We start from the raw sequence: 225,226 nt of genomic DNA, 5'->3' as shown, positions 1-225,226 counted from the left end.
GAAGGGGATGGAGACGGCGAACTCGTACTGGACGACGAGACCATCGCCGACCCGCCGCGCGACGATCTATATCAGCTCTGGGAGTAGTCTCGATAATCCCACCTCCGGAATCGCCATTCGCGTACGAACGGGACCGCCCGCTACGAACGGGACCGCTCGATGACGTTCAACTCGTCATCGACGACGAGTTCGAGGGTGTCGCCGTCGAGCGTGAGCCCAAACGCGACTTCCCATGGGTCGGTCGAGCGGACGGTCACATTGCGGTCGGTGATGGCGAATTCGAGTCGCCAGATCGGCGTCGTCGTCGCGTCGAGGCCGTGCTCGCGACAGAACGAGAGCAAGCCGGGGTCGGCGAGGAGCGCCTCGCCGACCCGCAGGATGTCGATGCGGCCACAGTGATCACACGAACGGTTGATACAGGCTTCGCGCCTGTCCGGTCGAGGATACCCCGTTTCCGAGGGGGCGACGAACGTCGTCCCGACGCCGTTTCCACAGAGCGGACAGATGCCGCGCGCGAACGCGAGGCGAACGGCTCGGTTGTACTCGCTGGCGTTCGAGATGGCGGTTTCCGCGTCCCCGTTCAGGATTCCGGGTGGCGTGAGGTCGTACTCGTAGAGATACTCGCAGTCGGCACACTGTATCTTGAACAGCGCGTTCTCGTAGGTCGCCTCGACCGTCCCGTCACAGAAGTAGCAGTCCAGATCGAGGGCAGTGGGTGAAAGCGTCGCTTCCCCGGCCGCCGTTTCGGCGCGAATCGTCCGGGTCAGCATCGTTCCTTCGGGGCGCAATGCGTACCCCCCTTCGTCGGGATCGACGACGGAATCCACGAGTTGCGAGTGGCCGTCCTCCCGGCGCTCGACGAACCGGCCGACGAGTTGCTGGAGGTGGTAATTGAACCGACTGCTGTCCACGTCGCTGTCCACGCGCGAGCGCAGTTCCGAGAAGGAGAGCGTCGGCGGAGTTCCCTCGCCACCCCGTTCGTCGCTGAGCGCCCGGAGGATTTCCGCTCGAACGTCGTTCCCGATGAGATTGAACGCCTCGTCCGGCGTCACCGCGCCGTACGTCGTCGGTTCGGGATCGTCCTGCATTCGTCGGTACTCCTCGGGCGATCGGGTAATCCCTTCCGATCATCCCGGAAGTGAAACTATTCCAACTGAATCACACTTCAGCGAGTGCTTTAGTGGCTCTCTCCGGTATCTGTCGTATGGAACTCGATATTCACGTCGTGGGATTGTGTGGGTGCCTGCGCGACGGAAGCGAAACACGAGTTGCCCTCCGAACCGCGCTCGACGCGACGGAGTCGATGGGCGCGACGACGACGCTCGTCGACCTGCGAACGTACGACCTCCCGTTGCTCGATGGCGACGAGGCGACACCGCCCGACGCCGAAGCGCTCCGGGAGACGGTTCGGGACGCCGACGCGGTGCTCCTCGCCACGCCGATGTACCACGGTTCGTACTCCTCGCCGTTGAAAACGGCCCTCGACTACTGCGGATTCGAGGAGTTCGAGGGGAAGACGGTCGGCCTGCTCGCGGTTTCGGGATGCGGATTCCCGACTCCCGCGCTCGAACACCTGCGGTCGGTCTGCCGGGCGCTGAACGCGTGGACGCTCCCCGTGGAAGTCGGGATTCCCGACGCCCGCTCGAACATCGAGGACGGGGAAATCACGGACGAAGATACCGCGGACCGCGTCCAGCGACTCGGCGAGCGACTCGTCCTGTTCGCCGGGGTCGATGAGTATCCAGAAGTCGCCAGCACGACGCTCGAATCCGTCACCGGGTTCTGAGACGGACGAAGCCCAAAGCACTAACCGATTCACGGTCGTCCCGTCCGTGGATGGAACTCACTGAGCACTTGGAGAACTTCACCCGGCGTGATTGGCAGACGATAACTGAACCGGAGGAAACGGTTCGCTTCGCGCTGATCGGTCTGGGCTGGTTCACGACGGAAGCGGTCGTTCCCGCCCTGCGCGAGAGTGCTCTTTGTGAGGTGGGGGCGGTCGTCAGCGGATCACCCGAGAAGGCCGCTCGACTCCGCGACGAAACGGGTGCTGACCGCGCGCTGAGTTACGAGGAATTCCATGACAAGGAGGGGACCGACAGTTACGACGCGGTGTACGTCGCCACGCCGAACGCCACCCATCTGGCGTTCGTGGAGACGGCCGCGGACCTCGGTAAGGCCGTGCTCTGCGAGAAACCGATGGAGGCCTCGGCCGCGCGCGCCGAACGACTGGTCGAGGTCGCCGAGGCGGCAGGTATTCCGCTGATGATCGGCTATCGAATGCACACGAATCCGGCCGTCCGACGGATGCGAGAACTCGTGCGGGACGGGTTCATCGGCACGCCCGCACTGGTCGAGGGGTCGATGTGCCAGAACGTCTTCGAGATGATTTCGCCCGACCCGAACCAGTGGCGACTCGACGCCGACCTCGCGGGCGGGTCGGCGCTCATCGACCTCGGCATCTACCCGCTGAACACGGCCAGATTCGTCCTCGATTCCGACCCGGTGAGCGCACAGGGGACGACGAAGAGTCCACACGAGCACTTTTCCGAGGTGGACCAACACGTCACGTTCGAAGTCGGGTTCGAAAACGGCGTCACGGCGGCGTGCGTCGCCAGCCAGTACGCCCAGCGGGAGAGTCGATTCAGCGTGATCGGAACGGAAGGGAAACTCACGCTCTCCCCGGCCTTCTTCGGCGAGGCCCAGTTGACGATCGAGCGGGGCGACGTGGAAGCCGCACTCTCCGTCGAACCCGTGAACGAGGAAGTCGAGGAGTTCGACTACTTCGCCGACCGTTTGCTCTCGGGTCGCGGCCCGGAACCTGACGGACGACACGGACTGGTCGATATGCGCACCATCGAAGCGATTTACGAGTCCGCGGAAACGGGAAAACGAGTGCGCGTCGAAGACTGACGGGCGACTGCTCAGGGAACGATAACGGCTCGCCCCTCGATTTCGCCGTGTTCCAGTTTTGCCGCGACGTCGTTGATGTCCTCAAGCGCGTACCGCGAGGTTCGCAGGCTCACCTCGCCACGCGCGACGAGCGACAACAACTCTTGGAGTTCGGGGTAGGTACCGACGAGCGTTCCACGATAGGCGAAGTCGCCGTCCACGAGCGCTTGGGCCGGTTCGTGAATGTGGCCGCCGTAGCCGACGACGTGGTGGTCCCCGCCGCCCGCGAGCACGTTCGGGGCGTAGTCCAAGGTCTCGTCGGCACCGACGAAGTCGATGACCTGCTGGACGCCCGCTCCGTCGGTGAGGGCGTCCAATCGCTCGGCCACGTCCTCCGTTCGTGAGTTGATGGTGTGGTGTGCGCCGAGGTCGGTCGCGAGCGTTAGCGCTTCGTCTTTCACATCGATGGCCGTTATCTCGGCGGCGCTCATCGCCCGGAGCGCTTGGAGTCCGATGTGGCCGAGTCCCCCGACGCCGACGACGACGGCGGGTTCGCCGGGGTTCAGTTCCCTAACCGCCTTTTTCACCGCGTGGTACGCCGTGATTCCGGCGTCCGCGTGGGGGGCGATTTGCTTCGGATCGACCCCTTCCGGGAGCGGAATCACCGCACGCTCGTTCGTCAGGAGATACTCCGCGAACCCGCCGTCCGTCGAGAGGCCGGGGAAGGCGAGGTTCTCACAGTGCATGTCCTGTCCCAGACGACAGGCCCGACAGATGCCGCAGGTCATCGCCGGATGGCAGATGACGGTGTCGCCCTCCGACACCAGCGTCACGTCGTCGCCCGTTTCCGCGACGGTTCCGGCGTTTTCGTGCCCGAGCGTCATCGGGAGGGTTTGACCCATCCGTTCCTCCCACATCCCCTCGATGGCGTGATTGTCCGTCTGACACCACCCTGCTCCCTCGATTTCCACGACAACTTGGTTCGGCTCGGTCGCCGACGGTCGGTCGACGTCCTCGATAGTGAGCGCGTCGTCCATCTCATCGGTGTACTCGTGGAGTCGTGCAGCACGCATGCTCACGAATCATGACGCGCAAAGGGACAGGTGTTGTGGCACTTCGTCGGTTCGAAAAACGGGACGGCCGAAAGCGACGTGTCGGACAGGTGTTCAGGTTCGATGTGGACGGAATCGTACGCTCGCGGCCGTCCAACTGCATCTGAACTTTTTACTCGGTAAAGAATAAATGTTTTGAATACCTAGTGGATAGGGAGCAGTATGCATGCAATCGCACTCAGGCGCGGGGCACGCGCGCCGGAAGTAATCGAAACACCCCGACCGGAACCCGACACGGACGAGGTTCTGGTGCGGACGCTTCGGGTCGGCGTCGACGGGACGGACCACGAAGTCATCGCCGGGCATCACGGTGGCTTTCCCGCGGGCGACGACCATCTCGTTCTCGGCCACGAGGCCGTCGGCGTCGTGGAGGATCCGAACGGCACGGCGTTCAAGCAGGGTGATATCGTCGTCCCGACCGTCCGCCGTCCGCTTCCCGACGGCCCGACCGAGTATTTCGAACGCGGTGAACCCGACATGTCCCCCCCGGAGGACGTCATCGAACGAGGCATCACCGGCGGTCACGGCTTCATGAGCGAGTACTTCACCAGTTCCGCCGAATTCCTGCTTCCCATCCCGGACGAACTCGCGGAGTGGGGATTCCTGGTCGAACCGATCAGCATCGCCGAGAAGGCCATCGAACTCGCCCGCGCATCGCGCTCGGCGTTCGACTGGCAACCGGAGAGCGCGCTCGTCCTCGGCAACGGGTCGCTCGGGTTGCTCACGACGGCGATGCTCACCGAGTCGTTCGACCGGGTGTACTGTCTGGGCCGCCGGGACCGACCCGACCCGACCATCGACATCATCGAGGAACTCGGCGCGACGTACGTCGATTCGCGGGAGACACCCGTCTCCGAGATTCCCGGCGTTTACGAACCGATGGACTTCATCTTCGAGGCGACCGGCTACCCGAAACACGCCTTCGAGAGCATCGAGGCGCTCGCACCGAACGGCGTCGCCGCCCTACTCGGCGTCCCGGACGAATGGACGTTCGAAGTGGACGGCGGTGCCCTTCACCGGGAACTCGTAATGCACAACAAGGCGCTCGTCGGGAGCGTCAACTCCGGCTATCGCCATTTCGAGGCGGCGATAGAGACGCTTTCGGGGCTTCCGGAGTGGTTATTGGACGATCTCGTGACAGGTATTTTCGATTCGTCGAACGTCGAAGAGGCTTTTGCGAACGACGAAACGACAATAAAGACGGCGGTGAAATTCTACGACAATGAAAAACGTTGACGACCTCATCGATAGTGCGGCCGAACTCGCGGAACGCGGCCTCTCGAAGGGAGAGATCGCTGACGAACTGAACGTGTCGCGCGAGACGGCCAGTTGGCTGGTCGAGCGCAGTGGCAGTACGCCAAGTCACGAACCGACGGGCGGTCCGCAGGACATCCACGTCGATTGGAGCGCCATCGGCCGCGACAGCAGTCGCCTCTCCCACGTGGGAGCGGCGATGGCCGACATGCTCTCGAAACACGGCGAGGAGGTCGATTTGACCATCGGCATCGAGAAGGCGGGCGCGCCGCTCGCGACCACCGTGGCCCGCGAACTCGACACCGACCTCGGGACCTACGCGCCGCGCAAGCACCAGTGGGACGAGGGCGACATCAACGAGTACGGCGGCAGTTTCTCGCGGAACTTCGCACAGATTCGGAACCGCGAGTGCTACGTCGTGGACGACACCATCACCAGCGGGACGACGATGACCGAGACCATCGAGGCCATCCAGGACCGTGGCGGTGAGCCAGTCGCCTGTATCGTCCTCGCCGACAAGAGCGGTATCGAGGAACTGAACGGCGTCCCCGTCTACTCGCTGGTGCAAGTCATCGGCGTCGGCAGCGACGAATAGGGCGGAAACCGTAGACGATCGATGTACTCATTTTTCGAACGGCCGCGCTTGACGACCGTCGGGACTCGCGAATCGTCACCCGTACCCGGTTCGTGAACGGCACGTCGTGACGCGGGCGCAACTTCTTTGCGGCGTGGGTGCCTACGCAAGCGTATGACCTTCACACCCGGCGAAGCGCTATCCGCCGAGGAAGTCGAGGAACGGGTCGATTCGGCAATCGAGGAAAACGAAGTGGTGCTCTTCATGAAGGGGACGCGTCTCATGCCACAGTGTGGATTCTCCATGCGCGCGGTCGAACTTCTGGACGAGCATCGTGGAGAGGAGTTTGAAACGGTGAACGTGCTCGACAACTTGGACGCCTACCGCGAGGCGCTCTCGGAGTACAGCGGTTGGGAAACGATCCCGCAAACGTACGTCGACGGCGAATTCATCGGCGGCAGCGATATCCTCGCCGAAATGGAAGAACGAGATGAACTCGAATCGACACTCCGAACGGACTGATGTCATTGCGGAGGTTGCACTTGCAACCGAAAGAGTAGACCCTATAAGCACGGGGCGCGTAGACAAATACGTACCGCCGACGGGAGACGGAACCCACGACTACAAATGAGCCAGGTATACCGACTACATTCGACGCTCGAATTGCCGCTTGAAACCGTTTACGACCACTTCGAAAGCGACCCCGACCTACCGGATGGAATCGACAGCGTCGATATCACCCGCCGGAACAACACACTCATCATCAGTGCGGTCTCGACGGACGAAAGCATCAGCAAGTACACCCCGACCGCGCAACTGAAAGCCAGTGTCTCGGAAACGCGCGTCTTCACCGAGGAGGAGGAAGCGCGACGGAACGCACCACGATGGGGCACGCCGGAGGAGGAGGAAGAAGAGGAACCGACCGGTGAACTCATCGAGATGGCCGCGTTCAAGGGCGACCGCGAGACGGTGCTCCAGAACACCGCGGTGCAGTACCCGATGTTCGAAGTGCTTTGCACCATCGCGCGCAAGGCCGAGAAAGGCACGCTGACCGCCATCGCCGAAGTCGGTGGCGAACTCGAAGCCACCCGCATCGTGGACGGCGACGACCGACCGGCGTCCATCGAAGTCGTCGAGGGGCCACGCAAGGAGAACTCGTCGTCCAGCGGCGTGAACTGGCGCGACAACAAGTTCATCAGCTAATTGGATACCGTCGACCTCCGCAGGAATGTAGAGTGTAGCTACTTCTTCGATCCGCTTTTTGGAAACACAGTATCGACGATGCAGACTTCAGCGCCCTCGATATCTCTCCGTTCGTGAACCGAACTGAGAGCGATTCACGACCGGGAACGGTTCACAAAAACGTATTTATGCATGCATACGCTCTTCAGAGATGATCCAAGGGCCGTATTCGCTGTTTGTTTTCCGGAAACTCGAACTCTGTCGAACGATGGCTCGAAAATTCGAGTTCGACTCCTCACTAACCCAAACGGTTCTTCACGACGAGCCGAAAAGCACTTTAGCCATCTAATTATATGTAATTACACGCCATGCCAAACGACTTCCCCGACTATCTCGACGTGGACTACACGGACGGCGAAGGCGAGAATCCCGAAGATTACCCTTCGCTCGAAGATAAAATCGAGAAAGCCATCGACGTGACCCGCAAGGGTCTCGAAGAGTACGAAAACCCCGCCGTCATGTGGACCGGCGGAAAGGACTCGACGCTCACGCTGTACTTCATCAAGGAAGTCGCGGAGCGCTACGATTTGGAAGTCCCCCCGGCAGTGTTCATCGACCACTACCAGCACTTCCAGGAGATCCACGACTTCGTGGAACACTGGGCCGACGAGTGGGACCTCGAAGTCATCTACGCCCGTAACGAGGACGTGGGTGGCTACGTGGACGAACACGGTCTCGAACCGGGCGACGACATCGAAATCGGCGCCCTCTCGGAGCACAACCAGCACCACGTTCGTGACCTCCTCGAATACGAGGACGACACGTTCCCGTTCCTGCTCGACACCTACGTCGGCAACCACCTGCTGAAGACCGTCGCGCTCAACGACGCGCTCGAAGAGTACGACGTGGACGGCGTCATCTCCGGCGTCCGCTGGGACGAACAGGAAGCGCGCGCCGACGAGACGTTCTTCAGCCCGCGTCACGACCCCGAAATCTACCCGCCGCACGACCGCATTCAACCCATTCTCCACTTCGACGAACCCGCCGTCTGGGACGCCTTCTGGTACTTCGTCGTCCCGGACACCGTCGAGGACTACCCGGACGACGGCCACGTCCCGCAGGGATTCGACGACCTGCCGAACGGACTCGGACAGGACGACATCCCCGTCTCGCCCAAGTACTTCGAGGGATTCCGTTCCCTCGGCAGCGAAGTCAGCACGCAGAAGAGCGACCAGGAACCGGCTTGGTTGCAGGACATGGAGAACACCACCGAGCGCGCAGGCCGCGCACAGGACAAAGAAGACCTGATGGAACGCCTGCGTGACCTCGGTTACATGTAGAAACCACCTTTTTCTGCGGTCAGGAGCCGAATCCCGCGTCACGGTGACGCAGGATTCGGCCTACTTCCCTGGAAAAAGCTGGACCAAAAGCATTGCACTCCTCCCGTTGGTCGTCGTTTAGCCCGGAAAATCTCCGATTTTCCGGTGGGAGCGCTGATGACTAGCGGCTGTGGAGATTGACGATTTTTGTCGGCTCTACGGAACGCTGCTTTTGACGTTTATGTCGATCGTGACTTCTGAGAGTGCGGTCTGCGGATACTCGATCATCCCATTTACGGCCTATTTCCAGTGGTTGTGTCCTCGGCGTATGGTTCACGGGTCACATGCGTTCGCCGTTCGCTGTTCAGGTGTCGAGGCCGTCGATGAGCGCTTCGAGCGTCTCGACGTGTTCCTCGAACAGTTCGCGGCCCTCGTCGGTCAGTCGATAGGTCGTTCGAGGCTTCTTGTCCACGAACTCCTTTTTCACTTCGACCGCGCCCGCGTCCTCCATTCGGCCGAGGTGGCTGCTGAGGTTTCCCTCGGTCACGTCCAAGGCTTCTCGGAGGTCGTTGAAACTCACTTCGCCGTGTGCGTAGAGGTGTGCGAACAACTGCAACCGCGTCGGTTGGTGGACGAGTTTGTCGAAGTTCATGCCCCGCGTAGGATTCCGTAAGAAGCGACGGCATAAATGAAGTACGAGATTCCGAAGACGACGTACGCCAACGGACGGAGCGGTTCCCAGTAGGTGAGCAACACGACGTAGCCGAGCGCTCCCAAGGGGTTCGTGACGAGTTGCACCACGATTCCCGAGAGAAAGACGAGGCCAAACTTGGGTCTGATCCGATTCTTACTTCGATGACATTTCTCGCTGAGCATTGATTCTGTAACACATAAAGGTTTGCAATAGAATTTGCTTTGTGGAGCAAAGTTATCTCATATATCCATCTAGCGCCGTTTTAGAACGTCGGAGGGGCAAATTAGGAGAATTCCTGTCACCCGTACTTGACAATTCGTCATTTCAAGAAATTATCTATTTCATGATACTATGTCACACTTTACCCCAGTGAGCTTTTGAATTTGTACAGTTTCGTGCTAGTATGCACTCTTCAGTGAACGGGAGTCGCCGTCGTTTTCTCCGAAGCGCCGGCGTTACTGGCGTTGCACTCACCGCTCCCGTGTCGCTCGCTTCTCGCGCTGCCGCAAAATCGTCTTCCGGAAAACTCGTCTTCATCTACGACGACAGCGTGGCGGAGGATTACACGAAAACGTTCCCGGTCCATCAGGACGAAGGCGTTCCCGCCTGTTCCGCCGCAATTTCCGGCCAACTCGGGGAGAAGGACCGACTGACGGTAAAACAGTTGCATGAGATGAGCAACGCGGGGTGGGAAGTCATGTCCCACACGGTTCACCACCGAGCGCTGGGGCCACTCCAACTCGCCGAGGACGCGTCGAAGGGAGATACGAAAGTCTACGAACGCTCCAACCGCCACGGCGACCATCCCGGCGACGAGGTCATCATCTCGAACGGGACGAAAGAGGAAACCGTCACCATCGCGGGCGAGGGATCGGACGATACGGGCGAGTACGTCACCCTCAAGAATCCCCTCGAAAAATCGTTCATCGCGGATAATTCGACGATGCGGTACACCGACGAGATACTACATTCCGAGATTTTCGACTCGAAGAAACAGCTTGAGAAGGACGGATTCGACGTCACGAGTATGGTACTTCCATACGGTATCAACGGACAGCAAGCGGAGGCGATGATACAGAAGGAGTACGACGCACTCGCGAACGCGAAGATCGCGGACGGACTGAATCCGATCACCGGGTTCGACCCGTACCACCTCAGCCGAGCGTATTTCAAGCCCGACTCCGAGACGAAGAAGAAACTCGGTACGTATCTCGACACCGTCGCGAAGGGTGACTTCCTCGGTATCCTCGCGGGCCACAGTTCGTACGAGGACTTCGACCCGAAGCGCGTTCGAACCGCGATTCAGATGGCGAAGGACCGCGACATCGAGATACTCACGCTCCGAGACGCGATGGTCGATATGGGTATTATAGAACAGCAAACGACCACGACCACGACGACTTCGTCCGAGAAAACGACGACGACGTCGAACGATGAATCGACGAGTACGACGAAATCGAGCGGGCAACCCGGCTTCGGGTTCGCCACGGCACTGACCGGCCTCGGCGCGCTCGCGTGGCGTCAGTCGCGTCGCTAACCCGACGAAAGTCGTGCCGTGTGCTGTCAGTACACAACAACAGTTTTGCGTTCGTTTTCTATCTGTAGAGACACGCATGACCGGCGACCCGGAGGAACGAATCGATCCCTCGAACTACTACGACCGCCTCGGCGAGGGCGAGTGGGAACGCCTCGACGAGTCGTTCAAAAACGGCTTGGAGTTCGAGAACACCACGGAGTATCTCGACCGATACCTCCCAGAATCGGGACACGTCCTCGATGCTGGCGGGGCCGCGGGAAGGTACTCGATATGGTTGGCCGAGCGCGGGTACGACGTGACGCTACTCGACCTTTCGGCCAAACAAGTCGCCATCGCAAAGCGGCAGGTTGCGAAACGTGACCTCGGTGAACGAGTCACGGTCCAGCAGGGAGACATTCGTGGGCTTCCCTTCCCTGCCGACGAGTTCGACGCGACGCTCTGTCTCGGCGGACCGCTTTCGCACGTCATCGACGCCGACGAACGGGACGCGGCGGTTCGGGAACTCTACCGTGTTTCCCGCCCCGATGCGCCCGTTTTCGCCTCCGTGATGGGCTTCGTCGCCGTCGTCCAGAACCTCATCAAGTGCGCACCACAGTTCGAGGCGGGCGTTCGGCAACTCCCCGAACTGATCGAGACGGCGACCTACTCGCCCGAACTCGCCGAGAAGTACGAGGGTGAGAATCCGTCGTTCGTGGAGTGTCATTTCTTCCGCGCCGATGAACTCCGCCGACTGCTGGAACGACACGAAATCGCCGTCGAAACCATGGCCGGACTCGAAGGTCCGGCCTCGAACTTCGGGGCGAACATCGAAGATATCGACGCGGATGCACAGGAAAAGGTGGCGCAGGCCGTTCGGACGCTTCGGGAGGACCCGACTATCGCGGATTTGTCGAACCACATCCTCGCGGTCGGGCGGGTCGAATAGTTCCGGGGAGGTTTTGAAAAACGAGCGGCGGAGCTACCGTGTCGCGCGATATTCGCCGTGTTTCACGCCGAGTGCGAGCGTCAGAAGGCCGAAGACGGCCAAACCGCCGAGAACCATGGTAACCGTGCTGGTCGACATGGGACTCATGAACGTCCCGACTGCGATGATGAGGAACAGGACGATGAATCCGATTGCTGTCGTCGTTGTATTGAACTCCATACGGAACCGTTCGGTGAGCGGACGAAAAGCGTTATGCCGATTTCGGGCGCATGAGATTCGCCAGCGTAACTAAGAACCCGAGAACCCAACCGACCGGCACGGCGATGCCGAACCACATGCCGACGTAGGCGAATCCTTCGAGGTTGAACCGTGCCCGAAGAACCTCGTCGATGTTGCGGTAGGTGAGCACGTTGTCCAGCAACCACACCGCGAGGTTCGTGCTGTTCGGGAAGATCACGTTCGAGAGCGTCGGCGAGTACAGCGCGGCGACGACCGGTGGCAGGAAGATGGCCGTCATGCCGAACGGGTACGCGAACAGCACCGTCGTAATCCGACCGCCGTATCGGCTAGTGAGATAGGCCAGCGCTGCTGCGACGGTTGCGACGCCACCGGCGGCGGCGACGGCGTAGAACCCTTCCGTTGAGAAGCGATACTTCGCCAGCGCCGCCAGCCCACCCCAGACGACGGCCGAGAGCAAAATGACGCCCAACACGCCGAGACTCGCCGCCGTGCGGTCGATTTTGCTCGTGTAGTAGCGCGTGGCGAAGCCGAACAGGACGAACGGGTACAACAGTGCGACGATGAAGCTCCCGACGATGCTCCACCCGCTGTAGGCTACCTTGCCCGACGTGCTCTGTGGTCGCCACTTTCCGAGAACCGAGTGGGATTGCTGTCTCTGTCGCGGGAAGAACAATGCCATCCAACCGGTGTGTAACTGTGCGATATCGTATCGTATTGCGTCGATGAGTCCTCCCTGACTCGTCCCGCGTGACATATCGTGATTCCATTCAGCCCTTCGATATGAAGGTTCTCCTTACGGGTCCGAAAACAGACTAATCAGGAAAATTACTCCGAACGTCGTCCGGTGTGACCCGGATAGTCGCGCTCGAACCGGTCCTCGATCTCCCCGCGATTCAACTCGATGACGACGGGGCGACCGTGCGGGCAGGCGTAGGGGTTGTCACACTCGTCCAGCGCGGCGAGCAGACTCACCACGTCACCCTCCCGAAGCGACGTGTTGCCGGTGATGGAGGGATAGCAGGCCAGATCGGAGATGAGTTCGTCGGCGACCGCCTCCGCCGAGTTCCCCTCCCGCTCGTCGGACTCGGTCGAGATGAACTCGTTCAGCACGTCCCGGAGCAACTCGGGCGAGAGCGTCTTCTCGAAGACGGCCGGAACCGTCGTCACCTCGACCGTCCTGTCGTCCACGAGCGCGGCGTGAAAGCCCAGTCGCGCCAAGGCTTCCTGGTACTCCTCGAACAGCGCCGCTTCCGCCGCCGTCAGTTCGAGTTCGACCGACGAGGCGAGAACTTGGGAAGTCGTCTCCCCGGCGAACTCCCGACAGAGCCGTTCGTAGTTCACGCGTTCGTCCGCCGCGTGCTGATCGATTAGCACCAGTCCATCACCGGTTTCGGCGACGACGTAGGTGTCGTGTAACTGCCCGAGAATTCGCATGCTCGGCAGTCGCTCGAACTCCCGCTGCGTCTCCCCGCCCGTCCCGGAAAGCGTCGTCGCCGCCGTCGCAGCGCCGAACTTCCGTTCCGGTTCGGATGTCGATGCCGAACCCGTGGCGTTCGTTCGGGGGGCAGAATCGTCCGCGTCGTCGGTGGGCGTACCCTCCGCGGTTGCGGTTCGGTTGCTGGCCGATGACGTGCTCCCGCTCGCTTCCGAACCGTTGCTTTCGGCGTTCGATACCGACCCCGCGTCGGATGCGGAGCGAGCGGTGTCCGCCCCGGCGGACGCCGCTCTCCCTGTTCGTCCCGCTTGTCCGGTTTGTCCAGTCTGCTCCGTTTGTCCCGTCCCGGTCGGCGGCGAGTCCCTCGCCGCCGACCGACCGTCCGTCGGGTCGGACGTCGTCCGGGGCGGTTCAGACGTGCTCGTCGTCCCCTCGTCCTCCAACGTGGAACCGGCGTCCGCCGGTTCCTCGTCCTCGTCCTCGAAGTTGGACTGGACTGGCTCGGGTGCGACGTCCGCCTCGTCGGGCGCGGAGCGCCCGCGCGGGGCGGACGAGCGAATCAGTCCGTTATCGAGGAGGGCGTCCTCGACTGCCTCACGGACCGCCGTTTTGACGCGTCGTTCGTCGCCGAACCGGACTTCCATCTTTCGCGGGTGGACGTTCACGTCCACGGCGTCGCCCGGCACGTCGAGGAAGAGGACAGCGAAGGGGTAGCGGTCGGGCGCGAGTTGGTTGCCGTAGGCGTCGAGGATGGCCTCCCGAATCACCGCGGAGCGAACGTAGCGCCCGTTGACGTAGGTTGCGACGTACTCGCGCGTGCTCCGGGTGGTTTCGGGGTGGCTGACGTGCCCCGACACGCTGACCTCGGCGTCCCCCTCGACCGGGATCATCGCGGTGGCGACCTCCCGCCCGTACACCGAGAGAATCGTGGACTGGAGGTTGCCCTGTCCGGTCGTCGAGAACACGTCGCGGCCGTCGTGTTCCAGCGAGAACGCCACGTCCGGGTTCGCCAGCGCGTACTGCGTGACGACGCGGTTGACGTGCGCGAACTCGGTGGACTCCGTCTTCAGGTACTTCCGTCGCGCCGGGGTGTTGAAGAAGAGGTCAGTGACTTCGATGGTCGTCCCCTCGGGACAGCCCGCGGGACCGACCGCTTCGACCTCGCCGCCGACGAGGCGAAGTTCGGTGCCCGTGTCGCCACCCCTCGGTTTCGTCCGGATTTTGGTGCGCGAAACCGCACCGATGGTGTACAGCGCCTCGCCGCGAAAGCCGAGGGTGGAGACGCCCGCTTCGAGGTCGTCGATGTCCCGAATCTTGCTCGTCGTGTGCTCTTCGACGGCGACCTGCACGTCCGCTTTGCTCATCCCGGTTCCGTCGTCCGTGACGGCGATACGCTCCGTCCCGCCGCCATCGACCTGCACGGAAATTCGCGAAGCATCGGCGTCGAGGCTGTTCTCGACCAGTTCCTTCACCACCGAGGACGGTCGCTCGACCACTTCCCCCGCCGCAATGCGCTGGATCGTCGTCTCGGACAGCGCCCGGATGTCCGTCTCCCCGTCACTCATTTCTCGAACCCTTTCGTCCCGACGTAATCAAGGTTGGTGTGTCGCCCGCAACAATATAATGAATAATAGGGATAAAATCGCAACGTTTACTCCCGTCCGTGGCATGTACGTGCTTGCTATGGAATCGTTCACCGAAACACTGGAACTCGTGAGGCTGGGTAACCACGTTCGAATCGAACTCGAAGACGGGGAGGCGTTCGAAGGCCCGGCAAGCCCGATCGACTACATGCCCGGCGACCGGTTCCGACTCGAAATCGAACCGAAACACGAGCGGATTCGGCGATGTGAAGTGAGCGCGGTCTACGTCGATGGGTCGTGGACGGCACCCGAAGTCCGTCACTACAGCCTCGGCGACGAGGACTGGATCGTCGCCGGGGAAGCACGAGAGATGGAGATCACGCGATGAAGGCGTGTACCGCGTCAGATTAGCCACTTTGTTTTAGACCAGAAAACGAAACGACTACTTCGGACGGTCTGCCACGAACTCACTGGTGAGGGCTGCGAGTTCCGAACGGAACGCCCCGACGTCGAAATCACCGCGCCCCTGAAACAACCGGTCGTTCTCCTCCCGAGCGATGTCCTCGAAGACGCGGTCGTAGAGGCTATCGACGGTGACCGGTCTGTCTTGGGCTTCGAGCCGAGTTGCGACCCGTCGGAATCGACGGTCGGTTCCGAGTTCGTCGGCCAACTCGTCGGCGGGTTTCCTGGCGGGGGACGGCCCGTCTTCCGTCTCGAAGTCCCGGCTCAATTTCGCTTTGTCGCCGGTTTTGTTCCGAAGGACGACGCCAGCCGCCGGGCCGTCGTACCAGTTCGAGTCCGGGATTTCGTAGGATAGCGGGTCGAAATCGACCGCTCGAACTTCCTTCTGGAAGGTGTTCACCGAGCGCAAACCGAGGCTCGCGTACACCTTCTCGACGGCGTCCGGCGGGAGGAATCGTTCCTCGTCGGCGAACCACACGTCGTACCCGAGAAACGACGGGGTTCGTTCCCAGTCGTAGTCGATGGTCCGTTTCACCGTCGCGTCCCCGAAGAAGACGACGGATTCGACGTCCTCGACGGCGGCGTGCAACGCCTCTCGGTCGAGGCTCTCCCGGAGGTGGCGCAGTAGGTGGTGGTAGGACGGCGGAACGTCGTCGGCTTTGTAAACCCGTTCTCGGTCGCCGAGTCGGATCATGCCCGAATCTCGCAGTTGGAATCTGACGCCCGCTCCGTCGATCTGCTCTTGAATCCAGAGGTGGCCGCGTTCGAGCAGGGATTCGGGTGCCGCGTCTACGGTCGGAATGGACGGATACTGTTTCATCGTTGTGGGGTAGGGAAGTCTCCGGACGGCGGGTTTGACATCCAGCGATACCCGGGCGCGTCACTCGTAGTTTTTCATGTAGTGGTCAGGGTGGACGAACAGTTCAAGAGGACCACCATCGAGAAGACGACGCATATCTTTCCGATCGGCGATTTAGTCACCACCTCTTTATAAAAATGAGCGAGGTGTTTATTGCAATCAACAGCCCAGTACCATACAACCGATGTGTGCAGATCAATTCAGTCCGGGGTTGTCACGGGTACTCGGCTCGGAGGCGCGGTGTGACCTCCTCGCTATCCTCGCCGAGAATCCCGACGAGTGGGTCACTGCCGCCGAACTGTGCGAACGGGCGGGGGTTTCCCGGTCGGGCTTCCACCGCGATCACAAATCCCTCCTCCTCGGCTTCGACATCCTGGCCCGACGTGACGAAAGCGCCGACGGCCACACGTTCCCCACCTACCGACTCGCCGACACGGAACAGGCCGACCTGCTCGTCGAACTCCACGACGTACTGGAGACCAAACTCGAAAACACGGACTCGCTGCTCGCCGACACGCTCACCGGATTCGTCCAGTAGTTCGAGCGGAACGGGAAAACAGACTCCCACAGCGAACGCGCTCGAAAATCACGGATATCGTCGTGTCCTTTTGCGTTTATTTATATATTACAACAGTTGGTAGTCTTAAGAAAAGTATTCCTCCAAGTGTGTAATGTATTTTAATGCATGTCAGAGAACGACCTGAAAGCGTACTTGGCGGAGAATCCACGAATGATCGGCGTACTGTTCACTATCTGTCTGTTGTTATCACAGGCGGGGAATGCGATGGGGGCAGTATACAATGCGACAAATGGACCATAGCTAATTGAAATCGGAAGCAGAGAGTTCATCACTCCAACGAAGACCATCATCTATTTTCACGGGGAGTAGTTCGAGATCTAATGCATCGTCCAATTCGTTGGAGGATAGTTTCAATTCTGTCAGCATCCCGGAACCGAGATACCGTGTCGAATCTTGCTCCATGACTACAGATACTATAGTCCCCAACCCATAACTCGCAGCCGGGAAAGCATATTGACCGAGTAAAAAATGGTCCTTATTTTTCTGGGTCACTCGAAACATAGCAGGCGTCCCGCTCTCGCTCTGACACAACGTCACCCCACCGTCACCGATCGTCACGTACTCCACGCCGACGACCAGTTCCTCCTTTGCGATACTGAGCGCGGCACGAAGCGAAAAGCCACAGTTCAGCAGGCGGGCGAGTGACCGACCGATCTTCGTCGCCGAGGAGTTGACGACTTCGGCGAGGGTGACGACACCGCCCTTGCTTCCCTTCTCGACCAGCATCTCTCCCTGCCGGTAGGACCGGCAGGCGTTCAACAGGAAGGCATCGACGTTGACCTCCGTGAGCGAGTTCGCGTCGAGGAGGCCGTCCGCACAGCGGAACCCGCCGTCGTCGACGTGACCGATGTAGTGCAGGAAGTCGGCATCGGATTCGAACAGCGCCGCGAGTTCGTCCGTCGTGATCTCCTCGTGAATCGAGACGTCGAACGCCACGAAGTCACGCAGGCCGTAGAACCGCTCCACGACGTTCTCCTCGTCCATCGCCACGTCGTTGCAGACGACGTGGACCTTCAGCGCCGAATCGTCCGGTTCGGTGTAATCGACGGTCTGGCGCAAGGACTCGATGGGGACCTTGTTCGCCCCGATGGGGTAGCCGTTGCCGACCCACGCGTGTTCGGTGGTGTCCGTGGATTCGACCTGGAACAGTTCGTCGTCGCCCCACTCCCACGCCTCGTCGGTGCTCCGCGTGAAGTCGCCTGCCGGAACCGCAGTCCGCGTGAAATCGTCCAGCATCTTCGGTTTCGGTGCGACGGTGTGTGACTCCGGGTTGTGCGGCGTCCGGAGCAACGACAGTTCCTTCGCGAAGTACGGGAGCGCGGGAATCGTCTCCGCCGTCGGCACCACGTCGGTCGTGAGATGCCAATCGAGGAGGTGTGGTTCCAGCGTTTCGAACGGAACCGAGAGGTACTCCGGAAGCTGTTCGGCGAGCGGGCGGTCGTACAGTTCGGCGAAATCGAGATCCACGAGCGGCTCGACCTGCGTGCGCTCGTGCAGTTCGACCTGGTAGTACCCCTCCGTCCGCGTGAGACAGTCAAGGAAGAACGCCTGTCTGAGGACGCGATTGACGGTCGTTTCGTACCCGCCTGCTCCCGCGAGCGGATACTCGAACGAACCCGCAATCAGCCGTGGCGTGCTTCCCGGCACGACGTCTGCGCCGAGGTAGTACGCCAACGACGCGGCGGGATACACGTAGCGCCGTTCGGGCGGTAACACGAGTCGAACGCCCGTCTCCGGTCGCTCGATACCGGTCGGGACGTCGAACGCTTCACCGCGTTCGATGAGCGGCGGATGACCTCGAAGCGTCGGAAACGACCGCTCACAAGTGGTGGTCTTCAGCGCCGACCCGAGATACGAGACGGCGGCCATCGCGTCGTCCACATCGTCGGTGACGGTGATCGTCCCCGCCGGACGCTCGTGAAACGAGCGCGCACCGACGCGGGCCCGGCGACATCCGTCGAATTCGATCATTGCGGATGTCGTACCGTGATTCAACGTCACCGCGCTTTCGACGGCGATGTAGAGTTTCATCGGCGTGCTCTGCACTTCCAGCAGGTAGCTATCGAAATCGAGCGACAGATCGTTGAACGTCGTGGCGTCGGTGGTGATCTCGCCATCCTGCGTTCGTACGACGACCGACAAGTGGTTCGGAATCTCGATGCCGGTGGATTCGAAGCTCACTGCCGCGTCGATGGGGAAGTAAAATCCCGCCGTGTCGATGGGCTCGGTAGTGAGTGGTTCGGCAGTATAGAGTTCGAATCGGACGTTCTCGACCGGGTCGAAAATAGCGAGACCGGAACGCCTGTTGAGTGTGTCGAACTCCATACGTACTCGTTGTGAACGGTATATTTCGGAACGATTATAGTTCTACCCACACCGTCGTTTTGTCGAGTTCCGGCACGTGCCAACGCTGTTCGGCCTTCATCCCCGGTTTCCGTCGCAGTTCGATGCGCGCATCGAACAGCGGTGTCAACTCTCTCACGATGTCCTCCTCATCGTGGACTCGCAGATGATACTGTCCCATCCCGTGAACGCCACGGACCGTCGCGGTGAGGGTACGTAGCGATTGTTTGGTCGCGCATCTGTCCCGTTGGAGGAGGGGAAAGAGCGAGTCGATACCGACACGGAGTTCCGCAGGGAGAAGCCCTTCGGAACGCTCCTCGTAGAAACTGATGGCGGTCTGGATTTCGTCGCGGAGTTGCCGAACGTTGTCCTTCTCCGGCGGGCGAAGATAGGACGCCGCCGACGTCGCGTCGACCGGAATCGAACGTTCACCGTTTCGTTGATCGATTATCCACGTCGTCGGATCGGTGGGTGAGACCGATTCCGGCAGTCGGGATTCGGGACTGTCGATGGTTCGATCGACAAGCGCGAGGATTCGATACCGTCGCTGACCGTGGCCAAACAGGACGCGAGCCGCCTCCGCCGATAGCCAATCCGGCACGTTACCGGTGATGAGGATGTTACTTCCACGCTTCTTCAACCGCTCTAACCACGTTTGGAAGTTCGCGTCGTTACCACCACCGCGAAATCTGAGCATCGAGGCCATATATTATACACTGAACATATATTAAATAAACATACTGGATTGAACGACGCTTGTCAAGATTCGACGGACGGGGAGTCACGACACGTCGTATTGGACAGGTTTCGACGACGGACGCGACCGGTACCGGTTGGTGGAACGCCCACCGCTACGATTCGGCGGGCATCGACACCGTGACGTTGACTGCCACGGACAACACCGGCCATTCGACGGCGTTCGACGTGACGATCACTGTCGTGTAAATTCCTGACACGACGGAAGGGGAACGGAATTTTTGTCGCATAGCTGAATATGTCGGAAGGTTATCCCTCCGCCGTTCCCATCCCTGTCACACAAATACGAACATGATCTCCGAAAAGATATAATACGCCTATATATCAGATCTCATCGTCCCGTATTCCTCTCCTTAATACATACATAACATCTCGATATCAGTGAACTGAGGGGCGTACGCGTTCCAATCATCAAATCGGAGCCCCTTCATGTTTTATCTACATGTATTCCATTCTTAAATCCGTAGAACTAACGAAACGGTGTTGCAAAGTTATGCGGCAATGCGTGAATTTCCGAGACGAGGATGTCTAAATACATGAAGCGAACGAGCATCACACTTCTATTGGTTCTCATGCTGATGGTCGCCGGGTGTTCGTCCCTCGGCGGCAATTCGGCGAGTACGAGTAGCAAGACATCGGTCAGCCAAACCTCCACGAAGGCGGCCGACTCGACCGCCTCCACGAGCAGCGCCGACGGCGGTGGATCGGAATCCACGTCGACAACGACGAGCGAGGCGACACAAACGACGACGACTGCGGCAGCGACTACGACGACCACCACGACTACGACGACGTCCGCAGATTCGTGGACGAAGCCGAAGCCACCGAACACGCCGCTCCAGAACAAGATGGACGAGAACGACGGGAGTCGAATCTCGAACGTCGAGGTCATCCACAAGGAGGAGGCGAGTGACGGCGGTTACTCCAACTTCGACGTGGCATTCTCCGCCAACACCTCGATGAAGCGTGTGGACCCCGCCGAGCACGGTACCGTGCGGGGCGAGCCATACTTCCTCGTCTACGCCAACGGCGACCTCGACAACGGGTCGCGCTTCACCGATACCAGCGGCACGCTCATCGAGCGAACGCCGGTCGTCAGTCAGGAGAAGAACGGCGACTTCGCCATCGAAATCCACCCCGAAGCGCTGGACAAGGCGGGTGCGGATGGCAAGGTCAAACTCATGATCCTCCTGATGGACCGTGACTCCGACTGGGACGACATCTACGGCGTCGCGTGGGTGACGGTGGATTACTCGTCCAGCGAGTAACGCCCGAAGACGACCATCGATTTTGAACTTTTTTCGAACGCAGTAGTGAGAAAGCCGATGACGATGAGTTACAGAGCTACGTGACGGGAGCGAGTAGATGTTCTCTCGTCGAGTAAGACGGTCGAATTCCTACCGTTCTCCGACTTTCCCCTGCCATTCCTGCACCTTCGACATCAATTCGATGGGCGAGATATCGGCGACTTCGACCCCGGCGAGTTCGGAGAGGACAGCCTCCGTCTCGGGGTCGAGCGCGTCCGCTTCGTCCTCCGATTCTTCACCATCCGACTCGCTTTTCCCCGAACCGTTCGCCTGAAACTGGCCCGCCCCGAGGTCGAAGACGGCCTGTACCGTCTCGTTCGACCCCGAACCGCGAGCCTCGATGGCTTTCTCCTGTCTGAGTTTGTCGAGCACATCGCGCGAGCGCTCGACGACCGGCATCGGCACGCCCGCCAAGTCCGCGACGTGAATCCCGTACGAGCGGTTCGTCGGCCCATCGCGAACGGTCCTGAGGAAGGTCACGTCGCCGTCCCGTTCGTCCGCCGCCACGTGGACGTTCTCGACGCGCTCCAGATGGTCGGCGAGCGTCGTCAGTTCGTGGTAGTGGGTCGCGAACAGCGTCTTCGCCCGGACCTCGTTGTGCAGGTACTCCGTCGCGGCCCACGCGATGGAGATGCCGTCGTAGGTCGCGGTTCCGCGCCCCACCTCGTCCAGAATTACCAAGGAGTCCTCGCTCGCGGAGTGGAGGATGTTGCTCAACTCCTGCATCTCGACCATGAACGTCGAGCGACCCTGCGCCAACTCGTCCAGCGCCCCGACGCGGGTGAAGATGCCGTCCACCAAGCCGATGCGGGCCGACCGCGCTGGGACGAAGCTCCCAACCTGTGCGAGCAGGGTGATGAGTGCGGCCTGCCGCATGTACGTCGATTTCCCACTCATGTTCGGCCCGGTGACGATGAGGAACTCGCGGTCGTCGTCCATCCGCACGTCGTTCGGGACGAACTCGGTCGTCCGCTCCACGACGGGGTGACGACCCTGGTCGATATCGAGCCCCGACTCGGCGAGTTCCGGACGCACCCAGCCGTTTTCGACGGCGTGGACGGCCAGACTCGCCAGCACGTCGAGTTCGGCCAGCGTCCGGCCGACGTCCTGTAGCAGTTCGGCGTGTTCCGCGACTCGATTTCTGAGTTCCTTGAACAGGTCGTACTCCAGTTCGCCGCGCCGCTCTTCGAGCCGAAGAATCTCGCGCTCGCGCTCCCGGAGTTCGTCGGTGACGTACCGTTCGGAGTTTTTCAGGGTTTTGACGGCCTCGTACTCCTCCGGGACCTTGCCGGTGTCCGACTTCCCGACCTGCAGGTAGTAGCCGTCCGTCTTGTTGCGGTCCACCTGCAGATGTGAGATGCCGGTTCGGGACTTCTCCCTGCCCGCCAGCGTGTCGAACCATTCCAGATTCTCCTCGTGCTTGTCGATGATCCCGTCCAATTCCTCGTCGTAGCCGCGGCACAGCAAACCGCCCTGGGTGACCGTGTTCGGCGGGTCCTCGGCGAGCGCCTCGGCCAGTTCCTCGCGCAGCGCTTCCGCCTGCGCTCGGTCGGGACGAGAGACGAGTTCGGACAACGGCGAACTCGAAAGCCCGGGCGCGTTGGCGATGGCATCGGCGACCGTCGGCAGAACCGAAAGGCTGTCGCGCACCCGCAGGAGGTCGTGCGCGTCGGCGCTCCCCGACACCGCCTTGCTCGCCAACCGTTCGAGGTCGTAGGCGTCGGCGAGCGTCTCGCGGATCTCCTCGCGGGCCAACGCCGATTCGGCGAACGACCCGACGCTCGACTGGCGTTCCTGAAGCGTCGCCTTCGACCGGCGGGGACGCTGGAGCCACTCCTTCAACAACCGTCGTCCGGCGCTCGTCTTCGTGTGATCCACCGTCTCGAACAGCGACCCCTTGCGGTCCCCGTGCATGGTCTCGGTGAGTTCGAGGTTGCGTTGGGTCGTCGCGTCGAGTTCGACGTGATCGTCCGCGTGGTACGACTGCAGGCGCGTCATCGACCCGAGGACGCCCGCGCCGGTCTCCTCGACGTACGAGAGCACCGCGCCCGCCGCCCGGACCTCCGCTTCGTCGTCGGAATCCAATCCGAGACTGGACAGCGTCTCCTTCCCGAACTGCTCGCGGGTGACGTGGGTTGCCTTTCCGGGTGCGAAGGCGTTCGCGTCGTGGACCGAGATGGACGCGTCGGTGCGGTCGCGAACCCGTTCGAGGAACGAATCGTCGTTTCTGATCTCCGGGCCGGGAAGGACCTCGGCGGGCGCGAACCGGTACAGTTCCGTCAGCGCCTTCGAGTCCGCGTCGGGACCGGAGACTGCGGTGACGAGGAACTTGCCCGTCGTGATGTCCGCGAACGCCAACCCGTAGCCATCGTCCACGCGGACGATTCCGGCGAGATACTGGGCGTCCGCCGAGGACGTTTCGAGGAGCGTACCGGGCGTCACGACCCGCGTTATCTTCCGGGCGTGACCACTGTCCGTCTCGTACTGGTCGGCCACGGCCACCCGATAGCCGCGTTCGACCAGTTGTTTCATGTACGGCGTGAGTTCCGACAGCGGCACGCCAGCCATCGGATAGCTGCTTCCGTGGCTCGATTTCCGCGAGATGTTCAGGTCGAGCACGTCGCCGACCAACTCCGCGTCGTCGGCGAAGAACTCGTAGAAGTCGCCGACCTGCATCGTCAGCACGTCCGCGTCCGTCTCGTCTTTGAGCGAGAGGAACTCCCCGACGATGCCGCCGTCACTCACGGCGGACACCTCTGGAAGCGAGAACCGAAATCATGTGCGAACGTGGGTGGGACGGCGACTAAAACGGTGTGGATTCCGCGCGAAACCGACTCGGTTTCCGCCGTCGCCTGCAGGACGCCAGTACGGTTTTATCGCTTCGGGTCGTCGTCCCTTCCTCCCGTGGTCCCCGCCGTTTCCGCACGTCGACTCGGCGCGACGCTGATGGGGGTCGCCGTCGTCGGGTTCGTCCTCACGCTCGTCGTCAGCGCCGCCGTCGCGCCGCCGATTTCGAACGCTCCGTCGTCCGATTTGTCCGGCCGAACCGTCGTCGGCGTCCAATCGACCTCGACCGATGGGAAGGTCGTCGTGCTCGATTCCGACGGGGAGAAACTGTGGAGCTACGGCCACGCGAACGGCTATCACGACGTGTCGTGGCTGCCCAACGGAACGGTCCTCGCGTCGTTCATCGACGACGGGTATCGGCGCTGCGGACCCTACGAATCACCCTGCGCTCGGACCGGCGTGCGGGTCATCGACCCGAACCCGTCGCCGCACGTCGTCTACCAGTGGACGTTTCCGGTCCGCTCGGGACTGAACAGCGAGGTTCACGACGCCGAGTTGCTTCCGTCGGGCGAACTGCTGGTCGCGGACATGGACAAGGAACGGGTGTTCACGGTCGCGCCGAACGGAACGGTCACGTGGCAGTGGAACGCGAGCGAACGGTACGACCCGCCGTCCGACCCCACGCGAACCGACTGGCTCCACATCAACGACGTGGACCGTATCGGGCCGGGACGGTACCTCGTCAGCGTGCGAAACGCGAACCAACTCGTCGTCATCCAGCGCGGGAAGGGTGTCGTGAACGTGATCAACGAGAACGGGGATTGGCGACTGCTGAACAAACAGCACAACCCCCAGTATCTCTCGAAAAACGCCGTCCTCGTCGCGGACAGCGAGAACGACCGGGTGGTCGAACTCCACCGCCGAAACGGAACGTGGGGAGTCGCGTGGCAGGTCCACGGCGCGGGTGGTCTCGGATTCGACTGGCCGCGCGACGCTGACCGTTTGCCGAACGGCCACACGCTCATCACCGACAGCCGAAACAACCGCGTCGTCGAGTTGAATCGGTCCGGAAAACTGGTGTGGAGCGCGCGTATCTCCTCGCTTCCGTACGAGGCCGACCGTTACCCCGGCGAATATCCCGCCGGGCCGCCCGTGAATTCGAGCGCCAACTTCGGTCCGACGACGACGAAGCTACCCGTCTTCGGCTACCTGCTCGACAGCGCCCGCCACGTCGTTTCGCTTCCGTACTGGGTGGCCGGGTGGCACGTCGCCCTCGGCGGCGTCGCGCTCGTGACGTTCCTCGTCGGAGTCTGGCTGTTCGCTCGGGGATGGAAAAAGTCCGTTGCGTGAGCAACCAGAATTACCACCGACGATACTCTCCTCGCTTTCCACCATGGCGCTCACCCAGATTGACCACCTCGACGCCGAGAAGGACGAGTGTATCGACGACTGTTTCGCCGCCGCACAGGCCTGCGAATGGTGTGCCGACCAGTGTGCGGAAAAAGGCGAAGGCATGGCCAAATGCATCCGGCTCTGTCGTGACGTGGCCGACCTGGCGACCATGCACGCCCGGTTCATGGCCCGCGATTCGAACTTCGACAGCGAACTCGCGGAAGCCTGTGCGGGTGCCTGCGAGGAGTGTGCCGAGGAGTGCTCGCGGCACGACCACGACCACTGTCAGCTCTGTGCCGACGTGCTGGAGGACTGTGCGGAGAGCTGTCGGAACATGATGGCCTAACGCAGACGTGTCGTGGCCTAACGGCGACCCGTGATGGCCTAAACGCCGACTCAGTCCATCACGTCGGCGAGCAGTTCCAAACTATCATCTTCTGGCGCGTCCGGCACGCTCAGCATGAACGTCTCGATGCCCACGTCCTCGTAGCGCTCCAGTTCCGTCCGAACCTCGTCCGGCGTCCCGACCAGCGCCGTCTCCAGATAGCCCGCGAGGAAGAACTCCCGCGGTTCGCTCGGTTCACCGTTCAAATGCCGGTCGGCGAAGCGTTCGCGCTTCGCCTCGGCGTCTTCCCGCGAGTCGGCGACGAACGCGAACAGTTCGGCGGATTTCGTGATGTCCTCGTAGCGCTCCTCGTTCTCACAGTGTTCCCGAAGCACGGCCAACTTTTCCGCGAACCCGTCAGGGTCGAGGGTGCCGTAATTCCATCCGTCAGCGAGTTCGGCCGTGTACCGGAGCGTGAACTGCTCCCCGGCCCCGCCGATCCAGATCGGCGGGTGGGGTTCCTGCACCGGCTCCGGGCGGCAGAACGCCTCCTCCAGATCGAACTGCTCGCCGTGGTGGGAGAACCGCTCGTTCGTCCAGAGGCCGTGGAGAACCTCGACGGTCTCTCGCAGTCGCTCGATGCGGGCGGCGGGCGGTTCGCGGAACTCGTAACCGAAACGCTCGAACTCGTCCCGGTACCATCCCGCGCCCAGGCCGAGGTCGAGGCGGCCATCGCTCACGCGGTCCACGGTCGCCGCCATCTTCGCCAGCAGGGACGGGTGGCGATAGGCCTGACAGTCCACCAGCGTCCCGAGTCGAATGTCGTCGGTCGCCTCCGCGAGCGCCGCGAGCGTCGTCCACGGTTCGTAGGTGTCCTGCTCGATGTCGCCGATCCACGATTGGAAGTGGTCTTCGAGCCACAGGCCGTCGAATCCGTGCTCCTCGGCGTCGTGAGCCACGTCCCGTATCGTCCCGTACTCGTGGCCGTACTGGGGCAGGATGATGCCGACGTCGGCGTTCATGGTGATGCCCCCTCCTCGTCTTTCTCGTCCGGTTCCCGCGCCTCCAGCGCGGAGAGGAGCGCCAGCGTCCGTCGCTGGAGTTCCTCGGAGTCCGCCGCGAGCAGTTTCACGATGGCCTCCTTGCCGACCTCCCCGCGGTCGATTATCGCGATGGGCGTTCCGCTCGCCGACTCGAACGCCCGTCGGGCACCCCAACCCATCGTGCTCCCCTCCTCGGCCTTCACGTCCGCCGGTTCCTCCCCGCGGTCGAACTCCGCGACCTCGCCGCTGAGCGTCGAGAGCGCGTTTTCCACGTCGCTATCGAATCGACAGTTGACCGCGAACCGCAGGCTGGGGTCGTTCTCCCGCGCCGAGAGCAGGAACCGGGCGACGTGGCTCGACGCGCCGAATCGCACGCCTCGGTTCGGTTTCACGCCGGTCATGGTTCGCGTGATTCGCCCCTCGACGGCGGCGGTTTCGTCCACCGCCTCGGCGTACGGCGTCGCCCCGACGACGTTCATCCCGACCTCCGGGACGAGGGCGCTCACGTCCCGCTCGACGAACAACTGAACGACGCTTTCGACCGCCTCGGCCGTGTCGTTCCGCGCCGCCCGGTTCCGGAGTTCGACGAGGTGGTGAACCGCTCCCGGTCCCTCGCCGACGTCGGCGGCGTAGCGGACCGCGCGCTCCATGAACGCCGTCGCGCCGCCGACCGCCGTTCGAAGGTCGTCGCCCAACGCGAGTCGGGCGGTGATGGCGCTGGCGAGCGTGCATCCCGACCCGTGAGTCGCCTCCGTTGCGATGCGCGGGTGTTCGAAGACGTCGATGCCGTCGGCCGTGACGAGCACGTCCCGAACCGTCTCGCCGGGGACGTGACCGCCCTTCACGAGCGCGGCGTCCGCACCCATCTCGCGGAGCGCCTCGCCCGCTGCCGCGGCGCTCTCGTCGTCCGTTAGCTCGATGCCCGTCAGGACTTCGGCCTCGTCCGTGTTGGGCGTGACGAGGGTCGCGTGGGTGAACAGGTCCGCGTAGGCTTCCTCGCCCGCCGAGTCGAGCAGTCGGTCGCCCGACGCCGCGACCATCACGGGGTCCACGACGGCCGGGATTTCCAGACCGGAGACCTGCTCCGCGACGCTCCGGACGACCGGGGCTTCCGCGAGCATGCCGGTCTTGACCGCCCGAACGTCGAAATCCGAGAGGACGGCCTCACATTGGGCTTCGACCTCCTCGACCGGGAGCGTGGAAAATCCCTCGACCCCGCGGGTGTTCTGTGCCGTGACGCTCGTGATGGCGCTGGTGCCGAACACGCCGTGTGCTTCCATCGTCTTCAGGTCGGCCTGAATCCCCGCGCCGCCGCCGGAGTCGCTTCCGGCGATGGTCAGCGCGACGGGGAGAGAGACCGGTGCTGGTTCTCTACTCATGTTGATTTCTCCATGAACTCCTCGAAGGCACCCCAGAACGGGTCCACCTCGGGATGTTCGATTTCCTCACCGTCCACCGTGACGCCGGTGCCGTCCCGAACCTCGCCGATGTCACCCGCCGGAATCCCGGCGTCGTCGAACGCGGCGAGGACGTCGTCGGCGTCCTCCGGCGCGACGGCCAGCAACAGCGTTCCCTCGCTGATGGAGGACCACGGGTCGATGTCGAAGAACTCGCAGGCCTCCAGCACGCCCGGCAGGACCGGCACGTCGTCGTGGCGCACGTCGAGGCGGACCCCGCTCGCGGCCGCCATCTCGGTCAACGCGCCGTGCACCCCGCCCTCCGTCGCGTCGTGCATGGCCGACACGTCGCCCGCCTCCGCCGCTATCCGGGCGTCCTCGACCGGACTCATGTCGTAAAACCGGTCTTTCGCCTGCTCGACGGTCTCCTCCGGAAGGTCCATCAGGTCCTCGAACTGGTTGCTCAGGAGGCCGGTTGCCTCGACTGCCGGACCTTTCGTGAGCAGGACGCGGTCGCCAGGGCGCGCGCCGTTCGGTCGGACCACGTCGTCCGGGTCGCCGACGGCCATCGCGGTGGCCCCGCCGACCATCGGGTAGTTACAGCCCGCGTATCTGGCGGTGTGTCCCGTGACGACGCTGACGTTCATCTCGTTGGCCTCACGGTCGAACGTCTGCCAAATCGTGGCGAACTGCTCGTCCGTAATCTCCGGCGGGAGGTTGAAATCCACCGCGAGATGGGTGGGTTGCAGGCCGCTCACCGCCACGTCGCTCATCAGGATGTGGAACGCGAACCACGCCGCCCGCTCGAAGCCGAGCGAGGGCATGATGTAGATGGGGTCGGTCGCGGTGGCGACCGCTTTGTCGCCGACCTTGATGACGCCGAAATCGACGCCGTGCTGTGGCCCCAGCGTCACGTCGTCGCGCTCCGCACCGAGATGCGGGAAGATGTACTCCTCGAAGAATTCGCTGTCTACTTTGCCGAGATCGGTCATCACGTCGGGATATTACTTGGTTGTATTTAGCGGTGGTGTTCACTCCCGGTCGGCCGACAACTCGGCGAACACCTGCAACGAGGGGTCTACATCGGGATGCTCGATTCGGTCGCCATCGACGTAGACGCCATCGCCCTCGCTCACCTTCCCCATTTCGGCCGCCGGAATATCCGCGTCGTCGAACGCGGCGAGGACGGTTTCGGCAGCCTCGGCTTCGACCGTCAGGACGAGCGTCCCCTCGGTCGTGGACGCCCACGGATCGATATCGAAATAGTCGCAGGCTTCCAGCACGCCCGGCAGAATCGGCACGTCGTCGTGGCTCACGTCGAAGCGGACGCCCGCCGAGCGCGCCATCTCGACCAGCGCGCCGTGAATCCCGCACTCAGTCGCGTCGTGCATGGCCGTCACGCCGCCCGCCTCCGCCGCGACCAGCGCGTCCTCGACCGGACTCATGTCGTAGAACCGGTCCTTGGCGTCCGCGATATCGTCCTCCGGCAGGTCGATCCGGTCCTCGAACAGCGTCACCAGAAAGCCCGCCGTCTCCACGCCCGGTCCCTTCGTCACCAACACGCTGTCGCCCGGTCTCGCGCCGTCCGGGCGGACGAGGTCTTGCTTCTCTCCGATGGCCAACGTCGTCGCGCCGCCGACCCACGGATACTGACAGCCCGAATACCGGGCGGTGTGCCCCGTGACGATGCTGACGCCCAGCTTTTTCGCCTCGCGGTCGAAGGTTTTCCAGACCTCCGCGAACTCCTCGTCCGCGATCTCCGGCGGGAGGTTGAACTCCACCGCGAGGTGGCTCGGATGCAGGCCGCTCACCGCCACGTCGCTCATCACGACGTGGAACGCGAACCATCCGGCCTTCTCGAAACCGAGTTCCGGGAGCAGCGAGAGCGGGTCCGTGGCGAGCGCGACGACGTGGTCGCCAACATCGATTACGCCAAAGTCCACGCCGTGTTTCGGGCCGAGGAGTTCGTCCTCGCGCTCCGCGCCGAGATAGGGGTAGATGTGTTCGTCGAAGAAATCGCGGTCTATCTTCCCGATGTCGGTCATACGGAACGTATTTCCGCCGCGCACAAATCCGTGCTGATTCGTGGAATCGGGGATTCAACGGAATTTGCCACGAGAGGTCACCGCGATTTCCGTGGCTACGATCGCCGAGCAGCACTGAAACCGCACCGCACCCGCTTGCTTGCGGCGTTGGCGTGAGACGACGATATTGCCGCGAGCGGAGGGTTTCGAGGTCGCCGTAGCAGTCGGGAAATCAGGACGAGGGTACCCGCGACGGTGACAACGACTAAGCAAATCCGTGGCGTTTTCCATCCGTTATGCCACCGGAACGTGTACTCGTGGCGGGAGCGACGGGGCGACAGGGTGGGGCCGTCGCGCGCCACCTCCTGGAACGCGGCGTTGAAGTCCACGCGCTGACCAGGGACGGGGGAAGCGACGCTGCCCGAGAACTCGACGAACGGGGTGCGGTCGTCGTGGAGGGAGACCTCGGGGAGAAGGAGTCGCTCGTGCACGCCGTGCGCGATGTGGATGGCGTGTACGGCGTCACCACGTGGGCCGCCGGATTGGACGCCGAAGTCGAACAGGGGACGAATCTCGGGGAAGTCGCCGCCGACCACGGCGTCGACCACTTCGTTTTCAGTTCGGTATGGGGTGCGAACGAGAATTCGGGCGTTCCGTTCTTCGACACGAAAGCGACCATCGAGCGACGACTGTCGGATCTCGATCTGCCGTTGACGGTCGTCCGGCCCGTGTTCTTCATGCAGAACTTGGAGGGCATGCGCGACGACATCATGAACGAGACGCTTTCGATGGCGCTCGAACCGCGCACGCCGTTGTACATGGTGGACGTGGACGACATCGGCGCAATCGTCGCGGAGGCCTTCGCGAAGCGAGCGAACTACGTCGAGCGGGAAATCGACCTCGCGGGTGACGAACTCACGTTGTCGGCGATGGCGGTTCGGCTGTCGAAGAGTATCGGAATCGACGTGACCGCCGACCACGTTCCCATCGACGCCTTCGAAAAGCGGGCGGGAGAGGACTATGCGGCGATGTACCGCTGGTTCAACCGCGGGGATGCACCCATCGACCTCGCCGAGTTGCGGTCGTCTCACGACGTACAGTTCACGCTGTTCGAGGAGTATCTGGACGAACACGAGTGGAGCGGATCAGTAGGCTAGTCCCCCCGCCAAAGCTTTGGGGTCGAACGTCGTGTCAGGTGTATGGTTCGAACGTACGAGTTCGAAGGGGGTGAGCCGTCGATACACGAAGAGGCCCACGTTTGCCGGGAGGCGACGTTGGTCGGGGACGTGACGGTCGAAGCCGACGCCAGCGTCTGGCCCGGTGCGGTGCTACGGGGTGATGCGGCACCGGTGCGAATCGGCCAAGAGTCACACATCGGGGACAACGCGGTGCTCCACGCATCGACCGTCGGCGACCGAGTGATGGTCGGTCACGGTGCGGTGCTGAACGAAGCGACGATCGGCGACGGGTCCCTCGTCGGATTTAACGCGACCATAAACACGGGCGTCCACGTCGGCGAGCGGAGCATCGTTGCCGCAGGGACTGTGACCCTCGAAGAGGCGGACATCCCGCCGGAGTCGTTCGTTCGGGGGGTTCCCGCGCAGGTGACGCCGCTTTCGGAGACGACCATCGACGCGGCGGACATCTTCGAATCGTACTCGTCGGGCGAGTACACGGGACTCGCCGAGCGCCACGAAGGACTGTTCGAGTAGGATCGATACGGGGGTGAAGAGGGTCGATACGGCGGGTCAGAGCCTAATAAAGAAACTTGCAAACGCAACCCATGCAGTGATTGGTTTGACCCTCGAATATGCGTGATGAGCGACAAAACTAATGAACGAGACTGCTGAAGGATTTGCTGCCGACTCAGGGAGGGGAGATACGATGTCTGATACTGCTCTTCAGTTCGGAAACCGCGAATTGGTCCTGGTGTCGAACAGGGAACCGTACGTCCACGAGCGAGTGGACGGTGAGATTCAAGTCGTTCGACCGACCGGCGGCCTCACGTCCGCGCTCGATCCCATGATGGCGAACACCGGGGGAACGTGGGTCGCGTGGGGGAGCGGCGACGGCGACGACGAGATGAGCGACGAGAACGGTTGTGTTCGCGTCCCGCCGGAGTCTCCCTCGTACGACTTGAAGCGCGTCTCGCTCACGGACGAACAGGTACAGAACTACTACTACGGCTACAGCAATCAGGTGCTCTGGCCAATGTGTCACTCCGATACGGCCAAGATGACGCCGAAACCGGAGTTCTGGGAGCACTATCGGGAAACCAACGAACACTTCGCGGACGCGATACGGGAGCAAGTGGACCCATCGGAAGCCGTCATCTGGTTTCAGGATTATCACTTCGCGCTCGCCCCGCGGCGGATCCGGGAGGAGTGTCCCGACGCGTTCTGCATGCAGTTCTGGCACATCCCGTGGCCGTCGTGGGACGTGCTCCAAAGCTGTCCGGAGTACGAGGAACTGCTCGACGGACTGCTGGCGAACGACCTGCTCGGCTTCCACACCGACCGCTACTGCGAGAACTTCCTCGACTGCGTCGAACGGGCGTTCGACGCCGAGGTGGATCACGAAGCCGGGTGGGTTCGCTACGAAGGGCGAACGATTCAGGTCGAATCCTTCCCGCTCGGTATCGACGCCGCGGAACGGCGACAGCTCGCGGGGTCGTCGGAGGCCGACGACGCGTGGGAATCGCTCCGCGAAACGTACGCGCTCGACGCCGACCGGTTGGCCGTCGGGGTGGACCGACTCGACTACACGAAAGGAATCGAGCAGCGGCTCGCCGCACTCGAACGGCTCTGGGAGAAGTATCCCGAGCGGCGCGAAACGTTCACGTACGTCCAGAAGGCGAGCGAGAGCCGAAGTCAGATCGACGACTATCAGCGCGTCAAGGAGAACGTGACGAGCGAAGTCGAGCGGATCAACGACCGATTCGGGACGGCGACGTGGCAACCGATCGTCTACATCGACGACCACCTCTCCCCGGTCACGCTGGCCGCGCTGTATCGGGAATCGGACATGGTGCTCGTGAGTTCGCTCCGCGATGGGATGAACCTCGTCGCGAAGGAGTTCGTCGCCTCACAGGTCGACGATCCGGGAGTGTTGGTCCTCAGCGAACTCGTCGGCGCACACGAGGCGCTCGGCGAGTGGGCGATAACCGTCCACCCGAACGACACCGAAGCGTTCGCGGATAGCATCGAGGAAGCCTTGGAGATGGACGAATCGGAGCGAGCGACCCGAATGGAGCCGCTACGAGCGTCGGTAGAGGAAAACGACATCGAGGCGTGGAAAAACAGCGTGCTGCAGAGTGCGAGCAAGGTGTTGAGTCGAAAGGAGACGACGGCCCAACGCGATACGACGGGAACGACAACGGAATACACGAACGAATGATCGGAAGCGGGTCGGCTTCCGCGTATCGGCGTTTACTGTACCTCGTAGCGGACCGCTTCCGCCGCAGTCCGTAGCGGACTGCTCGGACGCCGCTACGATTTCGACGTCGGGTATCTCATCGGTCCAGCAGGTCGGCCCGACAGTCCTCGGTTAGCTGACGGAGGCCGTCGCTGATTTCGACGGGGTAGGAACCCGGCGCACGGAGGTCGCGACAGTCGTCCGGGAGACATCGCCGTCGCCTTCCCGCCCGTTCGGCGATTGCGCCGAGTTCGGAGGAGTCGGCGACGCGCTCCCCGTCCTCGTAGACGAACACCAGTTGGTCCTCGCCGGGTGCGTCCTCGCCACGCAGTGCGATCACGTCCTTTTCGTAGGTGCCGTCGTCGTCCTCCTCGATTCTGCGGACGCTCTTCGCCCCGGGGTACGTGACTTTCCCCGACGACAGTTTCATGCTCGGTCGCATCTCGCCGTCGTGTTCGATTTCGGTGAGTTTGTAGACGAGGTCGAGCGACGGGGCATCCCCGCTCGTCGTCAGTGCGGTACCGGGACCGAACCCGGTCGCCACACCGCCCTCACGCAGGAAGTCGGCGATCTTGTACTCGTCCATGCTGGAGGAGACGAAGATCGGTCGGTCGCCGACTATTTCGGCGACATCTTTCGAGAGGGAAACGAGGTCGCCGGAGTCGAGTCGCACGCCGACCTCGGCGTCGTGCTCGTCGGTCAGTTCCATCGCCAACTTCGCCCCTTCGACGGTATCGTAGGTGTCCACCAGCAGAATCGTGTCCTCGTGATACTGATCGAGGAACGTCTCGAAGGCGTCGCGCTCGCTCTCGAAGCTCTGGACCCACGAGTGGGCCATCGTCCCGTACACCGGGAGGGAAAACGCCTCCCCTGCGGAGACGAGCGAGGTTCCGTCGAAGCCACCGATCGCCGCGGCGCGGGCGGCTTTCATCCCGGCGTCGGTACCGTGGGCGCGTCGGGCACCGAAATCCACGAGCGATTGGCCGTCGCCGTGGCGTTCGACCGCTTCGCGCATCCGAGCGGCTTTGGTCGCCACGAGGCTCTGAAAGCCGACCTGATTCAACAGCAGGGTCTCGAACAGTTGGGCTTCGAAGATGGGCGCGGTCACCTCCACGATGGGTTCGTTCGGGAACACGGGCGTCCCCTCCGGGAGCGCCCGCACGGTACCGGTGAACTCGAACTCCGCGAGTCGGGAGAGGAAGTCATCGTCGAACCCGCGACCGGCGAGATACGAGATCGCTCGTTCCCCGAACGAGATGGAATCGATGTAGGCCATCGCCTGTTCGAGTCCGGCCGCGAGGACGTACCCCCTATCCGATGGCAGTTTGCGGAAGAAAAGGCTGAACGTCGCCCGCGGGTTGTGGTCCGCGGCGTGGTACCCCTGCAACATCGTCAACTCGTAGAGGTCGGTGAACAACCCCAAATTTTCGGGCGTGATGTAGCCGAACCGCTCCGCTGGTTGGTTCCCCCCAGTCATAGACGCCGAGACGACGCCGCCACAGTAATAGTTGGGGGACGGTTCGGGTTCGAATCGGAGAACGGCACGAATTCAAATCGAGGGACGGTACGAGTTCGAATCGAGGGACGGTTCGGGTTCGAGGGACCCCGGCGAGACGCGTTTATTCGTCGGGACCCTACTTCGTCCCATGAACCTGGAATCGCTCAAACCCGATTTCCTCACGCCGAACTGGAAATGCCACTCGTGCGGGAAGAAGTACTGGCGCAACCCTCGACAGTGCGGCCGCTGTCAGAGCACGGTCTTCGACAAGATTCGATAGCCGATAGTTGGACGGAAGACGACGCCGAAATATTAGCGAAAGAGCAATAACTGTTTTGCCATGAGTTAGCGAATAGCAAGCTGATGTCGGGAGAAAAAGCAGTGTCAGTGGGAGTACTCAGTCTCCACAACAGCAAGGAGACGAAGGCTATTTTGAACGCCGTCGAAGCGTTGGGCCACGATCCGGTCTGGCTCCGGCGGGAGAACACGTCCGTCGAGATACGGGACGGTCGTGTCGTGCTCGAACCGGATGTGGACGTCATCGCGAATCGGTTGTTGTTGTCGAAGACGGAGAACCCCGAGGAACTCCTCGGGCTTGCGAACCTGTACGAAAGCCTCGTGCCGATGCTGAACCCGCCGATGTCGGTCCTACAGGCCACTCACAAGTTCTCGGCGGCCGTCCGGTTGGCGGACAAGGGGATTTCGGTTCCCGACGCTATCTTCGCGCTCTCCACGGATCGGCTCAACGAGATCGGCAAGACGTACGGGACCGAGGCGGTGTACAAAACCGCCATCGGGACCCACGGCGGTGGAACGTGGAAGGTGAATTTGAACACGCCCATCAGTTCACGGGTCGGGAAGCGACAGGCGTTCATCCAACAGCTCATCGAACAGGACGGCGACGGTCCGCACAGCGACCTGCGCGTCTACGTGGTCGGGGATTCCGTCCTCGGCGGGATGATCCGGTCGGCCCCGGACGAGGAGTGGCGGACGAACGTCGCGCTCGGCGGCGACGTGACGGCGGCAGGGGACGTCCTCACGGACGAAATCGTCCAAATCGCCCTGGATTCGGCCCACGCCCTCGGGCTGGACTACGCTGGGGTAGATCTCATCCGGGACGAGGACGAGTGGTACGTGCTCGAAGTCAACCCGACGGCGGGGTTCAAAGGGTTCTTCCGAGCCACGGGCCACAGTCCGGCACCGCACATCGCACGCGCCGCCATCGAAGCGGGCGGCGGGGGCGTCGAGGAGGGCCGCGTTACGGAACTGACGACGACGCTCGACGATTCGGTTCCCGACTGCAAACCGGCGACGGGTAGCCAACGACTGTCGGACCAGCCCACCATCGGCTACACCACCGAGGTCGTCGTCAGCGGGACGACGGGGTCGCGCACCGTCGTCGCCAAGTCCGACACGGGCGCGAGCCGAACCAGTATCGACACCGGAATCGCGGCCGACGTGGGCGCGGGACCGATTCGGCGAATCTCGCGGGTGCGCTCCGGAAGCTCGAAATCGAGCCGAACCCGACCGGTCGTGGACGTGGTTATCGGCATCGCCGGAAACCACTACACGGTTTCCGCGAACGTCGAGGACAGGAGCCACATGAACAATCCCGTCCTGCTGGGCCGCGACATCCTCGAACACTACCAAGTGGACATCAGCAAGCGAGTGGACGAGACGGAGGGCGGCACCGTCGAGGAGTGAGTGTCAGATTCTTACTGTCCCCAATGGGGGCACATCCCGTCGAGGAGGAGTCACCGTCTCACGGGCCGAATTCTACTGTATTGGAATCGTGGTTGCAGTCAAATACTCGATCCGACACTATCTGCCACCCTCCCCGACCTTTATCCCGGAATGTGACCCACATCCAGTATGGAACGGTACGATGCTCTCTATCGGCTCTACGACGAATTCGACGCGAAGACCCTTCGAGCGTATCAGGATTTCGTGGACGTATTCCCGCCGGTCGACTCCCGCGTTGCGCTGGAGCACTGGCAGTCGGCGAGCGACGAACTGGAACGGCGAAAGGACGAGGTTCGAGACGGGTTCGACGCGGGCGAAACCTACGCGGACGTAGCGGCCCACGCGACCCGCGACCAGGCGTTCACCGCGCTCGACCTCTACTCCAAGTACGGCCGGTCGGTGAACGCGCTCGTGTTGGACGTGGACGAGACGCTCCGGTCGGCGGGCGGGACGGACAACGAGATTCCGCGCGAGACGCTGAACCTGCTCACCGAATTCCACGAGAAGGGCGTGCCCATCGTCGTCTGTACGGGCCAGACGCTGGAGAACGTGAAGGGGTTCGCCATACAGGGACTCGGCAACGAAATCGTCCACTCCGGCACGGTAAGTATCGTCTACGAGGCAGGAACTGGCGTGTTCACGCCCGGCCACGGCGCGGAGACGAAGCGACTGCTGTTCGAGGAGTTGGACGACGAGATTCGAACCGTCTTCGACACGGTGCGCTCGGAGGTGCTCTCCTCGGCACCCGACGAACTCCGGCGGTGCACCCACCTGCAGGGCAACGAGTTCAACATCACGATGAAGCCGAACTTCGAGACGGGGAGTTCGCGGGCGGTCGAAGTCATCGACCGCGCGCTCGTCTATCAAATCGACTTGCTCGGCGAGACGGTGGTCGGGGATGGCGAAGACGGAAGCGAATGGGCGCGGGCGTATTACGCCGACAGCGACCCCGAAATCCGCGGCGTCCTCGAAGCGGCGGACGGGATGCCCAAGACGGACGTTTCGGAGATTCCGGCGGACGTGCGGGACACCTTCGACAGGATCGACGTGGCGTACTACGAGGGTGACGCCGCCGAAATCGGCAGTCGGGAGTTGAACAAGGTGGTCGGCGTGGAGGCCGCGCTGGACGTCCTCGGCGTGGACGAACCGTTCACCCTCGTGATGGGCGACAGCAAGAGCGACCTCCGCGTGATGCAGTGGGTCGACGAGAACGACTGCGGCATCGGTGCCGCGCCGGAACACGCCTCGCGCGACGTGTTGAACCACGTCATTCAGACGGACGAACTCGTCTTCGACCGCGGGAAGGCGGGCGACGTGCTCCGGACGGTGTACGCGTTGAACCGTCTGGCGAGACTGGGATAGCCGACGTTTGCAGGTGCAAGCACAGCGCGTTTTCGTCCGGCGTTCGAAGTACCGAACATGGAAGAATGCCCAGTGTGCGGTACGGAACTGTACGTTGATCGGGAGACGGAGTTCGTGGCGCGCCATCTCGGCCGACAGTATCGGTTCTGCTCGGACGACCATCGAACGCAGTTCGAGGAAGCGCCGGGCGAGTACGTCTGATATCGCTACTATTTCGTCACGAAAATGCGAGGGAAGTAGAGCGTAGCGACTGTCGGGTGTGAAAAGTGTGAAAAGTGTGAAAATCGAGGGAAAGGTCCGTTCGTTCGGAAGGAACCGAGGTAGAGGTCGTGGGAACCGTCGTCAGGCGTGAACCTGTACGCGGACGGTTTCGCCCGGTTCGACGGGACTGCGGACCGAGAGCGGTTCGTGGTCGGACTCTCGGAAGAGGCAGGTGTCCGAGCGGAGGCCGAGTCCGTCCATGATTCCGGCGCGGACCTGCGGGCCGTAACGCTCGCCGAGTTTGTCGACGACGTCCGCGACGGTTGCCTCGTCGGGGACTGCCACGCGTGCGTCACGAGTCCCGGTGCGCGCCACCATCGGTCCGGTAAGCTTAACTGTGACGTTCATACTCACACATTGTCCCCCCTGCAACAAAAAGTTTACTCAGTCTCGAAAAACAGCTCTCGGGTGAATTTTACTCGTTCCCGGAAAAGAACCCTGCCGAGACGAAATCGCTTATCAGGTCGGAGGACAAGCGTCCGAGTATGTCGCACGCACCAGAACCGGGGACGGACGACCCGCTTTCGCTGCACGGCGTCGTTCCGCCCACGATTACGGCGTTTCACGAGGACGAGTCGGTGAACTACGAAGCCACGGCGGCCCACGCTCAATACGTCGTCGAGGGCGGCGCACACGGCGTCTTCCCGCTCGGGACGAACGGCGAGTTCCCGCTCCTGACCGGCGAGGAAAAGCGCGGCGTCGTCGAAGCGGTCGTCGATGCGGTGGACGACGTTCCCGTCATCGCGGGCGTCGGTGCGCCGAGCACGTACGAAACCATCCAAAACGCGGAACACGCCGAGTCGGTCGGCGCGGACGGACTCGTCGTCATCACGCCGTTCTACTACCCGCTCGACCACGACGGGGCGCTCGAACACTACCGCCGCGTCTGCGAAGCGGTCGATCTGCCGGTGTACATCTACCACATTCCGAGCAAGACCGGCAACTCGCTGTCGCTCGACACGCTCTCGGACCTCGCCGAGATTCCGAACCTCGCCGGACTCAAGGATTCGAGCAAGGACGTTCCGTGGCTCGGACAGGCCATCGACGACAACCCGGACCTCACGTTCCTCTCGGGGTCGGACTCCCTGATCCTGCCGGGACTCCAACTCGGTTGTACCGGAACCGTAAGCGCGGTGGCGAACGCCTTCCCCGAACTGATCGTTTCCCTCTACGACGCCTACGACGAGGGCGACGAGGAACGCGCCCGCGAACTCCAAAGCGATGTGTACGCGATTCGGAGCGCGCTGAAGGGCGGGTCGTACATGGCTGGCGTGAAGACGACGCTCGACCTGCTCGACGTGGACTTCTCGCCCGGTCCGCTCCGGAGTCCGCTCCGGAAGATGAACGACGCCGACCGCGCGACGCTCGAATCGGACCTTAGCGCGCTCGGCGTGCTCTGATTTCCCCCTTTTAAACACTGATTTCCACGAGTAGGCCGCCCTTACCGGGAGAGCGTATAACAGGGGGGCCGTCGTGCGTGGGATTATGCCTCAGTCGCGCGTTCTCGCCGTCGGGTTGGTTCTCCTCTGCATCGTCAGTGTCAGCTACGGCGGATTGCCTGCCGCATCTACTGCGTCCGCCGCATCCACACCACAAACGGCCACGACCGTCGATTCCTGTACGAAGATCACGAAACCGGGAACGTACGTGCTGACGCGCGACGTCCACAACGGGAAGACCGCCATCTCGACCGGTTGTATCGAAATCCGCGCGAACGACGTGGTTCTCGACGGCGAGGGACACACCCTCGACGGATACGGTGTCAGCGACACCAGCGGCGTCCACGTCGATGGGGCGTCGAACGTGACGGTTCGAAACCTCCGAACGCAGGATTGGAATCGCGGGGTGTACGTGGAGGACGCCTCGGACGTGACGGTGCACGACCTCGTCGCCGTGAACAACGCCATCGGAATCGGCGTGACGGGGTCGGACACTCGATTGGTGAACAACACCGTGAGGGGCGACCTCCGCGGCGTCACGCTCGACGATTCGTGGGACGATACGCTGCTCGACAACCGGATCCATCACAATCGCGCCATCGACATCTACGCGCCGGTGGTGCTGGTGCACGGATTCGGGCACCAACTGAACGTCGGCCCGCCGCTCGACCCCGACAAGGACGGACGATACGAGGATCTGACCGGAAACGGAAAGACCGGCGTCTCGGACGCGGTTGCGTTTCCGATCGTTGCCGCCGCGGAGACGAGTGGTCTCGCACACGTGCCAGCACGACAGCAGTCGGCCCTGGACTTCGATGGCGACGGTAACTTCGACCAGACGGACGTGCTGGCCTACGCCGGACTCACGCCCTCCGGATGACTTCCTTCGCCCAATCCGGCCACTCCTTGCGTTCGGTTCCGTGAAACGTGCCGTCGCCGGACATCGATTTGAGTGCGCTCGCGTCCTCCGTGCTCCAGACCGCTCCGTCCTCGTGGAAGACGCCGTTGAGGATGCCACGTTTGCGCTGGCTCAGCATGTAGGCGGGTTTGAGCATGAGCGACCAGAAGAAGTTTCCGACGCCCGACTTACGGATGACGGGGGCGAGCGAGGCGTAATCCGGGCCGCGCTGGGCCACGGAGACCTCCTTTTGACCCCAGCCGAAATTCGCGATGCGTTGCCACTCGGTCAGCCAGACGGGCATGTTGATGCTGTTGCGGAGTTCGTTCGCCTGTTGGAGGACGCCACGGTAGATGTCCGTCGTGTTCGGGTAGTTGTAGTGAAACTGGATCACGTCGATCCCCCAGTCGTAGTAATCGGTGGCGTTCGCAAAGCTCGTCGCGCCGATCGTCAGCGGGACGTCGCCGCGTCGCTCGCGGACGTAGTCGAACATGGCGCGTGCGAACCGCTTCTTCCACGGTCGCCAACCGGGTTCGTTCATCACCTCGATGGCGAGCAGTCGCTCGTCGTCGCGGTAGCGGTTCGTCACCCACTCGGCGAAGCGCTTCGGTTCGTCCCACAGGTCGGGATTCCGCATGACGTGCTTTCCGGGCGACCAAACCGAGGTGCCCGTCCACGGGTCGGTGTCGTAGAGGTTCTTCGGGACCGGCGGACGCCCGACACCCTCGAAGACACCGAGGAGGACCTGGATGCCGTGCTTGTCCGCGGTCGCCAGGAAGTGGTCGAGCGCCCGGCCGAACGATGCGGGGTCGCGTTTCCACGCCTCGTAACTCAACCACGTTCGAATCGCGTTCAGGTTCAGACGGTCGGCAAACCCCATGTCTCGCTCCGTGACCCCACGGTCGTACGTGTTCCACATCTGGAAAGAGTTCATCGCGCGTGAGGGGAGATACATCGCACCACGAACGTCCACAGGAGGGGTCCCGATGTCTGCGACGCATCCGGAAAGCGAGACAGCAGACGCGACACCGGCGAGAAACCCCCGTCTCGTACACCGACGTGTCATGAAATCGCCGACAACGGCCGCACACCTGAAAGTAGTAACCTTTCATCTGACATTTTTCCTCGTTGGCCGTTTGATGGGACGGAAGCCACTTCCGGGAATCGAGCGTCGGAACGCCGCGCGAGCCACGTCGCCGAAAACGTCGTGTCGATATCGGGGATTGGAGTACGTCCCCGTGATAGGGTCACCTCACTGAGTGTTTCCCCCGCTACTCCCGGATTAACCCCTGTATAACCGCATGCAGACGGTGGGGGTTTGGGAACGAGAGCGGACCGACATTGGTGTCTCAACGGACAGGAACGGTGGGACTATCAGGGGGCGTAACCGGTTAACTGGTCAATAGTAAGGGTGAGGAGGGTCGAAGGGATACACGAGATGCCTAATCAGCAGACCGAGCCACGGGTCGTCGGCTACTATCGACGCGGGAGATACGAACTTCGCGCAGAGGATTCGATCCACGCGTGGATCAGTGCGGAGACCCCCGTGGATGTGCTCCAGTAATTACGGACGATACCACGTAAACTTTTACTACCGAAGAAGTACCCGCGGGTATGGGACGCGACTATGCGACACTGCACGACCCCAACGCAGAGTACACGATGCGCAATCTCTCCAGCGAGACGATGGGAACGAAGGCCTCGCGGGGCGATAAGCGCGACATCGAGATAACGGACGTCCAGACGACGATGATCGACGGGAACTTCCCGTGGACGCTCGTCCGCCTGTACACCGACGCGGGAATCGTCGGCACGGGTGAAGCCTACTGGGGTGCCGGTGTTCCCGAACTCATCGAGCGCATGAAGCCGTTCGTCATCGGCGAGAACCCGCTCGACATCGACCGATTGTTCGAACACCTCGTCCAGAAGATGTCCGGCGAGGGTTCCATCGAAGGCGTAACCATTACCGCCATCTCCGGCATCGAGATCGCGCTACACGACCTCGCGGGCAAGATTCTCGACATTCCTGCCTACCAACTGCTCGGCGGCAAGTACCGCGACAAGGTTCGCGTCTACTGTGACTGCCACACCGCGGACGAGGCCGACCCCGAGGCGTGCGCCGACGAAGCCGAACGCGTCGTCGAGGAACTGGGCTACGACGCGCTCAAGTTCGACCTCGACGTGCCGTCCGGGTTCGAAAAGGACCGCGCGAACCGCCACCTGCGACCCGGCGAGATCCGTCACAAAGCCGAGATCGTGGAGACGGTCACCGAGCGCGTGAAGGACCGCGCCGACGTCGCGTTCGACTGTCACTGGACGTTCTCGGCCGGGAGCGCGAAACGACTCGCCAAAGCCATCGAGGACTACGACGTCTGGTGGCTCGAAGACCCCGTCCCACCGGAGAACCTCAAGGTACAGGAAGAGGTCACGAAGTCCACCTCGACGCCCATCACGGTCGGTGAGAACCGCTACCGCGTCACCGAGGAGCGCCGCCTCATCGAGAACCTCGCTGTGGACATCATCGCGCCCGACCTGCCCAAGGTCGGTGGCATGCGCGAAACCCGCAAAATCGCGGACGTCGCCAACCAGTACTACGTCCCCGTCGCCATGCACAACGTCTCCTCGCCCATCGCGACGATGGCGAGCGCGCACGTCGGCACGGCCATCCCGAACTCGCTGGCGGTCGAATACCACTCCTACCAGCTCGGCTGGTGGGAGGACCTCGTGGAGGAGGACGTCATCGAGGACGGCTACATCACGATCCCCGAGAAACCCGGTCTCGGCCTGACGCTCGACATCGACGCCGTCGAGGAGCACATGGTCGAGGGCGAGGAATTGTTCGACGAAGCGTGAGCTTCGTCGAGCCAGCGAATCTCTGATTTGCGTGTTCGACGAAGCGTAAATCTCGTCGAGCCAACAAATCTCTGATTTGCATTGTTCGACGGAACCGAAAGGAAGTATTGGAAAAAGTCGATAATTCTAACTCCCCAATACGTTTGCGTTGGGTCACATTCGACGGCTTGCACGTCGACGGCTGAAAGCTATTTTTCCGTCATGAGATACTTCTCGAAAGGAGAATATCACACGCCGAAGCCGATTCAACTCGAAGAGGGGAGGTATCGAACAAACTTAGAGACATATCCTATAATTGCCAACATTCGAAACCATTTTCACATGAAATTAGTCGAAAACTATATCCAAACGCCATACTTTCGAATATTCCATGCGCGCAACGAATCGGCGTGATTTCCTCAAGGCGACGACCGTCCTCGGCGCGACCCTCGCGGTCGGCGCGGAGTTCGCGGTACAGGCGAAAGGCACCGGTGGCTCGGCCGGTTCGTGGACGACGTTTCGGGGGAACGCGGGGCGAACCGGGGCGACGACCGATAGCGGACCGAACTCGAACGTGGACACGGAGTGGACATTCGATTTGGACGGCGGGATGCACACCGTCGAACCGCTCGTCGCGGACGGGACGATATATCTGGCCGTGACGACGACGAACTCCCCGTCAGGCAGCGAGGGATACGTCGCCGCCTACGACCAACGGGAGGGAGCGACGGTGTGGAAGAAGGACGACATCTCGCGCCCGGGGACGCCGACGCTCGCCGACGGGACCATCTACTTCGAAACGTACGGTTCCGAGGACGCGGAAGCGACCGGGTTCTTCGCCCTCGACAGCAACAACGGCGAGACGAAGTGGCACAAGGAGGACTCCCTCGGGTTCTCGAATCCGATGGTGGTGGACGGGACACTGTTCGCCGAGGTGGCGAACGGCATGGCCCAACTCGACCCCGGAACTGGTGACCAGATCTGGAAGACCGACGGTGCGAACGGGAGCGCATGCTACGCCGATGGAACGCTGTTCTCCGAGATGGGAGTCGCGCTCGACACGAGCGACGGGTCCGTTCTGTGGGACGCGTCGGGCGACGACGACGAACTGCAAGCGGTGGCCGATGGGGTGGTGTACGGCGTCGTCAACGATGGCAAGACGAATCACGCCGTCACGGCGCGGTCGGTGGACGACGGGACGGTTCAGTGGACGACGTCGATCGACTATTCGGACTACTGGTTTCAGGACCGGCTCACGGTCGCGGACGGACGTGTCTACTTCCACGCTGGGGATACGCTGCTGGCGCTCGACGCGAAGAGCGGTGAGACGGTGTGGACACACGAGGCAAACGCCACGCTCTCCGGGGCGGTGACGGTCGCCGACGGGACCCTCTACGCCGGTGGACGGGTCGGCGGCGACGGGGGGAACGCGGTGCTCCTCGCCATCGATGCGGCGTCGGGCGAACAGGATTGGCAGTACGAATTCGGAGGGTGGGATTCCGCGGACACCGGCCCTGCGGCCAACTCGCCTGTCGTCGCCGACGGGAAGGTGTACACCGCGACGTACCCGATGAAATCGACCATCGACTACGAGTACACGAAGTACGGCGACTTCTACGTCCTCGGAAGCGACGGCGAACCGACGACCACGACGACGGAGGAAACGACCACGGATACCACGACCACCGACGAAACAACCACGGATACCACGACCACCGACGAAACAACCACGGATACCACGACCACCGACGGGACCACGACCGAAACCACCACGGATACGGCGACGACGACTGGGGGTTCGACGACCGAAACGACGACATCCACGACGGAAGCGGGGACGACCACGACCGGAACAACGACCACGACCGGAACGGGGACGACGACCGGGACGACCACAGAGGGAAGCCCCGGAACGGGGATGACAAACACGACTGACGCCGCTGGCAGCGGGACGAATACCAGCACGGCGACGAGTACGACCAGTTCGAAGGGACAACCCGGATTCGGCATCCTCACCGGGGTCGGCGGCATCGCCGGTCTGGGTGCGGCGCTCCGTGCCAAGTTCGGCGACGAGGAGTGATTTTTCCCGACCGATTTTTGTCGGCGAGTACGAACCGACGGGCATGCCCGACGAAATCGCGCGCGACGCACCGCGTGAACGACAAACGCTCCACCTTCCGGAGTCGAAACTGGAGTCGCTTCGGGAGTGGGCGCTCGACGGGACGGGGCTGACCGCCGCCGCGCGGGTTCGGGACGCCGACGGACGAATCGCCCTCGTGAAGAACGGGTGGTCGGACGGGTGGATCCTTCCCGGCGGCGGTGTCGAAAGTGGGGAAACGACGGCCGAGGCGGCGAGACGGGAAGTGCGTGAGGAGACGGGATTGAACGCGGCCATCGACGCACCGCTGGTCGTTTTCGAACAATCGTACGTCGCGGCGGAAGACGACGAGGAGTGGTTCACGGCGAAGTACGTCGTGTATGCGGCACGTGCGGACGGTGAGATTCCGGATGCATCCCGATTGGGCGTGGCGGGTGAGGGAATTTCCGCGGCGCGATGGTTCGATAAGGTTCCCGAGAACCTGCACGACGGGGAGTTGCTTCGGGGGTATCTGTGAATCCGAGTCGGGGGAGAGACGGATTTCTATCATTCCTGTACTATACAAATAATTTATATTCTGATGAGGAGTAATCTCTCCTGTTTCTCATGACGCCCTCCCTTCGGCAGTTGGACGACGCGTGGAAGTACGCTATCCTCGGAGGGGTGGCCTCCCTCCCGTTTACCGCGGCTAGCTACTGGCAGACCGGGTCGAAGGTGTCACTCGTATCAGTGTTCGGCGGCGGCATTCTCGCCGGTTACTTCCTAACCCGGAATACGGGAACGCGCGATCACGTCGGAGCGCGCGCCGGACTGATCGGCGGACTTCCGATACTGGTGATGCTGTTCGATATGTTACGGTTCACGTTCGAATCGTCCAACCCGCTGTGGTTCTCGGTCACCGCCGTACTCATGACACTTGCGTTCGCCGTGCTCTCCTTCGGTCTGGCCGCACTGACCGGCGAGTTGGGCGCGATAGTCGGGAGCAAGTTGGCGAAACGGAAGGGTCCACGTCATCGGCCCGCGTAGGGAGTCGACCCGAGGAAGAAGGACAATTTTACACCCGCAACTGCTCGATGGCGGTCGTTTTGAACGCGACGGCGACCGCACCGGCCGAAAACAGCCACACCAGCACGATTTCCGTCGCCGTGGCGTTTCCGTCCGTCAGTCCCGTTCCGAGCAGGAAATGAACCCCGATGGAGAGCAGGAAGACGAGAAAAGCGAAGTGCCAGACACCATCGACGTACAGGTCGGGATTGTACGAGAGCGCGGCGTAGGAGACGACGAGCGCGATGCCCAGCACGCCGACCACCCAAAACTGCTGGGTTCCGAAGCCGAGTGCGGTCGCCAACGGACCGGCGAGCGTCACCAACGCCAAACTCAGCGCGAACGTGGTGCTGAGGATTCGGGAGCCATCGACCATGCCGCGTGTTGCCGGAGGCGTGTGATAAGTATCGCTACATCGACGGAATCTCAACAGATGGGTTTCGGGTCGAGACCCATTCCGGTGAGGGTGTCAGCGTAGTCGTCGTAGGCTATCTGAACGGTTTCGGTCGCGACGTCGAACGCCCGATTCCAGTCGTCGTCGTCCGCACAGCATTCGGCGAGCACGGCCGTGCCGTCCTCGACGTTTTCCCGGGTATCGGCGCGCAGGTCGCGGAAGATATCCGCTCGGCGCTCGTCGGCTTTATTGACGAAGAAGTTCACGACCTGCAGCAGGGTTCGATTTCCGACGAGCGACCGGCCGACCAGTCCGCCCGCCCGCGAGATGTCGTCGTCCAATCCACGGAGATATGCCTGCATCGAGTCGATAGAATCCAGCGGTTCGAATTCGTCCAACTCGGCGACGACGCGCTCGTAGTGGTCCCGTTCCTGGTCCGCCAACCGCTCGAACGTCTCCCGTGCGTCGTCGCTCCCGTCGCCCCATTCGGCGAACGTCTCGGCGGCGCTGCGCTCGCTGTTCGCGGACGCCGTGAGCACCACCTCGGGTTCGAGGTCGGCACCCGTCAGCGCGACCAGCAGTTGTTGTGACCCGAGGCGGTCGAGTTCGGTCGATTTCTCCGCACCCACCCTGTCGGCGAAGTCGTCCGGGTTCATAGCCATCACACGACGACGCCGAGTATAACGTTTGGGCGGCGTGGGATTCACGCGATTCCTTTTGGAGTTGCACGGCGTACGTCCTTCATGGCCGACGCCCTCTCACCGACCGAACTGTACGACCGACTTCAGCGGGGTGAGTCGCTCTCGATACTCGACGTTCGCAACCGCGACGAGTTCGAGGCGTGGCACATCGACGCACCGCGAACGATACAGCGGCCGTACGCCGAATTCATGGGTGCGAAGGTGCGCGGCGAAATTCCGGAACTCGTCGAATCGCTCGACCTCGATTCGGCCGACGAAGACGGACCGGTCGTCGCCGTCTGTCCGCAAGGCGACGCGAGCGAGGGCGTCGCCGAACTGCTCCGCGAGGAGGGACTGGACGTGTTGAACCTCGAAGAAGGGATGGAGGGCTGGGCGAAAGTCCTCGTCGCCCGCGAAATCGACGCCGACAGCGGAACCGTCGTCCAGTACGAACGCCCGTCCAGCGGTTGTCTGTCCTACCTCGTGATTTCGGACGACGAAGCCGCCGTCATCGACCCGTTGCGCGAATTCGCCGACCGATACGTCGCGGACGCGGCCGAGCGGGGTGCGGACCTCCGCTACGCCATCGACACGCACGTCCACGCCGACCACGTCAGCGGGATCCGAGCGGTTGCGGAGCGGAGCGAAGCGACGCCGGTGCTTCCGACGGGAGCGGAGGAACGTGGGCTGGCGTTCGATGCCACGCACGTCACGCTCGTCGCGGACGGTGACAAACTCGAACTCGGGGACGGAACGCTGACCGCGCTCCACGCGCCGGGCCACACCAGCGAGATGACCCTGTTTAGGTTCGACGGCGTTCTGTTCAGCGCCGACACGCTGTTTCTGGACGGCATCGGTCGCCCCGACCTGGAGGCGGGGAGCGACGGCGCGCGCTCGCTCGCCGACTCGCTCTACGCGACGCTCCACGACCGCATCCGTTCGCTGCCGGGAGAGACGCTCGTCGCGCCGGGACACGTTCGCTCGGGGACGCCCCGAGCGAGCGACGGGACGTTCACCGCGCCCCTGTCAGCGGTCCGCGATTCGGTTTCGCTCCTCTCTCTCGACAGGGACGAGTTCGTCGCACGCGTCGCGGACGATCTGCCGCCGCGACCGGCCAACTACGAGGAGATCGTGTCGGTGAATCTCGGGCGAGAAACGGTCGATTCGGAGACCGCGTTCGAACTCGAACTCGGCCCGAACAACTGTGCGGTGTAGGGAAGTTCGTATGAACGTACGGCAACGGGTTCGATGACAGCCCAGAAAGCCCCCGTCAGCTACGAAACGAGACGTGTTTGATGAGTGTGTGAGTGCAGTATGGGCTACACGATACGAACCATCCGCACGGCGCGCGACGCCCTCGTGAACGAAGTTCTCGTGAACGCAGTGAACGAGTGGCTCGTCGGAGCTTGTCTCCGACGGTGGCGCACGCCAGTGCGCCCGCGCGAGGTCTTCGTGAGCCTGCGAACGAATGGCTCGTCGGAGCTTGTCTCCGACGGCGGGTTGAAAGGGGCCGCCCGCTCGCGCACCGCGTGGTCGTCTCGCCGACCTCTCTCGGAGGAGTTCTCGTGAGCGACAGAGGAGCGCACGAGAGCAGGCAAGAGCTTTGCTCTTGCCAAGGCACGAAGTGCCGACGGAGAGATGTCGGTCGAGCGTCACGTGAATGCAGTGAGGGTGACCACGGAAGTCGCAGCCCGCGAACGAATGTGAGCCGGAACGTCTTCCGGAGGACCGCGAGCGGGCGGGGGCTTTCGAGGTAGTCTTCCCAGTAGTTGCAATCGCACAAGAACCAAAATCAAATCAATGTCGTAGCGAGCGAGTGGGGACTTTCGAGGTAGTCTGCTTCTCAGTAACCGCAATCACATACCGACCAAACACGGCTGTTCGGCGTCTACCTCTCACCCGAACCTGCGCTCGTGTTCATCTCGATTCGAAAAGTGCTACACGACAAAACACCGAACAGTGACGAGAACCCCACTCAGATGGTCGCCGCACTGCGGTCCGCGGCGACGAGGTTGACGGCGGCACCGGCCAGTATGATGATACCCGCGAAGTAGAGCCACGTGAGGAAGACGATAATCGTCCCGAGGATTCCGCTGAGTCCGTACTTACTCGCCCCACTGAGGAAGAATTGGAATCCGGCTTGAAGCACCAACCAGCCGAGTGCGGCGAAAATCGTCCCCGGTAGCGCCTCCCGAAACGACATGTCCACCGGCGGGAGGACGTAGTACAGCGGGAAGAAGACGAACACGAGACCCAACAGTAGGACGGCACTGGCGATGGTCCCGATGTGCGGAACGTTCACGAACAGCGACGACCCGAGAACGGCGCCGATGCCGACCATCAACGCGATGCCGAGAACCACCGCGACGAGTGTCACGAGACCTTTCTTTACCTGTTCGACGATACCCGTGTCCGGGAATCGCTGATACACTTCCTCGAAGGAGATAACCAGCCCTCGAAACAGCTTGAGGCTACTCCAAACCAGAAGGATGACACTGATGATGGACGCTCCGGCGCTTCCGGAGGAATTCGTCAGCGTCCGGTCGACGATGGTTGTCCCCTCCTTGGAGAGGAACTGTTTGGAAGCGTCGATGAGCATGGTCGAGAACTCCTTTCCGCCGAGGAGTGTCCCGATGGTCAACGCGAGGATGAGTAGCGGAAAGAGCGAGACGAACGCGTAGTAGGCAAAGCTGGCCGCGAGGAACGTGATATTTCGTTCTTGGACGACATCGATGACCGATCGTGCCGACTCGGTGACGCTCATACAGGGAAATGGATTTCTTACGTAATGTTTGATTCGGCTGTAGAAATGACGAATCGGGAGACGAGACCGTCCCGGCAGAACCGACCGCACCCGAAATCCGTTTGTCATCGCGTTTCGTTTCATGCGTATGGAAATCGATCCGGACGCAGGCGGTTCGCTGTACCGAACGCTGGCGGGGGCGGTGATTCCGCGCCCCATCGCGTGGGTGAGTTCGCGGAGCGCGGACGGCGTGGTGAACCTTGCACCGTACAGTTTCTTCAACGTCGCGAGCGTCGCCCCGCCGATGTTGATGTTCTCGGCCGCGGACGGACAGGACGGTTTGAAGGACACGCCGACAAACATCCAGGAGACCGAGGAGTTCGTCGTCAACATCGTCACCGAATCAGTCGCCGAGGCGATGAACGAGACGAGCGCGACGCTCCCCCACGGGGAGAACGAGTTCGACCACGCCGGACTCACCCGCGCGGAATCGGAGACCGTGAACGCGCCGCGCGTCGCCGAATCGCCGGTCTCGTTCGAGTGTTCGCTGCACGAGATGGTGGACCTCGGCGCGTCCACGATGGTGCTCGGAAAGGTCGAGTGGGTGCACGTGGACGACGACGTGACGACCGACGGGAAACTCGACGTGAACAAGATCGACGCCGTCGGTCGCCTTTCGGGAAGCCTCTACACCCACACGGGTGACCGATTTTCGATGGAACGGCCGCCATGAGCGAGGGGGACGCGGTCGAGCGAACCGACGAACCGGTGACGTGTGAGAGATTGGAAGCCGACCTGCGGGAACTCGGCTTGTCGGCGGGGGACACGGTGCTCGTCCACGCGTCGCTCTCGGCGCTCGGGTGGGTTCCCGGCGGTGCACCGGCCGTCGTGGACGCGCTGATGGGCGTCGTCACGGCGACTGGGACGCTCGCCATGCCCGCTCACTCCTCACAGCTGTCGGACCCGATCCACTGGGAGAACCCGCCCGTTCCCGACGACTGGGTGGAGACGGTCAAGGAAACGTCGCCGCCGTTCCGGCCGGAACTCACGCCGACGCGCGGCATCGGTGCCATCGCGGACTGCTTCCGGGATTATCCCGGCGTCCGCCGAAGCGCCCATCCCGTCTCGTCGTTCGCGGCGTGGGGCGCGGACGCCGATTTCGTGGTCGAGAATCACGCCTACGACTCGTCGCTCGGCGAGGAGTCACCGCTGGCGCGGCTCTTCGACCTCGACGCGCGGGTCCTCCGGCTAGGCGTGGATGCGAACACGTCGCTCCATCTGGCGGAGTATCGGGCAGAGTACGACGGCAAGTCGTACGAGCAAAACGGCGGACCGGTGCTGGAAAACGGCGAGCGTCGATGGGTGACGTACGAGGAACCCGAAAGCGAGGACGACTTCCGGGAAATCGAAGCGGCGTTCGAAGAGGACCATTCGGTGCGGCGCGGACGCGTCGGCGAAGCCGACGCGACGCTCCTCTCACAGCGGGAACTGGTCGAGTTCGGGACGAAATGGATATCGGAGAACAGATAGCTCAGTCGTCGGCCGCGGCGGCTTCGTCCATCGCGTCGGCGTCGGCTTCGATGCTCGGGGGATATTTTCCACGGTCGAGTTTCAGGTCGCTTCGCGGTCGGGCCATGCAGGTGAGCGCGTAGCGTTCGGCCTCTTCTTCGGTCAGGCCGCGAGCGGCGGGTTGGGTGACCTCCCCTTCGATGATTTCGGCCGAGCAGGCGAGACACATGCCGACGCGGCAGGAGTACTCCTGTGCGATGCCCTCCTCGATGCAGGCCTTGAGGATGGTCTGTTTGTCCGAAACTTCGATGGATTCACCGGTCCCGACGAACTCGACGGTGTACTCGGTCATACCTCGGCGTACGGAACAACTCGGCAAAACTCTTTATGGACGTCGCCGGACATTTTAGTCGTGGAAGATGCGACACAATAGGGGATAAAGAGTTTTCTCGTTGCCCTCTCGTAGCGACACACATGAGCGAACAATTTGATATGGTCGTTGTCGGTGCGGGAACGTCGGGGTGTTACGCCGCGGCGACCGTCGCGCGTGAGGGGTTCGATGTAGCCGTCATCGAGCGGAAGAACGAGGAAGAAGCGGGCCACATCGCGTGTGGTGACGCGTTGAAGGGGGCGGACGCCTTCCCGGAGGCGATTCCCAAGGAGCGAATCGAACCGGCGTTCACCAACACCGGCGTGGACCACGGTCGGTTCGAGATTCCGCAGGAGGACACGGTGCTCGAAATCCCCGTTCCCGGTGAACTCGCCGTCATCGACCGCTGGAAGTACGGACGGCTCATCATCGAGGGGGCGAAGGCGGCCGGTACCGAGTTCCACTACGACACGGTCGTGCAGGACGTGACGCAGGAGAACGACGGACGCGTCACGGGCGTTCGTGCCAAGAAGAACGGCGACGTCATCGAGTACGAATCCGACATCGTCATCGACGCCGCCGGATCGATGTCGCTGTTGCAGGACAAGACGGACTTTTCGGGGGCGACGTTCGACACGAACGTCTCCTACTCGCAGTTCTGTTCGGCCTACCGCGAAATCGTGCACGTCGAGGAGCCGGTCGAGTGGGACGACGCGCTCGTCTTCAAGCCGACCGACCGCGCCGCGGGGTACCTGTGGTACTTCCCGCGCACCAGCACGGAGATCAACGCCGGTCTCGGCTTCCAGATGAACGAGGAGCCGATGGAGCTCGTCGACGACCTGAAGCACGACCTCCGAAACCGACCGGAGTTCGAGGGTGCGACCGTCACGGACAAGCTCGGGGCGGCGCTGCCGACCCGACGACCGTACGATTCGGCGACCGCCCACGGTTATATGGCCGTCGGCGACGCCGCAGGGCACGTCAACCCGACCACGGGCGGCGGCATCGCGGGTGCGGCCTACGCGGGCAAGTACGCGGGTGAGCAGGCCATCGAGGCCATCGAAACCGGCGATACGAGCGAGCACGCCCTCTGGGAGTACAACCGGAAGGTCATGGACCATTTCGGCGCGCGCTACGCCGGTCTCGACATCTACAACATCTTCACGACCGCGGTGGACGTGGACGACCTGATGGGGATGCTCGGCGCGCTCCCCGCGGAGAAACTCTCGGAAGCGCTGTACTCGGGCAGTGCCAGTATCGGGACGAAGCTCAAACTCCAGACCGCGCTCGATGCGCGCAACCACTGGCGACTCGTCTACGACCTCTACAAGACGAAGCGGTTGGCCGACAAACTCCTCGACCACTACGAACACTACCCGACCGACCCGCGCGGCCTCGCGGCGTGGCAGGACGTTCGTGACGACCTGATGGACGACGTGTACGCGACGACCGGCGCGGTGCCGAAATACTGAATCCGGGTGGAAGCGGTCTTTTTCGTTCGACGAACGCCGACCGAAGTCGGTTCGATTACGGGAACATCGAGCGTCGGGAGGATGGGGAACGGGAATGATATGGTATTACATATCACAGTTAGAGTCGTGAAGAAGGAACGGGAACCAGCGGGCGCAAAAAAAAACGAAGACGGGCTACTCTATCTCGCGAATAGTGATTTCTCCGTAACTCTGTACGGTAACCTCGTAGTCGAGGATGGTGAAGATGACTTTTCCACCCATACGTGGAGAGCCGTCGTGTTTGTCGCTAAATAGGTTGTCGAGTGCGTCAGGGTCGATCACGTCGTATAGCGGTACGCCGATCTCCGCTGGATCGACACCGGCAACGTCGGCGAGTGCCATGACCACCGCCGTGCTTAGTTGCTCCCCGTCCGCATAGCTGGTGTATCGGTTCGGTTGTGCTGTACTCGTGATGACGGCACCGTCGTTACTGTCGTTGATGTTCCCGTTCATAGGTGTGTACCTCTCGAACACTGCAACACTCGTTCGAATCATTCAGAGGGTTGTGACGGGTGCATATAAAAATTACCGTGTTCTTTTGAAACTGTTGGAATTATATTATCAATTGCTGTCTAACAGGTCTCGGGCATAGGCGCGGTCGTGATTGATTGCCCGTTGATGACCACCTATGGTCGTTGCTGTGCGATTTCGAGGACGGATGTCGAAAGTAGATCGACCCCGATTCCGAGGCTGTCCTCGTCCACGTCGAACGTCGCGGTGTGGTGGCCGCCCGGGTGATCCGTTCCGACGCCGACGTACGCCGCGAGACCGCCGTTGTCCTGAACCTCCTGCATCAGATACGTGGCGTCCTCGCTGCCGCCGAGCGTATCGCGCCGGATCGGGTTATCGACGCCAGTCGTGTTCAGGGAGACGTCGTGGATGATGTCGACCAATCCGTCATCGCTCACGGCGCTCGGCGCTTCACCCTCAGAGCTCAGTTCGACCGAACAGCCGTGCATCGCCGCCGCGTTTTCGAGGACACGGACGGCACGTTCCTTCATGTAGTCCTTGAGTTCGGTCGTCTCGCCCCGCACCTCGCCGTCGATGAAGGCCCCCTCCGGGATGATGTTCGTCGCGGTGCCGCCGCCGACCTGTCCCGCGTTGATCCGCGTCGGGCCGTCCTCGTGGCGCGGAATGGCGTAGAGGTTCTGAACGGCGGTCGCCATCGCCTGGATCGCGTTCTCGCCCGCGTTCGGTTGGCCGCCAGCGTGGGCCGGTTGGCCGGTGAACTCCGCGAGGAAGTGATCCACCGCGAGGAAACCGCCCACACCCGCGACGACTTCGCCGGTCGGGTGATCGAGGCCGATGTGCACCGCCAGCAGGTAGTCCACGTCGTCCAAATGGCCGCTCTTCGCCATCGGTTTCGCCCCGGCGACCATCTCCTCACCCGGTTGGAAGAAGACCTTGAACGTCCCCTCGAAATCGCTGTCCTTGATCGCCTCCAGTACACCGATTCCCATCGTGATGTGCGAATCGTGCCCGCAGGCGTGCATCGCGCCCGGGTGCTCCGAGCGGAAGCCTTCGGCGGCAGGAACGTGGTCGTCGTCCGTCGATTCCTCGCGAATCAGGCCGTCGATGTCCACGCGCAGGGCGACCGTGGGTCCCTCGCCCCGTTCGAGGACGGCGACCGCGCCCGTGTTGCCGCCTTCGAGCCGTTCGAGAACGTCCTCGCGTGCCCCCGCCGCACGAGCCTGTTCGTACCACGTTTCGAGTTCGTCGTCGTCCGGGACGGCCATACGCTCCTCCTGAGCGAGTACCTCCGGCCCGACGTACAACTCGTCCACGCCGATTGATTCGAGTTCCTCGACGATCCGTGCGGTGGTGTAGAACTCGCGCCACGCCGGTTCGGGGTGGCGGTGAAGGTCGCGTCGGAGCGAGACGAGTCGGTCGCGGTGTTCCTGTTGACTCATAGCATGGGCCACGATTGCGGGGGTATTAAACACTCGAAAAGCGGCCAGGAGAACGTGTCGGAACCCCTCATATTATTGTTTGAGATCACGAATATTGCGGTATGAAACGGGTCCCCCAAGCCGTCCGGAAAGTCGTCTCCAGAATAACACGACCGTTCACGATTTCCGCCTGACGTCGCGACGTCTGCCAATTGTTACCGACTACATTTATACTACCCCGGTCGCTTGTCACAGGATGTCAGAGGGAAATACGAATGAGTACGCCAAGCGACGAGCGTGACGAAGAAGTCGAAGAAGAGTTAGCGCAAGCAGAACACGCACGACACGAATCCCGCATCGAGTTCTACGGCGGGACGGCGATGAGCGCGCTCCCCATCGGATTGTTCATCGTCTGGGCCGTGTTCCAGAGCGGGTTTCTCGGTATCGGAGACACATCGGGACTCGTCATCGGGATGCTCGTCTCGCTCATCGTCGGGATGTTCTTCGCGAAGGGCGACTGGAAGACGTACGCCAACACCATCTTCGAGGGGATGACCCAGCGCGTGGCCGCGACGGCCATCGTCGCGTGGCTCTGGGCCGGGATGTTCGCCCAAGTGTTACAGGACGGCAAGTTCGTCCAGGGACTCGTCTGGGCCGCCGAGACGCTACACGTCGGCGCGTCGCTGTTTCCGGCGGCGACCTTCATCCTCGCGGCGCTGTTGGCGACGGGCATCGGGACGGGATACGGGACGACCATCGCGTTCTCGGGGCTGTTCTTCCCCGCAGGACTCGTGGTCGGTGCCAACCCGGTGTTGCTGTTCGGCGCAATCCTGTCCGGCGCGGTGTTCGGCGACAACCTCGCCCCGGTCAGCGACACGACCATCGTCAGCGCGGTGACGCAGGACTCGGACATCGGCGGCGTCGTCGCCTCCCGCTTCAAGTACGCGCTCACCGCGGCGCTGCTCGCGCTCGTCGGGTACGTCATCGCCGGAATGATGATGGAGGGTGCGAACATCTCGGGGAACGTCTCGTTGAACAGCAACCCGGTCGGCCTCATCCACCTGGTCTCGATGGGCATCGTCATCGTGACGGCCATCTCTGGCCGCCACATCGTCGAGGCGATTTCGTGGGGACTCGTGTTCGCGGTCGTCATCAACGTCGTCACCGGTCTCGCGCCGGTTCAGAAGATGTTGGTGTTCTACGCGCCGAACAACGGCCCGCTGGCTAGTACCTTCGGGTTCCTACCGTTCGTTCAAACGGTCGCCGTGAACGCGGACAACGCGGGCACGGTCGGCGGAAGCCTCTACAGCGGCGCGTCAGGTTTCTTCCCGCTCATCGTATTGACCCTGCTCATCGTCGCGGGGGCACAGATCATGATCCGGGGCGGCGGCTTCGAGGCGCTCCAGAACTGGCTGTTGAACACCGTTGCGACCAACGTTCGGCGCGCCGAGACGACCATGGTGCTCGGGACGGCGAGCGTCAACGCCATGATCACCATCAACACCGCCGCCGAAATCGCCATCGCGCCGTACGTCGCCCGCATCGGGCAGCGGTTCAACATCAACGGCTACCGTCGCGCCAACATCCTCGACGCCAACAGCTCCGCCATGGGTTACATCTTCCCGTGGGGCGGCGGCGTCTTGGTCGGCTACGCGACGATGGTTCAACTCGTGGGCAGCGACCAGTTCGGTTGGTTCACGCGGTCGATGGTCGTCAGCCCCGCACACGTCTGGCCGTTCGTCTTCCAAGGCTGGTTCCTGTTCGCCGTGTTCCTCTTCTCGGCGCTCACCGGGTTCGGCCTCGAATACGTTTCCGACCGCCGTTCCGAGGAGGTGGCGCGGGTATGAGCCTCCTCGACAAGTATCTCGCGGGCTGGTCGTTCCGGACGAGCACCCCGACGTTCGAGGTCGGCGAGGAGATAGACGTCTACCTCACCGGTCAGCGCAACGGAACCGCGACAGCCCGAGTCGGCGACACCATCCTCCGAGTGGAGGGGGCACCACCGGGCAAGGTCGACGACCGCGTTCGACTTCGCGTCGAGGAGTTCGACGCGAACGAGCACCGAGGACGGGCGACGTTCGTCGAAACCATCGACGGGGAGTGAATCGACTCGGTTACGTCGAGGTAACCCCGTAACCGAGCGCTTACGGCCGGTTTATGCCTTCGAAAAGCCTCTTTTCGAGTACGTACCTTGGGGGGTGCGGAACGATGGAAACGGAAAACTCGATCGAGCTACCGGACGCGGGCGATTCGCGCCGGGAGTTCATGAAGAAAGGGCTGCTCACGGCGAGCGCGCTCGGCCTCGGAATAGCAGGGGTCGGGACGGCCGCGGCACAGAGTGAACGGAGCGTACTGGTGTATTTCGACGATTACGTCGCGGAATCGGAGTTTCGGGTCGTCTCGATGCTTCCGGCGACGATCACGGTTCGGATGTTGATGCTCCCAGGAGGGGGCGAAGCGCCCGAAATCTCGCAACCGGACGACTACAACGGCTACGCGATTCGGTACGTGCGGGGGACCAACGTCGCGGGTGCCTCCTACGTGTTCACGAAGGGGACGCTACGGGAGCGGACGAAGTATCGATTTTCGAACGACGCGGCGGTCTTCAGTAGCCGTCTCGGTCTCCTCGACACCACCGTCAACCGAAGCTAAGTCGGCGTCGAGGAACCGAGTCGCCACTATCCGTCGTCGATTCGAGTTGGAGGACGTTCGAGAATTCGAGAACCGAGAGAAACGAAAATCAGGCTTTGCCCATGCCCTGAATCTGTTCGAGTTCGACCTCGACGCGGATTCCGGGTGGGAAGTCCATCTGGGCGACGCGGCGGGACACGTCGTTGTGACCGACGATTTCCAGTCGTCGAGTGTAGACGGTGTAGTCCCAACTTCGGAACTGGCGTCCCTCCTCCCCGGAGAGCGTTTTATACTGTGGTACGCGGTGGTGTTCCGGCGGGTCCGAATGCGGGCCGCGCAAGTCCGCGCCTTTTCGTCCGGCGAGATTTCGAATGTCGGAAACGACATTGTCGAGAACGGGCCGGTTCCCGCTCTGTAGGAGTACTTTTGTGATGAAGGTCATGGCTAGCTCTGTAGGCAGTACACAATCCTGCTACGTAAAACGTCTGCTTCCGACTCGCCACTTTCCGCTTATATTTTGAGGGCATGTAATAAAAAAGGAGAGGATGAATTCAAAGCGCAGGACGGAGTAGACGGGAAAACGACTGTATTGCTTCGACATTCCTTTAATGGCTACCCGCGTACATGGACCCAATGGCAGTTAACGCTACGAGCGCGGGTGCGATCCTGTTCAGGGATACCCGTGGTCGACGAGAATACCTCCTCCTCAAAAGCCGTCCGGGCGATTGGGAGTTCCCAAAAGGCGGCGTGGAGGGCGACGAAGAGCTACAGCAAACGGCGATACGTGAAGTCAAAGAGGAGGCCGGAATCGAGGATTTTCGCCTCCTCGACGGCTTTCGCGACGACTACAGTTACGTCTTCGAGGCGAACGGGACGACGATCCACAAGACCGTCCACCTGTTCATCGCCAAATCGTACGAGGCCAGTGCGGAACTCTCGACCGAACACCGAGACCTGCAGTGGCGCGACTACGAACAGGCGATAAACACCATCACGCAGGACGGACCGCGTGACATCCTCCGGGATGCACACGAGTTCCTCGACGAGTACGACGACGACTGAAAAATCGAAATCGATTTTTTGGAAACTTACTGACGCCGAGCGAGCAGTGCGACTGCCGCAAGTGCGACGACCGAGACGCCGAGTCCGAAACCAGGCTGGCCACTGCTGTCCGAGGTCGTGGTGGTGCTGGAATCGTTGGCTGTCGTGGTGGTCGTCCTCTCGTGGTTCATGGTTGTCGTCTCGGAATCCAACCCGCTCGTCGTTTCGCGGGTGGTCGTCGAGTCGCCCTTCACTTCAAGGCCGCCGTAGCCGATCTTCGGGGCGTTCTTCCCGGTTCCGGCGTAGACGGTGAGTCCGTACATGTCCGGGGAGAACTCCGACTTCGTCTCGTTCTTGACGGTGAGTTCGTCGTCGCCGTTCACCGTCAGCGCCGAGCCGTCACCGCTTCCCGCCTTGGACGTGTCGAACACCAGGACGACGGTGCCGTCGCCGTTGCCGTCCGTGACGGTCGCGTTGAGTTTGTACTCCTTCGCGCCACCGCCGATCTGGACGGTTATCGCGTCGGCGTCTTTCAGGCCGAAACTCATCGTGACCGTTTCACCCTTCTGCACTTCGTACATGGAACGGTTGAACGTGACCGTGCTGTTCGCATCGTTCTCGAAGAGGTCGGGGGACTGTACCGCGGGGTTGTCCGTGTTCGTCGCGTTTCCGGCAGTCATCGCGGCGGCGGGACCGATGACCGAGCCGCTTGCGAGAAGCGAGACGAACACGAGGGCCGTGAGGGCGTTTCGTAGGTTCATATGTGTTGAATACCGGTAATCGTCCGGTTATACTCGTCAGCTGACGAGATTGATTTCACTTTCCCTTTATCCAACTAATGTTTTTTGATACGCCGTAGTCGAATCCCTTACCAACGTCGGGTGAGACGGGAGGGTATGGACGAATCGGAGTTCGTCTTCGAACTGCGAACCTGCCGATGGGCCGAGCGACGGTGGCCGCCCGGCGACAGCGAGCGTGCCGTCCTCGTCGCCCGGCAACTCGGCACGAAGCGTCGGCGATGGGACACCGTCGTCATCGAAGTCGATGCCGACGCGTTGGCCCGACGCGCGAACTTCGGTCGTGATCGATTGGACGGCGACATGCTACACCTCGTGAAACACGCCCCCGAAGAGTGGGAGTGGTACCGCGACGCCCTTCCCGACCCCGGCTATCCGTGGCGCTACGTGCGAGAGACGATTCACGAAGCGGACGACCGGGGAATCCTGGACGTCCGGAAGAACGGAAACCGCCTCGAAATCCGGCGGCGGTTCGTCTACCCAGACTGGGTTCGACGCATGGTCGCCATCGAGAACAAACCCGACCTGGACGCCAGTGCCGCACGGAACCTGCGCCCGCAGTTGGAGCGGGACGTCGCCCTCTCGCTGGCCGACGAGGTGTGGGTGGCGACGAACCGGACGGGGGAGCGCGTCGAACCGGCGTTACTCGAATCAATCCCGGTCGAAGCGGGAATCCTGACCTTCGACGGCCACGACGCCGACGTGGCGTGGTATCCCCGGACGCTCGACGTGAACGCGACCGGAACGCGAATCCTCGAACGCCCCAGCGGCGGGAAGTACGACCAGTCGGCGGCGCGGTTCGAGTACGTTTCCCCGGAAGAGAAACGGCGAAAGCGACTCGCTATCGCGGAGCGGGCCTACGAACGCGGGTGGCGAACCTACACCCGGACCATGCGACCGGACTGTCGGCACTTCGAACTGCGGCGCGAGGACGAACTGGTGTTGCCGTACTGCGCCGCGAAAGCCTGCCATCAGACGGCGCGGGAGTGTTCTGGTCGCTGTCCGTCGTTCGAACCGGAGCCGCCAGCCTGGCGGCAGAAGGGATGGCCCATCGAGGGCGGGCCGGGGAAAGCGAACAAGCGTCTGCTCGAATCCCGTCGGGAGCGGTTTCGGCCGGGCGAGGCGAAACGGTAACCGTTAGCCCGACTCTTCGACCGTGATTTCGTCGCGCGCCACGGTCAGTTTGAACGTCGGAACGGTTCGGTAGACGACGTCCACGACGCCCTTTCGCTTCAGGCTCTGGAGCGCGGAGCGCACGTCGTCGACCTCGGGGTCGATATCGAACTCGTCACGGAGGCTGTGGAGAACGGCGACGACGCTCGACGACCGTTCGTCCGGACCGGGGACGACGTCGAACACCTGTTTCTGGAGTTTCGGGACGCGGACGACGCTCGGCACGTCGTCCTCCTCGTCGGCGACGACGCCGGGTTCCACGTCCACGAGGTCGTTCGCCTCGGTCGTCGCGCGGATGTAGCTGTTTTCGTCGCGGTAGTAGTACTCCTTGAGCTCGTTTTCGAGATATTGATGCACCTCGCTCCCGCTCTCCAACCCCCAGCGATCCTGGAGTTCGCTGTTCTTCGTGGGTTGAAGTTCGACCAAGTCCGCGAGTCGATCGCGGGCTTCCTCGGACAACGTCATTGTCGCGTGATTATGACGGGGGGTTATTTCCAACTTCCGGAGCGACGTGAATGGCGATGCGGAAAGTGGTGGAGCGAGGGGGACGGTGTCGGAACTCCGTTCCGACTGAATTCGCTACGACGAGATTGGCTCTGACGAGAACGCAACAGCGACGATGAAAATCTCGAAAGCCCCCGCCACGCTCGCTACGGGTTGTGATTGGTTGGTGTGGAGCTGCAACTACTACGATGACGACTTCGAAAGCCCCCGCTCGCGCACTGCTTGGTCGTCTCGCCGACCCCTCTCGAAGTAGTGAGCGACGAAGGAGCGAGCGGATGAGATATGTTGGCGAACGACCGCGAGCGTGGCGGGGGCTTTCGGGGTGGTCTGCTTCTCAGGAACTGCAATCACAAATCAATCAAGATCAATTCTGATTCATCGTAGCGAGCGTGGCGTGGGTTTCACCTACCAGTTGCTGTCCTCTTCTCGAAAACTCGTTCTCATCATCCATTTCCTCTCCGCCATCCGTCCGTAATGATTAACCGAACACCCCGAGAGGGTTCAGGCATGCCCGAATGGGACACGGTACGATACGACTTTTCGGACGGTGTGGCGACCATCACGGTGGACCGACCCGACCGACTCAACGCGCTGAACGTCGAGACGCTCCACGCGCTCCGGGGAGCGATTTCGGAGGCGGAGGCCGACGGTGCCCGCGCGCTCGTCCTGACGGGGGCTGGCGAGAAGGCGTTCATCGCCGGGGCCGACATCAGCTACATGAAGGACCTCTCGGTCACGGACGCACAGGAGTACGCGGAATTGGGACACGAGATTGCGGATTCGCTGGAATCGTTCCCCGCGCCGGTCATCGCGGGCATCAACGGCTACACGTTCGGCGGCGGGTGCGAACTCGCGCTGGCCTGTGACCTTCGGGTGGCGAGTTCGAACGCGGTCATCGGCCAAACGGAGATCGATCTCGGCATCATTCCCGGATGGGGCGGGACACAGCGCCTTTCACGCTTGGTCGGCGACGAGTTGGCGCGACGGCTCATCTTCTTCGGGGAACGAATCGACGCCCAAGACGCCAACGAGATGGGGTTGGTCGGTGAGGTAGTCGCGCCCGACGAACTGGACGACCGTATCGACGAGATGGCGACCGACCTCGCGGAACGCCCGGCGTACGCCCTCCAAGCCGCGAAAGAGGCACTGAATCAGGTGCAAGAGGGAACCCAGTCGGCCGGACTGCGCTACGAGCGTCGGCTCTGGAGTTCGTTGTTCGGCACGCACGACCAGCGGGAAGGGATGGCCGCGTTCGTGGAGGATAGGGAGCCGGAGTTCGAATAACGACGAATAATAATCGGACGAAAGTACTGTTTTCTCAGTCCTGCGGCGTGGGCTTGGCACCCGAGGACGGTTGGACCTGCTCGACCTGCGTGTAGACCAGGACGGCACCGATGGCCGCGAGCACGCCGCCGATTTCGAACGGCACCGGGAAACCGAACTTGACGAGGAATCCCGACGAGAGCGGGCCGATGGCGGTGCCGAGACCGAACGCCATCGTCAGCAAGGAGAGTTGCGTTCCGGACTGGCCTTTGCGTGCGATGTCGCCCGCCAACGCGAGCGCCGGGGCGAACACCAACGCGCCCGCGACACCTTGGGCGAGTCGCGCGATGAGCATCTGCATCGGGGTGGTCACGAAGCCCTGTACGATCGTCGCAGGGACGAGCAGGACGAGTCCGACGATGATGAACTGACGGCGGCCGTAGCGGTCGCTCGCGTGTCCGATGGGCGTCTGCAGGGCGACCTGTGCGAGGACGAACGCCGCGAACTCGATGCCGAACCAGAGTTCGTTCTGGTCGAGTCGTTGGTTGATGGTCGTCTCCAGCGTCGAGATCAGGGCGATACTGATGGCCATGAACAGCGAAGCGAGCGCGAGCGTGAAGATGGGATCGAGACCCCCGTGCGAGTCCAGAATCGAGATGGAAAAGTCGTCGGCCGCCTCGGCGTCGGTCGATTCGGGGTCGCTCACGAGGAGCGTGACGAGCAGGAAGCTGATGAGTGCCCCCGCCGAAGCGATGTAGAAGGCGGCTTCGAAACCGGTGATGTCGATGCCCGCGAGCTGATACGGTCCTTGGTGGACCAATGCACCGGCCGCGATCGGTCCCGCTCCGAACCCGAGCAGACGGAACGTGTTGAAGAGACCCATGTTTCCGCCCCGGTTTTCCTTCGACGCGAGGTCGTTGACGAGCGCGATGGTACACGGGATGGTGAACGCGACGCCGATTCCCTGCACCGCTCGGATGGCGATGAGAACTGGATAGCTGCTCGCCAGCGAGTACGAGAAGTTAGTCAGCGCCAGAATCGCCAACCCGAGCAGGATGAACACCTTTCGGCGCTCGGATTTGTCCGAGAGATAGCCCGCAAACGGTTGGGTGAAACTGTTCAAGAATCCGAACAGGGAGAGGACGATACCGGTGATGGCCGTCGCGGTCAGCCCGAACGCATCGCCGGTAATCACGCCACTGGTGATGTAGAGCGGCAGAACGACGATGAGAAACGAGTTCCCGGCCGAGTCGGCCATCCGCGCTATCGCCAGCGCTAGGACTCGTCTGTCGATATCGAACATTCGATACGAAATATCGGCCGCACGGTGAAGACAGTTGTGATGGCGGCGGTCCTGACATGAATTCGCTACACCGCCGTATGTAGGAATTAGATGCCTTCTATCCGCGAATTATTCGCTTCCGTGAGACGACAAAACCATGGTGTGTGATAACATCTAAGGACGACCCGACCGTCTATGTACCATGGCACAGAGAGTCAAGTACAACCGCGTCGAGACGGTGTTTCGGGAACTCTCCTATCCCATTCCGCGCGACGATGCGGCCGTGGAACTGGAAGAAACGATCCTCGTGCTCGCCGAGGGCGAGAGGAACCTCGGGGAACTCATCGCCGAAACCGATCAGTCGGAGTACGAGTCCGCTCGCGACCTCGAAGCCGAAATCAACAACGTCCTGCCGAGGGAGGCGGTCGGCGAACCGTACCAATCAGAAGGCGAGGGCTGATTCAGTGGATGGGAAAAAGCACGCGACTTAAATGGCCGCGTTTGTTAGTCCGGGACAACAATGGAGTTCTGTGACGAGTGCGGTTCCATGATGAAAGCGAACGACGGGTTCTGGGTCTGCGGGAGCTGTGGTCACGAAACGCCGCGCGGCGACTCATCGGAGTACGTCATCACCGAGGACCAGGAAGCCAGCGAGATCATCGAGAGCGGTGGCGGCAGCAACGGCCTGCCCAAAACCAGTGCACGGTGTCCTAGCTGTGACAACGACGAAGCCTACTGGTACCTCCAACAGATTCGCTCGGCCGACGAGAGCGAAACCCGATTCTTCGTCTGTACCGAATGTGAACACAAGTGGCGCGAAGACGACCACTAACGGCGCGATTTTCCGGGAGTCGGTTCTCCCATGCGTTTTCGACTGCAATTGAGAGGCTTCTGAGAAGGAGAGTACGAGTTCGATCCGTTCGGCATGAACGCCCAGCAACGTTTCGGACCGTCGTCACAGCAACTGTGCTGCCACGAACTCCGCCTCATCACCACCGCCGTCGAGGCCGTCCGTCAATCCTTAAGGCGAATCCCCACAACAGTTCAGGCAATGTTTGACGCGGACGACCTCGACAAAATCCGCCGGGGGAAAGACGAGTGGGAAGAAGAAACCCTCGACCCGACGCTGGAGCGCTTCGGCGAGCGAAAGGAGGAGTTCACGACCGACACGGACGGACAGACGGTCGAGCGACTGTACACGCCGAACGACATCGGCGACGCGGAGTACGACGAGGACATCGGCTATCCGGGTGAGGACCCGTACACGCGCGGGGTCTACCCGACAATGTACCGGGGGCGGTTGTGGACGATGCGCCAGTACGCCGGGTTCGGGACGGCGGAGGAGACCAACGAGCGCTATCACTACCTCATCGACAACGGCCAGACGGGGCTGTCGGTGGCGTTCGACCTGCCGACCCAGATGGGCTACACGTCGGACGACGAGATGTCGGCCGGGGAAGTCGGGAAGTCGGGCGTCGCCATCGACTCGCTGGCGGACATGGAGACGCTGTTCGACGGAATTCCGCTGGACGAGGTGAGCACGTCGATGACCATCAACGCGCCCGCGTCGGTGCTGCTGGCGATGTACATCGCGGTCGGCGACGAACAAGGCGTTCCGCGGGAGGAGCTCAGGGGAACGATTCAGAACGACCTGCTCAAGGAGTACATCGCGCGGAACACGTACATCTACCCGCCTGAACCGTCGATGCGCATCATCACGGACATCTTCGAATTCTGTGCCGAGGAGGTGCCGAAGTTCAACACCATCTCGATTTCGGGCTACCACGTCCGCGAGGCGGGCGCGACGGCGGCACAGGAACTGGCGTTCACGCTCGGCGACGGTATCGAGTACGTCGAGGCGGCACTCGACGCCGGGTTGGACGTGGACGACTTCGCGCCACAGCTTTCGTTCTTCTTCAACGCGCACAACGACATTCTGGAGGAAGTGTCGAAGTTCCGCGCCGCGCGGCGCATGTGGGCGAAAATCATGGAGGAGCGTTTCGGCGCGGAGTCCGAGAAATCCAAACAATTGAAATTCCACACCCAGACGGCGGGGTCGACGCTGGCCGCCCAGCAGATCGAGAACAACGTCGTCCGTGTGGCGTACCAGGCGCTCGCGGCGGTGCTCGGCGGCACGCAGAGCCTGCACACGAATGGGAAGGACGAGGCGCTGGCGCTCCCGACCGAAGAGAGCGTGCGAACCGCGCTCCGCACCCAGCAGATTCTGGCCCACGAGAGCGGCGTGGCGGACACCATCGACCCGCTGGCCGGGAGCTACTACGTCGAGGCGCTCACGGACGACTTGGAAGAAGAGGCGTTCGACCTGCTCGACACTATCGACGAGAAGGGCGGCATGCGCTCGGCCATCGAGAGCCAGTGGGTCCAGCGGCAGATTCAGGACGTGGCCTACGACCGCCAGCAGGAGATCGAGGCGGGCGAGCGAACCATCGTCGGCGTCAACGAATTCGAGGTGGACGAGGAGGCCGAGATAGACGTTCAGGAGGTGACCGCCGAAGACGAACGCCGTCAGATCGAGAACCTGAGCGAGGTTCGGGACGAACGGGACGACGAGGCGGTCGAGGAAACTCTCGCCGCGCTCCGCGATGCGGCGGAGGGAGACGAGAACCTCCTACCGTACATCGTCGACGCGGTGAAGGCTTACGCCACCGTCGGCGAGATATGTAACGTGCTCCGGGACGTGTTCGGCGAGTACCGGCCGGGCACGGCGATTTAATCGGGCGAATCGAACCCCCTCGACCCGTTCGAAAAGTGCTTGCTGAGTACCTCCTCAGTCGAGGTCGTCGGGCGAGAACGAGGAGGTAATGATCAAATCGGTGTACTCGCAGGTCTCGTGGCGAACCCGCTTGAGTTCCTGATAGGTATCGTCGTTGTACCACTCCTCGGCGGCTTCGACGGACGGGAATTCGAGGACGACGGTCAAGGAGTGGTCCCAGTCGCCTTCTATCACGTCGATGTCGGTCGATCCGACGAGTACCTCGCCATCGTGGTCCGCAACCGTCTCCCCGGTAGCGGGGAGGTACTCGTCCATGAAGCGGTCCACGTCGGTTATTCCGTCGACGGCGATAACGTATCCTTTTCGTTGTGTATCGTGAGACATCCTTTTCCCCCACCGTCGGCCGATACCGAACTCCTCGGTCCGACGGACGCATACCATGACAACAGATGGCACGATGAACGTATGGGTACGGCCGTCCTGATTCGAGGAGAATAGGGAACGTGGTTCGCCGCTCAGACGTACTCCAGCAGCGCGTCGATGTCGTCCTCGGTATTGAAGACGTGTACCGAGGCGCGAACGGAGTTCCCGGGATACGGAAGCGGACGAATACGAACGTCCTCGTCGACGAGTCGTTCGACGAACTCGTCCGGGTCGTCCACCTCGAACGTCACCAGCCCGGATTCGTACTCGCGTGGGCTGAGCAACCGAACGCCGTCGGCGGCGACGAGCCCTTTCTTGAGTCGGTCGGTCAGTTCACGGATTCGACTCTCGATGGTTTCGTAGCCCAGTTCCTCGATGAGGTCGATGGCCTCCCCAAGCCCGGCGTACGGAGCGGGCGAGACGGTTCCGACTTCGAGTCGGCGCGCACCGGGTTCGTAGGAGAACGTCTCCGCGTCGGGGTCTTCGACGCTCCGGTAGCCGATGTGTGCGGGTTCGAGGTCAGTTTCCGCCCCGTCCCGGACGAAGCAGAACCCCGCGCCGAACGGTCCAAGCAACCATTTGTGCCCCGCTCCGGCGACGAAGTCAGCACCCCATTCGGTCACGTCGGTCGCCATCTGCCCCGGACACTGTACCGCATCCACGAGGACGAGCGCCCCCGCGTCGTGCGCGATGGACGTGAGTTCCTCGACCGGAAGCATCGTCCCGTGCGTCCACGTCAATGCACTGAAACAGAGGAGTTTCGCACCCGCGACTGCGTCCTTGACGGCGTCCGTATCGAGTCGCCCGTTCTCGCTTGCGAGGGTACGAGTCTCGACGCCGTGCCCTTCCAACCGCTTCCACGGGAGGATTCCCGCCGAGTGTTCGAGGTCGGTCCGAACGACCGTATCTCCCTCCTCCCAGTCGAGTGCGGCCGCGATTCGGTTGATGCCGTCGGTCGTGCTCTGTGTGAGCGCGATCTCGTCCGCCGACGCGCCGAGGTGGTCGGCGACGGTTTCCCGCGTTCGGTCGAACACGTCGAACGCCATCGGGTACATCCCCTCCGCGGCCGAGGCCTCGTACTCGTGGCGTTCCAGACAGGATTCGGCTGCTTCGACGACGCGAGTGGGACTGGGACCGCTCGCGCCCGTGTTCATGTACGTCGTGCGGTTCAATACCGGAATCTCCGAGCGAAGCTCCGTCGGCGTCATGGACCGATTCACGAAGCGAGGCGTGATAGTGCCTTTGTTGGCGGAAATCCCGCCGAGCGGATTCCTGGAACCAGCCATCGGACGACACTCGGGCGGCACTCGAACGGCCATCGAACAGCCATCGAACGGCGATTTCATCGAAGTTATCCGCTCCCGGAATGAGAATAGGATATGCAAATCGACCACATCGGTATCGCAACCGACGACGCCGCGGAACTCGCCGAAACCTACGAAGCGCTGTTCGACGCCCCGGTCGTCCACGAGGAGGTGTTCGACGGGATGTCCGTCGTCTTCCTCGACTTCGACGGGAGTTATTTCGAACTGCTCGAACCGCTCGAAGACGGCACGATTGCGCGGTACCTCGAACGGAACGGACCCGGAATTCACCACGTCGCGCTCGAAACCGACGACATCGAGGGCGCGCTCGAAACGGCCCGCGACCACGGCGTTTCCCTCATCGACGAGGAACCGCGACTCGGCGCGTGGGGTCACGACGTGGCGTTCCTCCACCCGAAATCGACGGGCGGCGTGTTGGTGGAGTACGTCGAGCACTGAAAAGGCGAAGCGGTCCGAAACGGCGATTCTATTTGAAGCGGAACGTTTCCAGGTTCTTCGGCGCGAACGTTCGGATGTTGAACTCGTGGTAGAGCGACGAGGAGAGGTCCTGGGTCGAACTCTCGTCACCGTGGACACAGAGGACCTTCTCGGGTCGCGGGTTCATCGTCTTGACGAAGTTCATCAGACCGGCGCGGTCGGCGTGGCCGGAGAAGCCATCGACCGTTTCCACGTCGAGTTTGAGGTTGAGCGTCTTGCTCCGGTTGCCGCGTCCGTTGAGCGGGATTTCGTCCCATCCGCTCTGGATACGGCGTCCGAGGGTACCCTGTGCCTGGTAGCCGACGAACACCATCCTGCTGTCCGGGTCCGGGCCGATGTGTTCGAGCCACGACATGATGGGGCCGCCGGTGACCATCCCGGACGTCGAGAGGATGATACACTGGTCGCCGTCCGCCACGTCCTGTCGTTCCTCCTCACCGCCGTCGATGTGGTTGAACTGCGGGGCGAGGAACGGGTTCTCGTTCTCGTGGAAGATGCGGTCCCGGAGATCATCACGCAGGTACTCGGGATACGTCGTGTGAATCGCCGTCGCCTCCCAGATCATCCCGTCGAGGTGGACGGGCATCTCCGGGATGTCGCCGTTGCGCATCGCCTCCTCGATGACGAGCATCATCTCCTGTGAACGACCGACCGCGAACGCGGGGATGACGACCTTGCCGCCCTTCTCGTACGTCTCGTTGATGACCCGCTTGAGTTTCTCCTCGGAATCCTTCTGGTCGGTCTGGTAGTCGTTGCGACCACCGTACGTCGATTCGAGGATGAGCGTCTCGACGCGCGGGAAGTCGTTCACCGCGCCGTTGAACAGGCGCGTGTCGTCGTAGTGGATGTCGCCCGAGAACGCCACGTTGTACAGTCCGTCGCCGATGTGGAAGTGCGTGACCGAGGAGCCGAGAATGTGGCCCGCGTTGTGGAACGTGAGTTTCACGTCGGGGGCGATGTCGGTCACGTCGCCGTATTCGAGCGGGATGGTGTGTTTGAGCGCTTCCCGAACCATTTCGCTCTCGTACGGTGGCACGCGGCCTTCCTTGGCGGCCACGTCGAGGTAGTCGAGTTGGAGCAGACCCATCAGGTCGCGGGTCGCTCCGTCGTGTAGATCGGGCCGTCGTAGCCGTATTTGAACAGGAGCGGGATGAGCGCGCTGTGGTCCAGGTGAGCGTGGGTGAGCACCACCGCGTCGATGGTGGCCGCACCCGCACCGAGTGCCTCCTCGACTTGGAGGTACGGCACGTCGTCGGAACCTGGTTTGTCACCGCAGTCGATGAGGATACGCGTCTCGGGCGTCGAGAGGATGAAGCTCGCGCGTCCGACTTCTCGGCAGCAGCCGAGCGTCGTGATGCGAACCCACTCCTCGTTGCTCATCTCCTCGCGGTGAATCTGGCGACCGACCTTCTCCAAGATGTTGCGTCGGTCGTCGCGTTCCTGTTTCAGGAAATTCCTGACGTTGGAGACCGTCGAGGATTCGATCGGCGGCGTCCGGACGACTTCCGGCGTCCAGCCGACTTCCTGTGTGATTTCTCGGAGCGTACTGCCGTGTTTACCGATAACCATACCGGGTTTTTCGGCTTGAATGACGACTTCGCCGGTATCGGCGTGGAAATCGAGGTCGGTAACGCCCGCTTCCTCGGGGATAACGTCGAGGATTTCGCTACGAGCCGTATCGGGACGCGAAAGAACATCGGGGTCGGGACGAACCGTGATGCGCTTTCGCAGTTGGCTCGCCAACTTTCGGATGAGGTCGCCGTTGCGCGCGAACTTCTTCGGGTCACGCGTGTAGACGACGAGTTCCGGTCCTTCGTATTTGACGTCAGATACCGAAATGTCGCTCGGTAGTTCGCTCGTGATCGTTGCTTTGAGGTCTTCGAGTTGTTGCTCTACTTTACTCATGGTGAAAACAGTCCGCTTCGTCCGTTGAGAGAGCGAATGCTGTCGGTCCGGCGTATTTTGGATTGCCGCAGACGGCGGGGAAAACCACCGTGTTCACTACGACGTATACAGCACAGCATAGATTGTCTCGCTTGTTCTGCGGGATTGTCGGATACGCATGAATGCGCATAATGTGGTCCCGGTCTCCGAAAGCAATCTGCTCATGGATGACACAGGAAAACCCGCTTATCACCCACTAAACGGTGTGGTTATAAAAGCTTTCTCAAAACTCCTAAAGTGATCCTACACGACAGGTCCCCTATGCAACTCTCACCCGCCACGGTCGCCGACGAGTACGAATGGGTCCGCGAGCGGACCGAAGTCGTGGCGCTCATCAACGACGTCCGAGCGAACCTCGGCGAAGCGTTCGGAACGGACGTCGATTCGGTGTCAGAACCGCAGTACCGGACCGAAGTGGACGCCATCTTCGCCGACGGGGACCTCGCCGTGAACGTCGCCGCGCTCGTCGCCCTCCTCCGCGACCTCGACGTGCAGGAGGACTACCCCGGGTTCGTCGTGGACGAACTCCTCGGCCGGGAACTCGCCGGGATGATCGCCGGGAATCAACCGTTCCGACTGCTCGGCGAAGCCACGTTCCACTACGCGGACATCATGCACCATCTGGACGACGAGGAAGCGGGCAGGGACGACTTGGACGCCGCCCTCGCCGCCGGGTTTCAGACGCGACTGCCGGGGTGGGATTGGACGGAGGGAGAGAGTCCGTTTTCCGTCGATTAAGCGTCGGTGTTGGCCCGGAAAAAGCGGCCTCCGAGTGCGAGGTCGAAGCCGAACGTGGCTATCGTGAGTGCGCCGATGAAGCTCACCGCGAGCATCCACAGTCCGGCATCGACGCCGCTGAACAGGAACAGCGACGCGAGACAGACGTATCCCGCACCGGCGAGGCGATACCATTCGACGCCCCACGGCAGGTCGAAACTCGACAGGATCAACAGCACGCCAGCGACGAGGGCGACACAGAACTGCGCGAGTTGGCCCGTCGCGGACAGTTCCTGTAGTCCGAACACGGCGACCAACCCGACGTTTGCGACCAGCACGAACAACCCGAGCCACTTGTACCAGCGCCTCATCTCCCCGGCCGGTGCGGCCTCGATTGGAATTCCCATATTTATTTGTTGGATAATTGAATTCAAAAAGGTTCGCTCCACCAGCCGTCGGTTCGGAACCTTCAGTACGGTTCGCTGACAGTAGAGGGATATGCAACCCGCGACGCTCTGTTACCCGATTCGGGGCGACGAAATCCTCCTCATCCGCAAGAAGCGCGGCCTCGGCGAGGGCAAACTCGTCGGTCCAGGCGGAAAAGTCGAGGAGGGCGAAACGCCCCGCGAAGCCGCGGTACGGGAGGTCCAAGAGGAGGTTCGCGTGTCCGTCGAGAACCCGACCAAGGTCGGCGAGTTCGAGTTCGTCTTCGGGGAGCAGTCGGAGATGTTCGTCCACGTCTTCCGCGCCGAGGAGTTTTCGGGGACACCGCGAGAGACCGAAGAGGCGGACCCGGGATGGTTCGACGTCGATGAGATGCCCTACGACGAGATGTGGGAGGAAGACGAACTCTGGATGCCGTCTCTGTTGTCAGGCGAGACGTTTTCGGGGTGGTTCCGGTTCGACGAGGATGGGGACAAGATGGTCGAAGAGGAGTTGGAGACCGGCGTGGAGTTTTGACACGGAAGTTGAAAATTCGGCGGAGAGATCAGTTTGGGTATGATTCTGGTTTTGTCGTGATTGCATTAGCCGAGAGGACCACTTCTCAGTAACTGCAATCACGACAAAACCGAAACCACCCCGACTCACCTCCCCGTGTCGTTGCTTCAGGACATTTAAGACCGCATCCGGACTGGGTAGGAGTAATGAGCAACGACGATCAGGAACTCGGCATCACCGAGTCCAAATCGTACAGTCCCGGCGACTGGTACGCCGAAGTGGTTCTGAAGGCGGGTCTCGCCGACTACGCGCCGATGGGCGGTTTCATCGTGACCCGACCCCGCGGCTATGCCCTCTGGGAGGGCCTGCAGGACCGCCTCGACGGCTGGTTCAAGGAGACGGGCGCGCAGAACGCCTACTTCCCCGCGCTCATCCCCGAGAGCTACCTCGAACGCGAGAGCGACATCGTGGAAGGGTTCGACCCGGAAGTCGCGTGGGTGACCCACGGCGGACACGACGAACTCGACGAGCGTCTCGCGTTCCGCCCCACCAGCGAGAGCATCATCACGCCGTTCATGAGCCAGTGGGTCCGGAGCCACCGCGACCTGCCGCTCCGACTCAACCAGTGGTGTAGCGTGATCCGATGGGAAGCGACGGATACGAAGCCGTTCTTCCGCACGAAGGAGTTCCTCTGGCAGGAGGGTCACACCGCACACGAGACCCGCGACGAGGCGTGGGACGAGACGATGACCCGACTCGACCAGTACCAGCGAGTCTTCGAGGAGGTGCTGGCGATTCCGGTCATGCCCGGCCGCAAGCCCGAACACGACAAGTTCCCCGGTGCGGACACCACGACGACCGTCGAGGCGCTCATGCCCGACGGCAAGTCGGTGCAGGGCGCGACGAGCCACTACCTCGGGCAGGGCTTCGCGGAGGCGTACGACCTCTACTTCACCGACGAGAACGAGGACGAGCGTGTGGCCCACACCACCTCGTGGGGACTGTCGTGGCGCGCACTCGGCGCGCTCATCATGACCCACAGCGACGAGCAGGGCTTCGTCTGCCCGCCCACGCTCGCGCCCGAGCAGGTCGTCATCGTCCCCATCTGGCAGGAGGAGAACCGCGAGGAAGTGCTCTCGTACGCCGAGGGCATCGCGGAGGACCTCGAAGACGCGGGCGTCCGCGTCGAACTCGACGACCGCGACGAGCGCAACCCCGGCTTCAAGTTCAACGAGTGGGAACTCAAGGGCGTCCCCGTCCGCTTCGAAATCGGCCCGCACGAGGTCGAAGACGACGAGATCACGGTCGTTCACCGCCCCGACGGCGAGAACGTCGTGGAGGACCGCGCGGGCATCGCCGAAACCATCGAAAACCACTTCGACGTCGTGTTCGACAAGATGTACGAGGCGGCCGAGGAGAACCTGGAGGAGAACGTCCGCGAGGCCGACTCGCGCGCCGACATCCTCGGCACCATCGGCCAGCACGGCGGCTACGTGAAGACCGCGTGGTGTGGCGACGAGGACTGTGAGACAGAGATCAAGGACCAGATTTCGGCGGAAATCGTCATGGTGCCACTCGACCGAGACGAGGAACCCTGCGGCGACGAGTGTTCCATCTGCGGCGACGAAGCGGAGGAGACGGCGTACTTCGCGAAGTCGTACTGAACGGAAGTTCGTTTTTAGCTCACGTCCACGCGCTTGAACCGCCAGTAGCCGAACGCGAGCGGCACCACCAACCACAGGGCGAGAATCACGAACGCGAACCAGTTATCGAGATAGAACGGGACGTGCCCGCCGATGACCGTGTCGGCCATGCTCTTCGCGGCTTCCGTCGTCTGCTGGGCCTCGTTTCCGCTCCCGTTCGACGTGATGGCGTAATCCTTGTTCATGGGAGCGACGATTTTGGCGGCGATACCGTAGGCGTTCTTCGGGTTGAGGCGCTGAAGGAGGTAGTACCACGCCGGAAACTTTCCGCCGCTCGTCCCGAGGTCAAACAACAACGCGATGCCCGTCGTCACGATACTCCACAGCAGTTCGAAGAGGAAGAACAACCCTATCGCGCCCGCCATCGCCCGCGACCGTTTCGCGGTCATGGCCGACAGGCCGATGGCGATAGCCACGAAGACGAGCCCTAACAGGAACGTGAGCAATCCCATCAGGAGGAGTTTCACGACGGGAAATGTCCCGTAATAGACGACGAGGACGACGGCAGCGCTCGCGAAAGCGACGACCGTCGCAACCGCGACGACGGCCGTTCGACCGACGAGTTTCCCGAGAACGAGATCGAGTCGGCTGTGCGGTAGCCCGAGCAGGAGTTTGATGCTCCCCGACTCGCGTTCACCCGCGATGGAGAGATACGCCACGACGATGGCCGCGAGCGGAACGATCAGGCCCGCCGGTACGTCGAGAAACCTGACGGCCGCGTTCGCCGACAGATCCTCGAAGGCTAACTGAATGCCGTACAAGCCACCCGCGGTAAAGACGACGAACAGGACCGTGATGACCCACAACGTCTTCGAACGGACGGCGTCCTCGAAATCCTTGCGCGCGATGACGATCCAACTCATGCGTGGGCCACCCCACTGTGATCGATAGCGGCCGTCGAGTTCGGTACGTTCATGACGAGCACTTTCTCTCAGCCCCATTTATAGTTTGACGAGAATTTCGTCTGGAGAGATACATCCTCGACGGGATGAGTCGAAACGGACCGACCGGAATCGGGTAGCCAGCCACCGACCGTGACATGTGAACCTTGGATTAGATAGTCGCGCGCGTGTAAGCAGTTACCATGCCGAAGTACGTCACGCTCGACGACACGTACGAAACGACCCGCGAGAACTTCTCGTGGGACCTGCCCGAGTCGTTCAACATCGCGGACGACCTGCTCCGGAAGCACGACGACCCGAAGGGGTCGGTGGCGCTGTTCCAAGCGTACCCCGACGGGCGACGGGAGACGTACACGTTCCACGACATCGACGTGCTGTCCAACCGTGTTGCGAACGCCCTGTCGAACCTCGGCGTCGGGTTCGGCGACCGGGTAGCGGTCGCCGTTCCGCAGAAACCGGCCAACCCCATTACCCATCTGGCGTGCTGGAAACTCGGCGCGATATCGATACCGCTGTCGGTGCTGTTCGGGTCCGAATCGCTCGGCTACCGACTCGACGACAGCGGCGCGATGGTCGCCGTCGTGGACGCATCGGTCCGACCGACGCTCGCGGACGTCCGGGACGACTGTCCGAACCTCGACCACGTCGTCGAGGTGGACGGCGACGCCGAGGGTGATGCAATCGACTTCGAGGACCTCCTCCGAGATGGAGCACGCTCGTTCGAACTCGCCGAGACGACGCCGGAGACGCCCGCCATCGTCATGTACACGAGCGGGAGCACCGGACCGCCGAAAGGTGCGCTCCACGGACACCACGTCTGGATCGGCCATTGCCCGACGTACTCGATGGTTTTCGAACGGGATGTGGTCGGAAAGACGGTGGCGTGGACGCCCGCCGATTGGGCGTGGATCGGCGCGCTCGGCGACCTGCTGTATCCGTCGTGGCACTACGGCCGCCCCGTCGTCGGCTATCCGATGGGGAAGTTCGACGCCGAAGAAGCGTTCGAAATCGCGGAGGAGTTCGGCGTCACGGACGCGTTCATCCCGCCGACGGCCATCCGCATGATGATGGAGGTGTCCGACCCGACCGACGCCTACGACCTCGACCTCGATTCCATCAGTACCGGCGGCGAACCGCTGACCCCGGAAATCCTCGCGTGGGCCGAGGAGGAACTGGCGGGCGTCACGGTGAACGAACTGTACGGCCAGACGGAGGCGAACCTGCTGGTCGCCAACTGTCACGACTGGTTCGAGGCGAAACCGGGGAGCATGGGAAAACCCGTTCCGGGCCACGACGTCGCCATCGTGGACCCCGAGATTGGGACGGAACTACCCCGCGGCGAGGTCGGCCAGATAGCGGTCCGAAACCCCACCGAACCGGCGATATTCGAGGAGTACTGGAACGCTCCCGAGAAAACCGAGTCGGTTCGCGTCGGAGACTGGCACCTCACGGGAGACCTCGCGGTGCAGGACGAGGACGATTACATCTGGTTCAAATCGCGCGACGACGACCTCATCATCACCAGCGGCTATCGGGTCGGCCCCGGCGAAATCGAGAAGGCGATTCTCGAACACCCGTCCGTCGAACAGGTGGGCGTCGTCGGCATCCCGGACGAAACGCGCGGCGAGATAATCGCGGCGTTCGTCCAACCCACCTCCGGCGTCGATGGGGACGAGTCACTCCGGGAGGAGATACGCACCCTCGTCCGAAACGACCTCGCGGCGTACGAGTATCCCCGCCGAATCGAGTTCGTCGCCGAACTCCCACAGACGACGACCGGCAAGATCCAGCGCACGGATTTACGGGGTCGAGCGACCGAGGAGTAGATCCCCACCGCTATTGATATTCATTCACATACGTATCGATCAGACCGCTACGGTCGGGAATTATAAACCGTTTATACCGCAGACCGGATTTTCCCCGCCAAGCGGCCGTTTATCGTTGCGGTGAGCGGCCACGACTACAACAATGGTTTCGAGTCCAACGTTCGACGATGGGGTGCCACACGAGCGAATCGACGCCGACGAGTGGGAGGATATCTACGTTGTCGGCGACGTTCACGGCTGTCTGCCGGAACTCGAATCGCTTCTCGACGAACTGTCGCCGAGCGACGACGACCTCGTGGTGTTCGTCGGCGACCTGATTCGAAAAGGACCGGACAGCCTCGGCGTCGTCGAGTTGGTACGGGAGAACGACAACCTCCGGTCGATTCGGGGTAACAACGAGCAGAAACTCCTCGACGGGGACGTCGAACTGGACGAGTTCGGCGAGAACGAAATCGAGTCCGTCCGGGAGTTCCCGGCGGCGATATCGTGGGAAGACGCGCTCGTCGTTCACGGCGGGGTTGACCCGCGAAAACCGCTTTCGGAGCACTCCGTGGACGACCTCGAAACGACGCGTTCGATGGACCCTGACGGGAGCTACGACCGGCCGTTCTGGTTCGAGCGGTACGACGGCCCGCGACGGGTGTTCTTCGGTCATACCGTGCTCGAACGGCCGGTCGAACGCGAATGGGCCGTCGGTCTCGATACGGGGTGTGTCTACGGCGGCGAACTCACCGCGTACGATTATCGCCGCGACGAGTTCGTCACACAGGAGTCGTTGCGAACGGACGCGGACAGAAGCGACGACTCCATCGTCACTCCTCGGTCCCAATAAATCGACCCGTCCTCCGCGAGTAGTCATGTCACAACACGAGTTACCGGATGACGGCGACGACGAATCGGGAGCTGAAAACGCGGATATCGATCTCAGTGACCCGCAATACTACCTCAACCGAGAGTTGAGTCAACTCGAATTCCAGAAGCGAGTGCTCCACGAAGCGATAGACGAGCGCAACCCGCTGCTGGAGCGCGTGAAGTTTCTCGCCATCTTCACGACGAACATGGACGAGTTCTTCCGCAAGCGGGTCGGCGGTCTGAAACAGCAGATGGCGGCGGACGTCACCGAACTCTCGCCCGACGGCCGGACGCCGGAGGAGCAGATAGACGAAATCCTCGACGTGACACACGACATGTTTCGTCGCCAGTCGGCCTGTTACCGGGACGTGATTCACGACGAACTCGCGGCGGCGGGAATCGACATCGTGTCGTACGATTCGCTTTCGTCGGCGGAACGCGACGACCTTCGGGAGTACTTCGAGCAGTCGGTGCTCCCGACGCTCACGCCGCTGACGTTCGACCCGGTCCACCCGTTTCCGTTCATCTCCAACTTGAGCCTCTCGCTCGCGGTGTTGACCCGCCGGGACGGGGACTCGGAGCCGACGTTTTCGCGCGTGAAGATTCCGCGAAACCGGCCGCGTCTCGTGCGAATCGGGGACGAAACGCGGTTCGTCCCCCTGGAAGACGTCATCAGGTCGAACCTCGACCTGCTGTTTCCGAGCACCGAAATCATCGACCATTCGACGTTCCGCGTCACCCGAAACGCGGAGGTCGGGAAGGACGAGGAGGTCGCCGAGGACCTCATCGACATGATAGAGACGGTACTGCGGGAACGACGGTTCGCCACCGTCGTCCGTCTCGAAATCGAGGAGGGGATGCCCGACGCGGTTCGGGACCTCCTGATGGAACAGTTGGACGTGGGCGAGCGCGAGGTCTTCGAACTACCGGGACCGCTGGATTTCCGCGATTTCATGGATCTGACCGACCTCGACAGGCCCGAGTTGAAGTCCGCACCGTGGACGCCACAACCACATCCGCGACTCACCAGCGGCGTGCCCGACGAACGAGTGGACGTCTTCGAGGAGATTCGGCGAAACGACGTGCTCGTGCACCATCCGTACCACTCCTTCGAGGACACCGTCCAGAAGTTCCTGAGTCAGGCCGCGACTGACCCCGACGTGCTCGCCATCAAACTCTCCATCTACCGAACCGCGAGCGATTCGAAGGTGGTCCAGAGCCTCATCGAGGCGGCGAGAAACGGCAAGCAGGTGGCGGTGATGGTCGAACTCAAGGCCCGATTCGACGAGGAGAACAACATCGAGTGGGGGAAGAAACTGGAGGAGGAGGGGATTCACGTCGCCTACGGGACCATCGGCTACAAGACACACAGCAAGACCGCGCTCGTCGTCCGCGAGGAGGAAGACGGCGTCCGGTTGTACTCGCACATCGCAACCGGGAACTACCACTCGGAGACGGCGAAGACGTACACCGACCTCGGATTGTTGACCGCCGACCGAAAGATCGGGCAGGACCTGAGCGCCCTGTTCAACTTCTTCACCGGCCATACTCACCACGAGGAGTACCGAAAACTGCTCATCGCGCCGGGGAACATGCGCGAGCGGTTTACGGAGGCGATTCGAAACGAGGCGGCACTGGCCCGCGAGGGCGAGGACGGTCGAATCGTCGCCAAGATGAATTCGCTCGAAGATCCGAAAATCGTCGAAGAGTTGTACCGTGCGGCGATGGACGGCGTCGATATCGATCTCATCGTCCGGGACATCTGTCGGCTTCGACCCGGCGTGGACGGACTGAGTGAGACGGTCGACGTCTACAGCGTCGTCGGTCGGTTTCTGGAACACTCCCGGATCTTCTATTTCGGTAACGACGGCGACCCGGACTACTACATCGGTTCGGCCGACTGGATGACCAGAAACCTCGACAATCGAGTCGAAACCATCGCGCCGGTGCGGGATTCGACGCTTCGGGAGGAACTCTCGACCATCCTGGAATCCATGCTCGCCGACAATCGACGCTGTTGGGAGATGGAGTCCGATGGGGGCTATCACCAACGGCGACCGTGTGACGACGAACCGACGGTAGACACACACGAGATTCTGATGCGACGGACGAATAGGACGAACGATTCGTAGCCTCCCCGAACGTCCATCGGTTGTCGAACACGTTTCCCTTCACTGCAAATATTCACAAAGTTATTTATACAATATGATATAAAAGAGAGGTAGATGATGGTGGGGAAGCGGGTAATATACGAAAAGTTGCGTATTTTGTGATAATAATATCAAATATCATATGTTGAAATCCATAGGATCACCATTCAACCAACGCAGGAATCGTTAGCAAAGTTTTAGAAACCCGGCTACAATCAGTTAGATATGGCCGAAGTCAATCTAGACGAAAAAGACTTTAAAATCCTTCAATGGCTCGACAGAGAGGGGGATATCGACGTCGACGAAGTGAGCGATGAACTCGATATCAGTACCTCTACCGTGTACTATCGGCTAGACAAGTATCGAAAACAGGGAATCCTCGCGGGAACCGTCTCGAAACTCGACGCGCGGGAGCTCGGTCTGGAGCTCACCGTCATCAGCGAAATCAAGAGCGACTACGGCCCCGGATACGACGAGATTGGCGAGTGCCTCACGAACATCTCCGGCGTCCAAACGGTATATTTCATGCTCGGGGAGAAGTCGTTCACCGTCATCGCTCACCTGCGTGACCACGACCACCTGCAGGAGTACATCGACGACATCATCCACACCGATGGGGTCGAACATTCCTCGACACAGATCGCGCTTCGAACCTTCAAGGACGAATCGAGACTCCTGGTCAACTACGACGATGAGGATTTGATGGCACTCATCGAGAGCGAATAGAACGAAAAGAGCGAAAAGAACAGCATTGACTATTTGTAGAGACAGCACGCATATGGAGATATTTCTCCTCCCTTTCGCCATAATATCCCTATTATTTTCATTTCCTTGCCTTTCTATCACACGTCCGTCCAATATATAAGGAACACATATTGACAATAGCACACCCTTTCCCCTTCAGGAGAAACCTCTTATGTGTGTTTGTCATGCGCTCGCATATGACTGACTTCCTCGCCGATCCGACCGACCAGCGGTCGAACTGCGGTGTCGGTGTCGTAATGGACCTCGACGCCCACACCAGCCACGAAATCGTAACCGACGGCCTGTCGCTACTCGCCAACCTCGAACATCGCGGCACGACGGGCGCAGAATCGAACACCGGGGACGGTGCCGGAATCCTCGTTCAACGACCGGACGCCTTCTTCGCGGTCGAACTCGGCACCGACCTGCCGGAGACGTACGCCGCCGGCCAACTGTTCCTTCCGCAGGACGACGAACTCCGCGCCGAACTGAAAGAAACCGTCGAGGACGTGCTCCAGTCGGAGGGCGTGACCGTCTTCGACTGGCGAACGGTGCCGACGGAGAACGGGGATTTGGGAAAGACGGCGCTCGACTCGGAACCCGTCATCGAACAGTGTTTCGTCGCACCGGGTGAGGAGATGGACGTCGAGGAGTTCGACCGGACGCTGTACGTCGCCCGGCGCGCACTGGAGAACACCGTCGCGGCGCGCGAGGACGCGGAGGAGTTCTATGTTTGCTCGCTCGACCGGAAGACGCTCGTGTACAAGGGACTGCTCAAGGGTGACCAACTGGGCGGTTACTTCCCCGACCTCCGTAACGAACTGTTCGAATCGTCCCTCGCCCTGGTTCATGCACGGTTTTCCACGAACACGCTCGGCGCGTGGCGACTCGCTCACCCCTACCGCCGCGTCATCCACAACGGCGAAATCAACACGATTCAGGGGAACGGCAACTGGATGGCGGCGCGCGAGACGGACCTCGAAAGCGACGTGCTCGGCGACGACATCGACCGAGTCACGCCGGTGACGACGCTCGATCAGAGCGACACGGCGGTCGTGGACAACGTCCTCGAACTCCTCATGCAGGACGGACGGGAACTCCCCCACGCCCTCCGAATGTTGGTGCCCGAAGCGTGGCGCGACAGAACCGACGGCGACCGGAACGCGTGGTACGACTTTCACGCCTCCCTCATCGAACCGTGGGACGGCCCGGCGCTCGTCGCCGCGACGGACGGCGACCGCGTCGGTGCCGTGCTCGACCGGAACGGCCTGCGTCCGTGCCGCTACGACGTGACGACCGACAACCGACTCGTGATGGCCAGCGAGGCCGGAGCGCTCGACCTCGAACCGGACGAAGTCGTCGAGCGGGGTCGCCTCAAGCCTGGACAGCTATTCCTCGCGGACCCCGAGCAGGGCGGTCTCGTCTCGGACGAGGACGTGTTCGACGACCTGACCGACGAGAAGTACGCCGAGTGGGTCGCCGAGGAGCAAGTTCGACTGGACGAGGAAACGGATTCGGACTGGGATGGTTCCGGGGATCTGGAGGACTTCCTCGACGAGGACGATATCGGTTCGGGTGACTCCTCCCCGCTCCGCGCCCGGCAAGCCGTCTGGGGGTACACCCACGACGAACTGAGCGAACTCCTCGAACCGATGGCCCGAGGGGGCAAGGACCCGGTGGGGTCGATGGGTGACGACACGCCGCTGTCCGTCCTGTCGGACTTCGACCGGCCGCTGTTCTCGTACTTCAAACAGTTGTTCGCACAGGTGACGAACCCGCCCATCGACTACATCCGCGAGGAACTGGTGACGAGCCTCGAAACCCGTCTCGGTCGCCAGCGGAACCTCCTCGACGAGTCGCCCGCCCACGCCCGACAACTCGTCCTCGATTCGCCCGTGTTGACCGACGAGGAACTGGCGAACGTGAAGGGGACGGACTTCCCGACCGAAGTCGTGGACATCACCTTCGACGCCGATGGCGACCTCGAAACGGCGGTCGCACGGGTGCGCGAGGAGGCGAAGGACGCGGTCGAATCGGGTGCCGAAATCGTCGTGCTCTCGGACAAGGCGACGACGGCCGACAGGGTTCCGATTCCCTCCCTGCTCGCCACGAGCGCGGTCCACCATCACCTCGTGCGCGAGGGACTGCGAACCAGGACCGGCCTCGTCGTGGAGTCGGGCGACCCGAGAACGGTTCACCACCTCTCCACGCTCGTCGGCTACGGCGCGGGTGCGGTGAACCCCTACCTCGCCTACCGGACCATCACTGATCTGGTGGCCGGGCCGGACGGCGCTGACGAGGGCGAAGCCATCGACAAATACGTCACGGCGCTGGAGAAGGGCCTGCTGAAGACGATGGCGAAGATGGGAATCTCGACGGTCGAGAGCTACCGCGGTGCCCAAATCTTCGAGGCGGTCGGCCTGAACGGCGAGTTCGTCGAGGAGTACTTCGCCGGGACGGAGAACCGCACCGAAGGCATCGGCGTAGAGGAGATAGAGGAAGACGTGCGCGAACGCCACGAGGCGGCGTTCGATGACCCCGAGGTTGCACGGAAGGGCGAGTACGAACACCGCTCGAACGGAATCCACCACCAGTGGAACCCGAAATCCGTCGGTGCGCTCCAGCGTGCCGTTCGGAAGAACGACGTCGAGGAGTACGAGACGTTCGCCGAGGGCATAAACGATCAACAGGGAACGCTCCAGACGCTCCGCGGGTTGCTCGAATTCGATACCGAAGCGCGCGAGTCGATTCCGGTCGAGGAGGTCGAACCCGTCGAGGACGTCGTCACCCGCTTCTCGACGGCGGCGATGAGCCTCGGGTCGCTCTCGCCCGAGATGCACGAGAACAACGCCATCGCAATGGACCGAATCGGCGGCAAGTCCAACACCGGCGAGGGCGGCGAACCGCCCGAGCGGTTCGACACCGAGCGCGAGTGCTCGGTAAAACAGGTCGCGAGCGCGCGGTTCGGCGTCACGAGTCGGTACCTGCAATCGGCCGACGAAGTGCAGATCAAGATGGCTCAAGGGTCGAAGCCCGGCGAAGGCGGTCACCTCCCCGGAAAGAAGGTGAACGAGATGATCGCTCACGTCCGCCACGCGACGCCGGGCGTTGGCCTCATCTCGCCGCCGCCACAACACGACATCTACAGCATCGAGGACCTGAAACAGCTCATCTACGACCTGAAGGCGGGAAGCGACGGGTCGGAGGTCAACGTGAAGCTCGTCTCGGAGGCGGGCGTCGGCACCGTCGCGGCCGGTGTCGCGAAGGCCAAGGCCGACGTAGTCCACATCTCGGGGCACTCCGGCGGCACCGGTGCGAGTCCGCGCACGTCCATCAAGAACGCGGGCCTGCCGTGGGAACTCGGCCTCGCCGAGGCGAACCAGATGCTTCGACAGACCGGCCTTCGCTCGCGCATCCGCGTCAGCGTCGACGGCGGCCTGAAGACGGGCCGCGACGTGGCCGTCGCGGCCCTCCTCGGCGCGGAGGAGTACGCGTTCGGGACGGCGAGCCTGGTCACCAGCGGCTGTGTGATGGCGCGTAACTGCCACGAGAACACCTGTCCGGTCGGTATCGCCACGCAGGACGAGGACCTCCGGGCGCGGTTCCCCGGCGAACCCGACCACGTCATCAACTACATGGTCTTCATCGCCGAGGAACTCCGGGAGATCATGGCCGAACTCGGCTTCGAGACCATCGAGGAGATGGTCGGACGCGTCGAACTGCTCCGCCAGCGCGAGACCGACCACCCGAAGGCGCGCAGTCTCGACCTCTCGCGCGTTCTCGCCGAACCGACGGGCGACGGTCGTACCAAAACGCAGGAACAGGATCACGAGTTGGACGACCACATCGACCACGACCTGCTCGATGCGGCGCGACCGGCCATCGAGGACGGCGAATCGGTCGAACTCGAACGCACGATTTCGAATCAGGACCGGTCCATCGGCGCGATGCTCTCGGGTCGAATCTCGGCGGTCCACGGCGAAGCGGGCCTGCCGGACGGGTCCGTCACCTGCCACTTCGACGGCTACGCGGGCCAGAGCTTCGGCGCGTTCGCCCAGTCCGGTCTCGACCTGTTCCTGACGGGCGCGGCCAACGACTACGTCGGGAAAGGTCTCTCCGGCGGGCGACTCGTGGTCGATACGCCGGACGAAGCCGCGTACGATGCGAGCGACATCGTGATCGGCAACGTCGCGCTGTACGGCGCGACCAAGGGCGAACTGTACGTCAACGGCGTCGCAGGCGAGCGCTTCGCCGTTCGGAACAGTGGCGCGAAAGCTGTCGTCGAGGGCGTCGGCGACCACGGTTGTGAGTACATGACCGGCGGCGTCGCGGTCGTCCTCGGCGAGACGGGCGAGAACTTCGCCGCCGGGATGACCGGTGGCGTGGCCTACGTGCTGGACGACGGCGAAAACGATGCGTTCCGGGAGCGCGTCAACGACGAGACCGTGACGCTCTCGTCGGACATGGACGAGCGCGACGAGCAGGTCGTTCGGCGGCTGGTCGAGAACCACGCCGCCGCGACCGGGAGCGAAACGGCGCTGTCGCTGTTGGACGAGTGGGACTCCGTCTCGTTCGTGAAAATCATGCCCGACGCGTACCGGCAGGCCATCGAGGAAGGGAAGGAAGACGTTCGCACGTCGCCACCCCGTCCGGTGCCCGCGGTCCGTCGATCCTCGGGGTTTCGCGTCCCGTCTGACGACTGAAAAAGGGAGTTCGACTTTTTAGAGTTAGAGGTAGGCCGCGTCCCACCGCGCCGCCTTTCGCTTGTTGCCACATTCGTTACACTCGATGCGTTCCATGCTGTCCATCGCGTTGTCGAGCGTCTCGCAGTTCGAGCAGTAGTAGCCGTAGCGCTCCTCGCAGTCCTCGTCGTTGAACACGGCGAAGAACGGCGCTTTCGAGCCGCGACTGCTCTCGGAGTGGTTGATGTATCGGGTTTCGCCGTCGAACTCGCGGGCTTCGAGTATCGGTTCGTCGCTCTCCGCGTAGACGTTCTCGGTGTAGGTCGCCTCGCCGATTTCGGCCGTGCGCTCGCCGACCTTGGTGAAGTCGTGTTCGCGGTAGAACTCGTTGCCGTCCTCGTTGTCTTCGAGAACGAGCCCCGAGAGGTTCTCGACGCCCTTGTCTTCGAGTTTCTCCTTCGTCTGGCCGAGAAGCTTGGTCCCGACCCCCTCACCGCGTCGATCGGGGTCGACGTGGAGCCAGAGGATGTTCCCTTCCGGACTGTCGGGCAGTACTTCGCTCTGGGTGAACCCGACCACGTCGCCGCCGTCGAGCGCGACGAGGTACAGCGTGCCCCTGCTCTGGAACTCGCCTTCCAGATTCTCGTCGTCGTACCACTCCTCGATGGCGTGTTCGATCACCTCGTCGTCCAAAAAGTGCGAGTACGAGGCAGTCAACGACTTCTCTGCGACGTCTTGGATTCCAGCGATGTCCTCGGTTCGCGCTTCGCGCACTTGCATACTTGGCCTACTCCGGGATGAACAATAAACATTCTACCGGCCGCATCTGTTGCACATGCATCGTTCTGGAGCGAGATTATCTTTCGATGGCCCGTCTCAACGGCGATAGTTACTCGATGTGAAAATTCTCCTCCAGCATATCGCTTTCTTCCCGGCCAACCGTCCAGTTTTGCGGTGTCGCCACCGACGGCGGTCCGTTCGGTCCGCCCACCCCCACTTCTCCGCCTTCGGTATCGTTTTCCGCCCGCCACGCAATCGGACCGGCATGGACACAGCACTCGTCATCGGGGGGACGCGATTCATCGGTCGTCACCTCGTCACCGACCTGCTCGACAACGAATATGCCGTGACGATTTTCAATCGCGGCAACCACGACAACCCGTTTTCGGAGACGGAAGGTGTGAGCCACTTCGAGGGCGACCGGACGAACGACAGCGCGCTCGAAGCGGCGCGCGACGAAGTGGATCCCGACATCGTCATCGACTGCGTGGCGTACAAACCCCGCGAGGTGCGTTCGGCGACGGAAATCTTCGCGGACGTCGAGGGATACGTCTACATCTCCAGCGGGAGCGCCTACGGCAGAGAAGTGATTCCGAAGCGCGAGAACGACACCGAACTGTGTGACTGCACGGCCGAACAGGCCACCGACGACTCCGGGGAGACCTACGGGCCGCGGAAGGCCGAGGGCGACCGAGCCATCTTCGAGGCCGCAGAGCGCGGCGTCAACGCGATGAGCGTCCGACCGTGCATCGTCTACGGACCCTACGACTACACCGAGCGCCTGGATTTCTGGATCGACCGCGTGAACGAGCACGACCGCCTCGTCGTCCCCGGCGACGGCGGGAATCTCTGGCACCGCGCCTACGCGGAGGACGTGGCCAGCGCGCTCCGCATCGTCGCCGAAGAGGGCGAACCCGGCGAGGCCTACAACGTCGGCGACCACCGACTGGTTACCATGGACGAGATGCTCTCGCTCATCGCCGACGCGCTCGATACCGAGGTGGAACTCGTCCACGCCAGCGACCGCGAACTCTCGACGGCGGACCTCTCCACCGACGACTACATCCTCTACCGCGACTACCCGCACGTCCTCGACACGAACAAACTGGAAGCGCTCGGGTGGGAATCCACGCCGCTCGACGTGGCCATGGAGCGCACCGTCGAGGAGCACTTGGAAAGCGAGCGTGATGGAGAAGAGTACGACCCCGGCCGCGAGAACGAGGAGCGGATTCTGGGCGTGCTGGATACGATCTGAAGGCGACGAGCGGACTGCGTTGAGTTTGGTCTTGGTTTCTCTGGTTCTGTCGAACTCACCCACGATACGCCATCCTACCCCGCTTAGACGCGAGATCCTCGGGAAAACTTTAGATTACTCGTCACCCTATCTCCGGCATTCGTATGCCTTTTCAACAGTCACACGATAGCGTTCTCACGAAACTCTCGACGAACCTGTGGGTGTACGAGGATTCCCTCCGATTTCATGGAATCCGGACCAATCGCATCATGGCCGTCATCCGTCTCTCGGACGGGAGTCTCTTCGTTCAGTCACCGGCGGAATTGACATACGAGGTGAAAGCCGCGCTCGATGCACTCGGTGACGTTCGGTTCGTCGTACCGACGAGTAAACTCCACGGTCACTTGTATATGGAACAGTATCGGGCGGCCTATCCTGACGTCAAACTGTTCGCTGCGCCGGGATTACCCGCTCGACGACCTGACCTCCGATTCGACGGCCTCCTCGGGAGCACGCCGGACCCTCGCTGGAGTACCGACATCGACCAGACCGCGCTTATGGGCAATTGGTGGATCACCGAACTCGCGTTCTTTCATCGGCCAAGTAAAACCGTCATTCTAGGCGACATGGGTGTTCACATCACCGAGAACAGCTCTTTAGAGATGCGACTTTTTGGCCGGCTAAGCGGCATCTACAATCGAGTTGGACAGCTTCCGGAATTCAAACTTCCCATTAGAAACAAGGAAACACTCACCCAGTCGGTGCGGAACATCCTTGCGTGGGACTTCGACCGCCTGATTCCCGGCCACGGCGATATCGTCGAATCCGGCGGTACGGAAGCCGTTCAGAATGGTTTTAAGTGGCTGCTGAAATGAAGCCGCCTATCGTTTTTCTCTCCGCCCTCATCAACCGAACTCGCCTTGCAGACCGACTGAGTTCCGTTATCGATATGTGCCCTGTATCTCACACGAAACCCGACTTCACGCCCGCATCCGCCAACGAACTATTCTCGCGGCGATTGTTCGAACAGCCACTCGAACCACTGGAGTTTGAAGTCCCGCTGTTCGCTCTCGTCCAGCGAACTCTCCTGCGTGTGGCTGTAGTTCAATATCGCGACGAGCAACACGCCGCCGACGGTGTTGCCGAGCGTTATCGGCAGCGTCACGCCGGACAGGGCGGCGACGACACCGGCGCTCCCGCTGAAGACCAGGTAGAACACCTCGCAGGTGGCGATGACGCAGTGGAACAACCCGTTCGCCGGGATGAGCGCCATGATGAAGATCACGAGCAGGACGCGGGCGGTCGATTCCCGGACCGCGTGGGTCATCCACACCATCCCCGCAACGAGCCATCCGGCGACGATGCCCTTGAAGAACAGGTCCAACCACGGCGTGTGCAATGCGTGCGTTCCCATCTCGGTCGCGACGCGCGCGACGTCCGGGCTAAAGATGCCCGTTTCGGCGAGCAACACGGCACCGAGTATCGCGCCGAGGATGTTTGCGACGAAGACGATGCCCCAGACGCGAAGCAGGAGGGGAACGCTCGCGATGCGGGTCAGGACGAGCGTGACCGGCGTGAGCGTGTTCTCGGTGTACAACTGGTAGCCGCCGATGACGATGAAGACGAACCCGATTGGGTAGAGGAGGTAGCCGAGGATTTCACCGGCGGTTCCGGGAACCGTCGCTTCGACCGTCGCGCGGGTGAGAAACGACAGCATTATCGAGAGCCCGGCGGCGAGACCGCTGAGGAACAACTGTCGGTCGGAACAGCTGAACTCGTACGATGCCGTCGCGACGATGCGTTCGAACACCTCGTCGCCGGAGAACCGGTCACGGATCGCTTCGCCCGCCGCGGGCGCGCCGCTCCGTGAGCGGTCGAGGAACTCCCGAATCTGTTTCCGTCGTTCCATCTCTCGTTCGTCCACGTCCAACTCGTCCGGTAAGTCGTCCGACTGCTCCGAATCCATCCTGTCATCCCTATCGACGAATCACGGTAAGGATGTTGTCATCCGGATGGCGCGAGTCGGAGGGGTCGTGGTCCAATCACGACCGTGCGCGTCTCCGGAGGGGAAAGTGTTTGACTGCGCAGAAAAGACCCACTGATATGTTCGAAAAATCGTCGTGGATTCGGCTACCGAGGAACGTCCTGGTAGGTCATGGCGTGCTCTCGGAGACGGTCGCCGCGATTGACGAGTTACATCTGCAGGGGACGCCGCTGTTGGTGACGAGTCCGACGCCGAACGAGGTGGCGGGAAAACGCGTCGTGACGCAGTTCGAGGAAGCGGGCTTGGACGTCGAAACGGTCGTCATCGAGGAAGCCAGTTTCGCCGCGATACAGCGCGTCATCGACATCGCGAACGAGGTAAAGCCGGGCTATCTCGTCGGCGTGGGCGGCGGGAAGGCCATCGACATCGCCAAAATGGCGAGCGACGAGGTCGGACGCGGGTTCGTCTCGATTCCGACGGCGGCGAGCCACGACGGCATCGTGAGCGGTCGCGGTTCGGTGCCGGAGAAGGACACGCGCCACAGCGTCGCGGCGGAGCCACCGCTGGCGGTCGTCGCGGACACCGAAATCATCGCCGACGCGCCGTGGAAGCTGACGACGGCGGGGTGTGCCGACATCATCAGCAACTACACGGCCGTCGAGGACTGGCGGCTCGCACAGCGACTCCAGAACGTGGAGTTCCACGAGTACTCGGCGACGCTCGCGGAGATGACGGCGGAGATGCTGGTGGACAACGCGGGCAGCATCAAACCCGGACTGGAGGAGTCGGCATGGGTCGTCGTCAAGGCGCTCGTCTCCTCGGGAGTCGCCATGAGCATCGCCGACTCCTCACGTCCGGCGAGTGGGGCGGAACACCTGTTCTCGCACCAACTCGACCGGATCGCGCCGGGCGCGGCGCTGCACGGCCATCAGGTCGGCGTCGGCTCCATCATCACGGAGTATCTCCACGGCGGCGACTGGCGAGGAATCCGCAACGCGCTCTCGACCATCGGTGCGCCGACGACGGCCGACGAATTGGGTATCGATGCCGACACGGTGGTCGAGGCGCTCACGACGGCCCACGAGATCCGCGATCGGTACACCATCCTCGGCAACGGGATGAACAGAGCGGCGGCGTTCGAAGCGGCGGAGACAACGAAAGTTATCTGAATAATTTAGGGAGCGTACGAAACAGCGACGGAGTCGATACCGATCGAATCCGGAACGCTCACAGAACTGATTCGGAGGGGATAGAGACGTAATTGGCCGTCGATTCGGACGCAATCGGGGTTTCGTTCGAGGAGGAAACACGCCGCTCTCGTGTCGAATACAACGATTATTTTCGGACGATTGTAGCTGAAGTTGGCAACAACATTGAATACCTTCGCGTAACAGATTTTCGCGTGGTGGTATCGAAAACAAATGAGTTCCATCGTGGAGATTTCGATATCCGCCGATGAGTTTGCACTTGGCCGTGCGTTACAAGCGGACTCTCAGGTGCAGATAGAACTCGAACAAGTCGTCCCGGTGGGAACGTCGCTGTTCCCGTTCTTCTGGGCTCGCGGCACGGACGTCCAACGGTTCGAAACCGCAGTACGAGACGAACCAGCTGTCGACAAACTCACGAGAATAGACACCCTGACTGATGAAACGTTGTTCCACATCAGATGGAACGACGAGATCACGAACTTCGTCCACGGAGTCGAGGAAGCCAACGCGACTATCGTGGAAGCACACGGGACGGCCGACGACTGGACGTTTCATCTCCGGTTCCCGGCGCAAGAGGAGATGTCGGCGTTCCAGTCGTTCTGTCAACACGAGGAGATTCCAATGCAGGTCGAACGAGTGTATTCGATGCAGGAGCGAGCAGTCCACAACTCTGCGGGCGTCACGCCTGCACAGCGCGAGACGCTCGTCACTGCCTACGAGGAAGGATACTTCGAACGGCCGCGCGGAATCACACGCGAAGAGTTAGCCGACGAACTGGGAATCTCTCCACAGGCCGTCGGTGGCCGCCTTCGGCGCGGATATGCGAATCTCATCGCCGGGTTACTACGTCCGATGAATGTATAGCTCGTTGAATTGGAAACGCACTTAAGTGTGTTTCGTGGGAAACATGTGGTCTGAACTATCTCCGGCCACATCTTTTCTATGTGATCGGGCGCACGGAAAATCCGTTGGCAGTGGTCGGGAATTTTGACCCGATCGAAACGCGAACGATACTCTCACGCCTCCAGACCCATATATACCGCGGACTGCCGATTTCCGCGGGATAGAAAGCGTGTACTACCACTCGCCAATATGAAACCCGTGTGTCCATCGACCCGGAGATGACGAATGAGTAACCACCGAATACTGGTCGTCGATGACGAACAGCCGATTGCCGATTTGTTCGCCCGCTGGCTCGAAGACCGATACGAGGTCCGTATCGCGTACGACGGTGCCGAAGCCGTAGCTATGCTCGACGAATCGTACGATGTCGTGCTCCTCGACAGGGACATGCCCGACGTGAGCGGCGACACGGTTCTCGAAACGATTCGAGAGGAAGGGTTCGACTGCCGCGTCGGAATGGTGACGGCCGTCGAACCGGACTTCGACGTTATCGAGATGGGGTACGACGCCTACATCGTCAAACCGATAACCGAACCGAGCGAGCTATACGCCATCGTGGAGAGTTTGCTTCGCCGCTCCACGTACTCCAGCGACGTTCAGCAGTTGCTCACCTTGTCGTCGAAGCAGGCAACCCTGGAAGCACGCATCGACCAGTCGGAACTGGACCGCAACGAGGAGTATCAGGAACTCATCGCCGAGATTCGGACGCTGAAGGGGTCGCTTTCGACGACGCTCGACGAGATGGACGACGCCGAGTTGGGAAAAGAGATGGCGAGTAGGACCGTTGCCCAAGGGCGATAATTTTTTGCCGTTCGATTAGCTGATGTCCGCGCCTTTGAACCGCCAGTAGCCGAGGCCGAGCGGGACGACCAACCAGAACGCGAGAACGACGAACGCGAACCAGCCTTGGAGGTAGAACGGTGCGCTACCGTTGACGAACCCCGCGTACAAACTCGGGGCGCTCGGATCGGAGAGGAAGTTTGCCGCGACGCTGTAAGCGTTCGTCGGGTTGATGATTTGCAGGAGGAAATACCACGAAGGGAGCCCCTCCGTCACGTTCGGCATTCCACCCTCGATCAGGTAGTAGACACCGAGCGGAATGATGCTCCAGACGAGTTCGAACAGGAAGAACAGGCCAATGGCACCCGCCATCGCCCGCGACCGGGTTGCCGCCATCGACGAGAAGCCGATGGCGATTCCCACGAACACCATTCCGAAGATGAACGTGACGACTCCCTGAACGAGGAAGTCGGTCACGGGGAACGACCCGTACTGGATGGCGAGGACGATGGCACCGGCGATGAATGCGATGATGGTCGCAACCCCGACGACGGCCGAGCGCCCGAGGAGTTTGCCGATGAGTACGTCCCGTCGGGTGTGTGGCAGGCCGAGGAGCAGTTTGATGCTTCCCGACTCGCGCTCGCCCGCGATGGCGAGGTACGCGACGACGAGCGCCGCGAGGGGAACGAGGAGCGTCGCGGGCTGACTGAGGAGCCCGATGGCTTCTTTCGCAGTGAAGTCATCGGTGAACGCACCCACCGCGTACATCACGCCGGCGGTTGCCAGCACGAACAACACCGTGATGCCCCACAGCATCTTCGACCGCGCGGCGTCCTCGAAATCCTTGCGCGCGACGACGGCCCAGCTCATGGCCGGGCCTCCGATTCGATCCGCTGGCTTTCAGAACCGGTCGTGTACGCCTCGAAGAGGTCTTCGAGCGACGACTCCTTCGTCCGGATGTCGGCGACGGTCGCGCCCGTCTCCTCGACGGCGTTGATGACCTTCGCCTTCGCGCTCGCCTCCGTGTACGTGACGTGCAGTTCGTCGCCCTCCACCGTCGAATTCGTGACGCCGTCGATTCGTCCCAGATCGACGTTCGGCACGGTATCGACCGTCAGAACCATCGTTGCCCCGGTTCCGGTCGCGTTCCGAAGCCCGTCGATGGTGTCGACCGTGATGAGTTCGCCCTTGTTCATGATGGCGACGCGGTCACAGACCGCTTCGACCTGACTCAAGATGTGGCTGGAGAAGAAGACGGCCGTACCGCGGTCCGCCTCGGCCTGGATGATCTCTCGCATCTCCTTGACCCCGTGCGGGTCGAGACCGGAGGACGGTTCGTCGAGGATCAGGAGGTCGGGGTCGCCGACCAGCGCCATTCCGAGCGTCACCCGCTGGCGCATCCCTTTCGAGTAGCCACCTGCCGCACGTGCGGCGTCGTCCTCGGAGAGGCCGACGCGGTCGAGGATTTCGTCCGCGTCCTCGCCGGTCTCCTTGGAGTCGATGGCGAACTGGATGTGTTTCCGTCCGGAGAGCCGCCCGTACAGGTCGGTCGCGTCGGGGAGGATACCGATCCGTTCGTGAATCGGTTGCGTTTCCTCCTGTGCATCGTAGCCGAGCACTGTTGCGGTCCCGTCGGTCGGGCGGATGTAATCCATGAGCATGTTAATGGTCGTCGATTTTCCGGACCCGTTCGGACCGAGGAAGCCGAACACTTCGCCTTCCTTGACTTGGAGGTTCAGGTCACGGACTGCGACCACCTCACCGAATCGCTTGGTGAGGCCAGTTGTTTGTATAGCGGCCATAACGGCCATATAATTCCTAGGGTAGTTAAAACTATGTTGCTATGATAAGTCACCCCACGATTTCTCAGCCGAGGTCGGCGCGTTCGAACGATAGATAGCCGAGAACGAGCGGGACGACGAGCCACACGCCGAGGATGACGAGCATGAACCACTTTTTCAGGTAGAACGGAATCGCCGCTCCGTGTTCGAGGACGCGGAAGTGGTACACTCCTCCGCCCGAAAACACCAACCCGGAAGCACGCTGGAAGGCGTACGACGGGCTGATGAGATAGACGAATTCGTATATCCGCGGCGAGAGCTGTATCCCGAGTTGGTCGTGTGCGACGAAGCGGAGCGCCGAGGACGGCGATATGGGCGGAATCGTCCAGAGCACGTTGAAGATGAAGAAGACCCCGACGGAACTCACCATCGCACGCGACCGCGAAGCGCAGGCCGAGGAGAGACCGACCGCGATGGCGACGTACGTCACGCCGAAATAGAGGAACAGCAGGAAGAACTCGGCGAAGACGGTGAAGTCGATGGAATCGAGCATGAAGAGGCCCTCGAACGCCGCGATACCGAAGGCCAACAGGAGACCGAGGATGACGACCGCTGATCGGCCGACGAACTTCCCGACGACGAGGTCGAGGCGCGTGTTCGGCAACCCGAGGAGGAACTTGATGCTGCCCGATTCGCGTTCGCCCGCGATGGCGAGATAGGCGACGACGAGCGCGCTGATGGGGATGATGAAGATGCCGATGAGGGTGAGCACTTGGAGGATGTTCGTCATCGTAGAGCGGGGGTTCGACGACGCCGCGTACACCAACAGCGCGAGCAAGCCGACGTAGACGGCGATGAGCGCCCACAGTCCTTTCGAGCGTCTGGCGTCGATGAAATCCTTCCGTGCGACGGACAGCCAGGTCATGCGGGAATCTCCATGCGCGATTCTTCGGGTTCTTCCGGTTCGTCGCCCGTCGTGTACGTGGTGAACAGCTCTTCGAGCGACGCTTCCTCGGACTTGATGTCCGTGATGGTGGCCACGGCGTCGACGCGTTTGACGACGGCCGGTTTCGCCGCGGCGTCGGTGAACGACACGCGGAGCGTCGACCCTTCGAAGGAAGTGTCGCCGACACCCTCGATACCGGTCAGGTCGAGGGCAGTCGGCGTCTCCTCGACGGACAGGAGGAGTTGCGACTTGGAACCGGTGCGCTCCCGAAGTTGGTCGACGGTGTTCTGTGCGACGAGCTTCCCGCTATTCATGATGCCGACGCGGTCACAGACGGCGTCCACCTCGGAGAGGATGTGGCTGGAGAAGAACACGGCCGTTCCGGTGTCCGCCTCCGCTTGGATGAGTTCACGCATCTCGACGATGCCGTGCGGGTCGAGGCCGGAGGACGGTTCGTCGAGGATCAGGAGGTCGGGGTCGCCGACGAGCGCGGCGGCCAGCGCGAGTCGCTGTGTCATCCCTTTCGAGTAGCCACCGACCTTTCGGTCGGCGTCCTCCTGTGACAACCCGACGCGGTCGATGAGTTCCGCCGGGTCGTTGCTCGCGTCCTTCGCGTCGATGGCGAACGAGAGGTGTTCGCGTGCGGTCAGTCGGTCGTACAGGTGGTAGCCGTCGGGGAGGATTCCGATGGAGTCGCGGATGGCGCGGGAGTCCGTCTGTGCGTCGTAGCCGAGGACGGTCGCCGTGCCGTCGGTGGGGCGCATGAAGTCCAACAGCATGTTGATGGTGGTGGATTTTCCTGCACCGTTGGGACCGAGAAAGCCGTAGATTTCGCCCTCCGCCACGGTCAAATCGAGACCGTCAACCGCGACGACGTCGCCGAACCGCTTCGTGAGGGACTTAGTTTCGATGGCGGGCATGGCCGATAATTTTAATGCCATCTACAAATGCTTTCCGTTGATTGACAACTACTCCCGAGTCCGATGATAACCATTCACAAACAGAGCCAAGACGCTCGAATCGAGAGTCGCTCGTAGCGAGATGAACGACGTCACCATCCGCGCCGCAAAACCGGACGACGCGACCGCCATTCGACGTGTCGCCCGGGAGTCGTGGCACGCGGCCTACGACGGGGTCGTGGGGGAAGAAACGGTGACGGGGTCGTGGACCGGTGGTACGACACCGAGGGACTCCGCGAGAGCACGGCGCGGGACGACGACGAGTTCCTCGTCGCCGACCGGGAGGGCGGCAGTGTCGTCGGATTCGTCCACGTCGCGCCGATTCCGGACGAGAACGGCGGGTTCGACCTCGTTCGAATCTATCTCGTTCCGGAAGAGTGGGGAGCGGGGTTGGGGACCCGTCTACTCGACTGCGCCGAAAAGCGGATTCGTGAACGGGGAGCCGAACGGTTGCGGTTGACGGTCGTGGCCGACAACGACAGGGGCGTGGGATTTTACGAATCCCGCGACTTCGAGCGGATCGAGGAACGGGAAGACGCTGCTCTGGGAGTGCAGGAGTACGTGTACGGGAAAGAGTACAGGTGAACGGTTGACCGAGAGTTAGTCTTCGAAAGCGTTCGAGCACGACGCGGCGACTGAAAGCGGGTCCCGAAACCCGGTCAGACGTACTCTTCTAGGAACTCCGCCGTCTTCGTGTACGCCTCGATGCGGTTCTCCAGTTTCGTGAAGCCGTGACCCTCGTCCGGGAAGACGAGTTTTTCGACGGGAACGCCCTGTTCGGCGGCTTCCTCGGCGATTTGCTCGGCCTCGCCGACGGGCACGCGCGGGTCGTTCTCCCCGTGGAGGACGAGCAGCGGGGCCTCGATGTTTTGGATGTTGTTGATGGGACTGACCGACTCCAAAAAGTCGCGGTCGTCTTCGAGCGAACCGTACTCGGCCTCCCGCAACTCGCGCCGCCAGTCGCCCGTGTTTTCGAGGAACGTGACGAAGTTGGCGATGCCGACGATGTCGATTCCTGCGGCCCACAACTCGGGGTACTCGGTGATCGCCGCGAGGACCATGAACCCGCCGTACGAACCGCCCATGGCGACGATTCGGTCGGGGTCCACGGCGCGCTGGTCGTGGAGCCATTCGACACCGGCCTCGATGTCCGCGACAGAATCCATCCGCTTTTCCACGTCGTCCAGATGGGTGTACTCCTTGCCGTAGCCCGACGAACCGCGGACGTTGGGTTCGAAGTAGGCGTAACCGCGGTTCAGGAAGTACTGCTTGACCGGATGGAACGACGGTCGGCGCTGGCCCTCCGGCCCGCCGTGGATGTCCACGATGACGGGGGTTTCACCCGCCTTCGCACCGTCGGGGACGGAGAAAAACGCTGGAATCTTCCGCCCGTCGAAACTCTCGAAGTGGACGAGTTTCGGGCGGACGAACGATTCGGTCGGAAGACCGGCGGTCGATGCCTCGGTCCAGCGTTCGGCCTCGCCGGTTTCGACGTCCACCACGTAGACGTTGGTGTTGTCCGTACTGCCGGTGGCACCGATGGCGAACCGCTCCGCGTCGGGGTCGAAACTGACCCCGCCCGCGATGCCGCGCGGGAGGTTGGGCGTCGGGAACTCGCGGATGGTCGTGTCGTCGGTCAACTCCCCGACGGTGAGTTCCGTGTACCCGTCCACGTTGCGCGAGTAGACGAGACGACCCGTGTCCTCGTGGAGGGAGAGACCGTCCACGTTCCACTCGCCGCCCTCCTCCACGAGTTCGACGTCGAGCGAATCGAGGTCCAGACGGGCGAGGTACATCGTGTCCGCCCCATCGTCCGTGACGAGATAGAGCGCCTCCCCGTTCGGCCCCCAGTTGACCCCCTGGTACCGTACGTTGCCCTCGTGTGGCGTGACGTGTTCGAGCGCGCCGGATTCGATGTCGAGGACGGAGAGGTCCTGGTCGAACGAGGAGTGGGATTCGATGACGAGGAGTTTTTCGTCGTCGGGACTCCATCCCGCGAGCGAGAGCCAACCGTCACCCTCGTATACCAGTTCGGCGTCTTCGCCCGTTCCGTCCCGGTCCTGCACGTATACGTCGAAGACGGCGTTGTCGCGTCGATTGGACGTGAACGCGAACTGCGACCCGTCGGAGTTCCATCCGCCCCAGCGGTGTTTCGCGTCCGGCATCGCGGTGAGCGGGGTGATGGTTTCGCCGTCGCCGTCCAGTCGAAAGAGTTGCTGGCGCTCGTTCCCTCCGTCGTCCATTCCGAAGACGAATTCGTCGCGTTCCGGCGATTGGGAGATGAACGTCACGCGCTCGTCGTCGAAGGTCAACTGACGAGGCCACGAACGGGGCTCGTCTAGCTGCCACACCTGTGGAACGCCGGTCGTGTTCAGCAGAAAACACAGCCGCTCGCCGGCGAAGTCGAACGACGCGCCGTAGGCGCTTCGAACGTTCAAATATCGCTCGAAATCGTAGGTACTCATCTCCCTTTTCTTTTCATTCGTCCATCATAGTGCTTTGGTAGTCGGTAGTCCGGAACACGATATCGTCGTCGAAACAATCAGATATAAAATGTTTCATTGTACTTAAAGAATGGAGATGCAAAGGCACAGACTTTGTATGACCGATACCTTGATTTGTAGTACGGTGAGTGATATACTATGGATGCGACATCTCAAAATACCCATACTGATTCTGATTTGATACATCAATACTCGTTCGACGGTGACGAGACCGATAGTATCGTCGTCACGGTCAGCAGCGCCGTCTCCGACGTTACTGGAACGCCGATGGATGAGATGCCGCCGCTGCAGGAGACGCTCGATTGTGACTCGCTCGAATCGCTTTTTAGCTCTTTTAATATCGAAGAGATGTCCGGAATCGGCCAGGTGGGGTTTACGTTTCACGGTTGTACCGTTCGTATCGACACGACGGGAACCGTCCAAGTGTACGAGGAGAATCGTGGCTTTGCCGTCGATAGCTCAAGGTGCTAACATCGTGTCCCGCGACCTTGAACTCCTCTCGGTGGACGAGTTCGAAGACCAACTCGGCCACCTACTCGAAGTAAGTGCGGTGAACGGAATCGATTTCGACAGGTCGTGGACGTTCCGCCTTCCAGGCGACGACGTTCCCGACGTGATGGTCGAAATCACGCGTCTACAGAAGCCGTCCACCGATCAATCCGAACGGTAACGAGACCGTTCGATGGGTAAATTCGTCGTTTCTGCCCGGTAGTTGGCGAATAACAAAAACCCCTGCATGAGTGGCCCCGTTGCCATGCAACGCGAGAGACGACACATCCTGACGCTCGCCATCGTCTGCCTGCTTATCCTTGGCAGCGGTGGTGTCGCCGCCACGACGTACGACCAGCCTAGCCGCGACCAACCCACGATAACCACGCACGAGACGGTCCGCGTCGAGTTCGCTAACGACTCCACGGTCATCGTTCACGGGAACGTGGAGCGCGTGGGCATCGGGACGACGTGGAGCGCGACGGACGGTGCGGCAACGTCGTACTTCCAGTACGGTCCGATGAACGGGACGACTCGACTCGACGTGCCCAAGGAAGGGAAACGAACGGCAATCAGCTACGTGACCGTCTACAGCGGCGGAAACATGACCCCAATCTTGACCGTACAGAATCCGAGCAAGGAGTCTACGAACGCCACGAACACGTCCAATTGCCACGTCGGACCGTCCGGAGAGAGTGCCGCATCGTCAGTGCGAGCGGCGTAATGGATCGTAGTTGAATTCGGTCGCGTGGAACCGTCGGTAGAATGGTGATCTTTTTCGACTCAAACGAGCGGGTAATAGCCGATTGCACCGCGGAGAGTCCCGAGAATGCGTCATACTCGTTTTCCTTCGAGACGATACGCTCCCCACCCGTTTGTCAGTCGATAAACTGTTCACGTCGTCAAGACATCGGGGGATACAGGGTAAACGGAGTCGCTGATTTATGCGGTATCTCGGCGTCTACGCATCGACAGGGTGGGAAGAAATGAATACGACACAGTCACGGGAGCGCAGTGATCCGACACGGTCACGGGCGTTTTCAGAACAGGAGGTGTACGATGCGGTAAAGAATTTGCGACGACGGTACGTTCTCTATTCGCTCAATCGGGCACAGGAGTCCGTCGAACTGGGGGAACTCGCCGAACAGATAGCAGCGTGGGAGAACAACATCCCTCGGGATGCCGTTTCCCCCGAACAGCGGAAGTCAGTGTACAGCGCGCTGTACCAGACGCATCTCCCGAAGTTGGAGAACATCGGAATCGTCAGCTACGACCGCGACTCGAAACGCGTGTCGTTTACCGACGGTGCGGAGGACTTCGAACTGTATCTGGCGACGGATGCACAGACGACGATTCCGTGGCACAAACTGTACGTCGGGCTTTCGGCGTTCGGCGCGATACTCATCGCGCTCGGGTGGCTCGGTCTCGTTCCTGCATCGGGGTTCCAACTCGCAGTCATCGTTCTCGGGGTGTTCGCTGTGACAGCTATCGCACATTTCTACGACCGCCATTGCTGGCAACGACGGTTTCAGGGTGCGACACCCGACCTCGCCGTGGAGTTCGGCGAGAATCGATGGTTCCAATGAAAGAAGACTTTTACTTTCTCGTTTCGTGGCGGCGAGTATGCGCGTCGCGTTCGTCGCAGAAGTAACGGCCCAACACGAGGAGTCGGGGAGGACTCACCGACTCCGACGTATCGCGGAATTGCTTGCGAACCGCGGCCACGAGGCCACGGTCTTCTGTGCACAGTGGTGGGACGGCGACCATGATACGTTCGAACAGGAGGACGTGACGTACCACGCGGTGACGACCGAACCACCCGGCGACACCCCATCGCGCCGGTTCGCGCTTTCGCTCCCCGGCGCGCTTCGTCGTGTAAAACCGGACGTGATTCACGCGACCGCAGTGCCGAAACACGTCCTCGCGGCGAAGACGGCGAGCAAACTCGCATGCGCGCCGCTCGTCGTCGACTGGTACGAGTCGCCGCCCGAAACCGCCGGGAACGCCTCGAAATCGCTTCGGATGGCCGCGCGTTCGCCGGACGGGGTCATCACGCCCTCGGAGACGGTGAAGACCCGAGTTCGGGAACTCGGCGCGGACGAGGCGGACGTGCGCGTGATTCCCAACAGCATCGATACGGACGCGATTCGGGAGGCCCGAATCGTCGAGGGGGCCGACATCGTCTATTCGCGTCGATTGGACGAGGACGCCAACGTCGAGAGCCTGTTTTTGGCGCTGGCGGAACTCCGCGGGATGGGCTGGAACGCCGTCATCATCGGCGACGGTCCCGAACGTGAAGGGTACGAACGGCAGGCCGCCGACCTCCGCATCGACGACCGCGTGGAGTTCACGGGCGCACAACCCGTCGAGAAGCGCATTCCGGTGTTTCGCGGCGCACACGTCTACGTCCAGACGGCGCGCAGGGAAGCGTTCCCCACCGACCTCCTTCGCGCGCTCGCGTGTGGCTGTTCGGGCGTCGTGGAGTATCACGTCGAATCGAGCGCCCACGAGTTGGTCGAACAGGAGGATCGCACGTTTCGGACGACGAGCGAACAGGAACTCACCGAGGCGCTTCGTTCGGCCGCCGAACTCCCTCACATGACCGAAAACGAGGAGTTCGATCGATATGACGACGATCCCGTACTCGAACAGTACCTCGACTGCTACCGGGACATACAGGATTCGTTCGGCTTTTTCTGAGTGTTCACTTGCTCTCGGGGTCGTGCCGTTCGAACCACTCGGTAAGCGTTTCCAATCGATGGCGCGTCCGTTTCGGTGCGCCGATATTGTGATGCTCGTTCGGATAGATAACGAGTTTCGTCGGCACTCCTTGTCTTTTCAAACTCACGTACAACTGTTCGGCCTGTGACGGCGGACAACGCCAATCGTTCTCCCCGGCCGTGACGAGCGTGGGCGTCTCGACGTCTCCCACCTCGGTGATGCTCGACATGGCGTGGTAGGCGTCCGGTTCCTCCCACGGAAGGCCGAGGTCGGTTACGTACCACTGGTGGTGGTCTCCGGTTCCGAACAGGGAGTAGAAGTCGTATATTCCGTGTTCGGGCGCGGCCGCGGCGAACAGGTCGGTCTGCGTGATGACGTGAGCGCTGTTCACACCGCCCTGTGAAAACCCAGTGACGAACAACCTGTCTTCGTCCGCCCAGCCGCGTCGAACCGCCCACTCGACGCCCGAAATGATGTCGTCGCTTTCGCGCGGTCCCCACTCTCCGCGGATGGATTCGGTGAACTCCCGACCGTACGAGATGCTTCCGCGGTAGTTGACTCGGAGGACGATGTATTCCTTCCCGGTCCAGTAGCAGTCGTCGACGCCGAACTGCGGGGCGTCGTACGACATCGGCCCGCCGTGGATGGCGGCGATGAGCGGATGCGGTTCGGGGTCGTCGGGGTCGAACGTCGGTGGAAGGTACGCGATGGCTTCGATCGTCCCGCCGTCGCCGTTCTCGAACGTGACGCGGCGACAGTTCGGCATCGCCACTTCATCCACGAGATCGGCGTTCATCGCGGTGAGTCGGGTTGGGGCTTCGCCCCCGCCGATTGCGTCGGTCGGCATCGCGTACACGTCGGTGGGTTCGCTCGGTCCGGTGAGACAGAGCGCGACGGTCGATTCCGTCGCATCGAACGACGTGATAGTCCGATACTCGTCTTGTGTTTCGAATACTCGTTCCGGGTCGTCCCTGCTCGCCGCTAATCGAACCAATCGCGTCCGCGCTTCGTCGCCGAACGGAGCGAGGAGCGTATCGTCGTCCGTCCACGTCGGCGCGCCGACCCGCAACACCGACCGGTCGAGGGATGTCGACACCGACTGGTACGTCCCACCGTCGGCCACGAACACTCGATTCGGGATACACCAGTTGTTCGGGTTGCCACCGACGAACGACAATCGACCGCCGTCCGGGCTCCAACGCGGTTTCGAAGCGGACAGTTCCCCATCCGTGACCCGTCGCAGGTCGCTCCCGGACGGGTCGATGGTGAACACGTCCATCATCGAGGTTCGGTCCGGGTGTTCCGTTCGATTCGAGATGAACGCGATTCGGTCCGGTCCCCACGCGGGTTGCAGTCCGGTCATGGCCTCGTATGCGCCGCCCCCATACGCGTCGTCGAGCCGACGGATAGCCCGGGTCCGAACGTCCACGACGAACAGATACGTTGTCACCTCGTCCAGAAAGCCGGTTCCGTCGTACTTGTGTTGGAGGCGCTCGGTTTCGACCGGTGCGTCCTCGTTTCGGCGGGCGTTCAGATACTCCGCCTCCTCGTCGGTCGGGTCGCGGGCGGAGACGACGAGACGCTCGCCGTCCGGCCCCCAGTCGAATTCTCGAACGCCCTCGTCCCGGTCGGTGATTTGACGAGCGTCGCCACCGCGCCCGAGGTCGAACAGCCAGACTTGGGAGTTCGGCGCATCGTCCAAATCGTCCGCATCCCCTTCGTCTTCTGCGTCGTCGTCCCGACCGACGCGCAGCGAGACGTCGCGTTCGCGAGCGGCGAGAAACGCGAGTTTCGACCCGTCCGGCGACCACTTCGGCGACTCAACGCCGGAAACACGAGTGAGCCGATGCGGGTCGTCGTCTCCGTCGGTCGGAACGACGAACAACGACCGGTGGTTCTCGTCGGCCGCCCTGTCGGCTTCCCTCAGTACGAACGCGATACGCTCTCCGTCGGGTGAGAGGGAACAGTTAGAAACGTGTCTGACATCGAAGAGGTCGTTCAGTTCAAAAGGGCGAGCGTCCATGCGGGACGTACCCTGTCACGCCGATAATATGCTTGGGTTATCGACGCTCGTTGCCGGATTCCCGAACGTTCGCCGCCTCGACGGCGCGAACGGCGGCGACGTTCTCCTCGACGTCGTGGACTCGAACGATGTCCGCGCCGCGTTCCGCGGCGATGGTCGTCCCGGCGACCGTCGCGGCGGTTCTGTCCTCGTCGGTTATGGAATCGAACATGGATTTGTGCGAGTGACCGATGAGGACGGGACAGTCGAGCGCGTGCAGTTCGCCGGTCCGTCCGAGCAGTTCGAAGTTCTCCCCGGCGGTCTTCCCGAAGCCGAGTCCGGGGTCCACGATTATCTTGCTCCGGTCGAGACCCGCCTTCTGTGCGAGCAGGACGCGTTCTTCCAGTTCCGCGATGACGTCCTCGACGACGTCGTCGTACTCCACCGTGTGCTCCGGAACGACGGGTGCGTCGAGGCTGTGCATGACGACCAGCGGTGCGTCGTATTCGGCGGCGACGAATCGCATCTCGGGGTCTTCGAGTCCCGACACGTCGTTCAGGATGTCCGCACCCGCTTCCAGCGCGGCGCGACCCACGGCGGCCTTTCGCGTATCGACGGAGATCATGACGTCGAGGTCACGAATTTCCTCGATGACGGGAACGATGCGCTCGATCTCCGCCTCGTCCGGAACCTCGTCGGCACCGGGGCGGGTGCTCTCGCCGCCGATATCGATGATGTCGACGCCCGCGTCGACCATCCGCTTCGCTTGGTCGATGGCGTCCTCGTATGCCTCGTACTGCCCGCCATCGTGGAAGCTGTCGGGCGTCACGTTGAGGATGCCCATCACCGCCGTCCGGCCTTCCCACGGGTACCCGTGACCGCCCGCCACGTCCCCAATGCCGAGCGTGTCCCGAAGGTCGTCGGCGAAGGTCGACAAGCCGTACGGTGAGTCGTCCAGTCGCCCCACGAGTCGCCGGTACTGTGCGAGCGTCCCCATCAACAGCACGTCGATGTTTTCGTCGTCCCGTTCGTGGAGGCCGGATTGCGCACATTCGCCGCCGAGAGAAAGCATCTCGGCTTTGATGTACTGGGCCTGTCGCGTCTGGACGCGGGTCTTCACGACTCGGTGAACCGCCTTGCCGCGCGCGAGATGGCGTTCGGGTCTGGTGGTGTGCGTGCTTTCCAGCGCTTCCTGTGCGTCCTCCAACGATGCGATTCGTTTCGGAATCTCCGCGCGCGTCCAGCGCGTCCGTGCCTCCGCCACGGCGAACAGCGACCCCACGACGAGGACGAAATCGTCCTCCTCGGCCGCATCGAGCGCCGTATCGAGCGCGCTTTCGACCGAACTCACTCGGTCGACTCGTTCGACGTCTTCGGCTTCGAACACGCGTGCGACGACCTCTTCATCCTCCGCCCGGCCGATGTTGGCGTGGGTCGCGACGACGTGGTCGGGCGTCGGAAGCGCGTCGGCCATCCCCTGAATATCCTTGTCGTGCATCGCACCGAAGACGAAGTGGAGGTCGTCGTAGTCGAATTCCGCGATGGTGTTGGCGAGGGCCGCACAGGCACCGGGGTTGTGCGCGCCGTCGAGCACGACGAGCGGGTTCGTTCCCATCACTTCGAACCGGCCGGGCCAGAATCCCTTCCGCAGTCCTCGGGCGAGTTCGTTCTCCGTCACGTTCGCGACTTGGCGGGCGAGGGCCGCGGCGATGCCCGCATTCTGCGCCTGATATTCCCCGAGCAGTGGAATCGCGGTCTCGACGCTCCAATCCGCTCCGGAGATGGAAACTGCGGCCTCGGTGTGGTTCGTCCGTCCGCCGTAGGTCGCTCGCACGTCGCTGCCGTCGTCCTCGCCGTCGCCCACGACGATCACGTCGCCCGCCTGTTTTCGAACGGCATCGAGGGCGTCTCCTTGCGTGCCGGTGACGAGCGGTGTGGTTTCCGGGGCCACGTGTGCCTTGTCGGTGGCGATTTCCTCGATGGTCTCGCCGAGGATGCCCGTGTGTTCGAGCGTGACGCTGGTGACGGCGGCGGCGACCGGGTCGATCACGCTCGTCGCGTCGTAGCGTCCGCCGATACCGACTTCGAGGATGGCCACGTCCACGTCCTCCCGGGCGAAATACCACAACGCCATCGCGGTCATTCCCTCGAAGAAGGTCGGCGAGTCGCCGCGAGTCGCCGTCTCCGTTACGTAGTCGTAGACGGACTCGACGTACTCGACGATGGCCGTCTCGGTGATCTTTCGTCCATCGACCGTGATTCGTTCGCGAACGTCGTCGAAATGTGGGGAGGTGTAGAGACCGACCGACAGCCCCGCTTCGCGGAGTACCTGCTCGGTCATTCGGGCCGTACTGCCCTTTCCGTTCGACCCGGCGACCTGTACGAACCGTCCGCCGTCGTGTGGATTGCCGAGGTGGGAGAGGAGGTTTGCGGTGGAGTCCGTCCCCGGCTTCGGACGGAACCGCCGCAGGTCGAAAAGAAAGTTCGCCGCCTCGTGGTAGTCCATAGCTGTGAGGACAGATGCCGAGCGCTTTAGAGTGTCGGAGTTGAGATTCCCGGCAATTCGGAACCGGCTACGATTCCACTCGGGAGGGACGTCTTTTCAGTTCCAAGGGTTCCCGGTCCAACGCTTGGAAGCTACCGCTCGAATTCCCACTCGTACTCCCGTTCGAAATCCCGCTCGAACCACCGTCGCGTATCGCGGTGAGCACCGTCGTTCGTTCGTCCTTCGTCCAACAGTCGCATCATCCGTCGTTCGAACTCGTACTCGTCGATCTCGTCCGCGACGTACTGTCGCTTCAGTTCCTTCATCCGATCCTCCTTCGTCGGCGTGACGTGCTTCGAGAGACCGACCTCGCGAGCGCGCGGCGAAACCGCTTCCGCGACGCGAGCCATTCGTCCGAGTCGATCGCTCCGCGGGACCGATACCCCCTGAACGATGGCGACGGCCAGCCAGACGAAGAAGACGCAGGCCACCACCGCATCGAAGAAGAACGCGACGACGTACGGAAACGCGGCGCGGAAGAACGCGGGGATCAGGGGCGCGTTCGCGTACGCCGGACTGCCGAGCGCGGCGAGCGTACCGAACACCCCGAACACCACGATTGCAAGGAGGGTGAGGAGGGACACCACGAACGCGGCGAACAGCCGCTTGACCTTGGTGCTGGCGAACGCGTTCATCACGAGGACGTTGGGCGGCTACCGGTTTAAAATCGTCTTCCGTCGCTCGCGGTCGTCGGTCATCGAACGTCGGCCAACGCTTCTCCGCAGTACGAACATTCCGCGTCGTCCACGAAGTTCCGCGCGCCACACACCGGACAGTTGCGTTTCGGCTCCGATTGTGTCCCCTGAAAGAAGCCGCTCCACTCAGCCAATTTGAGGACTGCAAGGACGAACACCACGTCGAAAATCCACCCCACCGGACCCATGAAGGAGAGTAGGATGAAGAATACGACGCCGACGAAGGCGAGTACCAAATAGACGCCGTGCTCCGTCCGGAAATTCATGGCTCCACAACGGATAGACCAGTGATAAGTTTTCTCCCGCATTTAGACCGCAACAAAAAGACGCGCACGTCTCGTTTCAGCACCCATCTCAATCGTGTCTGAAGTACCGTCAGAGCAAGCTCTGACGTGCTTCCGCCATTCTTCGCTAACGCTCAGTCATGGCGGAAGCACCGTCGTTCCGCTACGCTCCACGACGAACCTCAGACACGATTTCACTCCGTTCAATCGTGGCGGAAACACCGACTCCCGGTGAACACCATCGCCATGTCGTGTTCGTTCGCGGCCTCGATGACGTCGTCGTCGTTGACCGATCCGCCCGGTTGGATGACCGCTTCGATGCCCGCCTCGGCGGCCTCCTCGATACCGTCCGGGAACGGGAAGAAAGCGTCGCTGGCCATAACCGCGCCGTCGGCGTCCTTGCCGTCGGCGTCGCGGTCGGCTTTCATTGTGGCGATTTCAACGGCGTCCACGCGACTGACCTGTCCCGCGCCGATGCCGACGGTTTCGGTGCCTTTGGCGAACAGGATGGCGTTGGACTTGACGTGCTTGATGGTCTGCCACGCGAAGAGTAGGGAATCGAGTTGTTCGTCCGTGGGTTCGCGTTCGGTGACGATTTCGAGGTCGTCGCGGGAGGGTGCTTGGAGGTCGCGCTCCTGTACGAGTCGGCCGCCGACGAGGTCCTTTTCCTTGTGGCTCTCCGTGATCTCGCCGATTTCTTCGACATCGAGCACACGGAGGTTCTTCTTCTCGCAAAGCGTTTCGAGCGCGTCGTCGGTGTAGCCCGGCGCGACGACGACTTCCTTGAACGAGTCCACGATTTGCGTCGCGGTTGCCTCGTCACACTCACGATTGAGGGCGACGATGCCGCCGAACGCGCTCTTCGCGTCGGTGGAGAGCGCGCGCTCGTAGGCTTCGGCGAGTTCTTCCGCGACGGCACAGCCTGCGGGGTTCGTGTGCTTGATGACCGCGGCGGCGGGTTCGTCGAACTCCTTGACGAGGTTGAGCGCGCCGTTCGCGTCGTTGTAGTTGTTGTAGCCCATCCCCTTCGCGCCCTCGTTCAACTGGGGCGCGTGGACCACGCTGGCCTCCTCACAGGTCGCGTCGGCGTACAGTGCGGCGTCCTGGTGCGGGTTCTCCCCGTAGCGGAGGTCCGCGGCGCGGTCGGCGGTTTCGACCTTCCGGACGGGCAGTTCCTCGGCCGTATCGTCGGCGACGTGCACCTCGTTCGCTTCGAAATCGACGTCGACCTCGCCCTCCGCGAACCAACGGACTGCACGCGGGTACGCCTTGAACTCGCCCTGATAGAGGACGCGCTCCTTCAGCGTGTCCGTCGTGTCGCCCTCGTACACCGGAACCGGTTCCTGCGTGAGGATGGGGCCGGAATCGACCTTCGACTCCTCGACTTCGCCAGACTCGTCCGTCGCGTCGGTGACGACGTGGACGGTGCAACCGGTCATGCTCACGCCCGCGTCGAGCGCGTCGCCCCACGCGTCCATTCCGGGGAACGACGGGAGCAGGGACGGGTGGACGTTCAGCGTCGTCGGCGCGTCGTCCAGGAACTCGTCCGTCAGAATTCGCATGTAGCCGTCGAGGCAGACGAGGTCGAAATCGTACGCCGCCAACGCGTCCAGAACGCGGCTCTCGTGTTCTTTGCGCGATTCGTCCTCACCCAGTTCGACGACTTCCGTCGGAATTCCGCGCTTTTCGGCCTCGTCCAACACCGGCGCGTCCGCGCTGTTCGTGAGGACGACCGCCAGTTCGGCCCCGCCCGGCGCGAGGTCCGCGATGTGCATGAGGTTTCGACCACGGTTTCCGGCCATACCCGCAATCCCTGTCATGGGGGAAAGACGGCGCGGCGAGGGCAAAGTAGTTGCGGTCCAGCGACGAATTCTGTGCAACTTCGTGTATATATTTCACAGTGCATTCGTTATTTTTCCGTTTTGTATGCACACTTGTGCGTCACCGGACCGACACGCTTTTGCCGAACCGAACGGCAGGCACAGGTATGGATTCCCTTTATGCCGTCTCACCGATAGACGGGCGCTACGCGGGTCGAACCGCGCCGCTCCGCGAGTACGCGAGCGAGGCCGCACTCATGCGTGCCCGCGTGCGAGTCGAAATCGAGTATCTCATCGCGCTGTCCGACCTCGACGTGACGCCGTTCGAGGTCGCGGCGGACGACCGCGAGGAACTCCGCACCGTCTACGAGGAGTTCGACGAGGAGGACGCCGGGATCGTCAAAGCGCTCGAAACCGAGGGCTACGAGGACTACCCCGCGACGAACCACGACGTGAAGGCGGTCGAGTACTTCGTTCGGCGCTCGCTTCCGGATGGATTGGACCTCGGGTCGTGGATCCACTTCGCGCTGACCAGCGAGGACGTGAACAACCTCGCCCACCGACTGCTCGCTAAACCCGCCGTCGAGGAGGTCCTGCTCCCCGAACTCGCCGCCGTCCGCGACGAACTGGCCGACATGGCCCGCGAGTACCGCGACGTGCCCATGCTCGCGCGGACCCACGGCCAACCCGCGACGCCGACGACGTTCGGCAAGGAGATGGCCGTCTACGCTGCCCGACTCGGCAAAGCTGTCGGCGAAATCGAGCGCGCGGCCGAATCGCTCTCCGGAAAGCTCGCGGGCGCGAGCGGCACCTACGCGGCCCACGTCGCGGCGTACCCCGACGTGGACTGGCAAGAGTTCTCCCGCGAGTTCGTGACGAACCTCGGACTCGACCACACCGCGCTCGCCACGCAGGTCAACCCGTGCGACGACCTCGCGGCGCTGTTCGACGCGCTCGGCCGGGCCAACACCGTCCTCCTCGACATGGACCGCGACATCTGGCTCTACGTCAGCGACCGCTACCTCGGTCAACTGTCCACCGCGAGCGAAACCGGCAGTTCGACCATGCCGCACAAGGTCAACCCCATCGACTTCGAGAACTCGGAGGGAAACCTCTCGAAAGCTAACTCCGACCTGACGTTCCTCGGCGACTACATCACCACCTCTCGACTCCAGCGCGACCTCTCAGATTCGACCGTCAAGCGCAACATCGGGGCCGCGTTCGCCTACTGCCTGCTCGGCTACACTAAGGCACAGGACGGCCTCGGCAAGGTCGTCCCCAACGAGGAGGTCATGCGCGAGGAACTCGAAGCCACGCCAGAAATCATCGGCGAAGCCGTCCAGACCATCCTCCGCAGGGAGGGCCATGGCGACGCCTACGAGCGCGTCAAAGCCCTCACCCGCGGCAAGCGCGTCACCCTTGACGACTTCCGCGACCTCTTCGACGAGTTGGACGTGGACGAGGACGTGCGCGAGGAACTGCACGCCCTGACGCCCGCGGGATACACCGGCATCGCCGACGACCTCGTCGCCGACATCGACTGAACGCGTCGAACCAGCCCGAACGGTTTCCTTTTCGTCCGTCGTTACCGGTTGCATGCCCTCGAAGTACGAACGACGTTCCATCATCGCATCGCTCATCGCAGTCGTAACGATCGTGTACTGGTTGTTCGTTCGGCCGTGGCACCTGCGTTGGGGCACAACCGACGAGGAGGTCGATATGACTCTTCCCGGTGACGACATCCTTCGAACACCCGAGTCGCAGGTCACCCACGCCATCACCATCGATGCTCCGGCCGAGACCGTTTGGCCGTGGCTCGTCCAAATCGGGCAGGGCCGCGCCGGGTTCTACAGCTACGATTGGCTCGAAAACCTCGTCGGCGCGGACATTCACAACGCCGACCGAATTCTCCCCGAACAACAGGACCTCCACGTCGGCGATACCGTTCGACTCGCACCCGAGGAGTATTCGGTGCAGACCCCCGAATCGGCTCCCGAAGTGGCGGTTCTCGACGCCGAGCGGGCACTGGTGCTCCGACCGCCGGGACCTGAACCGCGATGGACATGGGCGTTCGTCCTCCGGCCGATGAACGACGGGACGACACGATTCATCGTTCGGATGCGAACGCAGGGGAAGGAAACCGTTCGAGGCAAGATAACCGACTACCTGTTCTGGGAACCGGCACACTTCGTCATGGAGCGAAAGATGCTCTGCGGCGTGAAGGAGCGAGCGGAAGGAACGGGAGAGACGAAAGGGAGCGAGAACTGAGCACGCTCCGTCTCGATTACTTGTAATAATCGCGCTTGCTGTAGATGTACGCCAATATCAGGATACCGACGACGAGGCTGATGATGGCGCTAAAGTCACCCACGAGCAACTGGAACAGGTCGCCCACGATTCGGAGTCCGTACACGATGATCGTGAGCGTCCACGCCCACGATTGGAGCGTCCATAGCCCCCACGCAACGACGATCTGACCGATGGCGAGGACGATGATGACGAGTCCGATGATGAATCCAAAACCACCCGTCAGTAGCGTCCCAAGCCCGCCAATGAGACTCAGAACACCGACAATTACGCTCAGAAAACACAGAATCTTGATCCCGAGCGGAGCGGTGTTCGGTTTGTTTCCGTACGTGGAATGGTTAGTACCCATAGTAGTCGATGTGAATCGAGGAGTAATAAGTTTCAGTGACGTATCGACCACGAAGTATTTAGTGACTCGCTACACACTCCCCGCTGTATGGACCCCGATACACACGATACCTCTGGCTGCCCGAAATGCGGTCACACCGAAGCCTCCACGGACTCCATCTCGACCACCGGTGGCGGACTGAGCAAGATGTTCGACATCCAGACGAAGAAGTTCACCGTCGTCTCGTGTGACAACTGTGGCTACTCGGAACTGTACAAAGACGTCCGCAATCGCGGAAGCGACGTGGTGGACGTCTTCTTCGGTTGAGAGTACACGCACCGTTTTTTACCGAAACAAATACTACACACATGTCCTCCAACAACACGTTCGTCAACTCGCTCATCGGTGCCGTCGTCACCATCGTCGTCTCGTTCGTCCCGCTATCGCCGATCATCGGCGGTGCCGTGGCGGCGTATCTCAGCGATGTACCAACCGACGAGGGCATCCGAATCGGTGCCATCTCGGGTGCGATCGCCACGGTTCCGATGGCACTTTTCGGATTCTTCGTGGTCAGTATCCTCCTCTTCGGATCCATGCCCGGTGGATTCCTCGTGATCCTCTTGCTGTTCGGCGTGATTGCGCTACTGTACACCGTGGGATTGAGCGCACTGGGCGGGTACCTCGGTGCGTACTTTCGGGCTGAAAGGGAGACGAGGGAAGTGGACAGGTAACGTCCGCGGACCGCCCGTAGGTTCAAATACGAACACGAAACCACCCCATGGCGTGACGCCCGAACCTGTTGCGTCGATACTCGTCCTCATCGCGTTCATCGTGTTCATCTCGTCCATCGCTCCCATCGACGAGCGACGCGATTCATCGCGTCGAACATCGACGCCATCACGGAAATCGGTCGTCACACGGCAACCGGTAGTCCTCTTCGACCGACCGCCTCCCGAATCGATCCACTCGAAGCGACTGCTCGCAATCGATGGGACGACAGTGCCAACAGTATTCCGACTCGCGGACGAGAGGACAAAACTAAAACTACTGGACGAGCGTCCGAAGCGTCCGGGTTACTGCGCTCGCGGCCGCGGTCACCTCGTCGACATCCACGTACTCGCCCGGGGCGTGTGCTACTGCACCCTCGTCGTCGGACAACACGCCCGGTCCGAACACGACCGTCGGCGCGGCTTGCGCGAAATAGGACGCTTCAGTGGCCGCCCCGAACGGCCGTACCTCGCCGCCGCTCGCCTCTCGAAGGGTCCGAACGAGCGTCGAATCGGCAGGGGTCTCGAAGGCTTCGAGAAACGGCGTTTCCCGTTCCGCCAGCGAAACGTCCACCGTGACGGATTCGGATGCCGCCGTCCGAAGATGGGCTTCGAGCGATTCCCGAAACTCGTCCGCGCCTTCCGGCGGGACGCTGCGTCGGTCGATGACGAACGAGCAATCGGCCGGGATCTGGTTCGTCGCCGCTCCGCCGGTAATCGTTGTCGGAGTGAGCGTCGGTGCACCGAGGTCGGGATGCACCTCGTCCGTATCGAACGTGGAAAGTGCCGACAAGATCGGGGCGGCCCCGCGAATCGCATTGACACCGGCCTCGGGATGTGCGGCGTGGGCGTTCTCCCCGTACACGGAGACCGTCCCCTGAAACCGACCCCGTGCGGCGTTGCACACGTCGAGGCCGGTCGGCTCACCGACGATGATAGCGTCGGGGGGCGATAGCGCTTCGTCCGAGAGCAGTTCGAGCGCGGCCGCACCGGTCGAGTCGGTTTCCTCGTCCGGCGTTACGGCGAGCGTCAGCCGACCGCACTCCGGTTCGACGGTCAGAAACGCGTCGAGAAGCACCGCAAGCGGCCCCTTCGCGTCACACGACCCCCGCCCGAAAATTCGGTCGCCGTCACGCGAAAACGGAACGTGCGGCGGGACGGTGTCGATGTGCGTGTTCAACACGACGTGTGGGCCGTCCCCCTCCCCGACGCGCTCGGCGAGGACGTTTCCGGCGTCGTCGACGGACACATCGACGCCCGCCGCTTCGAGGGTTTCGACGAGCAGCGTCCGCATCTCGTCGGGCGATTCGTGCGACGGCGTCCGTACCGCCGATTCGAGGAACGAAATCGGATCGAAGTCGTCCGCGCTCATCGAATCACGCCTCCAAATCGAGGCGTCCCGCGTTCGAGACGTGCATGTCGCCACCGAACTCGCGCTCGACCGGTCCGGTGAGCGTCGCGGTTCGGTCGCCGACTGTCACTTCGAGGTCGCCACCCGGCGGCGACACCGATACCTGGTCGCCGTCCACGAGTCCGAGACGGCGGGCAGCGGCCGCGATAGCGACCGCGCCGGTTCCACAGGACTGAGTTTCGCCTTCGACACCGCGTTCGAACGTCCGCTGGTCGAACCCACCCTCGCAACGTGAAGCGAAGGTCACGTTCGCACCGCGTGGGAACACGTCCGCGTGCCGAATCGGCGGCGCATCGTGTTCGAGGTTCACGTCGTTCACGTCGTCCACGAACGCGACGGCGTGTGGAACGCCGGTGTTCACCGCCGTTACGTCGTAGTCGCCGACGCGCGACTCGACGAGCGGTTCGTCCCCCGCGAGCGGAACGGCGTTCGGGTCGAATTTCGGCGCACCCATCTCGATGGTCGCGCCACCGTCGTGAATGGTTGCGTGGCGCGTCCCGGCGAGGGTGTCTATCATCACTTCGTCCGCGTTCGCCTGCTTGGCAGCCCAGACGGCGGCACAGCGAGCGCCGTTGCCGCACATCTCGGCCGTGCTTCCGTCGGGTTGGACGAGCGTCATGATGACTCGCGGCGGGCGGAAGTTCGGTTCGAGCGACAGAAAGAGGACACCGTCCGCGCCGATTCCCTCCGCCCGGTCACAGACGCTACGGGCGAACCGTGCTCGGTGAGGAACACACGCGTTCTCGTTCACGATGACGAAGTCGTTGCCGGTTCCGTGGTACTTCTCGAACGAGAGGTTCATTCCCACGTCACCTCCGTCTCGGTCGCGGTAACGTCCGCGATGGTTTCGCGTCGATGGGCGACCGCGGTCCGGTCGCCGTCCACGACGACGACCGCCGGGCGTGGTCGGGAGTTGTACTGGCTCGCCATCTCGTAGCCGTACGCTCCAGCGTTACCGATCGCGAGCACGTCGCCGCGCGTCGGGTCGTCGAGCATGTGGGTGCCGAATGTGTCCGAACTCTCACAGATCGGACCGGCGACGGTCGATTCGACGGGGTGGCCGTCCTCCCCGACGGACCTGATGTGATGGTACGAATCGTACAGTGCGGGGCGAGCGAGCGTGGTCATCCCCGCGTCGATGCCGACGAGCGTGGTTTCCGGCGTTTCCTTGACGGTGTTCACCGCCGTCAGGAGGACGCCCGCGTCGGCGACGAGGTAGCGACCGGGTTCCACGACGAGCGTGGCGTCCACGTCACCGAGTGCGTCGCGCGTCGCCGCCGCCACGGAATCGAGGTCGAGCGGCGAGTCGTCGGGATGGTACGGAACGCCGAATCCGCCGCCGACGTCAACGAATTCGAGCGGCAGGTCGATGGTTCGCGCCAGTTCTCCCATCCGCGAGACGAGTTCCCGGTGGTTGCCGAGGTCGTCGCCCGAGATGCCGCTTCCGGCGTGAGCGTGGATGCCGACCACGTCGAAATCGTCAGCAGCGGATTCGAGGAGTGGGGCGGCCCGGTCGTACGGGACGCCGAACTTCGCGTCCGCGCCGGTTCGTACCTTCTCGTGGTGGCCTGCACCGACGCCGGGGTTGACGCGGAGACAGAGTCGCCCGTCGTAGCCGCGCTCGGCCAGTCGGTCGATGGTATCCTCTGCACCGACCGTGATCGTCAAGTCCTGCTGTTCGGCGGCCAGTTCGACGACCCTGTCGAGGTCCCCCCCGGGTGGATTGACGGCGGTGTAGTGGACACGCTCGCCGGAAAAACCGGCATCGAAGGCCCGGACGGTCTCGCCCGCTGACGCGCATTCGATGCTCGCGTCTTCGGCTTCGAGCGTTTCGAGCACCGCCTTCGAGGTGTTGGCCTTCGCGGCGAAGTGAACGTCCGCGTCCGGGAACGCGCGGGAGAGCCGTCGGTAGTTCTGGCGGACACGCTGACAGTCGATGACGTACAGCGGCGTTCCGTGTTCGTCCGCGAGCGCTTCGAGTCGGGCGTCCGACCAGTCGGCGAGTCGCCGTACCGGCGGATTGTCGCTCTCGAGTGCAGGAGTCATCGAAGGGCCTCCTCACGCTCGACCTGTGCGAGCGTATCGTCCTCCACGTCGAGGGCGACGACCGCGGGCTTGTACGCCCCGCCGTCGAACAGGTCGTGATCGCCGAGGCCGGATTCGACGAATCGGGTGAATGCGCGGCGGTTCGGTGGAAGGTGGCCGTAGATGACCTCCTCGTCCACGAGGTCGTAGACGGGGATTCGTGGCGTGAGAAGCGTGTTTTCCGCGACGATACTACCCTCACCGACGACGAACCCGGACGTGACGCGACAGCCAGCGCCGAGGCTTACGTCGTCCTCGACGATGACCGGCGTTCCCTCGACGGGTTCGAGGACGCCGCCGATGAGCGCGTTCGCGCCGAGCTTGACGTTCTCGCCGATCTGTGCACAGGAACCGACCGTATCACAGGAGTCCACGAGCGTCCCGTCGCCGATGGAGACGCCGATATTGACGAAACTCGGGCTCATCAGGATGCAGTTCGACCCGACGTGTGCGCCCCGTCGGAGGACGGTTCCGTCCGGCGTGTTCCGGGTTCCTCTCCCGGGAAGGTCGTCCGTCTCGCGGAGCGGAAGCACGTCGTGGTACGTCACATCGCCGTATTCCCGGCCTTCGATGTTTCGCAGGCCGAAGTTCAGTAAAATGCCGTGTTTGACCCACTCGTTCGCTTCCCACTCCCCGTCGCGCTTTTCGGCGGCGCGAACCTCGCCCGCTTCGAGCGTGTCGAGGAAGGTTTCGAGGACTTCCAGTTCGTTCGCTCCGACACCGTCCGCGTCGATCTCGCCGGAGTCGTATCGTTGCCACAGTTCCCGTACGTCGTGTTCTAAGTCGCTTCGGCTCATGCCGTAATTACCTCGTCAAATCCGTACCAGCCGGGCGTTCGCCCGGCCAGCCATACCGCTGCATCGAGTGCGCCATCGGCGAACACGGCCCTGTCGGCCGCCCGATGGGCGAGTCGCAGTTCCTCGTGGTCGTTCGCCAGCAGCACCTCGTGTTCGCCCGCAATCCCGCCCGCTCGTCGGGCGTGGACACCGATTTCGTTCTCCTGACGCGGGGCGTCTCCCTCGCGTCCGTGAACCCGCTCCTCGGGACCGCCAGCGGCGGTGATACGGTCGAGGACCGTCTTCGCCGTCCCGCTCGGTGCGTCCCGCTTGCCGTTGTGGTGGGTTTCGGTCAGTTCCACGTCGTAACCGGGCAAGTCGCTGACGGCCCCTTCGACGGCGCGGAGCAGTGCTTGCACGCCGCGCGAGAAGTTGCTCGCCACGAGGACGGGCGCGTGTTCGCTCGCTTCGCGGAGGGCGACTTCGTCGTCCTCCGTGAACCCGGTCGTGCCGACGACGCAGGGTACGCCCGCGTCGGCACATTCCGTCACGAACTCGACGCTCGCGTCGGGTACCGAAAAGTCGATCAGTACGTCGGGATCGTACTCCGAAAGCACGCTCCCGAGTGCGTCGGCCGGTTCCACCGGAACCCCGTCGATTTCGCCGGATTCACGGCCCACGCCAGCGACGACGTGCACGTCGTCGCGAGCGCTCGCTTCCGCGATGACGGAACGGCCCATTCGTCCCGTCGCACCCAAAACGAGCACCCGCGTCATGCGGTTTCCTCCAGTTCGTCGAGTATCGCCGCGAGTTCCGCACGGTTGTCGGGGGATATCTCGGACAGCGGGAGTCGCAGTTCGCCCGGTCCGTAGCCGCGGTGTTCCATCGCGGCCTTCACCGGAATCGGGTTCGTCTCGGAGAACAAGGTGCGGAACAGCGGTCCGAGTTCGTACTGGAGCTCCTGTGATCGACCGTAGTCGCCCGAAAGCGCCGACTCGACCAGTTCACAGGTCCGTTCGGGTTCGATGTTCGCCGCGACGCTGATGGTTCCCGCTCCACCGATGGAAAGCACCGGGAGCGTCAGGGCGTCGTCGCCGGAGAGGACCGCGAACGCCTCGTCCTGAGTTCGTTCGATGATTTCGCTGATCTGGCCGAGGTCGCCGCTCGCGGCTTTGTACCCCACGATGTTCTCGTGTTCGGCCAGCGAAACGGTCGTCTCGACCGCGATGTTGCGTCCGGTTCGGGACGGGACGTTGTAGACGATCTGCGGGAGGTCGACCTCGTCCGCGATCGTTCGGTAGTGCGCTTCCATCCCCGCCGGTTCGGGCTTGTTGTAGTACGGAGAGATGAGAAGGAGTCCGTCCGCCCCGGCGTCCGCGGAGCGCCCCGCCAGTTCGAGGGCTTCGTGCGTCGCGTTGCTCCCCGCGCCAGCGATGACGGGGATGTCGACGGCGTCCACGACGGTCTCCACGGCCTCGACGTGTTCGTCGTGGCTCAGGGTCGCGCTCTCGCCGGTCGAACCGACCGGAACGAGGCCGTCGACTCCGGCGCGTTCGAGGCGCTGGGCGTCGTTGTAGAGGAGTTCGTGATCTATGCTTTCGCCCTGGAAGGGCGTTGTCATCGCGGGATAGACCCCGCGAAACGGTGTGTCTGTGTCTGTCATCGGTGTGTGTCGGAAATCGGTTAGCGCGCGGTGCAAAACGAGGATGGCTCGAAACGGGGGTGCCACGCCCGCCACGAACCTCATGCCGCGCGTTTTGTGCGTTTTCCGACGACGCCGGTGCTCATCCGCTCGTAAACGAACGTAGTGAGCGCACCAGCATGTGGCATATCCAATTGGGTGTGGCGTGAGAACTTATGCCTTGCGCCGACGGCAGAGTCTGCGAATCCGAGTAGGGTGGGATATCACCGCGGACGAATTATTATATATACTGACATCATTGATCGGGTATGAACTGGTCGCTCGTGCGGCGTTGTGGCCTGCGCTACACGCTCGTCTATGCTGGACTGACGGTCGTGGTCGTGTTCGCCCTCACGAGGTCGCCGCTCGTTCTCATCGGCCTGTTCGGACTCGGACTTGCCAGCTTGGTGTTCGCACTCGGCGGCACCAAAAAGATCCGGATGGGAACGGCGGTGACGAACGCACAGTCGATCGGTCTCCAAAGTACCATCGCAGACCCTGCTGATGACCGACCGACGGCGTTGGCGAACGACATCAAACTCCTCTTCTACGGTGTCGGACTCGTCGTCTTTGCGACCATCACGCTCGTCGCAACCGGATGACACGAACTGTAACGTCGTGAGAATACGATCCGTCGGTCTTATCACACCTCCGTACATATTTTTCGGAGATGCTCGTCCTCGGAGACGCTCACGCCGACGAACACGCCCACCGTCGCGCGCTCTTTGCGGCCTACCGCGAGGCAGACCCAGACGTAACTCTGCAGTTAGGTGACCTGATGTTCTACGATCTGCCCGCACCGACGTGGTTCATCGGCGGCAACAACGAGGATTTCGACGTCATCGAAGCACTGCGAAACGGATTGGTCTCCAACTCACGCGTGAGAAACGCACATCTCCTCGCCAGCACCGCCGTCGAACTCGATGGCCTCCGAATCGCCGGGCTGTCGGGTAACTTCGCGCCGACACAGTACGACCGCCCGCGTGCGAACCTCGTCGGCGAACGCCGTCGCCACTTCACGTACGAGGACGTAGAGCAAGCGATGGAACTCGGCTCCGTGGACGTACTGATGACCCACGAGGCACCACACGGTCTGCCGGTCGCCGAGGATTACGACGTCGGCTGCTCGCACATCGACGATCTGCTGGAGGCGCTGTCGCCCGACCTCTGTCTCATCGGGCATCACCACCAACACGCGGAGACGACGATCGGCGATACACGGGTGGTCAGCGTCGCGCCGACGTGGGAACGGTATTACATGTTGGACCCGGATTCGATGACGCTTACGTGGCACAAGACACCGACATCGTGACAGTATCGGACAAGCAACTTCTTTATGCCAGTAGTTATCACACTAACGTATGACGGAGATACATCCCTCTCAGCGCGTCACGGTGTTAGCTGACGCGCAAAACCTCTATCACACTGCTCAAAGCGTCTACAGCCGAAATATAGATTACTCCTCTCTCCTCTCGAAAGCGACACAGGAACGGGAGCTAACGCGTGCCATCGCCTATGTCATTCAGGCCGATAGCCCGGACGAGGATCGCTTTTTCGACGCACTCACCGAAATAGGGTTCGAGGCGAAGATCAAGGCGATAAAGACGTTCGGCGACGGGTCGAAGAAAGCCGACTGGGACGTCGGGATCTGTCTCGATGCGATCACGCTCGCCCCGAAAGTGGATACCGTCGTTCTCTGTACCGGCGACGGCGACTTCGCACAGCTCGCCACACACCTCCGTCACGAGGGAGTGCGCGTGGAAGTGATGGGGTTCCAAGAATCGTCCGCCGAAGAACTCATCGAGGCGGCAGACAGCTTTATCGACTTGAGCGAACGAACCGAGACGTTCCTGCTTTAGACCGGACGGCCTTCTTCGCCCGTCCCGTACAGCAGCGCACCGGCAGCGAGTGCGACCGTGGCGAGTGCCGCGAGCGCGTTCCCGACGAAGGTGCCGATCATCGAAATGACGCCGAAGATCACGACACACCCGATGAGGAGGAGTGCGATTCCCAGCATTTCTTTCGTGTTCATACTGCCGCTTTGGGACTGACACCTAATAAATCGTCCTCAAATCGATAGCCAGCGTGGTATTCGTCACCATATGACAAAGGTTGCGGCCGCGTGTCGAAGGGCTTTCACCCCCTCGCGCGAAATCCGGCGCAATGACAGAGGATTTGCCCGCACTTCGCACGACGGCGGACTATCAGTTCGGCGCGGGTGCCGGTACCGCGTTGTTCCCACCGGAAGAGGACCTCGAAGTTCGCCACTCGTCGTCCGGGCGACCCCAACAGGTTCACGCCGACGGACGCCGACTCGTCACCTACGCCACCGACGGGCGTTTCACCCTGGGTCTCGCGGGGGGACACCGCATCGCCGACGCGCTCGACGCGCCTGATGGTCGCGTCATCGTCGGCGACGAGAGCGAACCGTTCGTCCGCGACGGCAAGAACGTCTTCGCCAAGTTCGTCGCCGACGTCGATTCCGACGTTCGCTCCGGTGACGAAGTGCTCGTAACGCACGAAAACGGCGACCTGCTCGCCGTCGGCCGTGCGGAACTCGACGCCGACGCGATGTTCGATTTCGACAGCGGAATGGCCGTGAAGGTTCGGGACGGCGCGGGCGAGTAATCGAAAAGCGACGTCCGACGGCCACTCGCAAAATAGATTTTCACGCATCGCTCGTTCCGGGAACGAAGACGAGTGAGCGGACCGTTTGCGTCACGTTTTTGCCTCTTCGTTCCGACGGTTCGAGTATGTTTGGAGGAGGCGGCGGCGGCGGTGGGCTCGACCCACGCAAGATGCAACAGATGATGAAGCAGATGGGTATCGATGTGGACGACATCGATGCCGAAGAAGTGATCATCCGCACAGCGGACGGCGAGGAACTGGTTTTCGACAGTCCGGACGTCACGCGGATGGATGCTCGCGGACAGCACACGTACCAAATCGTCGGCGACGCCGAGACGCGCGAAGCGTCCGGTTCGTCCGAAACGGCCGGTGCGGTCGAATCCGGATCCGGCGGTGCCGAAGAGATTCCGGACTCCGACGTGGAAATCGTCGTCCAGCAGTCGGGCGCGACGGAAGACGAGGCCCGCGAGGCGCTGGAAGCGGAGAACGGCGACCTCGCGGCGGCGGTAAACCGACTGAAGTGACGGTTTTACTCGTTCACGGCGACCGCGAGTATCTACGCGACCCTGGCGAGGAACTCCAGACCGACCTCGGCGTCCTCACCGTTCCCGAGGACGTCGAACCCGGAGACGTCCTCGCCACCCACTTGGACGAGGAGTTCACGGTGCGGCGACTTCGCGGCCCGGACCTGTTCCACCACTTCGATCGAACCGGCGCACCGATGCTCCCGCGGGATATCGGCCTCGTCGTCGGGGAGACGGGTGTCTCCGCGGGCGACCGAGTGCTCGATGCAGGGACCGGAACCGGCGTTCTCGCCGGTTACCTCGGCCGAATCGGCGCGGAGGTCGTCACCTTCGAGCGGAAGGCCGACTTCGCCGAGGTGGCCCGCGACAACATCGAGATGGCCGACGTGGCCGAGTCGGTGGACGTTCGGACGGGCGACATCACCGAGAACCTCGACGACCTCGGCGAGTTCGACGTCCTCACCCTCGACACCCCGGACGCGGCGGAGGTCGTCGCACACGCGCCCGACCTGCTCGCGGACGGCGGATCGCTCGGCGTTTACGCGCCGTTCGTGGAGAGCGCCCGGGAGACCGAACTGGCCGCACGCGAGGTGGGCTTGGAGAACGTCCGAACGATGGAAACCATCCAACGCGAGATGGACTTCGACGAGCGCGGCACGCGCCCGTCTACGAGTCCCGTCGGGCACACCGGCTATCTCGTCTTCGCGCGAAAAGCGTAGACTCCCGGCGACTGCCGGACGATCTTTTACTTTCGAGGAATCGAAGCGACCGCTACCGTCTGGTGTCGTACTTGTATGTCGCCTCGTCGGGGTCGATACCGAACTCCTCGGCCATCTCATCGACATCCTCGACCGGTTCTTCCGCCGCGTCGTGCGGCCCGGCCTCTTTGAATTGTTCGCGCAGGTGTGGAGGCACCTCGAAGGAGCCGATGTCGAGCACCATCGGCATCGCGTCGGTTTCGATGGTTTCGCGTTTCGTGCCGAGGCGGTGGCGAAGGTCCGGCGGTAGTTCTTCGGTATCGATGTGCTCGAATCCGAACTGGGCGAGGTACTCGGGCACGCCGACGAGCGCGTACACCCGTTCGAAACCGTCGTCGCTCGCCTTGTCGATGAGGCGTTCGATGACGTGTGCACCGACGCCCTGCCCCCGCCACGATTCGACCACGCCGATGCTCGTCAGCTCACAGATTTCGGGGGCATCCTCGGGCTTGTGAATTCGAACCCGCCCGAACCCGGCTTTTTCGCCCGACGTTTCATCCACGACGACGACGTAATCCCGGGATCGGAAGGCGGTCCCGTCGAGTCCCATTGCCTCGATATTATCGAGCAACCAGACCTCCTCACGGTTTTTGGCATCCCGGACGTACATGCTGGGAGATACGTTCGGGAGCCACAAAAAGTCATCCGTGGTCGGGACGTTAAAGTGAGCCGTCGAGAAACGGCAACCATTCAATGGATTGGTCGAAGGGCGGAGAACGGTGGGAAATAACCCTCCTGATGGTGCTGCTCGTGGTGCAGCTAGTTCTCGAAGGGTACGGGATGGTAACGAACAACGGAACGGCCGGGTTCATCGGTCATCTCGTGTTTTCCACCCTTTGGATCGTTTTCGGTTACGCGACGTTTCGCCACTACGGGACGACCCCGCGGTCGATGCTTACGGTGACGCTACTGATCGGCGGCGGACTGCTGAACGGGTACGCCCTCCTCGCCTCGAATCCGATGGCGGGAGAAGGGATAGCCGAGATTCTGGAGGGGTCAGGTGCCCTGCTGTACGCGTCTCGCCTGCGGGAGACGTCCTCAGAGCCCTTCCAGCGAACGTAGCTTCTGTTCGACGTCCGGCGGTGCGGCGCTCGGACCGTCGCGGACGCGATGGTCGGGCACCAGAATCGGCGCGGGGTTCGCGTCGAGTGCGGTCCTGACGAGTTCCAAATCGGCCTCCTCCGTGTGGTCGATACCGGAAGTCATCCGGGCGACCGTTTCGACGTTCACCTGGTCGCCGTAAGGGATGTTTCGCACGGCCTCCAACACGCCGCGCTGGTCGGTCGGAACGGTCAGTGCGACCTGTACGTCCGAGAAGTCGTCCTCGACACCTTCCAGATACGCCATGATTCGGTCGAGTACGGCGTGTTCGGGAAGTGCGTCGTCCTCCGCCTCGTTCGGAAACGTCACGCGCAACACGCGCCCGCTGGCGACGCCGACCTGAACGAATCGCTCCAAGTACGGCGACTCCTGCGCGTAGATTCCGGCAGTCTCGTCCATACGGACGCGAACGAACCTCACGACCTTCAAGATTCGTCCCCCGGACGCAAGTCTTATGTACAAACTAGTCCGTTGATGTACTACAATGAACGTAGATGGTGCGCTCGCACCCGCGGTCGAGTCCATCCTCCGGACCGCTCGGGAGCGGGTACCGGACGAGGAGACCGAACGGGTGTCCGTGACTCCCCGTTCGTTTCCGGACGCGCTCGCGGCGGCGGCGGACGACGAACGGGTGCCGCTGATCGCGGAGGTAAAGCCGACCAGTCCGACGACGGAGGGCGAACGAAGCGACGACCCCGTCGAACTGGCCGAAACGATGGTCGAAAACGGGGCGGCCGCCCTGTCGGTGTTGACCGAACCGGACCACTTCGGTGGCGATCCGGAAAACCTCCGGCGAATCCGCGAGGCGGTCGACGTTCCCGTTCTCCGCAAGGATTTCATCGTTCGGGAGGAGCAACTGGACGTCGTGGAGGCCGACCTCGTCCTCCTCATCGTGCGATTCGTTGACGATTTGGCGGGTCTGCTTTCGGCCGCCGAAGAGCGCGGCTTTCAGGTGCTCGTCGAAGTTCACAGCGGGGAGGAGTTGGCGGAAGCGCTCGACGCCGGTGCGGACATCGTCGGCGTGAACAACCGTGACCTCGCACGACTGGAAGTCGATCTGGACACCTTCGAGTCGGTATCGCCCGCGGTACCGAACGACGTAACCCTCGTCGCCGAAAGCGGTATCACCACGACGGAGGACGCCCGTCGAATGCGGGATGCGGGCGCGGACGGCCTGCTTGTCGGAAGCGCGATCATGGACGGCGACGTGGCCGAGAACACGCGGAGGTTGGTCAACGCATGAGTGAGACGAACGAAGCGAACGAGAGGAACGCGATGAACGAAGCGAACGAAACGAAATTCGGCGAATACGGCGGCCAGTACGTTCCGGAAGTGCTGATGCCCGCCATCGAGGAGTTGCAATCGGCCTACGAACGCTACGTCCTCAATAACGAGGACGGTTTCATGGACGAGTTCCGCCGCCACATGCGGGACTTCGGCGGACGACCGACGCCGCTCCAGCGTGCGGACGCGCTGAGCGAGCGCTACGGGAAGGAAATCTACCTCAAACGGGAGGACCTGGTCCACGGCGGCGCGCACAAACTGAACAACGCGCTCGGTCAGGTCCTGCTGGCGAAGTACATGGGCAAGGAGCGAATCGTCGCCGAAACGGGCGCGGGCCAGCACGGCACCGCGACCGCGATGGCCGCCGCCTACCTCGATATCGACTGTGAGGTGTTCATGGGCAGAACCGACATCAACCGCCAGCGCCCGAACGTCTTCCGGATGCGAACCCACGACGCCGATGTCATCCCCGTCGATGTCGGGTCGGGGACGCTGAAGGAGGCCATCAACGAGACCATGCGCGACTGGGCGACCAACGTCGAGGACACCCACTACGTCATCGGGAGCGTCGTCGGCCCACACCCGTTCCCGAAGATGGTCCGTGACTTCCAGTCGGTCATCAGCGAGGAGTCCCGCGAACAGATCCGGGAACAGGCCGGACGACTGCCCGACAGCGTCGTCGCCTGCGCTGGCGGCGGGTCGAACACAATGGGCGCGTTCCACAACTTCGTTCCCGATGAGGACGTTTCCCTGTTCGCCGTCGAAGCGGGCGGGTCGGGACTGACTATCGACGAGGACGAGGGCGTCGCACCGAATTCGGCCTCGCTTTCGACCGGCGAGGACGGCGTGCTCCACGGGGCGCGGACGAAACTGCTCCAGAGCGAGGACGGACAGATACTCGAATCCCACAGCGTGAGTGCAGGACTCGACTACTCCGGCGTCGGCCCGGAACTCGCTCACCTCGTCGAAACCGGCCGCGTGACGCCGGTCAACGTCGACGACGACGCGGCGCTCGAAGCGTTCCACCGACTCTCGAAGTTGGAGGGGATCATTCCCGCGCTGGAATCGAGTCACGCGGTTGCTTTCCTCGAAGAGGTAACGGACTTGGACGAGTTGGGCGACCTCGTGATCGTCAACGTCTCCGGACGCGGCGACAAGGACCTCGACACGGTCATCGAGGAGAGCGAGAAACGTGGCATCGACGCGGCACCGAGCATGGAGGTTTTTGAATGAGCCACTCGAAATCAGACCTCGAATCGGCCTTTGCGGACGAACCGGCCCTGATTCCGTACGTCGTCGCTGGCGACCCGGGTATCGAGGAGACGAAGGAGTACGTCCGGGCACTCGTCCGCGGCGGCGCGGATGTGATCGAACTCGGCCTGCCGTTCTCGGAACCCATCGCGGACGGCCCGACGATTCAGAACGCCATCCAGCGCGCGTTGGACGGCGGGATGACCCCGCAAAAATATCTCGGCCTCGTTTCGGAGTTGGACGTGGACGTTCCCATCGTCTGCATGACCTACTACAATCTGATTTATCAGTATGGTTCCGAGGAGGGCGTCGAAGCGTTCGTCTCCGCCGCCGCCGATGCCGGTATCGCGGGACTCATCGTTCCGGACCTCCCCGTGGAGGAGAGCGGTCCGCTCCGACTGGCGTGTGACGAATACGGACTCGATCTCGTGTTCATCGTCGCGCCGACGACGACCGACAGGCGCAAGCGACGCATCTCCACGCAAGCGTCCGGATTCGTCTACGTGCAGGCTCGGATGGGAACGACGGGCGCACAGGCGGACGTGAGCGGCGATACGCACGAGAGCCTCCAACGACTGGCTGGAAGCGACTTGCCGAAGGCGGTCGGGTTCGGCGTGAGCGAAGGCGAACACGCCCGGGAGATCGTCTCGGCGGGCGCGGACGGCGTCGTCGTCGGGAGCGCGCTCGTCGACATCGTCGCCTCCGGTGAGGACGTCGCGGAACGCCTCGAAACCAAAGCCGCTGAACTCAAATCCGGGGCACGCGAAGGGAGACAGGATATACCGGAACCGGAACGAACTTCAAACTAGATTGGGACTCTTTAACATACTATGGACACAGGAATCACAGCACGACTCGACCGAATCGGGTCCGACGGGCGCTACGTTATCGTCCCGATGGACCACGGCATCACACTGGGCGCGGTAAAGGGACTGAAAGACATCGAATCGACCATCGACGCGGTGACACGGGGCGGTGCCGACGCCGTCCTCACCCAGAAGGGAATCGCATCGCGCGTCCACGACCACAAGAACGACGCGGGGTACATCGTCCATCTGAACGCTTCTACCGTTATCGGCCCGGACTCGAACGACAAACGAATGACCGGAACGGTACAGGAGGCCATCGCGGCCGGGGCCGACGCCGTGTCCCTCCACCTCAACGTCGGCAGCAACTACGAACCCAAACAGATCACCGACCTTGCGGAGGTCTGCGATACGGCGAGCAAATTCGGGATTCCCGTCCTCGCCATGTCCTACGCTCGCGGACCGGGGATCGACGAACACGACGCCGAAAGCCTCGGCCACGCGGTACGATTGGCGGAGGAACTCGGCGCTGACGTGGTGAAGACGGCCTACAGCGGTGACCCCGAAAGCTTCGAGCACGTCGTGGAATCGACGCGCCTCCCCGTCGTCATCGCCGGTGGTGCGCCCGAGGGCGACAAGGCGACCCTCGAAGCGGTTCGCGGCGCGATGGACGCCGGGGGCGCGGGCGTCTCCATCGGCCGGTCGGTCTTCCAGCACGACGATCCGGAAGCCATCGCACGGGCGGTTTCGGGCGTCGTCCACGACGACCTCTCCGCCGAGGACGCGCTGGACGAAGCGGGGCTGTCGGTCGAAGTCTGATTTCTACAGGATAGTCGGAAATTCCGCGAGCGACGGGAGCGTGTACGTCGGTTCGGGGGTTGGATTCGTGACCCGTTCTTCGTAGGGGACCCACACGGAGTCGATACCGAAAGCGTTCGCCCCGGCCACGTCCGCGCGGAGTGAATCGCCGACATGGATCGTGTTTTCCGCGTTCACATCGAGTTCGCTCAGGGCGCGCTCGAACGGCGTCGGGTCCGGTTTCGGCGGAACCCCGCCACGAGGGTCGACGAATACGTGCGTGTCGAAGACGTCGGTAATTCCGAGCGCCTCCAATTTGACGGTCTGGGTCTCCTCGTCCCCGTTCGTCACGAGGGCGACGTTCGTCTCGCTGGCCGCTTCCAGCGCCGCTTTCGCGCCGGGGCGAAACGAAACCGCGGAATGGTCGAGACACGCCTCGTACGCGGAGGCGAGTTCCGAAGCGTGTGCGTCCTCGACACCCGCGTTTCGAGCGGTGGCGTCGAAACAGAATTCGTAGAACTCGTGTGGCGTTTCGGCGGTCGGGATGCCGTCCACTGCCGCGACGATATCGTCGAGCGTACAGTACTGTTCGACGGAAACGCGGTCGAACGCCTCCGCGACGAGTGCCTCCTCGTCTTGGTCCGAGACGCACAGCGTCGAATCGAGGTCGAAGAGAATCGCGTCGAAATCGGTCATTTGGTAGTGATATTCGAGGCGGAAGAAAAACCTACTGAGTACGAACTTGCGACGACAGCGATAGCGAGAAGTTGCGGATTCCGCCACGTTCAAGCCATACGACTGCGAGCGATTCAGCATGACACGCTCCGTATGGTTGAAAGCCGACGACAGCGTCGGCGATTGGGAGACTCGACGCAAACGCATCACGGCCGGTTTGGAAGCCGGTGTGGACTGGATTTTGGTCGACGATGACGATGTCGAGCGCGTTCGAGAACTCGGTGACGTGAACGTGGCGGCGTTCCATAGCGATGGGGACATCCACGTCTTCGACGCGGAGGAGGACGGAGGCGAGCGCGAGCGCGCTGACGCCCGAATCGTCGGAAAGAACGGCGAAGGAGATGGGACGGTAGACCTCCCCTCGGATTTCTCCGGCTCCGCCGACCTCTCGACGCTCAGGCGTGAGGACGAGGCGGAAGGTGCCTACGTCCGAATTCTGGGCGAGGAGTACGAATCGTTCGCCCAAGCCGCGGCGGAGGACGCCGACTATACCGTCATCGTCGGCGAGGACTGGACCATCATCCCGCTCGAAAACCTCATTGCGCGCATCGGCGAGGAGACGGAACTCGTCGCGGGTGTCACGAACGCCGAGGAGGCACGGACCGCCTTCGAGACGCTGGAACTCGGCGCTGACGCCGTGCTGTTGGACAGCGACAACCCGGACGAAATTCGCTCGACGGTGGAGGTGCGCGACGCCGCCGAACGCGAGACACTGGAGTTGGAGTGGGGTGAAGTCCTCGCCATCGAACAGACCGGCAGCGCGGACCGCGTCTGTGTGGATACCGGATCGTTGATGGAACACGACGAGGGGATGCTCGTCGGATCGATGTCCCGCGGTCTCTTCTTCGTTCACGCCGAGACGGCCGAATCGCCCTACGTCGCCTCGCGCCCCTTCCGGGTAAACGCGGGCGCGGTTCACGCCTACGTCCGCGTCCCCGACGGCGGGACGAAATACCTCGCTGAACTCCAAAGCGGCGACGAGGTCCAGTTGGTGGATACCGACGGCAACACCCGCGAAGCGGTGGTCGGTCGGGTGAAGATAGAGAAACGGCCCATGTTCCGGGTGCAGGTGGAAACGAAGGACGGCGACCGGGTGGAGACGCTACTGCAGAACGCCGAAACCATCAAAGTCGCCACGCCGGACGGGAGAAAGGCCGTGACGGACCTCGACGTCGGCGACGAGGTCAAACTTTTCTTGGAGGGCGGCGCACGGCACTTCGGCGAGAGCGTCGAAGAGAGTATTATCGAGCAGTAGATTCGGCGTCTATCGACGACGAACACCACTGACAGAAGTCGAACTCCGGATCCACTTTCCGGCCGCAGTTGGGACAGCGTACCGTCCCGTCCACCGCCTCTTGGACGACGCGGTTGTTCCGAACAGCGGACCAGTACGCGTCGACGATGTTGCAGACCGATACGAACAGGAGCGGGAGGGAGACATCGAGGCCGAGGTTCTGGGTCGCCTGTGAGTAGGCGGCCATGTCGTTGTTCTGAATCGCGACGGATAGTTCGTTAGCCACCGCTGGAGGGATGAAGAAGTAGGCAGTGAGCAACATGAATCCGAACCAGAGGAACCCGCGAAGCCACTGACGGAGGTAGAAATGCCCCAATCCCGGATAGACGAAGGAACCGAGGGCGGCGAGCCATGGGCGTTTTTTCTTCCGTGTCACTAGTCGTTGATAGCTGACGGAGTGTGTTAAACTCTTCCGATGTGGTGAGTTGCCCAAGTATTCCCTCGAAAAACGGAGTCAACGAACGTAGTGAGGGGTGGTCGGTTCAGTGAAAGTGCCGTCCGGCGGCCTCGCCGAACTCGCGGAACGTCCTCCTGACGGCGCTCAGGCCGAAGAGGTTCGCGAGTCCGAAGACCACGAAAAGGAGGCCGCCGAACGCATAACTCGGGTCCGCAGGTTGGGCGAGGGTCGTCCAGAGGAGAACCATCACACCGGTCGCCGCGAAGGGGAGCGAAACCGCGCCACGATAGCGAGACGTGTGGCGAACTTCGAGGAACGCGACGCCGATAGCTGCGAGGAGGGAGACGAGTCCGACGTTCGATGCGTGGAGTCCGGCGGCCGCACCGAGGAAAACGCCGAACCCGCCGACGAGGGTGGCGACTCCGCTCAGGTGGGAGCGACGCCGTTCGATGGTATGAGCAGGGACCATATGTTCGGGTACGATTCAGTTCATTATCATTTTTTCCCTCGATGGCCGGCGTGTGACAATCGATTCGTCGCGCGCGACGGTCACGGATAGGGAGCAGGCGTCTCCCGAGCTATTTCCCTCCCAACTCGTCCACAAGCCGCGACAGGGTGGCCAAATCGTACTGTCCCGGCGCGGTCGCGTCGGCCAGGTCGAGGGGTGCGTAGCCGATTTTCGACCCGTAGATGGGGGCGACTGCCCGCGAGTGGCGACCGGATTCGCCCATGGCGAGGGTGGCGACGGTTCGGCCGTATTCCGTGAGGAGGTTCGTCACGCGGAGTACGTCGAGCACGTCCGAACGGGAGTGGGCGGTGACGGCGAGTTTTCCCACGTCGGCGTGGTCGGTGCAGTTTTCGAGCAGTTCGCGCATCCGTTTCTGGGAGGGTGTCGCCTCGAAATCGTGGACCGAAGCGACGACGTGCGCGTCGTTGTCGCGTGCGTGGGCGGCGGCTTCCTTGCCCTGCTCCGTGAGCAGAGTTTCGAGTTCGACGTCCACCGCGACGACTGACGGATGTTCGGCGGCTATAGCCAGGTCGTCCAGTCGCTCGTCACCGGTGGCCTCGCCGCCCTCCCACGCGGCGCGGTTGGTGGCGATAATGGGGAGTTCACCGTCGTAGGCGGACAGCGACGGGAGCGGGTCGTCCGCGAGGTCCATTCGAAACTCCACGAGATCGGCGTGGTCGCGGGCAGGAGGTTCGTCGCCGAGGTCGGCCGTGCTCACGGCGAGCGAAAAGGAATCGAAGTTCATGGCTTCGAATTCGCGTCGATGAATAAAAGATTACTCGGAGTACGGTTCGTGTGTGGCGAAAAATCGCGTCCCGTCGCGTTCCACGCCGCTCACCTCGTACAGCAAAATATCCCGTTCCTGGGCGGTCTTGACGGGGAAGTCGTAGTTACGGGCGTCATATTTGAGCTGTCCGTCGTGGTCGGAAACGAACTCGCGGTGGTCGTCGAGTCGTTCGCCGACGATTTCGCGTGAGAGTTCCTCGACGGCGGCGACCCGCTCCGCGAACAGTTCCGTGAAGTCGGCTTCGAGTTCGTAGCCGACGGAATTTCGCCCGGCGACCATCGCGGCGAGCGAGGTGGTTCCAGTCCCCCAAAACGGGTCGAAAACCGTGTCGCCGTAGACGGAAAACATGGAGATGAGGCGGTACGGGAGTTCGAATGGGAACGCCGCCGAACGCTCGCGGAGGTCGCCGTGGTCCAGCAACTGCTCCTCGCCGCGGACGTTCGTCCAGAGGTCGGAAAACCACTCGTTTCGCTCCTCCCAGAAGTACACCGACTCGTAGCGGTGGTCGATACCGGGTTCGAATTCGCGGGTGTCGCCGTTACGGAAGACGAGGAGGTATTCGTGTTCGAGCGCGGTGTACGCGTTCGGCGGGAGCATCCCCGACCCCATGAACTTCGTCAGGCGGTTCGACGGCTTGCGCCAGAGGATGTCGGGGAGGGGTTTGAGTCCCCGCTTGCGGAGATGGCGGAGCACTCGGGCGTGGTTGGGAAACGACTGGAAGGTTCCGTCCACCTTTCGCGTCGCATCGCCGACGTTTACCACCGCGATTCCGCCGGGCTTCAACACGCGAGTGACTTCGGCCCAGACGGCGTCGATTTCGTCGTGCATCAACTCGAATGCGGTATCGCCGTCGCCTCGCTCCAGCGCGGTTTCGATGGCGGAGTTCACCTCGCCGAACAGGTCGTCCCACATCTCGATCATCGGATAGGGGGGCGACGTGACGACGAGATCCATCGAATCGTCGGGAAGCGAGTTGTCGCGTGCATCACCGACGTGAATCTCGTGCTCGGTTTCCATTGCAGTAGCTTCCTGAATGTATCGGCGCGGCGTAAAAACCTCTTTTCAAACTCGTCTACAGCGCAACGGTTCCTTCTTCGGCTTCGAGCAACTCGTGGTAGCGGTTTCGGATGGTGACTTCGCTGATGTCGGCCACGTCGCTGACCTCGGCCTGCGTGGTCTTCTCGTTGGTCAACAGCGCGGCGGCGTAGACGGCGGCGGCCGCGAGTCCGACGGGCGATTTCCCGCTGTGAACGCCCTGTTCCTTCGCGTTGCGGAGGAGTTCACGGGCGCGATGTTCTGCCTCGTCCGAGAGTTCGAGTCCGGACGCGAATCGTGGGACGTAGCTCTCGGGGTCGGCGGGTTTGACTTCGAGGCTGAGTTCGCGCACGACGTAGCGGTAGGTTCGTGCGACTTCGCTCTTCTCGACGCGGCTGACCTCGGTGATCTCGTCCAAACTGCGCGGCACACCGGCCTGTCGGGCGGCGGCGTACACGCACGAGGTCGAAACGCCCTCGATGGAACGGCCCGGTAGGAGGTCCTCGTTCAGTGCACGGCGGTAGATGACGCTGGCCATTTCGCGGACGTTGTCCGGGAGGCCGAGCGCGCTCGCCATGCGGTCGATTTCGCCGAGTGCCTGCTTGAGGTTGCGTTCCTTGCTGTCGCGGGTGCGGAAGCGCTCGTTCCACTTGCGGAGGCGCTGCATCTTCTCGCGCTGGCGGGAACCGAGCGAATTACCGTAGGCGTCCTTGTTTCGCCAGTCGATGTTGGTCGAGAGCCCCTTGTCGTGCATCGTGTTCGTCGTCGGCGCGCCGACGCGGGACTTCTCGTTTTTCTCCTTGGCGTCGAATGCGCGCCACTCCGGTCCGCGGTCGACGTTGTCCACTTCGACGACCAGACCACAGTCCTGACAGATGGTTTCGCCGTGGCCGGAGTCGGCGATGAGCTTACCGCTACATTCGGGGCAGGTTTGGCCTTTCTGCCCGCTTTTCTCTACTTCGGATTCGTTGCTTCTCGTTCGAATACTCGTGTTTTGCATGTGCAGTACCTCCTCAGAGGGAGCGTCGGCTACCGGGCAGGTTAATCCCGAAAAACCCGGATACCGCAGTCTTAACTCGTGGTTATGACGAAAGGTACTTAAAGAATTCGTTTTTGACGCCCCGTGTGTTCGTGAAACAGTCACACGGGGCGTGAAGTCGCCGTTTGGCGTCAACCGAGCGAAATGTTTAAGAAGGGATTACCGGCCGGTAACGAACTGTTTACCCACAACGGAACGAATCGATTCCCATGGAGTCAACCCGCGTCGTGTCGCTCGCACCGAGTGTCACCGAAATCGTACGGGAACTCGACGCGACAGACATGCTCGTCGGCGTCACGCACCACTGCCGAGTCGATTCGGACGACGTTCCCGCGGTCGGCGGGTGGCTGAACCCGAATTACGAGGCTATCCGAGCGTGTGACCCGGACCTCGTCGTTACGACCGACTCGTTACAAGCGGACGTGCGCGACGAACTCCGTGACCGTGACCAGCGCGTCGTCCACGTCGACCCGCGAACGCTCGGCGACGTCATCGACTCGTTCGCGACGGTCGGCCGGGCACTCGGGAAACCGCAAGCGGGACACGACCTCGCGTGGCGTGCCCGGAGTCGTATCGAACGTGTTCGCCGATTGGTGCGCGGGCGGCCGAGACCGACCGTCTACTGCGAGGAGTGGTCCGAGCCACCGACCGCCGCCGGAAACTGGGTTCCCGACGCGGTGCGGGCCGCTGGCGGGGAGTATCCGTTTCTGCCAGCGGGGGAGCGCTCCCGCGAAGTGGATTCGGCGGACGTCGAGGCGGCGAACCCGGAACACGTGTTCCTCCACGTCTGCGGACGAGGGGAGCGAAGCGACCCCGAGGCCGTCCTCGACCGTGAGTGGGAAATTCCAGCGGTCGAGAACGATGCCGTCCACGTCCTCGACGACTCGCTGTTGAACCAGCCGAGTCCGCGACTGCTCGATGGCATCGAGACGATGGCCCGGATACTGCACCCGGACGCCATCGAGCCAGCCGACGACTGAGTAGCAATCACCAAGTCGGCGGACGAGAGACGACGACCATGCGAATCGGAGTCGGCAGTGGAAACCCAGTGAAAGTGGCCGCAGTGGAAGCCGCCCTCGGTGGGCGATTCGACGCTCGCGTCGAATCCCTCCCCGTCGAGTCGGGGGTCGCGGAACAACCGTTCGGAGAAGGAGAGACCGTCGAGGGAGCGGAGAATCGCGCCCGGCGAGTCGTCCGTTCCGGGGAGTACGACCTCGGCGTCGGTTTGGAAGGCGGCGTCGCCGAGGTTTCGGGAACGGACGGATTGTATCTCGTCATGTGGGCCGCCGTGACGGACGGCGAGACGATGGGCCACGGTGCCGGACCGCGACTACAGCTTCCGGAATCGATCGCCGAACGGATACGGGACGGCGAGGAACTCGGCCCGGTGATGGACGACACCCTCGGCGAGGACGACGTGGCGAAAAAGCAGGGTGCGGCGGGAGCGCTCACGGACGGAATCATCGACAGACAGGAAGCGTTGGAACACGCGGTGGCGGGGGCGCTCGCCCCGTTCGTCACCGAATTCTATTAATCGTCGAGCGAGGCCGGTTCCTCGACCGACACGTCACGACCCTCCTCGACCGCTTGGGTCAGCGAGACGTTGAGCGAGAACATCGACCCGACGCCGCCGACGAGCGTGACGACGTTCTTCACCGCGTGGTCGACGATGGCCGCGCCGAGTGCGACCTCCCACGGAATCGGGGTCAGACCCGCGACGAAGACCGTGAACGCGGCCTCGTACAGGCCAACGCCGCCGGGTGACAGCGGAAGGACCTTGGCGAGGTTGCCGACGCTGACGGCGAAGAAGCCGATGGCGACCAGCGTGACGAGGGTCAGCGACACGTCGCGGAACGCGGTCAGCACGAGGATGGCCGTCAGCACGTCGAGCGACCAGATCGCGAGACTGCTCAGACCGACGCTCGCGAAGGCTTCACGGTCGTTTGCGACCATCTGCACGTCGCCGGTGAAGCGCTCCACGATGCCCGCGATGTGGTTCGCGTACGAGTCGGAACTGACCCGCGTGACGAACGAACGGACGAGGTTGCTGTCCGAACGCGCGCTGGCGATGATGACGGCGACTGCCGCGATTGCGAGGACGCCGACACCGGCGGCGACGTACACCGCGGTTCGTGCCGCTTCCGCGTGTTTCGCACCGGTGACGGCCTGTACGATGGTGGCCGCCTGTCCCGTCACGGTCAGTCCGATGAGGACGACACCGGCGAGGACGGTTATCGTCAGCAGGTCGAACACCCGTTCGACCGCGAGCGACGCAAAGCCGGACGGGTACGGGATGCTGCGCCGAGCCTTCATCACGTAGGCACGGACGCCGTCACCGAGTCGGGCGGGGAACACGAGGTTCCCGGTCTGGCTGATGAATATCGCGCCGGTGAGGAAACCGGTGCTTTCGGTGTAACCGAGTTTTTCGAGGATGTTCTTGTACCGAACGCCGCGGAGCGGCCACGAGAACACGTACACCACGGCCGCGAGAGCGACCAGTGCGAGGTTCGCGTGCTCCATCTGGTCGAGCACCTTCCCGAGCGGGAGGTATCGACCCATCAGCGCGACGGCGATGATGGTCAACAGGACCCCGACGGCCATGGAGACGCCGCGGGTGATTCGCGGTGCGACGGTGAACTCCCACCAGCAGCGACCGATCTGGCTCCCCATGCCGAACACGTCGCGGACGAGGTCCACCTTCGTGTCGCCCTTCGGCGTCCAGTCCACGGAGAACTCCTTGATTTTGTAGCCCTTGCGCTGTGCCCGAACGAGGACTTCCGTGTCCCAGAACCAGTGGTTGTCCCCGACGTCCGCGAGCACGTCGAACAGGGCGGTCCGGTCGAACGCCTTGAACCCACACTGGTGGTCACGAAGGTCCGAACGGAGGAACAGACGCGTCAACCCGTTGAAACCACGGCTCGCAACGTCACGTTTCGCCGGGCGGTCGGCGACGTTTTCGGGCATCCACCGCGACCCCGTCGCGAAGTCGTACTCGCCGGAACGGACGCTCTCGACCAATTCTTCGAGATGTCGCATGTCCGTCGCGAGGTCGGTGTCGAAGTAGACGAGTGTCTCTCCGTTTGACTCTTCGAATGCGCGATTCAATGCTCCTCCGCGTCCCAACCGTTCGTCACTGTGGAAGTGGCGAACCCGTTTGTCCTGGGCCGCCATTCGATCTGCGATTTCCGGCGTTCGGTCGTCACAGCCATCTTCGGCAACGATCACTTCGAAACTATCTGGAGGGAGAAACGATTCCAATGTGTCGAGGGTTGTCTCGACGGTATTCTCTATGGTCGCCTCCTCGTTGTACGACGGAAGGACGACGCTCACCTCTACAGAACCACCGCTCATTATGGAACTGTCTCACCCTCGCACCGTAAGTAGCTTCTGGGCCACGGTTGTCATGAGTCAGAGCGACACATGCCGCGAAACGTGGCGTTAACCAACCGTACCAACCACCCCCGCGGGAGGAATTATATTCACATATATTTTCACAGAAATCACAAGAGGGCGTGGCGTTAACCGCTCGTACCAAACCCACTAAGGTCGTATCCATCTTTTACAGTAGTATGAGCACCACGACTGCTGGTACGACGACGCTTACTGACAAACAACAGCGAATTCTCCGTTACCTTCGTGAAAACGGCACGACAAAAACCTACTTCAAGTCCCGACTCATCGGCGACGAACTCGGACTGACCGCGAAGGAAGTCGGCACGAACATGACCGCAATCGCGGACGGAAACTTCGACGTGGAAGTCGAGAAGTGGGGCTACTCCTCCTCCACGACGTGGAAAGTCAGCGCATAATCGCGACGCGTCGTCCCAGTCGGTTTTCCGCCCGGCACCGGCCGGGCCCGTCATCCATTCGTCTTCACGAAAGTCGTTACTCCCAAACGAAACGGAAACGACGATGAGATGTCGAGAAACGGCCGATTTTCAGGGATCGAACGAAATCAGATTCGATGCTTCACCGGCGAACTGCTCCGCGTTCGCATCGAACGAATCAGCGTAGCGGACCAGCAGCGTGATGAGCGTTTCCGGGTGTCGAACGGCGTAGCCGTTCTCACGCGAGAGCAGGCCTTTTTCGTCCAAATCGGCGGCGTATTTGCTCACCGTCGGTCGGGAGACGTCGAGCGCGGCCGCGAGGTCACTGCCGGTCGCATCGGGGTTGCGGAGCAGTTCGATCATCATTCCGCGCGGCGTGTCCCGTCGGAGATAGCCCAACGCGACCTGTTCGAACGCCGAAAACTGTTTGGCCGGGAAGAATCGCCGGTAATCGCCATCCCGGTGACTTTCGACCACGCCGAGTTCCACCAGTTGCCGGAGGTGGTGTTGTGTCTCGCCGGTGCCGAGTTGCAGGTCGTCGCGTATCTTCGAGAAATGAGCGCCCGGTGTCGTCGTGACGTAGCCCGCAATCGCGTCGCGGGCTTCGCTCTGCCCGCCGGAATGGTTCCCCTCGGCGAGTTTTGCGAGCGGCGCGGCAGCCCCTAAAACCGCAAAGCGGCGGAGGGTGGCGCGCTTATTTTCATCGACGTTCCCGTGCTTAACCATCTATACATCGGTACAACCGGGGAACGTAAAACAGCTTCGTTTGGGAGACAATTACAATCGAGTGGTTCCGAGCAGGGCGAGAAGTACGATAGGGGTCAAAACATCAGTAATCAAAATCGCGACACGATTGCATTATCCGGACTGCGGTCGTCGTTCACTCGACCGTCACGGCGTGAGCCATATCGGCGTGTGAAAACGGCGTCGCAGTCGATACGCGGAAAAACGGAGGGAGGGCAGTTTACTCGACTTCGGTTTCGAGTTCGGTCTCTTCTTTCGACTCGGAATCCTCGTCTTGATCGGATTCCATCTCGCCGCCCATCTCGGCGTCCATCTCCTCGATGACCTCGTCGGCGCTCTTGATTTGGGCCTTGTCCTCGCCTTCCTTGATGGCCTGTGCCTGTTTCTCCATCTCCTCGACGTCCATCTCGGCTTCCTCGTCGATCTGTCCGAGGATTTCGTCGATGTCGTCGAGACCGAGCAGTTCGCGGGTCTCGCCGTCGAAGTCGAGGCTGTCCAACTGCGACTCTCCTTCTTTCACGTCGCTTCCGGTCAGGTGCTTGCCGTAGCGGCCGACCAGCGAGGAGAGTTCCTGCGGGAGGACGAACGTCGTGGACTCGCCCTCGCCGATGGCTTGGAGCGTCTCCATTCCCTTCTCGATGACGGCGCGTTCACCCATCGACTCGGCGGACTTCGCGCGAAGCACGGTCGAAACCGCGTCACCCTGTGCTTCGAGAATCTGGCTCTGCTTTTCACCTTGCGCGCGGATGATGTTGGACTGCTTGTCACCCTCCGCCGTCTCGATGGCGCTGCGGCGTTCACCCTGCGCTTCGAGAATCATGGCACGGCGTTTCCGTTCGGCGCTGGTCTGTTGCTCCATCGCCTGCTGGACGTCCTTGGACGGGTTGACCTCACGGACCTCGACGCTCTCGACGCGAATTCCCCACTCGTCCGTGGGTTCGTCGAGTTCGCGGCGGATCTTCGCGTTGATCTCCTGTCGCTTGTTGAGCGTGTCGTCGAGTTCCATGTCACCGAGGACGGCACGAAGCGTCGTCTGGGCGAGGTTCGAGACGGCACGCTTGTAGTCCTCGACTTCGAGGAACGCCTTCTTCGCGTCCATCACCTTGATGTAGACGACGGCGTCGGCGGTCACGGGCGAGTTGTCGCGCGTGATGGCCTCCTGTCGCGGCACGTCGAGCGTCTGAGTCCGCATATCGAAGCGGTAGGTCTTGCTGACGAACGGCGGCACGAAGTTGATACCCGGTTCGAGGAGTTTGCGGTACTCCCCGAAGACGGTTAGAGCGCGCTTCTCGGTCGCCTGCACGATTTCGACGGCCTGCCAGACCGTAACGATAACGAGCAGTAACAACAACAGTGCGACGATCATTAGCCCCCCAGTCAGTGGGGCGCTCTGCAGGGGTATTGTGGGCAGCATTACGTCCTGATGTTGGGATACATACTTGTTAAGTATTCTGCTACTTTATCCTATATGATCCGACAATAAAAGGGAAGAGAATTACAGTTCCTCGGTTTCCCGCTCCGCACGGTCCGTCTCGGATCGGTTCGCGTCGGTTCGCCCGCGTGCGAGTTCACGGTCGATAGGGTCCTCGATGAAATCGACGGGTTCGACCGTGACGACGTTCCCGCCGCCGGGGTCCATGACCATCACTTCCGTTCCTTCCGGAATCTCGCCGTCCATGGTTCGGGCGGCGTAGTAGGGGTTGAAGCCGCCGCTGTCCAATTTCACCTGTCCTTCCGAACGCGTCACGCGTTCGGTCACGTGGCCGGTGGTCCCTTTCAAGGAGTCCGAGTCCTTCGTCCTCCCGGACCCCTTGCCGCCGTAGAGGTCGAGGTGACGATAGCCGTAGAACGATATCGCGCCGAACGCGAGGACGAGGAACGAGAGCACGAACGGTTGGGCGAGCGGCGGAAAGAGGAACGCGACCAATCCAGCGAGCAGGAGCGCGATGCCGACGACGATGAAGTGTGCGCCGGGAATGAGCGCTTCCGCAAGCGTGAGCCCCGCGCCCGCGATGACGAGCAAGAGCGCGAGCGAATCGAAGGGCGATGCCATGATTGGGGATTGGTGTCGAACGATTAAGGGTTTGTGGGTTACGCGACCCCGATGGCGTGGAGAAAGACGTACAGAACGGTAAGGGCACCGAGGAGAACGAACAGCACGTTCTCGGCCGATGGGGACCCCGGTTCGAGGGGTTCTTCCTCGGAGAATATGTCGGATGGCGTGTCGTCGGCATCCTCACCGACGTCCTCCACGTCGTACTTCCAGTCGGACATACGTCAAGATACGCGACGGGCAACCAAAAGGCTGGCTACGAAAGGATGGACGACGAAAAAACGGATTACGACCGGTCGGAGGAGCGGACGTCGCCCTCGTACACGACGCCGCGTTCGGCGTCGAGGGTGATCTCGTCGCCGTCGTCGACGGTCGGGCCGAGCGGTGCGCCGCTTATCATCGGGATGTCGAGTTCGCGCGCGACCAGTGCCGGGTAGCCGGTCATCCCCGGGCGGGAGTCCACGATACCAGCGATACGTCCGGTATCGCCGGTGAACTCGCCGTCGAAGTCCGGTTCGAGGACGAGAATCCCGCCGTCGGTGATCTCCGAGAGGTCGCCGGTCGAGGAGCGCGAGACCGGACCGGCGGCCTGGCCGCGAACGACACTGCGTCCGGTGGCGATGGTTTCGGCGGCGACGTGGACCTTCAGCATGTTCGCCGTATCCGAGCCGTCGAGTTCGCTCATCATACCCGTGAGGACGACGACGGTATCGCCGCTTTCGGCGACCCCGGCATCGAGCGCGGCTTGGACGCCGTCCTCGACGATGTTCTCCACGCTGTGACCGAGGTCGGTGTACTGGGCGTTGACACCCCATGACAGGGCGAGCGTGCGTCGAACCCGGTCGTTCGGCGTCGTCGCCACGATGGGCACGCCGGGGCGGAACTTCGCCACCTTCAGCGCGGTGTACCCGGATTCGCTGGCGGCGACCACAGCACTCGCGCCGATGTCACGGGCCAGATAGCGGGCGGAGCGAGCGATGGCGTCCGTTCGTGTCTCGTCACCGGCCGGAACGCGCTGTTCGAGCGTCTCCGCGTACTCGTCGCTCCCTTCGGCTTCGCGGACGATCCTGTCCATCGTCTCCACGACGCGGACGGGGTGCTCGCCGATCGCCGTCTCGCCCGAGAGCATGACGGCGTCGGTGCCGTCGAGGACGGCGTTGGCCACGTCGGAGGCCTCCGCGCGCGTTGGGCGACGGGAGTGAACCATCGAATCCAGCATCTCGGTCGCGGTGATGACGGGGACACCTGCTTGCTGGCACGTCCGGATGATGCGCTTTTGGATCATCGGCACGTCCTCCATCGGGCACTCGACGCCGAGGTCGCCGCGCGCGACCATCACGCCGTAGGCCGCGTCGACAATTTCCTCCAGATTGTCGACCGCGCCGCTCCGCTCGATTTTGGCGATGATGGGGATGTCGGCACCGAACTCCTCCAGCACCTTGCTGATCTCGTAGACGTCGTCCGCGTCACGGACGAAGCTCGCGGCGACGAAGTCCACGCCCTTCTCGGCCGCGAGTTGCAGGTCGTTTCTGTCCTTCTCGGTGACGACGCTCAGCCCCAGTTCGACACCGGGGACGTTGACGCCCTTTCGGCTGCTGAGGTCGCCGCCGCTTACGACGTGCGCGACGACGGCGTCTCCGTCGATCTCCTCGACTTCCGTCTCGATCCGGCCGTCGTCCAGCAGGACGGTGTCCCCCGGTTCGGCGTTCGTGATGGAAACCGAGAGGCCGACTTCCTCCGGCGTCGCGTCCTCACCCTCCACGAACCGAACCGTCGAGCCGGTTTCGAGCGTGATTGGCTCGTCCACTTCCGCCGTTCGAATCTCCGGACCTTGCGTGTCGAGCATGGCCGAAAGCGGATTCTCGGTCGCTTCGTCGACCTTCCGAATCGTGTCGATGATCTCGGCGCGGTCCTCGCGTGAGCCGTGGCTCGCGTTCACCCGCGCGACGGTCATTCCCGCGTTCGAGAGTTCCCGAACCATGCTCCGAGAATCGGAAGCGGGCCCGAGGGTACAGACGATTTTCGCATTTCTCATGAACGGCAATTGGTGTGGACACTCAAAAAAACCCCACAGTTAACTCGCAGACGAGTTTATTCCGTAGCATCCCTGGCCACAATCGATATTTGTGTTGCCTTCGAAACGATGAAATATGTCGAAGTACGCGTCGCTCGTTACTGTCGAGCAGAACTATCAGAACGTTCAAGAGCTGGCGTCGATCTGGGGAGACATCCGAAACGAACTGGAGACGCACGAGACGACCCTCGAATCGACCTACGCGATCCTCGGGGAGTACGACTTCCTGCTCATCATCGACGCCGAGGACCGCGATGCGGCGTATCGAGCATCGCTGTGCATCGAGCGCTACGGGCTCGATATGCAGACGATGGAAATCCTTCCGATGGAGGATTTCGCGGGACTGGTCGAAGACCTCTAAGTTCGGTTACTTGATCTTCGTTCCCGGTTCGGCGTCGGCGTGCGTCGTCAACAGGTCGGCGTCCTCGCCCGCCGCGAGAACCATTCCGTCGCTCTCGACGCCGAACAGTTCGGCCTTTTCGAGGTTGGCGACGACGACGATTTTCGTGCCCGGCAACTCGTCCACGTCGTGGAGTTGTTTGAGACCGGCGACGATCTGTCGCGTCTCGCTGCCGATATCGACTTCGAGTCGCAGGAGTGCGTCGGCACCCTCGATCTCTTCGGCCGACTCGATGCGGCCGACGCGCAGGTCGAGATCCTGGAATTCGTCGAAGCTGATCCTGTCGTCCGAGATGGGTTCTTCGTCGCTCACGGTTTCATCTTCGTCTTCCTCGTCGTCGGTTGTAGCCGCTTCGATACGCGCATCGAGCGTCTCGTTCAGTTCCTCGACGCGCTCGTCCTCGATCTTGGCGAACAGTTCTGTCGGCTCGCCGAAGTCGCCGCGCGGCGCTTCGAGCGCGTCCGCGACCTCGGTTCCGTGGACCGACCCGTCCTCGCCGAGTTGCGTCCAGAGCGCTTCGGCCTTGCCGGGGAGAATCGGCTCGAACAGCACGGCGAGCGCCTTGGAAACCTGTACGCAGTCGTAGATGACCTGTTCGGCCCGCTCGGGGTCCTCGTCGGTCAGCTTCCACGGTTCGTTGCGCTGGATGTACTCGTTGCCGAACCCGGCCAGTGCGGTCGCGGCGTCGCCGAGGTCCTTGAGCGAATAGTCGTTGACGGCCGCGGTGAACTCCTCCACGGCTTCCTCGATTCGCTCCGTCACCTCGTCGCTCGCCTCGGCGTCCGGCGCGCCGTCGTAGTTCCGCGCCGCGAACAGCAGGCTTCGATAGACGAAGTTGCCGACCGTTCCGACGAGTTCGCCGTTGACGCGCTCCTGGAACCGGTCCCACGAGAAGTCCACGTCCTGCTGGAACCCGCCGTTGGTGGCGAGGTAGTAGCGCAGCAGGTCCGGGTCGAAGCCCTCGTCGAGGTAGTCGTCGGCCCAGACGGCGCGGTTGCGACTGGTCGAGAAGCCCTTGCCGTTCAGGTTGACGAAACCGCTCGCCATGACGGCGCGGGGTTCGTTGTACTCCGCGACGTGGAGCATCGCTGGCCAGAAGACGGTGTGGTGCTGGATGATGTCGCGGCCGATGATGTGGACGATTTCGCCTGCGTCCTTCCACGTCTCCTCCCAGTCGTAGGTGTCGGGGCCGACGCGCTCGGTGTACTGTTTCGTGCTGGCGATGTACTCGATGGGTGCGTCCACCCAGACGTAGAGCACGAGGTCTTCCGTCCCATCTTCCTCCCCAGGATAATCGATTCCCCAGTCCATATCGCGGGAGATACACCAGTCCTGGAGTTCGCCCTCGATCCACTCTCGGGGCTGGTTCTTCGCGTTGCTCGTCCCTTCGAGTCGGTCGATGAACTCCTGCAGGTACTCCTGCAGGTCCGAGACGCGGAAGAACTTGTGCGTCCGCTCGCGATACTCCGCCGGGTTTCCGGTGCGGGTGCTCGTCGGGTCCTCGATTTCGCCGGGTTCGAGGTGCCGTCCGCAGCCCTCGTCACACTCGTCCCCGCGCGCGTGGGCACCACAGTACGGGCAGGTCCCCTCGACGTAGCGGTCGGGGAGCGGGTCGTCCTCGATGGGGTCCCACGCGACCTTGATCTCCTTCTCGTAGATGTACCCTTCCTCGTCCAGTTTGCGGACGATTTCCTGGGTGAGTTCCGTGTTCGTCTCGTCGTCCGTATGGCCGTAGTTGTCGAACTCGATGTTGAACTTCGGGAACGTCGCCTCGTACTTCTCGTGGTGGCGAAGCGCGAATTCCCGCGGCGAAACGCCCTCCTTCTCGGCGTTCACGGCGACCGGCGTGCCGTGCATGTCGGACCCCGAAACGAAGGCCGTTTGCTGGCCGAGCGTGTCGAGGGCGCGCGAGTAGACGTCACCGCCGACGTAGGTTCGGAGGTGTCCGATGTGGAGTTCCCCGTTCGCGTAGGGAAGCCCACACGTCACCACCGCCGGTTCCTCGGTGGGAAAACTGTCGTGGCTCATACTATCGTCTCCTTCCTTGCGGGTGTAAAACCCGCCGATTTCGTGTGTTCGTCATTGATGATGTGGTCGCTGCTGCGTGATATTCGTGTAGCGGTCGCTCTCGAAAACCGGAATCGACGGGTTTCACCCCCGAAAACCGACCGTGGCCGGCCCAGAAGGATTCACCCGACGCTATCGGCGCATGCGCATAGCGAATCGGGTGAGGTGGGCCGTCGAACGCATACCACGCAGTAGGTTCGTTATCGTATATAAACACTTGGCCGCGAGGAGGATTTTGGTTTTCCGTGACGACGGAAAGAATCGTCTTCAGCCCCGAATTTACTCTCGAGAAATCACACTCACGATCGCAAAACGCCACCCAATTCGCAACACCCGTTCTCGCCGTTCAGATCGACAGAACGCCTTTGGTGATGAGCAACACCAACACGAGCCGTCCGACGCTGCCCGCAAAGGACGCCAAGGCGAACTTCACGTAATCCGTCTCCAGGATCGAGAAGGCGTAGATGGAGATGGTATCGGGGAAGCCGGGGACACATAGCGCGCCCGCCAGGCCGAAGTAGCCCCAGCGTTGGGCGAGTGCGACGGTCTTCCGTTCGGACCACTCCACGATGTCGATCCGCGAACGGCGGAGTGCGCGGATGACCGGGCCGGACTCCTTGGCCTCCTGGCCGATGTGGAACGCGAACACGCTTCCGGCGGCCTTGCCGAACCCGCTGACGAGAATGATGAGCGAGTACCGTCCGATTTTCCCGATGCCGAGGTCGAGGGGGGCGAGGAGGACGATTTCGCTGGGGAGGGGCAGGAGGAACGAGATGAGAAAGGAGTAGACGGCGATGAAGACGACACCGACCCACCCGGTAGCGGTTTTCACGGCGGCTTCCAACCCGCCGAACGACCCGAGAACGACGCCCCCGGTGAGGGTAGGGGAGAGCGGAATAAGGGTATCGAGCACATCAGTAGGTCGGCAACCGACCGACGTAAAGGTTGAGCTTGAAACCCGGGAGACGACGGGCTGAGCGCCGATAGTGGCAAACAGACTCATGGCGGACGAAAACGAACCGAAACGCGTGAACTCGGACAGAGAATATCGCGTCACGGTTCATCCGACGCTGCAAGCGCGGGTAGCGTACACGGACGACCGCTCGGCGATGACGGTGACGGTCGAGTACCGACGCAACGGGAAGTGGGAGGAATCGGCGGGAGACATCGAACTCCGGGGGCGGCAGATCGCCATCACCCGCGATGGCGAGTCGCTGCTGGAGAAGCAGTTCGACGCCGAACTCATCGAGGAGTACGGCTCATCGGTCGTCGGATTGGTCCGGCGACTTACGAACCGGGGCAAACGGACAGTAGAGTCGGAGGGGAAACGGGACGAAGACGAGAAAAGTTCCGAACCGGACTCGTGGCCCGTCGCGGTCACACAGGACGACGGGAGCGTCGTGGAAGCGCTGCGCCCGCCGGCACAGGCGACGTTTCAAGTGTACAAAGATCACGCCGGGGAGTGGCGCTGGCGGCTCGTCCACCGAAACGGCAACATCATTGCCGACGGCGGCGAGGGCTACTCGTCGAAACGCGCCGCGAAAAACGGAATCAAGAGCGTCAAGCGGAACGCCATCGGCGCACCGATGGAGGAGACGGAGGAACCGGCCGAATCATAGGTTCAGCGAATCTAGGTCGGCGACGAACGTCTCCAGCATCGAACGGGTGACGTGCGGCATGCAAACGATTCGGAGTTCGCCCGACCCTGTCGGAGAGACGCGCCAGCCACGCTCCTGGAGTGCCTCGACGGTCTTTCGGGGCACGTCGATGGCGACCAGCGGGAGCACCGGGTCGACCACATCGTAGCCGCGGGATTCGAAGGCGTCGGCCACCCACTCGGCGTTGGCTTGAGAGCGTTCGTACTGCTTTCGGTAGCCGTCGGACCACAGTTCGTCCATCGCGGCCCACGCGCTGGCTACCCCTGCACCGCTCCGCGTTCCGGTCAGCGTGGCTTGCGAAGTCGATTCGAGGTACGGCGTTTCGACGGCCAGCGCATCGAGCACGCGGGATTCGCGGGCCACGAAGCCACCCGCCGGAACCGCCGCCTGTCCCATCTTGTGTGGGTCGATACCCATCGTATCGACCGCGGCGTGGTCGAAGTTCCACTCGTGGTCCGTGAACGGGAGGACGAACCCACCCCACGCGGCATCGACGTGGAGCAACGCTCCGGCGTCGTGTGCGATTTCGGACAGCGCCGGAATCGGATCGACGCGCCCGTATTCGGTCGTCCCAGCGATGCCGACGACGAGAACGGTATCGTCGTCAACCAGTTCCGCCATCGTATCGGGGTCGGCGCGCCGGTCCCCGTCCACCGAACCGAGTCTGAGTTCGACGCCCAGTACGTCCGCCGCCTTCTGGAAGCTGAAATGTGCGCTCTCGGGGGCGACGACGTTCGGGTCGTCGCTCTCGGCGATGTTCCGCGCGGCGCGGACGGCTTGGATGTTGGCTTCGGTCCCGCCGCTCGCTATGTAGCCGTGCGGGTTCGACAGCCCGGTTATTTCGCCGAGCAGCGAGACGGCTTCGTCTTCGAGCGCGGAAACGGTCGGGTACGTCGTCGGGTCGCCCGGGTTCGACGCCAGAAACCGTTCGGCGGCGTCACGGGCCGCTGGATGGGGTTCGGTGCACATCGACGAAAGGACCCGGCGGAACGACTGACTCGCGGCCACCTGCATACCGAAAAATTCGACGGGACGGGTTTATCGGTTCCGTTATGCACTGCCCACGCGGTTGTACCCCTCGATCTCCTCGATCTGTGACTGGAGTTGGCGCATCGCCGCCTCGGGCATCATTCCGCCCGAATACGCCTCGTGGACGAGTTCTGCTATCTTCGTCGATTCCTGTGTCCACGCGACCGTCACCGGCCGCGGAATCGCGTTGGCTCCGGCGATTCTGAGCGTGTCGACGTGATCGCCGACGACGGGAACCTGCCGGGCCGCCTTCGACTCCAGCACGCTGACCTCCGGCGGGAGGAGTCCGATGTTCTCGAACAGCATCAACTGAATCCGCTCGTCGGTCATCGCCTCCATAATCCGGAGCACCGCATCCAATTTCTCCGTGTTCGGGTTGACCGCCATGTGCCATCCGCCGAGGGCCGACGTCGAACCGCCGATGCCGGGGTATTCGGATTCCTTCTCGCTCACCGCGTACGGTATCGGCATCACGCCGAGTCGGTCGCCGAGCACGCCCTCGGCCCCCGCGCTGGCGATGGCGTACGGCCAGTTGCGGTGCATCACGGCGTCGCCCGCCGTAAACGGACCGAGCGAGGAATCCTCGATCCACTGGAGGACGCCGGTCGGCGAGATTTTCCCGGCGTAGCCGTCGAGCGCGGCGGGGTCGCCCTGCCCCCAGATGAACGTCCGAATCATCCGAATCGAATTCATCACGCCGGGGTCGTCGATGGTCACCGGGCGCTCGCCGATGGGACCGAAGAGGTCCTTTCGCCCGCCGAAGTACGCACCGCCCCACGAGGTCATGAACTCGTTGAAATCACAGCATGACAACCCCTCGTAGAGGTCGGCTTGAAACGTGTAGCCGTACGGCACTCCCGACTTGTCCATCGCGTCCTTCGTCGCGTGCGAGAACTTCCGCCACGAGATGGGGTTTTCCGCCCAGTTCTCCGCCTCCGGTTCGTATCCCGCCTTCTCGACCAAGTCCTTCCGATACAGCATCACCCCGAAATCCGGATACAGCGGAATCGCGTACAGGTCGCCGTTCGGTCCCGTCGCGGTCGAAACGCTCGCCTCGAAGTAGCCGTTTTTCACCCGGTTCACCAGCGATTTCGGCAGGTGCTGATCGAGGTTCAGCAGTTGGTCGCGGACGACGAAGTTCAGCGTCCATCCACTGTCGGTGAGCAGCATATCCGGGTTGGCGAGGTTCCCCGACAGCCATCGCGTGTACTGTTCCTCGCGGATGTCCGTCTCCTCGGTTCCGGCGATGACGTCGATGTTGATATTTCTCGGCAGGCCGACCTCCCACAACAGTTCCTGAAGCGGTCCGGCGACCGACGCCAAATCCGAGTCCGCACCCCACTGGACGGATATCGGCGCGCGTTGTGCGCTCGCCGTTCCACCGGTAATCGCGACGGTTGCGCCGCCCGCACCGACCGCTTTCAGCACGTCGCGGCGCGAGACGGTCCGTTCTTCGTGTCCCCCGTGTTCCCCCCTCATCGTGTTCCCCAATGAAATACGCCGTCAGTGCTTCTTAGCGTTGCGGCGGGGTATCTCCTCGCTGTGTGTCCGTCGGGATGGGAGGAGGGACCCCGGCGGTCCTCTTCGCCCCGCCTGAAAACGAATCGGATCGTTGAGGTAACTCACACCCGCGCGTTCCATTCGGACTGGAGCCAGTGGATACCGCGCCAGAGGTAAAGGAGAAGGCCGAGAACGACGAAAATTCCGGTGGTGAGCAACAGTGCATGTCCGAGTAGCGGTGATTCGATGAGATGGAGTTGGTATGCCACCGACGCCGCTCCCCAGAGGATCACAAACCCGAGATAGACGATAGAGAGGAATAGCAACAATCGTCGTCGCATGAGTTAGTGTTCCGTCATTACCCTACCGAATACAATAATCGTTTCGCTCGACATCGTTCAAACACAGCCGTTGAGACTGAAAACAGCGGAAGACGACCGAAAACGACCGAAAAACGAAATTCGCGTTACCGAACCGAATCCAGCATCAGTTTCTGCTCGACGCGTTTGACCTCGTGTTGTACGTCGCGCACGGCGTCGATGTTCGCCGAGATGGACGAGACGCCGCGGTTGACGAGGAAGCGCACCATCTCCGGTTTCGATCCGGCCTGTCCGCAGATGCTCGTGTTGATGTCGTGTTCGCGGCAGCAATCGATGGTCTGGCCGATGAGTTGGAGGACGGCGGGGTGGAGTTCGTCGAACCGATTGGCGACGTTCTCGTTGTTCCGGTCCACCGCGAGGGTGTACTGGGTGAGGTCGTTCGTGCCGAAACTGGCGAACTTGATGCCCGCGTTCGCCATCTCCTCGATCTGGAGCGCACTGGCTGGCGTCTCTATCATCACGCCCCACGCACGCTTGTCGGGGTCGATGCCCGTGTCGGCCATCAACCTGCGGGCGCGGTACACGTCCTCCGCGTCGTTGACGAGCGGGAACATGATCTGGACGTTGTCGTAGCCCATCTGATACAGTTCGTGGAAGGCGTCGAGTTCGTGTTGGAAGACGCCGGGCTTGTCGAGGCTTCGGCGGATGCCGCGCCAGCCGAGCATCGGGTTGTGCTCGTTGGGTTCGCTCTCGCCGCCCTGGAGTTGTTTGAACTCGTCGGTCGGTGCGTCGAGCGTGCGAACGCGGACTGGCCGGGGATAGAACTCCTCGGCGACGCCGCGGATTCCCTCCACGATTTCGTCCACGTAGGCGTCGACGCCGTGGTCCTCGATGTAGCGCTCCGGCGTCTTGTTGGTCGAGAGGATCATGTGCTCCATCCGGAGCAGGCCGACGCCGTCGGCACCCGTCGCGGCGGCGCGTTCGGCGGCCTCGGGAATGGAGACGTTCACCTTGACTTCCGTCGCCGTCATCGGTTTGACGGGCGTCTTCGGTCGGGCGTCCTCGATGGGTTCGCGTTGTGCTTCGCGCTCGCGTTGTCGCTCCGGTTCGCCCTCCCGGACGGTCCCCTTGTCGCCGTCCAGCGTGACCATCTGGCCGTCTTCGAGGGAGTCGGTCGCGTTCGAACAGCCGACGACCGCCGGGACGCCGAGTTCACGCGAGACGATGGCGGCGTGACTGGTCATCCCGCCTTCGTCCGTGATGATACCCGCGGCGCGCTTCATCGCGGGCACCATGTCGGGCGTCGTCATCTCCGTGACGATGATGTCGCCGTCGCCGACCTTGTCGAGTTGGTCGAGTTTCGAGACGATTCGCACCGCGCCGCTGGCGATACCGGGACTGGCACCGAGACCGTCCACGAGGATTTCGTGGCTTTCGGTCGCTTGGGCGGCCCCACTGCCGTCGGCGACGCCTTCGGATCCCTCGGTTTCGATGGCCCCGCCTTCGTTGATCGTCGTTATCGGCCGCGACTGGAGCATGAAGACCTCCCCGTCCACGATGGCCCACTCCACGTCCTGCGGGGTACCGTAGTGGTCCTCGACTTCCTCGCCGAGTTCGATGAGGCGGTCGATGTCGGCTTCCGTGAGGACGCGGGCGTTCCGTTTGTCGTCGGGAACGCTTCGCTCGACGGTCTCGCCGGTGTCCACGTCCTTCGTGTGCATCACCTTCTTGTCGGCGATGGTGATGTCCTCGGCCGCGCCGGTCTCGCGGTCGATGACGTAGTTGTCCGGGGAGACCGACCCCGAGACGACCGCTTCGCCGAGACCCCACGCGGCCTCGATGATGATCTTCGCGTCGCCGGTCGATGGGTGGCTGGTGAACATGACGCCGCTCTTTTGGGCGTCCACCATGCGCTGGACGACGACGGCAATGTCCACTTTGCGGTGGTCGAAGTCCTTCTCCTGTCGATAGTAGATGGCTCGCTGGGTGAACAGCGACGCCCAGCATTCTTTCACCCGTTCGACCAGGTCGTCGCGGGTGATGTTGAGAAACGTCTCCTGTTGGCCCGCGAACGATGCGTCCGGGAGGTCCTCGGCCGTCGCGGAGGAGCGAACGGCGACGAACGCCTTTCCGTCGTCCAGTCCGTCGTAGGCGGCGAGAATTCCTTCGCGCATATCGTCGGGAATCTCGGTACCGAGAATGAGTTCCTCCGCCCGCGATTCGGCAGCCGCCAGTGCAGAAGAATCCTCGGTATCGACGTCGACGGCCTCGAACAACTCCTCGTCGATTCCGGTTTCCTCGATGAACCGACGGTAGGTCTTGGCGGTCACGACGAATCCCGGGGGAACGGGGAGGTCCGCGCCCGTGAGTTCACCGAGCGAGGCACCTTTGCCACCGACCAGTTCGAGGTCGTTTGCACTGATTTCATCCAGCCAGAGTACAACCATTGCGTATGGGGGGGAACAAGCAGATAGATTAAGAATGTTCCGACCGAGGCGCTGAAGGAAAGTAACTCACAATCGAATATGGATTTCGAAAGCCAGGCAAAACAGCGTCCGAATCACCCATTATTTCAGAATTAGCTCGCATAATTTACCGACATCCTCACGACGACTGACGACGCCACGCGTCCTGTCGTAGTCGACGAGCCCGACATCCGCCAGTTTCGGCAGGTGGTGATGATACAGCGAGGATTCGATGGACTCACGTTTTCAAGATCGGTCGTTACGCCTCGATGATATCGTCGTCCTCGGCGTCCGGAACGACCAAATCACCGTCCAGTGCCGTCGCCGCCCGCCCGCCGACCCGCACCGCTTCGTCGTCAACCCGCACGCGCACGTAGCCCGGCCGGTCCACGAAGTGGCCCTGTTCCAATCGCAGTTCGTCGGGGAATCCGTCGGATTTCTCGTTCCCGTTCTCCTTCCCGTCCCCGCTTTCGTTCCCGTTCTCCTTCCCGTCCCCGCTTTCGTTCTCGTTCTCCTTCCCGTCCCCGCTTTCGTTCTCGTTCTCCTCCCCGTCCTCGTCCTCGAACGCACCGAACGCCCGCAGATACGCGCCGACCGACCCGCTCGCCGTTCCGGTGACGGGGTCCTCCGGAATCCCGACGGCAGGGGCGAACATCCGTCCGTGGAGCGTCGATTCCGCCTCGACGGCGTCGAAGGTGAGGACGTAGATTCCCATGGCCCCGACTTCCTCGCCGATTTCTACGAGGGCATCCATGTCGGGGTCCGCACTGCCGACGTGTGAGAGGAAGTTGACCGGGACCACGAGAACCGGGAAACCGGTCGAGGAGACCGCCAGCGGGAGGTCTTCGCCCACGTCGCGGAGCGCCGCCGGGTCGATACCCAGCGCGTCGCCCAGTCGGTCGTACTCCAGGTCGACGCTCTCGACTTCGGGGTCGTCTTGGGTCATCCAGACCGTGCCATCGTCCGTTACGTCGATGTCCAACACGCCGACGTTCGTCTCCAGCGTGTGCGTCCCCGGTTCGATATCCCCCGCTTCGAACAGGTGGACGTGCGATGCGATGGTCGCGTGTCCACAGAGGTCGACTTCCGTCGTCGGCGTGAAGTACCGGACCCGACGGTCGGCCTCCTCGCTTTCGACGAAAAACGCCGTCTCGCTGACGGACAGTTCTCGGGCGATGGCTTGCATCTGGTCGGCCGATAAGTCGTCCGCCGCCGGAACCACCCCGGCCGCGTTTCCGGACAGCGGTTCGTCCGTAAACGCATCCACCAGCAAGGTTCGACAGGTGTGCATGTTCTGTCAGTGGGGACGGGGTGCTGTTTAAGCCTCGGGTCATCACCCTCTCGGTTCTCGATTACGGTCGCAGGTAGCTAGTCAGACACGAAATGTCGTTCCGAAGCTGTTTTAGCCGGGAGTTCTGAAAGGCATCCTATGACTGCGCCTTGGGACGACTGGAACCATATAACCAAGCTCGACCCCGACAAGAGCCTCGCGGGCGACGATACGTTTGCCGACGTGTGTGCGACCGGTACCGACGCGCTTGAGATCGGTGGAACGCTCGATATCACGGCGGAGAAGATGCAACGAGTCATCGACGCCTGTTCCGAGTACGACGTGCCGCTCTATCAGGAACCGAGCAACCCTGCCGTCGTCGTGGACAGCGATGCGCTGGACGGCTACCTCGTTCCGACCGTGCTGAACACGCGGGACGTCGCGTGGATCGCCGGACTGCACAAGGAGTGGGTTCGGATGTCGGAGATCGATTGGTCCAAAACCCACACCGAGGGATACATCATACTGAACCCGGAGGCGAGCGTCGCCCAGTACACCGATGCGAACTGCGACCAAACGCCCGAAGACGTGGCGGCCTACGCCGAACTCGCCGAACGAATGCTCGGCCAACAGATAATCTACATCGAGTGTTCCGGTATGTTCGGCGACCCGGAGACCGTGAGGATGGCACAGGAAGCGTTGGACGAGGCGACGCTGTTCTACGGCGGCGGCATTCACGACTACGAATCGGCGAACACGATGGCCCAATACGCCGATACGGTCGTCGTCGGCGACCTCGTTCACGACCAAGGTGCGGACGCGGTCCGCGAGACGGTCAAGGGCGCACGGGACGCCAAAAAGGCGCGCGCGGAATCGGCGTAAGCCGGAATCTATCGGCAGTAGTTTTTCCTCCAACTGGTTCGAATCGATCGTGAGCTATTGGCTAGCCTAGTTGCCGTTTATCGTTCCGAGAGCAACTGGGACAACAAAATCCCCCGCTCAAAAATATGTGAAGCAAATATTCATATATTCATAGTTCCAATATGCAGGGGACTATGACCGCACTCGAAACAACTGGGTTGACGAAATACTACGGCGAGACGCGGGGAATCGAAGACCTCTCGCTCGCCGTGACCGAGGGCGAAGTGTTCGGCTACCTCGGGCCGAACGGGGCCGGGAAGACGACGACGATTCGAACGCTCCTCGGATTCATCGCCCCGACCGGCGGGGACGCGACCGTACTGGGGTACGACGTTCGGGACGAGCGCGCGCTCATCGAGGCGAAGCGGCACATCGGCTACCTTCCAAGCGACCCGGGATTCGACGAGGACGCGACCGGAACCGAATTCCTCGACTATCAGGCGTCGCTGAAGGGCGACGACCGACGGGAGGAGTTACTCGAACTGTTCGACGCGCCGGTCGAGCGGAAGATCGAGGAGTTCTCGCGAGGGAACAAACAGAAACTCGCCATCGTCTCGGCGTTCATGCACGACCCCGACCTGGTCATCATGGACGAACCGACCTCGGGTCTCGACCCGCTGATGCAGGAGCGGTTTTACGACTTCCTCGACGACGAACAGGAGCGAGGTGTAACGATCTTCTTCTCCAGTCACGTCCTGAGCGAGGTTCGGAAGGTGTGTGACCGCGTCGGCATCATCCGCGACGGGAAACTCGTGACGACCGAGGACGTGGAGACGCTGCTCGACAGGAGCGGGAAACGCGTGCGGATGCGAACGTCGGACCCGATCGACCGCGAGGATTTCGACATCGACGGCGTCCACGACCTCACCCTCGACGGTGCGGTGCAGTTCACCTTCACCGGCGAGTACGACACCCTGCTCGACCACCTTTCGCGGTACCACATCGTGGACGTCGATATCGAGGAAGCGCCGCTCGACGAGGTGTTCATGCGGTTCTACGGCGACGAGATTGCTGGAAGCGAGCACGAAGATGGGGTAACTACCGACGTGGCGGACGACGTTCCCGTCAGCGACGGAGGTAAAAGCCATGTTTGAAATCACGCGCTACGAATCCTCGCGGCGGGTCAAGGGGACGATCGCACTGGCGGTCCTGATGAGCCTGATGGCGGTGCTGTACGCCGCCCTCTTCCCGTCCATCAAATCCTCCGGCGCGAGCATCGATACCTACTGGAACAACCTGCCACCCGCGATGAAGGCGGCGTTCGGTGCGAGCGGCGGCGGGTTCTCGTTGACGACGATGTCGGGATTCCTCGCCATCGAGATGTACCAGTTCTTCTGGCTGCTCCTGCTCGGCATCTACGTCGCGTACATCGCCGGAAACCTCATCGCTGGCGACGTGGAACGCGACCGAATGGACATCCTGCTCGCCACGCCGATTTCGCGCTCGAAGGTGCTGGTCGAGAAGTTCCTCTCCATCGTGCCGGTCATACTCGTCCTCAACGTCGTCGTCGGCGTGGTCGTGTACGCGAGCGTCGTCGCCATCGGCGAGTCGGTGTCGCTCGCCGATTTGGCCGTGGTTCACCTGCTCTCGATTCCGTACCTGCTCGCGTGCGGCGCGATCGGACTGCTCCTCTCCGTGCTGTTCGACCGCGCGGACATCGCCCAGCGAGGAGGACTCGGTGCCGTGTTCGTCCTGTTCCTGCTCAATTCGGTGGGCGAGTCGGCGGACATGGGCTGGATCGGTGCCCTCAGCCCGATGCACTACTACGACCCGACGGCGATCCTGGTCTCCGGGAACTACGACTGGGCGGGCGCTGGAATCCTGCTCGTCGGCACCGCCGCACTGGTGCTCGTCAGCCGCGCGGTCTTCCAGCGGAGGGACATCGCGTGAAAGGGTTCAGCGACACCGAACGCGACCGAATTCGAGAGGAGTTGCTGGAGACGGGGGCCGAACTGTTCGCACAGTACGGCCTACAGAAGACGACCATCGCGGACCTCACCGGCCCGGTCGGCATCGCCAACGGCACGTTCTACCAGTTCTTCGACTCCAAGGAGCGACTGTATCTCGAAGTTCTACAACGGGAGGGGGACGTGGTAGCCGACGAAATCGTCGCCAACTCGTTCGAAGTCGAAGACGACCCCGAATCAGCGATTCGGCGCTTCATGACACTGCTCGCCGAGGAGATGGAGGAGAACCCGCTGTTCATGCAGTTGGTCGCTGGCGACGAGTTAGATAGAGTGATACGAGCGATAGACGAGTTCTCGGAGGAGGAGATGGAATCGTTGCGCGGGGAGTCGTTTGCACACATGCTTCCGTACATCGAAACGTGGCAATCGGAGGGTCGTCTCCGAGAAGGTGACCCGTTCGTTATCGGCGGCATGTTCGGAATGGTGGAGTACCTGACCATGTACCGCGAACAGATCGGGGAGGAGTACTACCCCGCCATGCGCGACATGCTCATCGAGACGATCGCCGCCGGGTTGACGTGCACGACGGACTAACACGTCCGAATCGGACGCTTCCGTGAAGCGAAACGAACGCGTTTAAGCCCGTCCCGGGTGAATTGCGGCGTATGCAGAACCGAACCTACACCGCGGATGCCGAACCCGGCGACACCGTCACGGTGGCTGGCTGGGTTCACGAGATCCGCGATCTCGGTGGAATCGCGTTCCTCATCGTCCGCGACACGACGGGGAAGATCCAGGTCAAGTTCGAGAAAGAGGACATGGACGAGGACCTCGTCGAGACCGGCCTCGGCGTCAACCGCGAGAGCGTCGTGAAGATCACGGGCGACGTGAAGGAGGAACCCCGCGCGCCGACGGACGTCGAAATCGTCCCGACGGACGTGGCAGTCATCGCGGAAGCGGAACCCGAACTCCCGCTCGACCCCAGCGGCAAGGTCGACGCCGACCTCTCGACTCGTCTCGACAACCGAACGCTCGACGCGCGCAAGCCCGAGGTTGAAGCCGTCTTCAAGATCCGCGGCGAGGTGCTCCGTGCCGTGCGCGAGAAGTTCAGCGAACTCGGTTGTAGCGAAATCAACACGCCGAAAATCGTGGCGACGGGGACGGAAGGCGGAACGGAGCTGTTCCCCATCACCTACTTCGGCGAGGAAGCGTTCATGAACCAGTCGCCCCAGCTGTTCAAACAGCTCATGGTCGGCTCCGGACTGGAGCGCGTGTTCGAAATCGGCCCCATCTTCCGCGCCGAGGAACACAACACGCCCCGACACCTGAACGAGGCGACCAGCATCGACTTCGAGAGCGCCTTCTACGACCACCACGAAGCGATGGACGCCTGTGAAGCGGTCGTCAAGGCCGCCTACGAGGGCGTCGCCGAGAACTGCGGGGACGAACTCGACGCGCTCGACATCGAGTTCGAAGTCCCCGAAGGCGAGTTCCCGCGACTCACCTACGAGGAGGCCATCGAGCGAATCAACGCCACGGGGGCGCTAGACGAGATGCTCGTCTGGGGCGACGACCTCCCGACCGAGGGTGAGAAGGCGCTCGGCGAGGACGTCGGCAGCCACTACTTCATCACCGACTGGCCCAGCGAGATCAAGCCGTTCTACATCATGGACCAGGACGAGGACGACGAGCTTTCGACCGGTTTCGACATGATGCACCCGCGCATGGAACTGGTTTCGGGCGGGCAGCGTGAACACCGCTACGACCGCCTCGTCGAAGGGTTCGAACAGCAGGGCCTCGACCCCGAAGCGTTCGACTACTACACGAAGATGTTCAAATACGGCATGCCCCCGCACGCCGGGTGGGGCCTCGGCGGCGAGCGCCTCGTCATGACCATGCTCGATCTGGACAACATTCGTGAGGCCGTTCTCTTCCCGCGAGACCGCCAACGTCTGAGCCCATAGGCGAAGACGGTGCGAGATCGAGCGGATTTTTCTTCGTTTTCGTTGCGAGAATAGAGCGACCGTCGTCGTTTGCTGGGGGACGAACTTGGTGTTGTGATTTCAGTCAGTACGAAGAAGGCCCGACCGCGTTGGTAATTGAATAGATGAACAACGATTCAACTATCTGTCGCTCGAAATCGAGTCCACGAACCCCAAAACCAGCCAGTCGTGGCGTAACACGAACCCGTGTCGTTTAGGTGCGTACCGCGACGAGTACCGGTCATGATTGGCTTCATCGGCGGAAGCGGAATTTACGACGCACTGCCCCTCGAAAACACGCGGGAAGAGGAAGTGACGACTCCCTTCGGCGAACCGAGCGCGCCGGTCACCATCGGCGAAATCGCCGGGAAGGAAGTCGCGTTCCTGCCGCGACACGGCCCGAAACACCAGAAGACGCCGACGGAAGCGCCGTACCGGGCGAACATCTACGCGCTGAAGGAGTTGGGCGTGGAGCGGATCCTGGCGAGCAACGCCGTCGGGAGCCTCCGCGAGGAACTGCCGCCCCAGACGCTCGTGATTCCTGATCAGATCTTCGACCGCACGAAACACCGAACGCCGACGTTCTTCGGCGACGGCATGGTCGTCCACATGCCATTCGCCGACCCGTACTGCCCGCACATGGTCTCGCACCTCTCGGACGCGAGCGCCGAGGCGACGGACGCGGACCACCACTCCGGCGGCACGTACGTCTGTATCGAAGGCCCGCAGTACTCGACGCGCGCCGAGAGCGAGTTCTACCGCGCACAGGGCTTCGAGATCATCGGCATGACGGCGATTCCGGAGGCGAAACTCGCCCGCGAGGCCGAGATGTGTTACGCGACAGTGGCGGGCGTCACGGACTACGACGTGTGGAAGGAGGACAGCGAAGTCACGCTGGAGGAAGTGCTCGACAACGCCGCGAAGAACGAGGACGCCATCAAGGAGGTCGTCGAACACGCGATTCGGTCGATGCCGGACGAGCGCGAGTGTGACTGTACCCACGCGCTCGAAGGCACGGTCAACACCCCGACGGAAGCGATTCCGGAAGAAACGCGGGAAGAAGTCGATCTGCTGGCGGGACAGTATCTCGACTGAGTCGGTCAGGTCGGTTCCCAGTCCCGTTCAGTCCAGTCAGTTCAGTCAGTTCAGTTCGGGTTCCCGTTCCTCGTTCCGATTTTGCTGACTGGAGAATTTCGCCTCGGAAGTCTCGTCGAGACAGGACGAACAGTAGTCGTTTTCTCCCCCGTCGATCGTCCAGAGCGGAACGCCGAACAGCACCGCCTGTTTCGTGTACGTCCGTCGCTGTCCGGTCTCGACGGTCGAATCACAGACGCTACAGTCGGTCCCTTCGTCCACCGGTTCCGTGTCCACTCGACGTTCGATACCGACCGTAGAGCGCGGATACTGGACGAGATTCGAATCGAGCACGAAAAATATGAGGGTGAAATAGAGTCCCAGCAGCACCAGGTTTGGGACCGGCCAATCCATCCCGAAAAAGAGGTATGCCAGCAGTATGGGGACGCCGATTTTTCTCACGGCCCGGCGGATACGGGCAACCAGCGTCGAAGGGGAGACATCCCGTGAAAATGAGTTGTGCTGACAGTTAATCGTTCACATGATCCGACACGAGTTCGGAGCCGATGAGCCTCAATCGGCGTTCTCGGCCGTTTCCCCGCTCGCGTCGGCGTACTTCCCGCTCGTGCCGCCGCGCAGATCGGCTTCGATCTCTTCGAGCGAGCGGCCCTTCGTCTCCGGAACCTTCCAGTAGACGAACAGCAGGGAGAACAGGCTCAAGACGGCGTACAGCCCGAACGTCCCCGTCTGTCCGATGCCGCCGAACTCGACACCGGAGAACGTCCCGCCGTTGATGAGCGTGAGGAACGTCAGCGAGACGAGGAGGTTCGCGGCCCAGTTGGCGACGGTGACGACGCCCATGGCCGATCCACGGACTTGAAGCGGGTAGATTTCGGAGATGAGCAACCAGAACACCGGTCCCATTCCGATGGCGAAAAAGCCGACGTAGAACATGAGGCTTCCCACGGCGGCCCAGCCGACGACACCCGACAGGCCGGGGAGGAAGAACACGGCGCTCAACCCGCCGAGCGCGAGCACCATTCCGGTCAGTCCGACGAGCAGGAGCGGACGACGGCCGACGCGGTCGACGAGGAGCACCGCACAGATCGTCGCGCCGACGTTGACCAGCCCGACGCCGACGGTGGCGAGCAGGGATGCGGACGCCCCGAATCCGGTCGACTTGAAGATGGTCGGCGCGTAGTAGATGACGGTGTTGATACCGGTCACTTGCTGAAGGACGGCGAGACCGACGCCCACGATGAGCGCTGGACGAATCCAGGATTCGAGCAGGGTCGAGGCGTCGTTCTCTTCGACCTGAGCCGTCTCCTCTATGTTCTCGATTTCCTCCTCGATACGATCCTCCGAACGTGTTCGTGAGAGGACCGACCGGGCTTCGTCCAGACGTCCGTTCTCGACCAACCAACGCGGACTCTCCGGCATGAAGAGCATCCCGAGCGCGAGCGCCGCCGCCGGAACGACGCCGGACCCGAGCATCCAGCGCCAACCGCCCGGTCCCTTGAAAACGTAGTTGACGAGATACGCGAGCAGGATACCGGACGTCACCGCGAGTTGGTTGAGCGAGACCAGCGACCCACGGATTTTCGGCGGCGCGATTTCGGAGTTGTAGAGCGGTCCGACCATCGATGCGACCCCGATAGCGAACCCGACCACGAGACGCCCGACCACGAGCGCTGGCACGTTGGGTGCGAACGCCATCACGACCGATCCGACGAAGAACACGCACGCTCCGGCGACCATGAGCCGTCGTCGTCCCAATCGGTCCGCCAACCGCCCACCGGCGGCCGCTCCGACTATCGCGCCGACGAGCGTGGCGCTGACGATGATTTCCTGCATGAGATGGGTGAGACCGAAACTGTTGTCGATGTACAACAGCGCTCCCGAGATGACGCCCGTATCGAAGCCGAACAACAACCCGTTCAGCGCCGCGATCGCGGCGGTTATGTAGATAAATCGATTCGTTCCGGTATCTTTAGTAGCGTTTTCCAAGACGAGTGCCTCCTGTCTGGATGTCCCTGACGAATAACTACATTCTTTTTGCTTACGAGTGAGAGGTTAGATAATAATTATAAACATCGTTAATTCTGTTCGGGAGGTGAATATTGTCGCACATCTGCATAACCGGACGCCGGTCCGTGAAACGGGAACGGTTTATCCGACCGCGAACGCAGAGGAACCATATGGACGAGAACACGCTCACAATGACGCCGGGTCCGACTGCGGTCCCCGAGGACGTTCGGGAAGCGATGGCGAAACCGGCGATGAACCCCGACGTAAATCCCGAGTTCGAGTCGTACTACGAAACCCTCCTCGACAAACTGGCGCGCGTGTACGGCACGGACGACGACATGGTCGTCCTCGGCGGCGAAGGAATCCTCGGTCTGGAAACCGCCGTCGAGTCACTGGTCGCGCCGGGTGACGACGTGCTCTGTCTCGCCAACGGCCTGTACGGCGACGGCTTCGCCGATTTCGTCGAGATGGCCGGTGGCAACCCGGTCGTCCACGATATCGACTACACCGAGGCGTTCGATCCCGACCACGTCGCCGAACTCGTCGAATCCGGCGAGTTCGCCACCGCGACGATGGTGCACTGCGAGACGCCGACCGGCCTGCTGAACGATTTCGACGAAATTCTCCAAACGCTCCAAGATGCGGGCGTCCTCACCATCGTCGATGCCGTCTCGTCGCTCGGCGGGACGGCTGTCCCGGTCGAGAACATCGACGTCTGTCTCGGCGCGTCCCAGAAGTGTTTCAGTTCACCGCCCGGCCTGACCACCATGTCGGTCAGCGACGCCGCGTGGGAGAAAGTCGAGGCGACTGAACAGGACGGTTTCTACACCAGTTTGGCTCCGTGGCAGGACGCGGATTTCTCGTTCCTCCCGTACACCCATCTCGTCTCGAACCTCTACGCGCTGGAGGCGTCGCTCGACCGAATTCTGGACGAGGGCAGGGAGAACGTCTTCGCGCGGCACGAATCCGCGGCCGACCTGTGCCGGAAACGGGGCGAGGAACTCGGACTCTCCCCCTTCCCCGGTTCCGAGTCCTTGTGCTCGCCCACCGTCACCGCCTTCGAAATCGAGGGGCAGGCGACGGACGTACAGCGACAGTTGTACGACGACCACGATATCCTCGTGACGACCGGACTCGGAGACCTGGAGGACGACATCCTCCGCGTCGGGCACATGGGCTACAACGCGACGGAGACGAACGTCGAAACGACGATGGACGCGCTCGAATCCGTGCTCGATTGAGCGAGCACCGATCAATCAGCTAGCAGTTCCGGCGGTTCTTCATCCTCGGCATCGCGGGCGTCCTGCACCCAGAGGTCGCCGAACAGGTCGTCCTGGTCGAGCATGAGCGTCCCACGGTGGGCCAAAAACAGCAGGGCGAGATACGTCATCACGCGCGTCGAACCGACCATCTCTATTTCCGCGTACAGCACTTCCGTCCGTCCCGCTTCGTACTGGTCGAACAGCGCCTCCCGCACGTCCTCGATGACCGTCTCGATGTGCTCGTCGTGGGTCGTCCCCGTCACCTCCGACTCCGTCGGTTCGTCGTCGAACCGCATGTCGTCGCCCGAGTGGTAATCGAGGGTTTGGGTTCCCCGCCGGAAGCCCTGCGGCGAATCGCTGGTGTCGTACGTCCGTGATTCCTTCCACCACGACCCGCGTTCGTGCTCGCGCAGGTCGCGCACGAGTTCGTCCAGCGTCTCCGGCGTTCCGCGGGCACTCTTCCGGTCGAGACGACGCTCCATCTCGTCTTCGAGCGACGCGATGGGGTCGAAACCGTCCGACTCGTCCATCGCCATCGGCGCTTCCCACGGTTCCAGTTCCTCCTCCTCGGGTTCGTCGTCCGCGAGGAGCGCGTCGCTCTTCATCCGCAGGAGCACGCTGGCGTAAAACAGCGCCCGGCCGGACGTTCGGAGGTCCGTCCCGTCCAACCGTGCGAGGAACTTGTCGGTCACGTCCACGATGTCGATGTCCCACGGTTCGATTTCGCCCTCCTCCGCCAATTGAACGAGGAGTTCGACCGGTTCGACTTCGTCGTCATCGAAGTCACTGGGGTCGTCGGGTTTCAGGTCCGAAAGCATCCCCGACTCGTCCCGCTCCCGGTCCCGGTCCTCGTGACCGGTGATGTTCAGCGGGATGTCGTCGTTTTCGTTTCGATTCTCCTCCGGAGAATCGCCGCTCACGGCGTTGCCGTTCGCGTCTGGAGATTCCTCTGGAATCTCCTCAGTCATCCGCAGGCACCTCCTGCTCCCCGTCCAACCGAATACCCGTCACGCTGCTCACGTTGTCGCCCTGCATCGTCACCCCGATTGCGCGCTCCGAACGGTCGAGCATCGCGGAGCGATGCGAGACCACGACGAACTGGGCGTCGCCCGCGAGTTCGTCCACCATCTCGCCCACGCGTTCGGCGTTCACGGCGTCGAGGAAGGCGTCCACCTCGTCCAGCGCGTAGAACGGCGCGGGGTTGTAGCGTTGGATGGCGAAGATGAACGCCAGCGCGGTCAACGACTTCTCCCCGCCGCTCATCGCGTCGAGACGCTGGACGGGTTTGTCGGCCGGTTGTGCCTTCATCGTCAGGCCGCCGTCGAACGGGTCGTCCTCGTCTTCGAGGAACAGTTCGCCCGACCCGGCCGACAGGCGCGTGAAGATGTCTTGGAAGTGTTCGTCGATGGCGTCGAACGCCTCCATAAACGTCTCCTTCTTCTGGGCTTCGTAGGAGTCGATGCGCTCCCGGATGCCGTCCCGCTCCTCCACCAGCGTTGCCTTGCGCTCCTTGAGGTCGTCCAACTCGTCGTCGACTTCGTCGTACTCGTCGATGGCGAGCATGTTGACGGGTTCGAGCGCCTCCATCGCCCGGGTGAGTCGGTCGATGTTCTCCTGCACCTCGTCGTGATCCGGCACGTCCTCGGGGTCGTACTCGCCGACCTCCTCACGGAGTTCGGCGACCTCCTCTTCGAGGCGATTTGCGCTTCGTTGGAGGCTTTCGAGGCGGTTCTCGACGGCTTCGACCTTCGACTGCTGTGAGTCGCGCTCGGACTTCGCCTCCTGCAGTTCCTCCTTCTGCTCGGCGCGCTCCTCCTTGAGTTCGGAGAGTTCCTCTTCGAGTTCGGAGACCGCTTCGCGCTTCGCTTCGAGGGTTTCTTCTTTCTCCTCGATGTCCGCTTCGAATTCCGCGATGCGCTCTTCCTGCTCTGCCTTGCGATTCTGCGCGGATTCCACGTCGTCGTGGAGGTCGTCGATGGCGTCCTCAGCGTACTGTTTTTCGAGTTGCAGTTCGTTGAGTTTGCCGTCGAGCGAATCCATCCGGTCGGAAAGCGAATCGATTTCGGCCTGTACCTCGTCGGCCTGGCTGGTCAACTCCGGAATCTGCGAATCCGCGAGTTCGCTCTCCAACTCCGAGATGTCGTCCTCGATGTCCGCGATGGTCTCGTCGTGAGCGGTCACCTCGGCGTCGAGTTCCTCCATACGCGCGGTTACGTCCTCGCGTTCCTCCTGTAGGTCATCGATCTCCGACTGGAGCGAACCGATGCGCTCCTCGATGGATTCGAGTTCGGATTCCTTCTGCTCGATGTCGTTCTCGATGGTTCGGACCTGGTCGGTTGCGTCCGTCTGCCGGTCGCGGGCGTCGTCCAACCGCTCTTCGACGTCGTTGATCGAACTCCGGATGGACTGGCGTTCGTCCTCCAACTCGTTGATTTTCCGTGCCACGCGCTCGATCTTCCCCTTTCCGGAGGCCGAAAAGGAGTACCGCGACCCGCTGGTCGAACCGCCTGTCATCGCCCCGCTCTTCTCCACGAGTTCGCCCGAGAGCGTGACGAGGCGGAAGTCGCCCATCAGGTCGCGGGCCGTCTCCATGTCCTCCACGACGAGCGTGTCGCCGACGACGTAGGAGAACACCGACGCGTACTGCGAATCGAAGTCGATGAGGTTGTACGCGAAATCGACCACCCCTGGCGTGTTCGGCACGGATGGAAGACGGCGCTTGTTCATCTTCGAAATCGGCAGGAACGTCGCCCGTCCGGCGTTTCGCTGTTTCAGGTACTCGATACAGCGCTGCCCGACGCTGTCGTCGTCGACGACGACCTGCGCCAGTCGGCCACCGGCGGCCGTCTCACACGCCGTCGCGTACTGCTGGTCCACGCTGCCGAGTTGGGCCACCGCCCCGTGAACGCCGTCCTGCCCGCTGTTCAGAATCGTGGAGACGGCGCGGCCGAACGAGGAATCACCGCTCTCGTTCGCCCGTGCGTCGAGTTTCGCGTACTCCTGCTGTTTCGACTGGATTTTCCCCTCGACCGAATCCAAATCCGACTGGAGTTCGGACTTTTCGTCCTTGAGGTCCGACACCACGTCCTCTATCTGCCCGGCGTTCCGTTCGGCCTTCGTCAGTTCGTCGGCCAAATCGCCGAGTTCGGTTTCGAGTTGGGGGATTCGGTCGCGCGCTTCGGCGAGTTCGTTCTGTTTCTCGTTGACCGCGTCGGAACGCCGTCGCGCCTCGTCTAGTAATCGATCCTTCTCGCGCTGGCGCTCGTTCTTCTCGCTCTTCTCGGCTTCGAGCGCGTCCTTCTTCTCGGCGAGGTCGGCTTTCACCTCGTCGTACTCGGTGTCGACGTTCTCGATCTCCTCCTCGATCTCGGCGAGTTTCGACTCCTTCGTGCCGATCTCACCCTTGACCGAGGCCTTCTCGATTTTGATGTCGCGGATGTCGCCGTTCAGTTCGTCGACCGTCTCCTGCTTGCGGTCGATCTCCACGAACGCCTGTCGTCTTCGGCTTTCCGCATCCGAAATCTTCTCCTCGGCCGTCTCGGTTTTGTCTTCGAGGCGGGAGATATCGCCTTTGACCTCCTCGATCTCGCTCTTGATGGCGAGTTGTTCGTCCTCGCCCTTGCGCTCGATCTCGGCGTTGAGTTCCTCCAACTTGTCTTCCAGTCGGACGACTTTGCCCTGCTTTTCGTCCAAATCGCGCTGGAGGGTGACGAGTTCCTCCTTTCGGGAGTCGATGTCCGCGCGAGTGGCGTCCAAATCCGACTGCTTCTCCTCCAACTCGGCGGCCTTCAGATAGCCCTCGTACTCCTCTTTTTCCTCCCGAAGCCCCTGATATTCGAGCGCCGTCTCGCGCTCGTCGCGCAGTTGGTCGAGGCGGTCCTCCTTCTCCTCGATCCTGAGTTCGGCCTCCTCGACGCGGTCCTTGACCACTTCGAGTTCCTCCAAGGCGGCGTCCCGTTTCGCGTCGAACTCCGCCACTCCGGCGATTTCGTCGATGATTTCGCGCCGCTCGTACGGCGTCATGTTGATGATGCCGGTCACGTCGCCCTGCATGACGACGTTGTACCCCTCCGGCGTCACGCCCGCTTGCGCGAGCAAATCCTGAATGTCCGAGAGGTTGACCGAGCGACCGTTCAGATAGTAGTACGAATAGTAGTTGTCCTCGGTCTGCTTGACCCGCCGCTTGATGGTGATTTCGTCTACGTCACCGACGTTGTCGGTTCCGGCGGCGTTGACGACCTGTGCCCGGTCGAGGGTTCCGTCGGAGTTGTCGAGAATCACTTCGACCGAGGCTTCGAGCGGTCCGTTGCTCGTCCCCTCGTCTCCATCGTGGCCGGGATTGTAAATGAGGTCGGTCAGTTTCTCGGCGCGGATACCCCGCGTTCGGGCCAACCCGAGCGCGAAGAGCACGCTGTCGATGATGTTACTCTTGCCGGAGCCGTTCGGGCCGGTAACGACGGTGAAATCCTCGTAAAACGGGATTTCGGTCTTCCGGCCGAAGCTCTTGAACTTGTCGAGGACGAGCGTCTTGATGTGCATGGATTGCTCGTGGGGGGGAGCTCCTACGCGACGATGATATCGTCACCGGATTCGGATCCGGAGGACTCCTCGTTGTCTGTTTCGTCCTTAGACTCGTCTGATTTAGCCTCTTCGGCCTGCGACGATTCCTCCTCCTCCGCTTCCCGTGCCTGCTCCAGTTCGCGGATACGCTGGTTTGCGTCCACGAGTTCCTCCGTCAGGCCGCGAATCGTCGCTTCCAGTTCCTCCATCCGCGATTCGAGCGAACCGATCCGGTCGCGCTGGCTAGTCATAATAACGTATGCGTGATGGTTTCACTATAAATGTGCGTCAGACAAATGTAAGAAATCCGGTCGTTATTCGTCGCGGTTGACTATCATTTACCGTCCCGTTCACTGCCGAATATGTGGAATAAGTGTCAGAAAGGGAGAGAAGCCGGAAAATATTCTCGTCTGGATCCAAGCGCGCGATTTACAACAGGTATTGTTATAATATCTGACAAGTCTTATAGCCACGGGTCATCAATCCCCATTCGATGGGCCTTCCAAGCGACATCTCGGAGACACCTCGCCGTGCCCGCATCGCCGATTCCATCGTGTTCGGTGTGCTGGGTATCGTTTTTGCGACGTGGGCGGTTCGGATTCCAGCGGTTCGATCCAAGATCGGAGCATCGTCAGGCGACATCGGACTCGCACTCCTCGGATTGGCGTGTGGGAGCATCGTCGGATTGGTCGCGGGCGGATGGCTCGTCTCTCATCACGGCGGCAGACGGATAATCCGGATCGGACTCCCCGTGTACTGCCTGTCGCTCCTCTCGATTACGCTCGCCAACAGACTCGACGTCCTCGTCACCACGCTCGTCGTTTTCGGGGTCGGAAAGGGGTTGACCGACGTCGCCGCGAACGCCCAAGGGATGCGTATCGAACACGGTTACTCGGGACAGATAATGGGCAGTTTTCACGCGCTGTTCAGCGGCGGCGGGTTGGTCGGTGCGGGTATCGGCGCAGTCGCAACGACGCTCGGACTCTCGGTTCGAACGCACTTCCTGATCGTCGGCCTCGCCTTGCTCGCCGGTGGACTCGCCGCGAGTGCCTGGCTCCTCCCGAAGAACGGCGACTCCGGCGCAGAACCCTCTTTCTCCCTCCCATCTCGAAAGCTCGCCGGGTTTTGCGCCATCGGGTTCTGTGCGCTCTTTATCGAGGGCGTCGGAAACGATTGGAGCGCCGTGTTCCTCAAGAGCAGCGTGGGTACCACTGCAACCGTTGCCGCACTGGGATTCGGCGCGTTCTCCCTCACGATGATGCTCGGTCGATTCCTCTCCGACTACATCGTCGTGCGACTCGGCTCACAGCGGTTCATTCGAACCACTGCCATCGTCGCCGCCCTCGGTCTCGCGTTGACGCTCGTCGCCCAAACGATCGTTTCGCTGGTCGGCTTGGCGTTGCTCGGTTTCGGCCTCGCCGGTCTCATGCCCGTCGCGATGAGCATGGCGGGGAATTACGACCCCGAGGCACCGGCCGAACCGGCGATTGCCGCCGTTTCGACGACCGGTTACGGCGGGTTCGCCATCGGACCGGTCATCATCGGCGTCATCGCCGACGCGACGACGTTACGGACCGCGTTGGTTCCGGCCCTGATTCTCGCCCTCCTCGTGGCGGTCTTCACCGGAATCCTTCCGACGGTTTCCCACCTCTCCCACGAACGGGAAACATCGACGTGACATCTCCTTCCGCTGATGACGGAGGTATCCTGATCGTCGAGATAGGAGGTATGGTGACTTCCCGTTCTCCCAACTTCCCATCCCTCCAACTTCCTGCCCTTTCAGTACGATTCGGCCGCTCTCGCGGCCGAACTGGAAAACTTCGAGTGTACCGGCTAGACGATCACAATGTGCCAGCGATGGAACGATACCGATTCAGTCGTCGGAGTCGGGGGCTTGCCTTGCGCGTTGCTGAACCGTCGACTGCATCGGTGCGGTTTCGATGTCATCGGTATCGTCGATGTCGTCCTCGGTAAGGATGGGGAATTCTCGTTCGAATTCGAGAAGCATGCCGACCATAGTGACAGCACAGAGGATAGCAGTCGGCAACCCGACGAGGATGGTAAACGACTGGAGAACGGGCATACCGCCAGCGAGGCTCAGTGAGACGGTGAGAAGCACCATCATCAATCCCCAGATGACGCGGTTGAGTGAGGACGGCGATTCGTCGCCTTTCACGATGACCATGGCGATGCTGAGCGTAGAGGAGTCCAAAGTGGTGATAAGGAAGCTGATGACGAGTGCCAGTAAAATGGCCGAGAACACGCCGGGGTACGGGAAGAGTTGTTCAAACAGTGCGAATCCGACAGCTTCGAGGCCCGATTTCGAGTAGATGCCGAGTAGGTCTGTGGCACCCGAGGTCTGTAGCAGGAGCGCGGAGCCGCCGGTAGCGACGTACCAGGGGACGGTAAGCCCAAACGAACCGAAGAGCCCCGCGAAGACGAGTTGGCGGAGCGTCCGCCCTTGGGAGATACGCGCCATGAAGATACCGACCATCGGTGCGAACGTGAGCCACCACGGCCAGAAGAACAGCGTCCAAGAGCCGAGCCAGTCGGTGGCCTTCGGGCTATAGTAGAGGCTCATGCCGACGAAGTCGGTCACGTACCCGGAGAGCGCTTCCGTACCGAGGTTGACCAGCGATGCGGGCTGGCTAAACACGAACGTGACGGCCATCAGTCCGAGTAGCAACACGATGTTGAGGTCGGCGAATCGACGGATACCCTTCTCAATTCCGGTAACGACGGAGAGTAAGAACAAGGCACCGACCAGCAGGATAAGCCCGATACGGCCAGTGTCGCCGAGATGGATGCCCCACTTGTATCCGAGGCCAGCCGTGAACTGGCTGATGCCGAGGCCGAAGGAGACGGTGATGCCGCTGATGGTGATGATGACGACCATCGCGTCAACCAGTTTAGCGACCCAGCCGCCTACGTTATCGGCACCGACGAACGGGGCGAGAATGATAGCGGGTCGGAACGACGTATCCTTCCGATAGACGAAGTACGAGATGGAGACGGCGAATACAAGGTAGGTGGCCCACGCGGACATGCCATAGTGGAAGATGGCATACTGGAGTGCGTCGACCATCCGCGCCCACGTACCGACATGGGAACTGAAGTACGGCGGCCGAGTGTTGTAGTGGACGAGCGGTTCGACCGGCCCCCAAAATTCCAGCCCACCCGACGAGAGACCAGCAGTAAACGTCAATACGAGGTACTGCCAGAACGAGAAATCGGGTTCGGTGTCCGGTCCGCCGAGTTTGATACGTCCCCACGGGCTGAACAGGATGTACAGTATGAAGACGAACGAGAGGAACACGACTAAAAGGTAGAACCATCCGAGATTGGAGATGATAAACGTATTCGCAGTCGCCAGTTTTGACGCAGCGGCATCTGGCCACGCGACGATGCTAACGATGATTCCGATCAGGGGAACGAGTGAAAGTGCGAATATGAACGGATCGGATTCGCGCCGGAACTCCTCGATTGCAGTCATGAATGACGCAGTATACGGTCGTTCACAACGGATTCCAGTTTTGCGCCGTTCTCGGGTACGTTCTTGTCGGAGTGAGATCGAACTTCGCTGATTGCGTGCATCTGGACGCTGTTCAATGTTTAGGCAAGGAAGTATCTGTTGACTCTAAATAATTCCACCCGGCTATTGGTTCGAATCTGGTATCGTATTTATCATTCTTTCTGGATATACTGTCCGAAAGTCGGCGAGCCCGGACCGTCTGGTAGAAACTCGAAGTGCGTGGCATTGACCTCCGTTTTTCGGGGCGGAATGCTACGCTCCGAGTGCGGTGATTCACTCACGCTGGATTGTCACCCACCGTACCAACTGCACCACCCACCGAAAAGCGTGAATCCGCCTTGGAGCCTCCATACTTCCGGTTGGAAGACGACGATCAGGGGCCGTCGATTCGTTCGACGGTAAACCGTTTCGCGGCGATGTCCTCCCTCTCGGCTCCCCGTCCGCCGATCGTGTATCGTTTCTCCTCCGTTTGGAAGTGAATCGTCGCTTCCGCGGCCAGTTCTATGAGCGAAGCGGGCGTCCCTCCCGTTCTGGTACCGGTATATTCCACGTCAACGAACTGCCCCGAGAGCGTGCAATCTCGCCCCGTTCTCACCAACTCCCCTTCGACGCGTCCGAATATCTCGGCTCCATCGTCCAGAAGGGGCTCTATCCCGCGAATACAGTCCGTTATCTCCACGAACGAGTACGGAGGCCGTTCGTTGCGTCCGTCGTATATCGTCTCGTACACCTCCCAGAGTCGCGTCAGGTAGTACCAGTGGAACACGTACGTCGTCGTGTAGTCGTCCACGAGCACGCCGTACTCCCGTGAGCTGTTCGTCGCGTAGCAGGCGCGCTGGCGGTCGACCAACAGGAGGAACGGTCCGGCGAGGTCACGTCGGCGGACTTCGGTACACACTCCCTCGAACTCCGAACGGTCGAACGGGAGTTCGTCGTCGGGCGGGAGGTGGAGCGAGAGTTGAACGTACACGCCGCGTTCGTGGGCATCCCGCAACAGCGGTTGGAGCGTGGTGAACTGATCGGCGGTAACCGCCAGTTGGATGTGCTCGTTCGCCATCCCGATCGATTCACGAGCGTGGTCCAACACCGTTCGAAATCGCTGGACGAGACTCACGTCACCTTCCCGCACTTCGGGTGCTTGGTATCGCGTCTCGATTTCGTCGATGGCGAATTCGTACCGCTCGATTGCCGTCTTGAGCCCTGACAGGGCTTCTGACGGGTGGGTTGCTTGGGCGTATAGTCGGTCGCGCTCGTAGACGGTAACGTAGCCCTCGTCGTCCAGCGTCCGAAGCACGTCGTAGATTCGCGGTTGTGGCACTCCGCTCATCGACGCGATTTCGCTCGCCGACGCCGATCCGAGTTCGAGCAGCGTGACGTACGCATCCGCCTGATATGGGGAGAGACCTGCCTCTTCGAGCACGGCATTCAGTTCGGTCGGTTCCATCTTACCGACGGATTCGACCTCGACCCACTTAGAGAGGGGATTATCACCGGTACCTTGCCTGCAAGCGTGCCGATCACTCGCTCGACAACGGAACTCCCGAACCCCGTCAAAGACGGGAAATCGTCGTGGCTCGGCACGTCCCGCAGGATTTTAACACTCACCCGACCAACCAGTGAGCAATGACTGCTCAGGCTGTCCAAGAGGGCGAACTCGTGGCCGTCATCGGCCTCGAAATCCACGTCCAACTGGAGACGGACACGAAGATCTTCTGCGGGTGTTCGACCGATCAAGACGACGCCGAACCGAACACCTACACGTGCCCGGTCTGTCTCGGACTGCCGGGAGCGCTCCCGGTATTGAACGAGGCGGCCGTCGAATACGCCGTCAAGGTCGGCAAGGCCATCGACGCCGATATCCCCGAAGAGACGACCTTCCACCGGAAGAACTACTTCTACCCCGACCTCCCGAAGGGATTCCAGATCACCCAGTACGACGCGCCGATCTGTCAGGACGGCACGCTGGAGTTCAGCTTCGAGGGCGACACCCGAGCCGTCGGCATTCACCGCGCCCACCTCGAAGAGGACCCCGGGAGCCTCCGTCACGTTCGTGATGGAACCGGGGACATCGAAACCCGTACCGTCGGCATCGACCGCGCCGACTACACGCTCGTCAACTACAACCGTGCCGGGACGCCGTTGATGGAAATCGTCACGGAACCCGATTTCCGCGAACCCGGCGAAGTCGTCTCGTTCCTCGAAAAACTGGAGGAAGTGCTCGAATACCTCGGCGCGTTCGACTCCACCCGAGACGGCAGCCTGCGTATCGACGCGAACCTCTCCATCATCCCGACCGAGGACGTGAACGACGACGGATCGATCTCCGACGAGGTGCTCGCGGACGCCAACCGAACCGAGGTCAAGAACATCTCCAGCCACAAGGGCGCGGAAAGCGCACTCGCGTACGAGGAGAGCCGTCAGAGGAACCTCATCCGGCGCGGGAAGGCGATCGAACAGGAGACTCGCCACTTCAACGAGACGCACGGCTCGACCGTCTCGATGCGTTCCAAGGAAGCCGAGAAAGATTACCGCTACTTCCGCGAGGAGGACTTGCCGCCGTTGCAGGTCAGCGACTGGAAGCAGAAGCTCGAAATCCCGGAACTCCCCGACGCTCGCCGCGAACGGTTCCGCGAGGAGTACGGCCTGAACAAGGAGGCCGCCAGCAAGCTAACGTCGAGCAAGCAGGTCGCGGACTTCTACGAGGACGTTGCGGAGGAGTTCGACCCCGACCTCGCGGCGGCGTGGGTCGCCGACAGTCTCCTCGGCGAACTCAACTACCGCGACATGGAAATCACGGATGTCGAGGAACGACTCGGCGAGTTCAAGGACCTCATCCGTCTCGTGGCAGAGGACGAGATTACGGCCAAGAACGCGGAAGAGACGGTTCTCCGCGAGATGCTGGACGAGGGCGACGACCCGGAGACCGTCATCGACCGCGAGGGTCTCGGCAAGGCCGACTCGGGCGAAGTCGAGCAAGCCGTCGAAGAAGCAATCGAGGAGAACCCTGACACAGTGGAGGACTACCACGCAGGCGAAGGCGGCGCTATCAACTTCCTCGTCGGGCAGGTCATGCAGAAGACCGGCGGCAGTGCCGACCCCGGAAGCGTGAACGGCATGCTCCGCGAGCGACTGGACGAATAGGGACGAACAGGCGGCAGAATCGACCGCGAGGGGCGTGCCACACACCAGCCTCGACCCAATCGCGGCAGTCGGTTAGGGCATACCGCCGTTTGGTCGCGTTTTTGGACTTAAATCTACGGATGATTTTGGCGTGGGGTGTGACGGCCATGGACACTAATCCCGTTCCAGTCGTGGGTGTGCTATGGCTGATCCCGTGGGAACCACGAACTCGTTCATCCAGCAGTACGGCCTGCTCGCGGTGTTCATCTACATGTTCCTCGAATCGGGGCTGCTGTTGCATTTCGTGCCGAGCGAGGTCGTCCTGCCGTTTGCGGCCGCGCTGTTGGTTCACGGACCGGTCGGCTTCGTCGTGTTCGTCGCCGTGGCGACGGCCGGCGGAACTGCGGGAAGCGTTTTCGTCTACTACGTGTTCGGGCGTGGTGGCGAGTACGTGCTGGAACGATACGGGACGTATCTCCATCTGACTCCGGCGGATCTCGAACGCGGGCGGCGTGTCTTCCATCGGTGGGGTGAGGGAACCGTCTTTTTCTGTCGATTTCTTCCCGTTCTCCGGGCGCTCATCAGTATTCCTGCGGGAATCGCGGAGATGGACGTTCGCCGATTCGTGCTCTACACGGCCTCTGGAACCGCCGTGTTCGTGGCTGCGCTGACGTACCTGGCGTACGCCGGAACGCAAGCAGGGACCCCCGTTCATCGAGCGCTCGCGGCACTCGTTGCAGTTCTGACGCTGGACGTGCAGTACGTGCGGAGTCACTTTCCCGTGGTTCTGGTGGGGGTCGTGGCGTCGGTCGTCGTACTCGTCGTCGTTTGGACCCACCGCGAGTGGATTCGCGCGAATCCACTCGCCGCGAAAGCGGCGTTGCTCCGTGTCGTCGGTATCGTCGGGACCGTCCTCGGGTTGTTGTTCATCACGAGCGCGATGAGCGTTCCCGTGGCCGCTTATTCGCTCGTCACGTGGATTTGGGACGATCCTCGGTTTTTCGTAACCTCCCTCGGGCTCTCCCCCCAGGGAGCGCTGGTCGTGACCGGCGTGGGGGTGCTGTTCGTGACCCTCGTCGTCTACGAGGGTGGAAAGCGGATTCCGGTGGACGTGGTGTCCCGGATTGGTGCACGGGACTGAACATGTTCCCCAAATCGTGATACCATTCTTACCGGTACGGGTCGTTCACCGGTGTGTGGATGAATCGGGTCGGATTCGAAACGAACGGGTGGAACAGGGAGATGGGGAGATGGATGCAAGAGGCGCGCAGTTGAACGTTCGGTCGGTGGTTCTCGGCCTTCTCGCGTCGCTCGTCGTGATCGTCGTCATCGTCTCGCTCGTGGGTGCCTCGTCGGTCGTGGCCGCCTTCAAGGCCGCGAGGCCGAGCGCTATCTTCGCCATCGTCGTTGCCGTGGCCTGCTGGCAGGTCGCGTGGAGTTCGGCGTTGCACGTCGTCCTGTCGCTGCTGGAGTATCCACAGTCACGTCCTCGGACGATGCTGATCTATCTGAGCATCGTCTTCGCCAACAGCATCACCCCGTTCGCACAGGCCGGGGCGGAACCCCTCGCCGCGTTGTTCGTCTCGCGGGCGACGGATGCGGAGTACGAAACGGGGCTGTCAGCCGTCGTGAGCGTCGATACGATCAATTTCCTCCCCTCCATCGGTTTTGCGATGCTCGGGTTCGCGTACTTTACCGTTCGAGCGACGCTCAATCCACGGCTCAAACTCGCACTGGTGTTGTTCCTGGTCGTCGCCCTCGTGGTCGCCGTGGTCGCGGTGTTCGCGTGGCGGTCGAGGGAGACGCTCGCGGCATCGCTCGTGAGTGGGTTGTCTCGGTTGGGAGCGTTCCTCAGCCGGAAAACGCCGCTGAACGTCGACGTTCCGGAGCAAGAACTCGAACGACGGGTGACGCTGTTTCTCTCGAATTTGGAGCAGATCGCACGGACACCTCATCGACTCGCCGTCGGACTGTTCTTCTCGGCGGTGGGCTGGTTCTTTCTGGCGGTTTGCCTTTGGCTCTCGCTCTACTCGCTCGGCTACGCGATTCCGGTCGAAGCACCGCTGTTCATCGTCCCATTGGCGATGACGGCGAGTGTGACGCCGCTCCCCGGCGGCTTTGGCGGTATCGATGCCGCGTACATCCTGTTACTCGTGAGCCTGACGAACGTTCCGCTTCCGGTGATCACGGCGGCGCTTCTCGTCTTCCGAGCGGGAACCTATCTGCTTCCGGTCATCGCCGGTGGGGCTGCCGTGACGATGCTGGAGGCGAACCGACGGTGAACGGATGTCTATGGAAAACACATCAGCTCTCCAGAAGAGTATAGTTATCTATCAATTATATTGATGGTCTCCTGCATGAAAAAATTGATGGTGGAGAACAGTGAACGCTATCTTGAATGTTCGACTGGTTAGCCAGTACCACACTTTCGTTCGTCACCAAATACGGCTACCTGGCTGTCTTCCTCTATCTGGCACTCGAAACGGCGTTCATTCTCCATTTCGCGCCGAGCGAAATCGTCGTCCCGTTTGCGGCGGTACAACTCGTCCACGACCCGCTATCGTTCGCGTTCTTCGTCGTCGTCACGACCGCTGGAGCGACGGTAGGGAGCCTCCTCGGCTATTACGTGTTCGGTAAAAACGGGAAGGAGGCGCTTCATCGGTACGGACACATCCTTCACGTCTCCGAGTCGGATTTGGAACGAAGTCAGGGCTGGTTTCAGCAATGGGGTCGGAGCTCGGTCTTCTGGGGCCGAATGCTTCCGTTCGTACGCGCGGCCATCTCGATTCCCGCCGGACTCGCCGAAATGGACCTGCGGAGGTTCGTCGTCTACTCCGCGGGCGGATCGCTCGTTTTCAACGTATTTTTGACGTACCTCGTTTACGAAGGATCAGGCGAAACGTCCCCGCTCGGGTGGATGATCGAAACGATTTCCACGACACTGCTCCCCTACACCACGTCGATGGGTGGGAGCCTGCTCCTCCTCGCGAGCCTCGTCGTCGTTCTCTGTCTCGGTCTCGGCGTCATCTGGGTCGCCCGTGAACAGTTGAACCGAAAAACCGCCCCACATCGGTGAGGGAGGCGGTATTGAGGCTGCGGGCTGTTTTTCAAGCTGTATTCCGATTCACCGTCAGTCCGCGGTCGAGGGCACTTTCTCCTCGTCCAGCACGCCCTGTCGCCAGTGGCCGAGGCTGAACCAGAGCACGCCGACGACGAACGCCCCGACCGCCGACAACGACCACGACCACCAGAGACCGTTGACGCCCCACGCCATGCCCGAGAGCGTGAGCGGCCCGAGTTGGTACGTCCACCCGTACGCCAGCAGGACGGCCATCGGAATGCGGAGTATCCACCGCGAGAGGAACGACAGGGCCATCGCAACCCCGGTACTGCCCGCGCCGCGGAAGCCACCTTGGATCACCATCAGACCGCCGAAGAAGGAGAGGAACGGTCCGATGACTCGGAGGAAGTGGGCACCGACGCGAACGACGGCGGGGTCGTCCGTGAACACCCGCATGGCGACGCCCGGGAAGGCCATCATCAACCCGCCCGCACCGAACAGTACCAGCATCGTTCCGACGGTCGCTTTCCACGTCACCTCCGAAGCGCGGTCGGGCGTCTTCGCTCCGAGGTTCTGCCCGACGCCGGTCGCGGCGGCCTGTCCGACCGCGCCCGACACCGTCCACGAGACGGACATCATCCTGATGCCGACACCGTACGCCGCCGTCGGGACCGCGCCGAACCGGGCGACCAACGCGACCATCGCCACCGAGGCGAAACTCCGCGCCGCACCGTCGATGGTTGCGGGATAGCCGAGCGTGGCGAGTCGTTTCAACACCGGCCAGTCCGGACGGAGGTCCTCCAGTCGAAGCTGAATTCCCCAATCGCCGCGCAGGAGGACGTAGACGCCGACGGCGGCCGCGAACACGCGAGAGATGAGCGTGGCGACCGCCGCGCCCTGCGTTCCCATCGGACCGAACGGGCCGTATCCGAGGATGAGTATCGGGTCGAGGACGACGTTCATCCCGGCCGAGAGCACCATCAGCCACATCGCAGTGCGGGTGTCACCCGCGCCGCGAAGCACCGCCCGGAAGACGAAGAAGAGGAACGTGAACGGAATGGAGAAGAACAGCACTTCGATGTACCCGAGTGCTTGCACGTAGACGGGTCCTTTCGCCCCGACGAGCGTGAGGAGTTGACGACGGAACGCGAAGCCGAACGCCGCGAGGACGACCCCGATAACGACGGTCATGAGGGTCGTCTGTGCGACGACGTTGTCCGCCGCGCGGTCGTCACCCGCGCCGACGTGCTGTGAGACGAGCGCGACCGACGACGCCGTGAGTCCCATCGCCAACGAGACGAACAACCACGAGGTCGGGAACATGAGCGAAACGGCGGCGACGGCGTTAGTGCCGACGCGTCCGACCCAAAACATGTCCGCGAGGTTGTAGAACGTCTGCAGGAGGTTGCCGACGACCAGCGGCCACGCCAGCGTCACCAACTTCGGCGAGATGGCTCCCGTCGTCATATCGACACGATCCGCTCTTCGTCCAGCCATTTCCGTCCGAGTACAACGAGCGAACCGCGCTTAAACGGACGTGTTCCGCCCCCTCTCTGCCGGTTCCCTATCCCCTCGTCACTGAATTTCGCGGAGGGTATGCTGAAATTCCCGGTGATCGTTGACTTCGAGCGAGGAATCGAGCGTGCGACGAACGTCGTCGATTTCGGCTTCGAGGGAGACGAACTCGTCGTTTTCCTGTAGTTCGTCGGGGGAGTATTCGGCCAGTAGGTTCGCGTGGGTCGAAACCAACGAGTAGTAGTGTGTCAGCGTCTCCGCGTACTCCGCACGGTTGTATAGCGACTCGACCGTCCCCTGGAGTGAGCTCCTATCGACAGGTTTCGTTACGTACTCGTCGAATTTCATGTCGATGATGTCGTAACTCGGCGCGACCGCGGTGATCATGGCGACACGGCAGTCGTACCCATCGATTCGGATTCGTTCGAGAACCTCGGGGCCGCTCAACGACGGCATCTTTCGGTCGAGGAGTACGACGTCTATCTCCGTCGCCCGTTCGTCGAGTATCGAGAGTGCTTCCGTTCCGTCGTGTGCGACGTACGTTCGGTGGTCCGAGAGCCACTTCTCGTAGAGGACCGTCACCTCCGGTTCGTCGTCCACTAGTAGCACGCCGATAGTACCTGCTGTCGTCATGTTCGGGGTCGGTATTGATAGAGATAATCAATCAATTACTCATATATCTTTGGTTTTTTAGGTAGTATTTATTCACTGTTGTGCTTTTTGATATATGTCTCTCCCGGTCGGTCGTGCTGCGGGAACGTAAGGACGGCAACCGTCCCACGCGGTTCCGCGTCTTCGAACCACACCGCACCGCCGTACTGATCCATCATGACGGAAACGAAGTAGAGACCGAACCCGATGGAGCCAGTCGCCTCGGACGTGACGTTGCGGTCGAACACCTGTGTTTTCATCCCGTCCGAAATTCCAGGTCCGTCGTCCTCGATTTCGACTCGAACCGAACCTTCGGAACGCCGCGCTCGAACCGTGAGGGAGGGTGATCGGCCGTCGTGATGCTCGATGGCATTCAACAGCACGTTCTCCACGACCTCACCGAGCAGTTCGTTGCCCGCCACGGTCAGTCCGTCCTCGATGTCGGTCTCGACGCTCACGTTCGGATACGTGTCCTTGACTTTCGTGACCCGCCTCGTCACGGCTGCCGGGAGGGAAACGGTTTCCAGCGACACCGATTCGGAATCGGTGACGGTCTGGCTGACCGACCGCACCTTTTCGGTCAACGCGCCGATGTCCTCGCTCCACTTCCGAACCGTGTCGAAATACGACGTTCCGGACGCTTTGACGTGGGGTTCGAGGAGTTCGAGGTTGCCGTTCACGACCGTGATTCCGTTCAGGATGTCGTGGCGGAGAACGCCGTTGAAGAACTCGATTTGTTCGGTTCGTTCCTCGACCATCGCCTGGCTCTCCCGTAGTTCCCGCTCCCGACGTGCGCGGTCGAGCGCTGTTTCCGTCGTGCTCGCCAAAACCCGTGCGAAGCGGCGCTCGTTCTCCGTGAACGTCCGTTTTCTCGTGTCACTGCCGACCCCCAGAACGCCGTGTTCGCCAAGCGGAAGCAACAACAGACAACCGACCGGGAGATACCCGTATTTGGAACTCGGTAGAAGGTCGAAGGATTCGTAAACGACGGGCGTTCCCGATTCGAACACCGACCATATCGATTCGATGTCACGCGAAAACGCCAACTCCTCGTCGAGACCGCGTTCCAGGAGGGACGTCATCGCAACCGACCGAAGGATCGTTTCGTCATCGTCCGGAAAGAGGATGGCCGAGTAGGGGTGGTCCAACACTTTGTCGGCGGTTTGCACGGCGACATTGGCGATCGCTTCCGGCCGTTCCACGTCCATGAATCGACGCGTCGCGGACTGAAGCGCACGAAGCGTCTCCTCCCGTCGTTTCTGTTCGGTTATCTCTCGAAGGACGAAGATGTCCCCACGATGGGCGTCGTGGTGGTCACGGATCGGTGTCGAACGGGGGTCGTAGACGGGCGTCTCCCCCATACTACCGTCTGTTCGGACGGCAGGGGTGAACGAATGTCCGCACGATACGGCGTCGAGCAGGCCGGGAACGGCTGTTTCGAGTTGGCTCCCGACGATGCTGTCGACCTGAAACAGCGGTTCCGCCGCCGAGTTGTACTCGACGATTCGTCCGTCGGTGACGACGATCACCGGGTCGTCCATCTCGGAGAGGACGACTTCCGAGGCGAGCGGCGCGACGTCGAGGAAGTTGTAGCGGAACAGCGCGAGGCTGTCCAGGATGCCGCTGGCGGCGAAGAAGACGGGCGTCAACCCGAAGGCGACGTTCAAATCGACGAAGGAGAAGACCGAGATGCCGAAAAAGGGGACCAATCCCGCGAGAATGATCGCGACCGTCTGTTTCCGGTAGAGTCGGTCGGCCTGCACCACGAAGGATGTGAGAAAACCGAACCCGGTGACGAGGACGACGAACAGGTAGACGAGATGGAAGTAAAACGACCCGGTATGCACGACCGACAAGGCGGTGAGGCTGTCGCTCGTCGTCAGCCGCGCGGTTTCGTTTGCAAACCCGTGGGCGGGATTCACGAGCGCGAAGACGGTGTAGCAGACCGGCTCCGCCCAGATGAGCGGGAGCGTCGTTCTCGTGACCCAATCCTCCCGGCCGGTGTATTCGAGCGCGAAGGTCAGCCAGAGGATGGGAATCGCGGTGACACAGATTCCTATGAGCGCCGTCCAGCGACGAGCGGAAACGAGCGAGGAACTCGTCAGGACGAACAGCGAAAAGACGCACCATCCGGCGACGGCGAGCATGAGCGAGGCGAACGACACCGCGCCGGGAACGTCACGATTCGACCACGCGTGACGTGCGAGTACGACTCCGACACCGCCGCCGAGGGCAGTGCCGGTGAGAACGACACCGCCCGAGAAAGAGAGAGAACCGAACATATCAGAATACGTTCCTGTACTGGGAGGGTGCACATAGCCGTTTCTTCCATTATCACTGCGGATAATCGGAGATCCGGATCCGTTCTTTTCGCTGGCGAAACGTTTACCAGCGCCATACCCGTAGCGACGGGCGATGACCGACGCGAACAGGGGTGGTGCGTGAGTGGAACTCATCATTACCGAGAAGGACAACGCCGCACGTCGAATCGCCGACATCCTCTCCGGCGAGAGTGCGGAGACCGACCGGCAAAACGGCGTCAACGTGTACAAGTGGGGCGGCAAGCGATGCATCGGGCTGTCGGGCCACGTCGTCGGGGTGGATTTCCCCCCGGAGTACAACGATTGGCGCGACGTGGAACCCGTCGAACTCATCGACGCGAACGTCGAGAAACAGCCGACGAAGGAGAACATCGTCCGCACGCTCCGCTTGCTGGCGCGCGATGCGACCCAAGTGACGATCGCGACCGACTACGACCGCGAGGGTGAACTCATCGGGAAGGAAGCCTGGGAACTCGTCCGCGACGTGAACGAGGATGCGCCCATCAACCGTGTCCGATTCTCTTCGATTACGCAGAACGAAGTCACCTCGGCCTTCGAGAATCCGGACGAACTCGACTTCGACCTCGCGGCGGCGGGTGAAGCACGCCAGATAATCGACCTCATCTGGGGTGCCGCGCTGACGCGCTTCCTCTCGCTTTCGTCCCGGCAACTCGGCAACGACTTCATCAGCGTCGGCCGCGTGCAGAGTCCGACGCTGAAACTCATCGTGGACCGCGAACGCGAGATACAGGCGTTCGACCCCGAGGAGTACTGGGAGATGTTTGCCGACCTCCGAAAGGACGACGAGGAGTTCGAGTCCCAGTACTTCTACCGCGACGAGGACGGCAACGAAGCCGAGCGCGTCTGGGACGAGGAGACGGCCGAAAAAGCCTACGAGACGATTCGAAAGGCCACGGAGGCCACCGTCGATAGCGTCTCGCGGCGCACCCGTACCGACACGCCACCCACGCCGTTCAACACGACCCAGTTCATCCGGGCGGCGGGCAGTCTCGGCTACTCCGCCCAGCGGGCGATGAGCATCGCCGAAGACCTCTACACCGCCGGGTACATGACGTACCCCCGGACGGACAACACGGTCTACCCGGACGATTTGGACCCCGAGGAACTGCTCGACACCTTTGCCGGAGATTACACCTTCGGAGAGGATGCCGAGAGCCTCCTCGAACAGGAGGACATCGAACCGACGGAAGGTGACGAGGAGACGACCGACCACCCGCCGATTCACCCGACCGAGGACATCCCGACCAAGGGCGAGTTGAGCGACGACGAGTGGGACGTGTACGAACTCGTCGTTCGCCGCTTCTTCGCCACCGTCGCGGAGTCGGCGAAGTGGGAACACCTCAAGGTGGTCTCCATGGTGGACGACCTGACCCTCAAGGCCAACGGCAAGCGCCTGCTCGAAGAGGGCTATCACGCTGTCTACCCGTACTTCAACACCAGCGAGAACTACGTGCCCAACGTCGAGGAGGGCGAGGAGTTGGCCGTCACCGACACGCGCATCGAGGACAAGGAGACCCAACCGCCGCGCCGGTACGGCCAGTCCAGACTCATCGAGAAGATGGAGAAGATGGGAATCGGGACGAAATCGACCCGTCACAACACCATCCAGAAACTGTACGACCGCGGCTATCTGGAGAGCGACCCGCCGCGCCCGACTCGCCTCGCGCAGGCGGTCGTGACGGCCGCCGAGGACTACGCCGACCTCGTCGTCAGCGAGACGATGACCCGCGAACTGGAGGAGGACATGACCGCCATCGCCGAGGGCGAGGCCGACTTGGACGACGTGGCCGACTCCTCGCGGGAACTCCTCGCCACGGTGTTCGACGAGTTGGAGGAGTCACGCGAGGAGATCGGCGAACAGCTTCAGCAGTCGTTGAAGGAGGACAAGACGCTCGGACCGTGTCCCGAGTGCGGCGAGGACCTCCTCGTGCGCCAGAGCAGGCGCGGCTCGTACTTCGTCGGCTGTGACGGCTATCCGGACTGCACGTACACGCTGCCGCTCCCGAACAAGGGTAAACCGCTCATCCTGGAAGACCGCTGTGAGGAACACGGCCTGCGGGAAGTGAAGATCCTCGCCGGACGTGGCACCTTCGTCCACGGCTGTCCGCTCTGCAAGGCCGAGGAGGCCGAGGAGGCCGAGGATCGAATCATCGGCGACTGTCCCGACTGCGGTGAAGAGCACGGCGGCGAACTCGCCATCAAGAAGCTTCAGACAGGTTCCCGACTCGTCGGCTGTACGCGTTACCCCGACTGTGATTACTCGCTGCCGCTCCCGCGCCGGGGTGACATCGAAGTGACCGACGAGCGATGTGACGAACACGACCTGCCGGAACTCGTCGTGCACAACGGGGACGAACCGTGGGAACTCGGCTGTCCCATCTGCAACTACGAGGAGTTCAAACAGCGCGAACAGAAGAGTGGACTGGAAATCATCGACGGCATCGGCGCGAAGACCGCCGAAAAGCTCGCCGAGGCCGGTATCGACACCATCGACGACCTGAAGGACGCCGAAGTCGAGACGGTCGCCGACCAAGTCAACGGTGTCAGCGAAGATAGATTGCGAAGCTGGCAGGCGAAAGCGGACTAGTCGGTCGCCGCGTCGTCTATCAGGTCGAACGCTTTTTCCCGAAGTTCGCCGGTCATGTGGAGCCCGTGACCGTCTACGTCTCGAACGATTTCTTTGCCCACCTCTGCGGAAAGTTCCGCATCCACTGCTCGGACGATGACGCCGATGGTTCCCGTGACGGTTGCGCCGAGACCGCGAGAGACGGTTCTGACTCGTTGGTCGTCGGAAACGACCCCTATCGGGAGGTCAACGTCCGTTCGTGCCAACACGCTGGCAACGATGTCGACATCGCCGTTCCGCTCCTGTTCGCCGAGAATCTCTCGTGCCGGTGAGTCGAACTCGTCAGTTGATGGATCGGTCGTCATCGGAAGCCAAACATCGGTTTCGACGCCCTCATTCGAGACGAGTCGGTCGACGTTCGTCCGTTCGGGTTCGGTCGTGATTTCGCCTCGAACCGTCGGGAGCACGACGGGAATCCCGTCGAAGTGCGTCACCAAATCGAGTTCGCCGACGGTCCCGAGCGCGATGAGCGTCGTCGCATCGAGAAGGAGTGGCGTCGAAGTCATAGACTGCGGGCCGAATCCGCATCCCGTTCGAGGTCATCGGGCGACAATTGCGAGGTGAGGTTTCGTTCGCGGGCGATTTCGAGCCATTCACCGAGACTGACGCCTGCGATTCTGGCGGCTTCGTTGACCGAGATATCGCCGGACTGGTATCGTTCGACCGCCGTTCTGATCCGAAGCTCCGAGAGTCCCTCACCGAGTGCTTTTCGGATGGTCGTACTACGGTCTTCTCCGAGCAACTCGGCCACTTCGTCCAACTGGTCGGCTTCGTCGTCCGGGAGTCGTGCACTGACGGATGGCATGTATACATAGTATTACAGCGTATTCAGCCATAAAGGTGTGGTCGAAAGCAGCGGTTCTCCACGAACGGGTTACGAAGTTGTCAGCGACGGTAGTCGGCTTGTATAAACAAAACGAGCACATGAAGGAGCCTCCGCCGCATCGACTACCGTTTTCGGCACCAATCTTCATTGACCTGAATATTCAGTTTCAGAAACATTCATCGCCATACATGCAGTAGCTAGCCAGCGGGGAGGGATGAGATGGCACAAACCACTGCAAACACGGAAATCGTTCGGGAGTTCGTGGAGCAAGCGTTCAACAATGGGAACCTCGAGGTGGCCGATGAGTATCTCGCTGAAGATTTCGTTCGCCACGACCCGGACATGGGGGAGGTTCGAGGACGGGAGAAGTACAAGGAATTTATCGAGATGAACCGGACTGCGTTCCCGGACTATCACGAAACCATCGAGAACATCATTACGCAAGGCGATACCGTGATGTATCGATGGACGTTGCGCGGTACGCAGGAAGGCGAGTTCATGGGAGTCGCCCCAACTGGTAACGAGATAGAGGTGACGGGAATGATCGATATGCGCCTCGAAAACGGGCGAATCACCGAGCTGTGGGGGAATTTCGATGCCCTCGGACTGCTCAAAGAACTCGACGCCGTTCCCGAGGGAGTTTGAACGACCGAGAACTCGACTCACTGCTACTTTTTGGTTGCCAATTCGACGAACTCCCTCATGATCCGCCCTTCGGCCCGGTGAAGTAGCCTGCTCGCCGCCGATTTGTGAACCTCGAACTCCTCGGCCAACTCCGTGAGCGTACACCCCCGCGGCGTGTCGTAGTACCCCCGCTGGACCGCTCCGGTGACGAACTCCCACTGCCGCTCGGTGAGCAGTTCACCGGAGTCGTAGGACTGAGTCAGCGACGAGACCTGATACGGAATCCCCGCCTTTCCCAACTCGTCGGCGTAGTTCGACAACCGTTCGTGTGACGCGGTCAGGGTAACCGAAAATCGGCCGTTTCGGAGGACGGTCGGATAGAGCGAGACGTTGTCCGACCCGCGAAGCGCGTCGTACAGTTCGGTTACGACGGTCGTGAACTGGACTAACACCAGCCTGTCGTCGTGATAGACGACGTCGGACGAGAGCACCTCCGGCGTGGCTTCGAACCGCCGGACGAACCGCTCGCCCTCTTTCGTCCGTGCTTCGAGGAGCGCGAGCGGGTGCTCCTCCCTCGACTGCGTCGCCAGCAGTCGGAACTCGTCGTCCGGAAACTCGGTCGACAGGTCGGCCAGCCAGTCGTCCACGGCCGCGCCATCTATCCGTAACTCCACCTTCGGCATACCCGGACGTCGGTCGGCGAGGCTAATAAACACGACAACATGTTGACCCGCGAACGCAGGCCGTTTCGTGAACTACTGCCGGTGTGGTTGCGATGTACCTGAATCACGAACGTACGGAGGAATCGAGATGACGAACGAAACACCCGAAACGAACGAACGAATCGCCCGACGCATTCCGGAAGAGGTGTTCGCCGAGGGAAACTTCGATTTGTTGGACGAACTGTACGCCGAGGACGCAATCGAGCACAATCCGTTCGGTGACCTGCGAGGGAGGACGGCGATTCGTGAATCCTACGAGGGATTCGTGGCCGCGTTCCCGGATATCACCCAGAAAGTCGAAGATATCGTCGCGGAGGGTGACACGGTCGCCATGCGACTCACGGCCCGCGGAACCCACGAGGGACCGATGGGTGCACTCGAACCGACCGGACGGGAAATCGAGGTCCAGCAGACGGTCTTCACCCGCATCGAAGACGGCGAAATCGTCGAGCGATGGCTCCATCCGGACAACCTCACCATGCTCCAACAACTCGACGTCGTTGACGCCGAGTTAGTGTAGTCGTTCGCCACCAAAAACGCGGAATAGAAACCGCCGTCTGAACGTTACGACGAGTTGACGACGTACCCGCCGGAGACGTCCACGTCGAACGACTCCGGCGACGAATCGGGCACGTCGAGGGTAACGGAAACGTCCCGGACGAAGCTGTCGTCGCGTGCGTGTTCGGCGGTGAGTTCGAAGGTGGTGCGGTTGCCTTGGGCGGCGAGCCACCCGGTTCCGGTGGCGGTGCCGGACACCGTCGCGACGGCATTCACGCGGTCGTCCGAGTCGGCCGGACCGGTGACGGAGAAGGATTCGAGCGACAGTTCTGCCCCGTCGGTCGAAACGGAAACCGTCGTGTCGAACGTCTTGTGGTAGGTCGGTGATCCGCCGCTTCCACCGCCGGAGCCACCACGACCGCCGCTTCCGCCGCGACCCCCGTCTCCACCGCTTCCGCCATCGCCATCACCGCTGCCACCATCTCCACCACTGCCACCGCTCCCGGGTTCTTCGGTCAGCAGTTCGACGCCGAGTTCGGATTCGACGGAGCCGATCTTACAGAAGATGGTCTGTCGTTCGGACCCGGCAAACAGCAGGCCGACGAGTTCGCCGGACGAGTCGAGGAAGACGGGTGACCCGCTGTCGCCGCCCTTCGACATCGGTCCCGCGATGCACTGGTCGCGGAGTTTGATGGCTCCCGCGTCGCCGTAGTTCACGCGGACGGTCGCGCCGGTGGCCTTCACGTCGCCGCTCGTGACGCCGGTGGTTCGTCCCGATTTCGTTACGGTCTGGCCTTTGAGCGAGCGGTACTCGTCGCGCCGGATGCTCGTCGGCCACGAGTCGTCCAGTTTGTGGTATTCCGTGGATTCCTGCTCGGGGGTGACCGAGCGCGCCGCCACGTCCACCAGCGCACCGTCCTCGACGGTGACGTAGCCGCGTAGTTCGCCGGTCTTGTCGTCCGGCATGCTCCCGCCGTCCATCGGTGACGGCTGGATGACGGGTTCGCCGAAGTCGGCCTCGTTGACTCGGGCGTAGACGTGGTTGTTCGAGAGGCGCACGAGGTCGCCCTCGGAGACCGAATCACCCCAGTTCGCCTTCGAGGTGTCGGTCACGCGGGCGGGGTACGGCCCGGCGGTCGCGGCCGTCGATTTCGCGTTGATTTCGCTGATGCCGCCGACGACGGGTCGATGGCGGTCCTTGCGGTCGCCCTCCGCCTCGGGAATGGGTTGGAGGAACGCGAGCGCGTCGAAGCCATCGCGTTCGTCGCCGTACCCCGCGTCCTCGACGTGGAGCGTGACGCCGGAGACGCGCTTTTTCACGTTGTCCTCGTCCGCGAGTTCCGTGTCCGGGAGTTTCTGCGAGACGAAGACGGTGAGCGTGTCGGTGTCCTCGTCGTAATCGACGCCGAGAACGTTTTTGCAATCGAGGAGGTGTTCGAACTCTTGTGTGTGTGTCATGGGTAGGGGTTCTGGAGGTGGTCGTCGGGAGACCATCCGTGTATTTTCACTGCTCGATTCAAGAATATTAAGTCGTGAATCGTAATATAGTTCATGGTGGTAACGAAAGTATAATTCCCGTCTTCGGCCGTCCGATCCTGCGCGCACCTGTAAACCGTTAAGTGCCACGGCGCGCGAGTTTCGGATAGAATGAGCGATATCCCGGACGATTTCAAATGTACCATCACCAACTGGGATTACATCTACAGTCTCTGCCGTGACGTGAGCGAACAGGTGAAAGAGTCCGAGTTCGAGCCAGACGTCATCGTCGCCCTCGCGCGCGGTGGCTGGTTCGCGGGGCGGTGTATCTGTGACTTCCTCGGCTTGGACGACCTGACGAGCCTGAAGATGGAACACTACGTCGGCGCGGCCCAGAAGTCCAACGAACCCGAAGTCCGCTACCCGATGCCGGAGGGAAGCGTCGAGGGCAAGGACGTGCTCATCATCGACGACATCGCCGACACCGGCGGGTCGATCAAACACGCCGCCGAGTACGTCAGCGAGCGCGACGCGGGCGAAATCCGGACCGCGACCCTCCAACTCCTCCAGACCAGCGAGTTCGACCCCGATTACATCGGCGAGCGCCTCGAAGAGTGGGCGTGGATCGTCTACCCGTGGAACTTCATCGAGGACATGATCGACATCACCAGCGGCGCGCTCGACCGCGCCGACGAGGACGTGTTCACGAAGGACGACATCCGCCACTACCTCAACGAGTACCACGACGTGGAGCGAATCCAGATGGAAATCGCCCAACCCGACCGTCTGAGCGAAGTCCTCGACGAGATGGTCCGACGCGACGTCCTCGAACCCGAGGACGACGGCTGGCGACTCCTGAAGAACGCGACCGGCGTTCAGTAACGGGGACGAGGGGGTTCGTGCGTGTGACGAAACGACTGTTCTGGTTTTGCGATTTCAGCGACGATGAAAGATCAGCAGTATCGCCCGGCCCGTCCAACCGAGTGGCGCGCGCTGACGGGACAACGTGGCCGAACTGCTGGTTCGCGATTACACCGCTCACCCAGAGGTTTCTTCGAAACCTCGCTGGCCGCGTCGTCCCGGCAAATCCGTGCGAGGTCTTCGCGAGCCGAGCGGGACCTTCGGTCCCGTGAGCGTGCGAACGGGAGCACGGAAGAGCTTGCTCTTCCGGAGCGAGCGAACGGCTCGTCAGAGCAGAGCTCTGACGGTGGATGAGCGACGACGTGAACGAAGTGAGCGTCGGAGCGAATCGGTTGGGGAGGCGTGTGGTGCGGTAGACGAGGTTGCTCTGCAACCTCGCAAGCGAATAGCGCGGAACGCCGTTCCACGGACCATTCGAGCGGCACGCCCCGCGAGAAGGTGACGGAGCCGTGAGCAGACGATGCGGTATTCGTGTGGCTTGATCTTGCAATCGCAACGAAACTAGCGTCCTCTCGTCGCAGGTGGAGTAGAACCGCCCACTAACCCGCTATCCCAGCAGTTTCGCTTCGGCTTTCCGCAGGTGTTCGAGCAGCGTGGTCTTCGACACGTCCATCTCTTCGGCGAGTTCCGACGCGGTGACCTTCCGAGGCCACTGGTAGTACCCTCGCCGTCGGGCGAGTTCGAAGGCCTCGCGCTGTCGTTCCGAGAGGTCGTCGGTTCGGAGGACGCCAGCCCCGGTTTCGGCGGTTGCGACGTGACGAACGCGGACGTCGGCGTCCATCTCCTCGCACACGTCCTCGATTCGCTCGTGGAGTTCGTCCCGCTCTGCTTCTACGATGACGGTCCAGTACTCGCGTCCGCCGTACATTCGGACGGGTTCGTCGGGGATGAACCCGCGAGAGACGAGCGCGTCGTTGATGCTGTTTTGCAGATCGTAGTGGACGACGATGCCGCGACTCGCGCTTCCGAACGCGACCGAGTCCTCGGTCGCGTGCGGGTGGTCGGTTTCCCACACCGAATCCGTCAACTCGGAGTCCCGAACCGCTTCGACGAGGTCGTCCACCTCCTCCAGCGTGTTGCCGTAGGCCGTGAACCGTCCGGTCGCCATGCCGTCGATGGTGTGGACGCCGTGGCCGAGCAGTCCCGCGACCCGGCCTTCGGTCACTTCGAGCGTCCAGCAGTTGGGGTGCCAGATGTCGAGCGTCACTCGGAGTCCGGCGCGCTCCGCTGTGGTCATCTATCGGGATAGAGGAATGAAGCTGGCAAAAGTGTATGGCAGGGAGAATGACATTTGTTAGCACGGGTGACAAAAGTGAGGGGTCCCCGAACCGACACCCGTGCATGAAAGGGGGGAAGGCTTTCAATGGTTGTGAGTCAGTGTATCATATGAACCTCCGCGATTCGTTCGACGCCCCTGCCCCGGCACTCGTTCTCGCCGAGGGGGCGTTCGGAACGATGGATGGAAAAACGGCTAACGGGGTCGTCATGCACAGCGAACTGTTCGACGCACGAGCCGTCATCGACTCGACGCACGCCGGTGACCCCACGAGCGAGGTACTGGGTCGCCCCGACACGCGCGACGTGCCGATCGTCTCCTCGACGGGCGACGCGCTCGACCGCGCGCCCGAGTCCGAGGCGCTCGTCATCGGCGTCGCACCCGCCGGTGGCAAACTGCCCGACGAGTGGGTCGAAGACATCGAGGAAGCCATCCGGGCCGGACTCGACATCGTCTCCGGACTGCACGTCTTTCTCTCCGAGCAGGAGCACTGGCAAAGTCTCGCCGACGAACACGGCGTTACCCTGTTCGACGTGCGGAAACCACCGGGAGAAGACGACCTACGGGTGGGCGACGGGTCGGTGGACGACGCCGATGCCGACGTCATACTGACCGCCGGGACCGACTGTGCGGTCGGCAAGCGCACGACGACGTTCGAACTGTATCGTGCGGCGAAACGCGCCGGGTTGAACGCGGGCTGGGTCGCGACCGGCCAGACCGGCATCATGGTCGGTGCACACCGCGGCGTCGTCATCGACCGCGTTCCGGCGGACTTCACGGCTGGCGTCGTCGAGGACCTCGTATCCGCCGTCGCGGAGGACCACGACATCGTCTTCGTCGAGGGTCAAGCGTCGCTCACCCACCGCGCCTATTCGAGCGTCACGCTGGGCGTCCTTCACGGCTCGTGGCCGGACGCGGTCGTGCTGGTGGACGACCCGAACCGCGAGAACAGGACCCACTTCGACCAGTGGCCGCTCGCGGGCGTGGAAGCCGAGCGCCACCTCGTGGAGGAACTCTCGGACGCGACAGTCGCCGGCGTCTCGACGTGGGGTGACCCCTCAGATGTCGAATACTCCGTCCCGGCCGCGAACGTCTACGACGAGGGCGGCCCGGAGGACCTCCTCGGCATGGTCCGAGAGGCGCTGTAAATGGAAATCGAACGGGCGTCGGTCGAACCCCTGGACCTGCCCCTGCGCGAACCGTTCGAAATCTCGCTCGGGACACAACACAGCGCGACGAACGTCCTCGTGACGGTCGAAACGGAGACCGTGACCGGATACGGCGAAGGCTCCCCGCTCACGCCCGTCACGGGGGAAACACAGGAGGCGGCGCTCGCCACCGCTCGCGCCGCCACGGAGTTGCTCGAAGGGAAGTCGCTCGCCGACTATCGAAGCCTCATCGGGGAGGTTCGAAGCACGTTTCCGGGCATGGTCTCCGCGCTCTTCGCCGTCGAAACCGCAATTCTCGACGCCTACTGCCGGGAGCGGGAGATGGCCCTCTCGGAACTGTTCGGGAGGTCGCCGGAGCCGGTGACGACGGATTTCACCATCTCCATCATGCCGCCCGAGGATGCGGAGCAGGGGGCAGCGCGGGCGGCGGCGGAGGGTTTCGACTGCCTGAAGGTGAAGACCGGAACGACCGTCGCGGACGACGTCGCCCGCGTCGCAGCGGTTCACGAGGGAGCGCCCGACGCGGAACTGACGGTGGACGCGAACCAGGGCTGGACGCCGAAGGAGACCGCGGAGTTCGCCAGCGAGATCGAATCGCGGGAAATCGATCTCTCGCTCATCGAACAACCCACGCCCGCGGCGGACGTGGTCGGACTGGCGCGGGCGCGGGACACCGTGTCGGTTCCGGTCGCGGCCGACGAGGCCGTCTTCACGCCCGAAGACGCGATTCGGATCGTCCGCGAGGACGCGGCGGACGTGATCAACGTGAAGTTGGGGAAGTCGGGATTGCTCGCCGCGCGGGACATCGCGTCGATAGCGGAGGCCGCGAACGTCGAACTGATGGTCGGGTGCATGCTCGAAAGCGCGCTCGGGATCCACACCAGCGCGCACCTCGTCGCCGGAATCGGGTCGTTCTCGCATGTCGATTTGGACGGCAACCTGCTCATCGCGGAGGACGTGATTACGGGGACCGGCGGGCCGACCATCGGCATCGGTGGCCCGGGCCACGGAATCGACCCCACGTTCCCCGAGTGAGCACGCGAGCCGAGCCATTCGGTATCATTCGACAGCCGTCCCGTCGTTTGAAAACGCCTTTAGCCTCGAATCTCCCAATCCGGCCTAATGAGTTACAAAATCGGACTGGTCGGGAAACCCTCCGTGGGTAAATCGACCTTTTTCAACGCCGCGACGATGAACGACGTGCCGGAGGGTGCCTACCCCTTCACGACCATCGACCCGTCCATCGGCGAGGCGTACGCCCGCGTGGAGTGTGCCGCACCCGAATTCGACGAGAGTTGCACCCCCAGCGTCGGGTTTTGTGAGGAAGGGACGCGCTACGTCCCGACGAAACTCGTGGACGTGGCGGGACTCATCCCCGGCGCACACGAGGGCAAGGGGTTGGGCAACCAGTTCCTCAGCGACCTGAACGAGGCCGACGTGCTCGTCCACGTGGTGGACTTCTCGGGGAAGACCGACATCGAAGGCGAGAAGACCGAGGGCCACGACCCGCGCGACGACATCGCCTTCCTCGAAAACGAACTCGACATGTGGTACCTCGAAGTCCTCGAAAAGGGTATCGAGCGCTTCCGCTCGGGCTACGCCGGTGAGGAGAAACACATCGAGGAGGACCTCGCCGAGCAGATGTCGGCGTTCAAAACGAACAAGGACGAGATAAAACAGATCATCCTCTCGCTCGGCCTCGATTTGGACCCCGAGGTGTGGGAGGACGAGGACCGCGAGGAACTCGCCCGCGAAATCCGCAAGCGGACCAAACCGATGGTCATCGCGGCGAACAAGATGGACACGCCCGAAGCCCAAGCGAACTACGAGGACATCACCTCCGACCCCGACTACGAGCACTTGACCATCATCCCCGCCAGCGCCCACGCCGAGAAGGCGCTCAAGAACGCCGCCGAACAGGGCGTCATCGACTACGACGCCGGAGACGCGGACTTCGAAATCACGGGCGACATCAGCGAGGAACAGGAACAGGGTCTCGACCAGATTCGGCAGTTCACGAACGAGTTCGACGGCACCGGCGTCCAGCGCGCCCTCGAAGCCGCGCTGTTCGACGAACTCGATCTCATCGCCATCTTCCCTGGCTCCGCCAACGGTAGCGCCAGCGAGAAGGGCGTCTTCCGCGACTGCTTCCTCCTCCCCGGTGGCTCGACGGCCGAGGACTTCGCGTACCACCTGCACAGCGACATCGGCGACGGGTTCCTCCACGGCATCGACTGCCGGAGCAAGCGCCAGATCGGTTCGAGTTCGGAACTCGATCACCGGTCCGTCGTGGAAATCGTTTCCACGAATTAGAGACGGCGAAGTCGGGGAGTGGGGTTTCTTCTTCGCGTTATTCTTCTTGGTGGGTTGATGTGGTTGCTTCGTCACCACGAGGTCGGTAGCGTGCAGTCCAACCAACCGCCGCGGCGCGCGGGCCAGCAGGACCGAGGCCACTCCGGCCGAGGTCCTCGAAAATCGGAGATTTTCGGGATGTGACGAACGCTTTGCGTTCGTAACCAGCCTGCTGGCTATCGCGCGAGGGATGAGTATCGCAGCGAACGAATGTGAGCGAGAAACGCAGTCGGTTGGGGAGGATGTGGCGCGGTGCGGAAGCAGTGTGGAAGCGGTGCTTGGGTGGGTTGAAAGGGGCCGGGCGGTTCCGCGAGCCTGCGAGCGGGACGTTGTCGGAGCTTGCCTCCGACTGTATTCGCGCTTGTGTAGTCGCCTCAGCGACCCCTCTCGGCGTGCGGTTTTCTCGTGAGCGACGGAGGAGCGAACGAGAGCAGGCAAGAGCTGCGCTCTTGCCGTGTGCGCCGAGATGTCGCTGAGCGACCGCGAACTGGCGGGGGCTTTCGGGGCTGTCTTCTCAGTAACTGCAATCGCAAAACCAGAATCAACTCAGTTGCGTAGCGAACGAGCGGGGGCTTTCTGGGTCGTCATCCCAGTCGCTGTAATCTCCCTGGCGACTACGCCGCTGTCGAAGCACAAATTCTTTCTACTCCATCTCACTGTCGTCACCCCGCACATGGGAGGGACGGGGACTAAGCCCCCGCCTAGTTGTGTGTCATCATATGTCATCATCACACGGCAAGGACAGTAACAGCCTTTCACGGGATATGGGGCTGTTCGGTGCGATGAGTACGGTGGTCGCGGGGACGCTTGGGGCCGGGTTGTTCGTCACGCTGGGTACGGCGAGTTCGACGACTGGACCGAGCGTCATCCTCGTGGTTGTCCTCTCGGGAATACTGGCGATGGCAATCGCGGTGAACTACAGTTGGATGGCGACCATCTTCCCGGCCGCCGCCGGGTCGTACGCGTACATCTCGCGGACGTTCGACAGTCGGCTCCCCGGCTTCATCGTCACGTGGTCGAAGTGGTTGGGGTACATGGCCGCCGACGCCGTGCTCGCGCTCGGCTTCGGCAACTATTTACAGGTGTTTTATCCCGGTATCGACGCGACAATCGCGGGCTTCGTGCTCCTCACCGTCCTCTTTCTGGTCAACCTCGTCGGGACGAAGGAGTACAGCCTCTCGCAGAACGCCATCATGGCCGTGCTGATGGTGGCCATCCTCATCCTCGTGATTCCGGGGTCGTTCCATGTGAACGCCGCGAACTACCATCCGTTCTTCACCGGCGGCATGGACGGGTTCATCGGGGCCGCCGTCCCGCTGTTCTACGCCTACATCGGCATCGCCGTCGCGGGACAGATGGGCGCGGAAGTCAAGAACCCGTCCAAAAACCTCCCGTTGGCGATGGTCGGCGGCACCGCGCTCCTCATCGTTCTCTACGTCTGGACGGCCGTCGTCATCTACGGCGTCGTCGGCGACTACACCGTGCTGGCGAACTCGGACCGACCGCTGGCGACGGCGGCGGAGGCGTTCCTGGGTAACAGCGCGACCGCAATCGTCGCGTTCGGCGGTCTCCTCGCTACTGCTTCCAGCGTCCACGCAGTGATGGCCGCGGGCATCAAGATGCCCTACTCGTGGTCGTGGGACGAGGTGTTCCCGAAGCAGTTCTCCGCGGTGAGTCAGCGGTTCGGCACGCCCCACTACTCGCTCGTCACGCTGTACGCCGTGGCGGCGGCGTTGACGTTCTGGAGCGACGGCCTCAACGAAGCCATCATCATCGCGACGTTCAGCTACCTCATCGCCTATTCGACGGTCTCCCTGACCCTGCTGTACGTTCGGCTCTCCCGCCCCGATCTCGCCGAGAAGGCGGGCTTCGACTACGGATGGCTCACGCCCATTACGGGTGTCGTCGCCTCCGTCGGGGCCGCCGGACTGCTGACGAAGGCCGCGAACTTCGGCGGTCTTCCGAGCGCGTTCGCGGACTTCTTTGGGTCGCCGTTGGCCGGAAACATCCCGCTCGCCAGCGCGTACTGGACCGCGTTCGAGGCCACGCCGACGCTCCGCATCTACCTCCCGTGGATGGTCGTCGGACTCGGTATCTTCACCGTCTACTGGCGACTCGGCAACCGGCGCGGCACCGACGTCGGCGCGATTCTCGACACCCTTCCGGGCGTGGCGAGCGACGAGCGCGAGACGAGTGGGCCGGAGGTCGTCTCGGATGACTGAATCCGCGGAAGCGACTAAAACAGCGACCCCCGCAATCGACCCCGAGGAAACCATCTCCCTCCTGCAGGAGATGGTGCGTATCCCCTCGCCGTACTTCGAGGAGCACGAACTGAGCGAGTTCGTCTACGACTGGTTGGATTCCCGAGGGCTCGACCCCGAGTACCACCACGTCAGCGAGCCGAAAATCACTGAATACGAGGGCGACAATGTCCTTGCACGCTTGGACGGTAACGACCCGGACGCCCCGACGCTCCTCCTGAATGCGCACATGGACACCGTCCTGCTGGTGGAGGACTGGGAGGAAGACCCCTGCTCCGGCCGAATCGAGGACGGCAAACTGTACGGACAGGGGGCATGCGACATGAAGGGCGGACTGGCCGCCGTGATGGTCGCGTTCGAAGCGCTGGCCGAATCGGAGGCCGAACTCGCGGGTGACGTCGTTCTCTCCGCAGTCGTGGACGAGGAAGGTCCGTACGGCCTCGGCACCGACCGCCTCATCCGCGACGGCTACACCGACGACTACGACGCCGCCATCGTCACCGAACCCGGCCCCATCCTCGCACAGGAGGAGGACATCCAAAACCCCGCGCTCCTCCTCGGCGCTCGCGGGCGATTCCTCTACGACATCGAGGTCAAGGGCCACGCCGCCCACGGTTCGCAACCGCACAAGGGAATCAACGCCGTCGTGGACGCCGGAAAGGTCGCCGACGCGCTCTCGAATCTCGATACCGGAAGTCACCCGAAACTCGGCGACGGGTCGGTCTGCCCGCTCCTGCTGGAGGGTGGCAGTCAGACGCTTTCGGTGCCCGAGCGCGCCCACCTCATGGTGGACCGCCACGTCGTTCTGGGGGAAAATGAGGACTTGGTGCGCCAACAGGCCGAGGACGCGATTGACGAGTTGGACATCGAAAGCGAGGTGGAAATCGGGTTTCGCGAGTCGCCCGACCCCGGCATCAAATACGGCCCGTACGTCACGCCCGAGGACCACGACCTCGTGAAGTCGCTCGTCGGCGCGACAGAATCCGTCGCGGGCGTCGAACCCGAGTTCGGCTACTTCGCCAGCGTCGGGGACTTCAACTACCTCGGCGACCGTGCGGAGTTGCCGACCGTCATCGTCGGCCCCGACGGCGAGAACATCCACGGCGCGGGCGAGTTCGTCTACACCAACGAGGTGGTCGAAGTCGCGCGAATCGTCGCCGAGGGTGCGATGCGATTTGTAGGAACGTGAGTGAACGGCGGGCTTTGAATCACCCGATTCCCTTCGTTACGAGAAGAACTTGAACAGGTCGTCGCGCTTCTCCTCGTGCAGATGGGTCTTCACGGCCTCGTTCAGCGTGCCGATACTGCCGCGTTTCGCGCTGATCGGGGCGATGGTGTCCTGCCACTGCTTCCACGGCGGATGCAGTCCGAGGCGGTCACAGAGGTCGTTCAGGCGTTCGTCCTCGTCGTCCACTTTGTCCATCTTGTTCACGGCGACGACGACCGGGATGCCGACCTCCTGGAGGAAGTAGAACATCTCCACGTCGTGCGGGATTTCGTCCTCGCCCGAGTGACGGTCGATGATGTCGATGACGCTCTTCCCATCGACGACCAGCACGCCGAGCAGGATCTTCTCGGCGTTCTCCTCGATGTACTGGACGATGTCGGTCTTGATTTGCTCCCTGTACTCCTCCTCGACGCCGGACATGAACCCGAAGCCGGGCAGGTCGGTGAGCATGAAATCCTCGCTGGCCCAGTCGAAGTGGTTCGGTTGGCGCGTGACGCCGGGTTTGCCACCGGTCTCGAACTTGTGGCCCGTCAACTCACGCATCAGCGTGGATTTGCCGACGTTCGAGCGCCCGACGAACACGATTTCCGCATCTCGGCCGGGTCGATTTTCGAACATAGTGGTTCGTACGCCGCTCGACGTTTAACCGCCGTGGTTTTCCGCCGTCTCCCGCGTCGAGACTTATTGTCCTCTGGGTCGTGCTCGGCATGTGCGTCTCGTGGAAATCGCCATCCCGGTGGGGGAACGGGAGCTAGTAATCGAAACGCTGGAAGCGAGGAACATCGACTACTACATCACCGAGGAGACGAGCGGACGGGGCGGTGCGGAGGACTACGCCGCGATCATCACGTTTCCGCTCCCGCAGAACGCGGTGCAACCGGTCATCGACGAACTCCGCGATGCGGGGCTGAGCGAGGTTGCTCACGTCATCGTCATCGACGCCGAGGTCGACGTCTCGAATCGCTTCGAGCGACTCGTGGAACGCTACAGGGAGGAGCGAGGGCGACGAATTCGCATCGCCCGCGAGGAGATTCGCATTCGCGCCCGTGAACTCTCTCCAAGCCTCCGGACGTTCGTCACGATGACCGTGGTGAGCGCCGTCGTGGCGACTGCCGGACTCCTGCTCGATTCGGCCGCCGTCGTCGTCGGGTCGATGGTCATCGCGCCGCTGGTCGGCCCCGCGCTGTCGGCGAGCATCGGGACGGTTCTCGACGACCGTGACCTGTTTCGACGGGGCGTACGGTTACAGGCCCTCGGCGTCATCGTCGCGGTCGCAAGCGCCGCCCTCTTCGCCGCGTTGATTCGGTCGATTCCGCTGTTCCCGCCCGGAGCGGACGTGACGAAAATACCCGAGGTCGCGATTCGAATCTCCCCCGATTTCCTCTCGCTCATCATCGCACTCGGCGCGGGTATCGCCGGAATCATCAGTTTGTCAGCCGGTGCTTCGACTGCCCTCGTCGGCGTCATGATCGCCGTTGCGCTCATCCCGCCCGCCGCGACGGTCGGCATCGGCCTCGCGTGGGGCGAACCGGCCGTCACCGTGAGCGCCGGTATCCTCGTACTGGTCAACCTTCTGGCCATCAACCTCTCGGCACTGATCACGCTCCGATACATGGGCTATCGACCACGAGGGTGGTTGAAACGACGACATTCGAGAGGAGAGATGCTCAAGCGTGCATCGGTCCTCTTCGTCGTCATCGTCCTCCTCTCGGTTTTTCTCGGCGGGGTGACGTACTCCTCGGTACAGGACGCACAGTACAAGCATACCGTCCGAGAAACGACCGATTCACTGCTCGAACGACCGCGATACGCGGGGGGAGAGCGACTCGAAACGGTCGTTCGATACGGACCTTCCCTTTCGCTCCCCCGAAAGTATCGGGACCCGACGCTCCCGTTTCATCAGCCGCGTGAAGTGATCATCACTGTCGGTAGGCCCACGGACCGAACCTATCCCGGACTGGCCGAGCGCATTCGAACCCGTCTCTACCGGCGCACGGGACGGAACGTCTCCGTTCAAATTCGCTACGTCGACATCGATAGGGCACCCTGACGGACAGTAGCAGTTGACGGAGAAATCGGATGAACCAACGGCATATCGGCCCGCGATTATATCAATCTGTGAACCGCATCGGAGGACGTGCGACTCGTACAGGTATCAATCCCGACGGGCGAGCGACAAACCGTCATCGACACGCTCGAATCCGAGGGAATCGACTTCTTCGTCACCGACGAGACTGGTGGCCGTCGGTACGCCGCTATCGCGACGTTTCCGCTCCCGCAGAACGCGGTGCAACCGGTCATCGACAAGCTTCACGACGCCGGGTTGAGCGACGAAGCCCACACGGTAATCATCGACGCCGAGACGGACACGTCCCGCGAGTTCGAGCAACTCGCGAAACGCTACGAAGCGGAAAACGGCGGCAACAGGATCGCTCGTGACGAAATCCTCACGCAAGCGCGGGAGCTGTCCCCCCGGTTCCAGACCTTCGTCTTCATGACCGTGGTGAGCGCCGTCGTGGCGACTGCCGGACTCCTGCTCGACTCCCCGGCCGTCGTCGTCGGATCGATGGTCATCGCGCCACTGCTCGGTCCCGCGCTGTCCGCGTCAGTAGGTACCGTGTTGAACGAACCCGATATGTTTCGCCGTGGCGTCAAACTCCAACTGCTCGGCGTCGCCGTCGCCATCGGCAGCGCGACGATTTTCGCGTTCCTCATCAGGAACCTCTTTCTCTTCCCACCGAGCACGGACATCACCCAGATATCCCAGATCAGCGGGCGACTGTCGCCCGATTTTCTCTCGCTCATCGTGGCGCTCGGCGCAGGTGCGGCGGGCGTCGTCAGCCTCGCCGCTGGCGTGTCGGTCGCCCTCGTCGGCGTCATGATCGCGGCGGCACTCATCCCGCCCGCCGCGGCGGTCGGTATCGGTATCGCGTGGCAAAAGCCGATGGTCGCGCTGGGAGCGTTCGTCCTCGTCCTCGTGAACGTCCTCTCGATCAATCTCGCCGCCCTCGTAACGCTCCAGTACATGGGGTATCGGCCGAAGAACTGGTTCAGACTGGAAGCATCCCGCGAGGAGACCGTCAAACGGATCGGAGTCCTCGTCATCGGGATCGCAGTCCTGTCGGTGTTCCTCGGTGGAGTCACGTATTTTACCTACCAGAGTTCGCAGTTCGAACAGGGATCCAGTATCGCGACAAACCACGTCTTTCAGGAACCGCGGTATCAGCAGGCCGAAAAGTTGCGGATGCAGGTAGAGTACAGTCAAACGTTCCCGCTCGGGAAGAACGACTACACGCGAAACCTGCCGTTCCGCGAACCGGACCGAGTCGTCGTCACTGTTGGGAAGCCGAAAGGGGAACAGTATCCACAACTCACGAGGCGGATTCACGACCGAATCGCACAGCGGACGGGAAAAAGCGTCGCGGTTCAGATCCGATACGTGGAGACTAGCGAAGTTCCGGCGTGAGGCGGCGTCCGGAAAATCGGTCTATCCGTCGAACGGCAGTTCGGGTTCGTAGCCGATGGCGTCCACGGCGGCGTCGAGGGTTTCCGTAACGTTGTCGTCCTCCTCGATGCTCATGTACATATCCGCCTCCACGTCGGTCGAGAGGTCGGACTTGTTGCAGACGGTGAGGACGGGCACGTCGCCGAACTCCGCTTCGACCGAGTCACGGAGTTCCAGTTGTGCGTCGAGCGGGTAGCCACAGTAGGCGCTCGCGTCCACGAAGAACAGGATACAGTCGGCGAGGTGGGTGATCGCCGACACCGCCTGCGTTTCGATGGCGTTTCGCTCGTCCGCCGGACGGTCGAGCAGTCCGGGGGTATCAACTATCTGATATCGGATGTGCTGGCGGTCGAAGTGACCGACGTGGATACCCTTCGTGGTGAACGGGTACTCCGCGATTTCGTTGCGGGCGTTCGTGATGGTGTTGACGAACGACGACTTCCCGACGTTGGGGTAGCCCGCGACGACGACGGTCGGGGCCGACGGGTCGATGTCGGGAAGCGTGCGCAGGTCGTTTCGCGCCTCGCCGATTCGGGCGAGGTCGTCCTCGACTTCCTCCACGATGGACGCGAGGCGGGCGAACCCCTGTTTTCGCACCTTGCGAGCGTAGTTGATGTCGCCGCGCAGTTTACCTTGGTACTCGCGGCCGATGTCCTTCGTCTTCCGGGAGGCCCACTGGATCTCCGAAAGGCTCTTTCTGACTTCGTCGACGTCCACGACGGCGTCCGCGAGTTCGTAGTAGAACGGGTCTACTTCCTGGAAATCCGGCCACGCGGTGACGACGTTTTGCATGTTGTCCGAGAGGATGTTCGAAGCGGTCTGGAGCATGGACTGCTGAGCCTGAATACCGCTTTTGGCCCGGCCTGCCCGTGTCGCCCGCGAGAACGCCTTGTCGATGAGTTCCTCCGACGTGGGCGTTGTCGGAAGGGTCTCGAAAATCATGGACGTTCGTATGCCCTCCCACCTTAAAAGGGCGTTCATACCGTTCTGCCAGCCGATTTTGGCGAGAGGCTTTTGTTTTCCCACTCCCAACCTATTTACTCATGACTAACTGGTACGCGGTTTTCGTCGGCTTCGTCGTGTCGGTCCTCGCCGGAATCGTGGCGTTCGCCCTCCCCGGAATCGGTCACGTCGGTGCCGGACTGATCGGCGGCTTTGCGGCGGGCTACGTCGCCGGCGGTGGTCTCGGGAGTGGTTTCTGGCACGGCCTCCTCTCCGGGGCGCTCGGCGGAATCGTCGTCGCCCTGTTCGTCGGACTGGCCGGAACCGTCTTCGGCGGACTCGTCGGCGGTCCGGCCGGGTCGCTGTTCGGCGGCATGGGCCTGTTCCTCATCGCCATCTTCGTCGCGTTTCTGCTGGCGCTCAACAACGCCATCGGTGGCGCAATCGGCGGCGTGCTGAAAGGCTGAACGGTCGAAGGGCAGTCGTTTTTTCGGTGGAGGACGAAGGACGGGTATGTCGAAAATCGACGCCGACACGCTACTCCCGTCGGAGCACGTTCAGCGAGCGGTCACGGCCGGTCAGGTGTCACAGCTTCATCGTGGCAACCCGTACGCCGAGGAGGGTGACACCTTCGACATCGATGGCGAAACGTTCGAGGTCGTGGCGGTAACCGAACGGACGTTGGGCGATTTGACCGACGAGGACGCACGGGCGGAAGGCTCGGAGGATTTGGACGCCTACCGCGAGCGACTGGACCGCGCCCACGATGACTTCGAGTGGGACGACGACGCGACGGTGTTCCGACATCGGTTCGAGCGCGTCGAATGATCCGAGACGGGCGAACTTTTTAGCGACGGCTACGAACGCACGACCGATGCTGGATTTGGCGGTTGCGTACCGACAGGAGACGTTCGAGCGAATCCGCGAACCGCTCGCGGAGCGGGGGATTCGAGTTCGGCACGTTCGGAGCGAACAACGGACGTTCGACCTCGAATCCCCGCCGTGGACGCCCGACGAGTTCGACGTAGGATTCGTCTATCCGTCACGGATGATGGAGGGCGGCGTGGTCGATGGGTTGCTCTCGGTCCCGTGGGTGAACGGCCGCGAGGCGGTCCTCACCTCCCGAAACAAGGGCGGCGTCATCGCGCGACTCGGGAGGGCAGGAATTCCCGTCCCGAAGACGGTCGTGGTCTCGAATCCCGTCGATGAGGGTGATCTCCGCAACGTATTCGGGCAGTTCGATTCGCCGGTCGTGGTGAAACCCAACTCGACGACGCGCGGGACGGGTATCGCAAAAGTGGACGACTTGGACTCGTTCCTCGGAGTGATCGATTACCTGAATCTCGTTCACGACTACCGGGCGACGGGAGATAAATCGTTTCTCGTACAGGAGTATCTCCCGAACGCAGTCGACTATCGGGCGATGATCGTCGATGGTGAGTACGTCGGCGCTGTCGAGCGCCGACTCCCGGAGGAGGCGCTGGATGCCGGACGCTGGAAACACAACGTCCACCGAGGGGCACAAGCACGCGGCGTCTCCCTACCGGCCGAGTATCGTGAGATCGCTGAACAGGCGGCGGAGACGCTCGGGATTCGGTTCTGTGGTGTCGATTTGCTCGCCCTCGACGACCGTGTCGTCGTCAACGAGACGAACGCACGACCGACGATAGACGAAGAAACGAAGTACGAAAATGGGTTGTACGACCGCCTCGCCGAACTCGTCCGAACTACTCGACGCTGATGTTCGCGGATTCGTCGGTTTTCTCGAACGTGACTTCGAGGACGCCGTTGTTGTAGGTTGCTTTTGCGGAACTCTCGTCCACACGGGCCGGGAGCGTGATTCGCTCGTCGTACTCGCGGTGGTCGCTGACGGCGCTGATGGTCATCGCTTCGCCGTCGCATTTGAGGTTGATGTCGTCCTTCTCGACGCCGGGTAGGTCCGCGATGACGCGGACCAACTCTTCGTCCTCGTGGATATCGACGTGCGTGTCGGCACCGAATCCGGTCGTTCCGGTGTCGACTTGCATGTCGACGTTGCCGCCCATCATATCGTTCATCATGCGCTCGATTTCGCGGAAGAGGTCGTCGAAGGGGTCGTCGCGATCGTCTCGTCGCATACCTGAGGGTAAGTCCCTCCCGGGGAAAAGGTTTTGGACAGCCGTCAGACGTGCCGTTTTTCGGACGACAAAATGGCAGAGAGCGGGTTCTGTATCGAAACGTCGTCTTCGTGATTTTAGTAAAAAATTCAGCGTCGGTTGAAAGTACCGATTATCTCCACGGACTGTGGCCGTCCTCTTGGCTCTGGTGGTTGAAGTTCTGAGCGTTCGAGTACGCGGATTGTGAGTTCTTGTTGCTCTGGTAGTTGGCCTGAACGGCGTACGCGTTACCGGATTCAGCGTCGTGGCCGAGCGCGGCCGAGACTGCGACGTTGTCGTCCTGATAGTTGCTGTTGCCCTGTGCGACGTACTGTTCTTGGTCAACGTGCGAGCTCGCCCATTGATGGCTGGACTGTGAGTCCGCTGCGGCGTTACCCGCGAAGCCGATTGCGAACACACTGGCGACCATGCTCATGACGAGCAGGATTTTGAGTGACTTTCTCATGATTTTCTCTCCGGGCGGGAGAGACCGTTTCTGGACAGCATCTGACCGCTCTGCCGTCCACCCCACCCGTTGCGCCACATCGGGGTGATGGTAAATGAACGCCGGGTATCGTTGAGTCCGTTCGCACCATTTTCGAAGCGCTGAATTCGGGACTAATCGCCGGTAACGAAGGAAATAGGAGACGGGAGCGCCGAGCGTCACTCCATTCGCGTCGGAATCGCTCGTTCGACTCCGTTCGTAAACGGTCGAACCGGCCGATACCGAACGGCAATTTCGAATTCGATTGAGACATGATATCGATGCTCACGAAGGTAGCCACTGCGTACTGGCGACGCACGGCGGCGATATCCACGTTACTCGGTTCGCCGGGTGGGAGAATGACTACTCGTGTCTCCGAAAAAAGTCGAAGTCGAAAGAGTCGGCTTAGAAGCCGATTCCGAGCGCGTCGTTGGTCGTCTCGATGCTCTCTTCGGCGTCCGCCGTGTTCGTCACCGCACGGATCGCGTCCACGTTCTCCGGTACGACGTCGCTCTCCTGGTGGATGGCTTGGAAGAGATAGAGGTCGTTGCCTTCCATCGAGACGGACTCGCCCCAAACACAGTTCTCCCAGAAGTCGCCACGCGGGCGGCCCCTGTCCATGGCGTACTCCTTGAGCTTTCCAGCGCCGTCGATATCCATGTGTTCGGGGACGACGAACAGCCGCGACTGGCTTTCGAGCAGTTCGCGTACGTCCTCGGCGTCGGGTTCGGATTCGAGTGAGACGTTGATGCTGTGCATGTGCATCAGCGTCGCCGGAACCTTCAGGCCGAGCGTATCGATGGCGAGGTCCGGGAAGATCGTTTTCACGTCCGGGCCGTGGTGGGACGGCAGCGACACCGGGTTCGGAACGATGTCGTTGATGGGACCGCGACCGGTCTGGGCCGGGTCGCCACCGCGACGGACGAGGGTCGCCCGAACCTTCTCGACGCCGTACTCCTCGCGAAGCGGCGCGACGAGTCGGGAGAGACCGGTCGTGTTGCACGACACGACGCGAACGTGCTGTGCGCCGATCGATTCGTCGTAGTTGGCGCGGGCGTTGAAGCTCGTCTCGCCGACGCTCGCGTCCTCGCCGCCCTGATACAGCGCGGGCGTGTCGTACTCGTCGTACAGCGATTTGTTCTCCGCGCCGATACCGGACGGGCAAGCGTCCACGACGACGTCGGCCGCTTCGACCATCTCGTCCACCATTCCCGCGAGTTCGATGCCCGCGTCGTCGAACTGGTCCGCCCGCTCCTCGATCGCGGCGTAGAGCGGATAACCCTTCTCGACGGCACTTTCGGCCTCGAAATTGGGCCGGGTCTTCGCGACACCGACGATTTCCATGTCCGGTTGTGCGCGGACGGCGTCAGCGACTCGCTTCCCGATAGTCCCGTACCCGTTAATGCCGACCTGTAGCATGTACGTGGGCCTGCTACCCCCGCCATTAAAACCGTTTCGAGCGAATCCGGCAGAACACAACTCGAAAGTGAGTAATTCGGCGGTTTCGAGGTCGTCGATATCGGGACGAAATTCCGACCCAAACGCCACGAAAGGGAACACCTAACCGCTCCCGAACGCAACCGCCATTTATGAGTCTGGACGACGCCGCGAAGACCGCCGTCGAGCAGTGTATGGCACTCGAAGCCGACGAGTCGTGTGCGATAATCACCGACGACAAGCGCTGGGACATCGGCAAGGCGCTGTACGACACCGCCAGCGAAATCACCGACGACGTGACGATCACGCGCTATCCCGTCGGAAACCAGCACGGCGAGGAGCCACCGGCCGCCGTCGCCGCCGCGATGGCCGCCACGGACGTCGTCCTCGCGCCGACGACGAAGAGTTTGAGCCACACCCGCGCACGCGGAAACGCGAACGACGAGGGCGCACGAATCGCCACCCTCCCCGGTATCACGGAGGAAGTGATGGTGACGGGCCTCGCCGCCGACTACGAGAACATCGACGGGCACTGCACGGACGTGCTCGCGCAGGTCGAGGGCGCGGAGGAGATTCGCGTCACGACAGAGAAGGGAACGGACATCACCTTCGAACCCGGCGACCGCGAGTGGTACGACGACACCGGTCTCTGTCACGAACCCGGCGACTTCACCAACCTCCCCGCAGGCGAGGTGTTCGTCAGCCCCGAGAACGTGAACGGCAAGTACGTCGTGGACGGCACCATGCGCCCGCACGGCCTCCTCGAAGACGGCCAGACCCTCGAATTCGAAGTCGAGGACGGCTACGTCACGAGTATCAGCGACGACGAAATCCGCGAGCAGGTCGAAACTGCATCGGAGGAAGTCGGCCAGGACGCCTACAACCTCGCCGAACTCGGCATCGGCACCAACGTCGCGGTCACCGAACTCGTCGGCTCCGTCCTCCTCGACGAGAAGGCGGGCGGCACGGTCCACATCGCCATCGGCGACGACGCGGGCATCGGCGGCGACACGGACGCTCCGCTCCACCTCGACGGCATCATTCGAGAGCCGACGGTCTACGCGGACGGCGAGGAAGTCGAACTGCCACAGCCATAAAATCGACCAGCAGATGCGAACCATCCACGGAATCGACGTCCACGGCATCGATGTAGACGCCGAAACGCGGTGTGCGCACTACGACACCGAGTGTGACGTGATCGCGATTCGGTTCTCGTGCTGTAACGAGTACTATCCCTGTTTTCGGTGCCACGACGCGGTTGCTGACCATCCACGCGAAACGTGGGCGAAAGACGAACGTGACACCGAGGCGGTGCTGTGCGGCGTCTGCGGTTCGGAACTGACGATTTCGGAGTATCTCGGTTGTGAGTCGCAGTGTCCGGAGTGTGACGCGGAATTCAATCCGGGCTGTGCGAACCACTACGAGTTGTACTTCGACGGGTGAGATTCACCCGGATTTCGACGGGAGAATTTGGATACCGTCGTCCGCGGTGAGGTAAATCTCCGCCGAGGTCGCATCCCAGAACGGACCACCACCCTTCGAAAATCCGGTCGGGAATTCGACGGTTACGCTGTTGTTCGCGCCGATAGTGGCGATTCGAATCCGGCTTCCAGCGGGAACGGTAACCGTTTTTCGCCCTCGTTCTCCATCGTCGGCGCGCCAAATCGCGGTGAGTGGCCGGTCCATCCCGTCGTAGTTCGTGACGAAGAGCGGAATCGTGACTTCGTTTTCCCCGCCGACGAACTCGCTACAACCGGAGACGCCGAGCGACAGCGCCACGGCACCGACACCGATTTTCTCGACGAACCTCCGCCGTCTCATTTCGGCTCTACGAGTACGGCCGGATTCCATGAGTGTTCCGTTTGCCGCACTCTCCCACAACTCCACGCACTTTTACGGCCTGACTTCCTACACCGCTCCATGAGCGATACAGCGGAACGTGTGGCAGTCGTCTGCCCATCCTGTTCCCCCGATTTGGAGACGGTTCACGAAGTCCTCAAACCGGGCGGACAGGCGACGGTACGATGCACCGAGTGCGACCACGTCCACAAGACGAAAATCGAGGAGGAGAAGACCGAGGAAATCGACGTCGTCGTCTCGCAGGAAGGCGAGTCGTTCACCGCGAAGGCGGACGTTCCCGTGGAGGAGACGCTGGCGGTCGGCGAGGAGTTCGTCCTCGAAACCGACGAGGCCATCTTCGTCGTCCGAATCACCAGCCTCGAACAGGAGGACGACCGCCGCGTCGAGGAGTCGGTGGCCCCCGACGTGGAGACCATCTGGACGCGCGCCGTGGACAACGTGAGCGTCAACGTCACGATTCACCCCAACGACGGCCGCCGGGACAACTCCCGAAGCGTCAAAGTGAACATTCCGGGGGATTACGAGTTCGTCGTCGGCGAACGGGAAGAACTCGCCAAGGAGGAGTTCACCATCGACGGCATCCTCGTCACGGACGACGCGTCGGGCTACGACCACGACCGACTGGATTTCGACGGCGACGCCGTCCTCGCCAAGGACGTGAAACGGATTTACGCCGAGGACGAGGGTTCGACGGCGTGGTCCGCGTGGTAAGCGGACGGGCAGAAACTTCTGACACGTAGCTTTTTTCGACTCGCCGCCGTCGGTTTGGCATGGACTATCGCGAGTTGTGTTTGCTGTGGGCCGCCCGCGAGACAGGCATCATCGACGCCGTCATGTTTCACGCGGGAACACCGGTCGAAATCGCCGCGGAAACGGGCGTCACCGAGCGTGCCGCACGAATCACGCTCGCCGCGATGGCCGAACTGGGCTACCTCGAAACCGTCGATGGCGAATACGAGGCGACCAATCGAGCACTCGGACTGTTCGCCAAGACTGACGTGCGTTCCATCGGTCGGACCCCCCACTACATGGACTGTCTGGAGGGCTGGCTCGCGCTCCCGGAGACAATGCTAACTGGAGACTCGCCCGACCCGTCCGAGGAATGGACGGCCAACTTCATGGGCGCGATGGCGACCATCGACGAGACGACGGTCCGCACCTGCGTCACGGAAGCCGTTCACGAGAACCCCCACGCGGAGCGCGTCCTCGACATCGGCGGCGGGCCGGGTGAGTTCTCGAAGGAGTTCGCCCGTCGTGGCTTCGACGTGACGCTGTTGGACCGACCAGACGTCATCGAGGCCGACCGCAAGTTCCTCGAACACGAACCCGTCGAACTCGTCCCCGGCGATGCGACCGACGACCTTCCGACCGGATTCGACCTCGCGTTCTGCTCGCGGGTCGCCCACGCGCTCGGCCCGGACGAGAACCGGGCACTTCTCGAAAACACGTTCGATGCGCTTTCCCCCGGCGGCGTGGCCATCTTCACCGACAAGGTCCGAGGGTGGGCCGACGACGCGGCGCTGTTCGGGGCGCACATGCTCGCGGTGACCGAAAACGGCGATACCTACGACGAAGCCCAGTTTCGGGAGTGGTTCGAGGGTGCTGGCTTCGAATCCATCGACGTGCGCGACATCCCGGGCACGCAACAGCAAGCAATTATCGGGCACAGGCCGCGCCATTGAAGAACATCGGAACCCAAGCCGAACCATGGAACCGTCGGCGCTGCGCGACGATATGGTCGCCAGCCTCGAACACGAGATGAAAGGACTCGTTCGGAGCGAGTACGTCGGTCTCGCACTTCGGACCGTCCCCCGCCACGAGTTCGTCCCCCTCGAAGCACACGAAGGTGCCTACACCGACCAGTCGTTCGACCACCGAGGGACGAAAATACTGTCGCCGAGCACCGTCGCCCAACTGCTGGAAGCCCTCGACGTTCGGGAGACCGATTCCGTTCTCGTCGTCGGGGCTGGCGTCGGCTACACCTCCGCCGTACTCGCGGAAATCGTCGGTGAGGAGAACGTCCACGCGGTCGATATCACGCGAACCGTCGTATACGAGGCTCGGCAGAACCTCGCATCCGCGGGCTACGGCGGTGTCTTCGTGGACTGCCGCGACGGTGCGGACGGACTCCCCGAGTACGCACCGTTCGACCGAATCGTCGTGGAAGCAGCGTCCATCCGACCGCCGCGCGCGCTCGTCGAACAACTGACGCCCGACGGCCGGTTGGTCGTCCCGTTGGGCGGCGGCACACAGCGGTTGGCCGCCGTCGAGCGCACCCGTGATGGGACCCCCGAAGTCGCGGATGAGTTCGGCACCGTCGCGTTCTCGCCGCTCCTCGTTGACGGCGAACAGGCCGATACCATCGAACGGAACCGAACCGACCGCGAGGACCGCGAGTTCGCGGAACGCCACTTCCAGACCCGTCGTGGCTGGGAACACGAATGGATCGACTGGGACGGCGACGGATTGTAGCTCCCGAGAAGCGGCGAATATTCGTTATTTCACGGCGCGTCGAACCACCGTGAGCCACGCTTCGACGCTCTCGTCGTTGGACGGTGAGACGTCCTCACCCTGCGCGTTGACTTCGAACCGTGCAGGGTCGATTTTCACGATTTCCCACCCGTCCTCGAACGCCGTCCGGAGTTCCTCCTCGCTGATTCGTCGCGGTCCCCACTCACCGGGTTCCTGGTCGCTGAAACAGAGGATGACGACGTACCCGTCCGGCGCGACGGCGCTCGCCAGCGACGAGACGTACGTTCGTCGGGTTTCGTCATCGAAGACGTGAAACAGGCCGCAGTCGACGACGACGCCGAAATCATCCTCGACGCCATCCAGTGAAAGTGCATCCTCGATCCGGAAGTCGATATCCCCGGCGACGTCACGGGTTTCCGCCTTCGTTTTCGCTTGCTCGATGGCTCGTGGGGACGCATCGGCGCCGAGAACGGTGTATCCGCGGTCGGCGAGGAAGAGCGAATTTTCTCCGGTTCCACAACCGAGGTCGAGAATCGGTCCCTCGAACGGGATTTCGTCCCGCTCGAACAGCGAGCGGATGGCCGACTGCGGGCGACCGATGTCCCACGGTGGTGTTCCGGTGTACGCTTCGTCGAATCCGTCTTCGGGGGAACTCATTACAGGAATCGAGGCACGGGAGTTCCATAGGCTTCTAGGCCGTCGTCCGTCACTCCGCCCCGGCATCCAACCGCGCGGCGACCGCATCGGAGACGTTCGACAGGTGCGTCGCCCCCCAGACGGCCACGATGACACCCCCAACGGTGTCGAACACCAAGTCGAGCATCGTGTTTTCGAGCGAGTACTGCGACAGGACGCTCCCCGTTCCCGTCATCGTCGCCAACCCGCCGAGTCCGAACTCCAGCAGTTCCCAGAGCACGCCGAACGCGAGCGTGAAGAGGAGGATGAACAGCAGCATGAACTTCCGCGGAAGGTAGATGGAATCGGCGTGAACGTCGAGCGCCCGCACCGTCGTGTAGCCCGCCGCCGCGACGAGCGACGAGGAGAGGGTGTGGGTCAACTGGTCCCACAAGCCGACGGACTCGTACAGACCGACGGTCCCGACCGCGTGCAGAAAGACCGGGACGACGATCCAAAGCGTTAGGCCGGTATCGACTGGCAAGTGGTAATCCCGTTCGAGCACCGCCGGTAACTCCATCAGCGCGAGCGCGACTGCCGTGTTGACGACGATGCCGACGTTCGCTCGGTACAGGCCGTACGCCAGTACGCCGACGAGGACCACCTGAAGCGACCGCACCAGCAACCGTTGTTGCTCATCCGAGAGCCACCCGTCCGACGACTGGACGGCCGTCGTCTCCTCCGAGTCGCGTCGCTTGCCGCCATCCCGAAAGCCGAACCGGCGCGAATCGATGTGCCGGAAGTACGTCGCAAACACGATTCCGGCCGCGAGACCGGCGAGGGTCGCGGCGAGCAGCGACCACATCAGGCTTTGGAGTCCGTGCAAGTCGTGCATACCGAGCGTCCGGTCGGCGACCCACTGGACGACTGCCCACAGACCGGCGATCGCCATGGTCGTGATGACGACGAACAGGACCGCGAACCACGGGGAGAGTTCGACTTCGGTGAACGCGTCCAATTCCACCGCCAGCACCAGCGCAAGCCCCGCGACGGTCAGAAACGTCGCGACGGAGCGCGGAAGAATCGAACCGAACGGGACACTCAGGAGGGGGATCGCGACGAAACAGAGCGCTTCCCACGGCACCATCGTCGTCGGGCGGTGGTACGCTCCGACGGGAACCAGCGCGAGCGCGAGGGCGACGAGACCGAGACCAGCCCAGAGGAAATCCCCGCCGAGAACGCTCGCGAGAACGGTGATACCGATCACGGCGACGAGAATCCACGCGGCGAGCGCGTTTCGGGTTCCACGCTCGATTCCCTCGTTCCGGGACATACGTCTACTACGGCCATCACGAGTTAAAAACGAAAAGGCCGACAGGGTCGAAACGAGGGACGGATTTACCGCGCCAACTCGTGTACCCTGGTAACCACGTTCCACGTGCGTCGCGTCGCGGGTATACCGAGAACATCCCCGACATCGGTGAACTGGCCGCTTTTCCGCTCGTCCGTTCGAATACGGCTGTACACTTCGCGGTTCATAGTTTCGAACTCCTCGGCGTCGTTCCCGGCGGCCGAAAGTGTTCGAATCTGTTCGTCATCGGGGCAATCGTTCAAAAACGAGACGTACAGCTTCGTCGTCTCGTCCTCCGGTTGCGCGAACGGACATCGGCCGATAATTTCGTGGAGTTCATCGCGTGTCCTGACCATGACCGAGATATCGTACCCGAACGACGCTTCGACGGCATCCACGAGTTCGTCTTCGAGTTCGTTCGCGGCCGAATCGTCCGTCTCGAACACGACATTCCCGCTCTGGATGTACGTTCGAACGTGCTCGAATCCGAGCGATCGGCAGAGGTCGCGAAGGGCATCCATCTTCATTCGATTGTGCGCGCCGACGTTGATGCCGCGTAGAAAAGCGATGTACGTCGTCATGGGGTATCACTCCATGATGGTGGGGAATCGTCATAAAGAACGTACTTTTCGCCGGTAGACGGGGTACTCGATTGGGAACCGTTCGAGTGTTCGCCGGACGACACGATAGAATGGTCTCCTTAATCGAGATGCCTCCCCACGAACGGAGGAAGAACAGCGATTCAGATCGCAGTCATCGAGTCAAACTATGCGCGCAGCCACGCCTTCGGATGTTCGTCGCGGAGATGGTCGTGATACCACTTCGTCGCTACAGGGTAAGACGTGCCGATCATCTGCAGACCGCAGTGTCGACAACGAGCCATTGCCATATGGAACACGGTAGAAGGAGGGGGTTGATAGCTGTTACTATTTGAATTGAGCTGTTTCTTTGAACCTACTGCGCGGGAAACAACCGCCTAACGATCCGGAGTCCCGAGCGGATTCACGGTCCATCACCCGTTTCCTATCCGGACACGACCAGGATTTTCGTGTTCCCTTGCTTGTCCTCGAACTTGCTTCCCGCGGGTGGTTTAATGTCGATTTCGAGCGTGCCATCGTCCTGATTTGGTCCCAATCCGGGACGTATCGACAGTGTCGCTTTCCCATCGTCGCCCGTCGTCGCGGTCTGGATGTGTTTCAACGTGGCCGAATCGCTCTTCACGACGACTGTCGCCCCTGTGACGGGGTTGCCGTCCGAATCGATGACCGAGATATCGACCGAGTGATAGCCCGGGTGGACCACCTCGGGCGACGGTTTCGCGTCGAGTTCGCTCACCGTCAACCCGTGAAGCCCCGACAACATGTTCATCATCACCCCGAGACTTGCGACGCCGACGACGAGCGCGATGACCAACCGAATGGGAAGTCCCTCGATGGCCCGCTCGTCCGACCGAAACGCCCGAATCCCACGGCGATGCTTCACCTGCTGTAGCCGCTGACGCACTGACATGGCCCGGAGTGGTTCCGGTTCGAGATATAAACTCTCGGACGAAGGTTTATACCGGAGGTCGAAACCAACACCCGACATGACCGACGTTTTGGGGCGAACGGGCGACACGGGTGTTTCGGGAGGTCTCGGCACCTATCGCGCCCGAGACGGTAGTGCAGGTGCGCCGGTTCGGATCGATTTGGACGGACCACACGCCACGCTGGTCGTCGGCAAGCGCGGGTACGGAAAATCCTACACGCTCGGCGTGCTGATCGAGGAACTCGCGGAGACGGCGGGCGTCACCCCCGTCGTCGCCGACCCAATGGGGGCGTTCCGGACGTTTGCAGACGTCTCCGGATTCGACGTGGTCGAGAACCCTCGCGTGTCGGCGGACGCACTTTCCCCGCGTGCGTGGTGTGAGTTGCTCGGACTCGATCACGAGGATTCGGCCGGGTCGCTGGTGTGGCAGGCCGCCGCGAAGACGGGGTCGCTGGCCGGGATGCACGAATGCGTCTTGGACGCGGACGTCGCGCGGACTACCCGCCGCACCGCCCGAAACCATCTCGCGCTCGCCGACTCGTGGGACGTGTTTTCGCCCGATGGACTCACCGCGACGGATTGTGTGGCGTCGACGACGATACTCGACTGCTCGGGATACGACGACGCGCCGATGAACGCCGTCGTTCGGGCGATTGCCGACGACCTGTATCGTGCCCGGATTACGGAATCGGTAGCGACACTTCCGTGGTTGGTCGTCGACGAGGCGCACGCGTTCTTCGATGGAATCGCCCGGGCGGCGCTCGAAACCATCCTGACTCGGGGGCGACGACCGGGCGTCAGTTTCGTCGCCGCGACCCAGCGTCCCGCGGCGCTTCCGGACGTGGCGGTTTCCCAGTCGGACCTGCTCGTGGCCCACCGACTGACTTCACGGGCCGACCGCGAGGCGTTGGCCCGTGCTCGCCCGACGTACATGCACGGGTCGTTCGCCGACCGAATGCCCGAAACACCGGGGGCAGCCCTCGTCGTGGACGACGCGACCGAAAACGTCCACGAGATACGGATTCGGGAGCGACACGTCGAACACGGCGGCGGGAGTCCGAGCGCGAGCGAATTCGCAAACCGGTAATATCCGGCTCCTTTCGAGTTCGTTAAGTGGATTCGGGAGGGAACAGTGACTAACCGGGCGATGGAGTCCGCCTCCCCCAACCGCCGAACACGTCGGCTGATGACTCCTTTTCGAGAGCGACAGATATGGGACGTACACATCCACTACACACGTTAGAAGTTCTGCTATTGGTTGGCGTCGGCGGGTTTGCGGGGTCGAACCTCCGCTACTTCGTCAGCCTCGTCCAACCCGGCTTGACGGGGACGCTCATCGCGAACGTCGCCGGCAGTTTCGCGCTGGGATTCATCCTGTACGAGGCCATCTACATGGGGTATCTGGCCGACCAAACCCACGTCGTGGTCGGCACCGGGTTCCTCTCATCGTTTACGACCTACAGCACGTTCGCAGTGCAGACGACGCAAGCGGCGTCGCCGCTCTGGATGATCGGCAACGTCGCGGCGAACTACGGGTTAGGACTGATGGGCGTCCTGCTCGGCCGGACGCTCGCCCGTAACGTCAACGGGAGGAGCAAGGAAGCGGAGAAGATGGCAGAGCAGGAAACGACGGAAACGGAGGTGCCGGAATGAGTTCGCTCGATCCCGCCCACATCGTCGGGACGGGCGGTGCGATAGGCGCGCTGTGCCGCCATTTCGTCAGCGAACGGATCGATGCCGACGAGTTCCCGATCGGAACGCTCACCGTGAACGTCGTGGGGAGTTTCGTTCTGGGTCTCGTGACGTTCCTCTCCCTCGGAAATCAACTCGCGCTCCTGCTCGGCACCGGTGCGTGTGGCTCGTTCACGACGTTCTCGTCGTTCTCCTTCGAGACGTTTCGGTTGTGGGAGACCGGCGAGCGATTCCGCGCGGCGACCAACGCCCTCGGCAACCTCGTCGGTGCCATGCTCGCTATCGCCCTCGCGTGGGGCGTCGCCCAACTGCTCGGCTAAGCTACGCCGTCACTCGAATCACGAGTACCGGCAGGTCGGTATTGCGGATGACTTTCTCGGTGACGCTCCCGTTCAGGAAGTGTTCGAGACCGGTTCGGGCGTGGGTCCCCATCACGATGACGTCGATTCCGTGTTCGTCCGCGTAGGTAAGTATTTCCTCGTGGGGAATTCCGCGCAGGAGTTCCGTTGCTAGCGGTACGTCCCGTTCGTCCGCCACCCGTGTTACGTCCGAAATCGCCGCTTCTCCCAGTTCCGTTCGGTCGCGCTCTATGGTGAGCCATTTCGTGTCAGAGAGCGTGTTGTAATCCCGCGTATCGACGACGTACACCGAATGAACCCTCCCACCCGTAAACGACGCGAGGTCGAGTGCTTCCGTGATGGCGTCGGTAACCTCTGAACTACCATCGGTCGGGACGAGTATCTCGTCGTACATCCCGTTCTACCTTCGGCGGGCAGGGAAATAACTGTTCTACAGGAAGTAGCGATACCAGACGACGATGACGGATGGCGTCAACAGGATCGCCGTGAGATACGAGTAGAAGATGCTCAACGCCGTCACGAGACCGAACTGACCGAGAACTGGCGTGATGGCGAGAACGAGAATTCCCGTCCCGGCAACCGTCGTTAGCATACTGCCGGTCAGCGCACCGCCAGTGCCGCGGACGGTTCGGGTGAGGGCGTCGAACACGTCGTCGTCCGTCGGGCGTTCGGACGCGTCCGTTCCCTGCTCGAACTCGTCGGTAAACCGATGCACGACGTGGGCGGAGTAGTCGGTTCCCAACCCGAGTGCAATCGCGAGAACGGTTGCGGTAAGCGCGTTGAACGGGATGCCGAACAGCCGCATCGTTCCGGCGAGAAGTGCGACGGCGACGACGATGGGAAGCAGGTTGATCACACCGAAGGCCGCCCGCCCGACGAGCACGCGATAGACGAACGCGAGAAAGACGGCAGTCGCGATGAGCGCGGTGATGAGGCTCCTGAGAGCCGAGGCGAAGATGATCGACGCGATGGATTGGAACACGACGGTTTCGCCCGTCGCCGTCGCGTGAAGACGATATCGCTCCGCGAGGGTTCGGGCATCACGAGCGACCGCATCCTGCGACGCACCGCTTTTCGTCGAGTAGACGACCTGTGCGTGCCGCTGGTCCGCCGTGATGTACTGGAGCGCCTCGTCCCGTACGGGCGACGACAGCAACCGATCGTAAATCGTGCCGAGGTTATCGTCCGGAACGCCGTCGCGATCGATGTCGTTCCGTTGAACGAGTCGGCGGAATTCGGGTGATTGAGCGCTGTAGTTCCGGATGACGGTGATGATGCTCTCGGAACTCGCCTGTCGATCCCTCTGGACGAACGCCTTCGGCGGGTTGTGGTTCGCGTGCTGAATCGATTCCAGCGCGTAATCCTCGCGTAACGGTCCCTGAACGTACACCGTCACGGTGTCGCCCTGAACGGCGGCGAACTTCTCGTCCAGGAAGTTCGTCGTTTGGGTGACGGTGTACGTCCCCGGCGCGAACGGTTCCGGCAGCGATTGCAGATAGCTCGGCGTCTGTTCCGGCGGGAGGAAATCCTCGTTCGAGAAGGACGTGCTGATGCCGGTGGCGTAGTACCCCGAAACGACCGTCACGAGCAGCGCGAACGCGAGAACGAACGGTGCACCACGCCGAGCGAGCGTGACGCTGACTTGCAGGAGTCGCCCGAGTGCGGACCCTTCTTCGCCGAGCGGTCGTAGGCCGAACACGGGAAGGTCGTACCGGAATCGAAGTCGGTCGGTTTCGACCTTGGCCGCCGGGAGGAAGATACCGAAGATGAGCGCCGTGACGAAGATGCCGATCGCGGCGACCAATCCGAACTCACGAATCGGTTGCAGGCGACTCGTGAGGTTCGACCCGAACCCCATCACGGTCGTCCCCGTAACGATGAAGAAGGCGACGAGCAGTTGGTCGGTCGTTCGCCGCATCGACCTCCCGATTCCCAGTCCGGTGACACGCTCCTCCCGGTAGCGGTTGATGGCGTGTATGCCGTAGTCGATACCGACCGCGAGGAGCAAGGGCGGCACGGCGACGAGCAACTGTGTGAACGGAATCCCGATCCAGCCCATGAACCCCAGCGTCCAGATGACGGTCATCACCAGCGAGACGACCCCGAGCAGGAGGTCCAAGGGGTCACGATAGGCGAAGATCAAGAAGACGAGTATCAGGATCGCGGCCGCGGGCGTGACGATGATGAGCGAATCGAACGTGACGCTCGACAGTTCCGAGGAGATGATGCCGCTACCGAACACGCGGATGTCGCTATCGACGCTCCCGACGACGGATTCCGAGCGGAGTTGAATCCGCGTGAGCGGGTCGTTCGCGCTCGATTCGGCACCCGCTTGCTGTGAGAGTCCACGCGGAATACGATGATCGACGACGGCGATCGTCGCCGAGGCCGAGGCCGCCCGTGGGTTGAAGTCTTTGCTCAAGAGGGTTCGAAAACCGGGCGTTCCCGAGGCCCGCCGAACGGCGATTTCGATCTCCGTCGGCGTCGCCTGCCGAACGGTTCGCACCTGTGCTTCGAGCGTCGTCGCGTTCGGGTCGATGGTTCGTGCCACGATGCTCGCGGCGCTCGTCGTCGAGGAAACCCGGAGGTCGGTCCGCTGTTCGAGGCGGTATTGAGCCTCCAGCATCGCCAATAGTTCGGGTTTCGAGAGCACGTTCCGGCCGGTCTGGATGAGCTGTGTGCTCCCGTTTTCCGCCGCGAACGGTGGCGTGAACTCGCGGTTGACGGCGTCGAACGCCTCCTGTGCGGGGCTGTTTTCGGTGAACTGGCTCGTCCCGGATTCGGTCGAGATGCGAACGAGTCCGACACCAAAGACGGCGGTCAGGACGAGAAAGACGAGCAGAACGGTCTTCGACCGCTCGGCGATCCACACGTCGAGCCAGTCGATAACGCGTTGATAGTCCACCATTGGGGGTCACCGCCTGCGCAGGACGAACACGGCCACGAGAACGAGGAGTACCGCGATGCCGAGGAGGACGAGAATCCCGTTCGAACCGCTCACGAACGACAGGACGCCACCGCGTTCCGGTGACGTCACTCGAACGGGAACCGAGTACGTGTCGGTGAGTTTCGTCTCACCGTCCGGCGTGTCGTACTGGAAATCGACCGACGCCGGGTACGTGTTCGGGAGCGTCCCACCATCGGCACCGATGTCGAACCGGATCGTCGCCGACTGATTCGGTTCCAGTTTCGGGATGAACGCCTCGTTGTCGTTGACGGTCAACGGACTGTCCACGAACGCCTGTGCGTCGATGTTCCGCAGGGTTTCGTTCCGGTTGTTCGTGACGACGAGCGACACCGTCCCCGTCGAACCGGCCTCGACCGACGCCCGGTTCGCATCGATCCGGAACTCGTCCTTCCGGGGGTGGACATCGATCCGTGCGTCGAGCGATTTGCTCTGCCTCGGGTCGCCGTCCTGATTCTGATAGCGCACGACGAACGAGAGCTGTCGCGGACCGCGGTCGGCGGTGTCGCTCACGTCGATACGGAAGTCGAACGGTTTCGATTCGCCGCTATCGAGCGTTCCGAGCGCGTACTCCGTCTCGGTCGGTGAGAACGTGGTGTTCCCGCGCTGGGGCGCGAGAACGAGGACGGCGTTCGGGGCGCGCTGTGGTCCTTCGTTGGTCACGGTGCCGGAGACGAACCCCTGCTGTCCCACCCGTAAGGTGCTGTGCAAGTCACCTACCGAAAACGATTGTTCTGGGTCGGGAATGATGCCGACGAGATGGGGATTCGTTTGATTCCGACTTCCGTTCTCCCGATAGGAGATCGAGAGGCTGAACGGGTAGTTACCGCCGACCGTGTCGTTGCTCGCCGTGACGCGATACTGGAACGTTCGCCGCTCGTTGGACGACCACCGACTGACGAACTGGCTGGCGTTCGGCGACCGCCCCAAACTGAGTTGCTCGTTCGACGACTGTAGCGAGACGACGGCGTCGTGAACGTCCCGTCCGGTGTTCTCGACGGTCAGCGAAACCGTCCCCGTGTCGCCAGCCTGCACGTTCGAGGATATCGCTGTCACCTCGAACCGCTCCAAACGAACCCGCTCGGTCGGCCGCACGTCGAACGTGTACGGGTCCGTTCGCTCGCGAGAACCGTTCGCGGTCGTGTACGACACCGTCGCCCGAAACGGGTAGTTCTCGGATTGTGCGAACTCCTCCGCGAGTAGGCCGAACTTCACCGTTTTTCGCTCGCCCTTCGACCAGTTACCGACGAACTTGCTGGCGGTCTGTGACGGGCCGAACCGAACGCTCTCGTTCGGCGAACGCACTCGAACACTCGCGTTGGAAACGTCGCGTCCGGTGTTGACGAACGTGATCGAGAGGTTTCCCGACCCGTTTATCGGCACGTTCGACGCGGTCGAGACGATACTGAACGATCCCGTCGGGTTCGGCGTCCCCTGTTGACTGGCCGCCGTATCTGCCGTGCGTCCCATAACCGTCCACCCGCCGTGAGCGACCAGCAATACCAGAATGAGCGAGACAACTACCCGACGATTCATCCGCCCCATCCCATGAGAACCGTCTCCCCCGTTCGTGCCATTCGTTCGTCCCCCACACCTGTCACGACGCCACCATTTGTATAGGTTTGCCTCGTGTCGGAGTGGGATTTCGTCCCGAAATCACGTCTCAGGAGACGGATGGTTCTATTCGAGAGTTGAGAGTTTAGAAAGCGCCCGAGGCGGGATTTGAACCACACCCGAGGACCTACACACGGCGCAGAACCTCAGTCTGATTCAAATTCGCTGGCGATTTCGTCCTCACTGGGAGACGAGCAACGTGGATGCGTTGCTCGTCGGTGAGTTCGGAAGAAATACGCCCGAGGCGGGATTTGAACCCGCGTCACAACCGTGACAGGGTTGTATGATGGGCCACTACACCACCCGGGCCTTCGCATTCACTTCTTTCTCGCGCCCTTATTAAGGGGTGTCGATTTCGTCGCTCTATGGTACTACGTTACGTGGGTGAATATTAAGCACACTTTCTAGGTGGGATTTCACCCGTGAACTCGTACTCTTTCGCCCAATTGATCGAAGGATGGTCGATTTTGGCATCGAATCTAAGTTCCATTTTCTGTACTGTTGCTTCATTCACATATATCCAGTACGTTTTTCCGTTTCTTGGATAACGAACGACGAATGCATCGATCTTTCCGTGATATGGATTTTCGTGATAATTTCCTTCTTTAGTTGTTTGTGAATGAGTATTGAATCGTATCGTTTCCTCCTTGTTCTGCCATGCCGTTTTGCACTGAATCCGATATAACTGTCCATCATCATCAACTATCAAGTCGTATTTGTCATTGTCGCCAAATGGGATTGAAACGCTGTATCCATGCGAGATCATTTTGTGAATGACTTTCGCCTCGGTTTCATCTCCCCTATCCTTCGTATTTGTCTCACCCGAGCATCTCATCTGTCGTATTAATGAGCTATATCAAGTATATTGACTATTTCGGTGAGAGGGACAATTTTCCGAAATCGATTTTCACGAGGTATCGAAATTACCGAAGGGGTAGAAGGGGTAGTAAACTACGGGCGAGAGCCAACGGTACATGTAATGCTTCAGCCTACACAAGAATCGAAGATCACAGAAATCAGTAGAAATGACTCTGTTCGAGAGTTGAAAGTTCAGAAAGCGCCCGAGGCGGGATTTGAACCCGCGTCACAACCGTGACAGGGTTGTATGATGGGCCACTACACCACCCGGGCCTTCGCATTCACTTCTTTCTGGCTAGTACTCTTAAGGCTTTCCAATGACGCTCCGTATGTGGATTCGTACCGAGCTATGTTAACGCATCCCGCTTGCCCAAACCATTTATACCAGAACGGAGTAGATAGCAGTGTTCAGTTGGCTGCCTCCGTCCGGTGCGGAGGTATTCGGGATAGCCGAGCGTGTGCGAACCCTATTTAGCAAGCCTTAAATGAGTGCTACGTGTAATACCCTGTAGTATCTCGTGATAGCCATTTCTCCCGCTAGCCGGAAACTCGTGCACACATGGTAGACGTAAGCCAACACAAAATGGTTCCGGAGCACACCATCGTCGATTCGGACGAAATCGACGAAGTGCTCGCGGAATACGACATCAAGAGTACAGACCTGCCGAAGATCAAACGGACCGACCCCGCACTGCCCGACGACGCAGAGCCGGGTGACGTTATCAAAATCGTCCGCGACTCACGAACGACCGAACGAGCAGTCGTGTATCGACTCGTGGTGGAATAATGCAACAGCAAGATCGACGCGAACTATCGAGGGAGTATTTCTCGAAAGAACGACTCGCGGAGCATCACTACCGCTCGTTTAACGCCTTCCTGAACCGAGGTATGCAGGAAGTCGTTACCGAGAAGGGAATCATCGACACCGACATCGGTGACAAGGAAGGAGAGGAACCGGTGTTCGTCGAACTCGGCGACATTCGTGTGGTTACTCCGCGCGTACGCGAAGCGGACGGGAGTGAAGAACTCCTCTACCCGCAGGAGGCACGCCTCCGTAACATCACGTACTCCGCACCGGTGTTCATGGAGATGACCATCGTCAAAGGCGAAGGCGACGACAAGCGTGTCGTCGATTCAACCGAGACGAAGGTCGGACGGATGCCGATCATGGTCGGCTCCGAGAAGTGTAACATCGCCAACTTCGACGAGGACGACCTGGTCGAAATCGGTGAGGACCCTGCTGACCCCGGCGGCTACTTCATCGTCAACGGTTCGGAGCGAGTGTTGATGACCTCCGAGGACCTGGCACCGAACAAGATTCTCGCCGAGTACGACACGAAGTACGGCGACGAAATTCAGGTCGCAAAGACGTTCAGCCAGCGCCGAGGATACCGTGCCTTGGTTCTGGTCGAGCGCTCGCGTGACGGCCTGCTCGAAGTGTCGTTCCCGTCCGTTTCGGGAAGCGTCAACTTCGTCACGCTCGTTCGTGCGCTGGGACTCGAATCCGACGAGGAGATCGTCCACCGCGTCTCCGACGACCCGGAAATCGTGAAGTTCATGCTCGAAAATCTGGAGGCCGCCGAAGTCCAGACACAGGAGGAGGCAATCGAGACCCTCGGGAAGCGGGTCGCCTCCGGACAGGGCAAAAACTACCAGTTGAAACGGGCAAACTACGTCATCGACCGCTATCTCCTGCCGCACCTCCACGAGGACGGTGTCGAGGAGGAGGAAGTTCGCATCAACAAGGCGTACTACCTCGCCCGGATGGCCGAGGCGTGTTTCGAACTCGCACTGGGTCGGCGCGACTCGGACGACAAGGACCACTACGCCAACAAGCGACTGAAAGTGTCCGGCGACCTGATGAAGGACCTGTTCCGGACGGCGCTGAACAAGCTGGCACGCGACGTGAAGTACCAGCTCGAACGCGCGAACATGCGTAACCGACAACTGTCCGTGAACACGGTGGTTCGGTCCGACGTTCTCACCGAGCGTCTCGAACACCCGATCGCGACGGGGAACTGGGTCGGTGGCCGCTCCGGCGTGTCGCAGTTGGTCGACCGGACGGACTTCATGGGTGTGCTGTCACACCTTCGCCGTCTCCGCAGTCCGCTCAGTCGTTCGCAGCCTCACTTCGAGGCACGTGACCTGCACGCGACCCAGTGGGGTCGCATCTGCCCGTCCGAGACGCCGGAAGGGCCGAACTGTGGACTGGTGAAGAACTTCGCGCAGGCGATGGAACTCAGCCAGAACATCGAGGACGAACAGGAACTGAAACAGGAACTCTCGTCGATGGGCGTCGAGGGGATTCCCGGAATCGAGAGCATCGAAGGGAGCGCAGACTGATGAGTCAGGGACGAGAAGCCAAAGTATACGTCAACGGCAGTTTGGTCGGAACACACCCCGACCCCGAACAGCTTGCAGATCAGGTCCGCGAGGCGCGCCGACGGGGCGACGTCAGCGAGATGGTCAACGTCTCGGTCAAGGGACGCACCAGCGAGGTCATCATCAACGCCGACGCGGGGCGCGCACGCCGCCCGCTCCTCGTGGTCGAGGACGGCGAAACGCGCATCACGGACGAGGAAACCGAGGCGCTCAAGCAGGGCGACCTCTCGTTCGAAGACCTCGTCGAGCGTGGGAAGATCGAGTTCATCGACGCCGAGGAGGAAGAGGACATCTACGTCGCCGTCGATGACACCGAGTTGAACGAGGACCACACGCACCTCGAAATCGACCCGCAACTCATCTTCGGTATCGGTGCCGGGATGATTCCGTACCCGGAGCACAACGCCAGCCCGCGGATTACCATGGGTGCAGGGATGATGAAGCAGTCGCTCGGTCTGCCGTCGGCGAACTACCGTATTCGCCCGGACACGCGACAGCACCTCTTCCACTACCCGCAGCTCTCGATGGTGAAGACGCAGACGACGGAGCAGATCGGTTTCGACGACCGACCCGCCGCACAGAACTTCACCGTCGCGGTCATGAGCTACGAAGGGTTCAACATCGAGGACGCGCTCGTCATGAACAAGGGGTCCGTCGAACGCGCGCTCGCGCGTTCGCACTTCTTCCGTACCTACGAGGGTGAGGAACGCCGATACCCTGGTGGACAGGAAGACCGCTTCGAGATTCCGGGCGACGACGTGCGCGGTGCCCGCGGTGAGGACGCGTACACGCATCTGGACGAGGACGGACTGGTCAACCCCGAGACGCGCGTGGACGAGAACAGCGTTTTGTTGGGGAAGACGAGTCCGCCGCGATTCCTCGAAGAGCCGGACGACATGGGTGGCCTGTCGCCACAGAAACGCCGCGAAACCAGCGTCACGATGCGCTCGGGCGAATCCGGCGTCGTGGACACGGTCACGCTGATGGAGGGCGAGGACGGTTCGAAGCTCTCCAAGGTGTCCGTTCGTGACGAGCGAATCCCGGAACTCGGGGACAAGTTCGCGTCGCGACACGGACAGAAAGGTGTCGTCGGTCACATCGCACCGCAGGAGGACATGCCCTTCACGCAGGAAGGGGTCGTCCCGGACCTCATCGTCAACCCGCACGCGCTGCCGTCGCGGATGACGGTCGGTCACGTGCTGGAGATGATCGGCGGAAAAGTCGGCGCGATGGAAGGCCGTCGCGTGGACGGAACCGCGTTCACCGGCGAGGATAAAGAGGACCTCCGCGCCGCGCTGCAGGAACGCGGGTACAAATCGTCGGGGAAGGAAATCATGTACTCCGGCGTGACGGGCGAGAAGATTGAAGCCGAGATTTTCGTCGGCACCATTCTCTACCACAAGCTCTACCACATGGTGTCGAACAAGCTCCACGCTCGTTCGCGTGGACCGGTGCAGGTGCTCACGCGCCAGCCGACGGAAGGTCGTGCCCGCGAGGGTGGTCTCCGTGTCGGTGAGATGGAGCGTGAGGTGCTCATCGGACACGGTGCCGCGCTGGCACTCAAGGAACGACTGCTCGACTCCTCCGACCGCGAATGGATCTACGTCTGCGGTCAGTGTGGAATGAGCGCGGTCGAGAACATCGACCAGAACCGTGTGTACTGCCCGAACTGTGAGGAAGAAACGGACATTCACGAAATCGAGATGAGCTACGCGTTCAAGCTCCTGCTCGACGAGATGAAGGCGCTTGGCATCGCGCCGCGACTCGAACTGGAGGACGCAGTCTAATGGCAACAAGTCAAACTCCCAAGGAAATCGGATCCATCAGCTTCGGGCTGATGGACCCGGAGGAGTACCGAGAGATGTCGGCGACGAAGATAATCACCGCCGACACGTACGACGACGACGGATTCCCCATCGACATGGGGCTGATGGAC

Annotated in this window: 225 protein-coding genes, 2 tRNA genes, 1 pseudogene and 1 riboswitch (2 of these 229 running past the window's edge); of the genes and pseudogenes, 123 read left to right on the top strand and 105 right to left on the bottom strand. The window is 62.1% G+C overall.

Translation table 11 applies throughout. The annotated features are described in order from the left end of the window. Window positions 1-87, top strand: the end of a protein-coding gene (locus NKF26_RS09400) for an AIR synthase family protein (protein WP_253234216.1). It extends 891 nt beyond the left edge of the window; only the last 87 of its 978 coding nucleotides appear in the window; the start codon falls outside the window, past its left edge; its stop codon occupies window positions 85-87. Between the two features lie 53 nt (window positions 88-140). Here NKF26_RS09400 and NKF26_RS09395 read toward each other — a convergent pair whose 3' ends face one another. Further along, window positions 141-1,088, bottom strand: coding sequence for a helix-turn-helix domain-containing protein (locus tag NKF26_RS09395; protein WP_253226510.1), 948 nt, complete (start codon window positions 1,086-1,088; stop codon window positions 141-143). Window positions 1,089-1,204: 116 nt separating this feature from the next. Here NKF26_RS09395 and NKF26_RS09390 point away from each other — a divergent pair, with 116 nt between their 5' ends. Next, entirely contained in the window at window positions 1,205-1,786 is a 582-nt protein-coding gene (locus tag NKF26_RS09390) for an NADPH-dependent FMN reductase (RefSeq protein ID WP_066143858.1), read from the top strand. A gap of 50 nt (window positions 1,787-1,836) precedes the next feature. Next, a complete protein-coding gene (gene gfo6 / locus NKF26_RS09385) occupies window positions 1,837-2,913 on the top strand; it encodes a D-xylose 1-dehydrogenase Gfo6 (RefSeq protein ID WP_253226511.1) in 1,077 nt (358 codons plus the stop codon). An 11-nt stretch (window positions 2,914-2,924) separates the two neighbouring features. Here the strand turns inward: gfo6 and NKF26_RS09380 are convergent, their stop codons facing one another. Next, window positions 2,925-3,965, bottom strand: coding sequence for an NAD(P)-dependent alcohol dehydrogenase (locus NKF26_RS09380; RefSeq protein WP_253226512.1), 1,041 nt, complete (start codon window positions 3,963-3,965; stop codon window positions 2,925-2,927). 201 nt (window positions 3,966-4,166) lie between these two features. On the opposite strand from NKF26_RS09380, the gene NKF26_RS09375 reads away from it, so the two are divergent. The 5 genes from NKF26_RS09375 (at window position 4,167) to NKF26_RS09355 (ending at window position 8,354) form a co-directional block, all read left to right on the top strand. Continuing rightward, on the top strand, window positions 4,167-5,240 hold the full coding sequence (locus tag NKF26_RS09375; RefSeq protein ID WP_253226513.1) for a glucose 1-dehydrogenase: 1,074 nt from the start codon (window positions 4,167-4,169) through the stop codon (window positions 5,238-5,240). Beyond that, entirely contained in the window at window positions 5,227-5,853 is a 627-nt protein-coding gene (gene gfcR / locus NKF26_RS09370) for a transcriptional regulator GfcR (protein WP_253226514.1), read from the top strand. Before NKF26_RS09375 ends, gfcR begins: the two co-directional genes overlap by 14 nt. Before the next feature lie 153 nt (window positions 5,854-6,006). Next, window positions 6,007-6,354: a glutaredoxin gene (locus NKF26_RS09365; RefSeq protein ID WP_253226515.1), complete on the top strand. Its 348-nt coding sequence runs from the start codon at window positions 6,007-6,009 to the stop codon at window positions 6,352-6,354. A gap of 105 nt (window positions 6,355-6,459) precedes the next feature. Further along, the gene (locus tag NKF26_RS09360; protein ID WP_066143872.1) at window positions 6,460-7,035 is read left to right on the top strand and encodes a hypothetical protein; all 576 of its coding nucleotides are present in this window, start codon (window positions 6,460-6,462) and stop codon (window positions 7,033-7,035) included. 347 nt (window positions 7,036-7,382) lie between these two features. After that, window positions 7,383-8,354, top strand: a complete 972-nt coding sequence (locus NKF26_RS09355) for a phosphoadenosine phosphosulfate reductase family protein (RefSeq protein ID WP_253226516.1) — start codon at window positions 7,383-7,385, stop codon at window positions 8,352-8,354. A 343-nt stretch (window positions 8,355-8,697) separates the two neighbouring features. Here the strand turns inward: NKF26_RS09355 and NKF26_RS09350 are convergent, their stop codons facing one another. After that, window positions 8,698-8,985, bottom strand: coding sequence for a transcriptional regulator (locus NKF26_RS09350; protein ID WP_066143882.1), 288 nt, complete (start codon window positions 8,983-8,985; stop codon window positions 8,698-8,700). Further along, the gene (locus tag NKF26_RS09345; RefSeq protein WP_253234215.1) at window positions 8,982-9,209 is read right to left on the bottom strand and encodes a hypothetical protein; all 228 of its coding nucleotides are present in this window, start codon (window positions 9,207-9,209) and stop codon (window positions 8,982-8,984) included. The genes NKF26_RS09350 and NKF26_RS09345 overlap by 4 nt, the downstream gene beginning before the upstream one ends. 221 nt (window positions 9,210-9,430) lie before the next feature. Between NKF26_RS09345 and NKF26_RS09340 the strand changes: the two genes are divergently transcribed. Beyond that, window positions 9,431-10,564, top strand: coding sequence for a polysaccharide deacetylase family protein (locus NKF26_RS09340; protein ID WP_253226518.1), 1,134 nt, complete (start codon window positions 9,431-9,433; stop codon window positions 10,562-10,564). A 76-nt stretch (window positions 10,565-10,640) separates the two neighbouring features. Then, window positions 10,641-11,489, top strand: coding sequence for a bifunctional 2-polyprenyl-6-hydroxyphenol methylase/3-demethylubiquinol 3-O-methyltransferase UbiG (locus NKF26_RS09335; protein WP_253234214.1), 849 nt, complete (start codon window positions 10,641-10,643; stop codon window positions 11,487-11,489). Window positions 11,490-11,522: 33 nt separating this feature from the next. Here NKF26_RS09335 and NKF26_RS09330 read toward each other — a convergent pair whose 3' ends face one another. The 3 genes from NKF26_RS09330 to mutL all read right to left on the bottom strand — a co-directional run bounded on the left by NKF26_RS09330 (window position 11,523) and on the right by mutL (window position 14,729). Then, window positions 11,523-11,708 (bottom strand): hypothetical protein, encoded by a 186-nt coding sequence (locus NKF26_RS09330; RefSeq protein WP_066143895.1) that lies wholly within the window; start codon window positions 11,706-11,708, stop codon window positions 11,523-11,525. Window positions 11,709-11,739: 31 nt separating this feature from the next. Further along, window positions 11,740-12,483 (bottom strand): hypothetical protein, encoded by a 744-nt coding sequence (locus tag NKF26_RS09325; RefSeq protein ID WP_253234213.1) that lies wholly within the window; start codon window positions 12,481-12,483, stop codon window positions 11,740-11,742. Window positions 12,484-12,554: 71 nt separating this feature from the next. Further along, the gene (gene mutL, locus NKF26_RS09320) at window positions 12,555-14,729 is read right to left on the bottom strand and encodes a DNA mismatch repair endonuclease MutL (RefSeq protein ID WP_253234212.1); all 2,175 of its coding nucleotides are present in this window, start codon (window positions 14,727-14,729) and stop codon (window positions 12,555-12,557) included. A gap of 118 nt (window positions 14,730-14,847) precedes the next feature. Here mutL and NKF26_RS09315 point away from each other — a divergent pair, with 118 nt between their 5' ends. Continuing rightward, window positions 14,848-15,135 (top strand): hypothetical protein, encoded by a 288-nt coding sequence (locus NKF26_RS09315; protein ID WP_253226522.1) that lies wholly within the window; start codon window positions 14,848-14,850, stop codon window positions 15,133-15,135. Between the two features lie 54 nt (window positions 15,136-15,189). Here the strand turns inward: NKF26_RS09315 and NKF26_RS09310 are convergent, their stop codons facing one another. Further along, entirely contained in the window at window positions 15,190-16,029 is an 840-nt protein-coding gene (locus tag NKF26_RS09310; RefSeq protein ID WP_253226523.1) for an RNA ligase family protein, read from the bottom strand. A 223-nt stretch (window positions 16,030-16,252) separates the two neighbouring features. On the opposite strand from NKF26_RS09310, the gene NKF26_RS09305 reads away from it, so the two are divergent. Beyond that, window positions 16,253-16,606 carry a helix-turn-helix domain-containing protein gene (locus tag NKF26_RS09305; RefSeq protein WP_253226524.1) on the top strand — a complete coding sequence of 118 codons (354 nt, stop codon included), beginning with the start codon at window positions 16,253-16,255 and terminating at the stop codon, window positions 16,604-16,606. A gap of 282 nt (window positions 16,607-16,888) precedes the next feature. On the opposite strand, the gene NKF26_RS09300 is transcribed toward NKF26_RS09305, so the two are convergent. Together NKF26_RS09300 and NKF26_RS09295 are read right to left on the bottom strand one after the other, a co-directional pair. Next, entirely contained in the window at window positions 16,889-18,973 is a 2,085-nt protein-coding gene (locus tag NKF26_RS09300; protein ID WP_253226525.1) for a hypothetical protein, read from the bottom strand. A 34-nt stretch (window positions 18,974-19,007) separates the two neighbouring features. Then, window positions 19,008-19,697 (bottom strand): hypothetical protein, encoded by a 690-nt coding sequence (locus NKF26_RS09295; RefSeq protein ID WP_253226526.1) that lies wholly within the window; start codon window positions 19,695-19,697, stop codon window positions 19,008-19,010. A 50-nt stretch (window positions 19,698-19,747) separates the two neighbouring features. On the opposite strand from NKF26_RS09295, the gene NKF26_RS09290 reads away from it, so the two are divergent. Both NKF26_RS09290 and NKF26_RS09285 read left to right on the top strand, forming a co-directional pair. Then, window positions 19,748-19,936: a hypothetical protein gene (locus tag NKF26_RS09290; RefSeq protein WP_253234211.1), complete on the top strand. Its 189-nt coding sequence runs from the start codon at window positions 19,748-19,750 to the stop codon at window positions 19,934-19,936. A gap of 347 nt (window positions 19,937-20,283) precedes the next feature. Then, window positions 20,284-21,015 (top strand): hypothetical protein, encoded by a 732-nt coding sequence (locus NKF26_RS09285; RefSeq protein WP_253226528.1) that lies wholly within the window; start codon window positions 20,284-20,286, stop codon window positions 21,013-21,015. 129 nt (window positions 21,016-21,144) lie between these two features. On the opposite strand, the gene mutS is transcribed toward NKF26_RS09285, so the two are convergent. Then, window positions 21,145-23,799, bottom strand: coding sequence for a DNA mismatch repair protein MutS (gene mutS, locus NKF26_RS09280; RefSeq protein WP_369682130.1), 2,655 nt, complete (start codon window positions 23,797-23,799; stop codon window positions 21,145-21,147). A gap of 159 nt (window positions 23,800-23,958) precedes the next feature. Between mutS and NKF26_RS09275 the strand changes: the two genes are divergently transcribed. Beyond that, entirely contained in the window at window positions 23,959-25,191 is a 1,233-nt protein-coding gene (locus tag NKF26_RS09275; RefSeq protein ID WP_369682129.1) for an aryl-sulfate sulfotransferase, read from the top strand. Between the two features lie 43 nt (window positions 25,192-25,234). Then, the gene (locus NKF26_RS09270) at window positions 25,235-25,579 is read left to right on the top strand and encodes a four-helix bundle copper-binding protein (protein WP_066143921.1); all 345 of its coding nucleotides are present in this window, start codon (window positions 25,235-25,237) and stop codon (window positions 25,577-25,579) included. A 50-nt stretch (window positions 25,580-25,629) separates the two neighbouring features. On the opposite strand, the gene NKF26_RS09265 is transcribed toward NKF26_RS09270, so the two are convergent. Genes NKF26_RS09265 through NKF26_RS09250 form a run of 4 tightly spaced genes read right to left on the bottom strand, consistent with a single transcriptional unit; the run spans window position 25,630 to window position 30,043 of the window. Beyond that, window positions 25,630-26,580 (bottom strand): LLM class flavin-dependent oxidoreductase, encoded by a 951-nt coding sequence (locus NKF26_RS09265; RefSeq protein ID WP_253234210.1) that lies wholly within the window; start codon window positions 26,578-26,580, stop codon window positions 25,630-25,632. Next, the gene (thiD, locus tag NKF26_RS09260; protein WP_253234209.1) at window positions 26,577-27,980 is read right to left on the bottom strand and encodes a bifunctional hydroxymethylpyrimidine kinase/phosphomethylpyrimidine kinase; all 1,404 of its coding nucleotides are present in this window, start codon (window positions 27,978-27,980) and stop codon (window positions 26,577-26,579) included. The genes NKF26_RS09265 and thiD overlap by 4 nt, the downstream gene beginning before the upstream one ends. Continuing rightward, window positions 27,977-28,990, bottom strand: a complete 1,014-nt coding sequence (locus tag NKF26_RS09255; protein ID WP_253226533.1) for an AIR synthase family protein — start codon at window positions 28,988-28,990, stop codon at window positions 27,977-27,979. Before NKF26_RS09255 ends, thiD begins: the two co-directional genes overlap by 4 nt. A 39-nt stretch (window positions 28,991-29,029) precedes the next feature. After that, window positions 29,030-30,043, bottom strand: coding sequence for an AIR synthase family protein (locus NKF26_RS09250; RefSeq protein ID WP_253234208.1), 1,014 nt, complete (start codon window positions 30,041-30,043; stop codon window positions 29,030-29,032). A 275-nt stretch (window positions 30,044-30,318) separates the two neighbouring features. On the opposite strand from NKF26_RS09250, the gene NKF26_RS09245 reads away from it, so the two are divergent. The 3 genes from NKF26_RS09245 to NKF26_RS09235 all read left to right on the top strand — a co-directional run bounded on the left by NKF26_RS09245 (window position 30,319) and on the right by NKF26_RS09235 (window position 33,418). Next, the gene (locus NKF26_RS09245) at window positions 30,319-31,179 is read left to right on the top strand and encodes an NmrA/HSCARG family protein (RefSeq protein WP_253226535.1); all 861 of its coding nucleotides are present in this window, start codon (window positions 30,319-30,321) and stop codon (window positions 31,177-31,179) included. Window positions 31,180-31,221: 42 nt separating this feature from the next. Further along, window positions 31,222-31,734: a gamma carbonic anhydrase family protein gene (locus NKF26_RS09240; RefSeq protein WP_253234207.1), complete on the top strand. Its 513-nt coding sequence runs from the start codon at window positions 31,222-31,224 to the stop codon at window positions 31,732-31,734. Window positions 31,735-31,906: 172 nt separating this feature from the next. Continuing rightward, entirely contained in the window at window positions 31,907-33,418 is a 1,512-nt protein-coding gene (locus tag NKF26_RS09235) for a trehalose-6-phosphate synthase (protein WP_253234206.1), read from the top strand. A gap of 115 nt (window positions 33,419-33,533) precedes the next feature. On the opposite strand, the gene NKF26_RS09230 is transcribed toward NKF26_RS09235, so the two are convergent. Continuing rightward, on the bottom strand, window positions 33,534-34,913 hold the full coding sequence (locus tag NKF26_RS09230) for a nicotinate phosphoribosyltransferase (protein ID WP_253234205.1): 1,380 nt from the start codon (window positions 34,911-34,913) through the stop codon (window positions 33,534-33,536). 169 nt (window positions 34,914-35,082) lie between these two features. Between NKF26_RS09230 and NKF26_RS24095 the strand changes: the two genes are divergently transcribed. The 4 genes from NKF26_RS24095 (at window position 35,083) to NKF26_RS09215 (ending at window position 38,240) form a co-directional block, all read left to right on the top strand. Further along, window positions 35,083-35,214 (top strand): hypothetical protein, encoded by a 132-nt coding sequence (locus NKF26_RS24095; RefSeq protein WP_255359094.1) that lies wholly within the window; start codon window positions 35,083-35,085, stop codon window positions 35,212-35,214. 83 nt (window positions 35,215-35,297) lie between these two features. Continuing rightward, window positions 35,298-36,638, top strand: a complete 1,341-nt coding sequence (locus NKF26_RS09225; protein WP_253226539.1) for a RimK/LysX family protein — start codon at window positions 35,298-35,300, stop codon at window positions 36,636-36,638. A 168-nt stretch (window positions 36,639-36,806) separates the two neighbouring features. Beyond that, window positions 36,807-38,039 carry an HAD hydrolase family protein gene (locus NKF26_RS09220; RefSeq protein WP_253234204.1) on the top strand — a complete coding sequence of 411 codons (1,233 nt, stop codon included), beginning with the start codon at window positions 36,807-36,809 and terminating at the stop codon, window positions 38,037-38,039. 57 nt (window positions 38,040-38,096) lie between these two features. Next, a complete protein-coding gene (locus NKF26_RS09215) occupies window positions 38,097-38,240 on the top strand; it encodes a hypothetical protein (RefSeq protein ID WP_253226541.1) in 144 nt (47 codons plus the stop codon). A gap of 141 nt (window positions 38,241-38,381) precedes the next feature. Here NKF26_RS09215 and NKF26_RS09210 read toward each other — a convergent pair whose 3' ends face one another. Then, window positions 38,382-38,648: a MoaD/ThiS family protein gene (locus NKF26_RS09210; RefSeq protein WP_066143953.1), complete on the bottom strand. Its 267-nt coding sequence runs from the start codon at window positions 38,646-38,648 to the stop codon at window positions 38,382-38,384. Between the two features lie 137 nt (window positions 38,649-38,785). On the opposite strand from NKF26_RS09210, the gene NKF26_RS09205 reads away from it, so the two are divergent. Together NKF26_RS09205 and NKF26_RS09200 are read left to right on the top strand one after the other, a co-directional pair. Continuing rightward, complete coding sequence (locus NKF26_RS09205) at window positions 38,786-39,700, top strand: dihydrodipicolinate synthase family protein (protein WP_253234203.1); 915 nt, start codon at window positions 38,786-38,788, stop codon at window positions 39,698-39,700. Between the two features lie 85 nt (window positions 39,701-39,785). After that, window positions 39,786-40,619, top strand: a complete 834-nt coding sequence (locus tag NKF26_RS09200; RefSeq protein WP_253234202.1) for a NosD domain-containing protein — start codon at window positions 39,786-39,788, stop codon at window positions 40,617-40,619. Here the strand turns inward: NKF26_RS09200 and NKF26_RS09195 are convergent. Next, complete coding sequence (locus tag NKF26_RS09195; protein WP_253234201.1) at window positions 40,603-41,592, bottom strand: cellulase family glycosylhydrolase; 990 nt, start codon at window positions 41,590-41,592, stop codon at window positions 40,603-40,605. The two genes, NKF26_RS09200 and NKF26_RS09195, sit on opposite strands and share 17 nt — an antisense overlap. Window positions 41,593-42,075: 483 nt before the next feature. Between NKF26_RS09195 and NKF26_RS24090 the strand changes: the two genes are divergently transcribed. From NKF26_RS24090 to NKF26_RS09175, 5 genes are all read left to right on the top strand, one after another. Continuing rightward, a complete protein-coding gene (locus NKF26_RS24090; protein WP_256486879.1) occupies window positions 42,076-42,201 on the top strand; it encodes a hypothetical protein in 126 nt (41 codons plus the stop codon). 50 nt (window positions 42,202-42,251) lie between these two features. After that, window positions 42,252-43,490, top strand: a complete 1,239-nt coding sequence (locus NKF26_RS09190; RefSeq protein WP_253226545.1) for a mandelate racemase/muconate lactonizing enzyme family protein — start codon at window positions 42,252-42,254, stop codon at window positions 43,488-43,490. 370 nt (window positions 43,491-43,860) lie between these two features. Further along, window positions 43,861-45,549, top strand: a complete 1,689-nt coding sequence (locus NKF26_RS09185; protein ID WP_253234200.1) for a PQQ-binding-like beta-propeller repeat protein — start codon at window positions 43,861-43,863, stop codon at window positions 45,547-45,549. A gap of 43 nt (window positions 45,550-45,592) precedes the next feature. Continuing rightward, complete coding sequence (locus NKF26_RS09180) at window positions 45,593-46,084, top strand: NUDIX hydrolase (RefSeq protein ID WP_253226547.1); 492 nt, start codon at window positions 45,593-45,595, stop codon at window positions 46,082-46,084. An 89-nt stretch (window positions 46,085-46,173) separates the two neighbouring features. Next, on the top strand, window positions 46,174-46,593 hold the full coding sequence (locus tag NKF26_RS09175; protein WP_253226548.1) for a DUF5518 domain-containing protein: 420 nt from the start codon (window positions 46,174-46,176) through the stop codon (window positions 46,591-46,593). A 28-nt stretch (window positions 46,594-46,621) separates the two neighbouring features. Here NKF26_RS09175 and NKF26_RS09170 read toward each other — a convergent pair whose 3' ends face one another. Together NKF26_RS09170 and NKF26_RS09165 are read right to left on the bottom strand one after the other, a co-directional pair. Further along, window positions 46,622-46,987: a hypothetical protein gene (locus NKF26_RS09170; RefSeq protein WP_253226549.1), complete on the bottom strand. Its 366-nt coding sequence runs from the start codon at window positions 46,985-46,987 to the stop codon at window positions 46,622-46,624. 50 nt (window positions 46,988-47,037) lie between these two features. Beyond that, window positions 47,038-47,661: a rubrerythrin family protein gene (locus NKF26_RS09165; RefSeq protein WP_253226550.1), complete on the bottom strand. Its 624-nt coding sequence runs from the start codon at window positions 47,659-47,661 to the stop codon at window positions 47,038-47,040. A gap of 87 nt (window positions 47,662-47,748) precedes the next feature. Here NKF26_RS09165 and NKF26_RS09160 point away from each other — a divergent pair, with 87 nt between their 5' ends. Continuing rightward, window positions 47,749-48,900, top strand: coding sequence for an MBL fold metallo-hydrolase (locus NKF26_RS09160; RefSeq protein WP_253234199.1), 1,152 nt, complete (start codon window positions 47,749-47,751; stop codon window positions 48,898-48,900). 99 nt (window positions 48,901-48,999) lie between these two features. Continuing rightward, window positions 49,000-49,254 (top strand): hypothetical protein, encoded by a 255-nt coding sequence (locus NKF26_RS09155; protein ID WP_253234198.1) that lies wholly within the window; start codon window positions 49,000-49,002, stop codon window positions 49,252-49,254. Window positions 49,255-49,660: 406 nt separating this feature from the next. Here NKF26_RS09155 and NKF26_RS09150 read toward each other — a convergent pair whose 3' ends face one another. Then, window positions 49,661-50,449: a YihY/virulence factor BrkB family protein gene (locus NKF26_RS09150; protein WP_253226553.1), complete on the bottom strand. Its 789-nt coding sequence runs from the start codon at window positions 50,447-50,449 to the stop codon at window positions 49,661-49,663. Window positions 50,450-50,576: 127 nt separating this feature from the next. On the opposite strand from NKF26_RS09150, the gene NKF26_RS09145 reads away from it, so the two are divergent. Beyond that, a complete protein-coding gene (locus NKF26_RS09145; protein ID WP_253226554.1) occupies window positions 50,577-51,161 on the top strand; it encodes a flavin reductase family protein in 585 nt (194 codons plus the stop codon). Further along, window positions 51,158-51,958: an aminoglycoside N(3)-acetyltransferase gene (locus NKF26_RS09140; RefSeq protein WP_253226555.1), complete on the top strand. Its 801-nt coding sequence runs from the start codon at window positions 51,158-51,160 to the stop codon at window positions 51,956-51,958. The genes NKF26_RS09145 and NKF26_RS09140 overlap by 4 nt, the downstream gene beginning before the upstream one ends. 1 nt (window position 51,959) lies before the next feature. On the opposite strand, the gene NKF26_RS09135 is transcribed toward NKF26_RS09140, so the two are convergent. Then, the gene (locus NKF26_RS09135) at window positions 51,960-52,289 is read right to left on the bottom strand and encodes a 2Fe-2S iron-sulfur cluster-binding protein (RefSeq protein WP_066143980.1); all 330 of its coding nucleotides are present in this window, start codon (window positions 52,287-52,289) and stop codon (window positions 51,960-51,962) included. 122 nt (window positions 52,290-52,411) lie between these two features. On the opposite strand from NKF26_RS09135, the gene NKF26_RS09130 reads away from it, so the two are divergent. Further along, window positions 52,412-53,779 carry a geranylgeranyl reductase family protein gene (locus NKF26_RS09130; RefSeq protein WP_253226556.1) on the top strand — a complete coding sequence of 456 codons (1,368 nt, stop codon included), beginning with the start codon at window positions 52,412-52,414 and terminating at the stop codon, window positions 53,777-53,779. A gap of 174 nt (window positions 53,780-53,953) precedes the next feature. Here the strand turns inward: NKF26_RS09130 and NKF26_RS09125 are convergent, their stop codons facing one another. Next, a complete protein-coding gene (locus NKF26_RS09125; RefSeq protein WP_253226557.1) occupies window positions 53,954-54,271 on the bottom strand; it encodes a HalOD1 output domain-containing protein in 318 nt (105 codons plus the stop codon). A gap of 173 nt (window positions 54,272-54,444) precedes the next feature. After that, entirely contained in the window at window positions 54,445-55,728 is a 1,284-nt protein-coding gene (locus NKF26_RS09120; protein ID WP_253226558.1) for an amidohydrolase, read from the bottom strand. 359 nt (window positions 55,729-56,087) lie between these two features. Between NKF26_RS09120 and NKF26_RS09115 the strand changes: the two genes are divergently transcribed. The 3 genes from NKF26_RS09115 (at window position 56,088) to NKF26_RS09105 (ending at window position 58,359) form a co-directional block, all read left to right on the top strand. After that, window positions 56,088-57,554 (top strand): Na+/H+ antiporter NhaC family protein, encoded by a 1,467-nt coding sequence (locus NKF26_RS09115; protein WP_369682135.1) that lies wholly within the window; start codon window positions 56,088-56,090, stop codon window positions 57,552-57,554. Beyond that, entirely contained in the window at window positions 57,551-57,811 is a 261-nt protein-coding gene (locus NKF26_RS09110) for a hypothetical protein (RefSeq protein ID WP_253226560.1), read from the top strand. Before NKF26_RS09115 ends, NKF26_RS09110 begins: the two co-directional genes overlap by 4 nt. A gap of 104 nt (window positions 57,812-57,915) precedes the next feature. Then, window positions 57,916-58,359: a hypothetical protein gene (locus NKF26_RS09105; RefSeq protein ID WP_253226561.1), complete on the top strand. Its 444-nt coding sequence runs from the start codon at window positions 57,916-57,918 to the stop codon at window positions 58,357-58,359. A gap of 88 nt (window positions 58,360-58,447) precedes the next feature. On the opposite strand, the gene NKF26_RS09100 is transcribed toward NKF26_RS09105, so the two are convergent. After that, window positions 58,448-58,780, bottom strand: coding sequence for an uS10/mL48 family ribosomal protein (locus NKF26_RS09100; RefSeq protein WP_253226562.1), 333 nt, complete (start codon window positions 58,778-58,780; stop codon window positions 58,448-58,450). Window positions 58,781-58,971: 191 nt separating this feature from the next. Between NKF26_RS09100 and NKF26_RS09095 the strand changes: the two genes are divergently transcribed. Next, window positions 58,972-59,400, top strand: a complete 429-nt coding sequence (locus tag NKF26_RS09095) for a bis(5'-nucleosyl)-tetraphosphatase (RefSeq protein ID WP_253226563.1) — start codon at window positions 58,972-58,974, stop codon at window positions 59,398-59,400. A 26-nt stretch (window positions 59,401-59,426) separates the two neighbouring features. Here the strand turns inward: NKF26_RS09095 and NKF26_RS09090 are convergent, their stop codons facing one another. Beyond that, a complete protein-coding gene (locus NKF26_RS09090) occupies window positions 59,427-60,140 on the bottom strand; it encodes a PGF-CTERM sorting domain-containing protein (RefSeq protein WP_253226564.1) in 714 nt (237 codons plus the stop codon). A gap of 135 nt (window positions 60,141-60,275) precedes the next feature. On the opposite strand from NKF26_RS09090, the gene NKF26_RS09085 reads away from it, so the two are divergent. Then, window positions 60,276-61,310 carry a DUF5787 family protein gene (locus tag NKF26_RS09085; protein ID WP_253234197.1) on the top strand — a complete coding sequence of 345 codons (1,035 nt, stop codon included), beginning with the start codon at window positions 60,276-60,278 and terminating at the stop codon, window positions 61,308-61,310. 3 nt (window positions 61,311-61,313) lie between these two features. Here NKF26_RS09085 and NKF26_RS09080 read toward each other — a convergent pair whose 3' ends face one another. Beyond that, a complete protein-coding gene (locus NKF26_RS09080) occupies window positions 61,314-61,814 on the bottom strand; it encodes a DUF5797 family protein (protein ID WP_253226566.1) in 501 nt (166 codons plus the stop codon). Between the two features lie 546 nt (window positions 61,815-62,360). Here NKF26_RS09080 and NKF26_RS09075 point away from each other — a divergent pair. Next, the gene (locus NKF26_RS09075) at window positions 62,361-63,137 is read left to right on the top strand and encodes an enoyl-CoA hydratase/isomerase family protein (protein WP_253226567.1); all 777 of its coding nucleotides are present in this window, start codon (window positions 62,361-62,363) and stop codon (window positions 63,135-63,137) included. A gap of 34 nt (window positions 63,138-63,171) precedes the next feature. Here NKF26_RS09075 and NKF26_RS09070 read toward each other — a convergent pair whose 3' ends face one another. Beyond that, window positions 63,172-64,419, bottom strand: a complete 1,248-nt coding sequence (locus tag NKF26_RS09070) for an MFS transporter (protein WP_253226568.1) — start codon at window positions 64,417-64,419, stop codon at window positions 63,172-63,174. Between the two features lie 181 nt (window positions 64,420-64,600). Here NKF26_RS09070 and NKF26_RS09065 point away from each other — a divergent pair, with 181 nt between their 5' ends. The 3 genes from NKF26_RS09065 to NKF26_RS09055 all read left to right on the top strand — a co-directional run bounded on the left by NKF26_RS09065 (window position 64,601) and on the right by NKF26_RS09055 (window position 67,132). Then, a complete protein-coding gene (locus NKF26_RS09065; protein WP_253226569.1) occupies window positions 64,601-64,858 on the top strand; it encodes a hypothetical protein in 258 nt (85 codons plus the stop codon). Between the two features lie 60 nt (window positions 64,859-64,918). After that, window positions 64,919-65,230, top strand: coding sequence for a transcription factor S (locus NKF26_RS09060; RefSeq protein ID WP_066144032.1), 312 nt, complete (start codon window positions 64,919-64,921; stop codon window positions 65,228-65,230). Between the two features lie 219 nt (window positions 65,231-65,449). Next, the gene (locus NKF26_RS09055; RefSeq protein ID WP_253234196.1) at window positions 65,450-67,132 is read left to right on the top strand and encodes a methylmalonyl-CoA mutase; all 1,683 of its coding nucleotides are present in this window, start codon (window positions 65,450-65,452) and stop codon (window positions 67,130-67,132) included. Window positions 67,133-67,186: 54 nt separating this feature from the next. Here NKF26_RS09055 and NKF26_RS09050 read toward each other — a convergent pair whose 3' ends face one another. Both NKF26_RS09050 and NKF26_RS09045 read right to left on the bottom strand, forming a co-directional pair. Further along, window positions 67,187-67,516 (bottom strand): DUF1330 domain-containing protein, encoded by a 330-nt coding sequence (locus NKF26_RS09050; RefSeq protein ID WP_253234195.1) that lies wholly within the window; start codon window positions 67,514-67,516, stop codon window positions 67,187-67,189. A 131-nt stretch (window positions 67,517-67,647) separates the two neighbouring features. Next, window positions 67,648-68,763 carry an aminotransferase class V-fold PLP-dependent enzyme gene (locus tag NKF26_RS09045; protein ID WP_253226572.1) on the bottom strand — a complete coding sequence of 372 codons (1,116 nt, stop codon included), beginning with the start codon at window positions 68,761-68,763 and terminating at the stop codon, window positions 67,648-67,650. 171 nt (window positions 68,764-68,934) lie between these two features. Between NKF26_RS09045 and mce the strand changes: the two genes are divergently transcribed. Further along, entirely contained in the window at window positions 68,935-69,318 is a 384-nt protein-coding gene (mce, locus tag NKF26_RS09040) for a methylmalonyl-CoA epimerase (protein WP_253226573.1), read from the top strand. Window positions 69,319-69,346: 28 nt separating this feature from the next. On the opposite strand, the pseudogene NKF26_RS09035 reads toward mce, so the two are convergent. Continuing rightward, window positions 69,347-71,262: pseudogene (locus tag NKF26_RS09035) on the bottom strand (beta-CASP ribonuclease aCPSF1). 300 nt (window positions 71,263-71,562) lie between these two features. Here NKF26_RS09035 and NKF26_RS09030 point away from each other — a divergent pair. Beyond that, window positions 71,563-72,039 carry a hypothetical protein gene (locus NKF26_RS09030; RefSeq protein ID WP_253226575.1) on the top strand — a complete coding sequence of 159 codons (477 nt, stop codon included), beginning with the start codon at window positions 71,563-71,565 and terminating at the stop codon, window positions 72,037-72,039. Here the strand turns inward: NKF26_RS09030 and NKF26_RS09025 are convergent. Beyond that, a complete protein-coding gene (locus NKF26_RS09025; RefSeq protein WP_253226576.1) occupies window positions 72,036-72,425 on the bottom strand; it encodes a hypothetical protein in 390 nt (129 codons plus the stop codon). The two genes, NKF26_RS09030 and NKF26_RS09025, sit on opposite strands and share 4 nt — an antisense overlap. A gap of 91 nt (window positions 72,426-72,516) precedes the next feature. On the opposite strand from NKF26_RS09025, the gene NKF26_RS09020 reads away from it, so the two are divergent. Both NKF26_RS09020 and proS read left to right on the top strand, forming a co-directional pair. Next, window positions 72,517-72,978, top strand: coding sequence for an 8-oxo-dGTP diphosphatase (locus NKF26_RS09020; protein WP_253226577.1), 462 nt, complete (start codon window positions 72,517-72,519; stop codon window positions 72,976-72,978). A 185-nt stretch (window positions 72,979-73,163) separates the two neighbouring features. Next, window positions 73,164-74,621: a proline--tRNA ligase gene (proS, locus tag NKF26_RS09015; protein WP_253226578.1), complete on the top strand. Its 1,458-nt coding sequence runs from the start codon at window positions 73,164-73,166 to the stop codon at window positions 74,619-74,621. A 14-nt stretch (window positions 74,622-74,635) separates the two neighbouring features. Here proS and NKF26_RS09010 read toward each other — a convergent pair whose 3' ends face one another. Further along, entirely contained in the window at window positions 74,636-75,523 is an 888-nt protein-coding gene (locus tag NKF26_RS09010) for an ABC transporter permease subunit (RefSeq protein WP_253234194.1), read from the bottom strand. A gap of 221 nt (window positions 75,524-75,744) precedes the next feature. On the opposite strand from NKF26_RS09010, the gene NKF26_RS09005 reads away from it, so the two are divergent. From NKF26_RS09005 to gltB, 5 genes are all read left to right on the top strand, one after another. Beyond that, window positions 75,745-77,388, top strand: coding sequence for an AMP-binding protein (locus tag NKF26_RS09005; protein WP_253226580.1), 1,644 nt, complete (start codon window positions 75,745-75,747; stop codon window positions 77,386-77,388). A 142-nt stretch (window positions 77,389-77,530) separates the two neighbouring features. After that, complete coding sequence (locus tag NKF26_RS09000) at window positions 77,531-78,220, top strand: metallophosphoesterase family protein (RefSeq protein WP_253226581.1); 690 nt, start codon at window positions 77,531-77,533, stop codon at window positions 78,218-78,220. Between the two features lie 25 nt (window positions 78,221-78,245). Continuing rightward, window positions 78,246-80,372 (top strand): polyphosphate kinase 1, encoded by a 2,127-nt coding sequence (gene ppk1 / locus NKF26_RS08995; RefSeq protein ID WP_253234193.1) that lies wholly within the window; start codon window positions 78,246-78,248, stop codon window positions 80,370-80,372. A 243-nt stretch (window positions 80,373-80,615) separates the two neighbouring features. After that, window positions 80,616-81,116, top strand: a complete 501-nt coding sequence (locus NKF26_RS08990; RefSeq protein WP_253226583.1) for an Lrp/AsnC family transcriptional regulator — start codon at window positions 80,616-80,618, stop codon at window positions 81,114-81,116. A 215-nt stretch (window positions 81,117-81,331) separates the two neighbouring features. Next, window positions 81,332-85,837 (top strand): glutamate synthase large subunit, encoded by a 4,506-nt coding sequence (gene gltB / locus NKF26_RS08985; RefSeq protein ID WP_253234192.1) that lies wholly within the window; start codon window positions 81,332-81,334, stop codon window positions 85,835-85,837. 24 nt (window positions 85,838-85,861) lie between these two features. Here the strand turns inward: gltB and NKF26_RS08980 are convergent, their stop codons facing one another. Continuing rightward, window positions 85,862-86,596 carry a GNAT family N-acetyltransferase gene (locus tag NKF26_RS08980; protein ID WP_253226585.1) on the bottom strand — a complete coding sequence of 245 codons (735 nt, stop codon included), beginning with the start codon at window positions 86,594-86,596 and terminating at the stop codon, window positions 85,862-85,864. 265 nt (window positions 86,597-86,861) lie between these two features. Here NKF26_RS08980 and NKF26_RS08975 point away from each other — a divergent pair, with 265 nt between their 5' ends. Together NKF26_RS08975 and NKF26_RS08970 are read left to right on the top strand one after the other, a co-directional pair. Further along, window positions 86,862-87,851: an NAD-dependent epimerase/dehydratase family protein gene (locus NKF26_RS08975; protein WP_253226586.1), complete on the top strand. Its 990-nt coding sequence runs from the start codon at window positions 86,862-86,864 to the stop codon at window positions 87,849-87,851. 143 nt (window positions 87,852-87,994) lie between these two features. Continuing rightward, on the top strand, window positions 87,995-88,705 hold the full coding sequence (locus tag NKF26_RS08970; RefSeq protein ID WP_253226587.1) for a DUF4336 domain-containing protein: 711 nt from the start codon (window positions 87,995-87,997) through the stop codon (window positions 88,703-88,705). Window positions 88,706-88,833: 128 nt separating this feature from the next. Here the strand turns inward: NKF26_RS08970 and NKF26_RS08965 are convergent, their stop codons facing one another. Beyond that, window positions 88,834-89,796, bottom strand: a complete 963-nt coding sequence (locus NKF26_RS08965; protein WP_253226588.1) for a formate/nitrite transporter family protein — start codon at window positions 89,794-89,796, stop codon at window positions 88,834-88,836. Window positions 89,797-89,933: 137 nt separating this feature from the next. Here NKF26_RS08965 and NKF26_RS08960 point away from each other — a divergent pair, with 137 nt between their 5' ends. The 3 genes from NKF26_RS08960 (at window position 89,934) to NKF26_RS08950 (ending at window position 92,726) form a co-directional block, all read left to right on the top strand. After that, the gene (locus tag NKF26_RS08960; RefSeq protein WP_253226589.1) at window positions 89,934-90,983 is read left to right on the top strand and encodes an NAD(P)-dependent glycerol-1-phosphate dehydrogenase; all 1,050 of its coding nucleotides are present in this window, start codon (window positions 89,934-89,936) and stop codon (window positions 90,981-90,983) included. A gap of 252 nt (window positions 90,984-91,235) precedes the next feature. Next, entirely contained in the window at window positions 91,236-91,886 is a 651-nt protein-coding gene (locus NKF26_RS08955) for a helix-turn-helix domain-containing protein (RefSeq protein WP_253226590.1), read from the top strand. A gap of 264 nt (window positions 91,887-92,150) precedes the next feature. Further along, window positions 92,151-92,726, top strand: coding sequence for a response regulator (locus tag NKF26_RS08950; RefSeq protein WP_253226591.1), 576 nt, complete (start codon window positions 92,151-92,153; stop codon window positions 92,724-92,726). Between the two features lie 15 nt (window positions 92,727-92,741). Here NKF26_RS08950 and NKF26_RS08945 read toward each other — a convergent pair whose 3' ends face one another. The 4 genes from NKF26_RS08945 to NKF26_RS08930 all read right to left on the bottom strand — a co-directional run bounded on the left by NKF26_RS08945 (window position 92,742) and on the right by NKF26_RS08930 (window position 96,352). Further along, complete coding sequence (locus tag NKF26_RS08945; protein ID WP_253226592.1) at window positions 92,742-93,575, bottom strand: ABC transporter permease; 834 nt, start codon at window positions 93,573-93,575, stop codon at window positions 92,742-92,744. After that, window positions 93,572-94,507 (bottom strand): ABC transporter ATP-binding protein, encoded by a 936-nt coding sequence (locus NKF26_RS08940; RefSeq protein WP_253226593.1) that lies wholly within the window; start codon window positions 94,505-94,507, stop codon window positions 93,572-93,574. Before NKF26_RS08940 ends, NKF26_RS08945 begins: the two co-directional genes overlap by 4 nt. Window positions 94,508-94,571: 64 nt before the next feature. After that, a complete protein-coding gene (locus tag NKF26_RS08935; RefSeq protein WP_253226594.1) occupies window positions 94,572-95,411 on the bottom strand; it encodes an ABC transporter permease subunit in 840 nt (279 codons plus the stop codon). Then, entirely contained in the window at window positions 95,408-96,352 is a 945-nt protein-coding gene (locus NKF26_RS08930; RefSeq protein ID WP_253234191.1) for an ABC transporter ATP-binding protein, read from the bottom strand. Before NKF26_RS08930 ends, NKF26_RS08935 begins: the two co-directional genes overlap by 4 nt. Window positions 96,353-96,595: 243 nt before the next feature. Between NKF26_RS08930 and NKF26_RS08925 the strand changes: the two genes are divergently transcribed. Next, window positions 96,596-96,976, top strand: coding sequence for a GNAT family N-acetyltransferase (locus NKF26_RS08925; RefSeq protein ID WP_253234190.1), 381 nt, complete (start codon window positions 96,596-96,598; stop codon window positions 96,974-96,976). A gap of 74 nt (window positions 96,977-97,050) precedes the next feature. Here NKF26_RS08925 and NKF26_RS08920 read toward each other — a convergent pair whose 3' ends face one another. Continuing rightward, window positions 97,051-98,856 carry a S9 family peptidase gene (locus NKF26_RS08920; protein WP_253234189.1) on the bottom strand — a complete coding sequence of 602 codons (1,806 nt, stop codon included), beginning with the start codon at window positions 98,854-98,856 and terminating at the stop codon, window positions 97,051-97,053. 216 nt (window positions 98,857-99,072) lie between these two features. On the opposite strand from NKF26_RS08920, the gene NKF26_RS08915 reads away from it, so the two are divergent. The 5 genes from NKF26_RS08915 (at window position 99,073) to NKF26_RS08895 (ending at window position 102,084) form a co-directional block, all read left to right on the top strand. Beyond that, a complete protein-coding gene (locus NKF26_RS08915; protein ID WP_253226598.1) occupies window positions 99,073-99,366 on the top strand; it encodes a HalOD1 output domain-containing protein in 294 nt (97 codons plus the stop codon). Window positions 99,367-99,370: 4 nt separating this feature from the next. Continuing rightward, window positions 99,371-99,565 (top strand): hypothetical protein, encoded by a 195-nt coding sequence (locus NKF26_RS08910; RefSeq protein WP_253226599.1) that lies wholly within the window; start codon window positions 99,371-99,373, stop codon window positions 99,563-99,565. An 84-nt stretch (window positions 99,566-99,649) separates the two neighbouring features. Beyond that, window positions 99,650-100,108, top strand: a complete 459-nt coding sequence (locus tag NKF26_RS08905; protein WP_253226600.1) for a hypothetical protein — start codon at window positions 99,650-99,652, stop codon at window positions 100,106-100,108. A 262-nt stretch (window positions 100,109-100,370) separates the two neighbouring features. Further along, complete coding sequence (locus NKF26_RS08900; protein ID WP_253234188.1) at window positions 100,371-100,970, top strand: hypothetical protein; 600 nt, start codon at window positions 100,371-100,373, stop codon at window positions 100,968-100,970. A 37-nt stretch (window positions 100,971-101,007) separates the two neighbouring features. Next, entirely contained in the window at window positions 101,008-102,084 is a 1,077-nt protein-coding gene (locus NKF26_RS08895; protein WP_253234187.1) for a glycosyltransferase family 4 protein, read from the top strand. A gap of 4 nt (window positions 102,085-102,088) precedes the next feature. Here the strand turns inward: NKF26_RS08895 and NKF26_RS08890 are convergent, their stop codons facing one another. From NKF26_RS08890 to purH, 5 genes are all read right to left on the bottom strand, one after another. After that, window positions 102,089-104,128: a S9 family peptidase gene (locus NKF26_RS08890; RefSeq protein WP_253226603.1), complete on the bottom strand. Its 2,040-nt coding sequence runs from the start codon at window positions 104,126-104,128 to the stop codon at window positions 102,089-102,091. 37 nt (window positions 104,129-104,165) lie between these two features. Further along, window positions 104,166-106,613, bottom strand: coding sequence for a dihydropteroate synthase (gene folP, locus NKF26_RS08885; protein ID WP_253226604.1), 2,448 nt, complete (start codon window positions 106,611-106,613; stop codon window positions 104,166-104,168). Window positions 106,614-106,744: 131 nt separating this feature from the next. Next, window positions 106,745-107,287 (bottom strand): SHOCT domain-containing protein, encoded by a 543-nt coding sequence (locus tag NKF26_RS08880; protein WP_253226605.1) that lies wholly within the window; start codon window positions 107,285-107,287, stop codon window positions 106,745-106,747. A 59-nt stretch (window positions 107,288-107,346) separates the two neighbouring features. Beyond that, on the bottom strand, window positions 107,347-107,613 hold the full coding sequence (locus NKF26_RS08875; protein WP_253226606.1) for a zinc ribbon domain-containing protein: 267 nt from the start codon (window positions 107,611-107,613) through the stop codon (window positions 107,347-107,349). 221 nt (window positions 107,614-107,834) lie between these two features. Further along, the gene (gene purH, locus NKF26_RS08870; RefSeq protein WP_253226607.1) at window positions 107,835-109,451 is read right to left on the bottom strand and encodes a bifunctional phosphoribosylaminoimidazolecarboxamide formyltransferase/IMP cyclohydrolase; all 1,617 of its coding nucleotides are present in this window, start codon (window positions 109,449-109,451) and stop codon (window positions 107,835-107,837) included. Window positions 109,452-109,618: 167 nt separating this feature from the next. Here purH and purB point away from each other — a divergent pair, with 167 nt between their 5' ends. Further along, entirely contained in the window at window positions 109,619-110,995 is a 1,377-nt protein-coding gene (gene purB, locus NKF26_RS08865; RefSeq protein WP_253226608.1) for an adenylosuccinate lyase, read from the top strand. 52 nt (window positions 110,996-111,047) lie between these two features. Further along, window positions 111,048-111,719 (top strand): hypothetical protein, encoded by a 672-nt coding sequence (locus NKF26_RS08860; RefSeq protein ID WP_253226609.1) that lies wholly within the window; start codon window positions 111,048-111,050, stop codon window positions 111,717-111,719. A 16-nt stretch (window positions 111,720-111,735) separates the two neighbouring features. Here NKF26_RS08860 and NKF26_RS08855 read toward each other — a convergent pair whose 3' ends face one another. Continuing rightward, window positions 111,736-112,107 carry a hypothetical protein gene (locus NKF26_RS08855; RefSeq protein WP_253226610.1) on the bottom strand — a complete coding sequence of 124 codons (372 nt, stop codon included), beginning with the start codon at window positions 112,105-112,107 and terminating at the stop codon, window positions 111,736-111,738. Window positions 112,108-112,194: 87 nt separating this feature from the next. On the opposite strand from NKF26_RS08855, the gene NKF26_RS08850 reads away from it, so the two are divergent. Together NKF26_RS08850 and NKF26_RS08845 are read left to right on the top strand one after the other, a co-directional pair. Further along, window positions 112,195-112,413 (top strand): zinc ribbon domain-containing protein, encoded by a 219-nt coding sequence (locus tag NKF26_RS08850; protein WP_253226611.1) that lies wholly within the window; start codon window positions 112,195-112,197, stop codon window positions 112,411-112,413. Between the two features lie 41 nt (window positions 112,414-112,454). After that, window positions 112,455-112,817 (top strand): DUF5518 domain-containing protein, encoded by a 363-nt coding sequence (locus NKF26_RS08845; RefSeq protein WP_253226612.1) that lies wholly within the window; start codon window positions 112,455-112,457, stop codon window positions 112,815-112,817. A gap of 313 nt (window positions 112,818-113,130) precedes the next feature. Here the strand turns inward: NKF26_RS08845 and NKF26_RS08840 are convergent, their stop codons facing one another. From NKF26_RS08840 to dapA, 6 genes are read right to left on the bottom strand one after another with little or no spacing between them, the layout of a single operon-like run. Next, window positions 113,131-114,225, bottom strand: a complete 1,095-nt coding sequence (locus NKF26_RS08840) for a M20 family metallopeptidase (RefSeq protein WP_253226613.1) — start codon at window positions 114,223-114,225, stop codon at window positions 113,131-113,133. A gap of 4 nt (window positions 114,226-114,229) precedes the next feature. Then, the gene (dapF, locus tag NKF26_RS08835) at window positions 114,230-115,066 is read right to left on the bottom strand and encodes a diaminopimelate epimerase (RefSeq protein ID WP_253226614.1); all 837 of its coding nucleotides are present in this window, start codon (window positions 115,064-115,066) and stop codon (window positions 114,230-114,232) included. Beyond that, entirely contained in the window at window positions 115,063-116,310 is a 1,248-nt protein-coding gene (gene lysA, locus NKF26_RS08830) for a diaminopimelate decarboxylase (protein ID WP_253226615.1), read from the bottom strand. Before lysA ends, dapF begins: the two co-directional genes overlap by 4 nt. Continuing rightward, window positions 116,307-117,146, bottom strand: a complete 840-nt coding sequence (locus NKF26_RS08825; protein WP_253226616.1) for a 2,3,4,5-tetrahydropyridine-2,6-dicarboxylate N-succinyltransferase — start codon at window positions 117,144-117,146, stop codon at window positions 116,307-116,309. The genes lysA and NKF26_RS08825 overlap by 4 nt, the downstream gene beginning before the upstream one ends. Beyond that, window positions 117,143-117,901: a 4-hydroxy-tetrahydrodipicolinate reductase gene (gene dapB / locus NKF26_RS08820; RefSeq protein ID WP_253226617.1), complete on the bottom strand. Its 759-nt coding sequence runs from the start codon at window positions 117,899-117,901 to the stop codon at window positions 117,143-117,145. The genes NKF26_RS08825 and dapB overlap by 4 nt, the downstream gene beginning before the upstream one ends. After that, window positions 117,898-118,788, bottom strand: a complete 891-nt coding sequence (gene dapA, locus NKF26_RS08815) for a 4-hydroxy-tetrahydrodipicolinate synthase (protein ID WP_253226618.1) — start codon at window positions 118,786-118,788, stop codon at window positions 117,898-117,900. Before dapA ends, dapB begins: the two co-directional genes overlap by 4 nt. A gap of 287 nt (window positions 118,789-119,075) precedes the next feature. On the opposite strand from dapA, the gene NKF26_RS08810 reads away from it, so the two are divergent. From NKF26_RS08810 to NKF26_RS08800, 3 genes are all read left to right on the top strand, one after another. After that, the gene (locus NKF26_RS08810; RefSeq protein WP_253226619.1) at window positions 119,076-119,408 is read left to right on the top strand and encodes a hypothetical protein; all 333 of its coding nucleotides are present in this window, start codon (window positions 119,076-119,078) and stop codon (window positions 119,406-119,408) included. Between the two features lie 68 nt (window positions 119,409-119,476). After that, a complete protein-coding gene (locus tag NKF26_RS08805; protein WP_253226620.1) occupies window positions 119,477-120,118 on the top strand; it encodes a metallophosphoesterase family protein in 642 nt (213 codons plus the stop codon). Window positions 120,119-120,167: 49 nt separating this feature from the next. Beyond that, a complete protein-coding gene (locus tag NKF26_RS08800; protein ID WP_066144171.1) occupies window positions 120,168-120,665 on the top strand; it encodes an NYN domain-containing protein in 498 nt (165 codons plus the stop codon). Here NKF26_RS08800 and NKF26_RS08795 read toward each other — a convergent pair. Then, window positions 120,662-120,838: a hypothetical protein gene (locus NKF26_RS08795; RefSeq protein WP_253226621.1), complete on the bottom strand. Its 177-nt coding sequence runs from the start codon at window positions 120,836-120,838 to the stop codon at window positions 120,662-120,664. The genes NKF26_RS08800 and NKF26_RS08795 overlap by 4 nt on opposite strands. A 131-nt stretch (window positions 120,839-120,969) precedes the next feature. Here NKF26_RS08795 and NKF26_RS08790 point away from each other — a divergent pair, with 131 nt between their 5' ends. The 3 genes from NKF26_RS08790 to NKF26_RS08780 all read left to right on the top strand — a co-directional run bounded on the left by NKF26_RS08790 (window position 120,970) and on the right by NKF26_RS08780 (window position 122,677). Beyond that, window positions 120,970-121,434: a PUA domain-containing protein gene (locus NKF26_RS08790; RefSeq protein WP_253226622.1), complete on the top strand. Its 465-nt coding sequence runs from the start codon at window positions 120,970-120,972 to the stop codon at window positions 121,432-121,434. A 125-nt stretch (window positions 121,435-121,559) separates the two neighbouring features. Next, complete coding sequence (locus NKF26_RS08785; protein ID WP_253226623.1) at window positions 121,560-121,958, top strand: nascent polypeptide-associated complex protein; 399 nt, start codon at window positions 121,560-121,562, stop codon at window positions 121,956-121,958. Beyond that, the gene (locus NKF26_RS08780) at window positions 121,955-122,677 is read left to right on the top strand and encodes a methyltransferase domain-containing protein (RefSeq protein WP_253226624.1); all 723 of its coding nucleotides are present in this window, start codon (window positions 121,955-121,957) and stop codon (window positions 122,675-122,677) included. Before NKF26_RS08785 ends, NKF26_RS08780 begins: the two co-directional genes overlap by 4 nt. Before the next feature lie 52 nt (window positions 122,678-122,729). On the opposite strand, the gene NKF26_RS08775 is transcribed toward NKF26_RS08780, so the two are convergent. After that, window positions 122,730-123,326, bottom strand: a complete 597-nt coding sequence (locus NKF26_RS08775; protein ID WP_253226625.1) for a GNAT family N-acetyltransferase — start codon at window positions 123,324-123,326, stop codon at window positions 122,730-122,732. 83 nt (window positions 123,327-123,409) lie between these two features. Here NKF26_RS08775 and NKF26_RS08770 point away from each other — a divergent pair, with 83 nt between their 5' ends. After that, a complete protein-coding gene (locus NKF26_RS08770; RefSeq protein ID WP_253226626.1) occupies window positions 123,410-123,778 on the top strand; it encodes a hypothetical protein in 369 nt (122 codons plus the stop codon). On the opposite strand, the gene NKF26_RS08765 is transcribed toward NKF26_RS08770, so the two are convergent. Further along, a complete protein-coding gene (locus NKF26_RS08765) occupies window positions 123,755-124,216 on the bottom strand; it encodes an MGMT family protein (protein ID WP_253226627.1) in 462 nt (153 codons plus the stop codon). The two genes, NKF26_RS08770 and NKF26_RS08765, sit on opposite strands and share 24 nt — an antisense overlap. An 85-nt stretch (window positions 124,217-124,301) precedes the next feature. Here NKF26_RS08765 and trpC point away from each other — a divergent pair, with 85 nt between their 5' ends. From trpC to NKF26_RS08745, 4 genes are read left to right on the top strand one after another with little or no spacing between them, the layout of a single operon-like run. Further along, window positions 124,302-125,060 (top strand): indole-3-glycerol phosphate synthase, encoded by a 759-nt coding sequence (trpC, locus tag NKF26_RS08760; RefSeq protein ID WP_066144188.1) that lies wholly within the window; start codon window positions 124,302-124,304, stop codon window positions 125,058-125,060. Further along, entirely contained in the window at window positions 125,057-126,334 is a 1,278-nt protein-coding gene (gene trpB / locus NKF26_RS08755; protein ID WP_253226628.1) for a tryptophan synthase subunit beta, read from the top strand. Before trpC ends, trpB begins: the two co-directional genes overlap by 4 nt. After that, entirely contained in the window at window positions 126,331-127,161 is an 831-nt protein-coding gene (trpA, locus tag NKF26_RS08750) for a tryptophan synthase subunit alpha (RefSeq protein WP_253226629.1), read from the top strand. Before trpB ends, trpA begins: the two co-directional genes overlap by 4 nt. A 21-nt stretch (window positions 127,162-127,182) precedes the next feature. Continuing rightward, window positions 127,183-127,977 carry a 2-amino-3,7-dideoxy-D-threo-hept-6-ulosonate synthase gene (locus tag NKF26_RS08745; RefSeq protein ID WP_066144194.1) on the top strand — a complete coding sequence of 265 codons (795 nt, stop codon included), beginning with the start codon at window positions 127,183-127,185 and terminating at the stop codon, window positions 127,975-127,977. 3 nt (window positions 127,978-127,980) lie between these two features. Here NKF26_RS08745 and NKF26_RS08740 read toward each other — a convergent pair whose 3' ends face one another. After that, window positions 127,981-128,652: an HAD family hydrolase gene (locus NKF26_RS08740; protein WP_253226630.1), complete on the bottom strand. Its 672-nt coding sequence runs from the start codon at window positions 128,650-128,652 to the stop codon at window positions 127,981-127,983. 118 nt (window positions 128,653-128,770) lie between these two features. Between NKF26_RS08740 and NKF26_RS08735 the strand changes: the two genes are divergently transcribed. Next, the gene (locus NKF26_RS08735) at window positions 128,771-129,946 is read left to right on the top strand and encodes a 3-dehydroquinate synthase II (protein ID WP_253226631.1); all 1,176 of its coding nucleotides are present in this window, start codon (window positions 128,771-128,773) and stop codon (window positions 129,944-129,946) included. Here the strand turns inward: NKF26_RS08735 and NKF26_RS08730 are convergent. From NKF26_RS08730 to NKF26_RS08710, 5 genes are all read right to left on the bottom strand, one after another. Continuing rightward, the gene (locus tag NKF26_RS08730) at window positions 129,933-130,361 is read right to left on the bottom strand and encodes a zinc ribbon domain-containing protein (protein WP_253226632.1); all 429 of its coding nucleotides are present in this window, start codon (window positions 130,359-130,361) and stop codon (window positions 129,933-129,935) included. The genes NKF26_RS08735 and NKF26_RS08730 overlap by 14 nt on opposite strands. 106 nt (window positions 130,362-130,467) lie before the next feature. Further along, window positions 130,468-130,851, bottom strand: a complete 384-nt coding sequence (locus NKF26_RS08725; RefSeq protein ID WP_253226633.1) for a hypothetical protein — start codon at window positions 130,849-130,851, stop codon at window positions 130,468-130,470. A gap of 109 nt (window positions 130,852-130,960) precedes the next feature. Next, window positions 130,961-131,635, bottom strand: a complete 675-nt coding sequence (locus NKF26_RS08720; protein ID WP_253226634.1) for a type I 3-dehydroquinate dehydratase — start codon at window positions 131,633-131,635, stop codon at window positions 130,961-130,963. A gap of 30 nt (window positions 131,636-131,665) precedes the next feature. Next, complete coding sequence (locus tag NKF26_RS08715) at window positions 131,666-132,694, bottom strand: site-specific DNA-methyltransferase (RefSeq protein WP_253234186.1); 1,029 nt, start codon at window positions 132,692-132,694, stop codon at window positions 131,666-131,668. Window positions 132,695-132,749: 55 nt separating this feature from the next. Next, complete coding sequence (locus NKF26_RS08710) at window positions 132,750-133,712, bottom strand: transcription initiation factor IIB family protein (protein ID WP_253226636.1); 963 nt, start codon at window positions 133,710-133,712, stop codon at window positions 132,750-132,752. A gap of 248 nt (window positions 133,713-133,960) precedes the next feature. Between NKF26_RS08710 and NKF26_RS08705 the strand changes: the two genes are divergently transcribed. Continuing rightward, a complete protein-coding gene (locus NKF26_RS08705; RefSeq protein WP_253226637.1) occupies window positions 133,961-134,731 on the top strand; it encodes a cobalamin-binding protein in 771 nt (256 codons plus the stop codon). Window positions 134,732-134,769: 38 nt separating this feature from the next. Next, the gene (gene yjjX / locus NKF26_RS08700; RefSeq protein ID WP_253226638.1) at window positions 134,770-135,285 is read left to right on the top strand and encodes an inosine/xanthosine triphosphatase; all 516 of its coding nucleotides are present in this window, start codon (window positions 134,770-134,772) and stop codon (window positions 135,283-135,285) included. Here yjjX and NKF26_RS08695 read toward each other — a convergent pair. After that, window positions 135,282-137,102, bottom strand: coding sequence for a flippase-like domain-containing protein (locus NKF26_RS08695; RefSeq protein WP_253226639.1), 1,821 nt, complete (start codon window positions 137,100-137,102; stop codon window positions 135,282-135,284). The genes yjjX and NKF26_RS08695 overlap by 4 nt on opposite strands. A gap of 218 nt (window positions 137,103-137,320) precedes the next feature. On the opposite strand from NKF26_RS08695, the gene NKF26_RS08690 reads away from it, so the two are divergent. Beyond that, window positions 137,321-137,560 (top strand): hypothetical protein, encoded by a 240-nt coding sequence (locus NKF26_RS08690; RefSeq protein ID WP_066145204.1) that lies wholly within the window; start codon window positions 137,321-137,323, stop codon window positions 137,558-137,560. Window positions 137,561-137,689: 129 nt separating this feature from the next. On the opposite strand, the gene NKF26_RS08685 is transcribed toward NKF26_RS08690, so the two are convergent. From NKF26_RS08685 to pyk, 5 genes are all read right to left on the bottom strand, one after another. Beyond that, the gene (locus NKF26_RS08685; protein ID WP_253234185.1) at window positions 137,690-138,304 is read right to left on the bottom strand and encodes a MarR family transcriptional regulator; all 615 of its coding nucleotides are present in this window, start codon (window positions 138,302-138,304) and stop codon (window positions 137,690-137,692) included. Between the two features lie 238 nt (window positions 138,305-138,542). Next, window positions 138,543-139,736: an SPFH domain-containing protein gene (locus tag NKF26_RS08680; RefSeq protein ID WP_253226641.1), complete on the bottom strand. Its 1,194-nt coding sequence runs from the start codon at window positions 139,734-139,736 to the stop codon at window positions 138,543-138,545. 81 nt (window positions 139,737-139,817) lie between these two features. Beyond that, entirely contained in the window at window positions 139,818-140,375 is a 558-nt protein-coding gene (locus tag NKF26_RS08675; protein WP_253226642.1) for an NfeD family protein, read from the bottom strand. Between the two features lie 38 nt (window positions 140,376-140,413). Further along, window positions 140,414-140,596 (bottom strand): hypothetical protein, encoded by a 183-nt coding sequence (locus tag NKF26_RS08670; protein ID WP_253226643.1) that lies wholly within the window; start codon window positions 140,594-140,596, stop codon window positions 140,414-140,416. Window positions 140,597-140,661: 65 nt separating this feature from the next. Further along, the gene (pyk, locus tag NKF26_RS08665) at window positions 140,662-142,410 is read right to left on the bottom strand and encodes a pyruvate kinase (protein ID WP_253226644.1); all 1,749 of its coding nucleotides are present in this window, start codon (window positions 142,408-142,410) and stop codon (window positions 140,662-140,664) included. 115 nt (window positions 142,411-142,525) lie between these two features. On the opposite strand from pyk, the gene NKF26_RS08660 reads away from it, so the two are divergent. After that, window positions 142,526-142,810 carry a GYD domain-containing protein gene (locus tag NKF26_RS08660; RefSeq protein WP_253226645.1) on the top strand — a complete coding sequence of 95 codons (285 nt, stop codon included), beginning with the start codon at window positions 142,526-142,528 and terminating at the stop codon, window positions 142,808-142,810. A gap of 6 nt (window positions 142,811-142,816) precedes the next feature. Here NKF26_RS08660 and metG read toward each other — a convergent pair whose 3' ends face one another. Then, the gene (gene metG, locus NKF26_RS08655) at window positions 142,817-144,877 is read right to left on the bottom strand and encodes a methionine--tRNA ligase (RefSeq protein ID WP_253226646.1); all 2,061 of its coding nucleotides are present in this window, start codon (window positions 144,875-144,877) and stop codon (window positions 142,817-142,819) included. 385 nt (window positions 144,878-145,262) lie between these two features. After that, window positions 145,263-145,814, bottom strand: a complete 552-nt coding sequence (locus NKF26_RS08650) for a VTT domain-containing protein (RefSeq protein ID WP_253226798.1) — start codon at window positions 145,812-145,814, stop codon at window positions 145,263-145,265. An 88-nt stretch (window positions 145,815-145,902) separates the two neighbouring features. Here NKF26_RS08650 and NKF26_RS08645 point away from each other — a divergent pair, with 88 nt between their 5' ends. Then, window positions 145,903-146,535 carry an HVO_2922 family protein gene (locus NKF26_RS08645; protein WP_253226647.1) on the top strand — a complete coding sequence of 211 codons (633 nt, stop codon included), beginning with the start codon at window positions 145,903-145,905 and terminating at the stop codon, window positions 146,533-146,535. Here NKF26_RS08645 and mfnA read toward each other — a convergent pair. The 5 genes from mfnA to NKF26_RS08620 all read right to left on the bottom strand — a co-directional run bounded on the left by mfnA (window position 146,530) and on the right by NKF26_RS08620 (window position 153,179). Continuing rightward, window positions 146,530-147,588 (bottom strand): tyrosine decarboxylase MfnA, encoded by a 1,059-nt coding sequence (mfnA, locus tag NKF26_RS08640; protein WP_253226648.1) that lies wholly within the window; start codon window positions 147,586-147,588, stop codon window positions 146,530-146,532. The two genes, NKF26_RS08645 and mfnA, sit on opposite strands and share 6 nt — an antisense overlap. A 36-nt stretch (window positions 147,589-147,624) precedes the next feature. Then, entirely contained in the window at window positions 147,625-149,082 is a 1,458-nt protein-coding gene (locus NKF26_RS08635) for an extracellular solute-binding protein (RefSeq protein WP_253226649.1), read from the bottom strand. A gap of 143 nt (window positions 149,083-149,225) precedes the next feature. Beyond that, window positions 149,226-149,444: a hypothetical protein gene (locus NKF26_RS08630; protein ID WP_253226650.1), complete on the bottom strand. Its 219-nt coding sequence runs from the start codon at window positions 149,442-149,444 to the stop codon at window positions 149,226-149,228. 125 nt (window positions 149,445-149,569) lie between these two features. Then, window positions 149,570-151,870: a phosphoenolpyruvate synthase gene (gene ppsA, locus NKF26_RS08625; RefSeq protein WP_253226651.1), complete on the bottom strand. Its 2,301-nt coding sequence runs from the start codon at window positions 151,868-151,870 to the stop codon at window positions 149,570-149,572. Between the two features lie 277 nt (window positions 151,871-152,147). Beyond that, window positions 152,148-153,179: a PhzF family phenazine biosynthesis protein gene (locus NKF26_RS08620; protein WP_253226652.1), complete on the bottom strand. Its 1,032-nt coding sequence runs from the start codon at window positions 153,177-153,179 to the stop codon at window positions 152,148-152,150. A 138-nt stretch (window positions 153,180-153,317) separates the two neighbouring features. Here NKF26_RS08620 and NKF26_RS08615 point away from each other — a divergent pair, with 138 nt between their 5' ends. From NKF26_RS08615 to mtnP, 6 genes are all read left to right on the top strand, one after another. Further along, window positions 153,318-154,040: a phosphoglycerol geranylgeranyltransferase gene (locus NKF26_RS08615; protein WP_253226653.1), complete on the top strand. Its 723-nt coding sequence runs from the start codon at window positions 153,318-153,320 to the stop codon at window positions 154,038-154,040. Between the two features lie 173 nt (window positions 154,041-154,213). Then, window positions 154,214-155,173, top strand: coding sequence for an ABC transporter ATP-binding protein (locus NKF26_RS08610; protein WP_253234184.1), 960 nt, complete (start codon window positions 154,214-154,216; stop codon window positions 155,171-155,173). Continuing rightward, the gene (locus NKF26_RS08605; protein ID WP_253226655.1) at window positions 155,166-155,969 is read left to right on the top strand and encodes an ABC transporter permease subunit; all 804 of its coding nucleotides are present in this window, start codon (window positions 155,166-155,168) and stop codon (window positions 155,967-155,969) included. The genes NKF26_RS08610 and NKF26_RS08605 overlap by 8 nt, the downstream gene beginning before the upstream one ends. Then, window positions 155,966-156,580, top strand: a complete 615-nt coding sequence (locus NKF26_RS08600; RefSeq protein ID WP_253226656.1) for a TetR family transcriptional regulator — start codon at window positions 155,966-155,968, stop codon at window positions 156,578-156,580. Before NKF26_RS08605 ends, NKF26_RS08600 begins: the two co-directional genes overlap by 4 nt. A 71-nt stretch (window positions 156,581-156,651) precedes the next feature. Next, complete coding sequence (aspS, locus tag NKF26_RS08595) at window positions 156,652-157,950, top strand: aspartate--tRNA(Asn) ligase (RefSeq protein WP_253226657.1); 1,299 nt, start codon at window positions 156,652-156,654, stop codon at window positions 157,948-157,950. A gap of 261 nt (window positions 157,951-158,211) precedes the next feature. Next, window positions 158,212-159,063 carry an S-methyl-5'-thioadenosine phosphorylase gene (mtnP, locus tag NKF26_RS08590; protein ID WP_253234183.1) on the top strand — a complete coding sequence of 284 codons (852 nt, stop codon included), beginning with the start codon at window positions 158,212-158,214 and terminating at the stop codon, window positions 159,061-159,063. A 45-nt stretch (window positions 159,064-159,108) separates the two neighbouring features. Here mtnP and NKF26_RS08585 read toward each other — a convergent pair whose 3' ends face one another. Then, complete coding sequence (locus NKF26_RS08585; RefSeq protein ID WP_253226659.1) at window positions 159,109-159,432, bottom strand: hypothetical protein; 324 nt, start codon at window positions 159,430-159,432, stop codon at window positions 159,109-159,111. Window positions 159,433-159,615: 183 nt separating this feature from the next. After that, window positions 159,616-161,049, bottom strand: coding sequence for a sugar porter family MFS transporter (locus NKF26_RS08580; protein ID WP_253226660.1), 1,434 nt, complete (start codon window positions 161,047-161,049; stop codon window positions 159,616-159,618). Between the two features lie 191 nt (window positions 161,050-161,240). Between NKF26_RS08580 and NKF26_RS08575 the strand changes: the two genes are divergently transcribed. After that, complete coding sequence (locus tag NKF26_RS08575; protein ID WP_253234182.1) at window positions 161,241-162,311, top strand: alanine--glyoxylate aminotransferase family protein; 1,071 nt, start codon at window positions 161,241-161,243, stop codon at window positions 162,309-162,311. Between the two features lie 11 nt (window positions 162,312-162,322). Here the strand turns inward: NKF26_RS08575 and NKF26_RS08570 are convergent, their stop codons facing one another. Genes NKF26_RS08570 through NKF26_RS08560 form a run of 3 tightly spaced genes read right to left on the bottom strand, consistent with a single transcriptional unit; the run spans window position 162,323 to window position 167,143 of the window. Beyond that, entirely contained in the window at window positions 162,323-163,300 is a 978-nt protein-coding gene (locus tag NKF26_RS08570) for a segregation/condensation protein A (RefSeq protein ID WP_253234181.1), read from the bottom strand. Next, window positions 163,293-166,871: a chromosome segregation protein SMC gene (gene smc, locus NKF26_RS08565; RefSeq protein WP_253226663.1), complete on the bottom strand. Its 3,579-nt coding sequence runs from the start codon at window positions 166,869-166,871 to the stop codon at window positions 163,293-163,295. The genes NKF26_RS08570 and smc overlap by 8 nt, the downstream gene beginning before the upstream one ends. A gap of 23 nt (window positions 166,872-166,894) precedes the next feature. Beyond that, window positions 166,895-167,143 carry a hypothetical protein gene (locus NKF26_RS08560; protein WP_253234180.1) on the bottom strand — a complete coding sequence of 83 codons (249 nt, stop codon included), beginning with the start codon at window positions 167,141-167,143 and terminating at the stop codon, window positions 166,895-166,897. 242 nt (window positions 167,144-167,385) lie between these two features. Between NKF26_RS08560 and NKF26_RS08555 the strand changes: the two genes are divergently transcribed. Beyond that, entirely contained in the window at window positions 167,386-168,570 is a 1,185-nt protein-coding gene (locus NKF26_RS08555) for an MFS transporter (RefSeq protein ID WP_253226665.1), read from the top strand. A 195-nt stretch (window positions 168,571-168,765) separates the two neighbouring features. On the opposite strand, the gene NKF26_RS08550 is transcribed toward NKF26_RS08555, so the two are convergent. Both NKF26_RS08550 and NKF26_RS08545 read right to left on the bottom strand, forming a co-directional pair. Beyond that, window positions 168,766-170,385, bottom strand: coding sequence for a BCCT family transporter (locus NKF26_RS08550; RefSeq protein ID WP_253226666.1), 1,620 nt, complete (start codon window positions 170,383-170,385; stop codon window positions 168,766-168,768). Window positions 170,386-170,797: 412 nt separating this feature from the next. Then, on the bottom strand, window positions 170,798-171,868 hold the full coding sequence (locus tag NKF26_RS08545; protein ID WP_253234179.1) for a TrmB family transcriptional regulator: 1,071 nt from the start codon (window positions 171,866-171,868) through the stop codon (window positions 170,798-170,800). A 179-nt stretch (window positions 171,869-172,047) separates the two neighbouring features. On the opposite strand from NKF26_RS08545, the gene gatB reads away from it, so the two are divergent. From gatB to NKF26_RS08525, 4 genes are all read left to right on the top strand, one after another. Further along, the gene (gene gatB, locus NKF26_RS08540) at window positions 172,048-173,565 is read left to right on the top strand and encodes an Asp-tRNA(Asn)/Glu-tRNA(Gln) amidotransferase subunit GatB (RefSeq protein ID WP_253226668.1); all 1,518 of its coding nucleotides are present in this window, start codon (window positions 172,048-172,050) and stop codon (window positions 173,563-173,565) included. Between the two features lie 181 nt (window positions 173,566-173,746). Continuing rightward, the gene (locus tag NKF26_RS08535) at window positions 173,747-174,685 is read left to right on the top strand and encodes a DedA family protein (RefSeq protein ID WP_253226669.1); all 939 of its coding nucleotides are present in this window, start codon (window positions 173,747-173,749) and stop codon (window positions 174,683-174,685) included. A gap of 55 nt (window positions 174,686-174,740) precedes the next feature. Next, window positions 174,741-175,826 (top strand): flippase-like domain-containing protein, encoded by a 1,086-nt coding sequence (locus tag NKF26_RS08530; RefSeq protein WP_253226670.1) that lies wholly within the window; start codon window positions 174,741-174,743, stop codon window positions 175,824-175,826. A 116-nt stretch (window positions 175,827-175,942) separates the two neighbouring features. Continuing rightward, the gene (locus NKF26_RS08525) at window positions 175,943-176,620 is read left to right on the top strand and encodes a DedA family protein (RefSeq protein WP_253226671.1); all 678 of its coding nucleotides are present in this window, start codon (window positions 175,943-175,945) and stop codon (window positions 176,618-176,620) included. A 54-nt stretch (window positions 176,621-176,674) separates the two neighbouring features. On the opposite strand, the gene NKF26_RS08520 is transcribed toward NKF26_RS08525, so the two are convergent. The 3 genes from NKF26_RS08520 to NKF26_RS08510 form a co-directional block, all read right to left on the bottom strand. Further along, window positions 176,675-178,102, bottom strand: coding sequence for an MATE family efflux transporter (locus NKF26_RS08520; protein ID WP_253226672.1), 1,428 nt, complete (start codon window positions 178,100-178,102; stop codon window positions 176,675-176,677). A 78-nt stretch (window positions 178,103-178,180) separates the two neighbouring features. Beyond that, window positions 178,181-178,753: a HalX domain-containing protein gene (locus NKF26_RS08515; RefSeq protein ID WP_253226673.1), complete on the bottom strand. Its 573-nt coding sequence runs from the start codon at window positions 178,751-178,753 to the stop codon at window positions 178,181-178,183. A 68-nt stretch (window positions 178,754-178,821) separates the two neighbouring features. Beyond that, window positions 178,822-181,053, bottom strand: a complete 2,232-nt coding sequence (locus NKF26_RS08510; protein ID WP_253234178.1) for a histidine kinase N-terminal 7TM domain-containing protein — start codon at window positions 181,051-181,053, stop codon at window positions 178,822-178,824. 163 nt (window positions 181,054-181,216) lie between these two features. On the opposite strand from NKF26_RS08510, the gene NKF26_RS08505 reads away from it, so the two are divergent. Further along, window positions 181,217-183,700: a DNA topoisomerase I gene (locus tag NKF26_RS08505; protein ID WP_253226675.1), complete on the top strand. Its 2,484-nt coding sequence runs from the start codon at window positions 181,217-181,219 to the stop codon at window positions 183,698-183,700. Here NKF26_RS08505 and NKF26_RS08500 read toward each other — a convergent pair. Beyond that, window positions 183,697-184,245, bottom strand: a complete 549-nt coding sequence (locus NKF26_RS08500) for a hypothetical protein (protein ID WP_253226676.1) — start codon at window positions 184,243-184,245, stop codon at window positions 183,697-183,699. The genes NKF26_RS08505 and NKF26_RS08500 overlap by 4 nt on opposite strands. Continuing rightward, entirely contained in the window at window positions 184,242-184,544 is a 303-nt protein-coding gene (locus NKF26_RS08495) for a UPF0175 family protein (RefSeq protein WP_253226677.1), read from the bottom strand. Before NKF26_RS08495 ends, NKF26_RS08500 begins: the two co-directional genes overlap by 4 nt. 240 nt (window positions 184,545-184,784) lie before the next feature. On the opposite strand from NKF26_RS08495, the gene NKF26_RS08490 reads away from it, so the two are divergent. Continuing rightward, the gene (locus NKF26_RS08490; protein ID WP_253226678.1) at window positions 184,785-185,210 is read left to right on the top strand and encodes an ester cyclase; all 426 of its coding nucleotides are present in this window, start codon (window positions 184,785-184,787) and stop codon (window positions 185,208-185,210) included. Between the two features lie 23 nt (window positions 185,211-185,233). Here the strand turns inward: NKF26_RS08490 and NKF26_RS08485 are convergent, their stop codons facing one another. Continuing rightward, window positions 185,234-185,872, bottom strand: a complete 639-nt coding sequence (locus NKF26_RS08485) for a helix-turn-helix domain-containing protein (protein ID WP_253226679.1) — start codon at window positions 185,870-185,872, stop codon at window positions 185,234-185,236. Window positions 185,873-185,999: 127 nt separating this feature from the next. Here NKF26_RS08485 and NKF26_RS08480 point away from each other — a divergent pair, with 127 nt between their 5' ends. Further along, window positions 186,000-186,431: an ester cyclase gene (locus NKF26_RS08480; protein ID WP_253226680.1), complete on the top strand. Its 432-nt coding sequence runs from the start codon at window positions 186,000-186,002 to the stop codon at window positions 186,429-186,431. 44 nt (window positions 186,432-186,475) lie between these two features. Here the strand turns inward: NKF26_RS08480 and NKF26_RS08475 are convergent, their stop codons facing one another. After that, the gene (locus NKF26_RS08475) at window positions 186,476-187,867 is read right to left on the bottom strand and encodes a S1 family peptidase (protein WP_253226681.1); all 1,392 of its coding nucleotides are present in this window, start codon (window positions 187,865-187,867) and stop codon (window positions 186,476-186,478) included. A gap of 189 nt (window positions 187,868-188,056) precedes the next feature. On the opposite strand from NKF26_RS08475, the gene NKF26_RS08470 reads away from it, so the two are divergent. Then, a complete protein-coding gene (locus tag NKF26_RS08470) occupies window positions 188,057-188,767 on the top strand; it encodes a phosphoribosyltransferase (RefSeq protein ID WP_253226682.1) in 711 nt (236 codons plus the stop codon). A 586-nt stretch (window positions 188,768-189,353) separates the two neighbouring features. Here NKF26_RS08470 and NKF26_RS08465 read toward each other — a convergent pair. Beyond that, window positions 189,354-190,043 carry a helix-turn-helix domain-containing protein gene (locus NKF26_RS08465; RefSeq protein WP_066144319.1) on the bottom strand — a complete coding sequence of 230 codons (690 nt, stop codon included), beginning with the start codon at window positions 190,041-190,043 and terminating at the stop codon, window positions 189,354-189,356. A 149-nt stretch (window positions 190,044-190,192) separates the two neighbouring features. Here NKF26_RS08465 and NKF26_RS08460 point away from each other — a divergent pair, with 149 nt between their 5' ends. From NKF26_RS08460 to NKF26_RS08440, 5 genes are all read left to right on the top strand, one after another. Continuing rightward, entirely contained in the window at window positions 190,193-191,230 is a 1,038-nt protein-coding gene (locus NKF26_RS08460) for a DUF1611 domain-containing protein (RefSeq protein ID WP_253226683.1), read from the top strand. Beyond that, window positions 191,231-192,286: a dipeptide epimerase gene (locus NKF26_RS08455; RefSeq protein WP_253226684.1), complete on the top strand. Its 1,056-nt coding sequence runs from the start codon at window positions 191,231-191,233 to the stop codon at window positions 192,284-192,286. A gap of 87 nt (window positions 192,287-192,373) precedes the next feature. Next, a complete protein-coding gene (locus NKF26_RS08450) occupies window positions 192,374-193,564 on the top strand; it encodes a redox-regulated ATPase YchF (RefSeq protein WP_253226685.1) in 1,191 nt (396 codons plus the stop codon). Between the two features lie 758 nt (window positions 193,565-194,322). Next, entirely contained in the window at window positions 194,323-195,825 is a 1,503-nt protein-coding gene (locus NKF26_RS08445) for an APC family permease (RefSeq protein WP_253226686.1), read from the top strand. Further along, entirely contained in the window at window positions 195,818-197,053 is a 1,236-nt protein-coding gene (locus tag NKF26_RS08440; RefSeq protein ID WP_253226687.1) for a M20 family metallopeptidase, read from the top strand. Before NKF26_RS08445 ends, NKF26_RS08440 begins: the two co-directional genes overlap by 8 nt. Before the next feature lie 36 nt (window positions 197,054-197,089). Here NKF26_RS08440 and engB read toward each other — a convergent pair whose 3' ends face one another. Beyond that, window positions 197,090-197,710: a GTP-binding protein EngB gene (gene engB / locus NKF26_RS08435; protein ID WP_253226688.1), complete on the bottom strand. Its 621-nt coding sequence runs from the start codon at window positions 197,708-197,710 to the stop codon at window positions 197,090-197,092. A 91-nt stretch (window positions 197,711-197,801) separates the two neighbouring features. Here engB and NKF26_RS08430 point away from each other — a divergent pair, with 91 nt between their 5' ends. Together NKF26_RS08430 and NKF26_RS08425 are read left to right on the top strand one after the other, a co-directional pair. After that, window positions 197,802-199,142, top strand: a complete 1,341-nt coding sequence (locus NKF26_RS08430) for a TIGR00341 family protein (RefSeq protein WP_253226689.1) — start codon at window positions 197,802-197,804, stop codon at window positions 199,140-199,142. Window positions 199,143-199,229: 87 nt separating this feature from the next. After that, on the top strand, window positions 199,230-200,558 hold the full coding sequence (locus NKF26_RS08425) for a TIGR00341 family protein (protein ID WP_253226690.1): 1,329 nt from the start codon (window positions 199,230-199,232) through the stop codon (window positions 200,556-200,558). Window positions 200,559-200,579: 21 nt separating this feature from the next. Here NKF26_RS08425 and NKF26_RS08420 read toward each other — a convergent pair whose 3' ends face one another. Further along, a complete protein-coding gene (locus NKF26_RS08420) occupies window positions 200,580-201,539 on the bottom strand; it encodes an NOG1 family protein (RefSeq protein WP_253226691.1) in 960 nt (319 codons plus the stop codon). A gap of 101 nt (window positions 201,540-201,640) precedes the next feature. Here NKF26_RS08420 and NKF26_RS08415 point away from each other — a divergent pair, with 101 nt between their 5' ends. From NKF26_RS08415 to NKF26_RS08405, 3 genes are read left to right on the top strand one after another with little or no spacing between them, the layout of a single operon-like run. After that, window positions 201,641-202,006 carry a DUF5518 domain-containing protein gene (locus NKF26_RS08415; RefSeq protein WP_253226692.1) on the top strand — a complete coding sequence of 122 codons (366 nt, stop codon included), beginning with the start codon at window positions 201,641-201,643 and terminating at the stop codon, window positions 202,004-202,006. A gap of 46 nt (window positions 202,007-202,052) precedes the next feature. Continuing rightward, complete coding sequence (locus NKF26_RS08410; protein ID WP_253226693.1) at window positions 202,053-202,367, top strand: ASCH domain-containing protein; 315 nt, start codon at window positions 202,053-202,055, stop codon at window positions 202,365-202,367. A gap of 46 nt (window positions 202,368-202,413) precedes the next feature. Further along, a complete protein-coding gene (locus NKF26_RS08405) occupies window positions 202,414-203,280 on the top strand; it encodes a RimK family alpha-L-glutamate ligase (protein ID WP_253234177.1) in 867 nt (288 codons plus the stop codon). Here the strand turns inward: NKF26_RS08405 and NKF26_RS08400 are convergent. The 3 genes from NKF26_RS08400 to NKF26_RS08390 all read right to left on the bottom strand — a co-directional run bounded on the left by NKF26_RS08400 (window position 203,267) and on the right by NKF26_RS08390 (window position 205,577). Next, window positions 203,267-203,656 carry an Hsp20/alpha crystallin family protein gene (locus NKF26_RS08400; protein ID WP_253226695.1) on the bottom strand — a complete coding sequence of 130 codons (390 nt, stop codon included), beginning with the start codon at window positions 203,654-203,656 and terminating at the stop codon, window positions 203,267-203,269. The two genes, NKF26_RS08405 and NKF26_RS08400, sit on opposite strands and share 14 nt — an antisense overlap. A gap of 151 nt (window positions 203,657-203,807) precedes the next feature. Next, window positions 203,808-204,140 (bottom strand): hypothetical protein, encoded by a 333-nt coding sequence (locus NKF26_RS08395; RefSeq protein ID WP_253226696.1) that lies wholly within the window; start codon window positions 204,138-204,140, stop codon window positions 203,808-203,810. A gap of 423 nt (window positions 204,141-204,563) precedes the next feature. Further along, window positions 204,564-205,577, bottom strand: a complete 1,014-nt coding sequence (locus NKF26_RS08390) for a type II glyceraldehyde-3-phosphate dehydrogenase (RefSeq protein ID WP_253226697.1) — start codon at window positions 205,575-205,577, stop codon at window positions 204,564-204,566. Window positions 205,578-205,747: 170 nt separating this feature from the next. Here NKF26_RS08390 and NKF26_RS08385 point away from each other — a divergent pair, with 170 nt between their 5' ends. Then, on the top strand, window positions 205,748-206,692 hold the full coding sequence (locus tag NKF26_RS08385) for an aminopeptidase (RefSeq protein ID WP_253226698.1): 945 nt from the start codon (window positions 205,748-205,750) through the stop codon (window positions 206,690-206,692). Between the two features lie 13 nt (window positions 206,693-206,705). Further along, entirely contained in the window at window positions 206,706-207,038 is a 333-nt protein-coding gene (locus NKF26_RS08380) for a CHY zinc finger protein (protein WP_253226699.1), read from the top strand. A gap of 3 nt (window positions 207,039-207,041) precedes the next feature. On the opposite strand, the gene NKF26_RS08375 is transcribed toward NKF26_RS08380, so the two are convergent. Beyond that, window positions 207,042-207,416 carry a hypothetical protein gene (locus NKF26_RS08375; protein WP_253226700.1) on the bottom strand — a complete coding sequence of 125 codons (375 nt, stop codon included), beginning with the start codon at window positions 207,414-207,416 and terminating at the stop codon, window positions 207,042-207,044. 99 nt (window positions 207,417-207,515) lie between these two features. Between NKF26_RS08375 and NKF26_RS08370 the strand changes: the two genes are divergently transcribed. From NKF26_RS08370 to NKF26_RS08360, 3 genes are read left to right on the top strand one after another with little or no spacing between them, the layout of a single operon-like run. Beyond that, the gene (locus NKF26_RS08370) at window positions 207,516-208,166 is read left to right on the top strand and encodes an HVO_0476 family zinc finger protein (RefSeq protein ID WP_253226701.1); all 651 of its coding nucleotides are present in this window, start codon (window positions 207,516-207,518) and stop codon (window positions 208,164-208,166) included. Between the two features lie 59 nt (window positions 208,167-208,225). Then, on the top strand, window positions 208,226-209,137 hold the full coding sequence (locus NKF26_RS08365) for a class I SAM-dependent methyltransferase (protein ID WP_253226702.1): 912 nt from the start codon (window positions 208,226-208,228) through the stop codon (window positions 209,135-209,137). A 25-nt stretch (window positions 209,138-209,162) separates the two neighbouring features. Next, window positions 209,163-209,927, top strand: coding sequence for a protein-L-isoaspartate O-methyltransferase (locus tag NKF26_RS08360; RefSeq protein WP_253226703.1), 765 nt, complete (start codon window positions 209,163-209,165; stop codon window positions 209,925-209,927). A 24-nt stretch (window positions 209,928-209,951) separates the two neighbouring features. On the opposite strand, the gene NKF26_RS08355 is transcribed toward NKF26_RS08360, so the two are convergent. The 4 genes from NKF26_RS08355 to NKF26_RS08340 all read right to left on the bottom strand — a co-directional run bounded on the left by NKF26_RS08355 (window position 209,952) and on the right by NKF26_RS08340 (window position 213,402). Continuing rightward, the gene (locus tag NKF26_RS08355) at window positions 209,952-210,584 is read right to left on the bottom strand and encodes a class I SAM-dependent methyltransferase (protein ID WP_253226704.1); all 633 of its coding nucleotides are present in this window, start codon (window positions 210,582-210,584) and stop codon (window positions 209,952-209,954) included. A gap of 49 nt (window positions 210,585-210,633) precedes the next feature. After that, complete coding sequence (locus tag NKF26_RS24365; RefSeq protein ID WP_342766322.1) at window positions 210,634-211,875, bottom strand: hypothetical protein; 1,242 nt, start codon at window positions 211,873-211,875, stop codon at window positions 210,634-210,636. Between the two features lie 65 nt (window positions 211,876-211,940). Next, window positions 211,941-212,474, bottom strand: a complete 534-nt coding sequence (locus NKF26_RS08345; RefSeq protein WP_253234176.1) for a DUF1697 domain-containing protein — start codon at window positions 212,472-212,474, stop codon at window positions 211,941-211,943. Between the two features lie 442 nt (window positions 212,475-212,916). Then, window positions 212,917-213,402: an Ig-like domain-containing protein gene (locus NKF26_RS08340; RefSeq protein WP_253226706.1), complete on the bottom strand. Its 486-nt coding sequence runs from the start codon at window positions 213,400-213,402 to the stop codon at window positions 212,917-212,919. Window positions 213,403-213,478: 76 nt separating this feature from the next. Between NKF26_RS08340 and NKF26_RS08335 the strand changes: the two genes are divergently transcribed. The 3 genes from NKF26_RS08335 to crcB (NKF26_RS08325) all read left to right on the top strand — a co-directional run bounded on the left by NKF26_RS08335 (window position 213,479) and on the right by crcB (NKF26_RS08325) (window position 215,432). Further along, on the top strand, window positions 213,479-214,507 hold the full coding sequence (locus NKF26_RS08335) for an ATP-binding protein (protein ID WP_253234175.1): 1,029 nt from the start codon (window positions 213,479-213,481) through the stop codon (window positions 214,505-214,507). Between the two features lie 47 nt (window positions 214,508-214,554). After that, window positions 214,555-214,623, top strand: a riboswitch (Fluoride riboswitch). A gap of 9 nt (window positions 214,624-214,632) precedes the next feature. Beyond that, complete coding sequence (gene crcB, locus NKF26_RS08330) at window positions 214,633-215,073, top strand: fluoride efflux transporter CrcB (RefSeq protein WP_253226708.1); 441 nt, start codon at window positions 214,633-214,635, stop codon at window positions 215,071-215,073. After that, window positions 215,070-215,432 carry a fluoride efflux transporter CrcB gene (gene crcB / locus NKF26_RS08325; RefSeq protein WP_253226709.1) on the top strand — a complete coding sequence of 121 codons (363 nt, stop codon included), beginning with the start codon at window positions 215,070-215,072 and terminating at the stop codon, window positions 215,430-215,432. Before crcB (NKF26_RS08330) ends, crcB (NKF26_RS08325) begins: the two co-directional genes overlap by 4 nt. A 1-nt stretch (window position 215,433) precedes the next feature. Here crcB (NKF26_RS08325) and NKF26_RS08320 read toward each other — a convergent pair whose 3' ends face one another. From NKF26_RS08320 to NKF26_RS08295, 6 genes are all read right to left on the bottom strand, one after another. Then, window positions 215,434-215,865: a universal stress protein gene (locus NKF26_RS08320; RefSeq protein ID WP_253226710.1), complete on the bottom strand. Its 432-nt coding sequence runs from the start codon at window positions 215,863-215,865 to the stop codon at window positions 215,434-215,436. 36 nt (window positions 215,866-215,901) lie between these two features. After that, window positions 215,902-218,379 carry an RND family transporter gene (locus tag NKF26_RS08315; protein WP_253226711.1) on the bottom strand — a complete coding sequence of 826 codons (2,478 nt, stop codon included), beginning with the start codon at window positions 218,377-218,379 and terminating at the stop codon, window positions 215,902-215,904. Between the two features lie 6 nt (window positions 218,380-218,385). Then, window positions 218,386-219,906, bottom strand: a complete 1,521-nt coding sequence (locus NKF26_RS08310; RefSeq protein WP_253226712.1) for a COG1361 S-layer family protein — start codon at window positions 219,904-219,906, stop codon at window positions 218,386-218,388. 380 nt (window positions 219,907-220,286) lie between these two features. After that, a tRNA-Asp gene (locus NKF26_RS08305) sits at window positions 220,287-220,359 on the bottom strand. An 82-nt stretch (window positions 220,360-220,441) separates the two neighbouring features. Further along, window positions 220,442-220,885 (bottom strand): group I intron-associated PD-(D/E)XK endonuclease, encoded by a 444-nt coding sequence (locus NKF26_RS08300; protein WP_253234174.1) that lies wholly within the window; start codon window positions 220,883-220,885, stop codon window positions 220,442-220,444. Window positions 220,886-221,108: 223 nt separating this feature from the next. Then, a tRNA-Asp gene (locus NKF26_RS08295) sits at window positions 221,109-221,181 on the bottom strand. 286 nt (window positions 221,182-221,467) lie between these two features. Between NKF26_RS08295 and NKF26_RS08290 the strand changes: the two genes are divergently transcribed. The 4 genes in view from NKF26_RS08290 to NKF26_RS08275 are tightly spaced (each overlapping or abutting the next) and all read left to right on the top strand, a layout consistent with a single transcriptional unit that may run on beyond the window. Continuing rightward, the gene (locus NKF26_RS08290; protein ID WP_253226714.1) at window positions 221,468-221,695 is read left to right on the top strand and encodes a DNA-directed RNA polymerase subunit H; all 228 of its coding nucleotides are present in this window, start codon (window positions 221,468-221,470) and stop codon (window positions 221,693-221,695) included. Further along, window positions 221,695-223,251 carry a DNA-directed RNA polymerase subunit B'' gene (locus NKF26_RS08285; protein WP_253226715.1) on the top strand — a complete coding sequence of 519 codons (1,557 nt, stop codon included), beginning with the start codon at window positions 221,695-221,697 and terminating at the stop codon, window positions 223,249-223,251. The genes NKF26_RS08290 and NKF26_RS08285 overlap by 1 nt, the downstream gene beginning before the upstream one ends. Beyond that, the gene (rpoB, locus tag NKF26_RS08280) at window positions 223,251-225,077 is read left to right on the top strand and encodes a DNA-directed RNA polymerase subunit B (protein ID WP_190303755.1); all 1,827 of its coding nucleotides are present in this window, start codon (window positions 223,251-223,253) and stop codon (window positions 225,075-225,077) included. The genes NKF26_RS08285 and rpoB overlap by 1 nt, the downstream gene beginning before the upstream one ends. Beyond that, window positions 225,077-225,226, top strand: the 5' end (the start) of a protein-coding gene (locus NKF26_RS08275) for a DNA-directed RNA polymerase subunit A' (RefSeq protein ID WP_253226716.1). Its footprint extends 2,781 nt past the window's final position; 150 of the gene's 2,931 nt are visible here — the first part of the coding sequence; the start codon lies at window positions 225,077-225,079; its stop codon lies off the right edge, out of view. The genes rpoB and NKF26_RS08275 overlap by 1 nt, the downstream gene beginning before the upstream one ends.

The sequence above is a fragment of the Haladaptatus sp. AB618 genome (assembly GCF_024136965.1).
Classification (GTDB): Archaea; Halobacteriota; Halobacteria; order Halobacteriales; family Haladaptataceae; genus Haladaptatus.
This window is presented reverse-complemented; position numbering and strand designations above follow the sequence as displayed.

Coding starts and splice junctions, on each gene's coding strand:
- NKF26_RS08360 (WP_253226703.1), top strand. CDS start 209,163: ATGGAACCGTCGGCGCTGCGCGACGATATGGTCGCCAGCCTCGAACAC.
- mce (WP_253226573.1), top strand. CDS start 68,935: ATGCAAATCGACCACATCGGTATCGCAACCGACGACGCCGCGGAACTC.
- NKF26_RS08370 (WP_253226701.1), top strand. CDS start 207,516: ATGAGCGATACAGCGGAACGTGTGGCAGTCGTCTGCCCATCCTGTTCC.
- NKF26_RS09240 (WP_253234207.1), top strand. CDS start 31,222: ATGGTTCGAACGTACGAGTTCGAAGGGGGTGAGCCGTCGATACACGAA.
- NKF26_RS08515 (WP_253226673.1), bottom strand. CDS start 178,753: ATGACGACAGCAGGTACTATCGGCGTGCTACTAGTGGACGACGAACCG.
- NKF26_RS08405 (WP_253234177.1), top strand. CDS start 202,414: ATGCTGGATTTGGCGGTTGCGTACCGACAGGAGACGTTCGAGCGAATC.
- NKF26_RS09090 (WP_253226564.1), bottom strand. CDS start 60,140: ATGAACCTACGAAACGCCCTCACGGCCCTCGTGTTCGTCTCGCTTCTC.
- NKF26_RS08800 (WP_066144171.1), top strand. CDS start 120,168: ATGACGGAGATACATCCCTCTCAGCGCGTCACGGTGTTAGCTGACGCG.
- metG (WP_253226646.1), bottom strand. CDS start 144,877: ATGAGCCACGACAGTTTTCCCACCGAGGAACCGGCGGTGGTGACGTGT.
- NKF26_RS08720 (WP_253226634.1), bottom strand. CDS start 131,635: ATGAACTTCGATTCCTTTTCGCTCGCCGTGAGCACGGCCGACCTCGGC.
- rpoB (WP_190303755.1), top strand. CDS start 223,251: ATGAGTCAGGGACGAGAAGCCAAAGTATACGTCAACGGCAGTTTGGTC.
- NKF26_RS08575 (WP_253234182.1), top strand. CDS start 161,241: ATGGACGAGAACACGCTCACAATGACGCCGGGTCCGACTGCGGTCCCC.
- NKF26_RS09155 (WP_253234198.1), top strand. CDS start 49,000: ATGGGCTACACGATACGAACCATCCGCACGGCGCGCGACGCCCTCGTG.
- trpA (WP_253226629.1), top strand. CDS start 126,331: ATGAGCCACTCGAAATCAGACCTCGAATCGGCCTTTGCGGACGAACCG.
- crcB (WP_253226708.1), top strand. CDS start 214,633: ATGGGACGTACACATCCACTACACACGTTAGAAGTTCTGCTATTGGTT.
- NKF26_RS09215 (WP_253226541.1), top strand. CDS start 38,097: ATGGAAGAATGCCCAGTGTGCGGTACGGAACTGTACGTTGATCGGGAG.
- NKF26_RS09050 (WP_253234195.1), bottom strand. CDS start 67,516: ATGTCTCACGATACACAACGAAAAGGATACGTTATCGCCGTCGACGGA.
- NKF26_RS24095 (WP_255359094.1), top strand. CDS start 35,083: ATGAACCTGGAATCGCTCAAACCCGATTTCCTCACGCCGAACTGGAAA.
- crcB (WP_253226709.1), top strand. CDS start 215,070: ATGAGTTCGCTCGATCCCGCCCACATCGTCGGGACGGGCGGTGCGATA.
- NKF26_RS09170 (WP_253226549.1), bottom strand. CDS start 46,987: ATGGTCGATGGCTCCCGAATCCTCAGCACCACGTTCGCGCTGAGTTTG.
- dapB (WP_253226617.1), bottom strand. CDS start 117,901: ATGACGCGGGTGCTCGTTTTGGGTGCGACGGGACGAATGGGCCGTTCC.
- NKF26_RS09115 (WP_369682135.1), top strand. CDS start 56,088: ATGAGCGCGCTCCCCATCGGATTGTTCATCGTCTGGGCCGTGTTCCAG.
- NKF26_RS09340 (WP_253226518.1), top strand. CDS start 9,431: ATGCACTCTTCAGTGAACGGGAGTCGCCGTCGTTTTCTCCGAAGCGCC.
- proS (WP_253226578.1), top strand. CDS start 73,164: ATGAGCAACGACGATCAGGAACTCGGCATCACCGAGTCCAAATCGTAC.
- NKF26_RS08630 (WP_253226650.1), bottom strand. CDS start 149,444: ATGCGACGACGATTGTTGCTATTCCTCTCTATCGTCTATCTCGGGTTT.
- NKF26_RS09395 (WP_253226510.1), bottom strand. CDS start 1,088: ATGCAGGACGATCCCGAACCGACGACGTACGGCGCGGTGACGCCGGAC.
- NKF26_RS08940 (WP_253226593.1), bottom strand. CDS start 94,507: ATGGCCGCTATACAAACAACTGGCCTCACCAAGCGATTCGGTGAGGTG.
- NKF26_RS08775 (WP_253226625.1), bottom strand. CDS start 123,326: ATGTACGTCCGGGATGCCAAAAACCGTGAGGAGGTCTGGTTGCTCGAT.
- NKF26_RS08570 (WP_253234181.1), bottom strand. CDS start 163,300: ATGACTGAGGAGATTCCAGAGGAATCTCCAGACGCGAACGGCAACGCC.
- dapA (WP_253226618.1), bottom strand. CDS start 118,788: ATGACAGACACAGACACACCGTTTCGCGGGGTCTATCCCGCGATGACA.
- NKF26_RS09295 (WP_253226526.1), bottom strand. CDS start 19,697: ATGGCCTCGATGCTCAGATTTCGCGGTGGTGGTAACGACGCGAACTTC.
- NKF26_RS09010 (WP_253234194.1), bottom strand. CDS start 75,523: ATGAGTTGGATCGTCATCGCGCGCAAGGATTTCGAGGACGCCGTCCGT.
- aspS (WP_253226657.1), top strand. CDS start 156,652: ATGCAGAACCGAACCTACACCGCGGATGCCGAACCCGGCGACACCGTC.
- NKF26_RS08905 (WP_253226600.1), top strand. CDS start 99,650: ATGCAACGCGAGAGACGACACATCCTGACGCTCGCCATCGTCTGCCTG.
- NKF26_RS09175 (WP_253226548.1), top strand. CDS start 46,174: ATGACGCCCTCCCTTCGGCAGTTGGACGACGCGTGGAAGTACGCTATC.
- NKF26_RS08410 (WP_253226693.1), top strand. CDS start 202,053: ATGTCGAAAATCGACGCCGACACGCTACTCCCGTCGGAGCACGTTCAG.
- NKF26_RS08675 (WP_253226642.1), bottom strand. CDS start 140,375: ATGGCATCGCCCTTCGATTCGCTCGCGCTCTTGCTCGTCATCGCGGGC.
- NKF26_RS09195 (WP_253234201.1), bottom strand. CDS start 41,592: ATGTATCTCCCCTCACGCGCGATGAACTCTTTCCAGATGTGGAACACG.
- NKF26_RS09245 (WP_253226535.1), top strand. CDS start 30,319: ATGCCACCGGAACGTGTACTCGTGGCGGGAGCGACGGGGCGACAGGGT.
- NKF26_RS09165 (WP_253226550.1), bottom strand. CDS start 47,661: ATGAACCCGGACGACTTCGCCGACAGGGTGGGTGCGGAGAAATCGACC.
- NKF26_RS08890 (WP_253226603.1), bottom strand. CDS start 104,128: ATGGACGCTCGCCCTTTTGAACTGAACGACCTCTTCGATGTCAGACAC.
- NKF26_RS08895 (WP_253234187.1), top strand. CDS start 101,008: ATGCGCGTCGCGTTCGTCGCAGAAGTAACGGCCCAACACGAGGAGTCG.
- NKF26_RS09355 (WP_253226516.1), top strand. CDS start 7,383: ATGCCAAACGACTTCCCCGACTATCTCGACGTGGACTACACGGACGGC.
- NKF26_RS08545 (WP_253234179.1), bottom strand. CDS start 171,868: ATGGAACCGACCGAACTGAATGCCGTGCTCGAAGAGGCAGGTCTCTCC.
- NKF26_RS08795 (WP_253226621.1), bottom strand. CDS start 120,838: ATGAACACGAAAGAAATGCTGGGAATCGCACTCCTCCTCATCGGGTGT.
- NKF26_RS09255 (WP_253226533.1), bottom strand. CDS start 28,990: ATGACCGATCTCGGCAAAGTAGACAGCGAATTCTTCGAGGAGTACATC.
- NKF26_RS08560 (WP_253234180.1), bottom strand. CDS start 167,143: ATGACTAGCCAGCGCGACCGGATCGGTTCGCTCGAATCGCGGATGGAG.
- NKF26_RS08770 (WP_253226626.1), top strand. CDS start 123,410: ATGGATTGGTCGAAGGGCGGAGAACGGTGGGAAATAACCCTCCTGATG.
- NKF26_RS08285 (WP_253226715.1), top strand. CDS start 221,695: ATGCAACAGCAAGATCGACGCGAACTATCGAGGGAGTATTTCTCGAAA.
- lysA (WP_253226615.1), bottom strand. CDS start 116,310: ATGACTCCTGCACTCGAGAGCGACAATCCGCCGGTACGGCGACTCGCC.
- NKF26_RS08810 (WP_253226619.1), top strand. CDS start 119,076: ATGAACTGGTCGCTCGTGCGGCGTTGTGGCCTGCGCTACACGCTCGTC.
- NKF26_RS08680 (WP_253226641.1), bottom strand. CDS start 139,736: ATGCTGCCCACAATACCCCTGCAGAGCGCCCCACTGACTGGGGGGCTA.
- NKF26_RS08470 (WP_253226682.1), top strand. CDS start 188,057: ATGAGCGATATCCCGGACGATTTCAAATGTACCATCACCAACTGGGAT.
- NKF26_RS09300 (WP_253226525.1), bottom strand. CDS start 18,973: ATGGAGTTCGACACACTCAACAGGCGTTCCGGTCTCGCTATTTTCGAC.
- NKF26_RS09140 (WP_253226555.1), top strand. CDS start 51,158: ATGAGCGAGGGGGACGCGGTCGAGCGAACCGACGAACCGGTGACGTGT.
- NKF26_RS08495 (WP_253226677.1), bottom strand. CDS start 184,544: ATGCCATCCGTCAGTGCACGACTCCCGGACGACGAAGCCGACCAGTTG.
- NKF26_RS08930 (WP_253234191.1), bottom strand. CDS start 96,352: ATGCCCGCCATCGAAACTAAGTCCCTCACGAAGCGGTTCGGCGACGTC.
- NKF26_RS08860 (WP_253226609.1), top strand. CDS start 111,048: ATGCCCTCGAAGTACGAACGACGTTCCATCATCGCATCGCTCATCGCA.
- NKF26_RS09335 (WP_253234214.1), top strand. CDS start 10,641: ATGACCGGCGACCCGGAGGAACGAATCGATCCCTCGAACTACTACGAC.
- NKF26_RS09250 (WP_253234208.1), bottom strand. CDS start 30,043: ATGACCGACATCGGGAAGATAGACCGCGATTTCTTCGACGAACACATC.
- NKF26_RS09390 (WP_066143858.1), top strand. CDS start 1,205: ATGGAACTCGATATTCACGTCGTGGGATTGTGTGGGTGCCTGCGCGAC.
- NKF26_RS08945 (WP_253226592.1), bottom strand. CDS start 93,575: ATGAGCTGGGCCGTCGTCGCGCGCAAGGATTTCGAGGACGCCGCGCGG.
- NKF26_RS08400 (WP_253226695.1), bottom strand. CDS start 203,656: ATGCGACGAGACGATCGCGACGACCCCTTCGACGACCTCTTCCGCGAA.
- NKF26_RS08615 (WP_253226653.1), top strand. CDS start 153,318: ATGACTGCGCCTTGGGACGACTGGAACCATATAACCAAGCTCGACCCC.
- NKF26_RS09270 (WP_066143921.1), top strand. CDS start 25,235: ATGGCGCTCACCCAGATTGACCACCTCGACGCCGAGAAGGACGAGTGT.
- NKF26_RS09365 (WP_253226515.1), top strand. CDS start 6,007: ATGACCTTCACACCCGGCGAAGCGCTATCCGCCGAGGAAGTCGAGGAA.
- purH (WP_253226607.1), bottom strand. CDS start 109,451: ATGACAGGGATTGCGGGTATGGCCGGAAACCGTGGTCGAAACCTCATG.
- NKF26_RS08710 (WP_253226636.1), bottom strand. CDS start 133,712: ATGCAAAACACGAGTATTCGAACGAGAAGCAACGAATCCGAAGTAGAG.
- NKF26_RS09095 (WP_253226563.1), top strand. CDS start 58,972: ATGGCAGTTAACGCTACGAGCGCGGGTGCGATCCTGTTCAGGGATACC.
- NKF26_RS08920 (WP_253234189.1), bottom strand. CDS start 98,856: ATGAGTACCTACGATTTCGAGCGATATTTGAACGTTCGAAGCGCCTAC.
- NKF26_RS09130 (WP_253226556.1), top strand. CDS start 52,412: ATGAGCGAACAATTTGATATGGTCGTTGTCGGTGCGGGAACGTCGGGG.
- NKF26_RS08500 (WP_253226676.1), bottom strand. CDS start 184,245: ATGACTTCGACGCCACTCCTTCTCGATGCGACGACGCTCATCGCGCTC.
- NKF26_RS08455 (WP_253226684.1), top strand. CDS start 191,231: ATGGAAATCGAACGGGCGTCGGTCGAACCCCTGGACCTGCCCCTGCGC.
- NKF26_RS08450 (WP_253226685.1), top strand. CDS start 192,374: ATGAGTTACAAAATCGGACTGGTCGGGAAACCCTCCGTGGGTAAATCG.
- NKF26_RS08610 (WP_253234184.1), top strand. CDS start 154,214: ATGACCGCACTCGAAACAACTGGGTTGACGAAATACTACGGCGAGACG.
- NKF26_RS09065 (WP_253226569.1), top strand. CDS start 64,601: ATGGCACAGAGAGTCAAGTACAACCGCGTCGAGACGGTGTTTCGGGAA.
- NKF26_RS09060 (WP_066144032.1), top strand. CDS start 64,919: ATGGAGTTCTGTGACGAGTGCGGTTCCATGATGAAAGCGAACGACGGG.
- gfcR (WP_253226514.1), top strand. CDS start 5,227: ATGAAAAACGTTGACGACCTCATCGATAGTGCGGCCGAACTCGCGGAA.
- NKF26_RS08950 (WP_253226591.1), top strand. CDS start 92,151: ATGAGTAACCACCGAATACTGGTCGTCGATGACGAACAGCCGATTGCC.
- NKF26_RS09230 (WP_253234205.1), bottom strand. CDS start 34,913: ATGACTGGGGGGAACCAACCAGCGGAGCGGTTCGGCTACATCACGCCC.
- NKF26_RS08740 (WP_253226630.1), bottom strand. CDS start 128,652: ATGACCGATTTCGACGCGATTCTCTTCGACCTCGATTCGACGCTGTGC.
- NKF26_RS09220 (WP_253234204.1), top strand. CDS start 36,807: ATGGAACGGTACGATGCTCTCTATCGGCTCTACGACGAATTCGACGCG.
- NKF26_RS09030 (WP_253226575.1), top strand. CDS start 71,563: ATGCAACTCTCACCCGCCACGGTCGCCGACGAGTACGAATGGGTCCGC.
- NKF26_RS08480 (WP_253226680.1), top strand. CDS start 186,000: ATGACGAACGAAACACCCGAAACGAACGAACGAATCGCCCGACGCATT.
- NKF26_RS08990 (WP_253226583.1), top strand. CDS start 80,616: ATGGCCGAAGTCAATCTAGACGAAAAAGACTTTAAAATCCTTCAATGG.
- NKF26_RS08520 (WP_253226672.1), bottom strand. CDS start 178,102: ATGGCTGGACGAAGAGCGGATCGTGTCGATATGACGACGGGAGCCATC.
- NKF26_RS08705 (WP_253226637.1), top strand. CDS start 133,961: ATGGAGTCAACCCGCGTCGTGTCGCTCGCACCGAGTGTCACCGAAATC.
- NKF26_RS08555 (WP_253226665.1), top strand. CDS start 167,386: ATGGGCCTTCCAAGCGACATCTCGGAGACACCTCGCCGTGCCCGCATC.
- NKF26_RS08635 (WP_253226649.1), bottom strand. CDS start 149,082: ATGAGGGGGGAACACGGGGGACACGAAGAACGGACCGTCTCGCGCCGC.
- NKF26_RS08315 (WP_253226711.1), bottom strand. CDS start 218,379: ATGGTGGACTATCAACGCGTTATCGACTGGCTCGACGTGTGGATCGCC.
- NKF26_RS09305 (WP_253226524.1), top strand. CDS start 16,253: ATGTGTGCAGATCAATTCAGTCCGGGGTTGTCACGGGTACTCGGCTCG.
- NKF26_RS08490 (WP_253226678.1), top strand. CDS start 184,785: ATGGCACAAACCACTGCAAACACGGAAATCGTTCGGGAGTTCGTGGAG.
- NKF26_RS09080 (WP_253226566.1), bottom strand. CDS start 61,814: ATGACGTTGTCCGAGGAAGCCCGCGATCGACTCGCGGACTTGGTCGAA.
- NKF26_RS08355 (WP_253226704.1), bottom strand. CDS start 210,584: ATGAGTTCCCCCGAAGACGGATTCGACGAAGCGTACACCGGAACACCA.
- NKF26_RS09325 (WP_253234213.1), bottom strand. CDS start 12,483: ATGTCACGCGGGACGAGTCAGGGAGGACTCATCGACGCAATACGATAC.
- NKF26_RS08690 (WP_066145204.1), top strand. CDS start 137,321: ATGAGCACCACGACTGCTGGTACGACGACGCTTACTGACAAACAACAG.
- NKF26_RS09310 (WP_253226523.1), bottom strand. CDS start 16,029: ATGAAACAGTATCCGTCCATTCCGACCGTAGACGCGGCACCCGAATCC.
- NKF26_RS24365 (WP_342766322.1), bottom strand. CDS start 211,875: ATGTCCCGGAACGAGGGAATCGAGCGTGGAACCCGAAACGCGCTCGCC.
- NKF26_RS09185 (WP_253234200.1), top strand. CDS start 43,861: ATGCGCGCAACGAATCGGCGTGATTTCCTCAAGGCGACGACCGTCCTC.
- NKF26_RS08735 (WP_253226631.1), top strand. CDS start 128,771: ATGACACGCTCCGTATGGTTGAAAGCCGACGACAGCGTCGGCGATTGG.
- NKF26_RS09160 (WP_253234199.1), top strand. CDS start 47,749: ATGGCCGACGCCCTCTCACCGACCGAACTGTACGACCGACTTCAGCGG.
- NKF26_RS08670 (WP_253226643.1), bottom strand. CDS start 140,596: ATGTCCGACTGGAAGTACGACGTGGAGGACGTCGGTGAGGATGCCGAC.
- ppsA (WP_253226651.1), bottom strand. CDS start 151,870: ATGGTTGTACTCTGGCTGGATGAAATCAGTGCAAACGACCTCGAACTG.
- mutL (WP_253234212.1), bottom strand. CDS start 14,729: ATGAGTGACGGGGAGACGGACATCCGGGCGCTGTCCGAGACGACGATC.
- NKF26_RS08620 (WP_253226652.1), bottom strand. CDS start 153,179: ATGCACACCTGTCGAACCTTGCTGGTGGATGCGTTTACGGACGAACCG.
- smc (WP_253226663.1), bottom strand. CDS start 166,871: ATGCACATCAAGACGCTCGTCCTCGACAAGTTCAAGAGCTTCGGCCGG.
- NKF26_RS08850 (WP_253226611.1), top strand. CDS start 112,195: ATGGACCCCGATACACACGATACCTCTGGCTGCCCGAAATGCGGTCAC.
- NKF26_RS08975 (WP_253226586.1), top strand. CDS start 86,862: ATGGACACAGCACTCGTCATCGGGGGGACGCGATTCATCGGTCGTCAC.
- NKF26_RS08510 (WP_253234178.1), bottom strand. CDS start 181,053: ATGTTCGGTTCTCTCTCTTTCTCGGGCGGTGTCGTTCTCACCGGCACT.
- NKF26_RS08345 (WP_253234176.1), bottom strand. CDS start 212,474: ATGACGACGTACATCGCTTTTCTACGCGGCATCAACGTCGGCGCGCAC.
- NKF26_RS08935 (WP_253226594.1), bottom strand. CDS start 95,411: ATGACCTGGCTGTCCGTCGCACGGAAGGATTTCATCGACGCCAGACGC.
- NKF26_RS09085 (WP_253234197.1), top strand. CDS start 60,276: ATGGACGAATCGGAGTTCGTCTTCGAACTGCGAACCTGCCGATGGGCC.
- NKF26_RS08845 (WP_253226612.1), top strand. CDS start 112,455: ATGTCCTCCAACAACACGTTCGTCAACTCGCTCATCGGTGCCGTCGTC.
- NKF26_RS08745 (WP_066144194.1), top strand. CDS start 127,183: ATGGACACAGGAATCACAGCACGACTCGACCGAATCGGGTCCGACGGG.
- NKF26_RS24090 (WP_256486879.1), top strand. CDS start 42,076: ATGCCTAATCAGCAGACCGAGCCACGGGTCGTCGGCTACTATCGACGC.
- NKF26_RS08385 (WP_253226698.1), top strand. CDS start 205,748: ATGAGTCTGGACGACGCCGCGAAGACCGCCGTCGAGCAGTGTATGGCA.
- NKF26_RS09150 (WP_253226553.1), bottom strand. CDS start 50,449: ATGAGCGTCACCGAGTCGGCACGATCGGTCATCGATGTCGTCCAAGAA.
- NKF26_RS09005 (WP_253226580.1), top strand. CDS start 75,745: ATGCCGAAGTACGTCACGCTCGACGACACGTACGAAACGACCCGCGAG.
- NKF26_RS08335 (WP_253234175.1), top strand. CDS start 213,479: ATGACCGACGTTTTGGGGCGAACGGGCGACACGGGTGTTTCGGGAGGT.
- NKF26_RS09360 (WP_066143872.1), top strand. CDS start 6,460: ATGAGCCAGGTATACCGACTACATTCGACGCTCGAATTGCCGCTTGAA.
- purB (WP_253226608.1), top strand. CDS start 109,619: ATGGATTCCCTTTATGCCGTCTCACCGATAGACGGGCGCTACGCGGGT.
- NKF26_RS09055 (WP_253234196.1), top strand. CDS start 65,450: ATGTTTGACGCGGACGACCTCGACAAAATCCGCCGGGGGAAAGACGAG.
- gltB (WP_253234192.1), top strand. CDS start 81,332: ATGACTGACTTCCTCGCCGATCCGACCGACCAGCGGTCGAACTGCGGT.
- NKF26_RS08390 (WP_253226697.1), bottom strand. CDS start 205,577: ATGCTACAGGTCGGCATTAACGGGTACGGGACTATCGGGAAGCGAGTC.
- NKF26_RS08300 (WP_253234174.1), bottom strand. CDS start 220,885: ATGAGATGCTCGGGTGAGACAAATACGAAGGATAGGGGAGATGAAACC.
- NKF26_RS08380 (WP_253226699.1), top strand. CDS start 206,706: ATGCGAACCATCCACGGAATCGACGTCCACGGCATCGATGTAGACGCC.
- NKF26_RS09075 (WP_253226567.1), top strand. CDS start 62,361: ATGCCCGAATGGGACACGGTACGATACGACTTTTCGGACGGTGTGGCG.
- NKF26_RS09110 (WP_253226560.1), top strand. CDS start 57,551: ATGAGCCTCCTCGACAAGTATCTCGCGGGCTGGTCGTTCCGGACGAGC.
- NKF26_RS08900 (WP_253234188.1), top strand. CDS start 100,371: ATGAATACGACACAGTCACGGGAGCGCAGTGATCCGACACGGTCACGG.
- NKF26_RS09180 (WP_253226547.1), top strand. CDS start 45,593: ATGCCCGACGAAATCGCGCGCGACGCACCGCGTGAACGACAAACGCTC.
- NKF26_RS08825 (WP_253226616.1), bottom strand. CDS start 117,146: ATGAGCCGAAGCGACTTAGAACACGACGTACGGGAACTGTGGCAACGA.
- NKF26_RS08535 (WP_253226669.1), top strand. CDS start 173,747: ATGGCTGATCCCGTGGGAACCACGAACTCGTTCATCCAGCAGTACGGC.
- NKF26_RS09125 (WP_253226557.1), bottom strand. CDS start 54,271: ATGAACGGGAACATCAACGACAGTAACGACGGTGCCGTCATCACGAGT.
- NKF26_RS08310 (WP_253226712.1), bottom strand. CDS start 219,906: ATGGGACGCACGGCAGATACGGCGGCCAGTCAACAGGGGACGCCGAAC.
- NKF26_RS08685 (WP_253234185.1), bottom strand. CDS start 138,304: ATGGTTAAGCACGGGAACGTCGATGAAAATAAGCGCGCCACCCTCCGC.
- NKF26_RS09025 (WP_253226576.1), bottom strand. CDS start 72,425: ATGGGAATTCCAATCGAGGCCGCACCGGCCGGGGAGATGAGGCGCTGG.
- trpC (WP_066144188.1), top strand. CDS start 124,302: ATGAACGTAGATGGTGCGCTCGCACCCGCGGTCGAGTCCATCCTCCGG.
- NKF26_RS09205 (WP_253234203.1), top strand. CDS start 38,786: ATGTCGCACGCACCAGAACCGGGGACGGACGACCCGCTTTCGCTGCAC.
- NKF26_RS09190 (WP_253226545.1), top strand. CDS start 42,252: ATGGGACGCGACTATGCGACACTGCACGACCCCAACGCAGAGTACACG.
- NKF26_RS09330 (WP_066143895.1), bottom strand. CDS start 11,708: ATGGAGTTCAATACAACGACGACAGCAATCGGATTCATCGTCCTGTTC.
- NKF26_RS09225 (WP_253226539.1), top strand. CDS start 35,298: ATGTCGGGAGAAAAAGCAGTGTCAGTGGGAGTACTCAGTCTCCACAAC.
- NKF26_RS08550 (WP_253226666.1), bottom strand. CDS start 170,385: ATGACTGCAATCGAGGAGTTCCGGCGCGAATCCGATCCGTTCATATTC.
- dapF (WP_253226614.1), bottom strand. CDS start 115,066: ATGAACCTCTCGTTCGAGAAGTACCACGGAACCGGCAACGACTTCGTC.
- NKF26_RS08765 (WP_253226627.1), bottom strand. CDS start 124,216: ATGGACGAGACTGCCGGAATCTACGCGCAGGAGTCGCCGTACTTGGAG.
- NKF26_RS09350 (WP_066143882.1), bottom strand. CDS start 8,985: ATGAACTTCGACAAACTCGTCCACCAACCGACGCGGTTGCAGTTGTTC.
- NKF26_RS08475 (WP_253226681.1), bottom strand. CDS start 187,867: ATGACACACACACAAGAGTTCGAACACCTCCTCGATTGCAAAAACGTT.
- NKF26_RS08805 (WP_253226620.1), top strand. CDS start 119,477: ATGCTCGTCCTCGGAGACGCTCACGCCGACGAACACGCCCACCGTCGC.
- NKF26_RS09315 (WP_253226522.1), top strand. CDS start 14,848: ATGGAATCGTTCACCGAAACACTGGAACTCGTGAGGCTGGGTAACCAC.
- NKF26_RS09145 (WP_253226554.1), top strand. CDS start 50,577: ATGGAAATCGATCCGGACGCAGGCGGTTCGCTGTACCGAACGCTGGCG.
- NKF26_RS08785 (WP_253226623.1), top strand. CDS start 121,560: ATGTTTGGAGGAGGCGGCGGCGGCGGTGGGCTCGACCCACGCAAGATG.
- NKF26_RS09105 (WP_253226561.1), top strand. CDS start 57,916: ATGGAAACGGAAAACTCGATCGAGCTACCGGACGCGGGCGATTCGCGC.
- NKF26_RS09380 (WP_253226512.1), bottom strand. CDS start 3,965: ATGCGTGCTGCACGACTCCACGAGTACACCGATGAGATGGACGACGCG.
- gfo6 (WP_253226511.1), top strand. CDS start 1,837: ATGGAACTCACTGAGCACTTGGAGAACTTCACCCGGCGTGATTGGCAG.
- NKF26_RS08320 (WP_253226710.1), bottom strand. CDS start 215,865: ATGTACGACGAGATACTCGTCCCGACCGATGGTAGTTCAGAGGTTACC.
- NKF26_RS08460 (WP_253226683.1), top strand. CDS start 190,193: ATGAACCTCCGCGATTCGTTCGACGCCCCTGCCCCGGCACTCGTTCTC.
- NKF26_RS08365 (WP_253226702.1), top strand. CDS start 208,226: ATGGACTATCGCGAGTTGTGTTTGCTGTGGGCCGCCCGCGAGACAGGC.
- NKF26_RS08970 (WP_253226587.1), top strand. CDS start 87,995: ATGCCTTTTCAACAGTCACACGATAGCGTTCTCACGAAACTCTCGACG.
- NKF26_RS09285 (WP_253226528.1), top strand. CDS start 20,284: ATGAAGCGAACGAGCATCACACTTCTATTGGTTCTCATGCTGATGGTC.
- NKF26_RS08525 (WP_253226671.1), top strand. CDS start 175,943: ATGTTCGACTGGTTAGCCAGTACCACACTTTCGTTCGTCACCAAATAC.
- NKF26_RS08875 (WP_253226606.1), bottom strand. CDS start 107,613: ATGAATTTCCGGACGGAGCACGGCGTCTATTTGGTACTCGCCTTCGTC.
- NKF26_RS09020 (WP_253226577.1), top strand. CDS start 72,517: ATGCAACCCGCGACGCTCTGTTACCCGATTCGGGGCGACGAAATCCTC.
- NKF26_RS09375 (WP_253226513.1), top strand. CDS start 4,167: ATGCATGCAATCGCACTCAGGCGCGGGGCACGCGCGCCGGAAGTAATC.
- NKF26_RS09235 (WP_253234206.1), top strand. CDS start 31,907: ATGTCTGATACTGCTCTTCAGTTCGGAAACCGCGAATTGGTCCTGGTG.
- NKF26_RS08955 (WP_253226590.1), top strand. CDS start 91,236: ATGAGTTCCATCGTGGAGATTTCGATATCCGCCGATGAGTTTGCACTT.
- NKF26_RS08715 (WP_253234186.1), bottom strand. CDS start 132,694: ATGGAAACCGAGCACGAGATTCACGTCGGTGATGCACGCGACAACTCG.
- thiD (WP_253234209.1), bottom strand. CDS start 27,980: ATGAGTAGAGAACCAGCACCGGTCTCTCTCCCCGTCGCGCTGACCATC.
- pyk (WP_253226644.1), bottom strand. CDS start 142,410: ATGAGAAATGCGAAAATCGTCTGTACCCTCGGGCCCGCTTCCGATTCT.
- trpB (WP_253226628.1), top strand. CDS start 125,057: ATGAGTGAGACGAACGAAGCGAACGAGAGGAACGCGATGAACGAAGCG.
- NKF26_RS08840 (WP_253226613.1), bottom strand. CDS start 114,225: ATGAGCGCGGACGACTTCGATCCGATTTCGTTCCTCGAATCGGCGGTA.
- NKF26_RS08960 (WP_253226589.1), top strand. CDS start 89,934: ATGTTCGAAAAATCGTCGTGGATTCGGCTACCGAGGAACGTCCTGGTA.
- NKF26_RS08725 (WP_253226633.1), bottom strand. CDS start 130,851: ATGGTCCCTGCTCATACCATCGAACGGCGTCGCTCCCACCTGAGCGGA.
- NKF26_RS08660 (WP_253226645.1), top strand. CDS start 142,526: ATGTCGAAGTACGCGTCGCTCGTTACTGTCGAGCAGAACTATCAGAAC.
- NKF26_RS08445 (WP_253226686.1), top strand. CDS start 194,323: ATGTCATCATCACACGGCAAGGACAGTAACAGCCTTTCACGGGATATG.
- NKF26_RS08980 (WP_253226585.1), bottom strand. CDS start 86,596: ATGCAAGTGCGCGAAGCGCGAACCGAGGACATCGCTGGAATCCAAGAC.
- gatB (WP_253226668.1), top strand. CDS start 172,048: ATGACTGCTCAGGCTGTCCAAGAGGGCGAACTCGTGGCCGTCATCGGC.
- NKF26_RS08375 (WP_253226700.1), bottom strand. CDS start 207,416: ATGAGACGGCGGAGGTTCGTCGAGAAAATCGGTGTCGGTGCCGTGGCG.
- NKF26_RS09045 (WP_253226572.1), bottom strand. CDS start 68,763: ATGACGCCGACGGAGCTTCGCTCGGAGATTCCGGTATTGAACCGCACG.
- NKF26_RS08340 (WP_253226706.1), bottom strand. CDS start 213,402: ATGTCAGTGCGTCAGCGGCTACAGCAGGTGAAGCATCGCCGTGGGATT.
- NKF26_RS08880 (WP_253226605.1), bottom strand. CDS start 107,287: ATGAACGCGTTCGCCAGCACCAAGGTCAAGCGGCTGTTCGCCGCGTTC.
- NKF26_RS08965 (WP_253226588.1), bottom strand. CDS start 89,796: ATGGATTCGGAGCAGTCGGACGACTTACCGGACGAGTTGGACGTGGAC.
- NKF26_RS08855 (WP_253226610.1), bottom strand. CDS start 112,107: ATGGGTACTAACCATTCCACGTACGGAAACAAACCGAACACCGCTCCG.
- NKF26_RS09070 (WP_253226568.1), bottom strand. CDS start 64,419: ATGTTCGATATCGACAGACGAGTCCTAGCGCTGGCGATAGCGCGGATG.
- NKF26_RS09100 (WP_253226562.1), bottom strand. CDS start 58,780: ATGACCTTCATCACAAAAGTACTCCTACAGAGCGGGAACCGGCCCGTT.
- NKF26_RS09200 (WP_253234202.1), top strand. CDS start 39,786: ATGCCTCAGTCGCGCGTTCTCGCCGTCGGGTTGGTTCTCCTCTGCATC.
- NKF26_RS08395 (WP_253226696.1), bottom strand. CDS start 204,140: ATGAGAAAGTCACTCAAAATCCTGCTCGTCATGAGCATGGTCGCCAGT.
- NKF26_RS08290 (WP_253226714.1), top strand. CDS start 221,468: ATGGTAGACGTAAGCCAACACAAAATGGTTCCGGAGCACACCATCGTC.
- NKF26_RS09210 (WP_066143953.1), bottom strand. CDS start 38,648: ATGAACGTCACAGTTAAGCTTACCGGACCGATGGTGGCGCGCACCGGG.
- NKF26_RS09135 (WP_066143980.1), bottom strand. CDS start 52,289: ATGACCGAGTACACCGTCGAGTTCGTCGGGACCGGTGAATCCATCGAA.
- NKF26_RS08420 (WP_253226691.1), bottom strand. CDS start 201,539: ATGATTTTCGAGACCCTTCCGACAACGCCCACGTCGGAGGAACTCATC.
- NKF26_RS09120 (WP_253226558.1), bottom strand. CDS start 55,728: ATGAGTCAACAGGAACACCGCGACCGACTCGTCTCGCTCCGACGCGAC.
- NKF26_RS08605 (WP_253226655.1), top strand. CDS start 155,166: ATGTTTGAAATCACGCGCTACGAATCCTCGCGGCGGGTCAAGGGGACG.
- yjjX (WP_253226638.1), top strand. CDS start 134,770: ATGCGAATCGGAGTCGGCAGTGGAAACCCAGTGAAAGTGGCCGCAGTG.
- NKF26_RS09265 (WP_253234210.1), bottom strand. CDS start 26,580: ATGAACGCCGACGTCGGCATCATCCTGCCCCAGTACGGCCACGAGTAC.
- NKF26_RS09345 (WP_253234215.1), bottom strand. CDS start 9,209: ATGCTCAGCGAGAAATGTCATCGAAGTAAGAATCGGATCAGACCCAAG.
- mtnP (WP_253234183.1), top strand. CDS start 158,212: ATGATTGGCTTCATCGGCGGAAGCGGAATTTACGACGCACTGCCCCTC.
- NKF26_RS09000 (WP_253226581.1), top strand. CDS start 77,531: ATGGTTTCGAGTCCAACGTTCGACGATGGGGTGCCACACGAGCGAATC.
- NKF26_RS08440 (WP_253226687.1), top strand. CDS start 195,818: ATGACTGAATCCGCGGAAGCGACTAAAACAGCGACCCCCGCAATCGAC.
- NKF26_RS08415 (WP_253226692.1), top strand. CDS start 201,641: ATGACTAACTGGTACGCGGTTTTCGTCGGCTTCGTCGTGTCGGTCCTC.
- folP (WP_253226604.1), bottom strand. CDS start 106,613: ATGGACTACCACGAGGCGGCGAACTTTCTTTTCGACCTGCGGCGGTTC.
- NKF26_RS08695 (WP_253226639.1), bottom strand. CDS start 137,102: ATGAGCGGTGGTTCTGTAGAGGTGAGCGTCGTCCTTCCGTCGTACAAC.
- ppk1 (WP_253234193.1), top strand. CDS start 78,246: ATGTCACAACACGAGTTACCGGATGACGGCGACGACGAATCGGGAGCT.
- mfnA (WP_253226648.1), bottom strand. CDS start 147,588: ATGCAGGTGGCCGCGAGTCAGTCGTTCCGCCGGGTCCTTTCGTCGATG.
- NKF26_RS08790 (WP_253226622.1), top strand. CDS start 120,970: ATGACAGAGGATTTGCCCGCACTTCGCACGACGGCGGACTATCAGTTC.
- engB (WP_253226688.1), bottom strand. CDS start 197,710: ATGTTCGAAAATCGACCCGGCCGAGATGCGGAAATCGTGTTCGTCGGG.
- NKF26_RS08465 (WP_066144319.1), bottom strand. CDS start 190,043: ATGACCACAGCGGAGCGCGCCGGACTCCGAGTGACGCTCGACATCTGG.
- NKF26_RS08485 (WP_253226679.1), bottom strand. CDS start 185,872: ATGCCGAAGGTGGAGTTACGGATAGATGGCGCGGCCGTGGACGACTGG.